Origin of the sequence: Lentzea waywayandensis, assembly GCF_900115955.1 — a bacterium.
In the GTDB taxonomy this organism is placed as follows: Bacteria; Actinomycetota; Actinomycetes; order Mycobacteriales; family Pseudonocardiaceae; genus Lentzea; species Lentzea waywayandensis.
Map to the genome: position 1 here is coordinate 396125 of NZ_FOYL01000004.1, position 230686 is coordinate 626810.

A 230686-nucleotide genomic window follows, 5' to 3' on the forward strand; every position below is an offset into this window, starting at 1 on the left:
GTTCCTGCCGGCCAACGGCGCGGTCGTGAACGCACCGCACCTCCAGCCGCCGAGCCCGGTGCTCGCCGCGATGGACCCGTTCCAGGCCGCCGCCGCGGCGACGATCCTCGGCGCCCGGCACGCCGTGCCGATGCATTACGAGCAGGAGCAGCCCGTGAAGCTGCCTGGTTACGTCGAGGTCGCCGACCCGGAGGGTGAGTTCCGCGAGCACGCGGGGCAACGCGCGCACGTGCTCGCAGTCGGGGAGTGGCTCGACCTGAGCTACTGAACCTCGACGCCCGCCCACGACCGGCACGCCCAGCCGTCACCGTCGGACTCCAGCACCACGACGCCGGTGTTCGGCAGCAGGTTCTCGGCCAGCTCCACCGGCACGTTCGACGCCAGTGCCAGCGCGCCCATCCGCCCGGCGCCGCCGTGCGTCACGACCATGACGGTGCCGTCGGTCCGGATCGACTCGACCGCGCCCAGGAACCGGTCCAGCACCTGCTGCCCGGTCTCGCCGCCGCCGGGAAACGCCACGTCGAGCGTGCCTTCGGCCCACTTGATGACGGTTTCCAGGTAGGTCCGGTAGGCCTCGGTGTCGTTGCGGCCCTCCAGCGAGCCGACCTGGATCTCCTCGACGCCCTGGAGGATCTGGACAGGCAGGCCGAAGCGTTCGGCGGTGGGTGCGGCGGTCTGCTGGGCGCGCAGGCCGATGCTCGCGTAGACCGCGACGATCTCTTCGGCGGCGAGGCCGTCGGCCAGTTCGCGGGCCTGCTTGCGGCCCAGTTCGGTGAGCGGGGGTCCCGGCATGGCCGTGTCCAGCCTGCGTTCGATGTTCGACGCCGTCTCACCGTGCCTGACCAGCAGCAACCTCACCCGCGCTCGCCCTTTCTGACAGCATCGACCCAGGAGGCGGCTGCGGCGAACTCGGCGTTGTGAGCCTCGACGGGCCCCTGGTCGGCCTTCGGGAAGGACCCGAGGAACCGGATCTCGCGCGAGTGTCGGTGCAGCGCGGCCAGCGCGTCACCGATCCTCGGCTCTGCGATGTGCCCCTCGACGTCGATGTAGAAGCGGTACGTCCCCAGTTTGCCCTTTTGAGGGCGTGATTCGAGGCCGGTGAGATTGATGCCACGCAACGCCAGCTCGGTGAGCAGCTCGGACAGCACGCCCACGCGGTTCGGGGTGGTCACGACGACGCTCGTGCGGTCTGCGCCGGTCGGCTCAGGCAGCTGACCTGGACGGTGGAGCAGCAGGAACCTCGTCCGTGCGTCGGGCACGTCCAGGATGTCCGTGGCGTACTCGTCCAGCTTGTAGTGGTTCACGGCGACAGGAGCAGACACGGCGGCGTCGAACTCACCGCGCTCCACGGCGGCAGCGGCGGCTGCGGTCGACGAGGTGGCGATCGAGGTGACGCCGGGCAGCGAGGCGGCGATCCACTCGCGGACCTGGGCCAGCGCGTGCGGGTGCGACGCGATGGTGCGGATCTCGGCGGTGCCCGGACGCACCAGGACGCTGAACCGGACGTCCAGCACCGTCTCGGCCACCGCGACGACCGGTTCGTCGCGCACGAGAGCGTCCAGCGTCGCCGGCACGGCGCCCTCGACGGAGTTCTCGATCGGCACGCACGCGAAGTCGGTCGCCCCCTCGCGCAACGCGGCGAAGGCGAGGGGGATGGTCTCGACGGGGACGAGCTCACCCTCGAACCGCATCGCGGCCTGCTCGGTGAAGGTCCCCTGTGGTCCGAAGTACGCAATGCGAGGCACCCGCACACAGTAGAGGCGCGAATCACGCCTGTGTCGGGGGCCAATCCTGGGTTCCGCCGGGACCGTTCGAACTGGAATGCTTGGGGCGTGCCCGCTCTAGCGCCAGAACTCGTGTTGTGCGCGGTCGACGAACCGATGGCGAACGCCTGGCTCGCCGTCGCGGACGGCCGCGCCGGGGTGCGAGTGCATCGCGGGTCCGTTCTGGACATCCACGCGCAGGCCATCGTCAGCCCGGCGAACTCGCAGGGCTGGATGCGCGGTGGCATCGACGCCGTCTACGCCACGGCGTTCCCGCAGGTCGAGAACAACGTCCGCAGCGCGGTCCTCGCGCTGCACGGCGGCGAGCTCCCCGTGGGCGAGGCGCAGATCGTGGCGACCGGCGAGACCGAACCGGCCTGGCTCATCAGCGCCCCGACGATGCGCCGGCCCGGCGAGCGGCTGCCGGTCGACACCGTCCACCCGTACCTGGCCGCACGCGCGGTGCTGATGCTCTGGCTGGCAGGACGCCTGGAGGACGGCACGCCGGTGCGCGACGCCGTCCACACCATCGCGATGCCGGGACTCGGCACCGGGGTGGGAGGCGTCGCGCCGTCCACGTGCGCCCATCAGGTCGCCGCCGCGTGGGACGAGGCGTTCAACCCGCTGCACGTCTGAGCACCTAGCTTGTGCACAACCCTGTGGACAGAGCTGTGGACACCTGTGGACTACTGCCGTGGCGCGACCCATCGCTCCAGGTCGATCTCGTCTGTGATGGGGATGCCGAACTCCCCAACCGCCGGGATCTCCGGCTTCAGCTTGCGCGCCTCGCGGACCGCGTCCGGTCTCAAGGCCGCCAGCTTGAACCCGCGGCGCTGGTAGAAGCGGACCGCGTCGAGGTTGTCGTTGGTGGTCGTGAGGCGCACCCGGTTGCAGCCGAGCGTGCGTGCCTGGCGAACCGCGGCGTCGACCAGCGCGGTGCCGACGCCGCGGCCTCGCCGCAGCGCGTCGATCGTGACGATCTCCAGCTGGTGGTTCGTCACCGCATAGGTCAGCAGACCCAGCACCTGACCCTGCTTCTCCACGAGGAAGCCCGGCAGACTCGCCGGGAAGAACACCTCGCCGTGCGCGACGGCGGTGTGTGCTCCCCATAGCTCGAGAACCAGTCGGGCGACAACTATGCGATCTGCTTCCTCGACCGGTCGTACCGAGCCTTCTGCCATGACAAGAACTGTGCCAATTTGAGTCACACTCAGGAACAGCCATTCGACGTACGGTGGATTCGTGCCAGTGCGAGTTTTGTTGGTTGACGATCACGAAGTAGTGCGCAGAGGACTGCGCGAGATGCTGGACGACGAGGCGGACATCTCGGTCATCGCCGAGGCAGGTTCTGTCACCGAGGCCGTGACTCGAGCAGGAGCGAACCCGCCCGATGTGGCAGTCGTGGACGTTCAACTGCCCGACGGCAGCGGCGTCGACCTCTGCCGGACGCTTCGGGACCTTGGCATTCGTTGCCTGGTGCTGACCGCATTCGACGACGAAGAAGCGCTCGTCGGCGCGATCATGGCCGGGGCGTCGGGCTACCTGCTCAAGCAGGTTCGCGGCCAGGACGTCGTCACGGCCGTGCGCGAGGTCGCGGCTGGACGGTCCCTTCTGGACCCCGCGACCACCAGCCGGGTACTCGAACGGATGCGCAATCCGGCCCCGGTCGGCCTCACCGACCAGGAACAGCGCGTGCTCGAACTCATCGGTGAGGGCCTCACCAACCGCCAAATCGGTGAACGGCTCTTCCTCGCGGAGAAGACCGTCAAGAACTACGTGACGTCCGTGCTCTCCAAACTCGGCATGGAACGCCGGACGCAAGCCGCCGCATGGGTGGCTAAACGGGGACGGACCAGGTGAGCGTCGTCCCGTTCGGCGAACTCACCACGCGGAAATCACCACTCGCGGCCTTCGCCCGTTCGGCGAGGTGCCGCAGCCCGCGCTGAGTCACGCCGGACGGGATGCCGCACCCGTTGTCAGCGACGCGCAGCAGCAGGTGCTTCTCATCGCGCCGTACGTCGATCTGGACGTGCGTCGCGCCTGAGTGCCGCACGACGTTCGACAACGCCTCACGCAACGCCGCCCGCGCGTCGTCGGCGTGCTTGCGCGGCACGTTCGCCAGGTCGCCGGCCACGTGCAGGCGCGGCGGGAAGCCGAGCAGCTCGCCGGCCGTGCGGACCTCGGCCTTGATCGAGTCGTGCAGGTCGGCGGAGTCGGCGGGGTCGGTGTTGCGCAGCTTGCGGACGGTCGCGCGGACCTCGGCGATCGTCTCGTCGACCAGGTCGACCGCCTCCTCGATGCGGGCGCGCTGCGAAGCGTCGAGCTTCTTGCCCAGGCGCCGTTGCAGGAGGCTGATCTGCACGCCGGCGCCGTAGAGCCGTTGGATGATCACATCGTGCAGGTCGCGGGCGATCCGTTCGCGTTCCTCGTAGACCGCGACGCGCTGCCGTGCCGTGAAGCCCTCGGACAGCACGACGGCGAGGCCTGCCTGCGCCGCGAACGCCGTCAGCACGTCCACCGTCTCCTGTGTGAACGGCGGTTTGTCCCTACGGCGATACACGGCCAGAGCACCGATCTTGCGGTCCGAGGTGCCGAACGGCGCCACGGCGAACGGCCCGTAGTTCCGCAACGCCTGCGGCACGTACGGGGCCGTGCGCGGGTCGTTCGCGACGTCGTCGGCCATCAGCGGAACACCGGTGCGCGCGGCCTTCGCGGCGGCACTGCGCGGGCTCAGGGTCGCGACGATCGGCTCACCGCTGGACGCCTCGACGGTCAGCGTGCCGTCGTCGTCCTCCGTGGCGAGCATGGCCAGGCCGAGGTCGGCGTCCGCGATCTCCGCGGCCGCCTTCACCACGAGCCCCAGCACGTTCTCCGGGTCTTCCAGCGCCGCCGACGTGATCTCGGTGGACGCGACGAGCACGCGCCGCGCCAGAGAGGGGTCCATGGTCCTCAACGGTATGCGGGCGTGCCGAGGTCCAGCACCAGGTCCGCCCTCGCCGCCTCGTCCGGGCGGTGCGTGATGTGCAGGACCGTCCTGCCGTCCTGCCTGAGCTGCCGCAACAGCCTGCGCGCGGTCGGTTCGTCCAGGTGTGCCGTGGGCTCGTCGAGCAACACCACGTCGGCGTCGTGCAGCAGCGCTCGTGCCAACGCCAGCCGTTGCGCCTCGCCGCCCGACACCTGGTCCGGCCTGATCACCATGTCGAGCCGGTCCACCCACTCCGGCAGGCACGCCGTGCGCAGCGCCTCGCGGAGAGCCTCGTCGTCGTGTTGTCCCGACATGCGCAGGTTCTCCCTCACGGTCGTACTGACCAGCATCGGCTCCTGCGGGCACCAGGTCGCCCTGGGCAGCTCGACGATGCCGCGTTCGGGCGGCAGGAAGCCCAGGAGCAGCGCGAACAGCGTCGACTTGCCGCTGCCCGACGGTCCGACGATCGCCACGTGGGTGCCGGGCTCGATGTTGAGGTGCAGATCTTTCAGCGTCGGCTCGGTCGCGCCGGGCCAGCGGACGTCGACGTTCTCCAGCCGGATCCGCTTGCCCCGCGGCTGCTCGGGGCGTTCCGGCGCGTCGAACTGAAGCCGAGCGCTCGCTTCTCGCAACGCCCTGCGCTGCTGCGCCGCCAACGGCAGCGCGGCCAGCGGTTCGGCGAGGGCGAGCGGCACCAGACCGAGCACCGGGTTGCCCGTGGTGGCGCACACGAGGGCCGCCACGCCGGTCGCGAGCAGGACGATCGCCGTGGCCGCGCCCGTGCCGAACGCTTGCCGGCGGGTCTGTCCCGCGAGCTCGACGTCCTCGGCGTGCAGCTGGGCCAGCAGGCGGTGGTGGGCGTCGTGCGCGATGAGGTCCGGTGCGGCGACGAGAGCGTTGATGGTCTCGCGGGCGACTTTGCGGCGCCCCCTGGCGAGCTTCGTGCTGGCCCGCCGCTCGGTCCAGACGGCGACGGCGGGCGCCGTGAGTCCGGCCACGAGCAGCAGACCGCCCAGCGTCAGCGCGGCCACCGGGTCGATGAACGCGAACAGGACCGTGGTCGCGATGCCCGCGCCGATCGCCACGATCGGCGGCACCAGCACGCGCGGCACCAGGTCGCGAACGGTGTCGACGTCCTCGACGAGCCGTTGCAACCCGTCGCGGCGCTGTGTCCGCACGAGCCGCAACCACAGCTCAGCACGGAGCTTGTTCGCGAGACGGAACGTCTCGTCGTGGGTGACCAGACGCTCGAGGTACCGCAGTACGCCCTTGCTCAGTGCGAACGTCCGCACGCCCACGACCAGCACCGTCAGTGTCAGGATCGGTGGCATCTCGGCGGCGCGGGCGATCAGGTGGGCCGCCAGCGCGGTCAGCGCGATGCCCGCGACGGCCGCGAGGATGCCCAGCCCGGCGCCCTTCCACGGAATCGGCAGGCGCTTCGGCCGTTCCTGCTGTGTCTCCTCGGTGACGACCTTGGCGAACGTCTCGTCGTCGGTCGCCTCCTTCTCGCGGTGCGAGGCGAGGACGACGGCGGCCGTGTCGCTGGCTCTCTTGATCGCTTTGTCGACTTTGCGACTTGTCACCGGGTCGAGGTGCGCGGTCGGTTCGTCGAGCAGCAGCACCGTCGCGCCGTGGCGAACCCTCAGCAGGGCGCGCGCGACTGCGACGCGTTGGCGTTCACCCGTCGAGAGGTCGGTGATCTGACGGTCGAGCAGATGCACGGCCGCGACCTCGTCCGCGACCTGCTCGATGTCCTCGGCGCCGGGAACGGTGAGCTCCAGCTCGGCGCGCGGGGTGGCGGCGGCGAACGCGGGCTTCTGCGGCACGTAGGCGATGTCGCCGGCGACGAACGCGGTGCCGTCCGTCGGCTCCAGAAAGCCCAGCAACACCTGGAACGTCGTCGACTTGCCCTCCCCGCTCGCGCCTTCAAGTCGATAAATCTCCCCCGGCCGCACATCGAAGCTGATGCCGTCCGGAGCGAAACCGCCTCGGCGCAGCACGCGCAGGTTGTCGACGTGGACCGAACCGCCGGGCAGCCGCGGCCTGGCCTTGTCCTCGTGGTCCACGACCTCGGCGACTCGCCGGACCGCTTCCAGACCGTCCTCGCTGGCGTGGTGGGCGGCACCGGCGGCGCGCAACGGCAGGTAGCACTCGGGCGCCAGGATCAGCACGACCAGCGCGGTCATCAACGTCATGTCGCCGTGCACGAGCCGGACGCCGACGCCGACCGCGATCAGCGCCACCGACAACGACGCGGCGATCTCCAGCACCAGCGCCGACAGGAACGCGATCCGGAGCGTGCCCATCGTGGCCTTGCGGTGCTGCTCACCGATCTGCCGGACCGCGCCCGCCTGCTGCTTGGCCCGGCCGAAGACGGTCAGCACCGGGAGGGCGCGGAGCAGTTCGAGGAGTTGGGCGCTCAGCAGCTCGGTGACGTCGGCGGCCTTGCGGACGCGCTTCTCGGTGTACCAGCCGATCAACGCGGCGAAGACCGGGATCAACGGCACGGTCACCGCGATCAGCACCGCCGACGGCCAGTCGGTGAAGAGGATCCACGCACCGGCCAGCGGCGGCACGATCACGGCCGTGACCAGCGCGGGGAGGTAGCGGGTGAAGTAGGCGTCGAGCGCGTCGAGACCCTTGGTCGCGAGGACCGACAGCTCGGCCGTGCCGCGGTCGGCGATCCAGCCGGGACCGCGTTCGAACGACTTGGCCAGCAGCTGGGTCCGCAACTCTTCCTTGGCACCGGCGGCGGCGCGGGCGGCGGCGGACTCCGTCGCCCACGACAGACCCGCACGCGCCAGGATCGCCACGGCCAGCAGCGGAAGACCTTCGCGGGTCGTGATCACCGACGCCAGCGCGACGGCCTGGGCGACGAGCGCCAGGGCGTTGAGGAACGCCAGCGCGCCCACCCCGACGAGGGCGCGTCTGGCGTTCCTGGAGAGCTGGGGCAGAGCTCCCAGCGGGCCTCGCTTCATCAGTGCGCTGCCGGGATGTGCTGAACGCCGATACGCTTGCGGAACACCCAGTAGGTCCAGCCCTGGTAGATCAGCACGGCCGGCGTGCCGAACGCCGCCACCCACGTCATCACGGTGAGCGTGTACGGGCTCGACGCCGCACCTGCGACGGTGAGCGTGTACGCCGGATCCAAAGTGGACGGCAGGACGTTGGGGTAGAGCGACGCGAACAACACGGTGACGGTCGCGGCGACGGCGAGGCCCATGAACGCGAACGACTGTCCTTCGCGTCCCACCCAGAGCCGCCACAACGCGAGCCCGGCGAACAGGAGCACCGGAAGCGCCCACACCCCCGCGACGTAGAGCAGAAGCGCGACCAGCGGCAGCAAAGCGACCGGTGCCATCCGCAACGCCATGAGTCGCGCACGTTCGCGGATCTCACCCTCGGTCTTGAGCGCCAAGAAGATCGCACCGTGCACGAGCGCGTAACCCGCGATCGCGAGCGCGCCGAGGATCGTCTCCCACTTGATCGCCGCGAACGGCGAGCCGACCCGGTCACCGGCGGCGTCGATCGGCAGGCCCGTGACGGTCGTGGCGATGATGAGGCCGACGCCGAGCGCGGCCACCCACGACCCGACGAAGATCACCGTGTCCCAGACCTTCCGCCAGCGCGCCGAATCCACCTTGCCGCGGTACTCGAACGCGACGCCCCGGCCGATCAGGGCCAGCAGGAAGAGGGTGAGTGGCAGGTACGCGGCGCTGAAGAGCGCCGCATACCAGCCGGGAAATGCCGCGAACGTGGCACCGCCCGCGACGAGGAGCCACACCTCGTTGCCGTCCCACACCGGCCCGATGGTGTTGATCATGACCCGGCGTTCGGTGTTGTCGCGCCCGAGGAAGGGAAGCAGCATGCCGACACCGAAGTCGAAGCCTTCGAGGAACAGGTAGCCCAGCCAGAGCAGGGCGATCACGCAGAACCAGAGCGTCTCCACAGCTTCTCCCCTAGTACGCGAACGCCAGCGCGCCGTCGTCGGTTTTCCCGGGCATGACCCCGGCGACGCCACCGCGGACGTACTTGCGGATGAGGTAGACCTCGACACAGGCCAGCGCGCCGTACACCGCCGTGAGCGCGATCAGCGAGGTGAGGATCTCGCCGGGCGTCGACGCCGAGACCGCCTGGGCGGTGAACATCCAGACACCGTCCACACCGGACGGGTTGGGCACCACCACGAACGGCTGCCGCCCCATCTCGGTGAAGATCCAGCCGAAGCTGTTGGCGAGGAACGGCGTCGCGATGCCGGCGAGTGCGGTGATCGGGAACCACCTCCCCCGCGGAACGCGACCGCCCCGCGTGAGCCACAGCATCACGAGGCCCAGTCCGGCCGAGATCGCGCCGAACCCGATCATCAGACGGAAACCCCAGTAGGTCACGGGAAGCGCGGGCACGTAGTCGATCGGCTTACCGCTGAGCTCGCCGAGTCGCTCGTCGACCGGGTAGTTGGTGCCGTACTTCTCCTGGTACATCGGGACGAGGTCCTGGATGCCCTTGACCTCGCTGCTGAAGTCGTTGTGCGCCAAGAAGCTCAGCAGTGCGGGCACCGTGATGCTCTTGACGTTCTCGCAGTCGGGCCTGGTGACGTCGCCGATCGCGAAGATCGAGAACGCGGCGGGTTCCTCGGTGTGGCACAGGGCTTCCGCGGCAGCCATCTTCATCGGCTGCTGCTGGAACATCAGCTTGCCCTGGACGTCGCCGCTGATCGCGAGGACCGCGAACGCCACGACACCCACCCAGGTGCCGAGCTTGAGCGAGCTGCGCCAGACGCCGGTCTCGTCCGACTTCTTCCACAGGTGCCAGGCGCCGATGCCGACGAGGAACGTCGCGGCGACCGCGAACGCGCCGGCGATGGTGTGCGGGAAGGCGGCCAGCGTCGTGTTGTTCGTCAGCACGGCCCAGATCGAGGTGAGGCGCGGACGCCCCTCGTCCAGCACGATGCCGACGGGGTGCTGCATCCACGAGTTGGCGGCGAGGATGAAGTACGCGCTGGCCATCGTCGCGAGGCTGAACGCCCAGGCGCAGGCGAGGTGGACCTTCTTCGGCAGCTTGTCCCAGCCGAAGATCCACAGACCGAGGAACGTCGACTCGACGAAGAAGGCGACGAGGCCCTCCATCGCGAGCGGAGCACCGAACACGTCACCGACGAACCGCGAGTAGGCGCTCCAGGCCATGCCGAACTGGAACTCCTGCACGATGCCCGTCACGACACCCATGGCGAAGTTGATCAGGAGGAGCTTCCCCCAGAACTTCGTCATCTTGTAGTAGCGCTCGTTGCCCGTGCGCACCCACGCGGTCTGCATCGCTGCCACCAGCAGCGACAGGCCGATCGTCAGCGGCACCATCAGGAAGTGATAGACGGTGGTGATGCCGAACTGCCACCGCGCGAGTTCGAGTACGTCCACGTCGACGAGCGTATGTGCCGATCATGGCGGCTATCAGGTACGACGGTCCCGTCCATGCTCGGGACCAAGGTCCCGTGCGGGAAGTCACGCCTTTCGGGTGACATGCGTCGGTTACGATGATTTCGCCAGAGGGGAGTAGTTCCCGCCGGAGTACGTTGCCGGTGGCGTGGTGATCGACATACTGATCCGCCTTCGAGTGGATCCGGTCCCACACCCGATGCCTTTGTCGGGCGAACGAGACCTCCGGCCGGGTTGCAGCACACCCGGTCGGGGTCTGTTGCGCCTCCGTCCGGGTTCGTATTCGGACGTGGAGGAACCTCGTGGCCACATCACTGCTCGCGTTCATCACCGCCTTCGCGGTGGTGTTCCTCGTCGAGCTCCCGGACAAGACCATGGTCGCGACCCTGGTGCTGACCACGCGCTACCGCGCCTGGCCGGTCTTCGTCGGCGTCGTCGCGGCCTTCGCCGTGCAGAGCGTGGTGGCCGCCGCGTTCGGTTCGGTCATCACCCTGCTCCCCGATCGGCTGGTGGCCGGAGTCGTGGCCCTGCTGTTCGGCATCGGCGCGTTCATGCTCCTCAAGGAGGGCTTCTCGCGGGACTCCGAGTCCGCCGACGAGGCCGGGACGCAGACCGTCGTGCCGTTCTGGCGCGCGGCCCTGACGTCGTTCGGCGTGCTGTTCGCGGCCGAGTGGGGCGACGCCTCCCAGCTCGCGACCGCCGGCATCACCGCCCGCTACGGCGCACCGCTGGCCGTCGGCCTGGGCGCCTGGCTGGCGTTGGTCACCGTGGCCGGACTGGCCGTGCTGGTGGGACGCAAGCTCGCCGGGCGGTTGCCGACCCACTGGATCCAGCGGGTGGCTGGGGTGATCTTCGCGGTGTTCGGCGTGATCGCGTTGACGCAGGTGTTCTAGGCGCTACCAGACCGGTCGCAGGCCTGGCTGGTCCTCGCCGTGGACGTGCCGCAGATACGCGGTGAGGCCCTGCTTGATGGTGGCGACGGTGTCTTCACCGATCGCCTCGGCCATCTCGCCTTCGAGGTCCGACCACAGGTTGTCCGCGAACTTCAGGTAGTCGCGGCCCTTCGTGGTCAGCGTGACGTACTGGGCGCGCTTGTCCGTCGGGTGCGGCTCCCTCAGGACGTAACCCCACTCGTCGAGCTCGTTGACGATCTTCGCGGCCGCCTGCTTCGTAACGCCGAGGTGCTGTCCGATGTCGACGGTCGTCGCGCGCCTCTCCTTGAGGAACCGGAAGACGTAACCGTGGGCGGGCCTGAGCGGTTCGAGGCCGATCTGCCTCAGGCGGTCGTGGAACTGGTCGCCCATGGCGCGGTACGTCATCGCCAGCAGCATCGGCACCGGTTCCATCTTGCTTCCCCGTTTTAGGTAGACAACCTGGTTGACCTTATTCTAAGGTTAGACAACTTGGTTGACTACTTTGGAGGTTGTCTTGCTGGTCACGGGGGATTCCGCGGAGCTGCACGAGTTCGGCGGGTTCGAGTTCAGGTCGCTGGCCGTGCCGTCGCGCGGCAGTTCGGAGATCGCGCTGTGGACCGTCGACGTGCCGGAAGGCGGCGACGGGACGCCTCACCGGGCGTCGAAGGAGGAGGTGTTCTACGTGCTGTCCGGGACGGTGACGATCCAGGGGCAGACCGCCGGCGTCGGCGACGCGATCGTGGTGCCGCCGAACACCGAGCTGGCGCTGACCGGCGGGCCGGCGCGGGTGCTGGTGGCCACGTCGGTGGGCATCCAGGGCACGCTGGCGAACGGGCAGACGATCACGCCGCCCTGGTCGGTCTAGCCGGCTGGGGAGCTTTCCTCACGAGGAGGCTCCGGAGTCGTGTCCGGGACCTCTTCGCGCAGCTCGCGGGCGATCTTCTTGGCGTCGTCGATGAGTTCCTGGGACTCGTCGAGGCGGCTCTCGTCAGGCGGGGTGAGGCCGTCTTCGTCCGGCTTCGTGAGGCGGTCTTCGTCCGGTGTGGTCACGGCTCTGGGATCGGCGGATCCGATGATCGTGAAACTCCGGCCATGAGGCCGCGGACGTGCGCGGCCAGGCGTTCGGCTATCTCCAGGTCCCACTCGTCGTCGGAGGCCGGTTGAGGTGTCTCGCCCGCGACGACGCGTTCGCCGAGCAGGCGGCGCTCGGCGGGCGTGAAGTCGGTGATGGCCCGGCGGAGCAGCGGGAGGGCGTCGTCGAACGCCTCCCCGCGCAGGCCGCTGAGCCATTCGTCGATGAGGCCGAAGAGGCGCGGGTCGGCGGCCAGTAGCGTGGCCGAGCCGCGGAGGAAGCCGGCCACGAAGGCGCTGGCGACGTTCCGGTGCAGGCGGGCTGCCACGTCGTCGCTCGTCAGTTCTCCCGCTTCCCAGAGCAGGCGGGTGGCTCTGCCCGTCGGGAGGCCGTGGGCCTCTGCTTTGACCAGGGCGTGCAGGGCTCGCCACCAGGTCTTCTGGTGTTCGTCGTCGGCGGCCAGGCGGGTGGCCTCGTGGGCGCCGTCCACCACCTGGAGGGCGTGTTCCGCTGTTTCGTCGTCGACGTTGCGGCAGGCGAGCGGGAGGCCGACGGCTCCTCGGGTGAGGAGGCCGTGCAGGGCCACGCGCAGGAGTTCCGGATCGGTGCCCCGGACCGATCCGTAGCGGACCGTCCTGGCCAGGTCCGGGAGGGCGGCGAGCAGTTCGAGGGCGTCGGTGGCCATGGCGGCGCAGCGGTCCAGGGCGTTGCGCGCCTCGGCCACGGCCGCCGGGAGCTCGCAGCCCACGGACCTGGTGAGGGTCGCGGCGGCGTCGGCCACCCGTTTGGCGTCCTTGGCGGCCTGGGTGAGGACGTTCTCCGCTGCCGTGTGGACGGTGGTGCCGTGGCGGGCGGCAACGGCCACGGACACCGCGAAGATCGGGTCCCAGCGCAGTTGCCACACCTCGGCGAAGGTGCCGAGCGAGTTGGAGCGGTCCGGCTTGCCCCACGGGACGCCGAGGACTTCCAGACGTTGCAGGAGTTTCGAGCGCTCGCGGTCGGTGTCCTTGCGGAGGTCCAGCTTGAGCTGCTTGGGCTGGACGTCCGCGGGGAGGCGGAGTTTGCGTTGCAGGCGCTGGAGATCCGCGGCCAGAGGTGAGCGCGGAACGGCTTCGCCCACCTCGCCGAGGCGTTCGCCGACGACGAGCTTGCGGTGGACCAGCTGGAGCGGGACCTCGTCGCCGCCGCAGAGGACCGCCAGCGCCGCCTCGTTCACCTCGCTCAGACCGGCCGAAGGGCGATCACGCAGTGCGGCAAGGGTTTCCGCCAGCCGGACGGCTTCCACCGCGCTCGCGGTCGAGGCCGGGAGGTCTTCCGCGCGGAGCACGGCCGCGGCCTTGGCGAACCAGCGCGGGACCACGTCGGCCTGATGCTGCCAGAGGTGCGCGTACCAGCCCGGGGAGTCGACTCCAGCGCCGTAGCCCGACTCGGCGGCCAGCTGGCCGTGGCTCCACGGGACCCAGGTGCCGGAGATCTTGCGGCGGCGCAGGCCTTTGAGCAGTGCGGTGTCGGCGGCGACGGTCGGCTTGGTGAGCAGCGCCGGGACGTGCCACGCGCCGCAGACGACGACTATCGAGCCGTCTGTGTCCTTGCGCGCCTTGCGGATCGTCTGACGCATGAACGCTTCTCGGCGCAGAGTGCGTTCGCCTACTTCGTCTTCGAACTCCTTGCGCACGGCGACCATGGCCTCGGCGATGGCGTCCGCGAGGTCGAGCGGGTCCGACGCGCTGTGCTCAACCACGTCCTCCCACCAGCGTTCCGGGTCGTCGAAGCCCGCTGCCTGCGCGAGCAGGCCGATGGGGTCGACGTTGCCGCTCGGACCGTCGTCGCCGATCGACGCCGCCGCGGGCAGGTCGAAGAAGCGTGCGGTGGTGTTGTTCTCGGCCGCGTAGAGGAGGGCCTGCCACTCCGGGGAGAACTCCGCGAACGGCCAGAAGGCGGCGTTCTCGGGTTCCGTCTCGTCGTGCAGCAGAATCGCGACCGGCGGGGTGAGGGCGTGAACGTGTTCGAGGAGCGCGTCCGCCTCGGGTGGCCCTTCGATCAGGATGAGCGCCGGGCGCGTCTGTTCCAGCGCTCGCTTGACCATCCTGGCCGAGCCGGGACCGTGGTGCCGGATGCCCAGCAGGACTGGGTCAGTCACCGCTGACGTCCAGGCAGGCCCGGTAGAGGTCGCGCCACTCGGCGCGTTCCTTCAGCACCGTCTCCAGGTACTCCTGCCAGACCGTCGCGTCCGACACGCGGTCCTTGATCACGGACCCGATCAGGCCGCTGGCGAGCTCGTCCGCGCCCAGCGTGCCGTCGCCGAAGTGGCCGGCGAGCGCCATGCCGTTCGCGATGACCGAGATCGCCTCCGCCGTGGACAGGCTGCCGCTCGGCTTCTTCAGCTGCGTGCGACCGTCCACAGTGGATCCGTTGCGCAGCTCGCGGAAGATCCGCACGACGCGGCGCACCTCGTCCAGCGCGGGCGGTTCGGCGGGCAGCTGGAGCGCCTTGCCGAGCTGCTGGGACCTGGTGAGGACGATCTCGACCTCGGCGTCCTCGGTCGCGGGCGGCGGCAGCACGACGGTGTTGAAGCGCCGCGCGAGCGCCGACGACATCTGGTTGACGCCCCGGTCGCGGTCGTTGGCCGTCGCGATGACCGTGAAGCCCGGCACGGCCTGGATCTGCGTGTTGAGCTCCGGCACCGGCAGCGACTTCTCGCTCAGCACCGTGATGAACGAGTCCTGCACCTCGGACGGCATGCGGGTCAGCTCTTCGACCCGGACGACCGTGCCCAGCTGCATGCCGCGCATGACCGGGCTCGGCACGATGGCGTTCTCGCTCGGGCCCTCGGCGATCAGGCGGGCGTAGTTCCAGCCGTAGCGGACCTGGTCCTCGCTCGTGCCGGCCGTTCCCTGGACCACCAGCGTCGAGTCGCCGCTGATCGCCGCCGCGAGGTGCTCGGACAGCCACGACTTCGCCGTGCCCGGCACACCGACGAGCAGCAACGCCCGGTCCGTGACCAGCGTGCCCACCGCGACCTCGACCAACCTGCGCGCACCCACGTACTTCGGCGAGATCACGGTGCCGTCGGGCAGCGTGCCGCCCAGGACGTAGGTGACCACGGCCTGCGGGGACAGCCGCCAGTTGGGCGGCCGCTGCCGGTCGTCCTGGGCCGCGACGGCTTCCAGCTCGGCGGCGTACTGCTGTTCGGCCGTCGGCCTGAGCACGGCGGTCACTGGGCCTCCTGAGGCGGTGCGGGTGCGAACGATTCACGCAGTCGGATGCGGAGGCGGAGAACCTCCAGTTCCAGGGAGTTCTCCGGCCAGCGACGAGTCAGAGCCTCCCAGCTGGCGCCGAGCAGGTCCGCGTTGCCCCGCGCCAGCAGCACGGCCGGCGGCCGTCCCGCCCGCCAGCGCGGGTCGGGCAGAGCGGCATAGCGGTGCAGGAGCGCGCGGGTGGTCTCGGGCGACCACGGCGCCGGGAGCTGGGCGCACGCGTGGTCGAGGAGGTCGTAGTGCCAGTTCTTCGACACGGCGACGACCGCCTGCTCGGCGACCTCGGCGGGCAACGCCGCGAGCATCTCGAGCTGCTCCATGCCGGTCAGCGTCTCGGCGGCGGCAACGGCCCAGGGACGCGGATCCCGTGCCGCGGCGAGCTGGTCGGCGACACCTCTGAGCAGCGCGGCGGCCCACGGACCCCGTCTGAGCATGCCGGCGGCCTTGGCGTCGTCGGCCTTGAGAGTCGTGGTCCAGTACGACGGCGGAACACTCGCGGCCGCGGCCCGGATCCGCCCCGCCACCCCCTTCTCGGAACCGTCACGCATGAGGTCGCGCTGTTCTTCGGCGTCGGGCTGCCCGGTCCAGAGCTCGTCCGGCCGGACGTCGAGCCCATCCGGGGTCAGCCGGAGGCCGCGGCGCAGGCGACGTGCCGCGCGGGCGGCGAGTCGCGAGGCCGGCAGCTTGCGAAGCAGGTGGAGGGCCTCGTCGTGGACGGCGGCCGCCTTGTCGTCGAGGGCGGCTTCCAGCAGCTCTTCGTCCTGCGGGCCCAGGCCGGTCTCGAGGGCGCTGATGAGCACCTGGCGGTCGGCCGAGCGGCGGGAGGCCTCGAACTCCTCCGCGATGAACGCGCCGACCGCTCGCGGGTCGGCCTTGCGCTTGCGGCGCAGGGCACGGACCCGTTGGGCGCTGGGAAGGTCGAGGATCTCCTGGAGCGGGACCTCGTCCACGAGCGGTGCGGCGCCACTCGCCCAGGACCAGCCGGGGCGGGTGCCGGCGAGCCAGCGGCCGCGCGTGCCCAGGACCTCGACCACCGCCGCTCTGAGCCCGGGGCGGGCGGTGCCGAGGGCGAGCAGGGCGGGAAGCATGCGGTGCTCGGCCACGACGTTGTTGGCCTTGGCCAGGGCACACCACTCGGTGAGCAGGACCTCGTCGTCGACGCTCATGATCGCGTCCAGGACCGCTCGGACGGCCGGTCTGGGGAGGGCGGCGGACTCGGGCGGGGCCAGCGGCAACGGGTCGGCGGTGGCCTCCTGCGGGAGGGTGGCGCCGAACGCGGCCACGCCCAGGGCGGCGCAGTCGGACAGCAGGGCTGCCGGGTCGCCGCCGCCTCTCGTGGTGCCGATGAGGAGGTCTTGGACGGTCTGGGACCACTCGGCCTTCACGCCGCCGCCTTCGTGGTGCTGTGGGGGTGTGCGGGTGGGGCGTGGTGCGGACGCGCGGAGGGCAGGGCTGAAGCCTGCTGTGGAGGCGCGGGCAGCACGACCGAAGCCTGCCGTGAACACAGGGGCGGCACGACCCAAGCCTGCCGTGAACGCACGGGCAGCACGACCCAAGCCTGCCGTGAACGCACGGGCAGCACGACCCAAGCCTCCCGTGAACGCACGGGCGGCACGACCGAAGCCCGGCGGGAACGAACGAGCGGCACGACCAGAGCCTCGCGAGAACGAACAGCCTGCCGGGGTGCGATGGTCACGCGACCACCTCCAGGGCGCCGTCCACCGCGATCGCTCCCAGGCGGAGCGCGTGGCCGTCCCAGAGGCCCCAGGCGTCGAACGGCGTGCCGCCGGTCAGTGCCAGAGCCATGTCCAGGCCCGTGTCGTCGCGGACCGGCAACGCCTGGCCGGAGGCGTCGACCAAAGAGGCGCCGTGCAGGCGGACGGTGGCGCAGCCGAGCGGGAACAGGCGTTGCCACGGGTCGGCCATCAGCATCGGTTCCAGCGACGCCAAGGACGCGCGCCACGACACGGGCGCCGGGACCGGGTCGGGGGCTCGGGAACCTTCCAACTCGCCCAGGGCCACTCGGTCCGAGGCGGGGTACGGGTGGACCAGGGCCGTGGACTCCAGGCCGTGGGGCAGCAGCGGTACGGGGGCTCCGACGGCGGAGTGGCGGATTGCCACCGCCCAGCGGCCCGTCTGGCGGCCCCAGCACCACTGGCGGATGGTGCGGACCCGGCCGTCGTCTGTTTCCAGGCGCAGCAGGGCTACCCAGCGGTCGGAGATTCCCGGAGAGGCCTTCACCGTCTCCTCGGGCACGGTGACGCCCAGACGGGTGCGTGGCTGCACGAAGCACAGCAGGTGCAGGCCGCCCAGACGGTCGGCCACGTCGGCGGTCCAGCGGGGGCCCGAGCGCGCGACGATCTCCTGGATCTCGGCCACCGCGGCCGCTACGCCGGGGACCTGGGCGTCGATCATGCGGGCGGTGAACGCCTGCCACCACGAGGCCGGGCGGCCAGGCAGGGAGGCGATGCCGGCCGAGGCGACGTCGAGGAGCCAGTCGCGCAGGCCGTCGATGCCCGAGGACATCGCGGACGCGCGGTTCGCCGCCGTCTTCTCGCGGGCACGCGAACGGCGGGCCACGGCCTCGGGTGAGGAGTCGAGCTCACGGGCCGCACGCCGCTGGGTCCACTCCTCCACCCAGTCGGGCGGCAACGCGTCCGGGATGTCGAGTTCCTGCAGGCTCACGGCGTGCTTGCAGGGGAACTTGCGGGACGGGCAGGTGCACTTGGCCGAGCCCGCTGCCAGGTCGACGCACACGCGGTACGGCAGGGAGCCGGAGCCCGTGTAGAGGCCCCACAGCACCGGCAGGGCCTTGCCCAGGCCCTGCCAGCGCATCGGAACGGCTCGTGTCCTCACAGGAACCAAAGTAGCGAGGACCCCCGACAGAAAATCAGGCCGGACCGCGACGGGCCCACGTCCACGCGTAGGCCGGGTCCTCACAGGCCTCCGCGGCCTCGCCCAACTCCAAGGGGCGGAACGTGTCCACCATGACCGCGGTCTCGTCGAAGTAGTCCAGTCCCAGCGAGGCCTCGACGGCGCCGGGCTGCGGGCCGTGCGTGCATCCGGACGGGTGCAGCGACATCGAACCGATGCCGATGCCCGAGCCCTTGCGCGCCTCGTAGTTGCCGCCGACGTAGAACATCAGCTCGTCCGAGTCGACGTTCGCGTGGTTGTACGGCACCGGCACGGCCAGCGGGTGGTAGTCGACCTTGCGCGGGCAGAACGAGCACACGACGAAGTTCGGGCCCTCGAACGTCTGGTGCACGGGCGGCGGCTGGTGCACGCGGCCGGTGATCGGCTCGAAGTCGCGGATGTTGAACGCCCACGGGTACAGGTGGCCGTCCCAGCCGACGACGTCGAACGGGTGGTTCGCGTAGGTGAACTTCGTGAGTCCCGCACGGTGCCGCACGAGCACGTCGACATCGGTGCCCTCGACGAGCAACGGCTCGGAGGGCCCGCGGATGTCCCGCTCGCAGTACGGCGAGTGCTCCAGGAACTGGCCGGCCTTCGACAGGTACCGCTTGGGCGGTCCGATGTGCCCGGTCGCCTCCAGCACGAGCAACGACATCGGCGACGAGGGCACGACCCGGTAGGTGCACGAAGTCGGGATCACGACGTAGTCGCCGTCGCCGACCTCGATAGCTCCGTAGATCGTCTCGATGACGCCAGAACCGCCCTGCACGTACAGCAGCTCGTCACCGAAAGCGTTGCGGTACAACGGAGAAGGCGCGGAAGCGACCACGAAACCAATGGTCACGTCCGGGTTCCCGAACAGCTTCCGGCGCCCGGTGACGGCGTCCACGTCATCAGAAGCCCAGGTCAGGTCCGTGGTCTTGAAGTGGCGGGGCTTCAGTGGCAGGTTCGGCGCGGCACCCCCGCGCTCGTCCTTCACCGTCTCCGCGTTCACGATCGCCGTGGGCAGGTACCGGTGGTAGAGCAGCGCCGAATCGGCCGAGAACCCCTCGACCCCCATGAGCTCTTCCGCGTAGAGCCCACCGTCCGGTTTGCGGAACTGGGTGTGGCGCTTTCGGGGGATCTCTCCCACCTGGCGGTAGTAGGCCATGAGTGCTCTCCGGGTCCTTCCAAGGCGTTCGACTATCGGACATCTTTGTTCAGTTGGCGGTACACGGCTAGCGTGTCAGCCGTGTCAAGCGCTGTCGAACTCCGTGCGCCCGGTCCGCGCGGTACTCCGCCCCTGCTCGCGAGGCTTGTGGACGATGCCGCGTTGTTCCCTCCGGGGAACGCGTCGATGCCCGACGCGGTGCGCGGTCACCTCGACGGACGCGTCGGCGAGTGGGCTGGCGTCATGGGCCTCTTCCTCTGTCCTGCCTCCCGTCTCGCCGAGCTGATCACCGAACTGATCAAGGTCAAGCCGGCCAAACCGATAGCACTGAGCCTCGTGATCGACACCGGCCTCGGCGGCGTGCCGAAGGCCGTCTCGATCGTCGAGAGCCGAAGCGAGCTCCTGGCACTGCGCATGGTCGAGATGCCCGCACCGTCCGATGTGGACGAGGTGTGGCTCGAGCGCGTGTCCGAGTTCGTGCCCGAGGACGTCATCCGCGTGGTGGAACCCCGCCGCGGCGGTGCCGAATGGCTCGACGGCGTCCGCCGGGTCATCGAGCACGGCAGCTGGCCCAAGCTGCGTTGTGGCGGCCTGAGCCAGGAGAACTTCCCGAAGGTCGAGGAGGTCGCGGACTTCCTGAGCGTCGTGAGCGGCGGTGGCGTCGCGTTCAAGGCGACGGCGGGCCTGCACAAGGCCGTCCGCTACACCGACGAGCAGGGCTTCACCCACCACGGCTTCCTGAACCTCCTCGTGGCCACCGCGCGCTCCCTGAGCGGCCGCGACGTCCGCGAGGCGCTCGCGAGCACCGACGCCGAGGCGCTCACCGCCGAGGCCAAGGCGCTCAGCGACCAGGCGGCGCACGCCGTCCGCGGCGTGTTCGCGAGCTACGGCTCGTGCTCGCTGGCCGAACCCGTCGCCGACCTTGAGGGGCTTGGACTTCTGTGAGCTGGATCAGCGACCCGAACTTCACCGAGGACCAGCCGTTCGGACCGCAGACCCTGCCCTATGGCGTCGTCGACGGGGGCGTGGCCGTCCGCGTCGGCGACCGCGCGTTGCTCCTGAAGAGCCTCGCGCTGGGCAAGTGCAGCGAGTTCGTCCAGGGCGACTCGCTGGACCCGCTGCTCAGGGCCGGACGCCCGGTCTGGAGCGTGCTGCGCGCCAAGCTGCGGGAGATCGTCACGGCCAGCTCCGCCCCCAAGGGCGCGGAGCTCGTCGGGATCGAGACCGCGAAGCTGCCGTTCACCGTCGGCGACTACGTGGACTTCTACTCGAGCAGGCACCACGCCGAGAACGTCGGCAAGATGTTCCGGCCCGACGGTGACGCGCTCACGCCGAACTGGACGCACCTACCGATCGGCTACCACGGCCGCGCCGGCACGGTGTACGTCTCCGGCACCGAGATCGTCCGCCCGAACGGCCAGAAGCGCGGCAGCGAGGGCCCGAAGTTCGGTCCCTCCGAGCGTCTCGACATCGAGGCCGAGATCGGCTTCGTCTGCGGCGGGCCGCAGGCGGCCACCGTGTCCACCAGCAGGGCCGCCGAGCACGTCTTCGGCGTCGCGCTGGTCAACGACTGGTCGGCGCGCGACATCCAGGCCTGGGAGTACCAGCCGCTCGGCCCGTTCCTCGCCAAGTCGTTCGCCACGTCGATCGGCGCGTGGATCACGCCGCTGGAAGCGTTCTCAGTTGCACGCGTCCCGACGCCGCCGCTGCCGAACAAGCTGCACGACTACCTGACGTGCGACCAGCCGTGGGGCCTGGACATCACCATCACGGTGGAGCTGAACGACACCATCGTCGCGCGGCCTCCGTTCCGGGAGATGTCGTGGTCATTTGTGCAACAGCTGGCGCACATGACGGTCAACGGGGCTACGGTGCGCCCAGGTGATCTGTTCGCCTCCGGCACGGTCTCGGGACCGGAGAAGAACGAGCGCGGTTCTTTCCTCGAACTGAGCTGGGGCGGCAAGGAACCGTTCAAGCTCGACGACGGCTCCACGAGGTCCTTCCTGGAGGACGGCGACACGGTCAGGCTGACCGCCACCGCTCCCGGTGAGGGCGGCTCCGTGGTCGGTCTCGCCGAGGTGGTGGGAACAGTTCGGAGTGCGTGATGGTCGGAGCGACGAAGGAGAGCTCGCTGACCCTGGAAAGGGGTCTGGCGCTGCTCCAGGCGGTCGCTGAGGCGGAGTCCGAGGCACCGTCGATCTCGGAGCTCGCCACGGCCATCGGCGCGTCCAGAGCGGCCGTGTACCGGCTTCTCGTGCCACTCCAGGCGCGCGGTCTCGTGCGCCGGGAGGGCTCGAAGGTCCGGCTCGGCCTCGGCGTGCTGCGCCTCGCCTCCAACGTCCTCCCCCAGCTGCGCATGGCGGCCAACCCGGCGCTGCGCGAACTTGCCGAGAAGGTCGGCGCCACCGCGCACCTCACCGTCGCGGACGGCACCGAGGCCCAGGCCGTCGCAGTCGTGGAACCGTCGTGGACCGCTTTCCACGTGGCGTACCGGGTGGGTTCCCGCCACCCGGTGCACCGCGGGGCGGCCGGCCGGGCGATCTCCACGCCCAGCGAGATCTGGGTCGTCTCCGCGGGCGAGCTCCAGCCGAACGCTTTCGGCGTCGCGGCCCCGGTGCGCGGAGTGCCCGGCCTCAGGGCGTCGGTCGGCGTGGTGGCACTGGAAAAGCTCGACGCGGACGTCGTCGGACCGCACGTCGTGCGCGCGGCCGAAGAAGTGGCGGCAGCACTCAAATGACCGAAGAGCGGCTACGGCGCTGGCGGTTGCTCCTGGGCCCGAGCGCGGAGGACGTGTCCGAGCTGGGCGAGGACGACCAACGGCGTGATGGCGCGCTCACAGGTCTCTACGGCGGTGGCGGCGACAGGGGCGCGGGCCTCGGCGCCAGCTCCCCGCAGCTGCACCGCTGGCTCGGCGACGTCCGCAAGTACTTCCCCACCTCCGTCGTGCAGGTGATGCAACGGGACGCGGTCGAGAAGCTGGGTCTCAAACAGCTGCTGCTCGAACCCGAACTGCTTCAGTCGGTCGAGCCGGACGTGAACCTCGTCAGCACCCTGCTGCAACTCTCCCGCGCCATCCCCGCCCGCACCCGCGACACCGCGAAAGCCGTGGTGCGCAAGGTGGTCGAGGACATCGAGAAGCGTCTGCAGGATCGGCTCGTCGAGGCCGTCCGGGGCGCGGTCGACAGGTCGCGGCGCACCAGAAGGCCGCAGCTGCAGGACGTCGACTGGGCGACGACGATCAAGGCGAACCTCAAGAACTACCAGCCGCGGCACAAGACCGTGATCGTCGAGGAACTGATCGGCCACCGCCGGCGCAGCCGGACCGCGGCGATGCGGGACGTGATCCTGCTCGTCGACCAGTCCGGTTCGATGGCGGAATCCCTGGTGCACGCGGCGGTTCTGGGTTCGGCGCTCGCGAGCATCCGGTCGATCTCGACGAAGCTCGTCGTCTTCGACACCGAGGTCGCCGACCTGACCGAGCAGCTCAGCGACCCGGTCGACCTGCTGTTCAGCGCCCAGCTCGGCGGCGGCACGGACATCAACCGCGCGGTCGCCTACGCGCAGACCCAGGTCCGCAGGCCCACCGACACGGTGATCGTGATCATCAGCGACCTCTACGAGGGCGGGTCGGAGACCGAGTTGCAGCGCCGGGTCCGCGAACTGGTCGCGAGCGGCGTCACGGTCGTGAACCTGCTGGCGCTCAGCGATTCCGGCACGCCCGCCTACGACCACGAGCTGGCCGCGAAGCTGCACGCCCTGGGCGCGCCCGCGTTCGCCTGCACGCCGGACAAGTTCCCCGAGCTGATGGCGGCCGCGCTGCGCAAGGACGACCTCACCCAGTGGGCCGAGGCCGAGGGCATCGCGACGGGCCGTTAGCGGTCGATGACCCGGCCACGTGTGACGAACGCAAGGCCGCGTGTCATCACGACGACGCGTCCGCGTTCGTCCGGACCGGCGATCCACACCCGTCCGGTGTGCCGCACCAGCACCCGCGCCCGTTCGGGAAGCTCCGGCAGCCGCAGGTTCTTCTCCGAGTCCTCGACCCGCAGGTAGGCGGAGCGTCCGATGCGCCGCCCCGCCACGAAGTTCACCGACACCGGACGCCACGGGAACTTCTCGATCAGGGCGAGGGTTCCGCGCCGTGTCAGGAAGTGCCGCAGGCCGGGCGCGGCCAGTTCGAGCACCACCGGCACGGACAGCACGGTGAGCCAGATCCAGCCGATCACGAGCACGACGCCGAGCACCGCGAGGGCGAAGAAGATGTGACCGACCGCGCGCCGGTCTGCCCGCGCGAGGCAGGTGTCGCTCCACGCCGTGGTCACGTGCACGCCCATAGACATAGCCATCTAGATGATCATCGAAACACGCGGGCGGTGATGAGCCGCGGAACTCCCCTGAATGTCACAACGGTGTTCCCCGCGGCGTCCGGCGGCACGAACCACACGCGGCGGTGCCGGGCGATCCGTCCGCGCAGCAACGGACCCACTCTCACGGTCAGCAACAGCGGTGGTGACCCCAGCACCACCAACCGGCCGCCCTCCCACTGGGCCTGCGCGAAGATCCACGGCTCCCCTTCCGGCAAACGCACCGGGCGTCGTCGCGTGACCGTCCAGAGAACGGCCGCGGCGAAGAACAACAACACCAGCGCCACCGGTGAGGACCAGGACCACACGAGCACCAGGACGAACTGGAGCGCGAAGGCCGCACCGGCAACCACAGTCCACATCAGTGCACGGCGGCTCGCCCGGTCGACACAGTGCCGGGTCCACCGATCGTCGAGTGCCGTCACCTCGGTGGACGGCTTGTTGGGCACGACCACCCGTCCACCGTACAGGTGACGCTTCCCATGACGAGCCGAGCTAAGTTAGGCTTGCCTAACCTTCGAGGAGGTGCAGCGGTGACCGACACCCAGACCAAGCGCCCGCCGGCGCCGCACGCCGCAGAGCGCGCCCGCACGATCGCGGCCCGGCACGGCTCCGCCGCACTGCTTCCTCAGTCCGGTTCCCGCACCAGCCCGTTGTTCCACCACGTGCACCCGTGCGGCTCCACGATCCTGTTGCTGCCCGACGAACACCCGCTGGTCGGGCAGTTGTGGCAGACCCCGCGGGCCGAGGTGACGGCGATGCTGGAGATCGCCGACCATGCGCCGGTGCCGTTGCGCGAACCCGTCCGCGGCCTGCTGTGGCTCACGGGGTGGGTCACCGCGCTGGACGGCAAGGAGGCGCGCGACGAGATCCTCGCGGTCGCCGACGTGCGCCCGGACCACCGGTTGCTCGACGCGGGTCACGGCGCCTCGGTGCTGCGGCTCACACCCGCGTCGATGGTGATCGCGGACGCCGAGGGCACGTCGTCGATCAGGCCGGAGCAGTTCACGAGCGCGGCGCCGGATCCGTTCTGCGGCAACGAGGACAACTGGCTGCGGCACCTGGAGGCCGCGCACAGCGACGTCGTCGACCAGCTCGCCCGCCATCTGCCGGAGGAGCTGCGCGCCGGCAACGTCCGGCCGCTCGGGCTCGACCGGTTCGGGCTGCGGCTGCGGGTCGAGGCGGAGTGCGACGACCACGACGTGCGGATCGCGTTCTCCAAGCCGGTCAGCACTCCACAGGAACTCGCCGCCGAACTGAGGCGGTTGATGGGCTGCCCGTTCCTGTCCCAGAGGTAGCGTCTCGCTGGTGACCTTGATTCCCGCCGAAGAGAAGCGCGGTTACCAGCTCGAACTGCTGATCGTCTTCAGCATGACGCTCGGGCTGTCCGGGCTGCGCAGCCTCGTGCGGCTGATCGACAGCCTGCTCCAGCCGACGCCGCTCAACCAGCAGTCCGTCGCGATCAACGTCCCGCAGGCGCGCGCGGACCTGCTGGACCTCGTGGCGCAGCTGCTCGGCGTGCTCCAGCTCGCCGCGTGGGGCGGCATCGGGCTGTACCTGTTGTGGCGCACGGGAATCAAGCTGCGCGTCATCGGTCTCGACGGCACCCGCAAGCTCGCAGACTCGCTCGGCGCGCTGGGACTCGCCGCGATCATCGGCATTCCCGGTTTGGGGCTCTACTTCGCCGCCTGGGCGCTCGGGCTGAACCTCGCCGTCCAGCCGTCCACTTTGGACAACCAGTGGTGGATGAGCGTGGCGCTGATCCTCGCGGCCGCCGGCAACGCGTGGGCGGAGGAGGTGCTCGTCGTCGGGTACCTGATCACGCGGCTGCAGCAGCTCGGCTGGCGGCAGTACACGGCGCTGTTCGCGGCGGCCGTGCTGCGCGGTTCCTACCACCTCTACCAGGGCTTCGGCGGGTTCGTCGGCAACGTGGTCATGGGCCTGGTGTTCGGCTTCTACTGGCAGCGGACCAAACGGTTGTGGCCGTTGGTCATCGCCCACACCATCCTCGACGTCGTCGCGTTCATCGGCTACACAATGTTGCGCGGCAAAGTGAGCTGGTTGCCGTAACGATTCCACGGTAGATTCCATAATTTACCGCCATTCGTTGCGATTTTCAGCTCTCCGGCGGCGATTTGTGCTGTTCAGGGTTACGCTCGTCCGGTGACTGCGCACACGATCGCTGAGACCGAAGCACTTCCGGACGCCGCGCCCCGCGTGGACAGCGAGGTCGGCCCGTTGCGCACGGTGCTGCTGCACCGGCCGGGCAACGAGCTCAAGAGGCTCACCCCGCGCAACAACGACCAGCTGCTGTTCGACGGCGTGCCGTGGGTCGGCAGGGCCCAGGAGGAGCACGACGCGTTCGCCGCGACGCTGACCTCGAAGGGCGTCGAGGTCCTGCTGCTGGCCGACGTGCTGGTGCAGGCCCTGGAGGACAACCGGGCGCGCATCGCGGGCATCCACAGCGCCGTCAACGAGCGCCGCCTGGGCATCGACCTGGCCGACGCGCTGCGCAGCCACCTCACGTCGCTCGACGCGCCGCAGCTCGCGCAGGTGCTGATGACCGGCATGACGTTCGAGGAGATGCCGGCCGCCGAGGGCGCGTCGCTGGTGCGCAAGATGCACCTGCCGATCGACTTCGCCGTCGACCCGCTGCCGAACCTGCTCTTCACCCGCGACTCGTCGGTCTGGGTCGGCGACCGCGTGGCCATCACGTCGCTCGCGCTGCCCGCCCGCGACCGCGAGACGACGCTGACCGACCTGATCTACGCCTACCACCCGCGGTTCCGCCGCACGGGCCGCGCGTACGGCGCGCACTCGGCGCCGCTGGAAGGTGGCGACGTGCTGCTGCTCGCGCCGGGCGTGATCGCCATCGGCGTCGGCGAGCGCACCACCCCGGCGGGCGCGGAGTCGTTCGCCCGCTCCGCTCTCGCGGACGGCCTCGCGCACACGGTGCTGGCGGTGCCGATCGAGCAGGAACGCGCCACCATGCACCTCGACACCGTCTGCACGATGGTCGACCGCGACGCCGTGGTGATGTACCCGGCGATCCGCCACACGCTGACGGCCTACCCGTTGCGCGCCGACGGCGACGGTGGCGTGCGCGTGGACGGTCCCGTGCCGTTCCTGGAGGCGGCGGCCGAGGCGATGGGCATCGAACGACTGCGCGTGATCGACACGGGCCTCGACATCGTCACCGCCGAGCGCGAGCAGTGGGACGACGGCAACAACACCCTCGCGGTGGCTCCCGGCCTCGTCGTGGCGTACGAGCGCAACGTCGAGACGAACGAGCGCCTCGAAGAGGCGGGCGTCGAGGTGCTGCGGATCGCCGGTTCGGAGCTGGGCTCCGGCCGCGGCGGCCCCCGCTGCATGTCGTGCCCGATCGACCGCGCGCCATTGGTGTGATCATTAGGAATGCCTAACCTTTGTTTGGATCACCTTTCCAAACAAAGGTTAGCTTTTCCTGGAATGCGGCCGTCCCCGTTTTGGGTTAACGTACTCCGCATGGCCTCGAACGTGAAGAAGATTGCCCCGAAGAAGTCGAAGTTCCACGAGCTCCTGCAGGCCCAGGTCGGCAACGAGTTCTCCGCTTCGCAGCAGTACATCGCGCTCGCCGTGTGGTTCGACAACGAGGACCTCCCGCGCCTCGGGTCGCACTTCTACAAGCAGGCTCTCGAAGAGCGCAACCACGCGATGATGATCGTGCAGTTCCTCATGGACAACGACATCGCGGTCGCCATTCCTGGCGTCGACACGCCGTTCAACGAGTTCAAGTCGCCGCGTGACCTCGTCGACCTGGCCCTGCGCCAGGAGCAGCAGGTCACCGACCAGATCGTGGGCCTGGCCAAGGCCGCCCGCGAGGAGGGCGACTACATCGGCGAGCAGTTCATGCAGTGGTTCCTGAAGGAGCAGGTCGAGGAGGTCTCCTCGATGAAGACGCTGCTCACGATCATGGACCGCGCGGACGGCAACATGTTCTACGTGGAGACGTTCCTGACCCGCGAAAGCGTCGGCGACGAGGGTGGCGACTCGGGCGCCCCGACCGCGGCCGGCGGCAAGCTCTGACTTTTTCTTCGCACGCTTGAGTGCCTGATCCAAAGGACCGCCTCACCTAATCGGGTGAGGCGGTCCTTTCAGTTGTTGAGACGGGCCGCCTGCCGCGTCAGGTATTCCCGCTCGGCGAGGTTCGACGCTTTCTCCGCCGCTTCGACGTAGAGCTTCGCGGCCGTTCGCAGACTGCCGTCGCGCTCGTGGAGGTATGCGGCCACGGCCGAGTAGCGGGGCAGTGAGTCGTCCAGTTCCGCCAACGCTTTCAGCCCTGCGCGCGGTCCGTCGGCCTCGCCCACGGCCACCGCGCGGTTGAGCCGGACGACGGGACTGTCGGTGAGCTGGAGGAGTTCGTCGTACCACTCGACGATCTGGACCCAGTCGGTCTCCTCGGCCACCGGCGCGTCCGCGTGCAGCGCCGCGATGGCCGCCTGCGCCTGGAACTCCCCCAGCCGGTCCTGCGCGAGCGCTGCCTGCAGGATCTCGACGCCCTCGGCGATCAACCTCGTGTCCCACCTGCTCCGGTCCTGCTCGGCGAGCGGCACCAGGCTGCCGTTGCTCGCCGTCCGAGACGCGCGACGGGCGTGGTGCAGGAGCATGAGCGCGAGCAGCCCCGCGACCTCGGGGTGGTCGATCACCGCCGAGAGCTGACGCGTGAGCCGGATCGCCTCGGCGGCCAGGTCGATGTCGCCGGAGTAGCCCTCGTTGAAGACCAGGTAGAGCACGCGCAGCACGGTGGCGACGTCGCCGGGCTGGTCGAACCGCACGTCGCCGACCGTCTTCTTGGCCCGGCTGATGCGCTGGGCCATCGTGGCCTCCGGCACCAGGTAGGCCTGGGCGATCTGGCGGGTGGTCAGGCCGCCGACGGCCCTGAGCGTGAGCGCGACGGCCGACGACGGCGTGAGCGACGGGTGCGCGCACAGGAAGTAGAGCTGCAACGTGTCGTCGGTGTCCGACGCCGGGCCCTGCTCAGGTTCCGCGTCGATCACGTCCTCACGCCTGCGCCGAGCCGTTGCCGCCCTCGTCGCGTCGAGGAACTTGCGCCAGGCCGCCGTGACGAGCCAGCCCTTCGGATCTCGCGGCGGATCGTCCGGCCACACGCGGACGGCCTCCACCAGCGCGTCCTGCACGGCGTCCTCGGCCGCCGCGAAGTCGGCTCCGCGGCGGACGAGGATACCGAGCACGGCCGGCAGGAGGCTCCTGAGCAGCGCCTCGTCCACTTCTCACTCCGTGATCGTCGGCGCGTGACCGTAGAACGGGCGGATCTCCAGCCACTCGTGGATCGGCTTGCCGTCCTTGCCCGGCGCCGCCGACAGCTCCGCCGCGAGCTCGAGCGCCCGCTCGTAGCTGTCGGTGTCGATGATCATCCAGCCGGCGATGAGGTCCTTCGTCTCCGCGAACGGACCGTCGGTGACCGGAGGCCGGCCCTCGCCGTCGTACCGGACCCAGGTGCCCTCCTGCGCGAGTGCCCGCTCGTCGACGAACTCACCGGTGGTCCTGAGCCGGTCCGCGAAGTCGTTCATGTACTTCACGTGCGCGGTGATCTCGTCCTGCGTCCACTGGTCCATCGGCACGTCGTTCACCGCCGCAGGGGCGCCGCGGTAGTGCTTGAGCAGCAGGTACTTCGCCATCTCGGGTGTCTCCCTCGGTGCTGGTGCGACCCATCCTGGTCACTTCCACCGCGGGGACGGAGCCGAAACGCGGATCTCGACATCGCCGGCTGAAGATCTTCTCGGCCAGTGGCGTGGCCCAGAACGTTGCCGGGCGAATTCGCGGTCAGACGGGTGCATCGTGCCCTGCTGAGCGTGAATCACCCAGTCGGCGTTCTGGGTCGCGCCACTAGGGCCTGTATCGAGGTCTGGTTCGATGAGAGTCGCGCTTGAGGTGGTTCCTGGTGGTGCGGCCGAATGGCCCGCATACCGGTGTTGTATGTGGGTCGTTCGGCCGTGCCGCCAGGGGCCGCCTCGGGCCCGGCTGTCGCGGACCAGACTTCGATACAGGCCCTAGTTGTGGCACTCCTGGTCCTTGAGCGCGAGGTACGCCGCCCAGAGAGTCTTCTTCTCCTTGTCCACTCCGAAGACGAACGTCGCTGCCGGGTTGTTGTCGGCATCGGCGGCCCAGGTGTAGTTCGGGCCGACCGGCCTGAGGTTGGTGTACTCGGCCTTCAGCTTCTCCTCGGTCGCCCCGATGCCGACGCCGTCCGACGTCATCTCCGGGGTGAACGTGATGGAGGCGACGCCGAGCTTCTTGGAGATCGCCACGCCCTGATCGGTGCCGAGGATCTTGTGGCTCGTGCACGCGGAGTCCGGATGACTCCCCAGGTCAGGAGTGATCAGTTTGGTGTCGAGGGCCTGCTGGAGCGTCATGCCGAGCTTGAGCGGGCCGTAGCCGAACGAACCGATCACCGGCTTGGCCGGTGGTGGCGGCTGGTTGGTCACGGTCTGCGTCACGACTGTGGTGACCACCGCGGCCGGCGGCGTCGCCGTGCTGGACGACGTGGACGTGGCGGTGGCGTCTGGCGCGGGCGTCGGCGTGGACGTGCACGCGGACAGACCGAGAGCGGTGGCGATGACCACCAGAACAATGGAACGCTTCATTTTCTTTTCCCCCAGGAAAATTGTTCTTGCGCAGGTGCCGTGCCCGCCCCACCCCCAGCGGGGCGGGCACGGCGGTTCGGTGAGACTCAGAGAACTGCCATGGCGCAATCGACGTTGCCAGAGTTTTTCATTTCGATTCCCCCAGGTTTTTCTTGAGACACGACATAAGACGCCGGAATCACCTGATGGTTGCGAAGTAGTTCGTCACGGAAAAGTCACGGCACCGCCATCCGGAAATGGTTGCGCCGAAGTCCCGCCGCACCCCCAATGAGCGGCGGGACTTCAACAAGCTCGAATTGTCAGACGCCCGCGCAGTCGTTCGCATTCAGCCGCATGAACACGGTGGTCACCGTGCTGCCGTCGCTCTCGAAGATGTACGACCAGGCCGGTGTCGCGTTCATTTCCACGACCACGTTGGAACCGCTCTGCGTGGCATTCGCATAGGCGGTCTTGACGTCGGTGACCTTCGAGCCGACGCCGACGTTCTTGGGCGTCTTGGCGAAGCTCGCCAGCGTGATCCGCACGATTCCCCGCGCCGGCGAGATGATCACGGCGTTGCTGTCGGGCACCGACTTCGTCGCGTACGCCTTGCACCTGTTCTCGGGGTCGGCCGGGGTGCTCGGCTCGACCAGCGAGCCGGTCGCGAGCGCGTCGCCCTCGGACATCCCCAGCGAGAGCGATCCGTACCGGCCGGGCTGCGCCTCCGGTGTGGGCGGCGCCGGTGGAGGATCCGACTTCGGGTCGCTCCTGGTCCCGGTGCCGGGGGTGTCGGGATTGCCGCCGTTGGAGCTCGGCGGCGGGTTCGTCGTCACGATCACCGTCGAGGTGAACGTGCTGACCGACGTCTGGGGCGTAGTCGTCGAAGTGGTCGGGGTGGCCGTCGTCAGGTACGCGCTGACCGTGTCGTCCGACCTGGCCTTGCCCAGCTGGGCCAGCCCGATCCCGGCACCGACCAGGACGGCCACGGCGAACGCCCCGGTGATGGCGGCACGGCGGCGGCGAAGGCGGGCGGCACCGCGCACCACGGTCTCGGCGGCGACGGGTGGGGAGTGCACGTCGAGCCGATCATCGCTGAAGAGCTTGCGCAGCTGATCATCCAGTTCGTCCACCGGTCACTCCTTCCTTCGCCAAGCGTGTTCGCAGGCTCGCCATGGCCTTGCTGCTCTGACTCTTCACCGTGCCGCACGAGATTCCGAGCGCGTCCGCGATCTCGGCCTCGGAGAGGTTCTCGTAGTACCGCAGCACGACCACCGCGCGCTGCCGTGGCGGCAGGTCGCGCAGTGCCTGCCAGAGCGGTTCGTTCTCGAGCCGGCTCAGCTCGGGAGCCACGGCTCCGCTGTCGGGGAAGTCCGCCACGAGGCTCTCCCGGCGACGTCTGCGCCAGATGCTGATGTGCGTGTTCGCCATCGCCCTGCGGACGTACGCGAGCGGGTCGTCACCCTTGCGCTGCACGGCGGCCCAGCGCGAACCGACCTTCTCCAGCACGGCCTGCACCAGGTCGGCCGAGTCGTGCGGGTTTCCGGTCAGTGCGTGCCCGTAGCGCAGAAGTCCGGGCATGGACATGCGGACGAACTCAGCGAAGTCCCCCACGGCTTCCGCTCTTCCCCCGCCGCGCTCGGCGGCTGTCCCCAGTTGCAGCACCGCCGTCACGGCACACCCCCTCCCCCGAAGCAGCACACTGGCTTCGAGGGATGCACGCCTGGGCGGGCCGGACGGTTGCCACACTAAATCACAGAACGGCAACGGCTTCCGGCAGAACGAACGAACCGTCCCGTTCGCTGGGGAACTCGTGCACCTCGGTCACCGCGGCGACCGGAATCGGCCCGTAGACGTGCGGGAACCACAGCGGCGAATCCGCCACCGCCTCCCACCGGACGGGGACGCCCAGCAGCTTCGGGTCGACCACGAGCAGGAGCAGCCCGCTCTGCCCGGGGAAGAACTTGCCGGCCGTCACGTGCACGACGCCCCGGTCGGAGCAGTGCACGAACTCCTCACCCTCGGCGGGCGGGATCGACCCGGCCGACTGAGCAGCAGCCCAGTCGGCCGTCGTGATGATGTGCAGCAGCACTTATCCACAGCTCCCTGTGCACAACTATGTGGACAACCCTGTGGACTACCGCAGGGTGATCTGGCGGCCACGCAGGCCGTCACGGGCACGGCGCTCGGCGTCGCTCAGCGGCTCGTCGATGGCCAGGGCCTCCAGCAAGCGCTTGCCCAACGCCTCGGCCGGGTCGGCCCACTCGCGGGCGTGCATCTCGCGGTCGAGGTCCCAGACCGGCACGAGCAGGCCGTGCGCGCGGAACGAACCGGCGTAGCGGGAGCCCTCGCCGAGGTCGAGCTCGCCGCGGGCGACCAGGCGGGCCATCGCGGGCAGCAACTTCTCCTCGGGCTCCGGGCGGACCCAGCGCAGGTGCGCCTTGTCGCCCGCGTCGACCCAGTAGGCGGCCTTCACACCGGGAGCGTCGAGGCGCTCGGTCGGCAGGATCGCCGCGTTCGCCCGCTCCAGGGACAGCGCGACGTCGCCGGTCGGCTCGGTGCCCTCGGGCATCCACCACACGAAGTCGGTGTGCAGCACCGGCGTGATGTCGGCGTCCGTGTCGAGCAGGTCCTGCAGACGGCCGGGGTTGTCGCCGTTGTCCGGACCGACGACCGGCAGCACGTCACCGGTCTTCGCCTGCTGCGCCCACTGCAGCGCCCGCGCCAGGTCGCGGCTGATGTCGCCGGAGCGCGTCTGCACCTGAAGGCCGACGAACGGCACGTCGTCGCCGCGGATCAGGCCGGCGGCGGCCATCGGCAGCACGGTGGCGAGCGTGACCTCGCGGCCGTCCTTGACGGGCAGCTTCACGATCGCCGACGGCACGAACTCGCGCAGCGCGATCAGCTCGCACTCGGCGGCGAGGCCCTCGAACGGCCGGGACACGATGACGTCCGTCGCGCCGCCGGGTGCGCCGTGGCAGGCCTTGTAGCGCTTGCCGGACCCGCACGGGCAGGGCTGCTTCGGGTTGATCCCGTCCTTCGGTGCGTCCTTGACCGCGGTCCGCTTGGCCACCTTGGCCCTCCTCGTGCTCAGGCTTGTCTAGGTCGCCAAATTAGCCGTCAGCAGGCGGCGGGTGTTCGCCGGGGCATTGGTCGCGAGGTAACGGACCCCCAGGTCACGGCACAGCGCGACGTCCTCGGCGTTGTCCACCGTCCACACGTACGTCTCGTGACCGGCGCGCCTCGCCCGATCGACGTAGCCGGGGTCGTTGCGCAGCAGATGCAGGCCAGGCCCGGTGTAGTCGGCGAACGACGGCAACGCGCCGCTGCGGTACCGGCCGAGGCGGTCGAGCAGCAGCACCGTGCGGATGTCCGGCGCCTGCTCGCGGAACGCCCTCACCGCGGTCGGCGAGAACGACATCATGACGATCTGGTCGCCGAGCCCGTGCTTCTTCAACGCCTCGGCGAGCTTGCGTTCGACCTCGTTGCGATACCGGACCGGGTGCTTGGTCTCGACGAAGAGCTGCACGTTCTTGCCCTTGACCAGCTCCAGCAGCTCGTCCAGCACCAGCAGCCCGGCCGGCTGCCCGTGGCGGTGCCAGCTGCCGTAGTCGAACTTCCGCAGCTCTTCGAGCGAGAGCGCGCTGACCGTGCCACGGCCGTTCGACGTACGGGCGAGCGTGCGGTCGTGCACACACACGATCTCGCCGTCCTTCGACAGGCGGATGTCGCACTCGAGCCCGTCCGCACCCTCTTTGAGCGCGAGCTCGTAGGCCCCGATCGTGTGCTCGGGACGGTCGGTGGACGCGCCGCGGTGCGCGACGATCGCAGGCTGCTGCACAAGACCAAACGATAGTTCCTGCGCAACAATTTGAGTCATCAATCAAATGGACGTGGACGAAACGCCGATCGCGACTTACCGTCCCGCCTTGTGACGTTCGACCAGCGTGATCCCGCGTTCATCGCCGACCCGTACCCGGCCTTCGCCGCCCTCCGCGAAGCCGGTGAGGTGCATCACCACGAGCAGATGGGCGTCGCCGTCGCGGTCTCGCACGCGGCCTGTTCCGCAGTCCTGCGGCACCGCTCGCTGGGCCGGATCTGGTCGGACGTGAAGCCGGTCGAGCAGTTCATGGCCTTCAACCTCCTGCACCGCAACTCGCTGCTGGAGAACGAGCCGCCCACGCACACCCGCCTGCGCCGCCTGGTCGCCGCCGCGTTCGGCCGCGGACACGTCGAGCGGCTGCGCCCGTGGGTCGCCGACCTGGCCGACCGGCTCACCGACGAACTGGTCGCCAAGATCAAGGACCAGGGTCAGGCCGACCTGCTCGCGCACGTCGCCGCGCCCCTGCCGGTCGAGGTGATCGCCGAGCTGCTCGGCGTCCCGCAGCAGGACCGCTACCTGCTCCAGCCGTGGTCGAACGCCATCGTGAAGATGTACGAGTACGGCCTGCCCGCCGACCAGCAGGCCCTGGCCGAACGCGCCGCCACCGAGTTCGTCGCCTACCTGCGCGAGCTGATCGCGTTGCGCCGCAAGACCCCTGGCGCCGACCTCGTCTCCGACCTGGTCGCCGTCACCGACACGGACGGCGCCAGACTCACCGAGGACGAACTCGTCGCCACCGCCGTGCTCCTGCTGATGGCGGGCCACGAGGCCACGGTCAACGTGATCGGCAACGGCGTCTACGCCCTGATGCAGCACCGCTCGCAGTGGGAACGCCTCAGCCCCGAACTGATGCCCACGGCCGTAGAGGAGCTCATCCGCTACGACTCGCCGTTGCAGCTCTTCGAACGCACCGCCACCGAACGCGTGGAGATCGCCGGCCACGTCATCCAGCCCGGCGAGAAGATCGCCGCCCTGCTCGGCGCGGCCGCCCGCGACCCGCTGGTCTTCGAGAACCCGGACGTACTCGACATCGGCCGTGAGAAGAACCAGCACCTCGGCTTCGGCATGGGCATCCACTACTGCCTGGGCGCTCCGCTGGCCCGCATCGAGGTGGAGGCGGCGCTGTCCGCGTTGCACCGCAAGCTTCCCGGCGCGGTGCTGGCCGAGGAACCCAACCGCCGCGCCGAGTTCGTGATCCGCGGCCTGCACTCACTGCCACTCGGCAACGGAGCGTGACCGTCCGACCCGAGCACTTCGGCAGGTACATCGGCCTTGAATGAGTCAGTGGGCGGGCCGTTCTCGGTTCGCGTGCCTACTCTGACGATTCGGCCCCGCTCGACCGTTGATCGTCGCACCAACTCTCCCGCCCGGCCGCCACCCGTCCATTCGGACGCCGGCGCACGGTGCGGGGGCCGCAGCAGGCGTCCCCGCGCACTGGAGAGACCATGCGCAGACGTTTGATGATCGCGAGCGCCGCAGTCTCCGCCTTCGTTCTCGGCCTGCTCGGTCCCGCCGGCGTCGCCGTCGCGGGACCGGTCGGCACCGCCGCGGGCTTCGAGGACGACGACGCCAACCTCGCTCCACAGGCACCGATCAACTTCGACTGGAACAGCTTCTCGCCCGCCACCTGGACCGGCGCCGCGGGCGTCAGAACCGCGAGCAAGGTGACCTCCGGCTGGACCTTCACCGGTCTGGAGGACCGGCAGGCGACCACCACCGACTCCGGTTTCGCCGGTGGTACCAAGCAGGACAACGTCTGCCCGACCGTGGGCACGCAGAAGGCGTCCAACAAGGACGATCTCAAGCGGATCTACGTCGCGAGCAAGACCGTTGGCAGCAACGTGTTCCTGACGCTCGCGTGGGTGCGCATCCCGCAGAACACCACGTCCTCGTCGGCGCACGTCGCGTTCGAGTTCAACAAGGGCACCACGTCCTGTGGCGCGTCCGGGCTCGTGCAGCGCACCGCGGGCGACATGCTGATCGTCTACGACTTCGAGGGCGGCGGCACACCGGTGCTGAAGCTGTCCCGCTGGATCTCCTCGGGTGCGTGCGAGGTCGGCAGCAACTCGGCGCCCTGCTGGGGCGTCGCCACCACGCTGTCCAGTGGCGTGGCCGAGGCCCAGGTCAACTCGGCGTCGACCGCCCAGGACACCGTCGCACCGGCGACCGAGACGCTCGGGCTGCAGGAGTTCGGCGAGGCCGGCATCAACCTGACCGCCGCCGGCGTCTTCGCACCCGGTGTCTGCGAGGGCTTCGGCAAGGCCTACGCCGTCAGCCGCAGCTCCGGCCAGTCGTCGACCGCGCAGATGAAGGACCTGGTCGGGCCGGGCAACGTCAACATCCGCAACTGCGGTTCCGTCGCCGTCACCAAGCTCGGCAGCGACGGCGGCAGCCAGGCCGGCGCCGTCTTCACGCTGTACTCCGGCACCGGAACCGGCGGCACGGTGATCGGCACCTGCACCGTGCAGGCGAGCGGCGCGTGCACCCCGCTGTTCGCCGACCTTCCCGTCGGCACCTACACCCTGGACGAGACGACGGTTCCGGCCGGATACGACAAGGATCCGACCCTGCCGTTCACGTTCAGCGTCGCGGCCGGGGAGAGCAAGTCGCTGACGTTCACCGACCCGGCACGACCGGCGACCGTGAACGTGCAGAAGAAGGACGACGCCAACGCACCCGTGCCCGGCGCGGTCTTCACGCTCTCCCAGGGCGCCACCGTGATCGGCACGTGCACGACCGACGCGGCCGGCGTGTGCCAGCCGCCGTTCACGAACCTGCCGGCCGGCACGTACACGATCGACGAGACGACCACCCCGACCGGCTACGCGAAGGACGCGTCACTGCCGCTGACCTTCAGCGTCGCCCGCGGCGAGACGAAGAACCTCAGCTTCACGAACCCGAGGACCTTCAAGGTGATCGTGCTCGTCTGCCGCGAGGCCGACAGCAAGCTGTACCCGAGCCCGGTCACGATCGACGGTCAGGCCGCGGGCAGCACCCTGTCCTCGGCGCAGGCGTCGGCAGCCGGGTTGGGCGAAGCGGCACTGTGCGGCATCGCGACCGGTCAGCGCGGCGGTCTGCTCACCGGCGACCACTCCGCCGATCCGATCGGGATCGGCTAACGCCGCGGATAACGCTTGGGCAGCTTGAACCCGCGCTCCTTCAGCACCTTCCGCAGGCGATCCGGGTAGTCGGTGATCAGGCCGTCGACCCCGGTGTCGATCACCTCGTGCATCCGTGACTCCTCATCCACGGTCCACGGGATGACGGCGAGGCCCTGTCCGTGGGCTTCGGTGACCAGTGCCTTCGTGGTCATCGTGTGCACCGGGGACAGGGCCTTCGCGCCGAAGCTCTTCACCGCTTTCGCCACGCTGCCGCCGAAGTCGGCGAGTTCGAGGCCGCCCGTCCACGGCGAGCCCGGCCGCAGGAACTCCGGCTGCGTCAGCGCCACCAGCGGGATGCGCGGCTCGACCTCGCGCAGCCGCATCAACGTGCCCCAGTCGAAGGACTGGACGGTCACGTTCGACAGGAAGCCCGAGCGGCGGATCTCCCGGACGGCGCGCTGCACGAACTGCTCGCGCGGCGCGGTCTCGTGCGGGGCGGCGGCCTCGACCTTGGTCTCGATGTTGAAGCGGATGCCCCACGCGCGGTGCTTGCGCGCCAGGTCGAACAACTCGTCCAGCGTGGGCATGCGAGCGCCCGGCGAGAGTTCCTGATCGGGGTACTGCGACCACCTCGTGCTGCCGCAGTCCAGCGTCCTCACCTGGGCGAACGTCAGGTCCTTCACGTACTTGCCGGCGTAGGGGAACTCGGGATCGCCGGGGAACGCGGGCTTCGTGTCCAGGCACTTCGCCGGGTTCGTCTTGCGGTCGTGGGTGATGACCTCACGACCGTCCCTGGTGATCTGGAGGTCGAGCTCCAGGGTCGTCACGCCGAGTTCGAGCGCCTTGCCGAACGCCTTGAGCGTGCTCTCCACGGTCAGGCCGATGCCGCCGCGGTGTGCCTGGAGGTCGAACTCCCTGTGGTGCGCCTGGGCGACGCCAGGGGTGGCCATTGCGATCACCAGAGCCCCGATGAGTGTCCGCATTCACCCAACCTGGCACGCCGGGAAGCACCCCGGCAGGTCCAGCAGGGCGAACGTCGGTTGAACAGAGTCAGCGGGGCGAGCCGGACGCGCGGACCGACCGCAGCGGCGGTTCAGGGGCGTCCTTGACCTCGACGACGCGCATCAGCCGGACGGACGCGGCGTCCACCGGCAGCAGCAGCGTGGTGATCCGCCGGACGACCAGCGCCGTCGTCACCGCGACACCGGCGAGCACGAAGTCGGCGAGCGCGTGCAGCAGCACGCCGTCCGCGAGCGCCTGGGTGCTGTCCCGGAACGACCACAGGACCGCGATCACGAACATCAGCCCCGAGCCGACCCACAGCCCCCACCACCAGCGCAGGAGCTTCGACGGACGGGGACGTTCGCCGGCGGGCCTGCGGGCCACGGCGTGTTCGAGCTCGGCCAGCACGGAGCCGGGCACCACGAGGTTCATGCCGGGCACGACCAGCCCGATCAACGCGGCCCGATCGGAACGCGACGGCCCGTAGCCCACGAGCGTCGCGGCCACGTTCCGCGCGCGCCGCACCCACAGCAGCGTGAGGATCAACGCCAACGCGCAGCCGGTGATCGCGATCGCCGACGAGGACACCACCAGGGCGTCCGACGCGCTGACCACGCCCGGCGACAGCGCGCCGTACCGGCTCATCGCGACCAGCACGTAGCGCCAGATCTCGGAGAACGCTCCCCACAGGGCGACGAAGCCGAGCAGCCAGAGCGAGTTCTGCGCGGTGCGGCCCAGCCGGCGCACGCCGTCGACCGAGTCGGCCTGCTCGACCGTGCCGGGCACGGCCGTGGGCCAGCGCCACGCCAGCAGCGGGAAACCCCAGCGCGGCGGGACCGGGTAGTTCGGCGGACCGCCGTAGGACAGCCGCTGCGACCGGTTCTGCGGTTGCGGGTAGGCGCCGGGTGGCGGAGTCGCCACCCAGTCCACGCGCATCGGCTGCAGCGGCTGCACGATCAGATGACCTCGGGCGCCATGCCGTCGGCGCCGCCCTCGAGAGGACGACCGGCGGCCTCCCAGTGCTGCATGCCACCCTCGACGTTGACGGCCTCCCAGCCGTTGTCGTTGAGGTACTGGGTCACCCGGGCCGAACGGCCACCGGCGCGGCACACGACGTAGAGCTGCACGTCGTTCGGCACCTCTTCGAGACGGGCACCGATCTCGCTCATCGGGACGTGCAGCGCGCCGGGCGCGTGGCCGGCGTCCCACTCGTCCTGCTCGCGCACGTCCAGCAGTACGGCGCCCTCGGGCAGCTGTGCCGGAACGTCGGCGATCTCCACGCTTGGAACAGTCACGTCGTAGATGTTGCCATGCCGGAGGTTGCACGGACGTGAACCTCCGGCATGGCACACCTCAGACCCCCTCCGCGATGATGGGCCCGAGCCTGGAGAACTGCTCGTCGGTCAGCGGCAGCGTCGGACGCCTCGTGACGTCAGGGTTCGCCGGGTTGTGGGCGGCGACGTCCCCGCTTCTGTGGTTGCGCTGTTCGATCTGGATCAGCAGGCCGTCCTTGCGGTACACGGCGAGCGCCTGGCGGATCGCCTGCAACGGCTCGACAGGCCTCACCGCGTGCAGTTGCACGACCGAGCCGTCCGGCTGAACGAGCCGTCGGGCGGGCTCGCAGTCTCCGGTCTCCCACAGCCCGTCGTCCGCGCTCGCCTGCGGTGTACCGGCGAACCTGGCGGCCCAGACCATTACGCTGCCGGTTCCGCTGGAGTCGGACACGTCGAACTCGAAGAAGACGTTGGACGGGAAGCCCGTCACAGTGCCGATGGTCATCTCCGGCACGAGCTTCTGCACCTGGTCGCGCCACTTCGCGACGAGCTCGGGGGCCAGCGGCTGCGCCCCGAGGCCCCGCTCCCGCGGCACGGACGGCGCCTTGACGGTGCACAGGGGGATGTTGATCGCGGCCCCGCCCGCGCTCGCCGTGGGTGTCCACGTCCCGTACGGGGTCCGGGCCGGCGTGTTGACCCGCGGCCACCCCACCGAGTGCTCCACGGTGGCAGGACCGTGGTTCGGCTGGTCCGCCGGCTCCGGCGGTGCGGCCTGGTTCAGCGTGGTGGCACCGATGCCGATGCCGGCGACCACCGCGAACACCCCCAGCACGGCGCCCGCGCGCTGGGCGAACACCCGGCGGCGGCCGCGCTTGAGCACGTGGTCCAGCGTTGTCGTAGGGGGCGGAGCGGAGACGTCGAGAGCTCCGCGCAGCTCGTCTTCGATGTTCATCAACCACACTCCGAGTTGACCGGTTCGCCGTACGCCTCGCGGAGCGTCGCCAAACCCCTGGCTGTCTGACTTTTGACGTTGCCCACCGAGCAGCCCAGCTCAGCGGCCGTCTGCTCGATCGACAGGTCGTGCACGAAACGCAGCACGAGCGCGGCCCGCTGTTTCGGCGCCACCTGTTGCAGCGCCGCGTTCAGCCGGGCATCGGGATCGGTGAAACCGCCGCTGACGCCGTGTTCGGGCAGGTCGGCGACGGGGCGTTCGCGCTCGCGGCCACGACGCCTGCTGTCGAGGAACAGGCGCGTCACGATGGTGCGGACGTAGCCCTCCGCCGTTTCGCGCCTGATGCTCGGCCATTTCGCGTACGCCTTCACGAAAGCGTTCTGCGCGAGCTCTTCCGCCTCCGACCAGTCGGCGCACAACGCGTACGCCGTGCGCCGGGCCCAGTCGAATCTGCTCGTGAAGAACTCCGAGAACTCCTCGTCTCGTCGCACTCCGGTCCCCCAAGCTTGTGCCGCGTTCGCAGTCAATACGCGGACGGCCCTGCCAGGGTTGCACACACGAAAAACGGGCCGCCCCCGTGAAGGACGGCCCGTTCTCTTCGAACAGTGACTAGTGCGCGATGGCCTTCTCGGCGCCCGCACCGGTGAGGGAGCGGACCTCCATCTCGGCCTGCTTGACGGGGTCGGCCTTGTCCTTCGACAGGATCGTGCCGATGTAGCCGAGCAGGAACGCGACGGGGATCGAGACGATGCCGGGGTTCGACAGCGGGAACAGGTGGAAGTCGGAGTTCTTGAACATCGAGGTCGGCGTACCGGAGACGGCGGGCGACAGGACGATCAGGGTGATCGTCACGATCAGACCGCCGTAGATGCTCCACAGCGCGCCCGAGGTGTTGAACCTCTTCCAGAACAGCGAGTAGAGGATCGTCGGCAGGTTCGCCGAGGCGGCGACCGCGAAGGCCAGCGCCACGAGGAACGCGATGTTCTGGCCGTTGGCGACGATGCCACCACCGATGGACACCAGACCGATGACGATCGCGGTGATGCGGGCGATCTTCACCTCGTCGGTCTTGTCCTCGGCGTCACCGTTGCCGTTGTCCTTGCCCTTCTTGATGATGTTGGCGTAGATGTCGTGTGCGAACGACGCCGACGCCGTGATCGTCAAGCCCGCCACGACCGCGAGGATCGTCGCGAAGGCGACCGCCGCGATCAGGCCCAGCAGGATCGGGCCACCCAGTTCCAGCGCGAGCAGCGGGGCGGCCGAGTTGGCCTTGCCGGGAGCCGCGTTGATCTTGTCCGGACCGACGAGCGCGCCGGCGCCGTAGCCCAGGACCAGGGTGAACAGGTAGAAGATGCCGATCAGCCAGATGGCCCACACGACCGAGCGACGGGCTTCCTTCGCCGTCGGCACGGTGTAGAAGCGCATCAGGATGTGCGGCAGACCCGCGGTGCCGAGCACCAGGGCCAGGGCCAGCGAGAGGAAGTCCAGCTTGCTGGTGCCGGTCTTGCCGTACTGCAGGCCGGGGCCGAGCAGCTTCTCGCCGGCCTTGGGCGCGGCGTCGACAGCGGCGCCGAGCAGCGAGGACAGGTTGAAGCCGTACTTGCCGAGCACCCAGACGGTCATGATGCCCGCACCGGCGATCAGCAGGACCGCCTTGATGATCTGCACCCAGGTGGTGCCCTTCATGCCGCCGATGAGGACGTAGGCGATCATGAGGGCGCCGACCACGGCGATGACGATCGCCTGGCCACCGCTGCCCGTGATGCCGAGCAGCAGGGCGACGAGACCACCGGCACCGGCCATCTGGGCCAGCAGGTAGAAGAACGAGACGGCCATGGTCGACGTGGCCGCCGCCGCGCGGACCGGACGCTGGCGCATCCGGAAGCTCAGCACGTCGCCCATCGTGTACTTGCCGGTGTTGCGCAGCAGTTCGGCGACCAGCAGCAGCGCGACGAGCCACGCCACCAGGAAGCCGATCGAGTACAGGAAGCCGTCGTAGCCGTTGAGCGCGATGGCACCCGCGATGCCGAGGAACGACGCGGCGGACAGGTAGTCACCCGCGATCGCGATGCCGTTCTGCGGACCCGTGAACGCACGACCGGCGGCCAGGTAGTCGGCGGCGGTCTTGTTGTTCCGGCTCGCCCGGATGACCACGAACAGCGTGATCAGGACGAAGACGCCGAAGATGCTGATGTTGAGGATCGGGCTGGACTCGTTCACTTGCCGTCTCCCTCGATCTCGTTGCGGAGCTTCTCCGCCAGCGGGTCGAGGTTCTTGTTCGCGTGCCGCACGTACAGCGTCGTGATGACGAACGTCGACACGAACTGCAGCAGGCCGAAGATGAGCCCGACGTTGATGTTGCCGAACACCTTGGTGGACATGAAGCCGTGCGCGTAGTCCGCGAGCAGCACGTACAGCAGGTACCACGCGAGGAACAGGCCGGAGACGGGGAATACGAACTTGCGCAGTCGATGCTTCAGCTCGGCGAAGTCATCACTCGCTTGGACGTCGACCCACTTTTGTGCTTCTGGGGACGACTCAGACGGGGTGTGTTCAACGCTGCTCACAGTCCCCTCCTCGCGGTACTCGTCGTAGGTGTCAGCAACGTGACGTGCACGTAATGCCTCCAGGTGCGGTCTGTTCTTGGTCAGGAACCGTATGGAGACTTGAGTCACTCAGGTAAGACCCCGTTCGTGCCGTTGCGCCCAGCAGTCGGGTGATGCGACGAACGGTCAGTATGCGTAGACGAACAGCACTCTGCGTGACGGCAATCACCGTTCACCGATTCGAGTGACCAATTTTCACCCATTTGAAACGATGGCTACTCACCGTGTCCGGCCAGCTCCCCTGCGCTTGTCCTCGGCCTGCCGGGCCTTCTCCTCGGCGGTCCCGAAGCGGGCGATGTCGCGGTCGCGGATGAAGCCCAGCGGGTCGGGAGCGTGCAGCCGCAGCAGGATCTGGCTGACGTCCGCAGGCACTCGTCTGCGGGTCGCCTTGCTGACCATGATCATGATGATGAACGCCACCGGCACCGTGATCAGCGCAGGTTGGGTGATGAACGCGGGCGCCCAGCGGCCGGTGTAGGAGCTCACGACGCTCACGACCTGAGCGGTGATGACCATGCCGCCGCCGACCACGAGCCCGCAGACCGCGCCCACCCAGGTGAGTCCCCTCCACCAGATGCCGAGGACCAGAAGCGGGCAGAACGTCGACGCCGCCAGGGCGAAGGACATGGCCACGGTCAGTGACGCATCGGAGCGTGGAAGCAGCAGAGCAAGACCGATTGCGACGAGTCCGGTGAACACAGTTGCCCACCGGAAGTCACGAACCTTGCCCGGCATGATGTCCGTCGAAACCACTCCGGCGACCGACACGACGAGGCCGGACGAGGTCGACAGGAACGCCGCGAACGCGCCCGCCGCGACGATCGCGCCGACGATCTGACCGCCCAGGTTCGGCAGCATCGTCTCCGGCAGCATCAGCACCGCCGCGTCGGTCTTCCCGTTCACCAGCAGCTGCGGCAGGTAGAGCCGCGACAGCACGCCCAGCACCGTCGGGAAGATGTAGAACAGGCCCAGCAGGTAGAGCACGTGCAACGCCGTGCGCCGGGCCGCCTTGCCGTCCGGGTTGGTGTAGAAGCGGACCAGGACGTGCGGCAGGCCCATCGTGCCGAGGAACGTCGCGAAGATCAGCGAGTACGTCCTGATCAGCTCGGAGATGCCGCCGGTCTGCGGCCGTGTCCAGTCGTAGTTGGTCGTCGGCGAGCCCTCGACCACCGGCACCGGGCTGCCCGCGGCGAACTCCATCGTCGTACCGGGGCTCAGCTCGTAGACGCCGCGGCCCCAGAAGACCGCCCCGTCCGCGTTCCTGCCGTCGATCTGGCCATTCACCTTCAACGTCAGCGGCTCGTCGACGCGAACCTTCACGACCTGCTCCGCCACGGTGATCGACTCGGCCTTCGGGAACCGGACCACGCCGTCGTCGCTGATCGGCTGCGTGCCGCGGTCGGGAGAGGCCAGGAACACCACGAAGAGCACGAACGTGGGCGCGGCGATCGCGAAGAGCTTGCCCCAGTACTGGAACGCCTGCACGAGCGTGATCGCGCGCATGCCGCCACCCAGCACGTTGATCACCACGATGACCGTGACGATCAGGCCGCCGAACCACGCGGGCAGGCCGGTGATCGTGGTCAGCGTCAGACCGGCGGACTGCAACTGCGGCACCAGGTACAGCACACCGATGCACACCACGAAGAACGTGCTGAAGTGCCGCACGTTCGACGATCCCAGCCGGGCCTCGGCGAAGTCGGGCAACGTGTAGGCACCGGAACGTCGCAGGGGTGCGGCGACGAACAGCAGCAGCGCGAGGTAACCGGCGGTGAAGCCGACCGGGTACCAGAGGGCGTCGACGCCGTCCTTGAGCACGAGCCCCGCGACGCCGAGGAACGACGCCGCGGACAGGTACTCGCCGGAGATCGCGGCGGCGTTGCGGGTGGCCGGGATCGCGCGGCGCGCCACCAGGAAGTCCGGGGTGGTGTTCGCCTTGCGCGACCCGACATAGCCGAGCAGGAACGTCACGGCCGCAACGGCGACGATGGCGCTGAGGCTCCAGATGGTGGCGTTCACGTCAGCGGTCGACCATGTTCACGAAGTCGCGCTCGTGCCGTTCGGCCTGCCTGCGGAAGACCCACCCGACGCCGTAGAGGATCGGGAAGGGCGCGAGTCCGAGCACGAGCCAGGGGATGGGGATGCCGAGGATCTTGAGATCCCCGATCGACGGGACCAGGTAGAACGTGACCGGCAGCAGGCACATGCCGATCAGGACCGCGAAGGCGAGCCCGAACGCGGACTTCAGCTGCTGCCGGATGAGGTCGCGGACCAGCTTCTCACCGACGCTGGTCTGCTCTTCGAGCTCGATGATCGTGCGCAACGCCTTGCCGCGCGACTTCGTGGAGTCCGCGAGCACGACCCTGCGGCGGCGTGGCCTGCTGCCCTGCTCGCCGAGCCAGGCCTCACGGGCGGGCTGCTCCGGCTTCCCCGCGTCGTGCCTGCTCACCAGCCGCTCTTCGGCGGTCGCACGATCCGCTCCTTGAGCTCCTTGGTGCGCCGGCGGCTGACCGGGAGCTCCTTGGCACCCTCACCGGTGCCGATGACGACCGCGTAGCCGTTCGCCGTCATCCGCAGCTCGCTCACCAGTGGCAACGCCACCAGGTACGAGCGGTGGATGCGCACGAAACCCGCGTTGGCCCAGCGTTCTTCGAGCTGCGCGAGCGGGATGCGGACGAGGTGGCTGCCGTCCTGGGTGTGCAGGCGGGCGTAGTCGCCCTGGGCCTCGACGTACCGCACGGACGCGCGCGGCACGAGCTTGATGGTGCCGCCGAGCTCGACGGGGATGACCTCGTCGTCGGTCGGTTCGGCGGGGTTCTGGGCCGTGGGACTCGACGAGGCCGTCGGTGCCGCTGTGCGTCCCACCCGGTCCGCGACCCGCGAGATCGCCTTGAGGACGCGCTCCTCGTTGATCGGCTTGTTGATGAAGTCGAGCGCGCCGACGTCGAACGCCGTGACGAGCGCGTCGCGTTCCTCGACGCCTGTCACGAAAACGAGCGCGGGCGGGTACCTGAACGCGCTGAGCACCCGCGCGAGATCCATTCCGGACAGTCCGGGCATGTTGATGTCCGCGAACACCGCGTCGACCGGCGGCAGGCCGGCCTTGGTCCTCGCCATGACCTCCTGCTCGTAGTCACCCCTCAGGATGCGCAGGGCCTCGGCGGCGTCGAACGCCGTGAGGACGCGCCGGATGTGAGGGCTGCTCTCGAGCAGGAACTTGATCTCGCTCAGGCCAGGAGCCTCGTCATCGACTGCGAGGACGAGGAGACCGGCGTTGTCTTGGGTACTCACTGTGTCGGGCATCTTGCCCATCAATGTGCGGTCATGTCTACGCCGGGGTAGGCCTCGACACGCCCTGTGAAACCGAACTGATGCTCACAGCCCGAATCGGGACCAGCGAGCACGTTCCTCGACGCTCGCGAGCACCTGTGCCACGAGATCCCCCGATCGGGTGGACGCGCCGGTCAGTCCGAGCTTGGCCAGCAACGGCCTGCGCGGCTCCGCGATCGTGAGCTCGGCGTCCGGAAAGCGCTTCGCGATGACGGTGCGGATGGTGCCGATGCCGTCGACCAGCCCGAGTTCCACGGCCTTGCTGCCGGTCCACACCTCACCGCTGAAGAGGTCGGCCTCGGTGCTGAGCTTGGCACCGCGGCGTTCGGTGACCCACGTCCTGAACTGGTCGTGCAGATCGGAGTGCAGCGTCTTGAGCCACTCGACGTCCTCGGGCTTCTCGGCCTGGAACGGGTCGAGCCGGACCTTGTTCTCCCCGGCCGTGTAGACGCGGCGTTCGACGCCGGCCTTCTCCAGCAGACCGTTGAGGCCGAATCCCGCACTCACGACACCGATGGAGCCCACGAGAGAGGTGCCGTGCGCGTAGATCTCGTCACCCGCGCACGCCAGCCAGTAGCCGCCGGACGCCGCCACGTCCTCGCAGAACGCGAGCACCGGCACGTGCTTCTTGGTGGCGAGCTCACGGATGCGTTCGGCGATCAGGGCGGACTGCGTCGGCGCGCCGCCGGGAGAGTTGATGAGCAGTGCCACGGCGATGAGCCGCTCGTTGTCGAACGCGCGGTTGATGGCCGACTCGACGTTCTGGAGGCTGATCGTGTTGCGCGCGACAGGCGAGGACTGCGGGGTGATGACCCCGTGCAACCGCACCGCGGCGACCACGGGCGGCCGCTCACCCCGGTCCATGACCCTCGGGAGACGGGCCGCGATCTTCTCCGTGACGCTCATGTACTCGACAGTACGTGCGTTTCGCGGACACGCGGGAGCCCAACAGCGCTGTCGGTTGCTCCCGCGTGACCTGGAACACAAGGTGCTAGGTTCGGGCTGTGACGTTCAACCCGATCCGCTGGCTCGAACGGTATGTCGAGTGGTGGGACGACCGGGGCAGACAGAACGCCGCCGGACCGACGCCCATGCACATCTACTGGATGTGGGTGAGCTGGAGCGTGTGCGCCGTCGTGCTGATCACGACTTTGGCTGTGGCAGCACGCTGACCTGGGTGCCTGTCAGCACTTGCAGCTGCTGAACCCCTTGGCGGTGCACTTGATGCAGACGCGGACGCGTTCGGGTGCTTGTTGTTCGTGCACTGGGTGATGGCCTTTGCTCGCGGGCGGCGTCTGTTCTTTCAAACGGCCGGCTGTTCATTGGTCAACACCACAATCGGCAGGATCCACGCCCGGGTTGAGCATGATTGACCCTGCAAGTTCAGGCGCGGACGACTGGTTGCTCCGCCGTCATCGGCTCGTCGGTCATCTGCGACCCGATGTTCAGGTTCGGCAGCACGTTGCGGGCGAACTTCGGCACCTTGAGGATCACCTTCGTGCCCGCGTTCGGGGCTGTCTCCACGACCAACGCGTACTCGGCGCCGAACACCGTCCGCATGCGGTCGTTGATGTTGCCGATGCCGACGTGCGCGCCGGTCTGGTGGGCGTCCTTGATGTCGTCTAGGCGGTCGGGGTCCATCCCGACGCCGTCGTCCTCGACGCTGATCAGGGCCTCGTTGCCGTTGTCCTCGGCGGTGATGGTGAGCATGCCGCCGCCGGGCTTCTTGGCCAGGCCGTGCCGGACCGCGTTCTCGACCAACGGCTGGAGGACCAGGAACGGCAGGACGACCTGGAGGACCTCGGGGGCGATGCGCAGCCGGACGTTCAGGCGCGAGCCGTAGCGGGCCTGTTCGATGGTCAGGTAGCGATGGATGTTGGTCAACTCATCGGCGAGGGTCGTGAACAAGCCGTCGGTGCGGAACGAGTAGCGCGTGAACTCCGCGAACTCCTGCAGCAGCTCACGGGCGTGCGACGGGTCCGTGCGGATCAGCGACGAGATCGTGTTCAGCGCGTTGTAGACGAAGTGCGGCGAGATCTGGGCTCGCAGGGCCTTCACCTCGGCCTGGGCGAGGGCCTGGCGCTGCTTCTGGACGACCTCGAGTTCGAGCTGGGTCGAGACGAAGCGGGCGGTCTCCTCGGCCATGCGGATCTGGCGCTTCGACGCGACGCCGGAGACCACGATCAACGTGCCGGCGACGTCTCCCTCGACAACCAGCGGCACCACGACAACGCTGTGCAGGGAGCACGGGCCCTGCAGCTCGCAGCCGAGCTTGCGGTGGTCGACGTGTTCCTTGTGGCAGTTGTTGATGGCACGGGCGACCGTGTCGCGGAGGTACTCGTAGTGGTCGTTCGCACCGCCGTCCCACGAGAGGACGGTGCCCTCTTCGTCGGTGATGGCGACCGCGACGCACCGCAGCATCTCGCGCAGGTGGGGCGTGGCCTTGTCCGCGGCCTCCTGGGTCAAGCCCGCGCGGAGGTCGCTCGACGCCTTGGACATCCGGTCGAGCATGTCCATCACAGCATCCTCGACGGAGGTGCTGACACGTCGAGCGCGGCACAGCATCACGAAGAGGCCCAGAACGGCCAGGGTCGCGATGACGCCGAGCACAGCGCGCTCGGTCAACAGGTCGCCCACGGTGCACATGCTGTGCTGTGGGGCACCCCTATAGCAAGAGGCGCGCCCGGCGTACCCCCGTACGGTCCACCGATCCGGGTAGACATCCGATGAATTTGGGGAGAGGGTGTGCGCGTGAAAGTGGCTCTGTTCGCGACCTGCCTGACCGACACGTTCTTCCCGGAGACGGCCCGGGCTGTCGTGCGTCTGCTGGAGCGGCTCGACTGCACGGTCGAGTTCCCGCTCGACCAGACGTGCTGCGGCCAGATGCACTTCAACACCGGCTACCGGGAACTGTCGAAGCCGTTGGCACGCAAGTACACCGACGTCTTCGGAAGCTACGACTACGTGGTTGCGCCATCCGGGTCATGCGCGGGCATGGTCCGCGAGATCCATCCCACGCTGGGTGAGTCTCCGCCGCGCACGTTCGAGCTCGCGGAGTTCCTCGTCGACGTGCTCGGCGTGACCGACGTCGGCGCCTGGTTCCCCCACCGGGTCACCTACCACCCCACGTGTCACTCGCTGCGCATGCTGGGGGTCGGCGACAAGCCGTTGGCCCTGCTCAGGGCCGTGAAGGCACTCGATCTGGTGGAACTGCCCGACTCGACGCAGTGCTGCGGCTTCGGCGGCACGTTCGCGGTGAAGAACGCCGAGACGTCCACGGCGATGCTCGCGGACAAGATGCGGTGCGTGCTCGACACCGGCGCCGAGGTGCTGTGCGCGGGCGACAACTCCTGCCTCATGCACATCGGAGGTGGGCTCTCGCGACTGCGCACGGGCGTCCGGCCGGTGCACCTGGCGGAGATCCTGGCTTCGACGGAGGAGGACCCGTGGCGCGCAACCCCGTGACGTGGCTGGGCAGCCCGACGTTCCCCAAGGCCGCCAAAGAGGCGCTGAACGACACCCAGTTGCGGCAGAACCTGCGCAAGGCCACCGGGACCATCCGGGGGCGCAGGGCGGCCGCGGTCGCCGAGATGACCGACTGGGAGATGCTCAGGGTCGCCGGCGAGCAGATCAAGGACGACGTCCTGGCGCGCCTCGACACGTTGCTCGTGCAGCTCGAGGAGTCGGTCACGGCGCGCGGAGGCGTCGTCCACTGGGCCCGGGACGCCGAGGAGGCCAACCGGATCGTGCTCGACCTCTGCCGGGCCGAGCAGGCGACGGAGGTCGTCAAGGTCAAGTCCATGGCCACGGCCGAGATCGGGCTCAACGAGGCCCTCGAAGCCGGTGGCGTGCAGGCGATCGAGACCGACCTCGCCGAGCTGATCGTGCAGCTCGGCGAGGACCGGCCGTCGCACATCCTGGTGCCCGCGATCCACCGAAACCGCTCGGAGATCCGCGAGATCTTCCAGCGCCGCATGGGGGTCGAGGTCTCCGACGAACCGGCGGACCTCGCCGAGGCGGCGCGTGTGTACCTGCGGCAGAAGTTCCTCACCACCAAGGTCGCCATCTCGGGCGCGAACTTCGCCGTCGCCGACACCGGGTCGATCGTGGTGCTGGAGTCCGAGGGCAACGGCCGGATGTGCCTGACGCTGCCGGACACCCTGATCACCGTGATGGGCATCGAGAAGCTCGTGCCGTCGTGGCAGGACCTCGAGGTCTTCCTGCAGCTGCTGCCCCGTTCGTCCACGGCGGAACGGATGAACCCGTACACGTCGGTCTGGACCGGCGTGACCCCTGGCGACGGCCCGCAGAACTTCCACCTCGTGCTGATCGACAACGGCCGCACCGCGACGTTGACGGATTCCGTCGGTCGCCAAGCACTTCGGTGCATTCGCTGCTCGGCGTGCCTCAACGTCTGCCCGGTCTACGAACGCACCGGCGGCCAGTCGTACGGCTCGGTCTACCCCGGCCCGATCGGCGCGATCCTGACGCCGCAGCTGATGGGCGACCTGCACGACCCGCTGGCGGCCTCACTTCCTTACGCCTCTTCACTTTGCGGCGCCTGCTTCGAGGTCTGCCCGGTGCGGATCGACATCCCGTCCGTTCTCACTCACCTGCGCGCCGAGGTCGTGGAGGCCAAGGGACGCACGGCGGAGTCGGTCGCGATGTCCGCCGCGGCGTGGATCTTCAGGGAGGCCTCGCGCTACGAGAAGGCGCAGAAAGCCGGTTCCCTGGCCCGATTCCTGGCGAAGGACGGCAAGATCACGTCGCTGCCGTGGCCGGGGTCGAAGTGGACGTCCTCCCGCGACGTGCCCGCACCGCCGTCCGAGTCGTTCCGCGCCTGGTGGAGGAAGAACCGTTGCCAAGAATGACCAATACAGCCGCACGAGAAGAGATCCTTCAGCGCATCCGCAGCGCACAGGTGCCGGCGGCGGTACCCGTTGTCCGCGGCTACAACCAGAAGGGCCCCGGCGGCGTCGAGCTGTTCGCCGAACGGGTCGCCGACTACCGCGCGATCGTGCACACCGTCACGAACGTCCCCGAGGCACTGGAAGCCTTGAAGGGCAAGCGAATCGTCGCGCCGGAAGGCGTTCCGGACGAATGGCTGATCGACGGCGTCACGTGGCTGCGCGAGCCGTTGTCGATCGACGAGCTCGACCAGGCGGACGGCGTGCTGACCGGATGCGCGGTGGCCATCGCGGACACCGGCACGATCGTCCTCGACGGCAGCGAGGCCCAGGGACGCCGCGCGCTCACGCTGCTCCCGGACTACCACCTCTGCGTGGTCCGCCAGGACCAGATCGCGGCCTCGGTGCCGGAAGCGCTTCAGCTGCTGGAACCCACCCGGCCGCTGACGTTCATCAGCGGGCCGTCCGCGACCAGCGACATCGAGCTCAACCGGGTGGAGGGCGTCCACGGCCCCCGCACCCTGGAGGTTCTGATCGTCATTTGAGCAGGCGGGACAACCGGCGGTCGGCCAGCGGCTTGCCGCCGGTCTGGCACGTCGGGCAGTACTGGAAAGCCTTGTCCGCGAACGACACCTCACGAACCGTGTCGCCGCACACGGGACACGGCAGGCCGGTGCGTGCGTGCACCCGCAACCCCGACCGCTTCTCGCCCTTGAGCCGCGCCGCGTCCTGACCGACGGACCGTGCGACCGCGTCGGTCAGGGTCGTCAGCATCGCCTCGTGCAGGTGGTCGAGCTGTTCGGCGTTCAGCTTGCCCGTCGTCGCGTAGGGCGAGAGCCGGGCCATGTGCATGATCTCGTCGGAGTAGGCGTTGCCGATGCCCGCGATCAGGGTCTGGTCGGTCAGGGACGTCTTCAGCCGCTCGGTCCGCTTGTCGAACAGGTCTTCCAGCTGCGTGCGGGTGATCCCCAACGCGTCGGGGCCCAGCCTGGCGACGCTCGGGATGGTCTTCGGATCCCGCACGATCCACGCGGCGAGACCCTTCTTCGTGCCCGCTTCCGTCAGGTCGAACCCAGGCCCCTGGCCGGGCGGGCCGAGGTGCACGCGCAACGCCAGCGGTCCGCGGCCCTGCTTGGGCGGCGGCGCGGACATGTTGTCCGCCCAGCGCAGCCAGCCGGCGCGGGCGAGGTGCACGACCAGGTGCAGGCCGTCGGCGACTTCCAGGTCGAGGTGCTTGCCGTGCCGGTGCGCGGCCACGACCTCCTGGCCGTGCAGCGCGGTCCACGGCGGGTCGAACGTCTTGAGGACCTGCAGGGACGCCACGTCGACGCGGTGCACCACACGGCCCACCGCGTTCTCACGCAGGTGGTGGACCAGTGCTTCTACCTCAGGTAGCTCGGGCACCGGACCAGTGTCGCATCAGTCGACGGGTTGCAACGGACCTTCGACGTCCGGCAGCGAGTGCATCTCGATCGTGCGGGCGACCCTGGAGGCCTCCTGGCGCACCGCCATCGGACCGCGGACCGACCCGATCCACCGCTCGGGTGGCAGCTCGTCGGCCGTGGCCTTGCTCTCCGCGACCAGCGTGTGCGGGCGGCGCAGCGCCCAGCGGACCGGGAAGAAGGCGAACAGGAAGATCAGCGCGAGGATCAGCCAGGCGGGGACCACGACCTGCTCCGGCGTCCAGGCGATCAGCACGACCACCATGACGGCGAGCATGCCGCCCATCATGATGCCGGGCAGGACACCGCCGCTGACGTCGTGTTCGAAGTCGTCGGACTCCACCGGGTTGCGCCACTCGATGCGGCTGTGGACCGTCCACATCCGCCCGTCAGCACCGCGCACCAGCCGCGTCATGTACCCGTCTCCCACGCTCGGTCGGTCTTGGACAAACCGTACCTGGCGGAGGCAGAGCCTTGTGGGTGAACTCGGCTGAGCTTGATCGTCACCGTCAGTTTTCGATGGCCGGTTTCGGGTAAAGCGTGATCGTCGTGGCCGTGGTCTGCGGCGACGACCACGGCTCGGAAGGCGGCGTCGGCGGTTCGGAGGACGACGACGGCGTGTCGAGCGACGTGATGTCACGCGTCGTGGTCACGGCTGAGCTGACCACCTCGGACTTCTCCGACGACGCCACGACCTGCTCCGCCCGTTCCACCGGCGGGTCCTGGCGCTGGTCGCTGGTCGGCACCGGCACGGACGTCGTCCTGCGCACCGTCTCCTGCCGCTGCCCGCCGCCGGGGTTGATCACGTTCTCCTGCGGCTTCTGCTGGTGCCCCTCGGGCGGCGGCTGGGCCACCACGAGTCCCTGGCTGTGCTCGGAGCTCGCCGAACCGGACGTGTTCATGGCGACGACCGGGTTCTGGTCGGGCTGGAGCACGGCGACACCGGGGCCGCCGTTGAACACCGCGGCCATCGTCCCGAACAGGCCGATGGTCGCCACGCTCGCCGCCGCGAAGGCCAGTTTCGCCTTCGTGAGGAACATCTTCCCGGCGAACGCGAGCCCGAGCGTGGTCGGCACGATCAGGAACGCCGAGTTGGCGCGCAGCGTCGCGCAGACCTCGTTCAGCTCGGTGTAGAGCTGCGTGCAGGCGGAACAGGTGTCGAGGTGGGCGCGGATCCGGCGTTCCTCGACGCCCTGGACCCCGCCCGCGGTGTAGGTGCCGAGCTTCGAACGGATCGCCGCGCACGACGAACGCCCGTCGTCAGCCGCGAGGTGGGCCTGCAGGTACGCCGCACGCAACCCCTCGCGCGCACGGCGGGCCAACGCCGACATGGCGTTCGGCGAGAGTCCGAAGTGCGGTGCCACGGTGGCGGGGCGTTCGCCCTCCACCTCGACGCGCCACAGCACGACCCGCCAGCGTTCCGGCAGGCTGGAGAAAGCCCTGGTGATGAGGTTGTGCTCGGCCCGGCTGTTCGCGTTGTCGCTCACCGGCTCGACGCGCCGGCCCAGCTCCTCGTCCTCGACGGGCACGTCCCGGCGCCGTCCGCTCCACTCCCACGCGACGCGGCGGGCGACGGTCAGCAGGTACGTGCGGACGTGGTCCGTGGGACCGCTGCCGCGGCGAATCGCCTGCAGCATGCGGAAGAACGCCTCAGCGGTGAGGTCGTCGGCCTCAGCCGCCTCACGGACGTGCCTGAGAGAGAAACGGCGGATCGCGTCCGCATGCCGGGAGAACAGTTCGCCGTAGGCCGAGTCATCTCCCTCGCGCACTCTGGCGAGCAGGTCCCGGTCGACCTCGTTCTCGTCGACCATCACAGGCTTCAACATGCCACAAGGGGCCAGACCTGCTCCTCGATGAGAACAGGTCGATATACAAGACCATCCGTTCGGCGTGGGCTGATCAGCGCAACGCATTCGGTGACAGGACGGTCACAGGTGGGCGTCGGCCCGTCGGCGCGACAAGATCCAGCGACTATCGTCACGACCGTGGTGGACTGGCGAGAACGCGCCTCGGCCCTCGTGCCGGAACTTCGGGCTGTCGCCGAGACCGAGGAGTGGTCCTGCCACGTCTTCTTCTCCGAGCTGTACCAACTGGCCCAGGAAGCGCACCGCGAGCAGGCCGACGACGTGCTCCGGCGCGCGTACGGCTTCGCGCACTGGTGCTTCCACCAGCCAGAGCAGTTCCTGGAGAACGCGGCGTTGATCAGCTTCTACGAGCACGTGTTCGACGACTGGGACCTCCGCGAGGAGGTGGCCGCGTGGCTGCCGGTCGACGTGCTGCCCAAGGTGCGGGCGCTGTGGGAGTGGCGCTGGCCGAAGGAGCAGTTGGACGAGGTAGATCAACTGCTGGCCGGTTTGGAACCCCCCTCGCAAGATGCCGTTTAGGGCCTGTTGTATAGTTCTCTCCCGTAAGGCAGTGCGGATGTAGCGCAGTTGGTAGCGCATCACCTTGCCAAGGTGAGGGTCGCGAGTTCGAGTCTCGTCATCCGCTCCACGCATAGGCGGCTCATGCTCATGGAGAGCATGAGCCGTTTGCGTTCCGCCATTATTTTGGGGGGACGACCCCCCAAGCCCCCCGGCGATCACTTCACGGCAGGGTCGGTGGTGAGCGTGCCCGCGTCGGCATCCAACTCGGCCATTGGTCCAAGCGCGATGGACAACGGGTTGTCACCGTGGCCGACGTCGATGCCGCCGAGCACCGGCACCCCCAAAGGCTCCAGCCGGTCACGCAGCACGTCGAGGACGGTCCAGTCGCGGTCGGTGTAGTCCTCGAACCCCGGGAACCGGCCGAGCGCGACCCCGCGCAGTCCCCGCAGCGAGCCCGACCGGATGAGTTGCGTCAGCTGCCGGTCGACGTGTCCCAGCCCGACAGCGCGCGGGGCCTCCAGGAACAGGATCGCGCCATCCAGGTCGGGCAGTCCGGCGCCCACGGACCAGGCGAGGGTGCCGAGATGCCCGCCGACGAGGTTGCCCGTGGCCACACCACCTACCCGGACGGCCGCCGTGAGCGCCTCCGGGTCGCGGTGCAGCACGGCGGGTTCGGTCTCCATCAGCAACGACCGCGTCGAGGCCGCCGAGCGGGCGCCGTCCAGGAAGCCGTGGATCCCGGCGACGCGGCAGTGCCGCCACAGGGCCAGGTGCAGGTTGGTGATGTCGCTGAACCCCACCAGCGGTTTGGGGTCGGCCCGCACGGCGGCGAAGTCGAGGTCGTGGGCGATGCGGTAGGCGCCGGCGCCGCCTCGGGCGGCGATCACCGCCCGCACTCCGGGATCGCGATAGGCGTCGTCGAGGTCGGCCAGCCGGTCGGAGTCCCGGCCCGCCAGGTAGCCGTGGCGGTCCAGCGCGTGCTTGCCGACCTCGACCACCAATCCCCAGCTCTCCAGCACTCGCACGGACTCGCCGAGCGCCTCCTCGCTCGGGTAGCTCGCGGGTGACACGAGACGAACACGATCTCCGGCCACGACACGCGGTGGCAGCACGACGTTCACACGACAGACTTTCGCAGTCCCGTCGAGTGGTTCTCAGGGTGATCTCCGAGCCCACCCGTGAAAGGGTGGTCCTGTCGCTCGCATCACCCCGATCGAGCCTGTTCGACAAAGGACCTGGAGATCATGGCCATCAAGCAGACGGCAAACGCTCACTGGGAAGGCTCCCTCGTCGAGGGCAAGGGAAACGTCAGCCTCGCCACCTCCAACAGCGGCAGCTTCGACATCGACTGGAAGGCGCGCGCCGAGGAGGCGGGCGGCAAGACCAGCCCCGAGGAGCTCATCGCCGCCGCGCACTCGGCCTGCTACTCGATGGCGCTGTCGCACGGCCTGACCGGCGCCGGCACGCCGCCCACCTCGATCGACACCAAGGCCGAGGTGAGCTTCCAGGCGGGCGTCGGCATCACCGGCATCCACCTGACCGTCCGCGCCAACGTGCCCGGCCTGTCCCAGGAGGACTTCGTCACGGCCGCCGAGGGCGCCAAGGCGAACTGCCCGGTCTCCAAGGCGCTCGCGGCCGTCGAGAACATCACCCTCGACGCTGCCCTGGTCTGAATCGCAGTGCCGCGGGCCCGTGACTGATCAGGTGCCTGCGGTAGCGCACGTCGCCGGGCTGCTCGGCCACCTCGGACGAGCGGTCGAGCAGCTCTTCGGCGACGATCCGGCCCTCCAGCTTCGCGAGCTGGGCGCCGAGGCAGTAGTGCGGTCCGTGCCCGAAGCCGAGGTGGCCCGGCACGGACGGCCTTCCCGGGTCGAAGTCCTCGGTGAACACCTTCGGGTCGCGGTTGCCCGCCGCGTAGTCGAGGAACAGGTGGTCGCCCTCGGCGATCTTCACCCCGCCCATGCTCACCGGGCACGTCGCCGTCCGGAAGAAACCGATGAACGGCGTGTCCAGGCGCACGACCTCCTCGACCACGCCGCCCAGCCGGCGTTCCTTCGCGTCGAGTCTCAGGAACGTGCTGGCCAGCATGTTCGTGGTCGAGTCGGTGCCGGCCACGACGACCGCGAGGCACAGCGACAGCCGCTCCTGCTCGGACAGCTGCCCACCGCGGAACGCGTCCGAGCGGGCGAAGTAGGCGCAGAACTCGTTCATCCCCGCGAAGTACGACCCGAGCACGCGCTCGCTGACCTCCTCGCCGCTGGTCAGTTCCAGCACCGGCGCCACGAACTCGCGGAACAGCGGGAAGTCCGCCTCGGGCACGCCGAGCACGTCGCCGACGACGCCCAGCGCGAACGGCGCGGCGAACTCGCTGACGAAGTCGGCCTCTTCCGGTAGTTCGTCGAGCAGAGTCCTTGCGCGTTCCCTAATTGTGTCAGCCATTTGGCGCACGGCCGTTGGAGTGAATTTCTGATTCGCCGCTGCACGAATTCGGGCGTGCCTGGTGCCGTCCGCCGCGTTGAGTGAGGACATCAGTTCGAGCAATCGCCGCTGCTCCGGCGGCATCATCGCCGCCACGGCCGCGACCTGCGGACCTGTCATGTTCCGGGAGGAGAACGTCACCGGATCAGCCAGCACGGCACGCAGGTCGGCGTATGCGGTGACGCGCTGGGCGTTGATTCTCGGGTCGAATTCCATTGCGATATCTTTGCGCGGTTCCAGCCTTTGTCGGGGGCTGACGACAGGACGAAAAACGTGATAATCCGGCTGCTCGGACCGCTCGAACTCACCGGTCCGAACGGAGCAGTCCAGCTCAGCAGTGCGGGACAGCGAACCCTGGTGGCACGGCTGGCGCTGAACCCGGGAGAGACGGTGCCGAGGAGTGCGCTCGTGGACGCGCTCTGGTCGGACGACGCACCGGCGACCGCCACGAAGACCCTGCACAGCCTGCTCGCGCGGCTGCGCGGCCAGATCCGCGACGCCGGGCTCGGTGAGTTGATCACCACCCGCGAGCCGGGTTACGTGTTGAACGCGCCTGCGGACACCGTTGATGCCGCACGGTTCGAGGCGCTCGTCGCAGCAGCACGGCACAGCGACGAACCGCTGCAGTCCGCGAAGATGCTGCGCGAGGCCCTGGCGTTGTGGAGCGGCGACCCGCTCGCGGACTGCCGGCCGGGCGAGTGGACGCGGCAGGAGTCCGCGCGGCTCACCGACCTGCGGATGGACGCGACCGAGGACCTGATGGAGGCGTCGCTGGCGCTCGGCGAGCACGCCGCGGTGGCGCCGCTGGTCAACTCGCTGGTCGACCAGCACCCGTTCCGCGAACGGCTGTGGGAACAGCTGATGATCGCGCTCTACCGGTGCGGGCGGCAGGCCGAGTCGCTGGCCGCGTTCCAACGGGCGCGCGGGGCCCTGATCGACCAGCTGGGCATCGAGCCGGGCGTGCGGCTGCGCGACCTCGAACAGGCGGTGCTGACCGCCGATCCGCGCCTCGACCTGCCCGAACGCACGCCGGTCCCGGTGCGCGGCAACCTGCCGGCCGACCGGTCGAGCTTCGTGGACCGCCCGGAGACCGAGCACGTCGCCGACCTGATCAGGAACCACCGGCTGGTCACGCTGATCGGCGTCGGCGGGGTGGGCAAGACGCGGCTCGCGGTGCACGTGGCGCGTGCAGAGCAGCCACCGGACGGCGTGTGGCTGGTGGAGCTGGCGGCGTTGCGCGACCGCGCCCTGGTCCCGCACACGGTCGCCGAGGCGCTGGGTGTGGTCGACCAGACCGGACGCGGGCAGCTGAGCGTGCTCACGGAGTTCCTGGCGGGCAAGGACGCGTTGCTGGTGCTGGACAACTGCGAGCACGTCGTGGACCACTGTGCGGTCCTCGTGGACACGCTGCTGCGTGTTGCTCCGAATCTCCGTGTCATCGCCACTTCCCGCCGCGCGCTACGGGTCTATGGCGAGCAGGTGATGTCCGTGGCGCCGTTGTCCGTGCCGTATCCGGCGGCGACGTTGTTCGCCCAACGCGCTGATGCGGCGATTCCCGGCTCGTTCGTCATCACCCGCGCGAACGAGCAGGCCGTCACGGACCTGTGCAAACGGCTGGACGGCATCCCGCTGGCGATCGAGATGGCGGCGTTGCGGGTGCGCGCGCTGACGCCGGCGCAGCTCCTGGAACGGCTGGACGACAGGTTCCGGGTGCTGACCGACGGCGGGCGCGCCACGTTGCCGCAGCACCAGACCCTGCTCGCGACGATGGAGTGGAGCTTCGACCTCTGCTCGCCGCGCGAACAGCTGCTGTGGGCACGGGCGTCGGTCTTCGCCGGCAGCTTCGACCTGGCCGCGGCCGAGGCGGTGTGCTCGGACGAGTCGCTGACCGCGGACTTCATGTTCGACGCGGTCGACGGGCTGGTCGACAAGTCCGTGCTGCAGCGCGAAGAACACGCGGGCGTGGCGCGCTATCGGTTGCTGGAGACCATGCGCCAGTTCGGGCAGACGCGGTTGCGTGCGAGCGATGAGGAGCCACGGCTCAAGGCGCGCCATCGTGACTGGTACGCGGGCATTGCCCTGCAAGGGGAACGGGCCTGGTTCACGCCACGGCAAGCCGCGACCGTGGGAGCGATGACGGCGGAACGCGGCAACCTGCGAGCGGCGCTGGAACACTCGCTGACGACTCCGGGAGAGGCCGACTCGGGGCTGCGGCTGGCGGCGACGCTGTGGTTCTACTGGGTCGGCTGCGGGCGGTTCGCCGAGGGACGGCACTGGCTGAACTGGGCCTTGTCGCTCGAGACCCAGCCGTCGCAGGCGCGCTGCAAGGCGTTGTGGGTCACCGGATACCTGGCGACGTTGCAGGGCAACACCTCCGCGGTGCCGGCGTTGCTGGAGCAGTGCCGCGCCGAGGCCGCGTTGCTGGACGACGAGGACGCCGACGTCTACGCGACCTACGTGCAGGGCGCGGCGGCCGTGTTCGACGACGACCTGCCGTTGGGCGCGACGTTGCTGGCCGAGGCCGACCGCCGGCACGCCGAGCTCGGGCACATGGACAGCAACGTGGTCATGGCGCGCGTGGCGTTGGCGATCACCGTGGCGTTCGGCGGCGAACTCGACCGTGCGGCGGAGATCTGCTCCAAAGCACGGGTTGTGTGTGAGGAGAACGGTGAGCTGTGGGCGCGCGCGTTCGCGTTGTACGTCCTGGCATTCGTCGCGATGGGACGCGGTGACATCGTCGAGGCCCGTGAGCTGGCCACTTCCGCGTTGCGCATCAAGGAGAAGTTCCACGACCTGCTGGGCATCGCGGTGTCCGTCGAGCTGCTGGCGTTGATCTCCGTGGTCACCGGGTCCGCGTCGCACGCCGCGCTGCTGCTGGGAGGCGCGGACCGGGTGTGGCAGTCGGTCGGCTTGCCGCTGTTCGGATCGGCGAACTTCGCGGCGTCGCACGACCAGTGCGTGGCGTTGTGCCGGCAGGCGTTGGGCCCTGAGGCGTACGAAGAACACTTCACTCGCGGCGCGGCGATGACCGTGACCTCGGTGGTCGCGGCCGCGCAGTCGTGACGCAGGTTCCGTGCAACCGCAGGTGAGCAGGCTGTCCGGATGAGGACCAGCGTGCGCACGCCCGACGCGGGAACCGTCGAGGAAGTGCTGAAACTCGCCGCCAGGGCACCGTCGTTCGGCATCGTTCCGCCGTGGCGATGGCGAAACGGCAACGAGTGCCTTGAGCTCGTGACGACGCGCACGGACCAGACGGCGTTGCTCGCGTGTGGTGCGGTCCTGCACCACGTCCGGGTCGCGTTGTCGGCGATGGGCTGGGACTGCCACGTGCTGCGGACTCCGGGCCCGGACGGCCAGGTCGCGTCGGTGCACCCGCGCTGGGAGCTCGACGCGTTCTCGTGCGAGGTGGCCTCCGCGGCGGCGATCTCGTTGCGCAGGGCCGATCCGCGGCCCTACTCGGCCGACGACGTGCCGGACTCGGCGCTGACGTGGCTGCTGCACGCGGCCCACGCCGAGAACTGCGAGATGGAACTTGTCGCGCGACGCAACGGCGCGCTGCTGCGCCTGCTCGGGCACGACTGGCTGAGCGTGGGCGAGGCGGTGAGCGCCGTGCTGCTGGCGTCGACCGTGTGGGGCCTGGCGTCGCAGGCGTTGCTGCACGAGGGCGAGGTGCTCGTCCGCGTGGGCTGGCAGTCGCCCAATGCCGAACCGTTGCCTCAGTCAGCCCGCTAGGGCTTCCTTTTGCGTGGACCATGGGTGCGTGGACCGGGACAGCACGCTCGCGCACCTGAGCGAAGACGACTGGCACAGACCCGACTCGTCGTCGACCCAGCTCTACCGCGACCTATGCGCGTTGCGCGACCTGCCGGTGGGACAGCTGACGCCGACTTCGCTGCACCTGCTGGTGACGCATCAGGTGGGGCTCGACGTGACCGCGCTGCTGGCGCTGGAACACGTCGAGTGCGACCCGCTGCGATCGGTCGCCCTGTACCCCGGTGATCTGCTCGCCGCTCTACTGAGAGTAGATCACTCCTTCTGGTCTGATCACCCTGAGTTACTGGCCAGGATGTCGGGGATCCTTGATCGACTTCGCACGCTGCCGGAGGGCGACTGGCACCTCCTGGTGTCCGCGGCGGAGCAGTTTCCCGGTTAGGCGCGCGTTAGGCGCGTCTTTGCCGGTGCCTGAGTTCCTTGCACCATGGCAAAGACTCTCGCGGCGGCCGGCCTCACGCTGGCCTCTCTCGCCGCCACCGCTGTGCTCTTCTCCCCCGTGGCCTCTGCCGAGACCTGCAAGGCTTCCTACTACTCCGGTGGCGGCACGACGGCCAGCGGCGAGCGCTTCGACCCCAACAAGCTCACGGCCGCGCACAAGACGCTTCCGTTCGGCACGCGCGTGAAGGTGAAGAACCGGTCCAACGGCAAGACGGTGACCGTGCGGATCAACGACCGCGGCCCGTTCATCACCGGCCGGTGCGTCGACCTGACCCCGAAGGCCTTCAAGACGATCGCGCCGCTGTCACAGGGTGTAGTCGGCGTTACGGTCACCAAGGTTTGATTGAACCGAAAACAACCGGTTCGCTTGACCCAATCGAGTGAACGGGATAGGCAATCGGAGTGTTGGCGGCGATGAGTGGGCCTGGTCGGCTCGCAACCGGAGCTCTCCTAGGCGCTGTCGTCGCCGCGTTTTACGTGCTCGCACCACTTGTCGGATCGCTCGCGTCGGGCGATCCGGCAGGGCCGGGAAGCGACAGTCCGGCCCGTGTGTCACTGATCAACACGCCTTCGCTGATCCCGACGGAGACCGAGACCCCGTCACAGACAGTGGCGTCCAGTTCGTCGTCAGCGCCGTCTTCCTCTTCCAAGACAACGACTACGACGACCACCACGACCACCACAGTGGTGACGACTACGACCACCAAGGCGCCGCCCGTCACCACCACGACCACCCGGCCGCCGACCACGACGACGACCACCAAGCAGTGTGGACTGATCTTCTGCTGATCAGACGGTTCCGCGGCGCTCGTAGATCGCGTCGAACCGGCTCGTGTCGTGCAGCCCGTGCCGCAACAACCGCGCGGCGTCAACGAGGTTCTTGTCCTCGCGTGCCATCGGTTCGCTGACGTGGTCGAGACACGCACCGACCAACTCGTCGTGGCTGGGCAGCGCGAGTTCCGGGTACAGCTCTTCAACGCGCGCAGCGAACCCCGCACGCAGGTAAGCGACTTCTTTGGGCGCGTACACACCCTTTGCGATTCCGTGCTCCCACATCCAGAAGGCGAGCTCGACGAACGTCGGCCGTTCAGGCACAGCGTCATGCGAAGCCGTGCGCGCGGCCAACAACCTCGCGCAATAACGCCACCACGACCGAAAGTCCTCCGGCGTCTGCCTTTCAGCCCAACGGATCCTCTCCTCCACCGGCATCGCGGCAAGCGCTCTCAGCTGCTGCCACACCACCCGGTGGTCGCCGTCGAACGAGATCGTCAGATCCTGCCCGAACGCAGTGAAGATCTTCCGCACACTGCCGGGCCGGAACTCGGGATCCACTCCCACGTAGAGCGTGACCTGCGCGTCCGGCTGCCAGTACAGCTGATGCCCGAACTCCGGCCTGCCGACCGCGACCAGCTCGACCCGACGCCGCCCCAGCTCGGCCGCGAGCTCGTCGAACATCACCACCCCGCCGAACCGCCCGTACTTCGCGGCCACGGCGTCATCCAGCCAGTCGTCGCCGTACTCCAGCCGATGCGCCTGCACGGCAAGGTGCTCGCCCTGCCAGCCCAGCTCGCGCTCTCGCCGGTACCAGCCGACCTCGACCAGCCCGTACGACCGCCAGTACGCGCGCCCGCTGCGGTTCTCCCCGCCGAGCCCGCCCATGACCTCGGCCGCGACGTCCGGGCCCAGGTTCGCGTCGAGCCCCAGGACGGTGCCGGTCTGCACGACGTCGGCGAAGAAGCCGACCTTGGCACTCACCGCTTCACGACCTCCAAGCCGGTGCGAAGTGCACTGACGAATTCGACCGTCACACCGCTGTGATCACTTTTGCTTCGCTCGTGACGAGTCGACCACACTTCGCCCGGACAGCATCGGAAACCACTGAAAGCCATGCTTTCGCGAAGTATATTCGCAGGTCGCACACCGCAGTGGTGCCGTGAGATGGCTGGGGAATCAGATGCACACAGTGAGCAAGCGGTCGCTGGCGCCCGACCTTGCGCGCGGCTTGATGTTGATGTTGATCGCACTCTCGCACGCGCATTCGTTCATTCGGGGCCACCCGACGACCCATCGCTACTACCCGACGGACGGCAGTTCGCTCGACAAGGCGATCGCCGGTGTGCAGATGGTCTTCGTCGACGGACAACCGCTACCGCTGTTCGCGGCGTTGTTCGGCTACGGGCTGGTGCAGATGGCAGGCCGGCAGGCCACGTGGCCCGTGGCGCGCTGGGTGGTCATCAAGCGCTGCTTCTGGATGATCGTGCTCGGCGGCCTCCACGCGTACTTCCTGTTCGAGGCCGACATCCTCGGCACCTACGGCGTGCTCGGACTGGTGTTGGTCAGCACGATGGTGTGGCGCGACCAGTCACTGCTGGCGCTCGCCGGCGGGTGGATGGTGGTGCACCTGGCCTACATCGGCCTGTCCTCGGCCGGAATCCTCAAGGTCGACGGGGTGCTGCCGGAAGGGATCGAGACCTGGGCACTGCACACCGTGGTGTGGCCGGCGGCCGTGCTGGTCCCGATGGTGCTGGGCATGTGGGCCGCACGGCACCGAATGCTCACGGAACCCGAACGACACGTGCGGTTCCTGCGCAACACGGCGATCGCGGGCATCGGATTCATGATCGTCGGCTGCTTGCCGCTCGCGCTGAAGGTCGCGCAGGTGGTGGACTACGTGCCGAGGCCGCTTGCCGTCATGCACACCGTCAGTCTGCTGCCCGGCGGTCTCGGCTATGCGGCGTTGATGGGGTGGATCTCGGCACGTGTGAAGAAGCCGAACCTGCTGATGGTGGCGATCGCGGCGGCCGGTGAGCGTTCGCTGACGTGCTACATCCTGCAGTCCGTGTCGTGGACAGCGCTGTTCACGATCGGCGGTCTCGGTTACGAGATCGGCGTCGCGCAGGCATCGCTCATAGGTATTCTCACCTGGCTCGCCACCGTCGTGTTGTCGCTGGGCATGCATCTCGCGGGCATTCGCGGTCCTCTGGAGGTACTGCTGCGGTTCCTCACGTACGGGCGGCGCAAGCAGAAACGTCCTGTGGCCCAGCCGACACCCGTGATGGCCGAACAGTTCAGGTAGCGCCCGTAACGTCACGCAACAACAAACGGCTGTTGATATCCGCACCAACCGGGATCAACTTATCGATGATCACGTTCTTCTTCAGACCGATGAGCTGGTTCGAACGCCGGTGGCGACAGCGACGTCGTGCTCAGGACACGTGACCTGATCAGGACGTCCAACCGGCCGATCTGAAACACCCATACGCCGCTATCACTACGAGTCGATAACTCGACCATCGGACCATCAGGATCGAGTCGCGACCAACAACTACCCTCAGCCAGAAGTCACTCGTGAACAGGTGCGATAATGACGCGGTTTCAGGATGAGCGCATCGGCAGGGGGCCACTGTGAGTTGGCAGGACGAGCTGCAGAAGCTCGACGCTGAGTTGGCTAGCGGCCGCGTGTCCGCCGATGAGTACCGGCAGCGCCGCGACGCCATCCTGGCGGGCAACACCGGTGGGCAGCAGGACGGCGGCTCACTCGCGCCTCCAGCACGGTGGCAGACGATGCCGCCGCCGGAGAAGACCCAGTACATCAAGCCGGTGACCGGTCCCCAGCCCGTTCAGCAGGCGCCGCAACAGAACGCGCCGCAGCAGAACTCGGACAAGACCCAGGTCGTGTCCGTCAACGGCGGCGGCCACAACCCGGACGCCACTCAGGTGGTGCCGGGCAGCGGCGGGTTCCCCCAGCCGAACTACGGACAACCGCAGCAGTTCGCCCAGGGCGGCGGCTGGCAGGGCGGGCAGGGCGGACAGGCCGGCGCACCACCGCCGTGGCTGAGCGGCGACCAGGACTCCTTCGCGCAGCCGTCGTGGAACCAGGGTCCCGAGGTCTTCGACTCGGCCGGCAAGTCGTCCGGCAAGGGCAAGAAGATCGTCGGCATCGTGATCATCGTGCTGCTCGTGGCCGGCCTCGGCGTCGGCGGCTATTTCTTCTTCACCAGCAAGAAGGACAACCAGGCGCAGCCACCGGTTGGCCAGAGCTCGACGCCGGCCACCCCGACCGTCAAGCCGCTCCCTGATCCGCCCGCGCAGAAGCCGGACGCCGGCACGACCACCGACTCGGTCTTCGGTCCGCTGCCCGGTACCGAGCGGCCAGGAGGCGGGCAGTTCGACCTGCCGAAGATGGCGGCGCAGAAGCTGTTGGTCGGCAAGACCACGGACGCGCTCATCGCCGGCGGGATGACCGAGGCGACGCTCAGCACCACGATCGACGGCAAGAACACCCTGAGCATCATCGTCATGGCGGTCTCGGACCAGGCCGCGGCGAGCAAGGTGGTAGCGGGCTACCTGGAGGACCAGGCCGCGCTGAAGGAGAACAAGGACCTCGCCTACAAGGGCGTCAAGGTCGTCACCGACCCCGCCAAGAAGGTCCTGCGCGGGGTCTACGTCTACTACAACAAGGCAATCGTCGTGGAGGTCTTCACCTCCGAGGGCAGCGCGGCGGAGACGCAGTTCAAGCAGTTGTTGAAGGACCAGCTCGACTTCGCTCCCCCGACGGTGCGGTAGTCGGCACGTCGCACGCGAACGGGCACTGCTGCTTCGCCCGTCACCGATCCGGCGCGTAGCGTTCCTGATCCGCAGACAGCACAAGGGCCCCGAGGCGACTCGGGGCCCTTGTGCTGTCTTCTACTTGAGCAAGCCTTCCAGCATCGTGCGGGCGGCCTGCGGGCCGAACTGTTCCGCGACCTTCTCCTTGGCGGAACTGGAAAGCCGGTACCAGAGGTCGTCGTCCCGCATCAGCCGAACGATCGCGCCGGCGACCTCCTCCTCGGTGTCACCGACGAGCACGTCCTGCTCCGGCACGAGGTGCATGCCTTCCAGCGCCAGGGTCGTGCCCACCACCGGGACACCCTCGCTGACGCTCTGCCCGATCTTGCCCTTCACCCCGGCGCCGTATCGCAGCGGCGCCAAGGTGATTCGCGCCCGCGCGTACACCGGACCGAGGTCGTCGACGAACCCGACGACGTCCACGCCGGCGTCCTCGTCGTGCAGAGCCTGCACGTCCTTCGTCGGGTTGGAGCCGACGATGCGCAGCGTCGCGTCCGGGATCTCCTTGCGCACCAACGGCATGATGGACTTGGCCAGCCATTGCGCCGCGTCCCGGTTCGGCAGGTGGTCGTACCCGCCGATGAACACCAGGTCGGTGCGACCGTCCACAGAGGCCGGTGTCCAGTCGACGGTGTGGACGTTGGACAGCACCCGCACGTCAGCGGTCGGCACCAGCTTTCCCAGCAGGTCCTGCTCCGCCTCGGACACCACGAACGTCACGTCGGTCGCCCGGACCAGGCCGAGCTCCAGCTCGCGCGCGGCGTCGGCCTTGCGGCGCAACCCGAGCGCGCTCTCGGCGTCCCCGTCGCGTTCGGTCACCGCTGCCTGCCGCTCCAAGCGGAGGAAGTGCAGATCGACGGTGTCGTAGGCGATGACGCACTGCGGCGCCCGCGTGCGCAGCTCCTCCAGCATGATCCAGGCGACGTTGGGCCGGGACAGCAACGCGAACGACAGCTCGGAGGCCACCTCACGCAGGAACTGCCACTGCCGCTCGTTCTGGGTCAGCACCGTGATGCCGAGCTGGCGGAGCTCATCGGTGTCCGGCTGGTGCTCACTCCAGTTGGCGGGGAAGAACACGACCCGGCAGCCGAGGCCGACCAGCTCCTCGAGCACCGCGCGCATGCGCACGGATCCGGAGTCCATCCTGGTGAGCGGCACCTGGTGGTCCATCACCAGCACCAGCGGGCCACCGCGGTCGAACGGGTCGCGCTGGCGAGCGAGCCACAGGTTCGCCTCGCTCGGGCCCGGCAGCTGGCGGCTGAGCGCGTCCGCCCACTTCTCCGCGAACACCGTGCGGTTGAGCTCCTGGTGCCGCTTCACGCCGCTGCTGACGTCCTTGCCGTGCGAGATGCCCTCGTGGTGCACCACCACGGACTTCGGCTGCACGACCACGCGATGCCCGGAGGCCCTGATCGCGAACGCCAGGTCGGTGTCCTCGTAGTAGGCGGGCGCGAACCGCGTGTCGAACCCGCCGACCCGCTCGAAGAGGTCACGCCGGACCAGGATCGCCGCGCCCGAGCAGTAGTCGACGTCGCGCAGGACGTTGACGGCCTGGTCGTTCGGATCGCCGTTGCGGCCGTAGTTCCAGCCTGTCGCGTCGGACCAGACGATGCCGCCGGCCTCCTGCAGAGTGCCGTCCGGGTAGACCAGCTTGGCACCGACGAGGCCGATCCTGTCGTCCGAGTTCGCGGTCTCGACCAGCGCCTCCAGCCAGCCGGACGTCACCTCTGTGTCGTTGTTGAGAAAGAGGAGCAGCTCGGAGCGCGCTTTTTCGGCGCCGAGGTTGCAGGCGCCGATGAACCCCAGATTGCGCGGTGTGCGGACCAGCCGGACGCCGGTGCACGCCGCGAGCTTCTCCGCGCTGTCGTCCGGTGAAGCGTCATCGACCACGATGACCTCGAACGGCACAGTGGAGTGCACGCTGTTGATGCTCAGCAGACACTGCCGCGTGTACGACCACTTGCCGTGCACCGGAATGATGATGCTGACCAGCGGCTTGTCGCTGGTGTGGACGGCGACGGGCGTGCGCGGCTCGGCAGGCGTGTGCGGCACGACGCCCGGCTGCCGCCCGAGAGCCCTCTCGTAGGTGTCGCGCAACGGGCCCCCGCGCGGTGCCACCTTCTCGATGACGCTGCGGTACTTGCCGAGCGCGCGCTGCACCAGCACGTTCTGCTCGTCGACCTGCCGGCGTAGCCGCTGCACCTCGGCCTCTGCCCGAATCGCACGCTGCTCGAGCACGCTGGCCGAGTCCTGCATCCACTCGATGACGGCCGCCGACCGGTCGGCGTTGCGCGACGTCTGATGCAACTCGGCGGAGAGGCGCTCGCGTTCGACGCGCGATTCCGCCACCGACTCCAGCGCGGCCAGCTTGTCCCGCTCCTCGGTCTGGCGGTGCTGCTCCAAGGTCTGGATCGTCGACTTGAGCTGCTCGACCTCCGCCCTGTCGGCCTCGTACAGCGCGCGCAGCTGGCCGACGCTGCGTTGCACCAGCGTCAACTCGGGGTCGAGCATGATCGCGGCCGCGGGCAGCGACGGCAGTGAGCCCTGCGAGGCCACCGCGAACAGGTAGGTGTGCGGCAGACCGCGCTCGACCGACCACGTGTCGCCGTTCGGCCTCGCCGTGTGCGCGCTGACCGCGCCCTTGCGGGTGCCGGTCGCCGTGATGACCGAGCCGACGGCGACGTTCTGCCGGAACATCGCGACGTTGGCGAAGTCCGCCTTCAACAGCTCGCCGAACTCGCGCTCGGTGAGCTCCTTGAGGTGGAACTCGTTGCAGTTGTCGTGCTGGTGGCTGTAGACCTCGGTGTCCGGCGTGCTGATCAGCAACAGACCGCCGGGCGCCAGCCGTGCGCGGACCAGCTCCATCAACCCGGCGTGATCCGTGACGTGCTCGATCGCCTCGAAGCAGGTGATCACGTCGAACTGCCCCGCGTCGGCCAGCACCGCGGGGTCGGTGATGGATCCGACGACGAACCTCAGGCTGGCGCCGCCGTAGTTCAGCTGAGCGTGCTCAACCGACGGTGCGTCGATGTCGACCCCGACGACCTCCGCGGCCGCCTCGGCGAGCATGGCCGCGCCGTAGCCCTCACCACTGGCGAGGTCGAGGACCCGCTTTCCCGCAGCGAGATCCCTCGCGAGCGCGTAGCGGTGGTAGTGCTCGTACACCACCTGGGTGTCCTCGGTCCACGGGACGCAGCGCTCTCCGGTCCACTCGATCCGGCGATCCAGCTCCATGAATCTGTCTCCAGCGCCTTTCATCGGCGGGTGCTTCGCAACAGGGCGAAGGCTCGTTCGTCACGGTCGGCGTGTGCGGGATCGGAACCTTCCGTGGCCCCCACGCTGACGTAGTCCTCGACCGTCCACCCGGTCCGCTCGAAGATCCGGCGAAGCCCGGCCTCGGAGAAGATCCAGAAGTTGGTGGAGTCGTTGTTGGCCTCGGTCGGGTGGAGCAGATAGGCCACCGGCAGGTGCGCGAAGTCGGTCCCGTGATCGGGTGAGAGCTGCGCGATCCTCGTCGACACCACCAGGCGGTCGACGCGCTTCGCCAGCTCCTCGAGCACGTAGTACGGGTTCTTCAGGTGGTACAGGATCCCCAGGAAGAACACGAGGTCGTAGTGGTCGCGCGGCAGCCTGAACTGGGTGTCGAGGTCGATCTCGTGGATCTGCACCTCCGACGCGAGCTCCTCGCGCATCCGCCGCGCGCCGCGCACCCCGTTGAAGTTCGTCGGCGCGTTGTCGATCAGGTCGACGGAGCACCCGAGCCGTTGCTCCAGGAAGAAGGCGAAGTCGCCGTCCGCCGCCCCGATGTCCGCGACCGTGCCACCCGCGACCTGCGCGAACAGGTCCCTGCGTGCGCCGGTCAGCATGGCGTCGAGGTGGAAGATGTTCGCCATCGTGTCGTACGGGTACCAGTCGAAGTCGACCTGTACTTGTTCCTTGCGCGTGAGCAGCTCTTGCCTGAAGTCCAGAGCCTGCTTCTTCACGACCTCGAAGTCCACGCCTGGGATTCTGCCCGACCACGCGCTGTCGGCGTGGCGGGTACGTACAACCTCCTGGCGGTGCTACACGTCTAACTGTGTAGGTCACCCATCCCGGAGGCGACACATGTTGATCACCGTGACATTAGTCACATTAGGCGGTTTGGCCTTCTTGGTGCGAACCGTAGCGGCCGTCCTGGCCGTTTCCCCTTCCAAGAAGGGCAACGATTACCCTGCGCCACAAACGTCCGCCAATTGAGATACTCGTTCGGAGTACGTCTTACGGCGGAACGTTGACTTACCGTACGATCCTTTCGGGTCGTATGACTGATCAGTCACCCGAAGGGGACCTCACAGGGGTAGGTGCGCCATGGACCACGCACTGAACAAGGTCATCGAGCTGCGCGAGAGTGGCTTTCAGTTCCTCCATCTGAGGGACGACGCCGGGCAGCTCGACCGAATCATGGCGTTCAAGCAGCGCAGAGGCTTCATCGACTCGATCCTGTTCTGGTCGGAGACGGAAGCGCGCGCAGGGCGTCTGCCGGCGGTCCGCGACTCGGCCCGGCCGGCTCAGGCCGTGTGGATCTACGAGGGCCCGTTGGTCGAGGCCGTGGACAGGCTGCTGGACCTGCCTGAGCCCGGTGCTCGCAACGCTCCTTCGTTGATGAAGGCGACCGCGTCCGATCTGGCTGTCGTGACAACGCTGCCGTTCAAGCTGAAGCTGCCGCCGGGGGCTATCGCCTAGGCCGTTGGTTGTTTTCAAAGTCGCCGCGGATTGCGGCGACTTTGAACGCTGCCAGCTTGGGGGCGGGGCGATGACAAAGCCTGTCTTGGTCGCGAGTGGACCTGTTGTGTCCAATACGACCAGAATCGTGACGTTCGGTAGCTCGCCAAGGTCGTTGATGAACGTGCACAGACCGCAGATACATGAAGGCGTGCGCGCACGACTTCATGTCCCGGGCCGGAACGAAACCAGGCCTGTACGCGACATCCGCGTGGCGGGGCCAGGACCGGGTCTGCACGACCACAGCGCACTGGCGCCCCCTAAAGGATGAAGAACTTCCCTCGCCTGAGTTACGCAGCTTGATGTAGAGGGCCCGGACACAGAAACGTTCGCGCCCATGAACCTCAGGAAGACCGTCACGGGGGCCGCTGTTGCCCTCGGCAGCGCTACCGTCATGCTCGGCCTGGGTGGTATCGCACACGCGGACACCGGGTCCGTCGCCGCTCACACCGCGCCCGACCTGGGTGGCCAGCTGGGCGACATCGCCACCGCCGGCGACCTCGCGTCCGTGAACACCGCGGACACCGCCGGCAAGATCCAGGCGATCAACGCGCAGGACGTGGACGTCAACGCGCTCGTCGAGAACGTCGACGCCGGTGCCACGGGCCTCCCGGCCTCCACGCTGCTCGGCCTGAACGAGCCGCACGGCGTGCCGACCGGTGCCGCGTCCGTCGACATCTGATCTGACTGACCAGTACTTCCTGGCCGGGGCGGCGCCCGATTCCCTCCCCCTCGAATCGGGCGCCGTTCCACTTTTCTAGGAGCGAAACGTCTTGAGCATCAAGAAGATCGTCGCTTCCGCCGGTATCGCCGCGGGTGCGATCGCTGCCATGGCGGGCACCGCGAGTGCCGCGCCGCAGCTTCCCGACGTCGACCCGATCGGCAAGATCAGCGAGCTCGGCGACAGCGCCGGGGTCAGCACGCTGCACAACTTCGGCGGCGCCAACGTGGAGATGATCCACGACGGCACCAAGGTCGTCGACAGCCAGAGCTAGCGACCTGCCGCGTAGCCCTGCGCGCCGCGTGCGTTCGCGCCGGCGCGCAGCAGTCCGTCGAAGGCATCCCTTGCCACGGCGGACATTCGGCCCAGGGTCCACTCGCCGGCGTCCACGACCTGGTGGCCACGCGATCGCAACGCATCCAGGACGTCCGCGCCGGCGCGGGACTCGATGACGAGTTCGCCCGGCGTCCAGGCCCTCGGGTAGAACGAGCTCGGGAACGCGTTCGAGTGCCACATCGGCGAGTCGATCGCCTCCTGGAGGTTCAGGCCCGCGCGGTGCGCCAGCCAGAAGCCGAGCTGCCACTGGTCCTGCTGGTCTCCGCCGGGGGTGCCGAACGCCAGCGCGGGACGGCCGTCGCGCAACGCCATCGACGGCGACAGCGTGATCCGCGGGCGCTTGCCGGGGGCCAGTGAGTTCGGCAGGTCCTTGTCCAGCCAGAACATCTGGGCGCGGCTGCCCAGGCAGAAGCCGAGCGACGGGATCGTCGGCGAGGACTGGAGCCAGCCGCCGGACGGGGTCGCGGAGACCATGTTGCCCCAGCGGTCCACGACGTCCACGTGCACGGTGTCACCGCGCGTCACGCCGGAGCGTTCCACGGTCGGTTCGCCGATCGCGCCCGTCGGGTCGGAGATCAACGTCGACGGGCCGCTGATGATGTGCTTGGGCAGCAACGGTTCCCGGCCGTCGGGCGAGCCCGGCCGAAGGTCGAAGGACGCCGAGTCGGAGATCAGCGCACGACGTTCGGAGGCGTAGGCGCGCGACAGCAGGGTCTCCAGCGGCACGTCCGGAACGTCGCCGTACCAGGCCTCGCGGTCGGCGAACGCCAGCTTCGCGGCCTCGACGGCGAGGTGCACGGTCTCGGCGGTGGGCTTGCCGTCCACATAGGACAGGTCGTAGCCCTCCAGCAACCGCAGCTGCTGCACCAAAGCGGGTCCCTGCGTCCACGCGCCGGCCTTGACGAGCGACCACTCGTCGAAGTCGGCGACGACCGCGTCCTCGTACGACGCCTCCCAGGACGCCATGTCGGCACCGGTCAGCACACCCGCGTGGTCGCGGCCGGAATCGTCGCGGAACTCCGAACGGCAGAACTCGTCGATCTGCGCCGCGACGAACCCCTGCGACCAGGCCCGGCGCGCGGCCTCGATCTGCGCCTCACGATCAGAGCCGGCGGCCTCGGCTGCGGCCAGCAGCCACTCCCAGGTGTCGGCGAGCTTCGGGTTGCGGAAACGGCCGCCGGGAGCCGGCAGGACGCCGTCGGGCATCCACTGCGCGGCGGACGTCGGCCAGTGGTCGCGGAAGAGGTCCGAGACGAGCCCGATGGTGTGCGCGGCGCGTTCGACGAGCGGGAAACCGTCGCGGGCGTAGCCGATCGCCCGGTCGAGCACGTCGCGCAACGACTTGGTGCCGTGGTCACGCAGCAGAGTGAGCCAGCCGTCCCACGCGCCGGGCACCGTCGCGGCCAGCAGCCCGCTTCCCGGCACCAGTGAAAGACCCAGGTCGGTGTAGTGCTCGATCGACGCTCCGGCGGGCGCCACGCCCTGGCCGCAGAGCACGCGCGGGGCCGCTCCGGCGGCCGAGAAGATGATCGGCACCTCGCCGCCGGGGCCGTTGAGGTGCGGTTCCACCACCTGCAACACGAAACCGGCGGTCACGGCGGCGTCGAAGGCGTTGCCGCCGTCCTCCAGCACCGCCATGGCCGACGCGGAGGCCAGCCAGTGGGTCGAAGCGACCATGCCGAAGGTGCCGACGAGTTCGGGGCGAGTGGTGAACACCCAATAAAGGTATGCGACGCTAACTATTTTGTGTGACTCCAAGTGACGTATGCCCTAGACCCGAACGGAGCAGCGTCCGGTCGGCGTACGACTTTGGTCGTAGCGGACGGTGACAGATCTCCTACCAGAGGTCTACCGGCGCGGCCGATGTTTCGAACACGCTCGAACGGCACAGTTCTGGACATGGGAATTCTGGGTGTCGCGACGATCTTCATCGGCCTCGCGCTCGTGGCAGCGGTGCCGTTGGTGGCCCTGCTCCACTGGACCGACCGTTGAGTTCGAGGTAACGAGCGTTAACCTCCTCGCGAGCAGTTCGCTTCGAGGAGGATGAAGGCATGGAGATCTCGGGTACCGCGGCCATCGTCACCGGTGGCGCGTCCGGTCTCGGCGGCGCGACCGCACGTGCGCTGGCGGCGCGTGGAGCGCAGGTGTTCGCTCTCGACCTGCCGAGCGCCATCGCGAACGCCGACGCGATCGAGAACGTCACCTACCTGGCCGCCGACGTGACCTCGGGCGAAGAGGTCCAGGCCGCCGTCGACACCGCTGCCGGTTCCGGCGCCCCGCTGCGCATCACGGTGAACTGCGCGGGCATCGGCCCGTCGTCCCGCACCGTCGGCAAGACCGGCCCGCACGACCTCGACCTCTACCGCAAGATCATCGAGGTCAACCTGATCGGCTCGTTCAACGTCCTGCGCCTGGCCGCCGCGGCCATGGGCAAGACCGAGGAGCTGGAGCACGGCGCCCGCGGCGTCATCATCAACACCGCGTCGATCGCCGCGTTCGACGGCCAGATCGGCCAGGTCGCCTACGCCTCGTCCAAGGGCGGCGTCGTCGGCATGACCCTCCCGGCCGCCCGCGACCTGAGCAACGTCGGCATCCGCGTGCTCACCATCGCGCCCGGCATCGTCGACACCCCGATGCTCGCCACGGTCTCCGACGAGTTCCGCGCGGGCCTCGCCGCCGGCGTGCCGTTCCCGAAGCGCCTGGCCCAGCCGTCCGAGTACGCGCAGCTCGCGCTCTCGATCATCGAGCACGACTACCTGAACGGAGAGGTCATCCGCATGGACGGCGCTCTCCGCATGGCACCCCGCTAGAGATCGCTCATCCAGGGGCGGTGTCGCTGATCTCAGCGCACCGCCCGATCTCGGTTCTGCGGTTGAGCAAGGCGGGCTCGCCACCCCCGCACGTCATCGACGGGAACGAGCAAGCCACCCCTGAACTCCGGGTCAACTTTCTCGTCCAACGCCTTTAGCAGCGCCCTGTAGTGAAAGTCGTGCTCGCGACGTCGTGGTGCGGTGTCGACGAGCAGGTGCATCATCCGACGCAGGTTGTTCAGCTCGTGCGCCGCATCGTGCTGGCTCGACCGCAACAGAAGGTAGATCACCGAGGAGCACAGCAGCGGTGTGCTGATACGCCGGATGCGCCTCTTGTGCCAAGACCCTTCGATGACCGCGATGCCCAAATTGCGCTTCTGCGTGCCGCCGGACATCCAGTCCAACGCGCGGAAGTAGTTTTCCTCGCTCTTGCTCTGATACGTGAGCCACGTCGTCGTGGCAGCCAAGACCCACCCGCCAAGCGCCACGACGAGCGTCACGACGGTCGTGACATTCACATCACACCTCCCTGCGTCCGACGTATGCCGAGGGACTCAGAGCTCTCCGGCAAAAGGCAGACGCGACATGGCGTCCGAGGTCATCCACTCGCGCAGGCGATGGGTGGCCCGGACGTCGTCCTCGTTGTACTCCAGCAACCGCCGCCGCTGATCGGTGTCGAGCTCGTCGCCGTTCATCCCGACCGCGGACCGGTACCAGCGCATGGAGTTCTCGCCGCCTGCCTCGGGATCGCGCCACGAGAACCCGGCCACCGGCGCGATGACCTTCAGGCCCTTGCCGTGCGCGCACAGGAACTGCTCGCGGACGATCCCGAACAGGTCGACCCACGAGTCCGAGTTGATGAACTCCTTGATCTGCGCGATCGTCGGAATCCCCGGCTTGCCCGCGAACCGTTCCGCCGACGCCAGCAGCCAGCGGTTCTCCGCGAGCTCGTTGTAGCAGTAGGCGCGGAACGACAGCCCGCGTGCCTTGGCCCGCAACCGGATCCCGGTCAGCCAGGTCCAGAACTCGGCGAACGAACGAGCCTCGTCGTCGCACGGCAGCGCGTCCCACGTGACGAAGGCGCGGTAGCCGTGCTCCTCGTCGATGTCCTTTCCGGACAGCAGGCAGCCCCACATGTACGCGCCGAGGTCGCCGAAGCTCTCCATGTCGACGTCGACCTCGACGTCCGCGCGCGGCACGTTCATCTCGGGCACCCTGCGCACCAGCGTCAGGTCGCGCAGCCACGCCCGCGCCAGCACCACGGCGTCCCCGAACGGCATGCCGACGAGCTGGATCGGACCGGGCGACGCGGGATCGAGCTCGGCCAGCTCGTCCACAGTGGACAGGCCGATCTTCCGCAACGCCACCGCGTCCTCGCCGCGCACGACGAGGCTGACGTCCCGGCCACGCTTGAGATCGTTGTCGCAGGTAGGCCACCACGGACACGTCTTGCAGTCGACGATCCGCGACGGCCGGGCGAGCGGTTCCTGCTCGTTCGCCGCCGCCAGCGCCACGGCCAGCCGGTCGCTGAACCGGGCGTCGTACTCGGCCAGCGCGTTGCGGCCGCCCGGCCACGTCGGCGCCTCCAGGTCGTGCCACAGCACCACGTCGGCGTCCATGCCGATCACGCCACCCGTGGCGCGACCGTTGCGCGCGTAACCGGCGGCCTGGAGCTGCCGTTGCGCGTGGGCCAGCCGCAGCTGATCACGGGGCTGGGGACGGACCTTGCGATGCGGGTCCGTGCGGCTGCCGTCGGGCAACGGCATCGTCAACGGGCTCGTGCGCGCGCCCTGGCCTGGATCGGTGATCTTGTGCCGGACCACGAGCACCGGCACGTACCCGGAGGAATCCTTGACCAGCAGGTCGATTCCGCCACGACGGCCGCCGCGTGGATCACGGGGCAGGGCGGCGCCCCAGATGTACTGGGCGCCCATCTCCATCGCCGCGAGCGTCACCCGTTCCCGGTCCGCACTGCGCACATCGGGTCCGCTCGGCACCTCGAAGAGGTTCGAGCCGACGATCCTGCCGAGCGCGTCCGCCACCGCACGCCGATGGCTGTTCGCGTCCGCTTTCCGTTGTTCCGAAGCCGGATCCGGCGCCGCCTTGGGAGCGTCGCGCATCTCCGGATCGTTTTCGAGGTGCACCCGCCGCCGACAACGAGTGACCACGCCGGCGTCTAGCTGCACCTGGGAAGTCACAGGATGAGGGTATGTCGCGCGTCGGGGAGATGTGTCGGCAACCTGGGCAGTAAGTTTCACGTGACGGAGGAGGTGTACCCGAATGGCGCGCAAAGCGAAGGCCGGCTTCACGCCCAGCAGGGCCAAGAACCTGGTCGGTGTCGCGAAGGTGGTGGCGCCCGCGCTCATTCCGGTGCTGGCCCCGGTAATCGCCCGCGGAGCTGGGGTTTTGAGCGAGCAGTACGACCGCTATCGGGCGCGTCGGCTCGGCATCGACGTCGCGGACATCGGTAAGTACTCGGGATACGGCGCCCGGCTGCACGCGCGAATTGTCGGCTTCTCCGAGTCGATGGAGACATTGCGGGCAACTGATTCCGATTGGGTTTCGAAGACCGAGGCGCGGCTCGCTCAGCTCCTCGCCGCGGTGCGCGCGTCCGAGCGCATGCCGACGGCCCGGCGCAAAGCAGCGCACCGGGCCGTCGGGACTGATCTGGAGATGCTGGAGCAGGAGTTGCTCAGGCGCCTGAACGTGCGCTAGCAAGATCAACCGCCCTGAGGGCAGCCCCCACCCTCCCGGGGGACCGGCCCCGCTCCAGTTTATCGGGATACGGGCTGGTCAAGCTGCCGCGTTGACGGGCTGGCATCGTGATCACGCCCGTGAGTCCCGCATGGCGGAAGCGTCCTGCGCAGCAACGGAAGCCCCGTGACCCGCAGAACTCGTGGCCCTGCGGAAGGTGTGGGCGATCATGGATGCCCCGGCCGGTAGACGCCGGCGGTTGACCGGACCCGGCTCAACCCCGCGGCGATCCGCCGCGAGATCCACACCTATCGACGTCCTCGCCACCGAAGCGACCAGGAAATACTTCCCGGTCAAGCCCTACCGAGGCCTCTCCGTCGCGGGCATTTCCCCTGAGGCAACGAAGCCACCTACGCGGGCATCTTGACGTGAGGCAGCGGGCTGCCGTTCGGCGATCTGTGGATAACTGTCAGCAACTTCTTCCATCACCTCGGCGACCCGTTCCTCGCGCCTGATCATCGGGTCGGAGCGCAGGTCCTTGGCCAGCGAGACGCAGAGCCCGATCATCACGACCATGAACGGCAGCGCCGCGATGATCGTCAGGTTCTGCAGCCCTGTCAGGGCATCGGACCCGCCGACCAGCAGCATCACGGCCGCGACGGCACCGGTCACCACGCCCCAGAAGATCACCACGGGCTTGGTCGGCCGGATGGTGCCCTCCTGGGAGAGCGTTCCCATCACGATCGACGCGGCGTCTGCTCCGGACACGAAGAAGATCGCCACCAGGAGCATCACGATCACGCCGGCGACGGCGGCCAGCGGGAACTGGTCCAGCAGCGAGAACAACTGCGATTCCGGAGTGGACTGACCGGCGAGGTCGACGCCGTTGCGCTGCTCGAAGATGGCCGTGCCGCCCAGGATCGCGAACCACACCAGCGACACCGCGGACGGCACCAGGATCACGCCGGCGACGAACTGCTTGATCGTGCGGCCACGCGAGATCCGCGCGATGAACATGCCGACGAACGGCGTCCACGAGATCCACCACGCCCAGTAGAAGATCGTCCAGCCGGACAGCCAGGTTTCGGTCGCGTCGCCACCGGAGGCGGCGGTGCGGCCGGCCATGGTCGCGAGCTCGCGGAAGTAGTCGCCGAGGGCCGTGGGCAGCAGGTTCAGGATGAACACGGTCGGGCCCACGACGAACAGGAACAGCGCCAGCACCACGGCCAGCACCATGTTGATGTTCGACAGCCACTGGATGCCCTTGGCGACGCCCGAGACGGCGGACGCGACGAACGCCACGGTCAGGATCGCGATGATCGCTACCAGCACGCCCTTGCCGACGTCGCCGGCCCACCCGGCCGCCTCCAGCCCGCTCCCGATCTGCAGGGCACCGAGACCGAGGGAGGCGGCCGAGCCGAACAGGGTCGCGAAGATCGCCATGACGTCGATCGCGCGGCCCCAGCCAGAAGCGGCGCGCTTGCCCAGCAGCGGCGCGAAGGCCGAGCTGATCAGCGAGGATCGGCCCCTGCGGAAGCTGCTGTATGCGATCGCGATGCCGACGATGGCGTAGATCGCCCACGGGTGCAGCGTCCAGTGGAACAGGGTGGTCGCCATCGCGGTCTCCAACGGATCTCCGTCGGAGCCGGGCGGCGGCTTCACGAAGTGCGTCAGCGGCTCGTTGACGCCGTAGAACATCAGCCCGATGCCCATGCCCGCGCTGAACATCATCGCGACCCAGGACACGGTCTTGAACTCGGGTTTCTCGTCGTCCTGACCGAGCGGGATCTTGCCGTAACGGCTGAACGCGAGCCACAACGCGAAGACCACGAACCCGGTGGCGGAGAGCACGAAGGCCCATCCCAGATGCTGGATGATCCAGCCGAGCGCCGCTTTCGACGCGGACGCCAAACTCTCGGTACCGACGATTCCCCAGGTCACGAACGCAAGCGTGAGACCTGCGGCAACGCCGAACACAACCCGGTCGGTACGGCCCGGCTTGTCGCATTGAACGGTCATGCGGCCCTAGATACCCACTCATAGACCGGGGCAAACTCCTCCGATTACCCTCAACTCTCGTGAGCACCCGGACGAGTGAGTTGCGCACCCTTCGCGGTGCCGCACTCGCGCTGACGTCTGCCGCGCTCACGATCACCGCCCACGGGCTGGGCGGCGGCGAGGTCTCCGAGTTCATCCACGCGTTGCCGTTGGTGGTGCTGATCGCGTTCGCGGCGGCATCGCTGGCCGACAAGCGCACCGGAAGGCTCTCGGTCATCGCCGGGCTCGGCACGGCCCAGCTCGCCCAGCACCTGCTGCTGACCTGGGTCAACCACGAGCACACCAACACGCTGACCGGGCAGATGTTCGTGGCGCACCTCATGGCCGCCACGCTGACCGGGCTGTTGCTGTTCCACGCCGAGAACGCCCTGTTCAGGCTGTTCGCCGCCGTCACCCGCCTGATCCCCCGCAGGCTCACGCCGCTGCCGGTCACCACGCCGATGCGGACGTTCCCCAGCACGCCGTACCTCCAGAACGCGCACCACCTGGAGCTGTCGCGTGCGAACGGGCGGCGCGGCCCGCCTTGTGACTCCTGATCATCCGTATCCCTCTGCAGACCCCCTTTGGCATCAGGAGCCACAACTTCATGTCTACAAATCGATTTGGCGTGCGCACGCTCGCCGTTCTCGCCGTGGCCGGCTTCGCCGTGCTCGGCACCCCGACCATCGCATCGGCGCACGTCAGCGCCCAGCCGGCCGAGTTCACCCAGGGCGGCCGCGCCACCTTCGCGTTCCGCGTCCCGAACGAGCGGGACAACGCCGGCACCACCAAGATCGAGGTGACGCTGCCGCAGGACACCCCGCTCACGTCGGTGCGCACCAAGCCGCTGGCCGGCTGGAAGGCCGAGGTCGTCAAGGGCAAGCTCGACAAGCCCGTGACGATCGCCGGCAAGGAGGTCACCGAGGCGTTCAAGACGATCACCTGGACCGCCGAGCCCGGTGTGAAGATCAACGTCAACGAGTACCAGGAGTTCTTCGTCGCCATCGGCACCCTGCCGGAGGGCAAGGACAAGCTGGAGCTTCCGACCAAGCAGACGTACGAGAACGGCGAGGTCGTGGACTGGGCCCAGGCCGCCGGTGCGGACGGCAAGGAGCCGGAGCACCCGGCCCCCGCGCTGAAGCTCGCCCCGAAGGCGGCCGGTGACGACGGCCACGGTGGCCACGGCACGACCCCGGCCGCGAACAGCACCGACACGCACGAGGCGTCCGTCGCCGGTTCCGACAAGACCGCTCGCTACCTCGGTGGCGCCGGTCTGGCCGTCGGTGCGCTCGGCCTCGGCTTCGGTGTCGGCGCGATCCTCCGCTCGCGGCGCAAGGCATGAAGCGCGCTCTGATCGCGTTCCTGTTCGCTGGTGCGGCCGTGCTCGCCACGGCCGCCCCCGCGGCGGCGCACAACGCGTTGATCAGCAGTGACCCGAAGGACAAGACCTCGCTGGAGGTCGGTCCCTCGACCATCACGCTGACGTTCGACCAGGACGTGCAGGGCGGCCAGGGCATCAACACGATCTCGGTCGTCGACGCGAACGGCGGCCACTACGAGGTCGCGGGCGACCCGACGATCAAGGACACCGCGGTGTCCGCGAAGGTCAACGCCCTGGGCAAGGCCGGCGAGTACAAGATCGGCTACCGCATCCTGTCCGCGGACGGGCACCCCGTCTCCGGTGAGCTGACGTTCACGCTCACCAAGGACGGCGCGGGCACGCCCACCACGCCGGCGAACGCCAACGCCTCGACCGGCGACTCGGGTTCGAGCGACGGCCTGCCCATCTGGGTGTGGATCGTCGGCGCCGTGGTGCTGCTCGGCGGTGGCGTGTTCTTCGCCCTGCGTGGCGGAGGCGCGAAGGCATGAGTGACGTCCGGACCGCCGCCCCCACCCACTACCGCGTGCTCGCCGGACTCGTGTTCGGCGCACTCGGAGGCATCGCGCTCGGCCTCGTGCTGGCACCACCCGTCGTGGTCGCCGGGGTCGTCGACGCCGGGGCGGCGGTCCGGTACGGCCTGCCGGTCACACGGGTGCTGCTCGACATCTCGGCGACGATCGTCGTCGGGCTGTCGATCCTGCCGAAGCTGCTCGGCTTCGACCGGCCCACTCACACCGAACCGGTGATGCGGATCGCCCGGCCGGCCGCGGTGATCGCCGCCGCCGTCTGGGTGGTCGCGGCCCTGCTGGCGATCGTCCTGCAGGCTGCCGAACTGCGGCCGGGCAGCGACGTCAGCATCGGCAACGCCGTCGAGTACATCGCGAACGTGGGCGCCGGGAAGGGCCTGCTGTTCAGCGCTTCCTGCGCGTTCGTCTACCTGATCGTCGGCGTGATGGCCGTGCGCAGCGGCGAGTCCGTGCCCGCTGAGCTGCGGATTCTCATCTCGATGTTCGGACTGCTGCCGATCCCGGTGACCGGGCACGCCTCCAACTGGAAGTACCACGACTACTCGATGGTCTCCATGGAGCTGCACGTGCTGGGCGCCGCCGCGTGGACCGGCGGGCTCGGCGCGTTGATGGCGCTGGTCGCCTACCGCAAGGGACTGCTGGCGATCGCGCTGCCGAAGTTCTCGAAGATCGCGACGGTCAGCCTGATCGTCGTCGCGGTCACGGGCCTGTTCAACGGGTTGCTGGAGCTGATCCTCAACCCCGTCGTGCCGTTCCCGCAGTCGCTGTTCACGACCGGCTACGGCCTGTTGTTCCTGGGCAAGGCCGTGTGCGCGGGACTGATCGCGGTGCTCGGCGCGCACATCCGGTGGCGGTTGCTGCCGAAGATCTCCCAGCACAAGGTCACCGCGATCGTGCAGTGGGCGATCCTGGAGGTGACCATCATGGGCGTCGCGTTCGGGCTCGCCGTGATCCTGAGCCGCGCTCCGGTCAGCTGAACCCCGTCGCAACCCGCACCAGGGCGGCGACCGCACGCGACCTGCTGTGCGGTGGCCACGCGATCACCGTCGTCACCTTCGGCGCGTCCATCACCGGTACCGCGGCCAGGCATTCGAGCAGGCCGGTGCGGACGACTTCCGGCATGACCGCGACCGCACGACCGAGCGAGATCATCTGGAACAGCTGCGTCAGGTTGTGCACTTCCACGCCGGGGCCGGGAAGGTAGCTGCCGTCGGGCTCCGGCCAGCGCACGAGTTCCGGCAGGTCGATGACGTCGGCCATCCGCAGCTGCCCGGCGCCGGCCAGCGGGTGCGAGGTCGCGAGGATCGCGAACTGGCTCTCGGTGTGCAGGGGCTCGACGTCGAGTCCGGCGGTCGAGTCGTACGGCTCGTGCAGGATCGCCACGTCCGCCCGGCCGTCGAGCAGCGGTTTCCGGGTGTGCGTCTCGCACAACAGCAGGTCGACGGCGACCGCACCGGGTTCGGCGGCGTAGGCGTCGAGCAGCTTCGCCAGAAGCTCGCTGGAACCACCTGCCTTGGCAGCCAGCACCAGCGAAGGCCTTTCGACGTTGCGGGTGCGCCTCTCCGCGGCGGCCACCGCCCCGAGGATCGCCCTGCCTTCGGCCAGCAGCACCGCGCCCGCGTCGGTGAGCGAGACCTTGCGACTGGTGCGGGTCAGCAACGCGACGCCGAGCCGTTGTTCGAGCTGGGCGATCGTCCGCGACAACGGCGGCTGGGCGATGCCGAGACGGTCGGCGGCGCGGCCGAAGTGCAGTTCTTCCGCCACCGCGACGAAGTACCGGAGCTCTCTGGTCTCCACCCGGCCACCGTATCGATATCCGCCGGGTATCGGTGCCAGACCGAAGTGATGTTGGTTCTGACGACGCCGCCGACCACGATCAAGTGCATGAGCGAACAGACGATCGCGCTGGTCACCGGCGCGAACAAGGGCATCGGCTACGAAATCGCGGCTGGCCTCGGGATGACTGTCGGAGTCGGCGCGAGAGATGCCAGGCGTGGCGAGGAGGCAGTGGCGAAACTGCGCGCGAACGGCGTCGACGCGTTCGCCGTGCCGCTGGACGTGACCGACGACGAGAGCGTCCAGGCAGCGGCAGCACTGTTCGAGGAACGGTTCGGCCGCCTCGACGTGCTGGTCAACAACGCGGCGATCGCCGGAGCATGGCCTGCGGCGCCGTCCGCCGCCACACCGGAAAGCCTGCGGGAGGTGCTGGAGACCAACGTGATCGGCGTCGTCCGGGTCACCAACGCGATGCTGCCGCTGCTGGCCCGTTCCACACGGCCGCGGATCGTCAACCAGTCGAGCCACCTGGCGTCACTGACGCTGCAGACCACACCGGAAGTGGAGTTCGGCGAGGTCAACGGCACCTACACGCCGTCGAAGGCGTTTCTGAACGCGCTGACCGTCCAGTACGCGAAGGAGCTCCCGAACATCAAGATCAATGCCGCCTGCCCCGGTTACGTGGCGACCGACCTCAACGGCTTCCAGGGCACCAGTACTCCCGCGGATGGCGCGAGGGCCGCTATCAGGCTGGCCACCCTGCCCGACGACGGTCCGACCGGCGGCCTGTTCGACGACGCCGGGACCGTGCCCTGGTGAGGGGCAATGTTCAACGTGAAACATCCACAACTTCGACCGGACTCGGCGAGTGGTCCGATCGGCGCGACGAGCTGCGCACGAACGGACTAGTCGGTGATCAGTCGAGCCGAAGATTCTTCGCGCATGCGCGCCAGCCGGTTCATCGTCCGCTGACCGCGGCGGTCCAGCTCACGGCTGTCGATCCAGCCGTTGGCGTAGTAGCGGTAGTCCTGAGCCAGCGCCACGAGCTCGGCGAGGTAGTCGGCGGATCGTCGCCGTCGCTCCTCGTCAAAGCCCGCCAGCAGCGGTAGCTGGGTGTCCACCACCTCGTCGAGCAACTGCGCGGACCGCAGCGCTCTCCTGGAACGCCACCTCCGAGTAAGGCTCACGCGCCGCACCTCGTCCTTCGCCCCGACCTGCCGCACCTTAGGCGTGGATTTCTCGCCCGTCGATGCTGCATTCGTGTGCGAAGGTCCTGGCGTTACCGGTTCGTGTCCCACGCCATCCGATCGTGGTGCTATAGGACCCAAACGAGATTGCTGCTAGGCGGCGCTGTCAGCCCCGGTGAAACGTGCGACGCGCTCGGCCAGCTCACGGGCCTCGGGGTTGTTGCGGCGCTTCTCGGCCTCCTGGCGAAGCGGCTCCATGCGCTGCTTCGTGCGCACCGACTTCAGGCCTTCGGACAGGTCAACGGCCTGGCCACCGACCTTGGCGCCGTGGTCGACGTCGCCCTGGATGAGGTGGTTGATCGACATCGAGGTGAGGTTGAAGGACCGGCTCCGAGCCATGTCGTCGCCGAAGCTGTTGATCGCCTTCGAGAGGTAGGGGATCGCGGTGCGGGCGTACTTGGCGTCCACGGACTGGGCCAGCTCGGTGTGCACCGTGCCGATCATCGACGAGAGGTCGATCTCGTTGAAGAACCGCGCCCAGGCGGGTGCTTCGACGACGTCCGCGCGGGAGAACTCGTCACGCGCGCAGCCGAGCAGCTTGAGCGCCTGCTCGTCGGAACCCATCTTCGCGTAGGCCCAGGCCTCGTTCGCGCACAGGATGCCCACCGCCAGCTCGGAACCGGAGTTCTGCGCGGCCAGCTGACCCAGCTGGAACACCTTCAGCGCGTCGTCCGGGGCGTTCTGGTGCAAGTACACGCGACCCATGCGGTACAGGATGTTCGCCATCAGCGCCTCGTTCTCGCCCTGCTTGGCGAGGTCGAGCGCCTGACCGAAGTGGTTGCGGGCCGAGTCCATCAGGCCCGTGTCGAACGACGTCCAGCCGGCGAGGTTGTGCAGGTCTGCCAGGGCGACGAAGAGCCGCTGGCGAACGATGTCCGTGGAGCTCGCGCCGAGCATCTGCTGTCCCCAGGACAGCTGGGCGACCACGGCGTCACGACAGGAGCCGCCGCCGTACTGGTAGTCGAGGGCACGCAGAGCACGGGTGGCCGCTTCGACCTGCCGCACGTCCGTCATGCCGATGCGTCCCGGAGCCGGAGTCTGTGTGGGGTGTGAAACCCACGACCCGGAGTCCGCTCCGAACACGGCCGCGCCCACTGTCACGGCGGCGGCGTGCGCGAGGAACTTCCGACGCTTCACCGACTCTTCCTCCTCAGGATGGGGTGAGTCCGCAGCTGCGGCCACCCTTACTGCCGTTGTCTCGTCATAGGCGAGACCCATGTATCCACGTGGGACACCCAAGCCAATGGCGATCCTCGTCAGGACGTCGTACGCCATCACCTGGCGTCCCTTGAGAATCTCCGAGACTTCGGACTGCGACTGCCCAGTGAGCGCCGCGATCTGGCGCTGGGACACGCCGTGCCTTCGGAGCAGCCGGTAGACCGAGCTGATCTCTCGTCGGGCAAGTGCGTCCCGCATCTCCTGGTGGTCCCACACCTCGGTGGGGATCGGAGAGCCCTGGGAACTCATGGTGTTCATCGCGCACCCTCACAGTCCGTTGGGCGTCATCGGCAGACTAGGGGCAGGTCCCCGAGCCCGAGAAGTCCTCTTCGGCGGAGCTGATCGGCTCTACCGAACACCGCTTACCGCTCACCGTAAGACTTCCACCGGTGGGCGCTGTGACGTCCCGTTCCGGCATGAATCATCGCAATCTAGATTCCGGTAAGCGAGTGAGCACGGAGAGGAACGACCTAATAGTGGACAGCTCCTCCTCAGGCTCCACCTCCATTGTGGAGACGGGTGACACCGACTCCACATGGCGCGGCATGACCGGGCAACGTCGGACGTGGCAGATCAGCTGCGGCGACGTGGTCGACCGGGACCGCCAGCTCACCGTGAAGGTCGTTCAGGGCCAAGTGGTCCTGGTAGGCCCTCCCGGGGAGACGGCAGTCTTGTCCCACGACCAGCTCGTACAGCTCAGGGCTGCGCTACGCGAAGCCGCCGACCAGGCGGAAAGGTGACGGTGACGTTTCGATGGACGCGATCCTCGGACAGGTTCTTCGCAACGCTGTGTGGGAACGCCTCGACCTGCTCACAGAGCTGGCGAGCCGCGCTGACGCCCCGTCCCTCCTGTCGGTGGCTCGATCCGAGCTCCCTCGGCTGACCGAGGGATGGCGTGCTCTGCTGGCAGCGCACGAGCCGGACGAGAAGGGCAACTGCCCCGAATGTTCCGGCCGTTGGCGCCAGCAGAAGTCACCTTGCTCGGTGTGGCGCGCCGCGTACGAACACCTGGTTGCGGGCGGACTCGCCCCGCGCCCGGCTCGCCATCTGCGCGAGGCCCCGGTGACTCCTCCTGTCACCCGGTCCCGCCGCGCGGTGGCTCGAGCCCACTAACGGGCGTTTGCGACTGACCTGGCGTCCCCCCGACACGACCAGGTCTGCAAACCGCCTACTGACCGGTGGCCCGCGATGTGCGAACCCCCGACCGCTACATCGCGGGCCCCGGTCAGCTTTACAACTCCACAGATTCCCGCGGGCCGGTGACGTGCACCTTCCCTCCCCGACCGTCGTCGGTCCGCGGTCACCAACCACGGCCCTTGTCTGCACCTCCCGCGCAGGCAAGGGCCGTTTTCACGTCTTCTAGCGGTGCGTACCCGTCTTCCAGGTCAGGTACGAGGTCAGGCCGGGGAACAGCCGGCCGGAGAGCTCGAACGCCTTGAGCTGCCACGGGAACAGGTGCTCGGCACGTTCCTTCTCCACCGCGTCCACGATCGCCTTCGCGCACTCCTGAGGCGTGACCGTCGGGATCATCCGGGCGATCGCCGGAATCCGTTCCTCGGCGCCGGGGTTGTTGTTGAAGTACTCGCTGGAAACCTTGCCCGGCACCACTTCGCTGATCCCGACGCCGGTTCCGCGCAGGTCAAGGCGCAGCGACGCGGTCAGTCCGCGCAGCGCCCACCGCGACGACTGGTAACCGGCACAGCCGGGAATCGGCAGGCGGGACACCGGCGAGTTCACGTTGACGATCCAGCCGGAACCCCTGGAACGCATGGCGCCCAGGTACTCCCTGGTCAGCAGCAACGTGGCCATGTACGGCACGGCGGTCATGGTGACCAGCTCGTCCGCCGACGTGTCGTCGAGGAAGAGCCAGCGCCCGACGCCCGCGTTGTTGACCAGCACATCCGGCGCGGGAACCTCTTCCGCGAGTGCGCGAATCTGCCCGGCGTCCGCCAGATCGGCCGGATGAGCGGTCGCCGAGCCGCCGAACTCCGTGATCCGTTTGACCTGTAGATCGAGCAGTTCGGCGCTACGGGCCACCAGGTGGACGTGCGCGCCGTGAGCGGCGAACCGAAATGCCGCCTCCGCGCCGATTCCCTGGGACGCCCCCGTGACCAGAACCTTCTTGCCCGACAGCTGCATCAGACCACCGATCGCACTCGACTCATCAACACCGCGGCCAGCGTCGTCGCCAGCGCGGACACCGCGAACAGACCGCGGTAACCGCCAAGGTTGGCGAGGATCAACGCGGTCAGCAAGGGGGCGATGACCTGCGGCAACGCGTTGGCCACGTTGAGCACGCCCAGGTCCTTGGCCCGGTCGGACGCGGCCGGCAGCACCTGGGTGAGCAGCGCGATCGCGACGGCCCAGTACGTGCCGAAGCCGACGCCGAGCAGCGGGGAGGCGATCAGAACGGCGGTCCAGGTTGGCCAGATCACCAGGATCAACGCCGCCAGCGCCATCACGGCCGCGGCGCCGTAGACATACGGCTTGCGGCGGCCAGAACGATCACTCCGTGCGCCGAACAGCACTGCTCCTGCGGCGAGCGCCACCCCGTAGAGCGCCATGAGCACCAGCAGACCGTCCTCGGGCGACTCGTGGTGGACCACGTCGCCGAGGAAGTAGAGGAGGTAGAGGGTGCCGAACGCGTTGCCGAGGTTGATCATCAGGTGCCCGCCCCACGCCCACGCGAAGTCGGGGTGCTGCTTCGGCGAGATCCAGAACGTCGGCCGCACCGGCTTCACGACGAGCTGTGTGTCGGGCGTGCGCAGGACGAAGAAGATGGCGCCGGCCAGCACGATGACCGCGCACGCCAGGTAGCCGGCCTGAAGTCCGCTGACCAGCAGCGTGACCACGACCGCGCCCAGCACGGTGCCGAGCATCTGGCTGATCCCGATGAGCCCGCCGACCTGGGCCCGTTGCTCGACCGGCACCCGGTCGGGCACGGCCGAGGTCAGCGCGGCGAGCATTCCGCCGATGCCCGCCTGCACCAGGCACCAGCCGATGGTCATGACGACCACCGACGGTGCGTTGGCCAGCACGGCGAGACCGACGGCGCCGACGACAGCTCCGGCCAGCGTCCACGGGTGGCGGCGGCCGAACCGCGAGGTCGTGCGGTCGGACAGGAACCCGATCAACGGCACGACCAGCAGCGACACCAGGCCGCCGAAGCCGGTGACGATGCCGAACACCAGCTCCTTGTTCGCCTTGTTGAGCAGTTCGGCCTGCTGCGGCAGCAGAACCTGGATCGGCGCGTAGACCGCCAGCCACAACCCGAGGTTCGCGCAGAACAACCAGGCCATCCAGCCGCGGCGAACCCGCACCACCGGCTCAGCGAGGGCTTCACTCACCGCTGATCACCTTTCTGTACCAGTGGAACGAGTCGCGCGGCGTGCGTCGCTGCGTCTCGTAGTCGACCTGGACGAGGCCGAACCGCTGCGAATATCCGGCTTCCCACTCGAAGTTGTCGAGCAGTGACCACACGAAGTACCCGGCGACGTCGGCTGCCTGCGCTGCCTTGAGGTGTCCGTCGAGGTAGGAGATCCGGTCGGCGTCCGCGAGCTCGTCGGGGAAGCTGCAGCCGCTCTCGGTCACGTGCACCGGCGGCAGGCCGGGGTGCCGCTCGCGCAGTGCGTTGATCATCTCGGTCAGCCCGGACGGCACGATCGGCCAGCCGAAACCGGTGAGCGGGTACTCGTCGATCTCCGCCAGTTCGAACGGCAGCGGATTGCCCTCGGACGGCGACTTCAGCCGCGTCGGGTTGTAGTAGTTCACGCCGTAGAAGTCGAGCGGCTGGTGGATCGTGGCCAGGTCACCATCGGCGATAGGCAGAAGCTCGGCGACTGCGTCGGGATATCGGCCCGACAGCATGGGGTCCGCGTAGATCCAGTTGTGGATTTCGCTGTACGCCTCGGCGGCTGCTACGTCATTCGGCCCAACCGGCCAGGCGGGCGTGTGGTTGTTCGCTGTGCCAACCGCTTGCGCGTTGTGCGAACGGAGCACTTCGACCGCACGGCCGTGGGCGAGGTTCAGGTGGTGGGCGGTGGGCAACGCGTCGAAGAGCAACGTCTTGCCGGGAGCGTGCTCACCGATCGCGTAACCCTGCAACGTCACCATCGCGGGCTCGTTGATCGGGATCCACATCTTCACGCGGTCGGCGAGCCGGTCCGCGACCAGCGCCGTGTAGTCGGCGAACCGGTCGGCGATGTCCCGGTTCAGCCACCCGCCCTCCGCTTCCAGCTCCAAGGGCGTGTCCCAGTGGTACAACGTCACCACGGGGGCAATGCCGACGTCGACGAGCGCGTCGACCAGACGGTCGTAGAAGTCGAGGCCCTCGGCGTTGACAGGTCCCTTGCCGGACGGCTGGATGCGCGGCCACGCGATCGAGAACCGATACGCGTTCACGCCGAGCTGCGTCATGAGCGCAACGTCCTCACGCCACCGGTTGTAGTGGTCGCACGCAACGGAAGCGTCCTGGTTCTCGTGTACTGGAGAGAACTCGTCCCACACGGAGGGGCCACGGCCGCCGGCGGTGAACGCGCCCTCGATCTGGAACGCGGACGTCGACACTCCCCAAAGGAAGTCGCTCATCGATCCTCCAAATGTGAAACTTGTTCGGATCGTAGGCGTGTTGGCAGGTTCAGGGAAGTGAAAGAGCCGCGCAACAGGCAAGATGGAAGTACCCGAACTACTGGGAGTCGCCGTGACGAGCACCACCCCGCTTCGCCGTCAGCCCGTCCAGCAGCGCAGCGCCAAGAGAGTCGAGCGCATGCTCGAGGCGTGCGCGACTCTCATCGACGAGGTGGGCTACGACGGCGTCACCACGACGTTGATCGCGGAGAGAGCGGGCGTGGCGGTCGGTTCGCTCTACCAGTTCTTCCCCGACAAGAGAGCCGTCGTGCAGGCACTGACGCTGCGCAACGTCGACAAGTTCTCCCAGGGCATCACCGAACGGCTCGAGCAGGCGACACTCGAGCACTGGTGGGACGCCGTGGACACCGTGTTCGACGTCTACGTGACGATGCACCGCGAGATCCCCGCGTTCGGGAAACTGCACTTCGGTGACGTCGTGGACATGCGCCTGCTCGACGACCGCCGCGACAACAACGCCGTCATCTCCGACAAGATCTCGGAGCTGATCTCGGGCAAGTTCAGCATCCCGTTCGGCGAGGTCGGCCTGCCGATCGCGATCGCCGTCGAGGCCGCCGACGCCGTGATGAAGATGGCGTTCCGCAAGAACCCGACAGGCGATCAGGCGATCCTGACCGAAGCGAGGGCCTTGGTCAGGGGTTACCTGTCGTCACGACTGCCCGCCTAGCCGAAGTTGCGGCGCTCGCCGCGGTACGTGGGCACGGTGCGCTCGATGCGATCACCGTGCACCAGGTGCACCTCGTCGAACCGCTCGAACAGCTCGCCGGCCTTGGCGTGCCGCATCCAGACGCGGTCGCCGATCTTCAACTGCTCCGCCGCCTTGCCGGTGACCGGCGTCTGCACCTCGCCCGCGCCTTCGAGGCTGAGCGTCTTCAGCCCGGACGGCAGGTATGGCGACGGCTGACGGTCGGGCGTCGGCGTCCCGGACGCGATGTAGCCGCCGGCGAAGAGCGTGGCGACCCGTTTGGTCGGCTTGCGCACCACCGACAACGCGAAGAGCGCGGCGGGTTCCGGCTTGAACCCCTGGTAGCCGTCGAACAACGTAGGCCCGAAAAGTCCAGACCCGGCCGCGAGCTCGGTGACGGACGGGTCGGACCCGGTCAGCTCCAGGCTGCCGGTGCCACCACCGTTGACGAACTCCAGGTCGGCGACCTGCCGGACCGCGGTGACCACGGCCGTGCGGCGCTGGACCAGCTCGGGCCCGGACTTGGACTGGATGAACCGGATCCCGAGCGCCCGCAGCGGCTGACCGGGCGGGTTGTCGCCCAGCCCGGCGATCTGCCCCTCGTACGCCATGACACCGACCAGCTTGAAGCCGGTGCGTTGGGTGATCTTGGCGGCCAGGGCCTTCGCCTGCTGCGGCGTGTGGATCGACGACCGGCGCGGACCGATGTGCACGCCCGGCAACGGCCGCCACGACACGTCCAGTTCCAAACAGACCCGGATGTCGGCGTGCGGCCCGATCGCCGCGTCCACGAAGTCGAGGTGCTCGGTGGAGTCGACCATGATCGTGACGCGCTGACGTGCGGTTTCGTTGGCCGCGAGCTTCTGCAACGACGCCCGGTCAGCCGTCGGGTACGCCACGAGCAGGTCCTCGCTGACGTTCTGCTCCGACAACCACAGCGCCTCGGCCAGCGAGTAGCACATGACCCCGGCGTACCCAGGCCGTTCGAGCGCCCGGCTCACCAGCTCGCGCACCCGAATCGACTTGCTCGCCACCCGGATCGGATGACCGGCAGCGCGACGGGCGAGGTCCGCCGCGTTGTGGTCGAAGGCATCCAGGTCGACGATCGCGAACGGAGGATCCAAATCCTTCGTCGCGGCATCGAGTCGAGTTCTGCGCATGCCCTGACGGTACGTCCTGAACCCTTGAAACGTGAAGAGCTTTCACTTACGTTACTCGCAGGTCACACTCTCTCGTGGAGGTTCGCGTGTGGACGAACTGGGCTAAAACGGCTTCGTGCGCGGCGCGCGTAGTCCACCCGTCCAGCACGGATGAGATCGCCACAACGATCCTCTCCGCCTCCCGAGTACGCGCGCGAGGCAGCGGCCACTCGTTCAACGACATCGCCGTCGCCCCAGAAGTAGCGCTTGACCTGGACCGATGGACGGGAATCGTACGCGCGGACACGGAAACGGGCCTGGTAACCGTCCGCTCCGGCACACCTCTCTGGGCCTTCAACGCCGACCTGCACCGCCTGGGCCTCGCGATGCCGAACCTGGGCGACATCGACGCCCAGACAGTCGCCGGCGCCGTCTCCACCTCAACCCACGGCACCGGCGGCAAACTGGGCGTCCTGGCCACCGCGATCGTGGAACTGGAACTGGTCCTGGCCGACGGCCAGGTGGTGACCTGCAACCGCACCGAACGCCCAGACCTCTTCAACGCAGCCAGAGTGGGCCTCGGCGCCCTGGGCGTCATCAGCACCCTGACCCTCCAGTGCGTCCCGTCATTCGTACTGCAGGCCTCAGAATCCCCAGGCCGCCTGGACGCCGTCCTGGAACAGTTCGACGACCTCTGCGCAGTCGAAGACCACGTCGAGTTCCACTGGTTCACCCACTCCGACCGCGTGATCCTCAAGCGCAACAACAGGATCACCGAACCGGCCCGCCCACTGTCGAAGCTGAGGCAGACGTGGGAGTACGAGGTCATGGAGAACGCGGCGTTCGGCGCGGTCACCAAGGTGGCCAAGACCTTCCCGCGCTACACCAAGCGCCTCAACGAACTCTGCGGCTCACTGATCTCCGAACGGTCCTATTCGGACTACTCGCACAACGTCTTCGTGACCCCAAGGCGAGTCCGCTTCGTGGAGACCGAGTTCTCCATCCCCCGCGAAACCCTGATGGACGTAATCGGCGAACTCCGCGCCGTGGCGAACAAACTGGGCGAGCGCGACCACCTGATCGTCCCCTGCGAAGTACGCATCGCCCAGGCCGACGACATCTGGCTCTCAACGGCAAGCGGCCGAGACACCGCCTACATCTCGATGCACCAGGCACTAGGCATGCAGTACAAGGCTTTCTTCGACGCGTACGCAAGCATCGCGGCATCGGTAGGCGGCCGCCCACACTGGGGCAAGATGCACGACCTCACCGCAACGGAACTCCGCCCGCTGTACCCACACTTCGACGACTTCCTACGGGTACGCAACGAGGTAGACCCGAACCGAACCTTCACCAACGCATACCTGGACCGCGTACTCGGCTAGTCGCCAGCCCACCCGCGAAGCCGAAGGCGAGCCGTCCTTACCGCGCGGTCAGGGCGGTGGGGTCCCGTCACGAGTCGCGCCATAGCTCTTGCTGCATGCAAGGAGGGGTGTCAAGCGGACACGCTTTTCGTCCGCTTGACACCCCTCCTTGCATGTGGCCCGCTCTTGGTGCGGCTCGTGACGGGACCCCACCGCCAACGCAACCCTCAAAGCAACGCGCAGCCGCCCAACGCAACAGGCGTGCCATCAACCCGCCCACGGCGCCACCCCCCGATCAGATTGCCGGGGGTCTGGGGGCAGAGCCCCCAGAGGAAGCACGCAAGGCAACCCGCCGCAAGCAACCGGGGAACGCTGCGAAAGCAGCGCCATCAAAGAACAGCCCGAACAGCCTCAGCAACCGGCGTCTCCCCGTTCACCAGCTCGATCGTCTTGCCGATCGTGTTGGGAGCGTCAAGCAACTCCGCCAACACAGCGGCAACATCAGCACGGGTAACAGAAGCCCGAGGCAACCGAGGCGCAGCCAAGGTGACCAGCCCAGTAGGCGCATCATCCACCAACGGCCCAGGCCGCAAGATCGTCCAATCCAGATCCCGAGCCTTCAAATCATCCTCAGCCAACTTCTTGGCCTTGAGATAAACCGCGAACTCCGGATCCACAGAAGGCGAGTCAGCAGACTCGATCCCGACGGTAGAAACCTGGACAAACCGCCGCACCCCCGCCTCGACGCAAGCAGAGGCAAAGAGCGCAGCGGCCCCGTAGTCCACGGTGTCCTTGCGGGCGGCACCAGATCCGGCACCAGCTCCAGCGGCGAACACAGCCGCGTCAGCACCGTTCAAATACGCGGCGACCGAGTCCAGATCAGCGGACTCCAGGTCGCACAACACCGGAACGGCTCCGGCTTCCTGCACGTCACCAAAATGATCGGGGTTCCGGACCAGCGCGGTGGCGGCGTCTCCACGGGTGGCCAGCTGCTGCTCGAGAAGCAGCGCGATCTGCCCGTGTCCGCCGGCTATCACTACTCGCATGGTTCTGACCGTAGATCAGTGAGCGGCGACCAGCACGACGCGTGGATCAGGACGCGGTGGCGAGCACCTGCTCGTAGACCAGTTCGTTGACCCAGCGGGTGATGGCGGTGTCCTCGGCGGGCGCGTTCTCCTGGCGGCCGGACACGTCGACCGAGAGGTCCTTCTCGTCGTCGGCCAGCAGGACGGAGACGCCGTAGCGGCGGACGCGCGGCAGGCAGTTCGCGAGGTAGTCGTGCGAGAAGGCGACCGACTCGGGGAGGACGACCGCGGCGTTGCCGTAGCGGGCGAAGGGGACGGCGGAGGCCAGCGCGGTGCGCCAGTGGCGGGCGACGGCCAGGACGCCGACGATGCGCACGGCGGCCGGCGGGACGCGGCCTTCCATCTCCGGCCACACCCACGTGGAGACGGTGGTCTTGTCGGCCTCAGGGCCCGCACCCACGCACACGCGCTCGGCGTGGGCATCGGCCAGGAGTTCGGCCACGACGACGACCTTGCGGCCCATCAGGACCATTTCGGGGAGAACCACGCCGTGCCAGCCGAGGCGGATCGCCGCAGCGGCTGCCAACTCCTCGACGGACGCGGGCAGTTCCGGAACCGGGACCGGGGTGGTCGACAGACCGTTCGAGCTGTCGAGTGCCGCGATCCTTGCTGGGGTGCTGCTCACGCCAGTGCCTCCTCGTCACCCGCGGCGGGAGATCCGCCGCGTTTCGACTCGTGCTCTGGATAAAGAATTAGCAGTAAGCGCGCGGCCCGCCCCCAGGCCACAGGACCCCCTGCGATCGACGGCGCCGACCGGTCGGTGACCGGTCGAGGAGTGGTGAGGGGAGTTCGGTCCTACGGTGCTGCCGTCTGGGTGACGTTAATCCGTATGGACGCACCAAAAGACCTGCTCAGGGTGTGTGCGCCAGGCGTGGGGGCAAAAAGCCGGTCAGCGGTACCGGTCACCGTCCGTCGACCGTTCACCGCGCCAGAACGACCACCTACATGATGATCACGGTCTTGCCAGGCCCGTGACCTGCGAAAACATCGGCTGCCTCGCGCAACGGCACGCGCCGGGCGATCGGCACTTCCAGGTCCCCCGCCTGCACCATCGACGCCAGCCGCACCAACGTCTCCCGCGAGCCCTTCATGCCGAAGTTCTGCGCCTGATCAGCGGAGACGTAGTTGGTGTTGAAGGCCAGCGGCGCATAGCGCGCGTTCGCCTCGAACGACGAACGGTCGGCGCTGACGAGGTCGATCAGGGCGTCGGCCTCGACGAGGGTGTCGCCACGACCGATCGGGATGACCCTCTTGCCCGCCGCACGAGCGATCTGGACGGCGAACGACCCCACACCGCCGGAAGCACCGACGATCAGCACGGATTCCGCGGCCCCGAGCGACTCGACCAACTGCAATGCCGTCATTCCCGCCGTCGGCAATGCGGCGGCGACCGCGGGATCCATGTCGTCCGGCAACGGAGCCAACGCGTTCCCGGCCGGAACTGTGACGTACTCGGCGTATGTTCCGCCGCCGACGGGACGGTGGAAGAAGGTGCCGAAAATCCTCTCTCCGGAACCTGCAACCTCACCCGCACCATCAGTTCCGGGAACCAGCGGGAACTGATGAGGCGCGGAACTCCGCAGCATCCCGTTCACGACTTTGCGGTCGAACGGGTTCACGCTCGCCGCGAACAACCGCACCTTCAACTCGTTCGGGCCCGCCACCGGCTCCGGAACCTCGACCAGCTCGAGCTCCGCACCGAAATCCGCCGCCGCTATCGCCCACATGCCGACCCCCGAACGAGTGACAGACATCACCTGTTGGATCAAGGAATCCGATACTGCCGGTTCAACGAAAGAACCCCCCTCGCGATTCCGCGAGGGGGGTTCCAGCTGTCTTTTCTATGGGCAAGGGGGGAGTTGAACCCCCACGTCCTTTCGGACACACGGACCTGAACCGTGCGCGTCTGCCATTCCGCCACTTGCCCCTGGAGACGTTGGAAACACTAGCACGCGCCCAAACCAGGTTCCTAATCGCCCCCTGTAGGTGCGGTCGTACCCGGATACGATCGGTACAGGAGCCCGGCCGAGCGGAAGGAGTCGACATGGGCCTGCAACGCTTCGAGCGCAAGCTCGAAGGTCTCGTCGGCAACACCTTCGCGCGCGTGTTCGGCGGCAGCGTGGTGCCCCAAGAGGTGGCACAGGCACTGCAACGGGAGGGTGACAGCAACATCCGCGAACTCGCGGGTGGCAGACTGCTAGCCCCCAACCACTACAAGGTGCTCCTCGGACCTCAGGACCACGAACGTCTTGCGGGCGACGAGCAGGATGAACTACGCATCACACAGCTTCTCGCAGAGGGCCTGCGAGAGCACCTGGCCGAGTCCGGATGGGATACCTATGGTGACGTCGTAGTCTCCCTGGAGCGCTCCGAGGCGCTGCACACCGGACAGTTCCGAACCAGCTCGTCCGTCGACCCCGACGTGAAAGCGGCCAGCCGACGGTCAGCACCACCTCGCACCGCAGGAGACCGACCCATGAGCCAGCCACCCGGCTACGGACAAGGACAGGGCCAGCCCGGCCAGGACCCTTATGGTCAGGGCGGCTACGGCCAGCAGGGCTACGACCAGCAGCAGCAGGGCTATGACCAGCAGGGTTACGGCCAGCAGCAGGGTTATGGCCAGCAAGGACAAGATCAGGGCTACGGCCAGCAGGGCTATGGCCAGCAGCAGGGCTACGACCAGGGTTACGGCCAGCAGCAGGGCTATGGCCAGGACCAGGGTTACGGCCAGCAGCAGCAGGGCTACGACCAGGGTTACGCCGGCGGCCAGCAGCAGCAGGGCTACGGCCAGGACCAGGGCTATGGCCAGCAGCAGGGCTACGGCCAGCAGGGCTACGACCAGGGTTACGCCGGCGGCCAGCAGGGCGGCGGCTACGACCAGGGTTACGGCCAGCAGCCGGCCGGCGGTTATGACCAGGGTTACGGCCAGCAGCAGGGCTACGGCCAGCAGGGCGGCTACGACCAGGGCTACAACCAGGGCGGATACGCCCCGCCGGCCACCCAGGGCGCCAACCGTCAGCTCAACGCGACGTTGCACCTCGACGACGGTTCCAACCGCACGTACAACCTGAAGCAGGGTGGAAACGTCGTAGGACGTGGGCAGGAAGCCGACTTCCGCCTCCCGGACACCGGAGTCTCCAGGCGCCACCTGGAAATTTCGTGGGACGGGCAGAATGCGATGCTCGCTGATCTCGGTTCGACCAACGGCACCACGGTGAACGGCACGCCAGTGCAGACTTGGCAGCTCGCGGAGGGCGACGTCGTCCGCATCGGCCACTCGTCGCTGGTTTTCCGCACCGCGGGCTAGAGGTCGATACGGGCGTCGGTAAGCAACTCAAGGCAGGAGCGGTTACAACCGGTGCCAGAGCTGGTGATGCAGCTGACCAGAGCGGGCTTTCTCGTGCTCCTCTGGCTCTTTGTGCTGGCCGCCCTACGTGTGGTCCGCTCTGATCTCTACGCAGCCTCAGGGCTCCGGGCGTCAGGTCTGCCCGGTTTCCGGAGGTCCGAGAAGTCGGCGAGGGGAAGCAAGGCGCCGCGGCAACTCGTGGTCACCCACGGGGCGCTGACCGGCACCCGAATCTCACTCGACGGCAGGCCGATCCTGATCGGCCGTGCTGACGACTCCACTCTCGTGCTGGACGACGACTTCGCGTCGACCAGGCACGCGAGGCTGTCCATGCGCGGCACCGACTGGTACGTGGAGGATCTCGGCTCCACGAACGGCACCTACCTAGACCGAGCCAAGGTCACCGCACCCCTGCGCGTACCTCTCGGCACCCCGATCCGCATTGGCAAAACGGTGATCGAGCTGCGCTCATGACCTTGGTTCTTCGATACGCGGCCCGAAGCGACAGGGGCCTGGTTCGTTCCAACAACCAGGACTCCGTGTACGCGGGCCCCCGCCTGCTCGCAGTAGCCGACGGCATGGGTGGCCACGCCGCCGGTGAAGTCGCGAGCAAGGTGGTCATCGCCTCGCTGGCCCACGTCGACGACGACGAGCCTGGCGACGACCTCCTCGGCAAGCTGCGCGACGCGGTCGCGAGTGGCAACGGCGCCATCTCCGAGCTCGTGACGAGCGACCCGGACCTGGAGGGCATGGGCACCACGCTCACGGCCATCCTGTTCGCGGGCAACCGTCTCGGGCTCGTGCACATCGGCGACTCGCGCGCGTACCTCCTGAGGGAGGGCTCCTTCGCGCAGATCACGCACGACGACACGTTCGTCCAGTCGTTGATCGACGAGGGCCGGATCACCCCGGACGAGGCCGCCACGCACCCGCAACGCTCGTTGCTGCTGCGCGCCCTCACCGGGCACGACTTCGAGCCCAGCCTCACGGTGCGCGAAGCGCGTGCCGGCGACCGGTTCCTGCTCTGCTCGGACGGTCTGTCCGGTGTCGTGAGCCTGGAGACGCTCGACGAGGCGATCCGCATCCCGGACCCGCAGGCCTGCGCGGACCGGATGATCGAGCTCGCGCTCAAGGGCGGCGGTCCCGACAACGTCACGGTGATCGTGGCGGACGTCCAGGACGTCGCTTTCGGCGACGACTACCCGATCGTCGGCGGCGCGGCCGGTGACGGCAGCGAGGACCACACTCCTCCGCCGGACTCCGCGGCCTCGCGAGCGGCGACGATCACGCAGCAGCGCCCGCCCATGCCGCAGCGCATGGACGCGCCTCCCCCGCCTCCGCAGGACCCGAAGCGCAAGAAGCGCAGCGCCATCAAGGCGTTCGCGATCATCTTCGTGCTGCTCCTGCTGACCGCTGTGGTGGCCGTCGGCGGCAAGCTGTGGCTCAACACCCAGTACTACGTCGGCGCCACCGAGGACGGCCAGGTCGCGATCTTCCGCGGCCTCAGCGGCACCGTCATCGGCTTCAAGCTGTCGTCCAAGGTCGAGGACTCCTGCCCGCCCGGATCCACGGGCTGCACCCCGATCACGCTGAAGGACCTGCAGGAAGCCGGTCGCAAGACCATCACCGCGGGTATCCGCAGCGACAACGGCCTCGACGGCGCGCGCGCCGCGGTCCGGTTGCTGCGCACCGAGCACATGCTGCCGCTGTGCAAGGACACGTCGTCGACGTCGACCAGTACGACGCCCTCGACGACGCCGTCCACGCCGAGCAGCAGTGCGTCGAGCAGCGCGTCCAGCACGCCGCCCGCGAACGGTTCCCCGAACCCGGAGACCGGTTCCACCGAGCCTTCGCTCACCCCCTCCCAGCAAAAGCCGGGTGTGGAATGCCGGGAGGGTCCGTAGTTGATGGGCTCGCCCGTCCCCTCCGGGGAAGGTTCACCAGGTGCGTCGGCGGCGACCAACACGTCGCCAGGCCTGAAGGCGCCGACGCGACGCGGCACCGAACTGGTGATGCTGTCGTTCGCCGCCGGCCTCGTGACGCTGGCACTGATCCTGGTCGAACTGAACCAGGAGCGCTCGCTGAGCCTGAGGATCCTCTACCTCGGACTCGCGTACCTCGGACTCTTCGCTTGTGCCCACCTCGCCGTGCGCAGGTGGGCGCCGTACGCCGACCCGGCGATCCTGCCGTGCGTCGCGCTGCTCAACGGGCTCGGCCTGGTGGTCATCCACCGGATCGACCTGGCTCTTGAAGGCACCGTCTTCCCGGACGGCTCGACGTGGGACCCGGTGGCCTTCAAACAGGTCATCTGGACCGGCATCGGGTTGTTGCTGTTCGCGGCCACGCTGAAGTTCCTGCCCGACCACCGGATGCTCGCGCGGTTCGGCTACACGTTCGGCCTCGTCGGACTGGTCGCCCTGCTGCTTCCCGGTGTGCTGCCCGGTTTCATCGCGCCGACGATCAACGGCGCGAAGATCTGGCTGCGGGTCGGCCCGCTGTCGATCCAGCCGGGTGAGTTCGCGAAGATCCTGCTGATGGTCTTCTTCGCCGCCTTCCTGGTGTCGAAGCGGGACCTCTTCACCGTGGCGGGCCGCCGGTTCCTCGGCATGGACCTGCCCCGCGCCCGTGACCTGGGCCCGCTGTTCGCGGCCTGGGGCGTCACGGTCGCGGTCATGGTGCTGCAGAAGGACCTCGGCTCGTCGCTGCTGTTCTTCGGCATCGTGCTCGTGCTGCTCTACATCGCCACCGAACGCGCGGCGTGGGTCGTGCTCGGTCTCGGCATGTTCGCCGGCGGCGCGGTCGTCGCGTGGAAGCTCTTCACGCACGTCCAGCAGCGCGTGGCGAACTGGCAGGACCCGATCGCCCGCTACGACGTGGTCGGCGGCGGTTACCAGATCTCGCAGTCGCTGTTCGCTCTCGCGACCGGCGGCATCGGCGGCGCGGGTCTCGGCGCCGGCCGGCCGGAGATGATTCCCGAGGCGAACACCGACTTCATCACCGCCGTGATCGGCGAGGAGCTCGGGTTCGTCGGCTTCGCGGCGCTGCTGCTGGTCTACATGGTCTTCGCGTTGCGCGGCCTGCGCGGCGCCATCGCCGTGCGCGACAGCTTCGGCAAGCTGCTGGGCGGCGGTCTCGCGTTCGCGGTCTGCTTCCAGGTGTTCATCGTCGTCGGCGGTATCACCAAGCTGATCCCGATGACGGGCATCACCGCGCCGTTCCTGTCCTACGGCGGTTCTTCCCTTCTCGCGAACTACATCCTGGTCGCGTTGCTACTGCGAATTTCTGCGGCGGCCAGGGCCCCGCAGCGGATCGCGAAGCCGAAACCGCAACAACCGGCTATCGCCGACCAGCACACTGTGATGGTGGAGCGTCCCAAATGAACACACCGCTCCGCCGCGTCGGCATGGCCATGATGGTGATGATCCTGCTTCTGCTGGGCAACGCCACGTGGGTGCAGGTGATCAACGCCGATGAGTGGCGCAAGAACGCCTACAACCGCCGGGTGCTGCTCGACGAGTACGCCCGCAAGCGCGGGCTGATCACGGTCGCCGACGGCACGGTGATCGCGGACGTCAAGGAGACGAGCGACCGTCTCCGGTTCCTGCGCACCTACAACAACGGCCCGGTGTACGCGCCGGTGACGGGCTATCTGTCGGTCACCTACGGCACGTCCGGCATGGAGCGCGCCGAGAACGACCTCCTCAACGGCTCGGACGACAGGCTGTTCGCACGCCGCGTCTCCGCGTTGATCACCGGTCGTGACCCGGTCGGCGGCAACGTGCAGCTCACCCTGAACGCCAAGGTGCAGCAGACCGCGTACGACCAGCTGACGGCGAAGGGTTTCACCGGTTCGGTCGTCGCGATCAAGCCGGACACCGGCGAGATCCTCGCGATGGCGAGCACGCCGTCCTACGACCCGAACCTGCTCGCGAGCCACGACGTGAACGAGCAGGCGGCGGCGTGGAAGCAGCTCACCGCCAAGGACTCGAACGACCCGCTGGTCAACCGCGCGACGCAGGCCCTCTACCCGGCAGGCTCGACGCTGAAGGTCGTCGTCGCGGCGGCCGCGCTCGCCGATGGCAAGAACAAGGACACGCCGTACACCGCCAAGGGATCGATCACGCTGCCGGGCAGCCAGACGCCGCTGCCGAACTTCAACGGCACCCCGTGCGGCCCTGGCGAGACGGTGCCGATGGAGACGGCGCTCGCCAAGTCGTGCAACACGGCGTTCGGTGAGATGGCAGGTCAGCTCGGCGCGAACAAGCTGCGCCGGCAGGCCGAGAAGTTCGGCTTCAACGACCCCGACCTCGCGGTGCCGCTGGTCGTCGAGACCTCGACGCTCGGCTCGATCCCGGACGACGCGGCGCTCTACCAGACCGGCATCGGTCAGCGCGACGTGCAGATCACCCCGCTGGAGAACGCGGTGGTGGCGGCGACGATCGCGAACAACGGCAAGCGCATGCAGCCGTACCTGGTGTCGAAGATCCTCGGCCCGGACCTGAAGTCGATCGACGACACCGAGCCCGACCAGGTCGAGACCGCGATGAGCACGGCCAACGCCAACGCCCTGCGCGACATGATGATCCAGTCCGAGATCAACACCGGTGGCGAGGGCCGCCTGCAGAACGTGCAGGTGGCGTCGAAGACCGGTACCGCCGAGCACGGCACCGACGCGCTGAAGAACAACCCCCACGCCTGGTACATCGCGTTCGCGCCGGCCCAGAAGCCGGAGATCGCGATCGCGGTCATCGTCGAGGACGGTGGCGACCGCGGTCTGGGTGCCACCGGCGGCAAGGTCGCGGCCCCGATCGGGCGCGCCGTGATGAACGCGTACCTGGCAGGCCGCTGATGCTGACCAAGGGCCAGCTCCTCGCCGACCGCTACCGCCTGAGCAGGCGGATCGCGGTCGGTGGCATGGGCGAGGTCTGGGAAGCGGCGGACGACCGGCTCGACCGCCGCGTCGCGGTGAAGGTGCTCAAGGCGGAGCTCTCCGGAGACCCCGAGTTCCTGCACCGGTTCCGCGTCGAGGCGCGGATGACCGCGTCGCTCAACCACCCCGGCATCGCGTCGGTGCACGACTACGGCGAGACCGCGTCCGTCACCGACGGACCGGAGGACACGGCGTACCTGGTGATGGAGCTCGTCGAGGGCGAACCGCTCGCGACGATCATCTCCCGCGGCCGGTTGACCGCCGAGGTGACGCTGGACCTGCTGGAGCAGACCGGGAACGCGTTGCAGGCGGCCCACGAACGCGGGCTCGTGCACCGCGACGTGAAGCCCGGCAACATCATGGTCACGCCGTCGGGGAAGGTGAAGATCACCGACTTCGGCATCGCGAAGGCCGTGGACGCGGCACCCGTGACGCGGTCCGGCATGGTGATGGGCACGGCGCACTACATCGCTCCCGAGCAGGCACTTGGTGGTGAGGCCGAACCGGCGAGCGACGTTTACTCGTTGGCAGTGTGTGGCTACGAGTGCCTGGCCGGTCACCGGCCGTTTCTGTCGGACAACGCGGTGACCGTCGCGATGATGCACATCCGCGACATCGCGCCGCCGTTGCCGCCGGACGTTCCGCCTGGTGCGAGGGCGTTGATCGAGGCGACGCTGGTGAAGGACCCGCGGCAGCGCTACCGGACGGGTGGCGAGTTCGCCGCGGCCGTCAGCGCGGTGCGGGTGGGCCAGCCGCTGCCGACGCCGTCCGGGTTCACGATGCCGCCGGTGATTCCACAGCAGGTGGTGCACGCACCACAGCCACCACCGCAGGCGTCACAGCCGCTGCCGATTCCACCGCAGATGGCGCACCACCCGGGAGGACCGGGGCGTCCCGGCACCCATCCGACCATGCAACCGGCGCACCAGACGGGCATCCAGCCGGTGCACCAGACCGGAATGCAGCCGGTGCACCAAACAGGAACGTTCACTCCCATGCCGACACCACCGGGAAGAAACCGGACCGTCTGGGTTATGGTCGCTCTCCTGGTGGCAGTGCTGCTGATCCTTGGCGTGTTCCTCCTGTGGAAGTTCACCGTCAAGCAGAACGACAGCACCGGGCAAGGCGGCAGGCCGACGACGTCCAGTTCCGCAAGCTCGAACGCCCCGGCGAACGGTCAGGCGAAGCCCGACTCCGCCGATCGGATTCCGGGCAGTTCGCCGAAGCGGATCGACGAGGACGACTACATCGGCCGTTCCGGCGACGAGGTCAGCATCGAGCTGATCGATCAAGGCATGGAACCCAAGGTGCAGAGCGCGCAGGGCACGCCGCCGGGCGACTTGAAGAAGTGCCGGGTCACCGCCATCGCGCCCACGGGCGATGTGCCGGTCGGCTCGCAGGTGAAGGTGACGTGCGCGCCATGAGCAATACCAGAACCGAGTTCGGAACACCGTCGACGAGGAGCGGGACGAAGCACCGATGAGCACTCCGCGACTGCTCTCAAACCGCTACGAACTGGGCGAGACTCTCGGATACGGCGGCATGTCCGAGGTCCACAAGGGGCGGGACGTCCGCCTCGGCAGGGACGTGGCGATCAAGGTGCTGCGAGCCGACCTCGCCCGGGACAGCCAGTTCCAGGAAAGGTTCAAGCGCGAGGCCCAGAACTCGGCTGCTCTGAACCACCCGGCGATCGTCGCGGTGTACGACACCGGTGAGACTCAGACCGAGTACGGCCCGTTGCCGTACATCGTGATGGAGTTCGTCGACGGCCGGACACTGCGCGACATCGTGAAGACGCAGGGCCCGCTGTCGGGCAAGCGCGCGATGGAGGTCATGGCCGACGTCTCGGCCGCGCTCGACTTCAGTCACCGGCACGGCATCGTCCACCGCGACGTGAAGCCGGCGAACGTGATGATCACCAAGTCCGGCGCCGTGAAGGTGATGGACTTCGGCATCGCCCGCGCGCTGCACGACGGTCAGGCCGCGGTCACCCAGACCGCCGCGGTGATCGGCACGGCCCAGTACCTGTCGCCGGAGCAGGCGCGCGGCGAGTCCGTCGACGGCCGTTCCGACGTCTACGCCGCCGGCTGCGTGCTGTTCGAGCTGCTGACCGGCGAGCCCCCGTTCACCGGTGACTCGCCCGTCGCGGTCGCGTACCAGCACGTGCGGGAAGACCCGAAGGCGCCGTCGCAGCTGAACCCGAAGGTGTCGCCGCAGCTCGACGCCATCGTGCTGAAGGCGATGTCGAAGGGTCCGGCGAACCGCTACCAGTCGGCCGCGGAGATGCGCGCCGACCTGGTGCGCGTGCTGTCGGGTCAGCGCCCGTCCGCGCCGGCCGTGATGACGGCCGAGGACCGCACCGCCGTGATGAACGAGCAGGCGGCGTCGCGTTCGGCGCGCACGCAGGTCGTGTCCGGCGGCAGGCACCGCCCGGCGGCGTTGAAGTCGGAGCCGGACGACGACTACGACCCGATCGCCGACGAGGAAGAAGAGCGTCGCGCGAAGCGCAAGAAGGCCATCATGGTCACGTTGGTGGTGATCCTGTGCGTGGCGGTGCTCGGTCTCGCCGCGTGGATCACCGCGAACATCATGAACTCCGGCAGCGAGGCGTCGGAGAAGGTCCCGGTTCCGTCGATCGTGGGCCTGAGCCCGGTCGAGGCCACGGAGAAGATCACGAAGGCCGGCCTCGTGCCGGTTCAGGAGACCGTGGCCTGCGAGCCCGGTGCGAACGGTGCCGCGGCGAAGTGCACGGCCGACCAGATCAACAAGGTGATCAGCACGAACCCGCCCGAGGGCACCCAGGTGACGAAGGGCGGTCAGGTCACCGTCTCCGTCGGCGCGCCTCCCGGTGAGGGCGTCGTCCCCGACCTGAAGGGCAAGACCCCGCAGGAGGCCCAGGCGATTCTGGACAAGGATCCCAACGGCTTCAAGCTTCAGCAGAGCGACCAGACCACCGAGGTCGACGACACGGCCAAGGTCGGCAAGGTCGCCGGGCAGAACCCCGACGTCGGCGTGAAGCTGAAGAAGGGTGGCACGATCACCATCCAGCTCGGCAGGGCGCCGGAGAAGCAGAACGTGCCGAGCGTCGTCGGTGACGACCAGGTCGACGCGCGCCAGACGCTGGAGGGTTCGGGCTTCAAGGTCTCCATCGAGCCGGTCGACAGCGCCAAGCCCGAGGGTCAGGTCATCTCGCAGAACCCGGCGCCGAACAGCAAGGCCGCCAAGGACACGACGGTGACGCTGAAGGTCTCGAAGGGCAACCAGATCGAGATGCCCGACCTGACCGGCCTGACCGAGAACGAGGCCTCGAACAAGCTGAAGTCGCTGGGCTGGAACGGAAACCTCAACGTCCAGGAACAGCAGGTCGGTACCCCGGATCAGAACAAGAAGATCCAGTCGCAGAACCCGGCGAAGGGTTCGGCGATCACCAAGGGGGCGACGGTGACGATCAACGTCGGCAAGTTCGGGATCATCTCGTCCTAGCGCCAGAGCACTTCCGGGGGCGGCTTCCTTCACGGGAGCCGCCCCTTTTTGCCTACAGGCGAGCGGCCGCGGCGAGCGTGCGCATGCCGTTCTCGAGCTGCGCGACCGTGGCTTCCGGAACCTCGAAGCCGCAGACCTTGAGCCAGTTGGCGAGCATCCGGTGGCCGCCGTCGGTCAGCACCGACTCGGGGTGGAACTGCACGCCCTCGACCGGGAGTTCCTTGTGGCGCATGGCCATCACGATGCCGGTCTCGGTCTTGCCGGTGACCTCGAACTCCGCGGGGATCGTCTCCGGCAGCACCGTCAGCGAGTGGTAGCGGGTCGCGATGAACGGCTGCGGCACGCCGCCGAGAACACCCTTGCCCTCGTGGAAGACGATGCTCGTCTTGCCGTGCAGCAACTCGGGCGCGCGGTCGACCGTGCCACCCCAGACCACGCCGATCGCCTGATGGCCGAGGCACACGCCGAAGACGGGCTTGCCGATGTCGGCGCACTTCTTGATGACGTCGATGCTGGCACCCGCACGCTCGGGCGTACCGGGCCCAGGGCTGACGAGCACACCGTCGACCTTGTCGATCTCGTCGAGGTCCACCTCGTCGTTGCGCCGCACGACGCACTCGGCACCCAGCTGAGCCAGGTACTGGACCAGGTTGTAGACGAAGCTGTCGTAGTTGTCGACCACGAGCACGCGCATGAAGAGAGCCTAGTCGGTCAGGTCGAGTGAGTTAGCTCTCGTCCGCGTTCAGGTTAGGCTATCCTAAAATAGGTGTCATGAGTCGCCCCTTGCGCGTCGCGGTCGTCGGCGCCGGACCGGCCGGCGTGTACGCCGCCGACATCCTGACCAAGTCCGACGTCGACGCGCAGATCGACCTCTTCGAGAAACTGCCCGCGCCCTACGGCCTCGTCCGCTACGGCGTCGCGCCCGACCACCCCCGCATCAAGGGAATCGTGGGCGCACTCCAGAAGGTGCTGGACCGCCCGTCGGTCCGCTTCTTCGGCAACGTCGAGTACGGCGTCGACATCAAGCTCGACGACCTGCGCCAGTTCTACGACGCCGTCATCTTCTCGACCGGCGCCTCTGCCGACCGGGCGATGGACGTCCCGGGCATCGACCTGCCGGGCAGCTACGGCGCCGCGGACTTCGTGTCCTGGTACGACGGCCACCCCGACGTCCCGCGCACGTGGCCGCTGACGGCCACCTCGGTAGCGGTGCTCGGCGTCGGCAACGTAGCCCTCGACGTGGCCCGCGTACTGGCCAAGACCGCCGACGAACTGCTGGTGACCGAAATCCCCGCGAACGTCTACGAGGGCCTTTCGTCATCACCGGTCACCGACGTGCACGTCTTCGGCCGCCGAGGCCCGGCCCAGGCCAAGTTCACCCCGCTGGAACTGCGCGAGCTCGACCACTCGCCGAACGTCGAGGTGATCGTCCACGCAGAGGGCATCGAGTTCGACGAGGCCTCGATGCACGCGATCAGGACCAACAAGCAGGTCGAGATGATCGTGAAGACCCTCCAGGAATGGGCGATCCGCGACGTGGGCACCCGCCCCCGCCGCCTGCACCTGCACTTCCTGGAGGCGCCGGTCGAGGTGCTCGGTTCGTCCTGCGTCACGGGCCTGCGCACCGAAACCCAGGAACTGACCGGCGACGGCAACGTCCGAGGCACCGGCGTCTACACCGACTGGGACGTCCAGGCCGTGTACCGCGCGGTCGGCTACCTCTCGACGCACCTCGCCGACATCCCGTTCGACCACGTCTCAGGCACCATCCCCCACCAGGCCGGCCGCGTGCTGGACCTGGACGAGGTGCCGATGCCCGGCGTCTACACGACCGGCTGGATCAAGCGCGGCCCGATCGGCCTCATCGGCCACACCAAGGGCGACGCCCTGGAGACCATCACCAGCCTCCTCGAAGACGCGGCCGGTTTGCCTCGCGCCTCCTCCCCCGCACCGGCCTCGGTCGTCGAGTTCCTTGAGCAGCGCGGCGTGCCGTTCGTGACCAACGAGGGCTGGAGCCGGCTCGACGCGCACGAGATCGCCCTGGGCGCGGCGCACGGCCGTGAGCGCGTGAAGGTCGTGTCGCGCGAGGAGATGACCTCGATCTCGAACGGCTGAGAGGGCTTGAACGGCTGACCGCCGTTCCCCGATGAAGCCGCCATCGCGTGTGGGCGCGGTGGCGGTTTCACTTATTTCGGTCGCGCCCGCGCGGACACTTGGTCCGTGAACGCCGAGCTCCACCGCCGCTTGCTCTGTCTCAACGCCGATCTAGCCGCCACCAGGTTGTCGCCCGAGGACGCGATCTGGCTCGCGTGCGACCTGCTCGTCGCCGAGGTGAACACGCCTGCCGTGGTCCAGCTGGCCAGCGCGTCCCCCAAGTCCACGTACACGGCCGAAGCGGCGCGGCTGGTCGAGCAACTGCTCGTCGAACTCGGCGTCGAGCCGATGACCCCGCGACAGGCTTCCTGGTGGTTCGCCCGCGACGTCGCCCGACTGATGGCCGCCGGAAAACTCGATCGCGAGGACGGCGAAAACGAGCTGTGGGCGCTCGGCGTGGAACTCGGCAACGCCGACCTCATGCCCGGGAGGCTGTCGCCCGCCGAGATCGTCCGCACCGCCGACGAACGGCTCAGGACGTGGACAGCATGAGCCCGGACCTGCACGACCGGCCGCTTACGACCTGATTGGTCACCGGCCTCGACTCGCCAACGCTGCAGAAAACTCGCCGGTGAGCCTGTGCCCGCTGCCCCCGCGCGCTTCCTCATGCGCAACGACAACGGCGGGGTTTCGGTTCCCGCGACGTCCGCAATCCCTGTGGACAACTCCCCGTGGCAACTCGGGCTCGCGCTATTTCGCTGGCGGCGGTGCGGACACTGGGCGAGTGAGCCCTGACCTGCGCGACCGCCTGCTGCGCCTCAACCTGGACCACGCCGACGGCACGATCGACCCGGAACAGGTCGTGTGGCTCGCGTGCGACCTGTTGATCGCCGGCCTCGACTCCCCCGCGCTGCAGGAGCTCGCCGGCGAGTCACCGGCCCGGCTGACGAAACGGGAGGCCGGCGCGCTGGTCAACCAGGTGCTCGTCGAGCTCGGCGTCACGCTGATGACCGAGGAGGAAGCCGACTGGTACCTCGGCCGCGAAACCGCCCGCAAGATCCTCGCCGGGGCACCTCGCACCGAGTGGAAGAACGCCACCTGGCGCATCACCACGAGGGTGAACGACGAGTACGACGGGGTCTACGCGGCGTTCAACACCTACGAGTACGACCCGGAGCCGTTCCGCGGCTACGTGCGGGAGTACCTGCGGCTCGCCGAGGAGCGGCTCACTCGGTGGTGACGTTGTTGAACGGCAGCTTCGGTTCCGCCCACGGGAACACCACGAACATCAGCAGCGCGACGATGCCTACGACCAGCACGACGGCCTCGATGACTCGCAGGAACAGCGGGCCCGGCAGGTGCCGCCAGATCCAGCCGTACATCAGCCCTCCGTCATCTCGGGCGGCACGAAGCCATCGGCCACCGGGTAGCTCTTGGTCTCGATGGCGTGCACGATCAGGCGCTGCTTGTCGGAGAAGCGCGGGTGGCAGGTCGTGAGCGTGAGCAGGCGGGCCTGCTTGTCGGCCGGGACGGTGGTGCCGACCTGGTGCGGGATCGGGGCGATGACCTCGCCCTGGGTCGGGACGACGATCTCCTGGCCGACGGTCTTGGAGTAGGCGTCGCCCAGCGTCGTGGAGAGCGGTGCGACGCCGGTGCAGGCGGCTTGTTTCGCCTTCGGGTTCGCGGCCCAGCCGGCGACCTCGCTGCTCATCGGCAGCACGCGGTAGACGAACCACTGGGTCTGGGTCTGCACGACGACCGCGTTGCAGGACTCGAGCAGGTCGAGGTCGTTGAACGGCGCGCCCTTGCCGACGCGGTGGCCGGCGATGGAGAAGTTGCCTGCCTCGCCGGGCTGCGCGGTGTCCTTGTAGTGGCCAGGGCCGATTTCGAGGTGCTTGTCCGTGGTGCCCTCGACGACGGAGAACTTCCAGTCGTTGCCGAAGACCGGGATGTACATCTTCGCGAAGGCCTTGCCCTCGATGAGGTTGAGCTTCGACTGGCGGTTCGGGTCGGCGGGCGGCGGCGTGACGACGTCCGAGTTCCATTCGGAGTCGAGCGCGGCGGTCGCGTCCTGCTGCTTCTCCGCGGAGAGCAGGTCGGTCACGTAGACCTCGTAGACGACGAACAGCAGAACGACCAGGCCCATCGTGATGAGTGCCTCGCCGACGCCTCGCACCGTTTTGCGCGCCATGCTGTCCGGCGGCAAGGCGTCCTTTGCCGCGGGTTCGTCGTCGTAGTACTCGTCATCGTCGTAGTCGTCGTAATCGTCCTCGACGCGCGGGATCACCTCGGTGGGCGGATCGACCGGGCGGGGACGCGGCGGCATCGGGCGAGGCGGCATTCCCCGCGGTGGAGTTCCAGGCGGTGGCGTTCCAGGCGGCATTGCGGGAGGCGGACCGGGACGGCCTGGCACCGGAATTCCCCGCACGGGAGTTCCCGGCGGCGGGGTCCAGGCGGGCGGCCCCTGACGGTGCTGCGCCTGGCCGTTCGGAGGCAGGCTTCCGGAGAAAGCGCTGGTGAACTGGGTTGCTTCCGGCGGGGCCAGCGGGCGAGGAGCAGGGGTGGCCCGCGGGTGCTGAAGGTCATCACGACGGGGTGCAGGACGCCGTGGTGGCGGCTGCTGCGGTCCCGAGTTCACCTGAGAACCTCCGCGCGCACTGTGAACTGAAAACAACTGCGTCTACAAGGATGGTTCGCTGACCACCGCCGCTACGTTAACGTGTCTCCTGAGTAGTGCACGTAAACTCGCGTCACTCACGGATATCCACGTCAGGCGAGGACAGCATGCCCAAGTCGAAGGTCCGGAAGAAGGCGGTCTACACCGCACCCACTGACCGCCGCACGCCGGTCAAGGTCAAGGCAGCGGGGCCGTCTCACCCGGTCTACGTCGTTGTCATGCTCGGCTTCATGCTGCTGGGCCTCGCGTGGCTGGTCGTCAACTACCTCGCCGCCGAGAAGATCCCGTTCATGCTCGAGCTGGGCGCGTGGAACTTCGCGATCGGCTTCGCGCTGATGATCATCGGCCTGCTGATGACGATGCGCTGGCGCTAGGCGCCCGCCAAGTCACTGTTCGTAGAGGTCGGCCCGGACGTCACACGTCCGGGCCGACCTTTGTTTGCGCCACGTTCACCTGGTTCATCCGAGCGTCACCGAAGCACACGGCTGTAAGTCATCCCCATTGGGGACAAGTCCTGTGGACAACTTTGCACCAAAATGCACAAGCGACGGTTTTCCCTCATGCGGACCCGTTCAGTTGTCCACATTTCATGCGGGACACTCGACAGTGTGACTCGTACCTGGTCGACACCTGCCCCGTTGGTCGCCGTCGCGTGGGTGGTCGCCATCGCCCTCGCTCTCGCGGCGTTGACCGTCGACGACAACGCGGGCCGTCTCCTCATCGGACTGGCATCGCTGCTGGTCACCTACCTCGCGGCGTTCGCCACGATCGCACGGCCGAGGCTCACCGCGGACGTCGACGGCCTGAGCGTGCGCGGGTTCGCGAGCACGACGCGGCTGCCGTGGCACGAGGTGAAGGTCAAGCTGCAGACCACCCGCCGGCTCGGCAGGGAACAGCAGACATTGGAACTCGACGCCGACGACCGTCTCGTGGTGCTCACGAGAGTGGACCTCGGCGCCGATCCCGAAGAAGTCGCCGGAGTGCTCCACGCACTGCGGCCGTGAATCGGTTCTAGCGGCACGTCCTGGCGTACTCGAGGACGAGTTCGGCCGCAGTGTCGAGTTCGGCGGCACGCAACGCGAACATCCCGCCGAGCAACAACAGCGCCACCGCGACAGCACCGATCTGGTACAGGTTGCGGTTCTTCTGCGGTGCTTTGACCATCGCGAGCGTCAGCAGGCCACCGATGACGAACCCGCCGAGGTGCCCGAGCAGCGAGGCGTTGGTGAAGAGGTTCGACACCAGGTTGATTCCGACGATCACGACGATCGTCGAGATGTCCCGCTTCTGCCGCTTGAACACGATCAGCAAGGCGCCCATCAGGCCGAACACCGCACCGGACGCGCCGGCGAGCTGCTGGCAGACGGTGCCGAAGTAGAACGCCGCCGCACTGCCGCCGAGAAGCGACAGGAAGTACACGGCGCTGTACCGCAGCTTGCCCAGCTCCTGCTCGACGACAGGACCCACCACGAAGAGCGCGGCCATGTTGAGCGCCAGGTGGATCAGGCCGAAGTGCATGAAGCCCGACGTGAGGATGCGCCACCACTCACCGTTGGCGGTGAGCTCCGGGATCATCGACGTCGCCGTGAACAGGCCGGCCCGCTGGTTGTTCATCGGGCTGCCGGACTGGAAGACCGTGACGACGTACGCCAGCACGTTGAGCGCGATCATCACCTGCGTGATGATCGGCCGGCCGTTCGAGACCACCGCGCCCGCGGACGTGCGGGCATGGCGAACCGTGCGGGCGCCTTCGTTCACGCAGTCGACGCACTGCATGCCGACTGAGGCGTCGCGCAGACATTCCGGGCATGCCGGACGGTCGCACCTGGTGCAGCGCAGCCGGGTGGGCCGATCGGAATGACGTGCGCAGACCGGGGTTTCCGGCTGCGCTCCGATCGGCCCGTCCGGTGGCACGGGGGCGTTGCTCACGCGCGTTCGATCGTGATCCGCTCGATCTTGATGTCGTTGACCGGACGGTCGCCCGCGCCGGTCGTGGTGTTGCCGATCGCGTCGACGACGTCGCGCGACTCCTGGTCCGCCACCTCACCGAAGATCGTGTGCTTGAAGTTCAGCCACGTCGTCGGCGCCACGGTCACGAAGAACTGCGAACCGTTGGTGTTGGGCCCGGCGTTCGCCATCGCGAGCAGGTAGGGCTTGTTGAACTGGAGTTCGGGGTGGAACTCGTCGGCGAAGCGGTAGCCGGGGCCACCGCGACCGGTGCCGGTCGGGTCGCCGGTCTGGAGCATGAAGCCCGCGATGACGCGGTGGAACAGGGTGCCGTCGTAGAACGGGCCCGAGTTCGTGCCACTCGCGTTCGCCTCGGTGTAGGTCTTCGTGCCCTCGGCGAGAGTCACGAAGTTCGCCACCGTCTTGGGGGCGTGGTCGGGGAACAGGTTGATGCGGATGTCGCCCTGCGTGGTGTGCAGGGTCGCCGTCACCTTGGTCCCGACGAAGGATTCGTTGCTGTCAGCCACCACCCCATCGTGCCATCCACGGGCGGCGATGTTCAGAAAGGGGCACGATGGGTACCTCTATGACATCACCGGACGACAACGTGTGGAGCACAGGATGGACGAGGTGGACGTCATGACCCGCGCCGGCGAGAACGTTGGCAAGGCTGTCGGCACCAGCCTGAAGGCCGCGCGTCAGGGTGTCGTTCGCGCTGGTCACGCGGCCGAGGCCAAGCTCGCTGACCGCGGCATCACAGCTGACCAGGTTCGCGGCGCACTCGTGGAGCGGGCCGACACGCTCATGGGCAAGGCCGAGGACTGGGAGAAGCAGACTCGTCGCTCTCGCAAGCGCCTCGCCAAGAAGAGCGCGAAGACTCGCGCCGACCTCATCGGCAAGGCCGAGGTCGTGCGCAAGGAAGTGAAGAAGGCGGCCAAGCACGCGCGCAAGGACGCCAAGGTGCGCGCCAAGGAGATCCGCAAGGCCGCGGCTCAGCTCGGTGCCGACGCACCGAAGCGTCGCCGCTGGCCGTGGGTGCTCGGTCTCCTGATCGCGGCCGCCGCGGCCGGCTACGTCGCGCTGACGCGCAGGCCGCAGGAGGTCCACCTGCAGGACGAGGAGCAGGCCCCGCAAGCGGAGCCCGTCCTCAACGGGCAGGTGCCCTCGCAGAAGGAGCCGATCAAGTAGTTCGAACTTCTCAGAGCTTGAGGCCCTTGATCGCCTCTTCGGCGATGCGGCGGGCCTTGATCGACTGCTTTTGATTGCTGCTGACGACCACAGCGGCGTCGCTCTTCGCCACGGCGTAGACGACGCCGCTGTTGTTGTTCACGTACCCTCCGGTCCAGCCGGTGGGCGAGTTCGCGGGCTGTGAACCGTCCGGCGCCGCCTCGTTCACGATGAGCTTGGCGACTTTTTCGTCACCCACGTACACACGCACGGTCAACTGAATCTCAGTTGCGTTCGCGTAAAAAAAACACGCTGGGTGAGGCTCGTCCGTTGACAGTTTCACGCTGGGTACAAGCTGACCGTTCGCCTGAGCGACGAAAGCGGTCGCCAGGTACGGGCAGGTGCCGTTCTTCTCGGGCTGGGGCGCGGGCGGCACCGTCGCAGCCGCGCTGGTCGTGGCGGGAGCCTGCTGGTTCTGGGGCGCGGGCACCGGCTTGCTGGGGACGACATCTGGGCCACATGCGGCGAGCAGGCCGAGCAGGGGCAGCAACAGTGCTCGTTTCATAGGGGCAACAGTCAACCAGATACCTAAAGCGCCTTGAGCGGCACACTCTAAATTGGTCCATACCTTTTGTGCCCTGCCCCTGCCCCGCGCCTTGGAAGGACCCGATCATGGAGTTCCTGGAGCAACGACGAGAGCACGCCCTGGCTCTCTTCCGCATCATCATCGGACTGTTCTTCGTGTTCCACGGGGTGCAGAAACTGTCCAAGGGAGTCGATCTGCTGTCCTGGCCGTCCGGCCCGGTGACCCTCATCGAGCTGATCGGTGGCGGCCTCATCCTCATCGGGTTGTGGACGCGCTGGGCCGCACTGATCAGTTCCGGCGCCATGGCCTACGCCTACTTCGTGGTGCACCAGCCGAAGGCACTGCTGCCGATCGAGAACGGCGGCGAGCTCGCGGCCGTCTACTCGTGGGCGTTCCTGCTGCTGGCGTTCACAGGCGCCGGCGCGTGGAGCATCGACACGCTTCGCAAGTCGCCGAAGAAGTCACTCGCCGCAGCGTGACGTGATGCGCGAAATGCACTGATGCCCCGTTCGCACCGGCGCGAACGGGGCATCAGCGAAAGCGAACGAACACCTAATGGGCCTGCCGACGCCGGAGGCGAGGCGGCCGGGGGTCCGGGGGCTTGCCCCCGGCGTGGGGCCTGGGGGCTCGGCCCCCAGAAAACACTCGGAACGTAAAAGGCTCGCGCTCTTTGCGAGCACGAGCCGTCCATACGTGGAGACGAGGGGAATCGAACCCCTAACCCCCGCCTTGCAAAGGCGGTGCTCTGCCAATTGAGCTACGTCCCCAAGCCTGGGGGCGGCGAACCGCCCGTCAGAGCGAAGATCAGTCGGTGGGAGCGGTGGCCTCGCGCCACAGGTCCGCGTCGGCCTTCGCCGAACGGCTGCGCTTCACGAAGAACAGGACCGCACCGGCGACCACGACGAGTGCGATGATCTTCTTAGCCACTTCGAATCCCTCCCAAGAGCAAAAAGTAAGCGACCCCACCACGTTACAGCAAGGCGGCGACTGCCAGCTGATCAAATGTGATGGGGGTCCGGGGGCTTGCCCCCGGCCGGGGGTCTGAGGGCTTGGCCCCCAGATAAGAAACGATGATTCGGACAACCGTCGGCGCATTCCGCCGACATGAATATCCCCGAATCGAGTGGGCCTAGGAGGACTTGAACCTCCGACCTCTTCATTATCAGTGAAGCGCTCTAACCGCCTGAGCTATAGGCCCTCGATCAACTGTCGCCCCCTTGGGGCAACGAGGAGAACCTTACAGGATCGTCCTTCGCTGCCCCAAATCAGGGGGGTCACTCACGCTCGGAGAGCGTCAACTCCAAGCCACCGGCCAGATCCGCGGACACGTTGTAGACGAACGCGCCCACGGTCGCGAGAGCCGTGAACAGCACGATGTTGACCGCGCCGATGATCGCCGAGACGCCGAACACGCGGCCTGCGCTGATCAGCGGTTCGCCCGGCTCGTTGGCCTGGAGCAGGTCGTTCGCGGTGCTGTTGATCTTGTCCCAGACGCCCATGCCGTGCAGCACGCCGTAGAGCACGCCGACCGCCACGAGCCAGACGAAGAACAACGCGACGCCGAGCACCAGGGCGAGCTTGAGCACCGACCACGGGTCGACGCGCTTCACCTGGAGCGAGGCGCGACGCGGACCACGGCCGGGGCGGCGGGCCGACGGAGTGGACGCGGCGGGGCGGGCGGCGTTGCCCATGTTCACCGACGTGCGGCTGCTGCCCAGGCCCGCCGGCACGGCCGAGCCCGTGACCACGGGCTTCTGCACCTTGATGGTGTCCGGGTCGTTCACCGGGAAGGCCGGCGACGGTTCAGCGGCGGACGGAGCGGGCGGCGCGGACGGAGCCACATACGTCTCCGTCGCGTCGTGCTGGGAAGCCTCCGTGTCGTTCGTCACTCGCTGCCAGGGCGGCGGTGCCGAGACGACGACCGGCTCGTCGGCGACGGGCGCGGCCGGAGCCGCGGGTGCCGCGGTGCTGAGCGAGACCGTCTTCTCCTCGACCGGAGCGGCCGGAGCCGCCGGTGCGGGAGCAGGTGCCGGAGTCGGCGCCGGAGTCGCGGCAGGAGCCGGAGTCGCGGCGGCCGGGGCAGGAGCCGCGGCCGGAGCGGCCGGCTTCTCCTGAGCCGGCGCGGCGGGGGCGGCGGCCTCTGCCGCCTTCTCCGCCGACACCGGCTTGGTCTTGTCCTGCGCGTTTCCACCCGAGGATCCGGAGGCCGCCGGAGCGGTCGAGTCCGCCTTCTCCGCAGATTTCTGGGGAGTCGGTTTGGTGATCACCGCGGTCTTGTCCGCGTCCCGACCTTCGCGGTTCTCGGGTGGAGTCACGAGCTTGTCCTTGACCTCTCGCTAGCGATTCCGACTACTCAGCCGAGTCGGTGGGGGTGGCTGCCTGGTCGGCGGCAGAATCCTCCGCAGCAGACGCTTCACTGATAGTGACGTCGCTGGGCTCATCCGCGTTGCGTGCGACGGCGATCAAAGTGGTGCTCTCGCCGAGGTTCATCAGCCGCACGCCCTTCGTCTGCCGTCCAGCCTTGCGCACCTGCTCGGCTCGGGTCCGGATGACCCCTCCGGTCGAGGTGATGGCGTAGAGCTCGTCGTCGACGTCGACGATGAGCGCGCCCACCAGCCTGCCACGTCGGCGGTCGTGCTGAATGGTCAGCACACCCTTGCCGCCACGGCCCTGGACCGGGTAGTCCTCGATCGGCGTTCGCTTCGAGTACCCACCGTCCGTCGCGACCAAAACGAACAGGCCCTCCTGGACCACGCCGACGGAAAGCAGCTCGTCATCGGCGTTGAACCGCATGCCCTGCACACCTGACGTGGCACGACCCATCGGGCGCAGCACGTCGTCGGTCGCGTGGAAGCGGATCGACTGACCGTCGGCCGAGACCATGAGCAGGTCGTCGTCGGCCGAGCAGAGCACCGCTCCGACCAGCTCGTCGTCCTCGCGCAGGTTGATGCCGATAAGACCACCCGATCGGTTGGAATCGAAGTCGGAGAGCTTCGACTTCTTCACCAGACCCTTGCGAGTGGCGAGCACCAGGTACGGCGACACGAGGTAGTTCGGGATCTGGATGACCTGCGCGATCTCCTCGTCCGGCTGGAACGCGAGGAGGTTCGCGACGTGCTGGCCGCGGGCGTTGCGGTTCGCCTCAGGCAGCTCGTACGCCTTCGTGCGGTACACACGGCCCTTGTTCGTGAAGAACAGGATCCAGTCGTGCGTCGAGCACACGAAGAAGTGCGCGACGATGTCGTCCTGCTTGAGCTGCGCGCCCTGAACGCCCTTGCCGCCGCGCTTCTGCGCCCGGTAGAGGTCGGTCTTGGTGCGCTTCGCGTAGCCGGTGCGCGTGATCGTGACGACCACGTCCTCGACCGCGATCAGGTCCTCCATGGACACGTCGCCGTCGAACGGGATGATCTTCGTGCGGCGGTCGTCGCCGAACTTGTCCACGATCGCCGTGAGCTCGTCGCGCACGATCTTGCGCTGCCGCTCCGGCTTTTCGAGGATGTCCTTCAGGTCCGCGATCTCGACCTCGATCTCGGCCAACTGGTCGATGATCTTCTGGCGCTCCAGGGCCGCGAGGCGGCGGAGCTGCATCTCCAGGATCGCGTTGGCCTGGACCTCGTCGACCTCGAGGAGCTCCATCAGGCCCGAGCGCGCGATGTCCGGCGTCTCGGACCGGCGGATCAACGCGATGACGGCGTCGAGCTGGTCGAGCGCCTTCACCAGGCCGCGCAGGATGTGCGCGCGCTCTTCGGCCTTGCGCAGGCGGAACCTCGTCCGCCGGATGATGACCTCGATCTGGTGCTTCACGTAGTGGCGGATCATCTGGTCGAGCCGGAGCGTCCGCGGCACGCCGTCGACCAGCGACAACATGTTCACACCGAACGAGTACTGAAGCTGGGTGTGCTTGTAGAGGTTGTTGAGAACGACCTTCGCCACCGCGTCGCGCTTGAGCGTGACGACGATGCGCATGCCGATGCGGCGGTTCGACTCGTCGGCGATGTTCGCGATGCCGGTGAGCTTGGCGTCGCGCACCAGCGAGGCGATGTTCTCGACCAGGTTGTCCGGGTTCACCTGGTACGGCAGCTCGGTGACGACCAGGATCGTGCGTCCCTTGGCGTCCTCGTCCATCTCGACGACCGCGCGCATGCGGACCGAGCCGCGGCCGGTGCGGTACGCGTCCTCGATGCCGGAGGTACCGAGGATCTGGCCGTACGTCGGGAAGTCAGGGCCCTTGATCCGGGCGATCATCGCCTCGAGGGTCTCCTCGTCGGAGGCCTCGTGGTTGTCCAGCGCCCACACCACGCCCTCGGCGACCTCGCGGAGGTTGTGCGGCGGGATGTTGGTCGCCATGCCGACCGCGATGCCCGAGCTGCCGTTGATCAGCAGGTTCGGGATGCGCGACGGCAGGACGGTCGGCTCCTGGATGCGACCGTCGTAGTTGTCGCGGAAGTCGACCGTGTCTTCCTCGATGTCGGCCAGCATGTGCATGGCCAACGGGGAGAGCCGGCACTCCGTGTACCTCATGGCGGCGGCCGGGTCGTTGCCCACCGAGCCGAAGTTGCCCTGGCCCTGGATCAACGGGTAGCGCAGCGCCCACGGCTGGGCGAGACGCACCAACGCGTCGTAGATCGCCGAGTCGCCGTGCGGGTGGTAGTTGCCCATCACGTCGCCGACGACGCGAGCGCACTTGTTGAAGCCGCGGTCGGGGCGGAAGCCGGAGTCGAACATCGAGTACAGAACGCGGACGTGCACGGGCTTGAGCCCGTCACGCACGTCCGGCAGCGCACGACCCACGATGACGGACATCGCGTAGTTGATGTACGAGTTCTGCATCTCCTGCTGGATCTCGACCGGCTCGATGCGGTCGTGCTGCGGGGGCAGAGTCGTATCGGTCACTGTTCTCTTTCCTTCTCGCCAGAAACGCCAGGATGCCTAGGGACCAAGACCGGACTCAGATGTCCAGGAACTTGATGCTCTTGGCGTTGCGGGTGATGAACGAACGGCGTGCCTCGACGTCCTCGCCCATGAGCACGCTGAACAGCTCGTCGGCGGTGGCCGCGTCGTCCATGGTGACCTGCCGCAGGATCCGGTTCGCAGGGTCCATGGTGGTCTCCCACAGCTCCTCGGCGTTCATCTCGCCAAGACCCTTGTACCGCTGGATGTTGTCTTCCTTGCCGAGACGCTTGCCGCCGGCGAGACCGTCCTTGATCACGGCGTCGCGCTCGCGGTCGGAGTAGGCGTACTCCGGCTCGGTGCGCTGCCACTTGATCTTGTAGAGCGGCGGCTGCGCGAGGTACACGTGGTTGTGCTCGATGAGCGGCTGCATGAAGCGGAACAGCAGCGTGAGCAGCAGCGTGCGGATGTGCTGGCCGTCGACGTCGGCGTCGGCCATCAGCACGATCTTGTGATAGCGCAGCTTCGTCAGGTCGAACTCGTCGTGGATGCCGGTGCCCAGCGCCGTGATCAGCGACTGGACCTCGGTGTTCTTCAGGACGCGGTCGATGCGCGCCTTCTCGACGTTGATGATCTTGCCGCGGATCGGCAGGATCGCCTGGTACATCGAGTCGCGGCCTTCCTTGGCCGAGCCGCCCGCTGAGTCGCCCTCGACAATGTAGAGCTCGCAACGCTCCGGCTCGGTCGAGCGGCAGTCCTTCAGCTTGCCGGGCAGGCCGCCGATGTCGAGCGCGCCCTTGCGGCGGACCAGCTCGCGGGCCTTGCGGGCGGCGATGCGGGCCTGCGCGGACGACACCGACTTGGTGACGATGGTCTTGGCCTCGTTGGGGTGGCGCTCGAACCAGTCGGCCAGGTGCTCGTTCGTCGACTTCTGCACGAACGACTTGGCCTCGCTGTTGCCCAGCTTGGTCTTCGTCTGGCCCTCGAACTGGGGCTCCTTCAACTTCACCGAGATGATCGCGGCGAGACCCTCGCGGATGTCGTCACCGGTGAGGTTGGTGTCCTTCTCCTTGAGGAGCTTCTTCTCGCGCGCGTACTCGTTGACGACTCGCGTCAGCGCGGCGCGGAAGCCTTCCTCGTGCGTGCCACCCTCGTGCGTGTTGATCGTGTTCGCGAAGGTGTAGACCGAGGCCGTGTAGCCGGTGTTCCACTGCATCGCGACCTCGACCTCGAGGTCCTCGCCCTTCACCTCGAACCCGATCACCTTCTGGTGCACGGCCTCGCGCGTGTGGTTGATGTGGCGGACGAAGTCCTCCAGACCACCGGGGTAGTGGAAGACGCGCTCCTTCACCGCGGCCTTGTGGCCCTCGGCGTCGGCTTCCTCGTCCGCCTCCGAGACCCGCTCGTCGCGCAGGATGATCGTGATCCCCTTGTTGAGGAACGCCATCTCCTGCAGGCGGCGCGCGATCGTCTCGACGTTGTACTCGGTGGTCTCGAAGATGTCCGGGTCGGCCCAGAACGTGATCGTCGTGCCGGTGTCGTCGGTGGCCTCACCCTGGCGCAGCTCGTGCGCGGGCTGGGTGGCCTCGAAGCGCTGGGTCCAGACGTGGCCCTGGCGCTTGATCTCGACGTCGACGGCGGTGGACAGCGCGTTCACCACGGAGATGCCGACGCCGTGCAGGCCGCCGGACACCGCGTAGGAGTCGCTGTCGAACTTGCCGCCCGCATGCAGCGTGGTGAGCACGACCTCGACGGTGGGCTTGCCCTCGACCGGGTGCACGTCGATGGGGATGCCGCGGCCGTCGTCGATCACCCGGACGCCGCCGTTGGCCAGCAGGGTGACGTCGACAGTCGTCGCGTAGCCGGCCATCGCCTCGTCGACGGAGTTGTCCACAACCTCCTGGACCAGGTGGTGCAGACCGCGCTCGCCGGTCGAGCCGATGTACATGCCCGGCCTCTTGCGCACTGCCTCGAGGCCTTCGAGGACAGTGATCGAGGACGCGCCGTACTCATTCTTCTTAGCTGACACGGGCCTGGAGTCTCCTCGCTGATGCGGGCGGAACCCGCACGATGATGGGTGACGCTCCCGTGATTCTACCGGTGCACCCCGACAGAACGGGGTCAAGGACACCTTTGATTCGGTCACAGAGCGCCTCAAGCGGCGCGGGACGGGTCGGGACGGCTGAAACGGGGGTTCAAATCCGCAGGTGAACGCTCATTGAGCCACAGAATCGCCGCTGAGCCCTTGACAGGACCTCACCCGTAGGTGTCACGCGGACCGCGCCCAGGCGCGTGCCTGGGGCCGTGTCGCCAGCTGGGCGCGTCCGGTCCCTTGATCTTGAGTCGTTTGACGACGCCGTTGCCGACACCCGCGGCGATCTTCTTGATCAGCTCGCGCTGCAGAAGGCGCAGCTGAGTGGCCCACGCCGTCGACGACGCCTGGACCGTCAGTTCCCCGTCACTGAGCGCGATCGGTTTCGCGTGCTCGGCGACGTCCTCGCCCACCAATTTTGCCCAACGACCGAAGACCTGGCCACCCTGGAGTTGCTCGACCCAGCCGCGGTCCGCCGCGATCCTGGACGCGATCCGCCCGAGCGGCTGGGGGTCGCGGTCGTCCGGTCCCGCACCCGACCAGCGACGCCGGCGGCGGTTGACCGGACGGCCCTTCGACTTGCTCCCCGGCACCCGCCCGCGGGCCTTCGCGCTCGCTTTCGCCGCCTCCAGGGCTGCCCTCGCGAGGTCAGACCCCTTCAGTGACTCACCCTCAGGTGTGAATGAACCTGTGGACAAGTTCGGATTTGTGACGGAGTTATCCACACCATCCACAGACTTGTCCCCAGATGTGTGGGGGGACACACCCGATCGAGCTACATGTGGGGGCTTTGAACCCCCTGAGTCAGCCTCCGACTCAGACACGTCGCACCTCCCCGCCATGGACCTCGAACCGGGCCCCGGTGAGCTCGTCCGGAACGTCCTCCGCCACCGCCGCGGTGATCAGCACCTGCTCGGCGGCGGCCGCCACCTTGGCCAGTTGCCGACGCCGGCCGCGGTCGAGCTCCGCGAAGACATCGTCCAGCACGAGCACCGGTTCGATGCCGTCGACACGCATCAGTTCGTACCCGCCGAGCCTCAGCGCGAGCGCGAACGACCATGACTCTCCGTGACTGGCGTACCCCTTCGCGGGGAGCTCGCCGAGCGTCAGGTCCAGGTCGTCCCGGTGGGGACCGACGAGACAGACGCCGCGTTCGATCTCCTGCCGCCGCACCCGGTCGAGCTCGGCCAGCAGCAGATCCTCGATGCTCTCCCTGTCCTCCGGGATCTCACCGACGCTCGACCGGTACGAGATGAGCGCCGGGCGTGACTCCGGAGCGACCTCCGCGTACGCCGAGGTCACGTGGTCCTTCATGTCGCGGACCAGTTTCAACCGCGCGGCCAGCAGCTCCGCGCCGTGCTTGGCGAGGTGCCCGTCCCAGACGTCGAGCGTCGAGAGGTCCGCCGATCGAGAGTGCTTCACCGTCTTCAACAACGCGCTGCGCTGCTTGAGGACGCGGTCGTAGTCGCTGCGAACGCCGGCGTACCGGGGCGCACGCAACACCAGCATCTCGTCGAGGAACCGCCGCCGGTCGCTCGGATCGCCCCGCACAAGAGAGAGGTCCTCCGGTGCGAACAACACGGTCCGCAGAATCCCGAGCACATCGCGCGGACGCGGTACCGGACCCCGGTTGATCCGCGCCCGGTTCGACTTGCCGGCCGTGATCTCCAGTTCGACGAGCAGCTCGCGGTCCTCGTTGACCACGGCTGTTCGCACGACGGCGCGCTGGGCGCCGTGCCGGATCAGCGGTGCGTCGCTGGAAACGCGATGCGAACCCAGCGTCGCCACGTAGCCGATCGCCTCGACCAGGTTCGTCTTGCCCTGGCCGTTGCGCCCGACGAGCACCGACGCGCCGGGCTCGAGCTCCAGGTCGGCGAGCTCCCAGGAACGGAAGTCGCTGACCTGGAGGTGTCTGACGTGCACCTACCTCATGCCTTCTGGACCGAGTGGCCGCCGAACTGGTTGCGCAGCGCGGCGACGGCGCGCATCGCCGGCGAGTCCTCCTGCCGCGACTGGAACCGCGCGAAGAGCGCGGCGGAGATCACCGGGAGCGGCACCGCGTTGTTGATGCCCTCCTCGACGGTCCACCGGCCCTCGCCCGAGTCCTCGACGTAACCGCGCAGGTCGTCGAGCTCGGGGTCGGACTCCAACGCGCGCACGAGCAGGTCGAGAAGCCACGACCGCACAACGGTTCCGCGCTGCCACGCCGTGATGACCGCGCCCACGTTGTCGACGACATCGGTCTTGTCGAGCAGTTCGAAGCCCTCGGCGTACGCCTGCATCAGGCCGTACTCGATGCCGTTGTGCACCATCTTCGAGTAGTGGCCGGCGCCGACCTTGCCCGCGTGCGCGAAGCCTTCCTCGCGCGGACCCTCCGGACGCAGCGCGTCGAAGATCGGCTGCGCCTGCTCGACGTGCTTCGCGTCGCCGCCGACCATCAGCGCGTAGCCGTTGTCGAGGCCCCACACACCCCCGGAGACACCGCAGTCGAGGTAGCCGATCTCCTTCTCCGCCAACAGGTCCGCGTGGATCCGGTCGTCGGTGAACTTGGAGTTGCCGCCGTCGACCACGAGGTCGCCGGGCGCCAGCAGCTCGGACAGCTCCTTCACCGTGTTACGGGTGATCTCGCCGGCGGGCACCATGACCCACACGACGCGCGGCGCTTCGAGCTTGGACACCATGTCCGCCAACGACTCCGAGTCGCTGACCTCCGGGTTGCGGTCGTAGCCGATCACCTCGTGACCGGCCCGGCGCACCCGCTCGCGCATGTTGAAACCCATCTTGCCGAGGCCGACGAGTCCGAGCTGCACGGTGTTCTCCCCTACGTTCTTCTGGTACCCGGTAAGGGTTTTCTCAGCCGGGAAGGCGAACGGGCATGAGCAGGTACAGGTAGCCCGGCGCCACGTTCCCATCCTCGTCCACCGGCTTCAGCAATGCCGGGCGACTGGGTGTGGTGAAGGACAAGTGGACTTTCTGCGTGCGGACGGCTCCGAGTCCGTCGAGCAGGTAGCCCGGGTTGAACGCGATGGTGACCGCGTCGCCGGTGTACTCGACCGGAAGTTCTTCCTCGGCCGAACCTTCGTCGTCGCCACCGGCGGACAGACGCAGACCGCCGTCCACGAACTCGAGGCGCACCTGCGTACCGCGCTCGGCGACGAGCGACACGCGCTTGATCGCCTGCTGGAGCGCGTCGATGTCGATGATCGCCGCGGCCGAGTGCTCGGAGGGCAGCAGCTGGCGGTACTTCGGGAAGTCCGCGTCGAGCAGGCGGGTGGTCGTCCGCTTGCCGGAACCGGAGAGACCGAGCAGCCCGTCGTTGGCCGCGAGCGACATCTCGACCTTGCCGCCGGACGAGCCGAGCGTCTTGGCCGCGTCACCGAGGGTGCGGGCCGGGACGAGGACGGCGACCTCGCCGAGGGACGCGTCCGGCTCCCACGGGAACTCGCGCATCGCCAGCCGGAACCGGTCGGTGGCGACGAGGGTCAGCTTGCCCTCACCGATCTCGACGCGGACGCCGGTCAGCATCGGCAGCGTGTCGTCCTTGCCGGCCGCGACGGCGACCTGGCTCACGGCCTCACCGAAGATCTCGCCGGGGAGCTCACCGATCAACTGCGGCATCGACGGCAGGGCCGGGTAGTCCTCGACCGGCATCGTCGGGAGGCTGAACCTGGCGCTGCCACAGCTGATCATCATCCGAGAGCCGTCGACCGCGATCTCGACGGGGTGGTTCGGCAGCGCCTTGGTGATGTCGGCGAGAAGACGCCCGGAGACCAGAGCACGGCCACCGTCGGCGATCGTCGCGGGAACGCCGACCTGAGCCGAGACCTCGTAGTCGAACCCGGAGACCGTCAGCGAGTCGTCCGACTCCGCGTCGAGCAGCACGCCGCCCAGCACGGGGACCGGTGGACGGGACGGAAGGCTGCGAGCGACCCAGGCGACTGCGTCGGCCAGGCCGTCGCGTTCGACGCGGATCTTCATGAGGCGTCCTTTCCTCGACAGTCGACAAGCCCAACCACGACAACGTGCCAGTGGGGGTTAGGGAGCCTCGACCTCGGCTGACCGAGGTGCGGAGCAACAACGTTAGAGCGTCCTGGCCCTTCCCGTCACTTCGGGGTTCGGGCACCGATCCCTGGGAACCATCCACCGCTGTTTTGCTTTTGAGTTCTCTCTAGAGAGATCAAACAGCAGTAACAGTAAGGGTTGTGGATTGTGGGGACAGCCGTTAAACCTGCAGGTCAAGGTGTCACCCACCATGTGGACTAAGGGGGGATGGCACCCGGGGACAGATCGGCGCACCCGGGGACAGCCAGTTGTGCACAGCTCTCGATCCACAGATCGTCCACAGTTGTCCCCGGGTGCGTCCCCGGGTGCGGGCCAGTTGTACCCGGGTGTTCAACAGGCTTCTGTGGCCAGATCGTGGCCGGGGCCACAGACTTTTCCAGTTGTCCCCACCCCTTCGAGTGCCGGGGGCGAACAGAAAGCCTCGGCGGGCGGCCGATCGAGCCTCGTCTACCCGGGTACGTGTGCGGCGCGTGGTGGTGGTTGGAGCCGTACGCACTGATGCAGTCCCATCACTGCGCCGAAGTCGTCCCCGGGTGTTGGCCGTCGAGCGGCAGCCGCGTACCCGGGTGCTCGATGCCGGGCCGCGGATCCGTCCCCGGGTGTCCGCCGACGGGTCGCTCGGTCGCGTCGAGAGCGTTCGCCCGCACTCGTCCGCCGTCCCCGGGTGCGCGCGAAAAAGGGGCCCTCCGCGGTGGAGGACCCCTTCGTGGCTACCCGGGTGGATCAGGGAGTGTGGCGAGCGCGCTGCTTGATCCGGGACGTGAGTTCCTGGACCTGGTCGTAGATCCGCCGGCGCTCGGCCATCTCCTTGCGGATCTTCTTGTCCGCGTGCATGACCGTCGTGTGGTCGCGGCCGCCGAACGTCTGACCGATCTTCGGCAGCGACAGGTCCGTCAGTTCGCGGCACAGGTACATGGAGATCTGCCGTGCCTGCGCGAGCGCCTTCGTCTTGCCGGGGCCGCACAGGTCGTCGATCGACACCCCGAAGAACTCGGCGGTGACCGCCATGATCATCGGTGCGGTGATCTCCGGCGCGTGCGAGTCGGGGATCAGGTCGCGCAGCACGATCTCGGCCAGCTGGACGTCGACCGGCTGGCGGTTGAGCGACGCGAACGCCGTGACGCGGATGAGCGCGCCTTCGAGCTCGCGGATGTTGCGTTCTATGCGGGCGGCGATGAACTCCAGCACCTCGGCCGGGGCCGCGAGCCGGTCCTGGGCCGCCTTCTTGCGCAGGATCGCGATCCGGGTCTCCAGCTCGGGCGGCTGGATGTCCGTGATCAGGCCCCACTCGAACCGCGTGCGCAGGCGGTCTTCCAGCGTCTCCAGCCGCTTGGGCGGCCGGTCGCTCGACACCACGATCTGCTTGTTCGTGTTGTGGAGCGTGTTGAACGTGTGGAAGAACTCCTCCTGCGTACCTTCCTTGCCCTCCAGGAACTGGATGTCGTCGACGAGAAGAACGTCGATGTCCCGGTAGCGGCGCTGGAAGGCGACCTTGCGGTCGTCACGCAGCGAGTTGATGAAGTCGTTGGTGAACTCCTCGGTCGACACGTACCGCACGCGCATGCCGGGGAACAGGCGCTGGGCGTAGTGCCCGACGGCGTGCAGCAGGTGCGTCTTGCCGAGGCCGCTCTCGCCCCAGATGAAGAGCGGGTTGTACGCACGGGCCGGAGCCTCGGCCACCGCGACGGCCGCGGCGTGCGCGAACCGGTTCGAGGCGCCGATGACGAACGTGTCGAAGTTGTACTTCTCGTTCAGCCGCGTCTGCGACGGCGACGGGTTCGCGGGCCGGGTGTACGGGAGGTTCCCGTTCGGCGTCGCGCCGCCCGCCGCGCTGGCGGTGTTGAAGGTGGGCCAGATCTCGGTGACGGCGGCGAGCGCGTCGCCGGCCTCGTCGACCTCTTCTTCGGCACCGTCGGCGGTGGTCGCCTCGTCCGCGAGGCCGGGCGTGTCGCTGTTCGGAATGCCAGGGATCCCCGGCATCGGCGCCACCTGCTGCATCGCCTGGACCGGGATCGGCGTGGTCGGCGGGCTCACGGGATTGACCGGTTCCGGCGAGTCGACCTTCACCGCGAGCGAGACCGTGCGGCCCAGCCTGCGGGAGAGCGCCGCGGTGATCGGGTCGCGCAGTGCGCGTTCGATCGCCTCTTTCGCGAAGTCGCTGGGGGCCGCGAGCAGTGCCGTTCCATCCAGCAAACCGATCGGACGGGTGACCCTCATCCACGCGCGCTGCTGAGGGGACAGGTGGCTCGTCGCCAGTTCCTGCACCACCTCGGCCCATACGAGACCAAGATCGACCTGCTGGTTCGACACTCCGCGCTCCCCTCCCCTCCACCGGAGCCCAAGACTCCACATGTGGACACGGAGGATAGAGGTATCCACAGAGTTATCCACAACTGTGCACTAAAAGGTGCGTTGTGATGCCGGTCTGGTGGCGGCTCCCACGCCAACCCCGGCACGCGCGAAGGACGAACGGTAACAAGGCCCGGCACGCCTCACAAGACGTGGCCTCGGCCACCCCGATTTGGTTGCCGCACCCGGGCATGCGTACCCTCGTACGAGTCTCCCGCTTGCGACGGGCGCCTTTCGCGCGCCTACGTCCACTGTTGTCGGGGACAACCACACAGGCTTTGTCAGCAGTGAAGCACCGGGAGACCGACCGTGAGCAAGGGTAAGCGCACCTTCCAGCCCAACAACCGCCGCCGCGCGAAGACGCACGGCTTCCGGCTGCGCATGCGGACCCGCGCCGGCCGCGCCATTCTGGCCGCGCGCCGTAGCAAGGGCCGTGCCACTCTGTCCGCCTGACCGCGGCTGGTAAGCGCAGCGTCGTCGTGCTCCCACCGGCCGCCCGGCTCACCCGCAGCCAGGACTTCGGCCTGGTGGTCCGCCGAGGCCGCCGCGCCGGACGGCCCCGGTTGGTCGTCCACGTCTTGAAGCCCGACGTGCCCACCTTGGATTCGTCCAAGGTGGGCTTCGTCGTGAGCAAGGCAGTTGGCAACTCGGTGGTCCGCCACCGTGTCTATCGACGTCTGCGTCACGTCGTGCGCCCGGCACTGGATGAACTGCCGCCGGGAACTCTCGTCGTGGTGCGCGCGTTGGCTCCAGCAGCCGAAGCGTCGAGCTCGGAGCTCGCCGCTGACTTCACTTCCGCCCTGCGCAAGGTGCTGCGATGACCACGTTGCCCGCGAAGGTCGCGCTGCTGCCGGTGCACTTCTACCGGCGGTTCATCTCACCGCTGCTGCCGCCGACCTGTCGCTTCTACCCGAGTTGCAGCGCGTACGCGGTGGAGGCGTTGACCGTCCACGGTGCGCTGCGAGGAACCTGGCTGACCATCCGCCGGTTGCTGCGCTGCGGACCCTGGCACCCTGGAGGCCTGGACCCCGTTCCGCCGAGGCGGCAGGTCCCCGACGTATCCACCGAGGAGTAGCTCCGTGCTCAACTTCATCTACTACCCGGTGTCCTTCATCTTGTGGTGTTGGCACTGGGTGTTCGGCAAAGTCTTCGGTGAGTCGAGCGGCTTCGCCTGGGCCCTGGCCGTCATCTTCCTGGTCTTCACCCTCCGCGCCATCCTCTTCAAGCCGTTCGTCGGCCAGGTGCGCTCCATGCGAAAGATGCAGGAGTTCGCGCCGGAGATGCAGAAGATCAAGAAGAAGTTCCCGAACGACCGCCAGCGCCAGGCGCAGGAGATGCAGAAGCTCCAGTCCGAGCACGGCGTCAACCCGCTCGGTGGTTGCCTGCCGATGCTGGTGCAGATCCCGGTGTTCATCGGTCTGTTCCACGTGCTGCGTTCGTTCAAGCCCGGCTGGGGCGAGGTCTACTTCTTCGACAAGCAGGGCGTCGACTCGTTCGTCAACGCCAAGCTCTTCGGCACGAACCTCTCGACGTTCATCACGATGCCCAGCGACCAGCTGGCCCAGTACGGCACGGAGCGCCTGAACGTCATCCTGCTGTCGGTGCCGCTGATGATCGTGGCGTCCATCGCGACCCACTTCACGGCCCGCCACTCGGTCGCGCGCCAGAACCAGTCCGCACTGGACAACCCGCAGACCGCCATCATGAACAAGCTGACGCTCTGGATCTTCCCCCTGGGCGTCCTCGCCGGCGGCTTCTTCTTCCCGGTCGCGATCCTGCTGTACTGGCTGTCCAACAACGCGTGGACCCTCGGCCAGCAGCACTTCGTGTACAAGCGCATCGACTCCGAGGAAGAGGAGAAGAAGGCGACGGTCGTCGAGACCCGCCAGGCCCTCGCCCCGAAGCCGGGCGCGAAGCCGGTGAACCCGAAGAAGCCCGCACCGGGAGCCAAGCCGGCCAACGGCGCCAAGCGCATGCCGACCGCGGGCCCGAGCGGCGCATCCAAGGCCGCGTCGCCTTCGCCGGAGGCCACCAACGGCAACTCCAACACCGAGATCCCCGGCCTGACCCCAGGCCGATCCACCAGCAAGAAGCCGGGCAGCAAGAAGCGCCGCTGATTTCGGGCGTTGCCCCGGAGAGGAGACATCGTGTCGGAGACCTTGCAGGCGACCGACGACGTGGAGGCGTCGTCTGACGCCTCGGCCGAGTCCGAGGTTGCGGCCGAGCCGCAGTCGCAGAGCAAGACCGAAGACCTGCTCGTCCAGGAAGGCGACATCGCAGGTGACTACCTCGAGCGCCTGCTCGACCTGCTCGACTACGACGGTGACATCGACCTGGACGTGGAGAGCGGCCGGGCCATCGTCAGCATCGACGGAGGCGAAGACCTCGCCAAGCTGGTGGGCCCCCGAGGCAACGTCCTCGAGTCGCTCCAGGAACTCACCCGCCTCGCCGTGCAGCAGGAAACGGGAGTCCGCTCCCGCCTGATGCTCGACATCGCCCAGTGGCGAGCAGGCCGCCGTGCCGAACTGGCCGAGATGGGCCGCACCACCGCGGAGAAGGTGGCCGCCTCAGGTGAGCGCGCCCGCCTGCACCCGATGACCCCGTTCGAGCGCAAGGTCGTCCACGACGCCGTTGCCTCGGTCGCGGGCGTGCACAGCGAGAGCGAGGGTGAGGAGCCGCAGCGGCGGGTCATCATCTTCCCCAAGCCCTGACGGCTTCGCTTTCACTCACGGCCCCTGGTTCCCGCCGGAACCAGGGGCCGTTTGCTGTCCCAGGCGAGACGAGCACGGACGGAGCGCCGCAGGCGAAGAGCTCGCCTCGGGCAGGACGGGCAGCGGCCACCACAGGAACGGCTCGAGAACCCGCTGACATCGAAGCGCAGTGATGGCGCGCGGCATCCGTTGGCGACATGTCGACACGACGCGATGACGCCAAGGATGAGTCCCGCTCCCCCGCGCGGTCAGGGCAACGGCGAAGCCGAGCCTCCCCTACCGCCAACCGCAACGGCGAAGCCGAGCCGTCCCTCCACACTCGACGGGCAACGGCGAAGCCAAGCCACCCTGCCGGCAACCGCAATGGCGAAGCCGAGCCGTGTGAACCAAGGCCTGCCGGTCAAGCGGTGATGACGCAACCACCCCGGCGATTGGGGCTTTACCTTGAGTGGGCGGGATGCTCCCCTCATGGGCACGGCCGGGCGCTTTTCAGCCCGGCCTTTTCCGGCCGTCCAGCATCCCGCCAGAGGCTCAAGGTCAAGCCCCAATCGCTATCGACGCGAAGCGGCGATGACCGGCACCGGCTCGGTACTGCCTGCCCGGCCACCCTCGCAAGGTGACTGTCCGCCCGGCAGGTGACCGCTCCGCTGGAACGTGACAAGCCAACGCAAGCCGACCCGCACGCAAGCCGACCGACCCGCACGCAAGCCGACCGACCCGCACGCAAGCCGACCGACCCGCACGCACGCCGACCGACCCGCACGCACGCCGACCCGCACGCACGCCAACCGCCCCCGAGCCAAGCCGACTGTTCCACGTGAAACCCCGACTACTCCCGAGCCGCCCACCAAGCACCCAGCCACTCCCGCTGCGCCGCCGTGTCCGGCACCGGAAACCCCCGAGCCTCGGCGATCAGCCTCCACGCCGACTCAGGCTCCACCCCATCCATCCCCAGCAACAACCCAGCCAACAACGACGACCGCCCGATCCCGGCCCAGCAGTGGAACACCACATGCGCCCCACTCAAATACAGCGAGTGCAGCGGCCGGACAACAGCGCCAGCCGACGCCACGTCCGGCACCGAGCGGTCCTCGATCGGGAAGCACACGTACCGCAGCCCGGCGGCCACCACCACCCGCTCCTCGTCCACCAGATCGCACTCGGCCCGCTCGGAGTCGGTCTGGGCGGACACGAGCACGTCCACCCCAAGCCGACGCAGCTCGCGAATCTTGCCCTCCAAATAAACGCCGCCGGCCGGGTGACCCATCGTGGAAACGGCGCCGGGACCCGGCCGAGCGACGGTGTAGAGCATCGGACGCAACTTTCCCCCAAGTTTCACGTGAAACGGCGCTCAGGATTTGGCAGAGCGCACGGTCGATCCGTCATGATGGTGCCCTGGCATTCGCCAGCTTTTCCACCGGCCGCCGGAACGTCGCCGCCGCGTGGTTTCACGTGAAACGCTCACGGACGGAGAACATGGCCGGGGAGTTGCCCGACAACGCGAAGCTCGTCTTCGGTGAGCACGTTGAGCGTGCCGCCGAGTTCGTCAGGCTCCTGGAGGAGCACGGCGTGGAGCGCGGACTTATCGGTCCTCGTGAAGTCGAGAAGATTTGGGATCGGCACGTGCTCAACTCGGCAGTGATCGAGGAGCTGTTCGAACCCAACGAACGTGTCGTCGACGTGGGCTCAGGCGCCGGGCTGCCGGGGGTGCCGCTCGCCATTGCGCGGCCCGACCTGAGGATCACGCTTCTTGAGCCGATGGCTCGCCGCATCGCGTGGCTGGAGGAAGTGAAGGAACGGCTCCAGCTCGACAACGTGACGGTCCTCCGCGGGCGTGCGGAGGAAGGACCGATTCGCAAGCAGTTGTTGAACTGCGATGCCGCCACCGCGAGGGCGGTGGCTCCGCTGGAGAAGCTGACGAAGTGGTGCCTCCCGCTCCTCAGGGGCGGCGGACGGATGGTCGCGCTCAAGGGCGAGCGTGCGCAGGAGGAGTTGGAACGCGACGGCGCGGCGGTGCTCAAAGCTGGGGGCGCCAACGCCAAGGTCGTCGTCGTGGGAGCGGACGTACTTGAGGTGCCTACGACGGTGCTCATCGTGGAGCGCCAGACGCGGAGGGATCGGTGAGCGTGTATCCGGAGTTCCAGGCCGCCGATGTTCCACGTGAAACGAAGCCCTCCAAACCCAAAGCCAAGCCGACCAACAACGGAGATGACAGCGCCGTGGTGTGGACCCCGATTGCAGAAGAGGCGGCTCGTGCGGCAAGCGTGCTGCACCCCGACGAGTCCCTGCTCCCCCGCCCGACCCATCGCCGGGTGATGACCGTCGCCAACCAGAAGGGTGGCGTCGGCAAGACGACGAGCACGGTGAACCTCGCCGCGGCTCTCGCCATTCACGGGCTCAAGACGCTCGTGATCGACCTCGACCCGCAGGGCAACGCCAGCACGGCGCTCTCGGTCGAGCACCGCAGCGGCACGCCGTCCGTCTACGAGGTGTTGATCGGCGAGATCTCCATCGCCGAGGCGGCTCAGGTCAGCCCGACGTCGCCGAACCTCTTCTGCGTGCCCGCGACGATCGACCTCGCCGGCGCCGAGATCGAGCTCGTCTCGATGGTGGCCCGCGAGTCGCGGCTCAAGGAGGCGCTCTCCCCCGAGGCACTCGACGCGTTGCAGCCCGACTACGTCTTCATCGACTGCCCGCCGAGCCTCGGCCTGCTGACCGTCAACGCGATGGTCGCGGCCCAGGAAGTCCTCATCCCGATCCAGTGCGAGTACTACGCGCTGGAGGGGCTGAGCCAGCTGCTGCGCAACATCGAGCTCGTGCAGCAGCACCTCAACCCCGACCTGTCGATCTCCACGATCCTCCTCACGATGTACGACGGCCGCACGAAGCTCGCGGACCAGGTGACCAGTGAGGTGCGTGGCCACTTCGGCGACGTCGCCCTCAAGACCGTGATTCCGCGCAGCGTGAAGGTCTCCGAGGCACCAGGATTCGGGCAGACGGTGTTGACGTACGACCCGGGCTCGCGCGGTTCGATGAGCTACCTCGACGCCGCCAAGGAGATCGCGATCCGCGGGGCCAAGAAGGAGGGCGCATGACGGAGCAGCGCAAGGGCGGACTCGGGCGCGGCCTGGCCGCACTCATCCCGCAGGGTCCGCCTGCCGGTGCACCCAGCACCATCCGGCCCGCCGTGGCCGGTAACGGGGCCAAGGCCCAGCAGCCGATCGGTGAAGTGGCGGGGGCGGTGTACCGCGAGATCGCGGTCACCGCGATCCGGACGAACGCCAAGCAGCCGCGCCAGGTGTTCGACCAGGATGCGATCGACGAGCTCTCGTTCTCCATCAAGGAGTTCGGGCTCATGCAGCCGATCGTGGTCCGCGAGCTCACCGCGGACACCTTCGAGCTCGTCATGGGCGAGCGCCGGTGGCGGGCCACGCAGCAGGCCGGGCTCAAGACGATCCCGGCCATCGTGCGGCAGACCGCCGACGACGTCATGCTGCGCGACGCGCTGCTGGAGAACATCCACCGCGTCCAGCTCAACCCGCTCGAAGAAGCGTCGGCCTACCAGCAGCTGCTGGAGGAGTTCGGCGTGACGCACGAGGAACTCGCCGACCGCATCGGCCGCAGCCGTCCCGTCGTCACGAACACCATCCGGCTGCTGAAGCTCCCCCTCGCCGTCCAGCGACGGGTCGCGGCGGGCGTGCTGAGCGCCGGGCACGCACGGGCACTTCTCGGTCTGGACGACGCGGGAGCGCAGGAGGACCTCGCGGCACGGATCATCGCCGAGGGCATGTCGGTCCGCGCGACCGAAGAAGCGGTCACGATCGCCAAGAACGAGAAGCCGGCGAAGCCGAAGCAGGCTCCTCGCAAGCAGCTGCACGCGCCCGGTCTCCAGGAGCTCGCCGAGCGCCTCTCGGACAACTTCGACACCCGCGTGAAGGTCGAACTCGGGCAGCGAAAAGGCCGGATCGTGGTCGAATTCGGGTCAGTTGATGATCTTCAAAGGATCATCGGCATGATGAGCCCAGAAACGACAATTCGGACATCGGAGTAGGCCCATAGGATCACCCACGGGCCTTATGTCACGGTGACGATGACGCCCCGCATCCAATCGGATACGGGGCGTCACCTATTTGTCGATCAGTCCGCGCGGACTTTCGGGCCACTCAGCGAGCGACAGCGCGCTCGATCAACCCGGCGTAGATCTCACCCAACGACTGCCCCGCCGCCTCGACCGCCATCGGCAGGAGCGACGTCTCGGTCAGCCCCGGCGACACGTTCACTTCGAGGAAGTAGACGGTCCCGTCCTCGGCCACGATGGCGTCGGTCCGCGACACGTCCCGCAGCCCGAGCAGCCGGTGCGCCGCGACCGCGAGCTCCCCGACCGACTTCGCGGCAGCCGCGTCCAACCGAGCTGGCGCGTGGAAGTCCGTCAGCCCCGCGGTGTACCGGGCGGTGTAGTCGTAGACCCCGGTCTCCGGAACGATCTCGACGGCCGGCAGCGCGTACGGCCCGTCCGGACCGTCGACCACCGCGACCGCCACCTCCACGCCGGAGATGAACTGCTCGGCCAGAACGGTGTCGCCGTACGCCAGGCACCCGACCATCGCCGGCGGCAGTTCGGCGGCGTCCCGGACGACCTGAGCGCCCAGCGCCGACCCGCCCTGGTCCGGCTTCAGCATCAACGGCAGTCCCAGCGTCGAGACCATCGCGTCGAGCACCGGCTTGGCACCCAGTTCCCGGAACGTCGCGTGCGGCAGCACGATCCACTCCGGCGTCGTCAGGCCGGCGCGGGCGAGCTCGGCCTTCGCGGTCGGCTTGTCCCACGCCCTCCGGCACGCCCGCGAGTCGGTGCCCACGTACGGGACACCGAACATCTCGAGGATTGCCTGCACCGAACCGTTCTCGCCCTCACCCCCGTGCAGGGCGACGACGACGGCGTCCGGGCGGTGGTCCCGAAGACGTGTCAGCAGAGACGCGTCGGCGTCCCACTCCTCCACCGTCACGCCCACCGACCGCAGCGCAGCCGACAGGCGGCGGCCGGAGCGGATCGAGACCTCGCGTTCGTGGGAGAGCCCACCGGACAGCACAGCGACCATTCGGTCAGCCACAGCACAACTCCAAAGAAAGATCAGGCGGTGTCAGGCGAGGGGGTCTGCGGGCCGGACAGCTGACGGCCCGGCGTCGCCCCGAAGGTCGCGGCCAGCTGCATCTCGTCCTCGATGACGTTCGCCAGGCGGCGGACGCCCTCACGGATGCGCTCCGGCGTCGGGTAGCAGTACGAGATCCGCAGCTGCCGGGAGCCGAAGCCGTCCGCGTAGAAGCCGGTACCGGACGCGTAGGCCACACGGGCCGTCACGGCGCGGGGCAGCATCGCCTTCGTGTCGATGCCCTCCGGCACCGTCACCCAGACGTAGAAGCCGCCATCCGGAATGTTCCACGTGGAACCTTGCGGCATGTGCTGCTCGAGAGCCGAGATCGCCGCGTCCCGGCGTTCCCGGTACGCCTCTCGGTACGTCTTGATCTGACCCTTCCAGTCCTGCGTCGACAGGTACCGGGACACGATCATCTGGTTCAGGGTCGGCGGGCACAGCGTGGCCGACTCGGCGGCCAGCACCAGCTTCTCGCGCACCGCGTGCGGCGCCAGCACCCAGCCGACCCGCAGGCCGGCCGCGAACGTCTTCGAGAACGACCCGAGGTACACGACGTTGTCCGGGTCCATCGACCGCAGCGCCGGGTACGTCTGGCCGTCGAACCCGAGCAGTCCGTACGGGTTGTCCTCCACGACCAGCACGCCGTAGGTCCGGCAGATCTCCAGGATCTCGGCCCGCCGCGACACCGCCAGCGTCACGCCGGCCGGGTTGTGGAAGTTCGGGATCGTGTAGAGGAACTTGACCCGCTGCCCGGCGCGCTTGCAAGCCTCCAGGGCCTCGCGCAGCAACGACGGCACCAGCCCGTCAGCGTCCATCGCGACGTGCACGACCTGAGCCTGGTACGCCGTGAACGAGCCGAGAGCACCCACGTAGGAGGGGCCCTCCGCGATGACCACGTCACCGGGGTCGCAGAAGATCCGGGTGACCATGTCGAGGCCCATCTGCGAGCCGACGGTCACCACCACGTCGTCCGGGTGGCCGTTGATGCCTTCCAGCGCCATGACGTCGCAGATCTGCTCGCGCAGCAACGGAACACCGTGCGCCGAGCCGTACTGCAGCGCCACCAGACCGTCGGTGGCCACGAGCTGACCGATCTCCGCGGACAGCGACTCCAGAGGCAGTGCGGCCAGGTGCGGCATGCCGCCGGCCAGCGATACGACCTCCGGTCGGGATGCCACTGCGAAGAGTGCCCGGATCTCCGATGCCGTCATCCCTGCCGTGCGCGCTGCGTAGCGGCGGAGGTGGGGGTCAAGGCTTCTGGGGCCCTGCTTCGCGGGCTGTCCGGGCACAGTCATGTGGGACTCCTGTATAGGAAATGTCCCGAGCGAGTGTAACCGTCGTCCCGTTCAGGGCACGCGCCTTCCGGGTTCCGTCACATTCGCCTACCCTCGTATGGGTTCACTGTGTGTGTTAACGGGTGGAGGTTGGGGTGTCCCGTCGCGTCGTGGGCGTCACGCTGGACAACCTGGAGCATCTCTCCAAGCACAGCAGGACGTGCGTTTTCTGGGAACTGGCCCCTCACCTGCGAGAACAGGCTGAGGAATACGGCGACACCGAGTTCGAGAAGGAAGCCTGGGTCTCCAGCGTCCTGCTCGAGTGGGGTTCGTGCGGTCGCATGATCTACTGCGACGGCATCCCCGCTGGTTCGGTCTTCTACGCACCACCGGCCGCCGTTCCGCGCAGCGCCGCCTTCCCCACCTCTCCGGTGAGCCCGGACGCGGTCCTCATGACGTCGCTGGACGTTCTCCCGGAGTTCCGAGGGGGAGGACTCGCGCGCGTGCTCGTGCAGGCCGTGGCGAAGGACCTGACCCGTCGTGGCGTGAAGGCCATCGAGGCGTTCGGCGACATGCGCCCGGACGACGAAGAGTCGAGTTGCGTCACGCCCGCGGAGTTCCTCACGAGCGTCGGTTTCAAGACCGTGCGCCCGCACCCGCGCTGGCCGCGGTTGCGCCTGGAACTGCGCAGCGCCATCACGTGGAAGGAAGACGTCGAGGCAGCTCTCGAACGACTTCTCAACAGCGTCACCGTCTCCACCGCGGAACCGAGCTTCCGCCCGGTCTGAGACAGCGAAAAGGCCCCCTCGCCGGCAGCGAGGGGGCCTTTTTCGTCAGTCAGCGGCAGAGCCGGAGAATCAGCCCTTGGCCATCTCGTAGCGCAGCAGGTCGTTGAACGTGAACGTGCCCGTCGGCTGGTCGTCCTTGCCGAGCAGGTAGAGACGCTTCACGGCCACGAGGATGCCCTCGGCCACGATGTCGCGGAAACCAGGCGTCGCCAGCCGGGCGCGGTCCTCGGTGTTCGTCAGGTAGCCCACCTCGACGCGGACGGCCGTGCAGCGGGTGAGCCGCAGCAGGTCCCACGTCTTCGGGTGCGAACCGCAGTTCGACATCGACGTGCGGGCGGTGACCTCGCGCTGGATGAACCCCGCGAGCGCCTCACCGACCGTGGACGACGCGCCGTTGCCCGTGCCGTAGTGGAAGGTCGACACACCCTGCGCGTTCGGCGACGAGTTGCCGTCGCTGTGCAGCGACAGGATCAGGTCGGCGCCTGCCTCGTTCGCGAACCTGGCGCGCTCCGCCTCGTCCGGGCAGTTGTCCGGACCGCGCGTGAGCAGCGCCTCCATGCCGGTGGCGGCCATCTTGCCTTCGAGACGGCGGGCCAGGTCCAGCATCAGCTCGGCCTCGGACAGGCCGTCGACGACCACGCCGCGGTCCTGGCCGCCGTGGCCGGGGTCGATGACGATGCGCTTGCCGGACAGGCGCGAACCGGCACCGCGGAGCTTTTCCTGCTCACGCAGCAGCTGCGGACGGCCACCGCGGACCTTCGGCTGGAGCTGACGCAACGCGCGCACGGTGTCGGGACCGCACATGCCGTCGACGATCAGTCCGTAGTCGCGCTGGAAGTTCTTCAACGCCTGCTCGGTCTGCTGGCCGAACACGCCGTTGGCGCGACCGGCGTCGTAACCGAGCTCCAGCATGCGTTCCTGCAGTGCCAGCACGTCGTCACCGGTCGTCGGCTGCGACATCAGGAACGCGAGCGGCCGGTCCCCCAACCGGAACGTCGCGTCACGCAGCGAGCGATAGGTCGCCGGGCCGACAATGCCATCGATGATCAGCCCCCGCTGCTGCTGGAACGCGCGCACGGCGTGCTCGACCTGCTGGTCGAACACCGGCGGCGCCTGTGGGTCGGCCGGCGGAAGCAGTCCGAGCCTGGTCAGGGTCGACCGGATCTCGGCAACATCACTTCCGACGTCCCCGCGGCGGAGCAGCTGCATGCACCCTCGCTCGACTAGGGCGCCGAACCTGGTCGGCGCGTCAGTTGGGAAGTCCTCATTGTGCCCTGCTGCGCTAAGTGATCGATGCAGGGCTACTCACAGTCGTACCGAGATCACCGTCCCGGCACCAAAAACCAACGTGACCCGCTCGTCTTATCGATAGACGGGCGGGTCACGTTGCGCGTTGCAAAGAACTTCTCGGTTCCATGCAACTTTCTGGCTCAGGCCAGGACGTCCTGAAGGTCCTTGAGCAGCGCGGCCTTGGGCTTCGCGCCGACGATCTGCTTCACCGGACGGCCGCCCTGGAACAGGATCAGCGTCGGGACGGACATGATCTGGTAGTCACGGGCGATCGACGGGTTGGCGTCGATGTCGACCTTGGCGACGGTGATCTTCTCGCCGTGCTCGGCCGCGATCTCCTCCAGCACCGGCGCAACCATCTTGCACGGGCCGCACCAGGTCGCCCAGAAGTCGACCAGCACGGGCTTCTCACTGGTCAGAACGTCGTCCGCGAACGACTTGTCGGTCACCGTGACGGTGGCGCCTGCCATGTTGCTCTCCCTAAAAGATCTCGCAGAAGGAACTTCAGTTGCTCTTGCCGTAGCCGCCACCGACGGCCTCGGCGGCGATCTCGGCGTGCTCGGTGCCGTGCTCGGCGAGCCACCGTTCCGCGTCGATCGCAGCGCTGCAACCGGAGCCGGCGGCGGTGATCGCCTGGCGGTATTCGTGGTCGACGAGGTCGCCGGCGGCGAACACGCCGTCCAGGTTCGTGTAGGAGGACTTGTCCTTGGTCAGGACGTAACCGTCCGCGTCGAGGTCGACCTGGCCCTTGACCAGCGCCGAGCGCGGGTCGTGGCCGATCGCGAGGAAGAAGCCGGTGACGGGCATCTCGGACTCGGCGCCGGTCTGGGTGTCCTTGATCTTGATCGCGGACACGGTGCCGTCACCGAGAACATCGGTGACCTGCGTGTTCAGCTGCCACTTGATCTTCTCGTTGGCGCGGGCGCGCTCCAGCATGACCTTCGAGGCGCGGAACTCCTCGCGGCGGTGGATGACCGTCACGGACTTGGCGAAGCGCGTGAGGAACGTCGCCTCCTCCATGGCCGTGTCGCCGCCGCCGACCACCGCGATGTCGTGGTCGCGGAAGAAGAAGCCGTCGCACGTCGCACACGCCGACACACCGCGGCCGAGCAGTTCCTGCTCGCCGGGGATGTTCAGGTAACGGGCCGCGGCACCCATCGCGAGGATGACGGCCTTGGCCTCGTACTCGACGCCGTTCGCGACGACCTTCTTGATCTCACCGGTCAGCTCGACCGACTCGACGTCCTCGGCACGCAGTTCGGCACCGAAGCGGATGGCCTGCTCGCGCATCTGCTCCATGAGCTCGGGACCCATGATGCCGTCGCGGAAGCCGGGGTAGTTCTCGACCTCGGTGGTCGTCATCAGGGCGCCGCCGTACTGCGAACCCTCGAAGACCAGGGGCTCCAGCTGCGCGCGTGCCGCGTAGACCGCCGCGGTGTAGCCCGCCGGTCCCGATCCAATGATGATCACGTTGCGCACGCTCACGGCTCTGCAACTCCTCGATCTCGTCGTCTGACTGGCTCAACGGATCGTAGGTGCAGCTAATTCCGTGACTTGAGCGACTACCTCTGGCCCACGGTCGTGTCCGCGAGAACGCCCTCGGGCTTGTCCGGCCCACAGGTCGCCGGGTCCAGCACGACCAGCCGGTACTTGCCGATACCCGCAGGCAGGATCGCCATCACGGCGTCCTTGCCCTCCAGGTTGACCGGGCTGATGCCGAGGGGGTTGCCCGAGCTGGTGATGCCGCCGCCCTGCAGGCAGCCGGCCAACCGGTCGGGGGTCTCCAGCGGTCCGTAGTTCTGCGCCTTGAGCACTTCGCCGACCGCGGAGCCCAGCGCGTCGCGCTTGAGCGCCAGCGGCGGTGCCGCGCTCGGCTTGGACGTCGCCTGCGGAGGCTGCGCGTTGTCGTTCGACGGCGTCTGCGAGCCCGGCGACACGGCCAGCACGATGCCGAACGCGGCGGCAGCGGCCACCAGCACGCCACCGCCGAGGCCTAGCCTTCGGTTGCGGCGCTTGCGAGCGTCGTTCAGCGACACGACCGGCGCGATGCCGGGACGGGCCTCGGCGGCCAGCGCGGCGTCGATCCGCGCGGCCACGTGGTCGGGCATCGGGACGGGCGGCAACGACTGGAGGTCCATCAGCGTCGCGTCCAGCGCCTGCAGGATCTCCCTGGCCTCCGCGTCCGCCTCGACCCTCGGACGCAGCTGTGCGGCGACCTCAGGGGGCAGCACGCCCGCGTGCAGGTCCGCGATGAGGTCAACAGACCACGGCGGACCCATCGGCACGCGCTCCATGCCGGTCATCGGCCCTCCCACTGACGTTGCTCTTGCACATTCACACCGTCAGCTGGGACGTTCGCATCTGCGATTCGGTTCCTGAGGTGCCCGAGAACTTTGGCCAGCTTGGCGCGACCTCGCGCACACCGGCTCTTGACCGTGCCCTCCGCGATGCCCAGGAGCTTCGCCGTCTCGGCGACGGAATACCCCTCGACGTCGACCAGCACGATGGGCGCCCGCTGCTCTTCCGGCAGCTCCATCAACGCCTGCTGCACCATCAGGCTGGTCTCGCGGTCGCTCATCGCGTCACGGGGCGCGACGGGCTCGCCAGGACCTGCCTCGGGCAACGGCACTGTCGGTCTTGTTTGTCGCCGTCTCATCCGGTCGAGGCACGCGTTCACCACGATCCGGTGAAGCCAGGTGGTGACCTGTGACTCGGCGCGGAACGACGACGCCGCCCGGAAGGCCGAGATGAACGCCTCCTGGAGCGCGTCCGCGGCCTCTTCCGGGTCACGCAGCGTGCGCAGCGCCACCGCCCACATCCGGTCGCGGTGCCGTTTGACCAGCTCCGAGAACGCGTACGGGTCACCTGCGGCGTGGGCCGAGATGAGATCGGCGTCCGAGCTGGCTGCGGCGGTCACGGGCCGAGGATAGCGAGGGTGATCAAAGGTCACCCGGTCAGGTTCCGTGCGGTGGACCAGGAGGGATTGCGAGGTCGCGTCGGTCGTCCGGTCACCCGATCGTGCCGAAATCGGCGGAGCCCACTTCGGTGCGATCGAGTCGGGCGGACGGCCGACTTCCCGGCGACCTCGCCGCCGCGCCGGCGGCCAATGTCACTGGGCGCGGGTGTAGACGATCTCGCGGATCTCCGACTGGTTCTTGCCGCCGCCGGAGCTCGTCAGCTGCGTGATCCAGATCAGGACGTGACCGGTCGGTTCGTGGTCGTTCAGCTGGATCTGCGTCTGCCCGTCGGACAGGTCCGCGACGCCGATGACCTTGGTCTCCTCGAGCGGCGAGTCCAGCGCGGACGCCACCCGGATCTCGACCTTCGTGCCCTTGCTGGGCGAGGTGATCGTGACCGAGGCCAGCTTCACCGGCTCCGCGAACGACGCCATCAGACCGATGCCGGGCTTCAGGGTCGGGAACGGCTGGAAGTAGTTGTCGGTCCGCCAGAACGTGCCCGCGTTGTTGTCGACCGCCCGGCTCGCCTGGTTCGCGTTGTCGGGCTGGTTCGTCACGTCGTAGACGCCGATCTGGCCCGGCTGCACCGGTCCGGCCGGCGCGGGCGGAGGCGCGGTCTGACCGTTCGACCCCGGCTGGTTGATCACCACGGTCGGGCCGCCGCCCTTGGACGGCTCGTCGCTGAAGAACCCGACGATCTGCACACTCAGCCACACGATCACGGTCAGCGTGGCGAGGGCGAGCACGCCGACGCTGATCCACAGCTTCTTCTTCTGCTGCTTGTCCTGCCTCGGCCGCTGGGTCGTCCACACGACCTGGTCGTCGTCATCGCGGGACGCCGCCACGGCCGGGATCAGCGAGGTCTGGGCCTCCTCGGCCGCGATCTGGTCGAGGACCTGGAGGATCGCCGCGGACGTGCGGATGCCGCCCACCGAGGTGTCTTCCAACGACCGCACCGCGACGGACGACAGGTCGTGCGGCAGGTACGGGTGCAACGCGTTCGGTGCGACCACGGACCCGTCCGGCCCGGTCGGTGCGACCGGCACGCCCTGAGGGCCGCCCGGCAACGCCCATCGGCCGGTGAGCAGCAGGTACAGGATCGCGCCGAGGCCCTTGACGTCGTCGCGCGCGATCGCGTCCGGCCGAGGACCGGGGAACGCGAGGCGCAGGCGGCCGTCCGAGGTGACCCGGATGCGCTGCGGGTGGTCGGCGCCCAGCACGAGACCGGCGTGGTGCGCGCCCTCGATGGCGGCGCCCAGCGGTTCGAGCAGACGGGTCGCGGCGCCCGCCGGCAGCGGGCCCTCCGCGATGAGGTCCATCAGGTCGGTGCCCTGGGTCCACTCGGCGATGACGATGCCGAGGATCCCTTCGTCGCCGCGGATGCCGGTGCCGGGCGTCAGCACGTCGATCACCCGCGAAACACCGGGATGCGTGAACGACGCCGCGTGCATCGCGCGTTCGACCGTTCGGCGGGCACGGGCCGCTGCCTCGTTGTCCGCCAGATCGCCCAGCAACACCGTCAGCGCGACGTCCCGGTTCAGCTGACCGTCCCGCGCGCGCCACAACTCCGCGTTGGACCTGGCGTCGGCGCCGGATTTCGCGAGCAGCCGGTAGCGGCCATTGCCGATGACGCCGCCGGGAACCAGCGCGGCGTGAACTCCGCTACTCACGGACACGAGGGTACGGGACGGCGCTCACTGACTGGAGTCACCTTCGCCGCACCAAACGGTTGATCTTGTCGATCGCCGGCTTCATCTCGGGTACCCGGAACGCGGCCAAAAGGCCGAACGCGAGCGGCAAACCGATCAACGTCACCAGAATGGTCTCGAACCAAGCGGCGATGACCGGGTTGGAGAAGCCGATCAGGTCCAGGACCAGCGAGTTCGCTCCCTTGGCCACCGCGAAGGCCACCGCGGACGCCACCACGGTGAGACACACGGTCCAGATCGTGAAGCCGGTGCGCAGTCGCCCGAGGCGGATCCGCAGCCACACCTGACCGACGATCGCGCCGAAGACGAAGCTCAGCGACATGGCGAGCGACACGCCGACCGCGAGCTGCTCGGGCTCGGACACCGCGAGGAAGAAGTAGAGCAACCCGATCCGGACCGCCACGATCAGCGCCTGGATCAGCGTCGGCGTGCGTGCGTCCTTCATCGCGTAGAACACGCGCAGCTGAAGCAGCGTGACCGCGTAGGGCACCAGGCCGAACGCCGACAGCGCGAGCGCCAGGCCGACCGCCGTGCCGCCCTCCACGCCCGACTTGCCGAACCCGAACGCGGCGAGGCCGATGGCCACACCGGAGACCGTCATCAGCACGCTGAACGGCATCAGCAGGATCGACGACATGCGGTTGCCGAACACGAGGTCGCGCACGATCGCGTCGTTGTCGTTGTTCGCGGCCGCCCGGCTCATCTTCGGCATCAGCGCGGTCAGCAGCGAGACGCCGAGCACGCCGTAGGGCACCTGGGCGATCAGCCACTGGAAGTTGAACGCCGTCAGCGCGCCGTCGCCGTGCGTGGCGACCTTGGTCAGCACCGTCATGCTGGCGAAACCGAGGCCGACGTAGAGCAGGACCCAGAACGCGAGGCTGCCGAACTCGGCGAGCCGCGCGTCCCAGCCGAACCGCCACTTGAACCGGAAACCGGTCCTGCGCAGCGCCGGGAACAGCACGAGCGCCTGCACCGCGACACCGAGAGCGGTGCCGAGGCCGAGCACCAGGATGTGGGTGTCGGTCATGGAGACCGGGTTGAGCGTGATCTCGCCGGGGAGCATCCAGTAGACGCCCAGGACCAGCATCACGACGAGGTTGTTCAGCACCGGCGCCCAGGTGGGCAGGCCGAACACGTGCCGGGCGTTGAGCACGGCGCCGATCAGCGCGGTCAGGCCGTAGAACACGATGCCCGGCAGCACCAGGTAGGCGAACGCCGTGACCAGATCGCGGTTCGCGTTGGGCGAGTCGGCGATGAACAGCGAGGTGAGCAGCGGGGCGCAGGCCACCGCGATCACCGTGCCGGCCCCGAGGATCGCCGTGCCCATGCTGATCAGCCACTGGGCGTACGACTCGCCGCCGTCGCCGTCCTCCTTCTCGGCGCGGACCAGCAGCGGGATCGCCACGCTGGTCAGGATGCCGCCGAGGAGCAGCTCGTTGATCATCGTGGGCAGCGTCGACGCCGCCTGGTACGAGTCGTTGAGGGTGCCGATGCCCAGTGCCGCGACCAGCAGCACCTTCGACAGCAGGCCGGTGACCCGGCTGACGATCGTCGCGATCGCCATCGAGCCGCTGGCTCTGGCGACCGACGGCTCCTGCTTCTGCTGCTCTGGCTGGGTGGTCGTGGCTGTCTCGCTCACGCGCTCGACTTCTCCGGTGTGACGTTCTCGATGGACGGTGCGTCGCCGTTCTCGCCGTTGCGAGCGCGGACCCTCTTGTAGATCCGGCGCCCGGAAAGCAGGACGAGCGCGATGCCCGCGATCACGGTGATGATCACCGTGATGGTGCCGTAGGCGGACGACGACACCTCCAGCTTGACAGTGTCACCGAGCGCGACGCCCTCGGGAGTGGTCAGGCGCACGCTGACCGGGAACCGGCCGGACCGCAGCACCTCGACCGGCACTCGCACGACTCGTTCGCCGCGGGCGGGAAGCACCTGGTCGGCGAGGTCGAGCTTGCGGATGCCGGGGGTGTCGGCGAGGTTGATCCGGACCGTCACGCGGACGTCGAGCTTGTTCGTGATCGTGACCGGGATCGGGCTGTCTCCGGAGCCGAGCAGGATCGGGCTGTTCGGCTGCGTCACGCCGACCATGCCGGTCAGCGCGTTCAGTTCACCCTGGCTGACCTCGGCCGCGGACCTCGCGCCCTGCTCGTTGCCCCGCCACGCGCCGGACATGGCCCGCAGCAGCCCCAGCCACAGCGGGTCGGCCAGGTCGGAGGGCGAGGCGTGCTCGCTGTCCTCCTGCTGCATGGCCGCGACCAGGCCGTTGAGCTCGACGCTCTGACTCGTCACGGAGTTGGAGATGACCTCCGAGATCTCCCGCGCACCGGCCTCCGGCGGGTAGGTGATCTTGGCGTTCGTCACCGCCGGCGTGGCCCTGGTGAGCTCCTCGAGCCCGGTCTGGGACGCGTAACCGGCGCTCAGCAGCTTCTGGGAGGTGACGAGGAACTCGGTCATCTCCGAGAGTGGCGCGTGCCAGCGGCGGGGCGGCGCCACCAGCACGTTGCGGCCGTCGCCCTGCCAGCCGGCGCGGAACACCAGCACCGCCAGCGCGTTCTGCACGGACACCGGCTGGCTCTCGAACGGCGCGGTCACGCCGGACAGCGTGCGGGGCCGGGACTCACTGCCCTGCAGCGCGTCCGAGACCATCGAGTCGATCTTGACCGCCGTCACCGGGTTCTTGCCGCCGACACCGACGGGCGCGGTGCCCGGCGCGTCGGCGAGTCCGGTCGGGTCGAGCAGCAGCGACTTCGCGCCGGGGTACTTCTTGTCCGGCTGCGGGGTGACCAGCTCGTCGAACGTCGACTGGTCGAGCACGCCGTCCTCTGGCCACACCAGGTCGGGCAGCGGCTGCACGGACAGGACGTCCTGGATGAGCTTGGGGCCGTCCGTCACCGCGAGCGTGCGCATCGTGCCGAGCTTCGCCCTGTTCAACGCCACGAGGTCGGCGTCGGCGTACGGCAGCGCGACGACGCAACGGCCGGTGACGGCGAGCTTGAGCCGGTCGAGCCACAGCTTCGCCTCGGTCTTGCCCTTGCCCTCCGCGCCGCCACGCACCTGGTAGCCGTTGCTCATGGCCTGCACGGTCCGCAGCAGGTCGGGGTCGATGGCCAGGCACATGGCCGTGCTCATCGACGGAATCGCCTGCTCGTAGGCCTGCAACAGGCCGTAGAGCCTGCCGTTGACCGACAGCGACGTCGCGAGCTCGTCGTCGATCAGCTCGGAGTCGTCCTCGCCGCCGAGCCTGACGAGGCGCGGGCGGTCCGCGATCGGCCACAGCACCGTCAGCTTCGCGGGCGTACCTGGCTTGCCCTTGGTCTCGCCTCCGGGCACCCCGAGCACGGGCAGCAGCGTCGACAGCGCCGCGAGCCGCGCCTGGCCGCCGAAGTCGGGCCTGCCGTTGATGTTCGCGAGGATCGGGTAGATGCCCGGCTGGTCGACCTCCAGCGAGGTCGGCTCGGTACCGCGCAGCGGCACCTCCAGCGTGAAGTCCTTCTGCTGACCGGGTTCGAGCTCGCCGGCGACAGGGGTGAACTTGGGCTGCACGGCCTCGGCCGCCGCGGGCTCCCGCAGCGCCTTGCGCAGGTCGTCCTCGGAGCCCAGCGGCTCACCGCGCTCCAGGCGCAGCACGATGTCGAACACCTTGCGGTCGCCGACGTTGACGATCTTGCCGGTGATCTTGACGGTCGCCGGGGACTCGCTCGTGACGAACCGGGGGGTGAGCTGGTCGATGTCGAGCCGCAGGAACTGCGGCTGCGCCTGACCCGGCTGGGCGGACAGCGATCTGGTCGCCCACACCTGGGTGGCGGGAGCGGGCATGAAGGGCAACGCGTCGATCTCGTCCGGCTGCGACTGCTGCGCGCCTGCGGGCGGCGCTGTGATCACCACGAACGCGGCGACAGCGGCTGTGCAGACGAGCTTCCTCAGCCTCACGCCGACTCCGCCCCGTTGCGGCAGCGGTCGGCGAGCAGTTCGGCGGCTCGGCGGACCAGACGGCGCTCATCGGCATACGCGAGTCGCTCGTCCAGCTCGCCGAGGGGCACCCACGCCACCTCGGTGACCTCCACGTCTTCGTCGGAAAGCTCTCCCCCCGTCGCTTCGAGGAGGAAGTGGTGAACCGTCTTGTGCACCCGGCGGTCGTCTGCGACGAACCAGTAGTCGATCGACCCCAACGGGCGCAGCACCCTGCTATGAATACCGGTCTCCTCGGCGACCTCGCGCACCGCGGTCTGTTCCGCGGTCTCGCCGGCCTCGATGTGACCCTTGGGCAAAGACCACAGCAACCGGCCTCGCCGGTCAAGTCTGCCGATCACCGCGGCCCGTTGCTCGGCGTCGAGCACCAGGCCACCCGCCGACGTCTCGTCGACGGTCTTGAGCCTCCTGCCCCGGCGCCTCTTCCGGCGCCCCGGCTTGGGGCTCCCGGAACGTGCGGCTGACGAGGGCATACGGCCGATCGTACTTACGAACCTTGAGTACGCTGGTTTCTCGTGTCTCGATCGCTCCAGCAGAATGCGGTGGTGGAAGCTCCCGCAATTACACCAGTCGTCGCTGAGCTCGCCGCTCGGTTCGCAGCCGAGGGCAAGCGCCTCTACCTCGTGGGTGGAAGTGTGCGCGACGCCGTGCTGGGGCGCCCGACGAACGACTTCGACTTCACCACGGACGCGCGACCTGCGGAGATCCAGAAGCTGCTGAGCGGCTGGGCCGACGCGCAGTGGGACACCGGAATCGCCTTCGGGACGGTCGGCGCGTCGAAGCAGGGCGAGATCATCGAGATCACGACCTTCCGCGCGGACGTCTACGACGGCGTCACCCGCAATCCCGAGGTGACCTTCGGCGACAACATCGACGGTGACCTGGTCCGGCGCGACTTCACGGTCAACGCGATGGCGTTCGACATCGCGGCGAGTGAGTTCGTGGACCCGACCGGCGGCCTCCAGGCCGCGCGGGACGGCGTGCTGGACACGCCGGCGACCCCGCAGGAGTCGTTCGGCGACGACCCGCTGCGAATGCTGCGCGCCGCCCGGTTCGTCTCCCAGCTCGGCTTCACCGCGGCGCCGCGGGTGATCGAGGCGATGCGGTCGATGGCAGGCGAACTCGCCCGCATCACGCCGGAGCGCGTGCAGGTGGAGCTCTCGAAGCTCCTGTGCGGCGCGCACCCGCGCCGCGGCATCGAGCTCATGGTGGAGACCGGGCTGGCCGACATCGTGTTGCCCGAGCTCACGGCCATGAAGCTGGAGATCGACGAACATCATCAACACAAGGACGTCTTCGACCACTCGCTGGTTGTGCTGGAGCAGGCAATTGATCTTGAAGAAGTTGATCAATCACCCGATCTGGTGCTGAGGATCGCCGCGCTCCTGCACGACATCGGCAAGCCGGCGACCCGGAAGTTCGAGGCCGGCGGCGGTGTCTCGTTCCACCACCACGAGGTCGTGGGCGCGAAGATGGTCCGCAAGCGCTTGCGGGCGTTGCGGTACTCGAAGGAGATCACCGAGGACGTCGCGAAGCTCGTCTACCTGCACCTTCGCTTCCACGGGTACGGCAACGGCGAGTGGACCGACTCGGCCGTGCGCCGGTACGTGACGGACGCCGGTGACCTGCTGACGCGGCTGCACAAGCTGGTCCGTGCCGACTGCACGACCCGGAACAAGCGCAAGGCGAACCTGCTGAAGCGGACCTACGACTCTCTCGAGGAACGCATCGCGCGCATCGCCGCTGAGGAAGACCTCGCTCGCGTGCGTCCGGACCTCGACGGCAACGAGATCATGAAGCTGCTCGGCCTGGCGCCGGGCCGTGAGGTCGGTGCCGCGTGGAAGTTCCTCAAGGAGCTCAGGCTCGACCGGGGGCCGCTGGACCGCGACGAGGCCGAGGCCGCGCTGCTCGACTGGGCGCGCGAACAGGGCATCACCCCGCCCGCTCCGTGACGCATAGTGAGCGAATGGAATCCCCGCGTTAGCGAAGTGTCAGCGCGGGGATGCACCATGTGAAGTGCGCTAGGGGGCGCATGGGGGTGGTGCAGATGTTCGCTTGGGGACTTTCCGCAGGTCCTGCCGTACGGGACCTGGACGTGCTGACCGACGACCAACGGGCCGTGCTGAGGTGTCTCGCGCGCGGTCACGCCGACCACGAGATCGCGCGCGTGCTCGGCTTCGGGCTGCAGCGGGTGGCCGACGAGGTGGCCGACATCCTGCGGCGCCTGGAACTACCCGATCGTGTGGCGGCTGTCGTCTTCGCGCACGAGGCCGGCATGTTGCACCTGCCGTTTCCGCGCTGACAGGACCAGGTAGGCGGCCATGCCGACCAGGTAGAGGCTCGCGGCGACGAGGATCAGGCCGGGCGAGCGCCCGTCCAGGGGGATCACCGTCGCCGTGATGGTCACCGCGGTGACCTGCGCGATGTTGAAGAGGGTGTCGTAGAGGGCGAACACGCGCCCGCGCACCTCGTCGCCGACGTCGTGCTGCACCGCGGTGTCCACGCAGAGCTTGACGATCTGACCGGCGAAGATGATCACGAAGCTGGCCATGAGGATGGTCGGCAGCGTCATCGGCAGCCCGAGCCCGACCTGCGCCGCGGCCGTGAGCAGCAACGCACCGCAGATCGTGCGCTTGACGCCGAACCTGTCGACGATCCGGTCGGTCAGGATCCCGGCGAGCAGCACACCCGCGCCGCCGGCGACCGCGACCTCGCCGAGCCCGCCGATGCCCGCCTTGAGGATGCCGACGTCCTCCAGGCTGTAGCGCATCAGCAGCAGCGTGATCATCAGGCTCATGCCGAACGCCGCCCGGTGCGCCAGCAGCGCGGCCAGCCCGGCCGTGACGCTCGGCGTGCGCCAGGTGGCCTTCGCGCCGTCCAGCAACCCGCGGGCGACGGCGGTGATCGCGTTGTGCGGCTCGTCGACCTCGTCCGGCCCGAGCACGCCCGCCTTGAACCGGCTGGCGATGAACGCGCTGAGCAGCAACCCGACCATCGCGATGCTGGTGGTCCACGCCGAACCGCCGTCCCCGGCGCCGAGCAGCGTGCGGAACCCGATCGCGCAGGCCGCGCCGATCACGGCCATGACCGCGCCGGCCGTCGTGGTCAGCGCGTTCGCCTCGACCAGGTGGTCCTCGTCGACGACGTGCGGCAGTGACGCGGACAGCCCGGAACCGACGAATCTGCCGATCCCCATGACGACGAGCGCGGAGACGTAGAGGGGCAGCCCACTGAGCCCAGCACCGACCGCCAGGGCCGTGAACAGCACGAACGTGGCCCGCGCGACGTTGGCGACGACGATGACCTTCTTGCGGTCCCACCGGTCGAGCAACGCGCCCGTGAACGGCCCGATCAGCGAGTACGGCAGCAGCAGCACCGCGAACCCGGCCGCGATCGCCGCCGGATCGGCCTGCCGTTCGGGGTTGAAGAGCACAGCGCCGGCGAGGCCGGCCTGGAAGAGCCCGTCACCCCACTGCGAGGCGAGCCGTGTGGCGAGGAGCCTGCGGTAGGCGGGGATGCCGAGGAACCGGCGTGATCCCCAGTGGTGCTTCTCCACCGCAAGCGTTGTCACCGTTGCACTCTATGCGCGTAGTGGTGAAAACCACGAAAGCCGGACCTCGCGGTCCGGCTCTCTTGGATCGGATGCCAGGTCGCCTCACGGCGCGGCGCACTACGCGGCTCCAGCCGAACGGTATTCCGCGAAGGCGGTTGTCTGTTGAGCCCGGGGGACACAAAGACATCCGACACCTGAGTCTAACGGGACGCGGGCCTGAGTTGTTCCGGCGATCACGGGTGATTTCATGGTGACGTGCGTCCCGATGACGAAGTCGAAGTCGAGCCAGGCTCCCTGTTGGTTGCCGCTCCGAGCCTCAACGACCCGAACTTCACACGCACCGTCGTCTACATCATCGACCAACGTCCAGAGGGGACCCTCGGCGTCGTGCTGAACCGCCCCTCCGAGGTGGCGGTCTACGACGTGCTGCCCCCGTGGGGCTCCCACGTCACGAAGCCGCAGTGCATCCACATCGGCGGCCCGGTCGAGCAGAAGACGGCGCTGTGCCTGGCAGCGTTGAAGTTGGGCACCGACCCGTCCACCGTGGAGGGACTCGTCGGCGTGCAGGGTCCGGTAGCGCTGGTCGACCTCGACGCCGAACCGGACGACCTGATGCCGCTGGTACGCGGCCTGCGGGTGTTCGCCGGCTACAGCGGGTGGGGCGAGGGCCAGCTCCAGGGCGAGATCGACCGTGGCGACTGGATCGTCGTGACGGGACTGGCCGACGACGTGCTGGTCGGCGCGAACGTCGACCTGTGGGGACGGGTGCTGCGCCGCCAGGGCATGCCGCTGGCGCTGCTGTCGACCTATCCGAAGGACGTCCGCGACAACTGATTCACTTGGCTTTCCCCGAAGTTCGGGTTTCCTGTTTCGCCGCTGATCGCGGAAGGGTGGGCCCTTGCCGTCTGACATCAGCTCCGCAGGCGTTGCCCGAGCCGGCTCGGGCTACGGCTCGACCAGCCGCAAGGATGTTCTTCGCCGCGTTGAGGTCCCGGTCGTGCCGGGTGCGGCAGCCCTGACACGTCCAGTGCCGGGCCGACAGCGAGAGTTGAGCGAGCCGGTGGCCGCAGGTGGAGCAGATCTTGCTGGACGGGAACCAGCGGTCGATCACGACCAGCGAGCGTCCCGCGCGGGAGCACTTGTACTCGAGTTGGCGGCGGAACTCGCCCCAACCCGCGTCGGAGATCGCGCGGGCGAGGTGATGGTTGCGGACCATGCCTCGGATGTTGAGGTCTTCGATCGCGATCACGTCGGCCGGGCGCACCAGCCGAGTGGTGGTGCGATGCAGGAAGTCTTGGCGGGCGTTGCGGACCTTGCGATGGGCACGCGCGACCTTGGCTTTCGCTTTCCGGCGGTTGCTGCTTCCGCGCCGGCAGCGGGCCAGCCTGCGTTGGTGGCGGGCGAGGTTTCGGGCCTTGCCCGCGAGGTGTCGTGGGTTGGCGATCCGCTCGCCGTCACTGGTCACCAGGAAGTCCGACAGGCCGAGGTCAACACCGATGGAGTGGCTGACTGGCCTGGTCGGGACCGGAGCTTCGGTGTCCACGGAGAAGGTCACGTACCAGCGTCCATCTGGATCGCGGGAGATCACGACCATCGTCGGATCCAGCTCGGCGACGTCGGTGTCGGTCTCCCGGTACGTCGTGCGGGCGCCCTTGGTTCGGAAGCGATGGTTTCGCTCCCCCAGGGTCTTGTTCCACACCAGACGCACGCACCCGAACGTGCGGTTGAGCACCACAGCCTGTTCTGGGGACGGGTAAGCCCGACATTTGAACGCCGTTCGCACAGCAACAACGTGCTGGGACGGTTGAGCGGCTCACCGGGGCTCAGACCTTCGCGTGGCCGCCCTGATTCACGTGAAACGTCGGGTTACAGACCCGCGAGCGGCGAGCAGCCGCCGCCACCGCACGCGCACCCGCCGCAGCCCTTCGGCTTGACCGGCTCCGGCAGTGCCTCGGCCGCGCGGCTACCGACGAGCCCGCCGGCGAAGGCGATCGCGAGTGCGCCGATCAGTCCGATGATCCCAGCGGTGACGGCCAGGTCGGCCATGACGAACGCCATCGCGCCCGACACGATCGCCACGGCACCTGCCGCGACGTTCGGCACGCCCGCTACCCGGTTGGCCAGCGCGAACGTCTCCTCGTCCCGCAGGGCGGCGGCCGTACGCACGCCGACGAAGCGGTTGCGGCGCAGCTTGCCTTGCAGACCCAGCAGACCGACCGCGCCGAGAGCGACGCCGAGCACACCCAGGACGACCGACAGCACGATGTTCACTCCATGAGGGTAAGACGAATCCTCAGTTCACCTGCGAGTCACCCCGGTCAGGTGTGCTGCGCGCCATGTTCAGACGACTCCTGCTCGTCCCCGTGATGCTCGGCGTGCTCGCGACTCCCGCCCTGGCGCACTCCCCCGAGGTTCGGTTCCTCGGCCACCACGTCGTGCCGAAAGGCCTGGTCGTGGGCGGTACGACCGTCGGCGGCATCTCCGGCCTCGACTACGACCGGCGCACGAAGAAGTGGATCCTGATCAGCGACGACCGGGTCGCGCCGCGGTTCTACGAGGGCAAGCTGAGCCACAAGGGCGTCGAGTTCACGGACGTGCACTCTCTCGTGGGGCCCAACGGTCCGTACGCGCCCGGCACGGTCGACCCCGAGGACGTTCGCGTCGACAAGTGGACCGGCGACCTGCTGTGGAGCCAGGAGGGCGACCGCACGCCGACCACGCTCATCGACCCGTCGGTGCAGTTCAGCAGGAAGGACGGCTCCTTCAAGCGAGCACTGCCCACGCCGGACGAGCTCAGGATGAAGCCGGAGTCCGGTCCGCGGCAGAACCAGGCGCTGGAAGGCCTGACGTTCGCCCTGAACGACACCCTGATCGTCACCGCCCTGGAAGGCCCGCTCCTCCAGGACGGCCCGCCGGCCGACACCACGAAGGGCGCGACCAGCAGGGTCGTCGTCCAGACGCGCACCGGTCAGGTGGTCGCCCAGTACCGCTACCAGCAGGAACCGCTGTTCGCGCCGGACGCGAGCACCGGCGTCACGGCGATCCTGGAGAAGTCCCCCGGCGTCTACCTGACCCTCGAACGGTCGTTCAGCCCGACGCTCGGCAACAAGGTCCGCCTGTTCGAGTACCGCCCGCTGCTGAACAGGAAGCGCCTGCTCGCCGACATCGGCACCTTCACGAAGCCGGACAACCTCGAAGGCATGGCCTGGGGCCCGGACGGCACGTTGTGGCTGGTCTCGGACGACAACTTCAGCGCGACCCAGGTCACCCAGTTCATCGCGCTTGCGGTCCGCTGATACCGTTGACGACATGAGCACGGCCCGCCTGCTCCTTATCTAGCCGCGACGACCTGATCGCAAGACGGTCGGCGCGGCCGCCCTCCATGCCCTTTCTGGGCTGGGGGGTTTCGTCATGTCAGGGGCAGGAACGACGTGAGAGGGACCTTGAAATGAGCACGGACGCGGCGGAGATTCCCGCCTACCGCTACACCGCCGAACTGGCGAACCAGATCGAGGAGCGGTGGCAGCGGTACTGGGAGGACCACGGCACCTACCACGCGCCCAACCCCGTTGGAGCGCTCAAGGGTGACGTGCCCGCGGACAAGCTGTTCGTGCAGGACATGTTCCCGTACCCGAGCGGCGCCGGCCTGCACGTCGGCCACCCGCTGGGCTTCATCGGCACGGACGTCTTCGCGCGGTACCACCGCATGAACGGCCGCAACGTGCTGCACACCATGGGTTTCGACGCGTTCGGCCTGCCTGCGGAGCAGTACGCGGTGAAGACCGGTCAGCACCCGCGCAAGACCACCGAAGAGAACATCAACACGTACCTGCGTCAGATCCGCAGGCTGGGTCTGGGCCACGACGAGCGTCGCCGCATCTCGACGATCGACCCCGAGTACTACAAGTGGACCCAGTGGATCTTCCTGCAGATCTTCAACTCCTGGTACGACGTGGACGCGCGCAAGGCTCGTCCGATCGCCGAGTTGATCTCGCAGTTCGAGTCTGGCGAGCGGGACGTCGAGGGTGGTCGCAAGTGGTCTGAGCTGTCTTTTGCCGACCAGCAAAGGATCTTGGGCGAATTCCGGCTGGCCTACATGTCGGAGGCGCCCGTCAACTGGTGTCCCGGACTGGGTACTGTGCTGGCGAACGAAGAGGTCACCGCGGACGGTCGCAGTGAGCGTGGCAACTTCCCCGTGTTCAGGAAAAGCCTGCGCCAGTGGATGATGCGCATCACCGCGTACTCGGACCGGCTGATCGACGACTTGGACCGGCTGGACTGGCCGGACAAGGTCAAGGCCATGCAGCGCAACTGGATCGGGCGCTCGCATGGCGCCCGAGTCCGATTCGCGGTGGGAGACGAGAGCATTGAGGTCTTCACGACCCGTCCGGACACGCTGTTCGGTGCGACCTACATGGTCCTGGCACCGGAACACCAGCTGGTGGACCAGATTGCGACGCCCGATCGCGTGGCAGACATCGCCGCGTACCGGCGCGCAGCGTCCCTGAAGTCCGAACTGGACCGTCAGGAGAACAAGGAGAAGACCGGCGTCTTCATCGGGGCATATGCGACAAACCCGGTGAACGGCAAGGAGATCCCGGTCTACATCGCCGACTACGTGCTGATGGGCTACGGCACCGGCGCGATCATGGCCGTGCCCGGCCAGGACCAGCGTGACTGGGACTTCGCGAAGAAGTTCGACCTGCCGATCATCCGCACGGTGCAGCCGTCGGAAGGCTTCGAGGGCGAGGCCTTCACCGGCGACGGACCTGCGGTCAACAGTCGCCAGGAAAATGGGCTCAGCCTGGACGGCATGGCGATCGACGACGCCAAGAAGACGATGATCGGCTGGCTGGAGGAGAACGGCCACGGCCACGGCACCGTCCAGTTCAAGCTGCGCGACTGGCTGTTCAGCCGCCAGCGCTACTGGGGCGAGCCGTTCCCGGTCGTCTACGACGAGGCCGGCACCGCCATCGCGCTGCCCGAGTCGATGCTGCCGATCGAACTGCCCGAGGTCGACGACTACTCGCCGCGCACCTTCGACCCGGAGGACGCGAACACCGAGCCGTCGCCGCCGCTGTCGCGTGCCACCGAGTGGACGACCATCGAGCTGGACCTGGGCGACGGCCTGAAGACGTACCGCCGCGACACGAACACCATGCCGAACTGGGCGGGTTCGTGCTGGTACCAGCTGCGCTACGTCGACCCGGTCGAGACCGAGCGGTTCGTCAACCCGGAGAACGAGAAGTACTGGCTGGGCCCGCGCACGGCCGAGCACGGCCCGACCGACCCCGGCGGCGTCGACCTGTACATCGGCGGCGTCGAGCACGCGGTGCTGCACCTGCTGTACTCGCGCTTCTGGCAGAAGGTCCTGTTCGACCTGGGCCACCTGACCGGTGACGAGCCGTACCGCCGCCTGTTCAACCAGGGCTACATCCAGGCGTACGCGTACACCGACGCCCGCGGCTTCTACGTGCCCGCGGCCGAGGTCGTCGAGGAGAACGGCAAGTTCTTCCACAACGGCGAAGAGGTCAACCGCGAGTACGGCAAGATGGGCAAGAGCCTGAACAACGTCGTCACGCCGGACGAGATGTGCGAGAAGTACGGCGCCGACACCTTCCGGTTCTACGAGATGTCCATGGGCCCGATGGACGTGTCACGTCCGTGGGCGACCAAGGACGTCGTTGGCGCGCAGCGGTTCATGCAGCGTCTGTGGCGCAACCTGGTCGACGAGACCGACGGCTCACTGCGCGTCACGGACGAAGAGGCGTCCGTGGAAGCGCTGCGCCTGCTGCACAAGACGATCGCCGGCGTCCACGACGACTACGCGAACCTGCGCTACAACACGGCGGGCGCGAAGCTGATCGAGCTGAACAACTACGTCACCAAGCACTACTCGTCCGGCACGCCCCGCGCGCTGGCGGAGGCCCTGGTGCTGATGCTGGCTCCGCAGGCCCCGCACGTGGCCGAGGAGCTGTGGTCGAAGCTGGGCAACGACGGCTCGCTGGCGCACGGCCCGTTCCCGAAGGCCGACGAGCAGTACCTGGTCGAGGACACCGTCGAGTACCCGATCCAGGTCAACGGCAAGGTCCGCTCGCGGGTCGTCGTGTCGGCGTCCGCGTCGCAGGACGAGATCAAGGCCGCGGCGCTGTCCGAGGAGAAGATCGCCGAGCTGGTCGCCGGTGGCGAGCCGCGCAAGGTGATCGTCGTCCCCGGCCGCCTGGTGAACATCGTTCTGTAGTCACCGCTTGAACGTGAGGGGCGCCGCACCTGACAGGTGCGGCGCCCCTCAGGCGTCTTCGGCGAACCCGATGTCCGTCAGCATCTGGTCGAGCATGCTGTCGAACATCGGCTCCGGGTTGCTCACCGCGAACGGGAACCGTCCGAACACCTCCAGAGCCACGTGCCCGTACAGCCGGACCCACGACTGGACGACGTGGTAGATCTTGCCCAGGTTGAGGACGGAGTCCTCGACGACGACGCCGTGCACCGACACCGCGTCCATCAGAACCTGTTGGAACCTCACCAGGTCCTCGTGCAGGATCTCGGGCACGTCGTCGTCCGCGTGGTTCGCCACCAGATTGGACGCAATCAGCCGACCGGCCAGCTGCAGGAACACCGAGCCGAACTGGTCGGCGCCGAGCGGGTCTCGGGGCGAGGCGAAGACCAGCGCGAACTCCTGCGGGTGCGCCAGGGCCCAGCGCCGGAAGGCGTGGCAGACCGCCCTGACCTGGCATCCCACCTGGCCTGACGTGTCCGCGGCGAGGTCCGCGTAGAGAGCCGCCGCCATGTCCGCGCAGATGTCGTCGCAGAGCTGCCGCAATAGAGCGTCGTGCGAGTCGTAGTAGCGGTACAGGGCGGGCGCGGTGATCCCCAGTTTGCGCGCGATGGCACGCAGGGTAACCGCATCGCGGCCGCTCTCCACCAAAAGGGCGCGGGCCGCCTGCCGAATCTCACGCTCAGTTTCGGCGCGAAGCCGTTCTCGGCGAGTGGCCTCGGTCATATGTCACTCCATCGGGTTGTAGACCCCGTCCATGGACCCGTACGGTTTCAGTGAACGGTGTTTACAAGAGTTCACGGGATTAACAGAACGGTAACCCAGGAGGCCGTCGTCGATGTTCGCGAAGTGGGGATCTATCGCATATCGCCGCCGGTGGGTGGTGTTGATCGCGACCGTACTGCTCGCCGTGATCGGCGGTGTGTGGGGCATCGGCGTGTTCGACAAGCTCAGCCAGGGTGGCTACGAGGCTCCCTCCTCTGAGGCGGCGCGGGCCGACAAGGTAGCCGAGGAGGCGTTCGGGCGGCAGAACGGTGACGTGATCGTCATTTATCGCGGCGACTTCGCGAACCCGCTCGAGCTCAAGAAGGTCGCCGATCACATCAGCGGCTTCCCGAAGGACGACGTGCTCAAGGCCGTCGGGCCGGTGCCGTCCGACGACAAGCAGCAGGCGCTCGTCGCCATCACGCTCAGCAGCGGTGACTCGAACGAGCAGATCAAGCAGTTCCAGGACATCCAGTCACAGCTGAAGGTCGACGGCTTCAGCGAGCAGGTCGGCGGGCTCGTGCCCACCCAGAAGGCCATCAACGACATGTCCCAGGAGGACCTGACGCGCGCCGAGATGTTCTCGCTGCCGCTGGTCCTGCTGCTGCTCGTGATCATCTTCGGTGGTCTCGTGGCGGCGTCGCTGCCGGTCGTCGTCGGCGGTCTCGCGATCATGGGCTCGCTCGGCGTGCTGCACGCCGTGGCTCTCTTCACCGACGTCAACTCGTTCGCGGTCAACGTCGCGTCGCTGCTCGGCCTGGGCATGGCGATCGACTACGGCCTGTTCATGGTCGGCCGGTTCCGCGAGGAGCTCGCTCAGGGCCGCACGACCGAACAAGCCGTCGGACGCACGGTCGCAAGCGCCGGCCGCACTGTCGTGTTCAGCGCGACGCTGCTGGTCATCGCGTTGGCCGGCCTGCTGCTCTTCCCGCACGGCTTCCTGAAGTCCCTCGCGTACGGCGGTGTGTCGTCGGTCGCGATCGCGGCGCTGGTCTCGGTCACGCTGCTGCCCGCGTTGCTCGGCGTGCTCGGCCACCGGGTCGACAAGCTCGCCATGCCGTGGCGCAAGAAGGAACCGAGCGAACGCGGGTGGCGCAGGCTCAGCACCAAGGTCATGAAGCGGCCCGTGCTGATCGCCGTGCCGATCATCGGTGTGCTGCTCGCGCTCGGCTCGCCGTTCCTCGGCGTGCAGTTCGGCCAGGTCACCGAGAAGGTCCTGCCCGAGGGCAACGCCGTGCGCGTGGCCACCGAGAACATCAACCAGAACTTCTCGGCGCTCTCCAACACCGGCTTCAAGATCGTCATCAAGGGTGGTGACCAGGCCGCCGTCCAGGAGTACCTGGGCAAGGTCAAGGACGTGCCCGGCGTCGGCGAGGTCCAGCCGACGGGTGCGGACAAGGGCGTCACGGCCGCGGCCGCCGGTCTGGACAACGACGCGCTGAGCGAGGAGTCGAAGCAGGCGCTCAAGGACGTCCGCGCACTGCCTGCCCCGCCTGGAGCCGAGGTGCTGGTCGGCGGCAACACCGCGACGGTCAGCGACTCGCTCGACGCCATCGCGGACGGGCTGCCGTTGATGGTCACGTTGCTGGTCGGCGCGACGCTGATCCTGATGTTCCTGGCGTTCGGCTCGGTCGTGCTGCCGATCAAGGCCGTGCTGATGAGCGCGCTGTCGCTCTCGGCGACGTTCGGCGTGCTCGTGTGGATCTTCCAGGAGGGCCACGGCGCCGACCTGCTCGGCGTCACACCGGGGCCGCTGGAATCCGGCATCGTCGTGCTGATGGCGGCCATCGTGTTCGGTCTGTCGACGGACTACGAGGTCTTCCTGCTCAGCAGGATGGTCGAGGCCCGCGGTCAGGGCGCTTCCACGGAGGAAGCGGTGACCACCGGCCTGGCCAAGACCGGCCGGGTGATCACCTCGGCCGCGCTGCTGCTGATCGTGGTGACCGGCGCGTTCGCGTTCTCGCAGGTCGCGATGATGCGGTTCGTCGGTGTCGGCATGATCCTCGCGCTGGCGCTCGACGCCACGGTCGTCCGGATGCTGCTCGTGCCCGCCGTGATGAAGCTGCTCGGCAACGCCGCGTGGTGGTCACCCGGTCCGCTCAAGCGGATCCAGGAACGCCTCGCGCTTCACGACGAGCCGGCCGACCTCGACGACCCGTTCGACGACGAGGTCCGCAAGCCGGTCGCCGTCGGCTGACCGGGCGGGAAGGCGATCATGGCCGCGTCGAACTGGCGCGGCCTCGCCTCCTGCAGTTCGCCCGTCTTCATCCGGTACGTGGTGAGCACCGCGTTCGTGCTGTCCAGGACCGTCGTCGTCGTGCCGGTGGCGAGGAAGACCCTCGTGTCACCCGGCGCGATGGCGACGCTCGGCGAGTCGATGCGCAAGCGTTCGCGCACCGTCATGGTCGCCGCGTCGACGACCACGACCGAACGTTCCTTCGGCAGCGTCAGGTAGATCGTCGCGCCGTCCGGGGTGACGGCGACGCTGCCCGCTCCCCTGCCCGCGTCCAGCGTGCCGACGACCTTGTTCGTGGTCGTGTCGATCACCGACAGCGTGCCGGGCGTCTTCTCGCCGAGGCGCATGCTGCTCACGTAGAGGCGCTTGCCGTCCGGCGAGATCGCGAGGTGCTGCGGCAGCCCGCCGACCTGCACCGTCGAGGTCTGGAACGCCGTCGCCGTGTCGACCAGGCCGACCGTGCCGTCCTGGGAGTTGGCGACGTAGAGGATCTTGTTGTCCGGGTGGACGGCGAGACCCTGCGGCTGCCCGCCCGCCTTGATCACCGCGACCATCTGGAAGTTCTCGGGGTTCACCACCGCGATGCCGCCGCTGGCCGAGACGTAGAGCCGCTGGCCGTCCGGGCGCATCGCCGCGTGCGAGAGCTGGACCTGGGTGAAGAGCCGATCGACGATCTCGCCGGTGGCCGGGTCGACCACGGTGATCGCGCCGGTCCACCCGTTGATCACGTAGAGGCGCCGCCCGTCCGGAGACACGGCGACCCCCGTCGCGCGGCCTCCGGTGTCGGCTTGCGTGAGAACGGCGCCGTTGCGGGTGTCCACGACCTGGACGAGACCGGTCTTTCCCACCACGTACGCAAGCGGTGCGACCGATGCGGAAGAAGTGGTTGTGTACTCGTGCCCTTGGTGAACACCCGTCGCCGCGAAGGCCGCTGAGAGCGCTAGAACCGCGGCCACGAGGCGTGGCTTTGCCATACGCCCGATGGGAACACTTCCGGGTGCTTTCGATCCACTTCAGTCACTCGGTCGAGGGAAATCTTTGCCTGGATGTAGTACGACCGTCGCCCGCGACGGCGGCGCGGGCGACGGTCGCACGATCAGTAAGAGGGCGGAGCCACCGGTTTGGATTCATACGACTCGGGATTCTTCGCGGATGTCACCAGTTTGGCGTAACGGGCGCCCGCGGTGAGCAGGACCAGACCGGCGCCGAGGAACGCCAGCACGCGGGCGATGCCGTCGAGCGCGGAGAGGTCGAACAGCACCAGCTTCACGACCGCGGCACCGACCAGGATCAGGCCGGAGATCCGCAGCGCCTTGTTGTTGATGCCCCTGACCAGCAGGAACAACGCGGCGATCGTCCACGACACGGTGACCACCGAGTGTCCGAAGAGGAACCCGGTCTCGTTCGGCGACACCAGCAGCGCCGCGCACAGCACCGCGCCCGCCGCGCCGTAGAGCAGCACGAGCCCGGAGACGATCCACGGGAACGGGTGCTTGGCCGGTTCGCTCAGCACCTGCATCTTCAGCGCGGCCCACGGCAGGACGGCCGCGAACACGGCCAGCACGACCGCCGTCACCAGCCCGGCCGCGTAGTCGCCGGCCTCGACGGTGCTGAAGAAGCGCGGTTCCTGCACCAGCCACGTGATCGGCACGGCCAGCCCGATCGTCATGAAGAACCCCAGCAGGCCGAACGCCACGGCCCCGACCAGCGCGCTCTTCTTGTTCAGCCGCGCCGCGAGCACCGCCAGCAGCACCGCCTCAGCCAGCACGATCGCCGTGCGGACGTTGCCGTCGAGTGCGATCAGCGTGGTCTGGCACAACGCGAGCATGCCCGCCGCACCGGCCGCCGTCGTGAACCCGCGCGGCAGGTCGGGGACCATCCAGATCGCCAGCAGCACGGCGGCGACCACACCGGCGAGGATCGAGTTGGCCGGGTCCTTGAGCAGCGTCGTCGCGAACAGGGCCGGCAACGCCGAACCCGCGATCAACGCCACCGCGACGATGTCGTCAGGCCGCTTGCGGATCGTCAGGAACGCGACGGCGATGCCGACGACGGTCGTGGCCGCCGCGACGCCGACCACGGTCCACTCGTAGGAGCGCGGGATGGCGTTCGCGGTGGTGAGCAGCGAGGCGAGGATCGTGGGGAAGCCGCCGGCGATCGCGAGGCCCGGCCAGTTGCGCTTGATCTGGACCGGCGTGCTGGCCATCTTCAGCACCAGCAGGAAGCCGACGAGCAGGACCGTGAAGCCCTCGGTGATGATCGGTGAGCACAGGGCACAAGCTGCGACGACGGTGACCGCGAGCGCTTGCGAGTCCCACTTCAGCGCGAGCACGACACCGGCTGCCGCGACGGCGAGTCCGACGACCAGGCCCACGCCTTCCGGCAGGTACCCGTACAGGCTCGTCGCGGCGATCACGTCCAGGTAGAGACCGGCGAAACCGGTGAAGGCCAGCGCCATCGCACCGGTACGACCGGCGGGGTTGCGGTGCAGCCACATGCCGATGCCGACCATCGCGCCGCTGAACACCGCACCGCCGATGACGCGCGGCATCGGGCCGAGCCAGCCGCGCTGCACGGCCAGGACCAGCAGCAACACGAAGCCGAGCACGGTGATCGCGCCACCGACCCAGGCCAGCAGCTTCGCGCCGGCGCCGTCCTTGCCGAGCTTCTCGAACAGGGTCTCGCGCGGCGGCAGCGGCGGCTGTGGCCACGGCTGCTGCGGGTGGGGCCACTGCTGGCCGGGGGGAGGCGGGAACTGGGGTCCGGGCGGCGGGAACTGCGCGCCGGGAGGGATCTGCTGGCCAGGGGGGACCTGCTGGCCGGGGAGCTGGGCCGAGGCGGCGGCGTGCTGCGACCACGGGTTCGGCTGCTGCGGTGCACCCACGGGCGACTGCTGCGGTGCAGGTCCGGGACCTTGCTGCGGCACTCCGGCGGGCTGCGCACCTACGGGCGGCTGGCCGGGGCCGGTCGGCTGCTGTGGCACGCCAAGGGGCGGCGACGGCACACCGGTGGGCTGCTGCGGTGAACCCGCAGGCGGCTGGCCGGCGCCAGTCGGCTGCTGCGGCACTCCGGCCGGAGGAGTCGGGACGGTCGTGGCCGGCGGCTGCGGTACCTCGCCGGGCCGCGCCACCTCCGGTGCGTCGAGCACCGCGGTCGTGGCGGAGCGCTCGCGCATCTCCGAGCTGATCGTCGTCAGCCGCTGCCCGATGGCCGCGAGCTCCAGCGCGAGGCGCTGCTCGTCTCCGAGGCGATCCTGTCCGTCCATGTGATCAGAGTGAGGCAGAGCACGCCCAGTGACATCCGTACACCTACTCATCCACTGGTCTCGGCTTGACTACATACATGTGTAATCGATTAACTACGGTCTCGTGACGACCATGAAGGACGTCGCGCAGCACGCCGGCGTCTCCACGGCCACCGTGTCGCGCGTGCTCAACGGCCATGCCGCACCGACGCCCGAGACCCGTGAGCGCGTGCTCGCCGCGATCGAGAAGCTCGGCTACCGGCCCAACGCCCTGGCGCGATCCCTCAGGACCACCAGCACCCAGACCCTCGGTCTGGTCATCAGCGATCTGCTGAACCCGTTCTTCGCCGAGATCGCGCGAGCGGTCGAGGACGAAGCCCGGTCACACGGCTACTGCGTCGTGATCGGGAACGCCGACGAGAGCGCCGAGCAGGAAGCGACCTACGTGCGCACCCTGCTCGACCGCCGGGTGGACGGCCTCCTGCTGTGCCCCGCGACCGACGACCCGAGTCTGGTTCGCGAAGTGAGCGCAGGCGGCGTACCGCTAGTTCTGCTCGACCGGACGGTCAGGGGCGCCACATGCCCCGTCGTCCGCGCTGACGGCAGCGAGGCATTGACCGCGCTCGCCCGGCGGCTCGTCGGCGCCGGCCACACCCGCATCGGAGTGATCGCGGGTCCGCCGAACACCTCCACTGGAAGAGAACGAACCGACGTGCTCACGGGGTCGCTCGGCGGCCTCGCGCAGGTCGTGCACGGCGACTTCCGGCAGGAGAGCGGCAGTCAGGCCGCGGCCAAGCTGATCGACGACGGTGCCACCGCGCTCGTCGCGATGGACAACCTGATGGGCCTCGGCGCGTTGGGCGAGGTCAGGGCCCGCGGCCTGCAGATCCCGCACGACATCGCGCTCGCGGTGTTCGACGACCAGCCGTGGTTCCCGCTGCTCGACCCGCCGATCACGGTCATCGCGCAGCCGACCGTCGAGATGGGTCGCGCCGCCGCCCGCAGCCTGCTGGCCCTGATCAACGGCCGGCAACCAGACGACGTCCGCCTCACCGCGAAGCTCGTGCTGCGCGGCTCGCTCGGGGAGGCCGAGCTGTGAACCCCCTGATCACCGCCCGCGGCATCACCAAGCACTTCGGCGCCACCAAGGCGTTGGACGGCGTCGACCTCGACATCAACGCGGGCGAGGTCCACGTCCTGCTCGGCGAGAACGGCGCGGGCAAGTCCACGCTGGTCAAGGTCCTCGCGGGCATCCACGGCCACGACGCCGGCACGATCGAGGGCCACGCCAGCCTCGCCGTCATCCACCAGGAACTGGCGCTGGTCCCCGAGCTCAGCGTCGCCGAGAACCTGTTCCTCAACCGTCTTCCGCGCAGGTACGGCTTCGTCGACCGCGCCGAGATGCGCCGCCGCGCTCCGAAGCTGCTGGAACGGGTCGGGTTGAACGTCGACCCGAACGCCAAGGTCCGCGACCTCGGCATCGCCCAGCAGCAGATGATCGAGATCGCCCGCGCGCTCGACAAGAACGCCGGCGTGCTGATCCTGGACGAGCCGACCGCCGTTCTCACCGAGACCGAGACCGACCGGCTGCTGGAGATCATGGCTCAGCTGCGCGACAACGGCGTCGGGCTCGTCTTCATCACCCACCACCTCGACGAGATCCAGCGCATCGCCGACCGCATCACGATCCTGCGCGACGGGCGAAGCGTCGGCGTCCTCGGCCCCAGGGCCACCACCCAGCACATGATCGAGCTGATGGTCGGCCGCCCGATCGAGGAGCAGTACCCGCGCGCACAACAACGCCCTGGTCAGCCGTTGCTCCGCATCGAGAACCTGACCAAGCGCGGAGTCTTCGAGAACATCAGCATCGAGGTCCACGCGGGCGAGGTCGTCGGCATCGCGGGCCTGGTCGGCGCGGGACGAACGGAAGTCGCGCGGGCCGCGTTCGGCGTGGACGGCTACGACCACGGCACGGTCGCGGTCGACGGGAAACCGTTGCCCCGCCACAACGTCCAGGCTGCCATCAAGGCCGGACTCGGCCTGGTCCCGGAGGACCGCAAGGGCCAGGGCCTGGTCCTCACCGCCACGGTCGGCCAGAACCTCGAACTCGTGACGCTCGACGACCGCGACGAGGAACGCCTGCACGACATCGCGGGCAAGCTCCGGATCAAGGGCCGCGTCGAGCAGCCGGTGAAGGAACTCTCCGGCGGCAACCAGCAGAAGGTCGTCATCGGCAAGTGGCTGCTGGCCGACCCGAAGGTGCTGATCCTCGACGAACCGACCAGAGGTGTCGACGTCGGCGCCAAGGTCGAGATCTACGAGCTGATCAACCGCATGACCGCGCAGGGCCGGGCCGTGCTGCTCGTGTCCAGCGACCTGCCCGAGGTGATCGGGATGAGCGACCGCGTCGTCGTGATGGCACACGGCCGGGTGGCCGGTGAGCTGTCCAAGGGCGCGACTCAAGACCAGGTGATGGCACTCGCCGTGCAGGAGATTTCGGCATGACCACGATCAGCATTCGCAAGTACTCACCCAAAAAGTATTTGGCAGAGAACGGTGCCCTCGCGGGGCTCGTCATCCTCGCCCTGGTCATCGCGATCATGCAGCCCGCGTTCCTCAACGCGCAGAACCTGCTCAACGTCGGCGTGCAGGCCGCGGTCATCGCGATCATGGCGTTCGGCATGACGTTCGTCGTGGTGGCAGGCGGTATCGACCTGTCCGTCGGCAGCATCGCGGCACTGGCCGCGATGGTCGGTGCGCTCACGGCGGGCCCGATCGGCCTGGTCGTCGGCGCCCTCTGCGGCCTCGTCAACGGCGCGCTGATCAGCTACGGCAAGCTGCCGCCGTTCATCGCGACGCTCGCCATGCTCAGCGTCGCCCGCGGTCTCACGCTGGTGTTCTCCGAAGGCCAGCCGCACGAGACCGACGCGATGGTCACGTTCCTCGGCTCGAACCTCGCGCCGATGGTTCCGTTGCCACTGCTGCTGATGCTGGCGTTCTTCGGCATCACCGGCCTGATCCTCACGCGCACGAACCTCGGCCGCCGCATGTACGCGATCGGCGGTAACGAGGAGGCCGCGAAGCTCAGCGGCATCGACGTGCGCAGGCAGAAGCTCTGGATCTACGCACTCAGCGGCCTGTTCGCCGCCGCCGCGGGCCTCGTGCTCGCGGGACGGCTCGGGTCCGCCGGTCCGCAGGCAGCGGCCGGCTACGAGCTCGACGCCATCGCCGCTGTCGTCATCGGTGGTGCGTCGTTGTCCGGTGGCGTTGGCCGAGCCACCGGGACGTTGGTCGGCGCACTTGTGCTCGCCGTCCTGCGCAACGGCCTCAACCTGCTGCAAGTGCCGCCGTTCTGGCAGCAGGTCGTCATCGGCGTGGTGATCGCTCTCGCCGCGCTGCTCGACTCACTTCGCCGTCGCTGAAAAACCCGCAACAGGTAAGGAAGACACCAATGAAGGTGACCCGACGGATCGCGTTGACGCTCGGTGCCGCAGCTCTTGTGGCGACCGGGTGCAGCGGAACTGGGGCGTCCGGAGGAAGCGGCATCACCATCGGCCTCGCTGTGTCCACTTTGAACAACCCGTTCTTCGTGGAACTGCAGCAGGGCGCGCAGGAGATGGCGGACAAGCTCGGCGCCAAGCTGACCGTGGTGGACGCGCAGAACGACGCGACGAACCAGATCAACCAGGTGCAGACGCTGGTGACGCAGGGCGTCAAGGCGATCCTGCTGAACCCGGTCGACTCCAAGCAGTCAGCGCCCGCTGCCAAGGCCGCCGAGACGGCGAACATCCCGCTGATCTCGGTCGACCGCGCCGTCGAGGGCAAGGTCGCCGCCGAGGTCGCCTCGAACAACGTCTCGGGCGGCAGCCTCGCGGCCATCGAGCTCGGCCGCGCCACGTCCGGCGACGTCGCGCACCTCAAGGGCATCGTGGGCGCGTCGGCGTCGCGTGACCGCGGCCAGGGCTTCGAGCAGGGCCTGAACAGCGGCAACATCAAGGTCGTCGCCACGGCGGTCGCCGACTTCGACCGCGCCAAGGGCCTCAACGAGACCACGAACCTGCTGCAGGGCCACCCCGGCCTCAAGGGCATCTTCGCCGAGAACGACGAGATGGCGCTCGGCGCGATCAAGGCTCTCGGCGCCCGTGCCGGCAAGGACGTCCAGGTCGTCGGCTTCGACGGCACGCCGGACGGCCTGAAGGCGATCCAGGACGGCACGCTCGCCGCGACCGTCGCGCAGCAGCCGAAGCTCCTCGGTTCCAAGGCCGTCGAGCAGGCCGTGCACGCCGCCAAGGGCGAGCCGGTTCAGCAGGTCGTGGACGTCGAGGTCAAGGTCATCACCGCGAAGAACGTGGCAGAGTTCATCAAGTGACGAACGCTCTGCTTGTTCTCGGGTCCGCCAACGCCGACCTCGTGGTCGAGGTCGGCAGGCGGCCCGGCGGCGGTGAGACCGTGCTCGGCGGCGACACCGTCGTGCTGCCCGGCGGCAAGGGCGCGAACACCGCCGTCGCCGCTGCTCGCGTCGGTGCTTCCGTCGCGTTGATCGGCGCCGTCGGTGGTGACGGTTACGGCTCGCTGCTGCGGGAGTCGCTGGAGTCGTCCGGCGTCGACACCGCCCTGGTGAAGACTTCCGCGCGCCCCACCGGGATCGCCTACATCACCGTGACGCCGGACGGCGAGAACTCCATCGTCGTCTCGCCCGGCGCCAACGCGGACGTATCACTGTCCGATGTGGACGCTCTCTCGTTCGACGGCGCCTCGGTGCTGACGTGCTCGCTGGAAGTGCCGCTGGAGACGGTGATCCACGCGATCGGTGCCGCTTCCCGCGCGGGTGTCCGGACGGTGCTCAACCTCTCGCCAGTGGCGGAACTGCCCACGGAGACGTTGAAGCAGCTCACCGTGCTGATCGTGAACGAGCACGAGGCAGCGCAACTGGCTTCGGACTGGCGCGACCTGCTCAAGCTCGGCCCGACGTCGGCCATCGTCACGCTGGGCGCGCGCGGCGCGGCCGTGGTGGCGCGGGCGGGAATCGTCGAGGTACCGGCGATCGAGGTCGACGAGGTGGTCGACACGACCGGCGCCGGCGACGCGTTCGCCGGAGCCCTTTCCGCGCGGTTGGCCGAGGGCGACAACATCGTCCAGGCCGCCGAGTACGCGGTGAAGGTGGCCGCGCTGTCCGTCACGAAGGCGGGCGCGCAGCCGTCCTACCCCACGGCCGCCGAGGTCGGCTGACCTACGCCCGCACCGCCGCGCGGTCGTCGAACAGGTCCTCGTCCGGAAGCGCGTACTTGTCGGCGTTCGGTGCCTTGTCCGGCAACGGGTCTGAAGGCATCTCCGGCTGCAGCGGCGGCGCGGCGACCTGGTTGGACGGGATTCCGCGCGGCGCCTTGGGCTTCTTCCGCGGCACGTCGGTGTCGTACCGCACGTTCTGGCCGTTGCCGACGATCACGTTGCTTTCCAGCCGGTCGTCCGTCGGTGCCGAGTCCTGGCCGGGGCTCAGCGCCAGCCCGATGCCGGGGTTGCCCGTGATCAGGTTGCGGGACACCAGGTTCTTCGTGCTGGTCAGGATCCTCATGCCGAGCCCGAACGCGCCGTCGGCCTGCGCGGGCGAGAGGGCCTCGTCGTTGTCGGAGACGAGGTTGCCCACGAAGGTGACGTCCTCCTGGCGCTCGGCCGCCGAGGTCAGGCCGACGCGGTTGCCGCTGAACCTGTTGCCCAGCACGAACATCCGCCCCGACGCGTTCGTGCCCTGGTAGCCCACGGCGTTGCGTTCGGCGACGTTGCCGCGCACGACGATGTCGCACGGCTTGCACCGGTCGACGGCGAACCCGGAGTCCCCGCTGCCGCTCGCATAGCTCTCTTCGATCACGCCGTTCTGGGCGTGGAGGGCCTGGACACCGAACCGCGCGTTGTTGCTGGAAGTCACGTACGAGACGCGAAAGCCGCGCTGTTCGGAGATCAGCACGCCGTGGGAGGTGTGGTTGCGGACCGTCAGGTTCTGCACGGAGACGTCCTCGGCGGCGACCACGACTCCGGCGGCGCGCTCGCTCTCGCCGTCGATGATCACGCTGCCGCGCCGGGCTCCCTTGATCGTGAGGCCTTTGGTCCTGACCTGCACCGACTCCTCGTAGACGCCCGGCGACACGACAATGGTCGCGCCCTCCTGGGCCGCGTTCACGGCCTCCTGGATGGTGCTCAGCTGAGCGGGAACGTTGATCTCGGGGCCGAGGCCCGGTTGCGCCGACGTGCATCCGGCGACCAGGAGGACTGCGGCGAAGACGGGCGTGAAGCGCACAGCCGGGGACCGTACTGCTCCGAACGGTCTATTGTCACACCGCTGTCGGCTGCTCGTGTTAAGCCATGATGACGAACGGGCCACCGCTGCGCGTTCTGCCGCTCAATTGGTCAGACTGAGCTGTCCTGGGTTCCTGGTCGGAGGGTATGGTCTAGACCATGTCGAGCGCGCGGCTGAGCGGTGTCGGTGTGAGCAGCGGACGGGCAACCGGCCCCGTGGTGAGGGTCGCGGAGGCTCTCCCCGAACCCCCTGCGGGCCTGCGAACAGCGGATACGAAGATGGAAGCCTCCCTGATCCGTCCCGCGGCGGAGGTCGTGGCGCAGCGCCTGATGGAGCGCGCGAAGACGGTCGAGGGCGACGCCCGTGCCGTTCTGGAGACCACGGCGGCGATGGCGGGTGACCCGTCGCTGATCAAGGCTGCCGAAAAGCTCGTCGTCGACCAGTCGCTGACCGCCGCCCGTGCGGTGCACCAGGCCGCCCAGAAGTTCATCTCGGCACTCCAGGCCGCCGGTGGCTACATGGCCGAACGCGCCCGCGACGTCCAGGACGTCCGCGACCGCGTGGTGGCCGAGCTCCTCGGCCTGCCCGCGCCCGGCGTTCCCGACCTGGCCTCGCCGTCCGTGCTGGTGGCGCGCGACCTGGCGCCCGCCGACACCGCCGGCCTCGACCCGTCGAAGGTCCTCGCCCTGGTCACGGAGGAGGGCGGTCCCACCTCCCACACCGCGATCCTCGCCCGCTCGCTCGGCATCCCGGCCGTCGTCGCGTGCCGCGGCATCCTGGCGTTGGAGGCCACCTCTCTCGACGTCGACGGTGACACCGGCCAGGTCCGCGAGTCGGACGGCAAGGTCCGCACGGCCGGCACCGGCAAGAAGGCCGTGTGGAACGGCGTCGGCCTGCTCAAGGACGGCCACCGCGTGAAGGTTCTCGGCAACGTCGGCTCTCCCGCCGACGCCGCTGCCGCCGCTGCCGCGGGCGCGGAGGGCGTGGGCCTCTTCCGCACGGAGTTCTGCTTCCTGGACGCCGCCGAGGAGCCGACCGTTGCTGAGCAGACTGCTGCTTACGAGGCTGTACTGGCGCCGTTTAAGGGCAAACCCGTTGTGGTGCGCACCCTCGACGCGGGCGCGGACAAGCCGCTGGCGTTTCTGAACCCGGCCCCGGAGCCCAACCCGGCCCTGGGCGTCCGCGGTCTGCGCGTCGCCTTCGACCGCCCCGAGATCCTGGACCGCCAGCTCGAGGCCATCGCCGCCGCGGCCGCCTCGTCCGGCGCCGACGTCTCCGTCATGGCCCCGATGGTCGCGACCGCCGCCGAAGCCGCCTGGTTCGTGCAGCGCGTCCGCAAGGCCGGCATCAAGCGCGCCGGCGTGATGGTCGAGGTCCCGTCGGCCGCGCTGTCGGCTCGCGAAATCCTTCAGGTCGTCGACTTCATCTCCATCGGCACCAACGACCTGGCCCAGTACGTCTTCGCCGCCGACCGCCAGCTCGGCGGGGTCGCGGCCCTGAACGACCCGTGGCAGCCCGCGTTGCTGCGCCTGATCGCCCAGGTCGGCGACGCGGCGACCGCCACCGGCAAGCCCGTCGGCGTCTGCGGCGAGGCGGCAGCCGACCCGTTGCTCGCGTGCGTGCTCATCGGCCTCGGCATCACGTCGTTGTCGATGAACCACACGGCTCTCACGGGCGTCGGCGCGAAGCTCGCGACGACCAGCGTGGACATCTGCCAGCTCGCCGCCCGCGGCGCACTGGCGGCGGGCGACCCGGCCTCGGCGAAGCTGGCGGCCCGCGCCCCGCACTAGTCGATCGCGGTCACGCGGATCTCGATGCGCATCTTCGGGTGACCGAGGGCGGTGACCCCCGCTCTCGGTCCAGATGGGTGCGCGGTCGCCCATCCGCGCACGGAACTGTTCCACCATCACCCGGTTGTGGTCGTCGAACGAGTCGTCGCCCTAGTTCGGACGCAGCTCGTCGAGCACCGCGCTGATCAACGGGTGGTCCTCCGAACCCCGGCGCACCGCCGCCACCACTCGCCGCAGCGGCGCCACGCCGGCGACCGGCACCCCGCGCACGGCGTTCCGCGGCGCCAACGCCACTCCGGCACCGGCCGCGACCAACGCCTGGATCGCACGGAAGTCATCAGACGTGTGCCTGATCCGCAGCGTGAACCCGGCCTGCGCGCACGCCATCTCCACGACGTCCCGCAGCGGATTGCCGGGCAGCGTCACGACCCAGTCCTCGTCCGCGAGCGCCGACAGCTCGACCGGTCCGCCGTTCAGCGCGTGCCCCGGCGGCAGCACGACGTCGAAAGGCTCGGTGTACAGCGGAAACCGGGTGAAGCGGTTGGTCGTGCGGTGCTCCTCGGTGATCGCCACGTCGATCTCGCCGTCCAGCAACAACCGCACGCTCTCGTGCCCCTCGGCGTCGCGTACGGAGAGTTCGATCGACCGTTCCTTCAACGCCGCCAACGCCGGCGCCACCACCTGCGTGATCGCCGACGCGAACGCCGCCACCCCCACCCGCCCGGCCGAACCGGAGGCCAGAGCGTCCAAAGTGGCCTGTGCACGTTCCAGTTCTGCGGCAACAACATGAGCGTGCGCGACGAGCAGGTCGCCCGCCGGAGTCAGCGACACCCGCCGTCCCTTGCGCAGCAGCAACGGATGCCCCGCCTCGGACTCCAGCGCCGCGAGCTGCTGCGACACCGCCGACGGCGTGAGGTGCAGTGCGGCGGCTGCGGCCGTCACGGTGCCGTGGTCAGCGAGTGCGCGCAGCACGCGGAGCCGTCGTGGGTCGATCACCGCTCAATGATGGGGGATTCCACTTCGCCGTTCACGGGGACGTCCTGAGGCACGATCGGCTCGAAGGCCACCTCCTCCAGCAGGAGGTACTCCTCCTCCGAGATGGGCATTTGCGCGGGCAGGCCGAACTGGGACGTGGTGATCACGTCCCGCTTGCTGATCGGCAGGCCGGTCTCCTTGCTGATCACGAGCTGCGTCTCGACGTCGGAGAACTGGAACGTCGGCGGCGCGGCGATCGCCACACCGATTCCCGCGCGCTCGACGTGCACGGTCACGTCACCGAGGAACCGCGCCCCGTCGAGCGTCTTGATCAGCTCGAACGCCGCCCGCCGCTGGTCGGCGCGCACGTTCGAGCTGATCAGTTCCATCGCGAGCGACCCGATCCGGTAGGTGTCCTTCCCGACGATGGTCTCCAGCGCCTTCTTCAACTCCTGGGGGTCGGCGGGCAGCGACTCGAGCGAGTCGAAACGCGCCTGGCTGTGGAGGGACATCTGGAAACCGGAGACCGCGGTCTTCTGCACGGCCGGCTTCATCGGGCCGATGCGCACCGAGTGGGTCCCGCCGACCTGGGGCACCGTCTCCGGCTTGCCCGCGGCCTCCCACTCGTTGCCGCGGTCCAGCGAGAAGGGCGTCACGTCGCCCTCCTTCTGGATGACCGTGACCTGCTGGTTCGCGGCCAGCCACCGGTCGGTCTTGGAGTCGAGGTGTACGGCGTACGGGTCCGCCGGATCGCCGACGATCATTATCTGCGACTGTCGCGTCAGCGCGTGCCACCACTTCGGAGGCGCGGCGGGCTGCACGGGCTGTGGAGGCGCAGGCAACAACACGACCGCGAGCACGATCACCGCACCGATGACCACCAACGGAGCGAACCGCCGCACGAACAACTTCCTGGCGGGCTTCTCCCGGGGCAACGTCACGATGCGCGCAAGGTCGCGTTCCAACCGCTCGGAGTCGACCTCAGGCGTCGGAGGCTTGGCCTGGGCCAGGTCTTTCAGGATGTCTTCCACGACGCCCTCGCACTGTCGAATTTCGGAGTCCAGAGCGCGGCCTGCAAACGCCGCCGAGCCCGATGCAGCCGCACGAAGAACGTCGCCGTCGTGCACCCGAGCACCTGCGCAGCCTCCGCCGCCGCCAGCCCGTGCCACGCGATGAGCGTCAGCACCTCCTGGTCCGCCTCGGACAGGCTCGCGAGAGCCGCACGCAGCTCGATCACCGCGAAGTCGTCGTCGGCGGGGAAGTCGGTGAGCTCGTAGGTCGTCGTCTGACGATGGGTCGCGCGCACCAGGTTGCGGGCGATGCCGAGCAGCCACGGCAGCGCGTTGGACGGCATCTGGTCGAGCTTGCGCCAGGCGATCGTGAAGGTCTCGCTGGTGATGTCCTCGGCGAGCCGGCCGCCCGCGTGGCTCGCCGCGTAGGCGAGCACTCGCGGGTAGCACTCGCGGTAGACGATCGAGAATTCCTCCACGGTGGGTAGTGCGCTGACCGCGCCGATTCTTACAACTGAGTGACGCGGGTCACACTCGCGAGGAACGCCGACCACGCCTCACCTGACACGGGCAGGTGGGTGGCAGGCGCCTTGCTGTCCCGGATGCCGACACCACGACCGACCTCGACGCAGTCGCTGGAGTTCGGGCTGTAGGAGCTCTTGCGCCAGGTCGACATGCGGAACGTCTCCTCAGGTCAGGATGCCGGTGATCAGCTCCTTCGATTCTTCCGGATTCAAAGCTTGATCGTCGAGCCGCTTCACCACGGAGGCGTAGACGGCAAGTGAGGCCGCGTCTTCGAGGAAGAGACCGGAGTTCTCGCCTTCGAGGAAGACCACCGGCTCGAACTTCTCGTAGCCGAGCCGGATGAACGACCCTGAGACACCTGCGTGCGCGCCGATCGCGGCCGGCACGATTCGCAAGGTGATGTAAGACCGCTGCGCCATCCCCAAAAGGTGGATGTATTGATCTTTCATCACGTCCGGTCCGCCCACTGGCAGGCGGAGAGCGTATTCGTGGATGTAGAAGACGAACGTGCGGCTCCAGTGAAAGAGCTTGTGCCGTTCGAGCTTCGCAGCGATGACTTCCTCGTAGTCGACCGCATCGGGGTGAACTACTCCGTCGATAGCTGCACGCATGTAGTCGGTGGTCTGGAGGTGACCTGGGATGAGCAGCGACGACCAGACGGTGATCTCGTTGGCCAGGCGTTCCTGTTCAAGTAGCGCCGGTACCTGGTCATCGGTGAACTTGAGGTACCCGCGCACCCGAGTCTCGCGGAACAGGACAAGCAGGTGCTGGATCACGTCCGGCTTGACGTGGCAGTAGCTGAGCAACTGCATCACTTCGACTTCGGTCACGCCGCCCTTGCCGCGGACCAGGTCGGAGAGCTTGGCTTCGTCCCAGCCGAGTTCCTCGGCGAGCTTGCGGTGGGTGAGCCCGGTCTGCGCGATGACCTCGCGTACGGCGTCGCCGAACTCGCGTCCCACCACACTGGAATTTCGTCGTGGCATGCCGACGAAACTAGAAGCAAGACCCGTACCGGCTCCATTGTTTCCTTCCGAATATCACCGAAGGAAGTAGTTTTTGGAGCCGGTACAAGTCCTACCTTTACATCTTTGCGCGTGCGGCGATAAACGCGTCAACGGCGCGGTTAACGTCCTCGGTGGTGTGTGAAGCCGACATCTGCGTGCGGATACGGGCCTTGCCGTGCGGCACGACGGGGTACGAGAAGCCGATGACGTAAATGCCCTGCTCCAGCAACAGGTCAGCGAGCTTCGCTGCCTCAGCCGCGTCGCCGATCATCACGGGGATGATCGGGTGCTCGCCCGGCAGCAGGTCGAAGCCCTCCTCGGTCATCCGCCGGCGGAACAGCTCCGTGTTGGAACGCAGCTGGGCCAGCAGGTCCGTGGAAGACGACAGCATGTCGAGCGTGGCGATCGCGGCGGCGGTGATCGACGGCGCGAGGGAGTTCGAGAACAGGTACGGGCGCGAGCGCTGGCGCAGCAGTTCGACGATCTCCTTGCGGCCGGACGTGTAGCCGCCGGACGCGCCGCCCAGTGCCTTGCCCAGCGTGCCCGTGACGATGTCGACGCGGTCCTGCACGCCGAACAGCTCCGGGGTGCCGCGGCCGGTCGGGCCGGTGAAGCCGACGGCGTGCGAGTCGTCGACCATGACCAGGGCGTTGTAGCGCTCGGCCAGGTCGCAGATCTCGTCCAAAGGCGCCAGGTAGCCGTCCATCGAGAAGACGCCGTCGGTCGCGATCAGCCGGTAGCGGGCGTCGGCCGCGTCCTTGAGCTGGCGCTCCAGGTCGTCCATGTCGCGGTTCTTGTAGCGGAACCGGCGAGCCTTCGACAGCCGGACGCCGTCGATGATCGACGCGTGGTTCAGCTCGTCGGAGATGATCGCGTCCTCGGCGCCGAGCAGCGTCTCGAACAGGCCGCCGTTCGCGTCGAAGCAGGAGCTGTAGAGGATCGTGTCCTCGGTGCCGAGGAACTCGCTGAGCTTGCGCTCCAGTTCCTTGTGCGGTTCCTGGGTGCCGCAGATGAACCGCACCGAGGCCATGCCGAAGCCCCAGTCGTCCAGGCCCTTCTTGGCTGCCTCGATGAGCGTCGGGTGGTCGGCGAGACCGAGGTAGTTGTTGGCGCAGAAGTTCAGGACCTCGTCACCCTGGCCGACCCGGACGGCGGCGTTCTGCGGGGTGCCGATCACGCGTTCGGACTTGTAGAGCCCGGCCTCCCTGATCTCCTCGATCGTCTTGAGGAGGTCGTTCTTCAGCTCGCCGTACATCAGGCTCCCGTCCAGTCGAGGATGACCTTGCCGCACTTGCCTTCGCGCGCGGTGGCGAAGGCCTCCGCGTGCTGCGTGTGGTCGTACCGGTGCGTGATGACCGGCGCGAGGTCGAGGCCGCGCTGCAACAGCACGGTCATCGAGTACCAGGTCTCGAACATCTCGCGGCCGTAGATCCCCTTGATGTGCAGCATCTTCAGCACGACGCTGCTCCAGTCGACGGAGAACTCGTCCGCGGGCAGGCCCAGCATCGCGATGCGACCGCCGTGCGCCATGTTCGCGATCATGTCGCGCATCGCCACCGGCTTGCCGGACATCTCCATGCCGACGTCGAAGCCCTCGGCCATGCCGAGTTCGGCCTGGGCGTCGGCGATCGACTTCTCGGCGACGTTCACCGCGAGGTCGACGCCGACCTTGCGGGCCAGGTCGAGCCGGTGCTCGGAGATGTCGGTGATCACGACGTTGCGCGCGCCCGCGTGCTTGGCGACGGCGGCGGCCATGATGCCGATCGGACCGGCGCCCGTGATGATCACGTCCTCGCCGATGACCGGGAAGCTCAGCGCGGTGTGCACGGCGTTGCCGAACGGGTCGAAGATCGCGGCCACGTCCAGGTCGACCTTCGTGCGGTGCACCCACGCGTTCTGCTCGGGCAGCACGACGTACTGCGCGAACGCGCCGTTGGAGTGCACGCCGAGACCACGCGTGTTGGCGCAGAGGTGGCGGCGGCCGGCCTTGCAGTTGCGGCAGGTCCCGCAGACGAGGTGTCCCTCGCCGCTGACCAGGTCGCCCACTTTGACGCCGGTGACGCTGTTGCCGATCTCGACGACCTCACCGACGAACTCGTGGCCGAGGACCAGTGGCGCCTTGATGTTCTGCGCCGCCCAGTCGTCCCAGGAGTCGATGTGCAGATCGGTGCCGCAGATGCCGGTGCGCAACACCCTGACCAGCACGTCCGTCGGACCCGGGGTCGGGTCGGGGACGTCGGTCAGTTCGAGTCCAGGCCCAGCGGCGACCTTGACGAGAGCCTTCATGCGGGAAGTCTCACCCTTTGCTGCTTGTGCAGTCCATCAGGACTTTCTGAAGTTCTTGTGCAGCTCAGCTTCATTGGCGATGTTGCGCACCATGCCGCCGAACACGATGCCGTGAAACGGCCAGACGACCGCCCAGTAGAGGTGTCCGGCGAGCCCTTTGGGCACGAACACGGCGCGTTGGCGGTAAGTGGACCCGTGTCCCTCGTTGCCCGCCACTCGAAGCTCCAGCCACGCCTTGCCGGGCACCTTCATCTCGGCCCGCAGCCGCAGCAGATGACCGCGTTCGATCTCCTCGACGCGCCACCAGTCGAGCGCCTCGCCGACGTTCAACCGGTTCGCGTCACGCCTGCCCCGCCGCAGCCCGACCCCGCCCGCGGCCCTGTCCATCCAGCCGCGCACGGCCCAGGCCAGCGGAAACGAGTACCAGCCGCGTTCGCCACCGATGCCTTCGACGACCTCCCACAGCCGTTCGGGCGTGGCATTCGTCCTGCGCTCGCGGTCGTCCGTGTAGACCGAACCGCCGGACCAGTCGGGGTCGGAGGGCAACGGCTCACTCGGCGCTCCCGGGATGGACGCCCCCGACCAGCGGGTCTCCACGTCGGCGTCGCGGATCTTGTCCAGCGCCAGCTCGACGGCCTTGACGAAGCCGGTGTTCTCGCCGGGCAGCACCTCGCGGATGTCGTTCTCGCGGCACACGACCTCGTGCACCAGCGACTCGATCAACGGCTTGGCGATCGACTTCGGCACCGGCGTGACGACGTTGACCCAGTGCGAGGACAGGCCCGGGGTCAGCAGCGGCACGGGCAGCACGCGGCGCTTGGGCAGCCCGGCGACCTCGGCGTACCGGAGCATCATCTCCAGGTAGGTCAGCACGTCCGGCCCGCCGATGTCGAACGTCCGGTTCGTGTTCTCGAGCTTCGTCGCGTCGACCAGGTAGCGCAGCACGTCCCGCACGGCGATCGGCTGGATCCGGTTGTGCACCCAGCGAGGCGTGACCATGACCGGCAGCCGTTCGGTGAGGTAGCGCAGCATCTCGAAGCTCGCCGACCCCGACCCGATGATCACCGCCGCTTGCAGCACGACGGCCTGCGTTCCGCAGCGCAGGAAGACCTCGCCCACCTCCTTGCGGGAGGCGAGGTGCGGCGACAGCTCGACGTTGGCCGGATGCAGTCCGCCCAGGTAGACGATCCGCCGCACGCCCGCACGTTCGGCGGCCCGTGCCGTGTTCTCCGCGGCCTTGCGGTCGGCGTCGGCGAAGTCCTTCGACTGCAACGAATGCACGAGGTAGTGGACGACCTCGACGTCCCGCATGGCCTCGTCGAGATCGCCGAGCACGTCTCCGCGCACGATCTCGACGTCAGCGGCCCACGGGACGTCGCGCAGCTTCTCCGGCGAACGCACCAGGCAGCGGACCTCGTGTCCTTCGGCCAGCAGCCTGGGCACGAGTCGTCCGCCGAGGTACCCGGTCGCGCCGGTCACGAGACATCGCATGCCCCGATCCTGCGCGTTGGGAGGTGGCTGTGCAGATCAGCGCTTCCGCTTGATCACCACGGTCCCGCCGCGCACCGCGCCCCTGAGCTGGAAGTGCGGGTTGCCCACGGAGTTGTGGACCTTGTCCTTCAGTTCGCCGGCGGTGATCTCGACGGCGTCGGCGTTGACCGACGACCCCGCCGGCAGCAGCAGCTTCACCGTGCCCAGCGACACGTCCAGGTCGACGTTGACGACCGGTGGCACGTCGGCGGCGGTGAAGTCGAGGTTCGTGGTGCCGAGGGTGTTGCGGATGACGAGCTCGCTCGGCACGACCCAGTGGCCCTTGCGGGTCGTGGTGCTCATCGTGTTCTTCAGCTCGGTCCGCTCGCGGGCCAGCTCGTTGTTGACCATGCCGGGCAGGTCGACCAGCACGACGTTCAGGTCGGCTCGGGTCTTCGCGGCGAGAGCGGTGTCCGTGCGGACGGTGAACTCGTCCAGCGTGATCATGCCGCGGCCCACCGCCTTGTTCAGCAGGGTGACGACGTGCTCACGTTCCGCATCGGACACGCGTAACTCTCTGGGGTCTGTCATTTCTCTGCCTCCGGTTCGGCGTCAAGACCGTGCTCGATGGCATAACGCGCCAACTCCACCCGGTTGTGCAGTTGAAGCTTCCGCAAAGTCGATTGGACGTGGTTTTCGACCGTGCGGTGGGAGATCACCAGGCGGTTCGCGATCTGTCGTGCGGTCAGGCCCTTGGCAACCAGCCGCAGCACCTCGGTCTCCCGATCGGTGAGCTGCGGCTTTTCTTCCGAGCCGTCCGGTGCGGCGGCCATGCGCCGGTACTCGCCCAGCACCAGGCCCGCGAGGCCCGCGGTGAACACGGCGTCCCCGGCGGCGGTGCGGGACACGGCCTCGACCAGTTCCTCCGAGGACGCGGACTTCACGAGGTATCCGGACGCGCCCGCCTTCACGGCCTGGAGCACGTCGTCGTGCTCGCCGGACGCGGACAGCACGAGCACGCGCGTGTCCGGCAGTTCAGTGGTGATCATCAGGGTGGCGTCGACCCCGGAGAGTTCGCCGAGGTTGAGGTCCATCAGGACCACGTTGGGCCGCACGGCTTTCGCGATGCGCACGGCCGAGGGCGCGTCGCTCGCGGTCGCCACCACCTCGAAGCCCCGCTCCTGGAGATCGCGCGCCACGCCGTCACGCCACATCGGGTGGTCGTCCACGACCATCACCGAGACCGTCATCCTGCCGCCCCCTTCCTGAACACCCGAACCTCCCATTCCGTGCCCTCCCCCGGCCCGGTCTGGAGCTCCAGCGTTCCGCCGAGCGACTCCACCCGGCCTTTGATCGACTTCTCGATCCCCATCCTGCCTTCCGCGGCAGCCGACGCGATCCGGCCTTCCGGGATGCCAGGACCATCGTCCCTGACGCTCAGCACGATCTCCTCCCCGAGGTCTTCCAGCAGCACCCAGGCCCGCGCGTCCTCGCCGGCGTGCTTGTCCACGTTGGACAGCGCCTCGCGCACCAGCGACGTGAGCTCGCCGGCCGCCGGGGCCTCGAACATCACCTGGGTGGCGGGCGTCGACACCTGGATCCTGGGCGTGGCGAGCAGTTGCAGGCCGGGCCGCAGGTCGATCTCTCCGTCCACAGTGGAGTCGGCAGGTGCGGCGGCCACCAAATTCCGCAGCGCCACCTCCTGCTCGCCCGCCATCTTGGCCAGCTCTGCCGCCTCGCCACCGACTTCGAGGCCGCGCTTGCGCACGCGGGCCAGCACCTGCAGGACGCTGTCGTGAATCGAACGGGCAAGGCGCTCTCGTTCGGCCGTTGCCGCTTCGGCCCTCAAGGCCTGGGCGAGCAACACCGCCGAACGTCGTGCGGTCGCCGACGCCATGCCGACGACCATGCCCGCGCCGGCCAGCAGCACGACGTCGCGCAGCAGGTCGAGGCTCGGCACGCCCTTGGACAGATAGGTGGAGAGACCGACCGCCAGCCCGCCCGCGAAGCCCGCGTAGGCCCCGCCGAGCGCACCCAGTGCGACCGCCGGCACACACGCCCAGATCGTCGTGATCAACGGGACGTTCAGCGTCAGCAGCTGGTGGTCGGACATGATCAGCGGCGAGAGCGACATGAGACCGCAGATCAGGGCCAGGTCGACGAGTACGAGCGGCCACCGCCTGCCCCACGTCGTGCTGTACGCGCGGCTGGTGAAGACGGACCACAGCGCCATCACCCCGAGCGTGGTCCACGCGAGCCACGGCCGTACGTAACCGGATTGGTTCGCGATGACGTTCGCCGCAGCGAAGAGGAATGTGACTATGCGTAGCGCAATCGTCCCGCGCCACAGGGGCGTGGCCGGGTCGTCGATCACCTTCGTCACACGTTCGGCAGGCTCTTTGCGCACGCTGTGCTCCTTTCGGACACCATCCTGCCGCGTGAACGTGTGCTGGCTAACCCCCAGGTGGCCGTCTTCTGCCGAACGGAGGAATGTGCGACGCTCTCCGGGTTCGGGGGAGGGCGATGCAGGTGCGGGACTGGCCGGTGTGGACTTTGCGGCGGCCTGCGCTCTGCTACTGGTTGCTGATCGACATGGCGGCGTTCGCCACCGTCGTCTACACGATCGTTTCCTCCGAAACGCCGTCACCCTCCGAAATCGCCAGGTTCGCCGCGATCGCGGGCACGGCGGGCGCGGTGATCATCGGCAGCTCCATCTACAGCCACCGCCTCGGTGAGACCGAGCGCAACCCGTGGGCAGCCCACCTCTGCTACCTGACGGCGGGCATCCTGGCCCTCCCCCCGAACCTCCTGGTGCTGCTCCTCTTCGGCCCCGCCCTGCACTGCCTCCTGGCCCAACGCCCGGAGACCCACCGCTGGCTGTTCACCCTGAGCGCCACGGCGTTGGCCGTCTTCACCACCCGCTACGTGCTCGGCTGGGCGGACCCGCACGCCAACCTCCTGATCCTCGCCCTGGGCGCGGCCCTGCTGCTGATCCTGCGCGCGGGCCTGATCTCGTTCGGCCTGAAGCTGCGCAGCCCCTCCGCCACGTTCGAGGAGAACGTCGGCGAGCCCATCGACGCCATCCTGGGCATAGTCGCCGTGTCGATCGGTGGCCTCATGGGCTGCGTGGCGGAAGCGAACGCCATCCACGCCCTCATCGCCGGCCCACCTCTGGCGCTGTTGGAGCGGGCAGCCCAACTCCCGCAATGGCGCCGATCGGCCCAGCGCGACGCCAAGACCGGCCTGGCCAACGCCGTCCACTGGGACAGCCGAGCCCGTTACGAACTGACCAAGGCCTCCGGCCGCACCCGCCCGATGGCCGTCATGCTCCTCGACCTCGACCACTTCAAGCGCGTCAACGACGAGGTGGGCCACCTGGCAGGCGACGCGGCCCTGGCCGCGATCTCGTTGCTGCTGCGCGGCACCGTCCGCCGAGGAGACCTGGTCGGCCGGTTCGGGGGCGAGGAGTTCGTGGTGCTGTTGCCCGAGGCCACCTCGGACGAGGCCGAGTACGTCGCCGAACGTGTGCGCAAGGCCGTCGAGGCTCTTCGCGTGCCGACGATGGCCACCGACGGCAAGCCGCACGAGCTGCACGGCCTGACTGTGTCCATCGGGGTGTCCACGACGACCCGGTTCGGGTACGAGCTGCCGGACCTGCTGGTCGCGGCCGACGCGGCACTGCTGGCGGCCAAGGCCTACGGCCGCAACCTCGTGTCGATGGCCTGACCAGCGGTCTTCCCTGACATCGAAGCAACCTGAACGCTTTTGGCGCGCGTTGGCAAATACGGGGTGAAAGGGCGAAGCGAACCCCGAGGAGCTTCATGTCGTCAGACGCGGAACTGATCGGCAGATCGCTGCGCGGAGACACCAACGCCTTCGTGGAAGTGATCAGCCGCCACGAAACCGCGATCGGAAACTACCTGGCGCGCCGAGTGGGGCGGCAGACGGCGGAGGACGTGCTCGGCGACGTCTGGGTGGCCGCCTACGAGTCTCGTGCGAGCTACGACCGCTCGTACCCCGAGGCCCGGCCATGGCTGTACGGCGTCGCGCTCAACAAGCTGCGCCGGCACTGGCGGACCGAACCGGCGGAAGTGCCGGCGTCGGACATCGTCCGCGAGGCGGGCGGATGGGACCCCTGGCCGGCGGTGGACGCCCGCGTGGACACGCAGGCACTGCTGCGGCAGGCACTGGCACGGCTCAAGCCGGACGAGCGCGAGGTGCTGGGCCTGGTCGCCTGGGAGGACCTGACCGTCGCCGAGGCCGGGCGGGTGCTCGACCTGCCCGCGGGCACGGCCCGACGCCTGTTGCACCAGGCGCGCAAGGCACTTCGCGACGCGCCAGAGGTCACCGCGCTGCTGCAGGTACCGACAACGTGAAAGAACAACCCATGGATGAGATGGATTTGATGAAGAACCTTCGTGACGTGCCATCCCCCGGCCCCCAGGCCTACGACAGCGCCCGGACGGCACTGCAGGAGGCAATGGCGGAGCCCGCTCCGGTCCTGCGGCCGAAGCGCTGGGTCTCCTGGCCGAAGCTCAGCGTCGCCGCCATCGGCGCGGCGGCCGTGGCGACGGCCGTGGTGATGGGGACGACGAGCACCAGCGTCCCGACCGGCACCCCGGTGGTGGCGGCCCCGCAGCCGGTGGTGGTCGACTCCCCGCTGCTGAAGCTGGCTTCCGAGGTCAAGGCGGCGGCGGGCCCGCTCACCGGCGACTCCTCGCTGGTCGTCATCACCAAGCCCATGCCGGACGGGTCGCCGTACGTCACGTACAGCCTCTACACCGACAAGGGCCCGATCTTCGTGGGCGACTCGCTGAAGAACCTGTCGGAGACGGCCAAGAAGAACGACGACCAGGCCCGGCCGTTCGACAGGAACGTGCTGTCGGCGGCCCGCCTGGCCGCGACCGGTGACCTGGAGAAGGCCAAGGTCGCGATGGTCACCGCCGCGGGCAACCCGTTGGGCCTCGGCCTGAGCGACGCCGAGGCGGACAAGGAGTGGGAGAAGGCCCTCGCGGCCAACGCCGAGATCTTCCAAAAGAAGGGCATGGAGGTGCCCCCCGCCAAGCCGCGCCCGACCGGCAAGGAGCTGGAGGACCGCGTCAACAACTCCCTGTGGCACAACACCACGTACGCGATGTTGATCGGCGCCGCCAACCCTGAGGTCCGCGAGGGCGTGCTCAAGCTCCTCGCCACCCTCAAGGACGTGACCATCGCCAACGCCGACGTCGACGGCCAGGCCGCGATCACCCTCACCGCGGGGCCGGCCCTGCTGCTGGCGTCCACCGGTTCGCACGTGATCAGCATCGACGCCGGGAACGGCCTGCCGATCCGCTCGGCGTACGTCCCGGCCAAGGACTCGGGAGAGAAGGGCTCGGCGGCGAACTACAAGTCGTCCCGCGTCACCTTGGCCGACGTGCTGGCGGGCAAGATCTGACCTGAGGTCGCTTCACCGTACTAAGAGGACCGAGGAGGAACTCGGTCCTCTTAGTGCTGTCCGCACGGCCTTAGAGCTCCTTGACCCGTTCGCTCTTGTCGTCCTTCGGCGCCGTGTCCTGCGGATTGAGCACGTCCACCTTTTCCGGCTTCTGCACCGCGTCCGAGTCGGACACCAGCGACCGGATCCCGGAGTTCAGCACCGCCAGCAACGGCACGGCCAGCAACGCCCCGGCGATGCCCCCGGTCACCAACCCGCCCGCGATCGCCAGCACCACGGCCAACGGGTGCAGCTTGACCGCACGGCCCAGCAACAACGGCTGCAGCACGTGCGACTCCAGCTGCATCACGCCGATGAGCACGGCCAGCACGACAAGAGCCGCAATAGGCCCGTTGGTCACCAACGCGATCAACACCGCCACGGCACCCGTGAACACCGCACCGATGATGGGGATGAACGCGCCGAGGAACACCAACGCGGACAGCGGCACCACGAGCGGCACACCGATGATCGCCAAGCCGACACCAACACCAACGGCGTCGACGATCGCGACCACAGCCGTAGCGCGCACATAAGAAACGAGAGAGCCGAACCCGCGGCGGCCGGCCACGTCGACACGCTGACGCACGTCGCGAGGCACCGCACGCGTCACGAAGCGCCAGATCCCGTCGCCGTCGTGCAAGAAGAAGATGAGGGTGAACAGCGCGAGCAACAGCCCGGTGAGCAACTCGCCCAGGGTCGCCGCGGTGGTCAACGCGCCGGACGTGATCTCGGCCTGGTTCTCCTTGATCGTCTTCACGATCTCGTTGATGTAGTTCTGCAACTGCTGGTCGGACAGGTGCGCGGGCCCGTCCTTCAGCCACGTCTGGATCGTGTCGAGCGAGGCCGCCACCTGCGTCTGAAGTTCGGGCAGGCCCCGGGAGAACTCGCTGATCACGAACGTCAGCACGCCGCCGAGCACGCCGATGCCGATGATCATCATCAGGGTCGTCGCCACGCCGCGCGGCACCCGCCACTCGACGAGTTTCGCCACGCCGGGCGACAGCAGTGCGGCCAGCAGCAGAGCGATAGCGACTGGGATCACTATCGACGCGAGGAAGCTCAGTGCGTAGGCCACCACGTACAGCGCGGCGATCACGACGACGAATCGCCAGCTCAGGGCGGCGCTCACCCGTAGCAGCAGGGGAACGCGGTTGCTGATCTCCGACTCCGGCGCGCTCATGGACCTCACGGTAACTGTTCGAACCCTCGCCAAGCCGGAACTCCAGAAGGGATGATCCGACTCGTCAGGGGAGGACGAAGTGATCAAGCCGGAAGACTTGACCGAAGTCGAGCGCCAGGTCGCAGGGGCCTACGCGGGCGGTACCGAGACAGACCTGACCGGACAGAGCGTTCGCGGCGAGGTGCTCACCGGTCTCCTGACCGGCATGTACCGGGTGCCGCGCAAAGGATTGCCCGCTTTGCGGCTCCGAAACGCGCGGATCACCGGCAGGTTCGAACTGGAGGGCACCCGCGTCACGCGGGTCATCGACCTCACCCACTGCACCTTCGAGGAGTCGCTCGACCTCCGCATGGCCCGCCTCATCGGGCTCCGGCTGCGCGGCACCCGCGTCCCCGGCCTTCAGGGCCGCAACCTTCGCGTCTTCAGCGACCTGGTCCTCGAAGCCGGCTTCACCTGCACCGGCACCGTCGACCTCACCGACGCCGCCGTCGACGGCACGCTCCGGCTCGCCGGCGCGGTCCTGCGCAGCAACACCGACCACGCACTCCTGGGCGCACGGCTGCGGGTCAGCGGATCCGTCCAGGCCATCGCGATGCGCGCACAGGGCGAGGTCCGGCTCAGGGGTGCGGCGATCGGCGGCAGCGTCCACCTCGGCGGCGCCCGCCTGATCAACACGGGCAAGGACGCGCTCGACGCGTCCGGGATCGTCGTCGCGGGCAACGTCTTCTGCAACGCCGAGGGCGGCCGCTTCAACGCGGACGGCCGGGTGCTGTTCGACGGCGCGCGCGTCGGCGGGAACGTCGAGTTCACCGGCGCCCGCCTGCACTCCGCCCACCGCGTCGACAACCAGGTGCTGGTCCTGCCGCACGGATCGGCCGACGAGGCCGCGACGCTCGTGGCCGACCGCATCCGGGTCGAGGGCAACGTCGAGCTCGACGACGGCTTCACCAGCGAGGGCACGGTCCGGCTGCCCAACGCGAGCATCGGCGGCTACCTCCGGCTCTCCGGCGCGGTGATCGGGCCGCGGGAGATCGCCGAGGAACTCGCCGGCGACGTCACGAACCGCATCCCGGTCGCCCTGCACGCGGACGGCCTTCAGGTCCGCGGCGACGTCGAGGCGCGCAGCGCGGTCAACGGCGCGGGCGCCCGTTCGCTCGCGTTGCAGACCTACGGCCAGGTCCGGCTGTCCAACGCGACCATCAACGGCAGCGCCAGCATGTCCGGGGTGTCGTTGCACGGGCCCGGCATCGACGTCCTGTTCGCCGACCGCCTCCAGATCGGCGGCACGCTCTTCCTGCGCGAGCTGCGGGCCAAGGGCTCGGTCCGTCTCCAGAACGCGAACATCGGCTCGACGCTCGACATGTCCGGCGCCGAACTGACCCTGCCGAGGCTGCGCGCGAACGGCACGCAGAAGCCGTCGCTGGACGCCCGCGCCATCACGATCGGCAAGGACCTCCTGTGCAGCCGCGGGTTCACCGCGGTCGGCGGCGTGCGGATCCGGCTGGGCGAGGTCGGCAAGATGGCGACGTTCAGCAACTCGCACCTCGGCTCGACCGCCGCGGACATCGCGTTGAACGCCTACGGCCTCACCGTCCACCAGTTCCGCCTGCACATCCCCGAGGGCCAGCAGCCCAAGGGCAAGGTCGTGCTGAGCCGCCTCAAAGCGGTGTCGGTGACCGACGGGCCAGGGCTGTGGGACGCCGAGGGCGGCGTCGCCGTGGACGACTTCGAGTTCGCCGGCATCACCGCCGACCCCGACGTGCCGGTGCAGACGCGCCTCAAGTGGCTGCTCAAGGTGCAACCCGACTTCGCGCCAGGACCGTACGAACAGCTCGCCGCCGTCTATCAGCAGGGCGGCGAGGAGGAGCTCGCGCAGAAGGTCCAGCTGGAGAAACAACGCCGCCGCTACTCCGAACTCGGCCGTGCCGGGCGGGTCTGGGGCGTGGTGCAGCGGTTCACCGTCGGCTACGGCTACCGGCCGTGGCTCGCGATCTGCTGGCTCGGCGTCTTCTGGCTGTTCGGCGCGCTGTGGTTCAACTGGCACCCGATGGTCAAGCTCAACCAGGACGAGGACCCGGTCTGGAACGCGTCACTGCTCGCGCTCGACCTGCTGATCCCGATCATCGACTTCGGCCACGACGGCAAGTGGCAGTTCACGGGCGCCTCGCAGTGGATATCTTCGCTGCTCGTGGCCGTGGGCTGGGTGCTCGCGTCGACTGCGGCGGCGGGTGCGGCACGCGTGCTGAAGCGGGTGTGAGTCCCAGAGCGGCGTTCACACGATGTAGTTAACCGAGCGCTCAGAGCGTGCATTCGGGGTGGATGGACTGGCAGAGTCGCCGACGTCGACTTGATCACGTTGATCGTCGGCGAATCCCTTGAGTGCCACCGAGTAGCGAGGTTTCCTGCGTTGTCCGCTGACATGCGAGCGAAGACGGGAGCGAACGGCATCCGCCGGTTCGCCACCCGAGCGCTGCTCGCCGTCGGTGGGGCGATCGCGGGAACGGCCGTTGCCTGGGCGCTCACCACGTCTGCCGCGAACGCGGAGACGGTGCCTTCTGCTGATGGGCAGCAGGTCGACGTCGTCAGCAAGCTCGTCGCCAAGACGGACGAGAAGCTGCCGGTCGTCGTTCCCGCCGCCAAGGCAGTGCACAAGCTCGACGAGACCTTGCGCGCCGAGCAGGAGAAGGCTCGCGCCGCCCTGCCGGACGTGCAGGTCTCCCAGGCGGTCGACCAGATCGCCGCGCGAATCCTGCCGCAGGTCACCAGGATCGGTCAGTCCAGCACCCCCGCCACCGAGCGGGCGATGGACGTGACGTTCCCGGAGATCCCGGCTCCCGCCACCGATGCCGGACAGTCGCCGGCACCGGTGGTCTCGCAGTTCACCGGCTCGTCCGGTGCCACGTGGACGGATCTGTTGGGGCACAACGACTTCGTTGTGCCCTCCGAGCAGCGTCCGTCCCTGCCCAGCAACCCGTTCCCGAAGCTGCCCGTTCCGGCCCCCGCGCCGGTGCAGTGCTCTTCGTGCAACGACGGTTCTGGCTCTGCCAAGGGCAGCACGTTCGCTGCCTTCGCTGCGTCCGGCAACTCTCACGGCATCTCGTCGACGAGCGCTCTCGCGCCGTCCACTGACGAGGTCACCGTGACGCCGGGCAAGCAGCCCGGTATCAACCCCGACTGATTCCAGCGCGCGGTCCGCGGCAGCCTCCTCCCCTGGCTGTCCGGAAGTCGACCGTCGCGCTTTTTTCTTGCGCTCACACAGGTCGATCACCGCGTGCGACTCCCCCGGTGATGACGCGCCCTCCCCTGCGCGTTTCGGCCCCACCCCCTTGAGCCCCCGTCGCTTTCTCGACGGGAAACCGATGAAGGAGATCTAATGCAGACCTGGGCAAAGCGCGGACTTCAGACCGCGTTTGTCACTGGTGGTTTGCTGATGCTCGGTACGGGCATCGCTTCTGCCCAGGAGAACGTCGACCCGGACGCAGCGCCTCCGGCCGTCGACGTCGCGGCCGCTGTTCCGATCAAGGCCGACCAGAACAAGCTGGCCACCCCGGTCAAGGAGATCACGGTCCCCAAGGTGGACCGGACGATCAGCACGGACCGCGTCACCAGCGCGGTGCCCACCCGCACGGCAGCGCCCGTCGCGAACCCGCTGGTCCGTCAGGCCGGCGAGCGCCTTCAGGGCACCCCGCTCCAGAACCTGGTGCGCGGCAACACGATCCAGGCGCACGTCGATGTGCCGATCAACATCTGCGGTAACGCGATCGCGGTTCTCGCCAACACCGAGGCGACCGGCGACTGCTCCCAGAACACGCACCGCGACGGCACGATCGTCACCGATGGCGCGGGCCAGGCTCTCGCCGGCAACGTCGTCGCCGTCAACCACGTGCTCCCGGTCCAGCTGACCGGCAACGCGATCGCGGCGGGCGGCAACGCCACCACCAACACCGACGCACAGCAGGTCTCCACGACCGGCGGCGACATCACCACCAACGGTGACAAGGGCGCCATCTCCGGCAACGTCGTCGCCGAGCACGGCGCGACCCCGGTCCAGATCACCGGCAACGGTGTGGGTGCGGCCGGCATCGCCGACGCCAACTCGACCGCCGACACGTTCGCCTCCTCCGAGGGCGACGTCCTGACGAGCGGCAAGAACAGCTCGATCTCCGGCAACGCCGTGCCCCTCGCCCTGGCCCCGCTGGCCGAGGTCAACGGCAACGCGGCCGCCGCCGCGAGCAACGCCACCACCGACTCGGTGCAGTCCGGCACCGCGTACGCCGGTGGCAAGACCGACACCAACGGCGACCCGGCCACGCTCGCCGGCAACGTCGTGGCGCCCGCCCTCTCGGGCCCCGTCACGGTCGACGACAACGCCGCCGCCGCCGGTGGCAACGCGACCGCCGTCAGCGAGACGACCAACGAGTCGATCGCCGGTGGCATCATCCACACGTTCGGCGACGGTTCCACGGCGTCCGGCAACATCGCCGGCGCGCCGGTCGCGCTGCCGACCTCCGCGGGCGGCAACGGCGCCTCGATCGTCGGCAACGCGCTGACCGACCACACCAACAAGTCGCACTCGAAGTCGGGCGGCGAGGCCTACACGGTCGCCGACCACTCGGTGCTGTCCGGCAACATCGCGGACCTCCCGCCGGCCACGGCCATCGACGTGTGCGGCAACGGTGCGACGCTGGCCGGTCAGGCTGCGGGCACCTGCGAGAACGACGTCAAGTCGATCACCTCGGGCTACCAGGGCACGACGGGCACCGACTCCGTCATCTCCGGCAACATCGCGTCCACCCCCGTCGCGACGCCCGCCGAGGTCTACGGCCTCGCCGCCGCCCTCGGTGGCCAGGCGACCGGTTCGGCCGACGAGGTCAAGGTGGTCCGCTCCAGCGGTACCCCGAACACCGAGGACGACAACGGCACGGTCTCCAGCAACATCGTGACCGCCCCGACCGCGGCCGCACCGCAGGTCTTCGCGGTGACCGCCGGCCTGGTCGGCAACACCGTCTCGGACACGTCGAACGACACCACGGTCGAGGCGGGCAACAACCCCCACGCGACCGGCAAGAAGAGCTCGGCCTCCGGCAACATCGTCCAGGTCCCGACCTCGACGCCGGCCCAGGTCTTCGCCGACGGTGCCACCCTGGTCGGCAACAACAAGACCACGGGCGACAACGCCACCGACATGAAGGCCGGCGGCGACGCTCTCACCACCGGTGAGCAGGGCTCCATCGCGGGCAACGTCGTCTCGGCTCCGGTCGCCACCGGCACCCAGGTGCTCGGCTGGTCGGTCGGCGGCGGCAGCAACGTCGACGCCTTCTCCACCAACGACCTGTCGTCCGTCGCCGGTGGCGACGTCAACAGCAACGGTGACGGTGGTTCGGTCTCCGGCAACCTGATCGGCGCGCAGCCGGCCGTCCTCCCGGCTGTCCCGGGCAACACGGTCGCCGCAGCCGGCATCACCAACTCCGACGTGGTGTCCGACACCAACGTCGTGTCCGGTGCCGACAGCTACTCCACGGCCGACGACGCCTCGGTGTCCGGCAACCTGATCCACGTCCCCGCCAACGCCGTCGCCGGCGTGTACGCGGACTCGGTCGCGGCTGCGGGCAACGCGACGACCGTCACGGACAAGACGTCGTACACCCAGGCCGGTGGCGAGATGCTCACGGAGGGCAGCGGCCCGCTGTCCGCCCGCGAGATGACCGTTCCGGTCGAGGCCGCTGCCAAGGTCGCGCGCATCCCCGTCGAGGTCGTCGGCCAGGCGACCACGCTGGGCACGAGCGACGACACGCAGCTCACCGGCGAGGACACCGATGGCACCCTGCGTGCCGCGCAGCTCAAGGGCCTGGAGCTCCCCAAGGGCGTCGACAGCCTGCTGAAGGCCAACGAGGTTCCGACGTTCCACGGCCTCGACAGCAAGCTGCCCGTGAACCAGCTGCCGAACCCGGCTGACCTGGCGGCTCTGGCCGGCCAGCTGCCCACCCCGGCGCTGCCCGCGGTGGCGCAGGAGCGCTCCGCTCTGCCGGTCAACGGCGGCACCGCCGGCCTCACGCCGAACGTCCAGGGCCTGCCCCTCGGCCAGGTGCTGGAGGCCGCGAAGGGTCTGATCCCGGCCGGCGCCACCGAGCGCTCGCTGCCGTCCCTCCCGATCACCGCCCCGGCCCTGCCGGTGCCGGTGCAGCTGCCCGCGCTGCCCACCGAGCGCTCGCTGCCCACGCTGCCCGTCGACGGCCCGGCCTCCCTCTCGGGTCTGAACCTGAACCCGACCCAGGGCCTCGCGCCGCAGGCTGACGAGCGCGCGCTGCCGCAGCTGCCGTTCAACGCCCCGGCGCTCGCCATGATCGACCCGGCCAACCTGTTCCAGACGGTGACCGGCTCGCTGTAACACCCCGCAGTTGTAACACCCTCCTCCGGTAAGAAACTGAGCCCCAGCGACAGACGTTGTCGCTGGGGCTCAGTGCCGTGCGGGGGGTGTTTGTGCTGTTGAGAGAACGTTCTGTGGCTCCGCATCGCCGTCACTCGTCACCCAGTGGACGTGCGGCCGTTCCCCGACGATCTGCCGGATCAACTCCGCGATCGGCGCCCCGTCCCCGAAGTCGTGCTCGGCCAGCACCGCCAGCACCGAGTCCCCGTAGCGCGCGACCGTGAAGTCGGGCCGCAACCCTTGCCGCAGAGTCTTCGCCGCGGTCAGCACGTCGTCCGGCCCCGTGACCAGGACCAGCGTCACGAGCGTGCCGCGTGTGCGGGCGCGGATGAGCGCCTGCTCCAGGCGATCGAGCAGCAGCGCGTGTCCGGGCAGGCCTGTGAGCGGGTCGTGCAGCACAGTCCGGTTCTAGCCGAGGCCAGGGCTGTTGACCAGCACCGGCGCGACGATCAGCCCCGCACGGGTGAGTCCATCCGCTCGAACAACAACCTCGCCGCCCCGATCGGCGTGCTGCGGAAAGTCACGGACGCCGGAGGCGCCCAGCTTCCCGGAATGCAGGGTTCAACGCAGGGGTGCCTTCCAGCCAACGCGCCGCCCAACTCAGACGCGGCGCTGCCGATGTACCGGCCAACCCGAGTTCCGCCCAGGGCGTGTGGTGTGGCGAAGGCCGGTTGGTAGCGGGAAGTGCTTGTTGATCTTGAGCTGGTGGTACTCGCACGCGCCAGCAGCCGGATCGCCAGCCGAGACTTTGCCGGGACCCTGACTCCGGTCCTGACGTCGCATCCCCGCGCGGCGCGGGGCGTTGCTCAGGTCTGGGCCAGGTCGGTGAAGCGGCTGTAGTGCAGCTGGTGCGCCACGACGATGGTCGCGGTCGGGCCCGCGCGGTGCTTGGCGATGATCAGGTCGGCCTCGCCGGCGCGCGGGTCGTCTCGTTCCCAGGCGTCCGGGCGGTTGACCAGGATGACCATGTCGGCGTCCTGCTCCAGGGAGCCTGACTCTCGGAGGTCGGAGAGCATCGGGCGCTTGTCGGTTCGCTGTTCAGGACCACGGTTCAGCTGGGAGATCGCGATGACCGGGACGTGGAGCTCCTTGGCGATGAGCTTCAGGTTTCGCGAGAACTCCGAGACTTCCTGCTGGCGCGACTCGGTCTTCTTGCCCGACGACATCAGCTGGAGGTAGTCGACGACCACGAGCTTGAGGTCGTGCCGCTGCTTGAGGCGGCGGGCCTTGGCCCGGATCTCCATCATCGTCAGGTTCGGGCTGTCGTCGACGAAGAGCGGGGCCTCGCTGATCTCGCTCATGCGGCGGGCCAGGCGGGTCCAGTCGTCGTCGCTCATCGTGCCGCCGCGCATGTCGCTCAGGCGGATGCGCGCCTCGGCGGAGAGCATGCGCATGACGATCTCGGTGCGGCTCATTTCCAGGCTGAAGATGGCGCTGGTCATGCCGTGCTTGACGGAGCACGACCTGGCGAAGTCCAGGCCCAGCGTCGAGTTGTGGGTCGGGATCATCGTCTTGCCCGCGAGGTACAGGTGGTCGTGGTTGTCGACCTCGACGCAGCGCACCGGCACGGAGGCGACCGGGCGCACGGCGACGATCTCCACCTGGTCGTGCCTGCCGAGGCCCGCGATCAGTTCGGCCAGGTCGCTGCGCAGACGGGCGAAGCGGCCGTCGATCTGCAGGGCGGCGAGCAGTTCCTCGCGCTGCTTGCGGGACGCGCGCAGGTACGCGGCGGGGATGTGCGGGTCGTCGGCCAGGTCGAGGTCCTTGGCGACGCGCAGTTCGTCGTCGGTCAGTTCCAGGTCGCCCAGGCCCGAGAGGAACAGGCCGAGCGAACGCGGCGACAGCGGCAACGAGACCGAAGGCAGGTCCCAGGCTGCGGACAGGCGCACGAACATGCGGCACACGCCGACGCGCTCGAACAGCTGCGCGGTGGTGCGGATCGCCCAGAAGCCGCCGGTCTCGCTGCACGACTCCGTCAGCCACTGGTGTTCGCCGTCGGCCACGATGACCGTGCCGTCGGAGAACTCGACCTCGAAGCACGGGCGGCCCGTCATCACCTCGGTCGCCGCGACCACTCGGGTCGGGCGGCCGTCGGCGCCGATCAGGAACTCCCCGACGGAGACCTCGCCCATCGTCGTCCAGCCGGACGGGGTGGGCAGCGGCGTGTCCAGTGCCAGCGCCTTGCCGACACCGGGACGGGCGGCGACGATGATCATCTGACCGCCGTGCAGGCCGTTGGTCAGTGCGTCGAGGTCGGCGAAGCCCGTGGGGATGCCCTGCGAGATGCCGCCCCGGGACGCGATCGCGTCGATCTCGTCCATCGTCGGCTGGAGCAGGTCCTCGAGGGCGACGTAGTCCTCGGTGGTGCGGCGGTCGGTGACCTCGTAGATCGCGGCCTGCGCGCGGTCGACCACCTCGTCGACGTCCGCGCCCTCGGCACCGTTGTACCCGAGCTGCACGATGCGGGTGCCCGCCTCGACGAGACGGCGCAGCACCGCCTTCTCGGCGACGATCTCGGCGTAGTAGCCGGCGTTCGCGGCCGTCGGGACCGTCGCGATCAACGTGTGCAGGTACGGCGCGCCGCCCACGCGCAGCAGTTCGCCGCGGCGTTCGAGCTCGGCCGAGATGGTGATCGGGTCGGCCGGTTCGCCGCGGCCGTACAGGTCGAGGATGCAGTCGTAGATCGCCTGGTGCGCCGGGCGGTAGAAGTCGTTCGGCGCGAGCGCCTCGATGACGTCCGCGATCGCGTCCTTCGACAGCAGCATGCCGCCCAGAACGGACTGCTCCGCGGCGAGGTCCTGCGGCGGTTGACGCTCGAATGCGGGCTCCGCCATGCCCCGGTCGTCCACGAGCGCCACTGCTGAATCACCCCTGCGAAGAGTCGAAAGCCGGTGCGTGAGTCCCCTAGTTGTACCGCGAGGCACCGACAATTTCGGGCGGCCACGCTGTGCGATGGCCTTGCCCTGGTCGCGACGCTAGAGGGACCCGTCCGGAGCAAGCAAACCAGCGTGTGGATCGTCCTGTGGACAACTGGGGGACAACCTGTGGATGGATGCTCACAGGGGTCGCGACGCTGGGGACAACCTGTTGACAACCGGTGGAGTGACAGAAGTAACCGCAGCTCAGTGGCTGTGCACAAGTTGTGGAAAAAGTTGTGCGCCACACCCTCGGCGTGTCGCGAAAAACACCCTCTTCGGCGTGTCGTGGCCACGCTGAACGCGCGGTTTATCCACAGGACGTGGACAGAGCGGCACTGGTCCGAACGAGCGAAAGCGCCACCCACCCGGAGCATTCCGGGTAGGCAGCGCTTCAGCAAACCGAACCGTGGGCGAACCCCACCAACGTGTGGCGCCGGGGTCTGCGGGAGCTCCCGCAACGAACACCCGAAGCCGAGCCCTGCGAAGCCGCGTCAGCGGCGAGCAGAGCTCGCTACTCGGCGGAGGTCACGCCTGACGAGATCTCCGGGTCTGCGGGGTCGCCCCCGCAATCGACACCGGAGTGAGGCCAAGGCGAGCAGCCTTGGCCCGTCTCACGGAACCGAGTTACTCGCCCGCGGTCACGACGAGCGGCAGGGCGACGGTGACCTCGGGGTGGAGGCGAACCGTGACCGAGTGCTTGCCCGTGGTCTTGATGTGACCCGGCAGCTCGATGGCGCGCTTGTCCAGGACCGGACCACCGGCGGACTTGACGGCAGCCGCCACGTCCGACGCGGTGACCGAGCCGAACAGCTTGGTGCTGCCGGCGGCGGCCTTGGCCTTGAGCTCCACGGAGAGACCCTCGAGCGCGGTCTTGATCTCCTTGGCGTGGTCCAGGTCGCGCACGCGGCGGGTGTCCTGCGCGCGGGTGATGACCTGGATCTGCTTCTGCGCGCCACGGGTCGCGACGATCGCGAAGCCACGCGGGAGCAGGTAGTTGCGGCCGTAGCCGTCCTTGACCTCGACGATGTCGCCGGGAGCGCCAAGGCCGGAAACGTCAGCGGTGAGGATGAGCTTCATCGCAGTGTCTCCTTCTCTTAGCGAGCGGTCGAGGTGTAGGGCAGCAGGGCCATCTCACGGGCGTTCTTCACGGCAACAGCGACGTCGCGCTGGTGCTGCGAGCAGTTGCCCGTGACGCGGCGGGCACGGATCTTGCCGCGGTCGGAGATGAACTTCCGAAGCAGCGTCGTGTCCTTGTAGTCGATCAGGTTCGCGCTCTTGTCCTTGCAGAAGGCGCAAACCTTCTTCTTGGGCTTGCGCACAGGCGGCTTGGCCATGTGTCTCTAACTCCTGGATACGCAGTGAATGAAGTACTGGATGACCGGTGCAGTCGGTCTAGAAGGGGGGCTCGTCGGCGAAGCCACCAGAGCCGGCCGGCGGGGCGGAACCCCACGGGTCGTCTGCCGGCGCGCCACCGCCACCGCCACGAGACTGCTGACCGCCGCCGCCGCCGAAGCCGCCGCCACCGCCGCCGTCTCCACGGCTGACCTTGTTGACCTTCGCGGTCGCGTAGCGCAGCGAGGGGCCGATCTCGTCGACCTCCAGCTCCACGACAGTGCGCTTCTCGCCTTCCTTCGTCTCGAAGGAACGCTGGCGCAACCGTCCGGAGACGAGCACTCGCGAACCGCGGGTGAGCGACTCGGCCACGTTCTCGGCGACCTGCCGCCACACGTTGCACCGCAGGAACAGCGCTTCGCCGTCCTTCCACTCGCCCGAATTCTTGTCGAACGTGCGGGGTGTGGAGGCGACCGTGAAGCTGGCCACCGCCGCACCGGACTGGGTAAAGCGCAGTTCGGGGTCGGCAGTCAGGTTCCCGACTACCGTGATCGTCGTCTCACCAGCCATGTCTTGGGAGCTCCCCTAATTCAGGTTCGTCAGGCCTTGACGGCCGACTTGGCGGGCTCGCGGCGCAGGACCTTCGTCCGGAGCACCGTCTCCTGCAGACCGAGCTGGCGGTCCAGTTCCTTCACCGCGTCAGGCGTCGAGGTCAGGTCGAGCACCGCGTAGATGCCCTCGCTGTTCTTGTTGATCTCGAAGCTCAACCGGCGCTTGCCCCAGACTTCAACCTTCTCGACGTTGCCGCCCGACGTCTTGATGACGTTGAGGAACGTGTCGAGAGACGGCGCGATCGTGCGCTCGTCGAGACTGGGGTCGAGGATGACCATCACTTCGTAATGACGCATGAGGACCACTCACCTCCTGTGGACTCGCGGCCACGGGCTTTCCGTGGCAGGAGGGTCGTCGCGTCAGCAACTGACAAAGGTTAACAGAGCGCGTCCGGCGACTACGCAGGGGTGCGGCGGAGCACCCAGGTCCGCACCAGCGCACCCGTGACCAGGGCCAGAAGCAGCACCGCGACCAGCACCGGAGCGCCGACACCGCCGGGACCGCTCAGCCGGGGCAACGCCGTCGCGCGGCCGGCCGCCTGCACCAAGTCACCCTCGACACCGGTGCCGTTGGACGCGCGGGGCACCTGCGAGCCGTACCGAACGCCGGGTGAGGGCGAGTACAGGCCGGGCATCGCGAACGGCAGCGAGCCGTAGCTGAACAGCGGCACGCGGCCGAAGTTCGAGCCGATCGGGTAGAGCGAGAAGTCGCGGTTGCTCGGTGCGCCGGCGCCCACGCCGGGAACGCCTGGCTGGGTGCCGGGCTGACCGGGCGGGGTGCCCGGCTGGGGCGAAGGCTGCTGACCAGGGGGTTTCGGTGCTCCGGGGATCGCGCCGACGGCCTGCTGCGAGGCGTCCGCGACGGCCTTGGCGCCGTCCTGGACGGGCGCGACGACCTGGTTGACGGCGACGACCGTCACCTGGCAGCCCTGCGTCAGCGTCGCGCGGACGGTCTTGTCGAGCGTGCCGAGGATGGGGCCGAGCAGCGGGATCTTCTGGACCTCCGCCATGACGGCGTTCGCGATCGTGGCACCGCTGATGGTCGTCGTGCCGACCTGCACCGCACCGATCGGCATGGGTTTGGCCTGCGCGAACGCCTGCTTGAACGGTTCCGCGAGCGGCGGCCCGAGCAACGGGACGGCGCGCACCAGGTCGGTGATCGGCTGCGTCACGGCGGCCGGACTGAGAGAGACGGGGGTGCCGGGCGCGCCCTGCACGGTGGTGGCACAGCTGCCGACCACGATGGGTTCCGCCGCGTGCGCGACCCCGCCCACCGAAGCGGACACGAGGGCCAGCAGCGCCGTGGCGGCGACGCTCAACAGCCTCATGCGAACCCCTTTCCTACTCTCAAGTAACGACCGTAGGTCCTGGTGGTGACGTAGACCATCCCCAGTTTTTCCAATTACTCCTATCGGCGGCGGCTGCGATGGCGTTATGGACGCCGACTACCCTCCTGCGTATGCGCATCGGGGCCCATGTACGCGACGACGACCCGGTCGGCGCCGCGGCCGAACGCGGGGCCGAGGTCGTCCAGTTCTTCCTGTCGGATCCCCAGGGCTGGAAGAAACCCAAACCTCATCCGCAGACGGAAGCCCTGCTGGCGTCCGACCTCGAGGTGTTCATCCACGCCCCGTACATGATCAACATCGCGTCGCTGAACAACAAGATCCGGATTCCGTCCAGGAAGAACGTGATCCAGCACGCGGAGGCGGCCGCGACCGTGGGCGCGAAGGGCCTGATCGTGCACGGCGGGCACGTCACGAAGGGCGAGGACCCGGCGGAGGGCTTCGCGAACTGGCGCAAGTTCTTCGAACGCCAGGTCGCCGACGGCGGCTTCGCGGTCCCGGTCCTGATCGAGAACACCGCGGGCGGCGACGGCGCCATGGCCCGCACGTTCGACTCCCTCAAGCTGCTCTGGGACGCGGTCGGCGAGTTCGGCGCGGGCTTCTGCCTCGACACGTGCCACGCGTTCGCCGCCGGTGAGGACCTGGTCGGCATCGTCGATCGGGTGAAGGCGATCACCGGCCGGATCGACCTGGTGCACCTCAACAGCTCGCGCGACGAGTTCGGTTCCTCGCGCGATCGGCACGACAACATCAAGACTGGCACCATCGACGCGGACCAGCTGGCGGCCGTGGTCGCCAGTGCCGGGTGCCCCGTCGTGGTGGAGACACCGGACGAGGGCCAGGCCGACGACATCGCCTTCCTGCGCGACCGCGCCGGGCGGTGAACACCGTGCACGAGGTGGTGAGCGTGACGCCCGAGCGAGGCGACGCCGGGCGTTTCGTGAACCGCTTCGGCAGGCCCGCCGCTGTCGTGCTCGTGCTGCTGTGCGGGCTCACGCTGCTGCTGGGCTTCATCAACAAGGACCGCTGCACCGGTCCCGCGTTCGACCAGTGGGGCCGCACGCAGCCCGACTACGACGAGCGCAACAAGCAAGACGTCTGCTACTCCGACATCCAGCACCTCTGGATCGGGCGTGACATCGACCGGCACGTCTTCCCGTACGTCGACGGCAACATCAACGACAAGGGCACCCTCATCGGAGGCTCGGTCGAGTACCCGGTGCTCTCCGGCCTGCTCATCTGGGCGGGTGCGATCTTCGCGCACAACGACGCGGAGTACCTGCTCTACTCGTCGCTGCTGATGGCGCCGTTCGGCCTGCTCACGGGCTGGTTGCTGGGCAAGCTGGCCCGCTGGCGCGCGTTGCTGTGGGCGATCGGTCCACCGCTGATCCTCTACGCGTTCCACAACTGGGACCTGCCGGTCGTGCTGTGCTCGGTCGCCGCGGTCTTCGTGGTGCACCGCTGGAACCGGCCACTGGTCGAGAGAGCAACGGTCGCGTCCGTGCTGCTCGGGCTCGGGTTCGCGTTCAAGGTCTACCCGGCCGCCTTCGTGCTGCCGTTGATGCTCTTCGTCGCCACCGGCGGCTGGCGCGGCCAGGAGATGCCGAACGGCAAGAAGGTCGACGTCGCCGGCGCGGTCAAGGTCGGGCTCGCCTCGATCATCACGGTCGTGCTGGTCAACCTGCCGTTCGCGATCGCGGGCTACGACGGCTGGGCGGCGTCGTTCGAGTTCCAGCAGCTGCGCCGGGTCGACATCACCACGAACTCGATCTGGTACTGGGGCCTGCGGCCGTTCATCGGCGACGACGCGATGCAGTCGCTGGTCGGCGTCATCTCGCCGATCACGATCCTGATCTCGTTCGCGATCGCCGCCGGCTACGGCTGGATGCGGTTCCGGCGCGAGGGCACCTACCCGTGGATCGCGGTGTCCGGCGCGATGCTGTGCGGCTTCATGCTGCTGCACAAGGTCCACTCGCCGCAGTACACGCTGTGGCTGGTGCCGTTCCTCGTGCTTCTGCGCGTGCGGCTGATGTGGGCCTTCGCGTACTTCGTGGTCGACCTCGCGATGGGCATCGGCATCTTCCGCTGGTTCTGGGCGATCGAGTTCGGTCAGCCGGCCGGGATCTACGACAGCTTCTCCGCGCAGGCCGTGATGATCGGCGTGTGGGGCAGGGCCGCCCTGCTCGTGGCGCTGTTCGTGGTCTTCCTCAAGGCCAGGGACGTGACCGAGGACGATCACGAAGATCTGAAGTTCCTCCGCGGGGCCGTAGCAGTGAAGGCCTGATCAGCCGCAGACTTCACCCGTGAGGGTGATCATCGTGCTGGCGTTGCTGCTGGTCTGCGGTGCCTCCGGCGTGCCCGTGCGCTCTGAGGTGATCCGCTGGCTGCCGGTGTGGCAGGCCGTGCCGACGCTGTCGAGCTCCGTGCCGGACCAGAGCGTGCGCACGACGGTCGACCTCGCGGCGGGCGGCACGTCGGTCCGGGTGCGGCTGTCGAACCTGATGGGCATCAAGCCGGTCCGCGTCGAGCAGGTCGTGGTCACCGCCGACGGCGAGACGCGGCAGCTCACGTTCGGCAGGTCTCGTTCCGTCACGATCAGGGCCCGCGACGACGTCTACAGCGACGCCGTGCAGCTCAAGGTCACCAAGACGCTCGACATCAGCACGTACGCCCCCGCCGGCACGCCGTGTCAGGCGCGCGCCCATCGCACGATCACGTCGACGCGCGAGCAGATCTGCCTCGTCTCGGCGGTCGAGGTCGCCGGCTTCACCGCGCCGGGTGCCGTGGTGATGTTCGGCGACTCCATCACCGAGGGGTTCTCCGAGAACACCTGGCCGTCGCTGGTCGAGACCGACTACGCGGTGCTGAACGCGGGCATCAACGGCAACGGCGTGGTGCTGGGCAACGCGCCGATGGTCACCCGTGTGCACCGGGACGTCCTGTACAGCAAGGAAGTGCGCAAGGTCGTGTTGCTCGGCGGCATCAACGACATCCAGAACGGCGTCAGCGCCGAGAACGTCATCGCCGGCATCCGCACCGTTCAGCTGCGGTGCCGGAACGCGGGCGTGGAGTTCCACATCGGCACCATCACGCCGTGGCGCGGCTGGTACACCTGGACCGAGGAGAAGGAACAGCAGCGGCAGAAGGTGAACGCGTGGATCCGCGCCACCTTCCCCGCCGCGATCGACTTCGACGAGGCCGTGCGCGACCCCGCCGATCCGCTCAGACTGCGTCCGGAGTTCGACTCCGGTGATCACCTGCATCCGAACGGGAACGCATTCGGTGCGATGGCGCGCCTCGTGAGGGTTTGATCAGCTGACGGTCCGGCGCATCGGCCAGAACGCCCGCCAACGGGTCGTCGCCCGCCATCCGCACGAGGTCGCGCTCCGGGTGGTAGATCTCCTTCAGGATCAGCACGCACAACGTGATGACGGCCGCGTCCCGCAGCAGCACGGCGCCGAGGAACCAGTCGATCGGCAGTCCCTTGTTGTCCGTGCCGAGGTAGAAGTACATGCGCGGCACCCACACCAGTGCGTCGACCGCCATCCACGCCAGCAGCAGCTTCCAGCGCGGCAACGCCAGCACGGCCAGTGGCACCAGCCACAGCGAGTACTGCGGGCTCCACACCTTGTTCGTCAACAGGAACGCCGCCACGACCAGGAACCCGAGCTGCGCGAGCCGGGGCCTCGTCGGCGCCGAGAGGGTCACGTAGGCGATGCCGGCGCAACAGACGAGGAACAGCACGGAGCTGACCGTGTTGAGGACCGTCGGCGGTTGCCCCTGCGTCAGTCCCGGGTCGAAGCCCTGCCACCCCGTCCACTGCACGAGCACGTTGTAGAGCGTGTCCGGGTCGGCGTTGCGTTCGGTGTTGAGGCGGAAGAACTCCCTCCACCCCGTCTGCGAGGCCGGGTTCAAGGCGATCGGCGCGTTGACGAGCGCCCACGCGCCTATGGCCGCCGCGGTGGTGGTGAGTCCTGCCTTGATTCTGTTGGACCGCCAGCACAGCAACAGCAACGGCCCGAGCAGGAACAACGGATAGAGCTTCGCCGCGCCACCGAGCCCCAGCAGCACACCGGCGAGCGCGGGTTTCTTCCGCGCCCACGCCAGCAGGCCGGCCGTCGCGAACGCCGTCGCGATCGTGTCGAAGTTCGTGAACGCGTGGACGATGACCAGCGGCGACACCGCGACGATCGCCGCGTCCCAGATCCGGCGCCGGGCGATCCTGGCCACCGAGAACACGGTCACCAGCCACGCCACGGCCAGCCAGAACGCGGTGACGTCGAAGAACACGATCACCGTCATCGGCAGCCCTGGGATGAGCGCCACGAGGCCCTGCGCCACCCGAGCGTTGAGCCACATGAACACACCGGTGACCACCGGGTACTCCATGTACCGGACGTGCTCGGTCGGCTTGCCCTCGTCGTCCTTCCAGGACGTGATGTACGGGAAGGCTCCGCGCTGGTCGAGCCGTTCCGCGGTGTAGAGCGGCACCGTGTCGGAGTAGCAGAGCGCGGTGAACTGCTTGCTGCCCCGCCAGTCGAGCTGCACGACGCCCTTGTCGTCCGTGTACTGCTGGATGCACGGCGACTTCTGCACCCACCCCAGCAGCAACGTGACCACGGCGAGCATCAGGATCACCCGCAGTGCCGTCCAGAAGTAGTTCCGGCCGATCTGCGCGTGCTCGCCGAGGGGACCGCCGAACGGTCTGCTCAGGCCGCGGGCGAGCGACTCGGTCCACGTGGGGGCGACGCGCTCTTCGTGAGTGAGCGAGTCGGTTTCCTCGGAGAGGTCCTTCTCGGGGGCCTCGGCGGGAAGCTCGGCAGGGCTGCTGGGCACGTCGCGGATGTTACGGCCAAGACCGTTTCGCCGTGGTCAACATCCCTGGACCGAAGAAGAAAGGGCCTGACGCGGAGTACGCGTCAGGCCCTTTCTCATGATCGATCTCTAGCCGCCACCCGGATTGCGGCCCCCGGTTCCGGGATCTTCGCTCGGGTCCGGCTGGCCGGACGGCGGGCAGATGATCTGGCCACAGCCCGACGGCTTGGTCGGCCTGGTCTGCGACGGCTGCGTGTTGCTCGGCTGCGTGTTGCTGGGCTGCTGGTTGCTCGGCTGCTGGTTGCTCGGCGGCGTCGACGGCGGGTCGGACTTGCGCGGCGGGTTGAAGTTGCCCAGCGGGACCGGCTTCGGGAACGGCTCCTTCTGCGCGCCCGCGAGTGCCGTGTCCATGAACTTCTTCCACATCAGACCAGGCAGGCCGCTACCGAAGATGGGGTTGCCCTGCTTGTTCTTGATGGCCACGTTGCCCTGGTCCTTGCCGACCCACACGGAGGTGGACAGCTGCGGCGTGTAGCCGACCATCCAGGCCTTCGAGTTCTGGTCGACGCTGCCGGGGAGCTCGTGCGTACCGGTCTTGCCGGCGCACGGGCGGCCGCTGGCGCACGCGATCGGCCCTGACGGGATGTCCTTGAGCGTCTCGGTGACGTTGTCCGCGATGTCGCGGCTCTTCGTCTCGACCGGGTCGAACGCCGGCACCGGCTGGTCGACGTGCTGGTAGAGGACGTCACCGGTGGGGCCCACGATCTTCGTGACGAAGAACGGAGCCCGGTAAATGCCGCGAGCCGCGAACGTCGCGAAGGCGGAGGCCATGTCGAACGGCCGCACCTGGGCGCTGTCGGCACCGATGGAGATACCGGCGGTGGGCGGGTTGCCGCCCTCGCCGACCAGGGTCTGCTTGTCCTGGCCGCCGACCCGGACGATCTTCGGGATGCCGGCCGCGTGTGCCGCGTCCGCCACTGCCTTCGTGCCCGTGCCCTCGGGGCCCGCCACCATGTCGTAGAACACGGTGTTGAGGGACTCCTTCATGGCCTGCTTGATCGGGCACTGCTTGCCGCACGTGGTGTTGCCGGCGTTGCGGATCTCGACGCCGGCGATCTTGCGCGGCGAGGCGTCGTAGGTGTCGCCGATGCCCTTGCCCATCTTCAGGGCCGCCACCAGGTCGAACGGCTTGAACGACGAGCCGGCCTCCTGGATCGTGCCCTTGGCGTAGTCGATGCCCTTCAGACCGTCCTTGCCCGGGTAGTAGGCCTTGACGGCGCCCGACTGCGGTTCGATCGCGCTCAGCGACGTGCGTAGTTCGGCGTCCTGGCCGTCCATGACGGAGTTCACGGCGTCGACCGCGGCCTGCTGCATCTTCGGGTCGATCGTCGTGTGGACGGTGACGCCGACCTTCTGCGCCTTCTCCATCGTGAGGCCGACGAGCTCGCTGTCGATCTCGTTCTGGACCTGCTGGCTCACGCGGGCGAGCGGGCCGTCGAGACCGGCGGGCTGCGTCTGCTCGAACGGCAGTGGCTGCGGGAACTGGCGGGCGTCGTAGTCGGCCTGGCTGATCCACTTCTTCTGAAGCATCTGGCCCATCACGAATTCCCAGCGCTTCTTCGCGTACTCCTCGTCCTCGGACCAGGAGGGCGTCTGGATCATGCCCGAGATGAGCGCGGCCTCGGACGGCGTGAGGTCCTTCATCGGCTTGTTGTAGTAGACCTGCGAGGCGGCCTTGAAGCCGTTCGCGCCACGACCGAAGTACACCGTGTTGAGGTACGCGGTGAGGATCGTGTTGTGGTCCGACTCGTTGCTCATCTTGTAGGCCTTGACGAGCTCGGTGAACTTACGAGTCAGCGTCGGGTCCTCGTTGCCCGTCGCCTTCTTGATGTACTGCTGCGTCAGACCGGAACCACCGGAGCTACCACCCGTCGCCTGGATCCAGACGGCGCGGACGATGGCCTTGGCGTCGAAGCCGGGGTTGTCGTAGAAGTTCGCGTCCTCCGCGGCCATGACCGCGTTCTTGACGTTGTCCGGAATCTCCTCGTACGTCAGCATCGTGCGGTTCTGACCGGGCGAGGTGATCTTGCCCATCTCGGAGCCGTCCGAGTAGAGCAGCGTGATCGTCTTGTCCTGGGCGTCCGCGATCTCGTTCGGACGCGGCCACTCGACCAGCGGGTACGCGACCGCGATGGCGATCACCGGACCGAGGATCATCAGGCCGATCGCGACGAACGCACCAATTCGGACGCGCTTCCAGATCTTCTTCTTGCGCAGACGACGCTCCTCCTCTTCGGTGAGCTCCGGCTCGTCGTCGTAGTACTCGTCGTCATCGTCGGCGACACCGGCCATGAGGAACTCGTCGTCCGGCTCGCGGTGCGTGATGAGCTCGGGCTCGCGCTGCGTCGGCCGGTTGACCGGTGGCATCTGCGTGGTGCGTTCCTCACCGGGGTTGCGCGGGGGCATGCCGGGGCGACCGGGACCACCAGGGCCGCCCTGAGGGCCGCCGGGTCCGCCGGGGCGACGGCCGCCGGGAGGCGGCGCGATCGGCATCCCACCGGGAGGCGTCGGAGGACGGCCACCGGGGCCGCCCTGAGGGACACCAGGACCGCCGGGACCGTTCATCCCGGGTCCTGGCGGACGCCCTGGACCGCCCTGAGGCCCACCAGGACCGCCCTGCGGACCGCCTGGTCCGTTCGGGCGGCGTGGGGGCTGTTGCTGTGGGAAACCACCAGGTGGCGTGCCACCCTGGGGAGGGCGCGCGAAACCGCCGGGTGGGGTGCCCGGTCGCGGCTGATTCGGGACATCGCGCCTCGTGCCGCCGCCGTCCGGGTCGTCCCCGGTCGGCCACTGCGGCTCGCCTCCGCGCTGCCGGTCATCATGCTGGTCGTTCACGTGAAAAGGCCTCCCAGACCGGCGTGCATCAGCACACGGTTCGGTGGTCGTACTTCATTCGGAGCAGTGTCACCTGTGGGTCATTCCGCCGCAGTCCTCCTGCGTGGCTTTTCCAGCCCACGCTTCCCCAGGACGTATGACTGCACCAGGTGGTTCCAACTGCACGTGCGACAAACTTCAACTAGGTACACGGAGAACTCGTCGAAGAGGTTCGCCATCTTCACCAGTTCTTCAGGTGTGCGCGCCGAGCCGGCCGCGTGCTTGAGCTCGTCACCGTAGACCCACGACACGTGCGTGAGCGGTTCCTTGCGGCACACAGGGCAAGGCACGTCGGTCGCCGTCCCGTGGAACTTCGCAGCTCGCAGCAGGTACGGGTTCGCGTCGCAGACCTCCATGGTGCCCGTGCGACCGGCATAGACCTCCGCCAGCAGCGCACGCCGCTGCAGCGAGTAGTCCACCACCTGCCGTTGGGTCAACACGTGACCAGAGTACGTGCCGACCGCTTTCCGATGATGGGCCGTTCAGGGCAGCGCGGTCCGGCGCGGTATCACGGTGTGCCACATCCCACAGTTACAAGGAGCCATCGATGTATCGAGCCGATATAATCGCCTCACCTATCGGTGCAGGTGCGAGGAGGTGACTCGTGTTCGAGTTCGCGCTGCTCGGCCTGCTGCACGAGGCGCCCATGCACGGCTACGAGCTGCGCAAGCGCTTGCATGACCTGCTCGGAGCGTTTCGCGCGTTCTCGTACGGATCGCTGTACCCAACATTGCGGCGACTCCAACGTGCGGGCCTGATCGTGGAGGAGGGGCCGGAGGAATCGGCTCTTTCTTGGGGACGTCGGGCGCGCAAGGTCTACAAGCTGACGCCGGAAGGCAAGGAGCGGTTCGCCGATCTCCTGGCCAACGCGGGTCCGCAGACCTGGGACGACGACTCGTTCGGGGTCCACCTGGCGTTCTTCTCGCGTACGCCGGCCGACGTCAGGATGCGCATCCTGGAAGGCCGCCGGCGGTGTGTCGAAGAACGCAGGGAGGGGCTCCGCGAGCGGCTCACGCGCACGGGTGAGCAGATCGACCGCTACACCCGTGAGCTGCACAGCCAAGGCCTGGAAAGCACGGAGCGCGAGGTGCGGTGGCTCAACGAGCTCATCGCGCACGAGAAGTCCGAGCAGGACGAGTAGCGATTCACTGTTGATCAAGGAGGACTCGGCAATGGGCGAAAACCGCCGCACCGTTCGAGTGGCCATCGTCGGGGTTGGCAACTGCGCGGCGTCGCTGGTGCAGGGCGTCCACTTCTACCGCGACGCCGACCCGAACACCCGCGTGCCCGGTCTGATGCACGTGCAGTTCGGCGACTACCACGTGCGTGATGTCGAGTTCGTCGCAGCGTTCGACGTCGACGCGAAGAAGGTCGGTGTCGACCTCTCCGAGGCCATCGGCGCCAGCGAGAACAACACGATCAAGATCGCGGACGTGCCGCCGCTCGGCGTCGTCGTCCAGCGGGGTCACACCTTCGACGGTCTCGGGAAGTTCTACCGGGAGACGATCGAGGAGTCCGACGCCGAGCCGGTCGACGTCGTTCAGGCTCTGCGCGACGCCGAGGTCGACGTGCTGGTCTCGTACCTGCCGGTGGGTTCCGAGGACGCGGACCGCTTCTACGCCCAGGCCGCGATCGACGCCGGTGTGGCGTTCGTCAACGCCCTGCCGGTCTTCATCGCGTCGGACCCGGAGTGGGCGGAGAAGTTCCGTGCCGCCGGCGTGCCGATCGTCGGTGACGACATCAAGTCCCAGGTCGGCGCCACCATCACGCACCGCGTGCTGGCGAAGCTCTTCGAGGACCGCGGCGTCCAGCTCGACCGCACCATGCAGCTGAACGTCGGCGGCAACATGGACTTCCTGAACATGAAGGAACTGGAGCGACTGGAGTCCAAGAAGGTCTCCAAGACCCAGGCCGTCACGTCCCAGGTGGACCGCGAGATGGGCAAGCGCAACGTCCACATCGGCCCGTCGGACTACGTGGCGTGGCTCGACGACCGCAAGTGGGCCTACGTGCGCCTTGAGGGCCGTGCGTTCGGCGACGTGCCGCTGAACCTCGAGTACAAGCTGGAGGTCTGGGACTCCCCGAACTCCGCGGGCATCATCATCGACGCGGTCCGCGCGGCGAAGATCGCTCTCGACCGCGGCATCGGCGGCCCGATCCTCTCGGCGTCGTCGTACTTCATGAAGTCCCCGCCCGTGCAGTACTCGGACTCCGAGGCGCACGAGGCCGTCGAGAAGTTCATTCGCGGCGAGGTCTGATGCTGTGAAGGGCCGCCCTCTTCGCGAGGGCGGCCCTTTCCTTTCAGCGCTTCGAGAGCCGCAGCTTCTGCCAGCTGCCGTCCGCGGTCCACCCGCCGTCGACGGGCAGCGCGACACCGTTGATGTACCGCGCGTTGTCGCTCGCCAGGAACCGCACGGCCTGCGCGATGTCGTCCGGCGCCGCGAACCGGTTCATCGGCACGTGGTCGGTGATGTCCTCGTCGACGTAGTAGCCGCCGGCCTGCGACTCGACGTCCATCTCGGTCTTGACCCAGCCGGGACACACGGCGTTGACCCTGATCCCCCGCCCGCCCCACTCGACGGCGAGCGTCCGCGTCAACCCGATCAGCCCGTGCTTGGTCGTGTTGTACGCCGCCCGGTCCGCCACGCCCTGAAGCCCGGCGACACTCGCGATGTTGACGACGCTGCCGCTGCCCTGGCCGAGCATGACCCTGCCCAGCGCCTGCGTGAGCAGGAACGGCCCGGTCAGGTTGACCGCCATGATCCGTTCCCACTGCTCGAGAGTGGTGTCCTCGAACGGCACGATGCCGGCGATCCCCGCGTTGTTGACCAACACGTCCACGCGGCCGTAAGTGCTCGTGACGTGATCCGTCAGGCGCTGGACGTCTGCGGCGCTGGCGACGTTGCCGACGATCCCGTCCTTGCTCTCCTGGAGGTCGAAGCCGACGACGGCGAACCCGTCCTCGCGCAGCACGTCCGCGATCCGCAGGCCCATGCCCTGCGCGGTGCCGGTGACCACAGCAACTCGTTGCGTCATGCCCGCCACGCTAGGCAGCGACGGCCGTTCAGGCACAGACACGTTCGTGTGTTCGGAGTCTCAGCGACAGTCCAGCTTCCGCTAGGTTCGGCCCGGTGCGCACGCTGCTCGTCGCCCTCCCCGGCCTGATCCTCGCCGGCATCGGCCTGACCCACCCGCACCACCTCGACGCGTCGACCGCGCAGTGGTGGCAGAACATGCACGTCATCCTGGCGGTGATCTTCCCGCTCCTCGGTGCGGCGCAATGGGTTCTGCTCGACGACAGCCCGAAGTACGTCCGCTACCCGGCCCGCGCGGCCACCTTCGGGTACGTCGTCTTCTACGGCGCGCTCGACGCGTTGGCGGGCATCGGTGGCGGTGCGCTGGCCGTTGCGAACGGTGGGCGCTCGCCCGCCGACGCGCCCATCTTCAAGATCGGCAACCAGCTCGGAACCGTGGGCGCGTGGTGCTTCTTCGCGGCCGGCCTCGCGATCGCGGTGTGCGCGCTGCTCAAGGCCAAGCTCAAAGCCCTGCCAGGCGCGGCTTTCCTGCTGGTCGGCAGCTACCTGTTCCTCAGCAGCCACATCTACTGGCCGAAGGGCGTCATCGCCTGCACGTGCATCGCGATCGGCATGGCCGCGATCAGCTACGCCAGCGCGTCCGGCAGGTCGGCGATCGAGGACAGCACCCGTACCTGAGCCAGCACGTCCGCGGCGGGCGGGAAGTGCGGGTTCGGCACGGCCAGCACGGTCATGCCCGCCGCCAGCGCCGCCTTCAGCCCGTTCGTCGAGTCCTCGACGGCGTAGCAGGAAGCGGCCGGAACCCCGAGCTGCGCGGCGGCCGCGAGGTAGACGTCCGGTGACGGTTTTCCGGCGGCGCACGACTCCGACGACACGGCAACGGGTACGGGCAGTCCGGTCACGTCCAGGAACACCTTGATCAGCACGGCCGGAGCCGAGGACGCGATCGCGACCGGGAAGCGTGCCGCCACGGCACGAACCGCGTCCACCGCGCCCGGAAGCACCGGCAGGTGCGCGGCGTAGGCCTTCTCCATCTCGGCGATCACGCCGGCGGACGCCTCCGAAGCGGACATCCGAACACCGACCGCGGACACCAGGTACGCGCCCCACTCGGGCGTCGACATCCCCTGCATGTCGCGCGTGGCGGTGGGCGTCCACGTGCCGCCGTGAGCGGCGGCGAACGCCTGGCGCACCTCGTCCCACACCTGCTCGGAGTCGATCAGCACGCCGTCGAGGTCGAAGATCACCGCATCCACGTCCAGCACCGTACCTTGTGGCCCAGGATACTTCGCTATGCTAATTAAAATCAGTTAGGATAGCGAAGTGAATTTCCAGGCTCAGCCCAAGCAGGTGTGGATCACGGCGTTCGCCGCGGTCATCGCCTTCATGGGGATCGGGCTCGTGGACCCGATCCTGTTGTCCATCGCGGAGGGTCTGCACGCAACACCCGCGCAGGTCACCCTCCTCTTCTCCTCCTACCTCGGTGTTCAGGTCGTGGCGATGCTCTTCACGGGCGCCGCGACGGCGAGGTTCGGGGCCAAGCGCACGCTCGTCGGCGGGCTCGCGCTGATCGTCGTCGCCACGCTGGCGTGCTCGGCGGCAGGGAGCATCGGCCAGCTCGTGGGACTGCGGGCCGTGTGGGGGCTCGGCAACGCCTTCTTCATCGCCACCGCGCTCAGCGTCATCGTCGGCGCGGCCAGCGGCGGGCAGAAGGCCGCGATCCTGCTCTACGAGGCCGCGCTCGGCCTCGGTCTGAGCGTCGGGCCGCTGCTCGGCGCGCTGCTCGGCAGCTTCTCGTGGCGCGGGCCGTTCCTCGGCACCGCGGTTCTCATGGCCGTCGCGCTGATCCTTTGTGCAGTGTTCCTGGCCAAGGACTCGCACCACGAACGCCCGAAGATCAGCCTGCTCGACCCGCTCAAGGCCCTCCGCAACCCCGTCCTGCTGCGCACTTCGGTCGGAGCGGCGCTCTACACGGCCGCGTTCTTCACGGTTCTCGCCTGGTCGCCGTTCGTGCTGCGCTGGGGTGCCGTCGAGATCGGACTGATCTTCTTCGGCTGGGGCGTGTGCGTCGCGGTGTCCAGCGTCTTCCTCGCGCCACGGCTCGCGGACCGCGTCGGCGAGAAGGCCGCGATCATCGGATCGGTGCTGGCGTTCGCCGTGCTCATGCTGCTGATGGCGGTGCCCGGCAAGCCGTTGCTGGTGGTCGCCGTGATCGTGAGCGGCCTGGTCAGCGGCCTGCTGAACACCCTGTTCACCGGTACCGCGATGAGCGTCAGCGACGCGCCGCGGCCGGTCGCGAGTGCCGGGTACAACTTCCTGCGCTGGCTCGGCGGCGCGCTGGCGGCGACGTTCGTGAGCCACCTGGCCCAGCCGTTCGTCGTCGCAGCGGTTCTCTGCCTCGTCGCCGCCGGCCTGCTGGCGTTCAACAGGACGGACACAAGGGACGTTCCGTCCGAAGCTGTCCTCGTGGGTGAACAACTTGTGGGTTAACAAAGCATGAACAGACGCCTACGGTCGGTTGCGGTTCCCGCACCGACCGTAGGAGGCCACCACCATGATCCCTCTGCCACTCGTCAACCATCGCGTAGGCAGAGCAGCGGTGACATGCGAGTACCGCTGCGGGGACGCGTGCTTCCACGACGTCCCGAACACCTCCGACAACCCCTACTTCGGCGATCTGATCAGCCGCCGCACCGCCCTCAAGGCCGGTGCCGTGGTCGCGGCCGCCGCGACGGTCGCACTGCCCACGACCGCTGCCGCCGCGGAGCCGGAGGCTCAAGGCCACCGTCCGCCGAAGGGCCTCGACTTCAAGCCCGTCCAGGTCAACACCAAGGACGAGGTCGTCGTCCCCGAGGGGTACGAGCAGGGGATCGTGATCCGCTGGGGCGACCCGCTCTTCCCCGGAGTCCCCGAGTTCGACTTCGACAACCAGACCGCCGCGAAGCAGGAGAAGCAGTTCGGCTTCAACTGCGACTTCGCCGCGATCCTGCCGCTGGACCCGTTGGAACTGACCGGAATCATGGTCACCAACCACGAGTACACCAGCGAGCCGTTCATGTTCAGCGGGTACAGCGCCGCGAACCCCACCGAGGAACAGGTGAAGATCGCCTGGGCCGCGCACGGCCTCTCGGTGTTCATGATCAAGCGCTCGCTGTTCTCCGGCCACTACAAGCCGCGCTTCAGCAAGTACAACCGCCGCATCACGCTCAACACGGCGTTCGAGGTGCGCGGTCCGGTGGCCGGCAGCGACCTGCTCAAGACGTCCGTCGACCCGACGGGCAAGAAGGTCTTCGGCACGATCAACAACTGCGCCGGTGGCGTCACGCCGTGGGGCACGATCCTGTCCGGCGAGGAGAACTTCAACCAGTACTTCGCGAACGCCGCCGGCCGCAACGACCCGAGGCTGACCCGCTACGGCGTCACCGGCACGGCGACCACGCGCAAGTGGGAGCGCTTCGACAAGCGCTGGGACCTCGCGCAGGAACCCAACGAGGTCAACAGGTTCGGCTGGGTCATCGAGCTCGACCCCCACGACCCGGACTCCACGCCGATCAAGCACACGCACCTCGGGCGGTTCAAGCACGAGACCGCGAACATCCGCGTCGCCGACGACGGCCGCATCGTCGCGTACTCCGGTGACGACGAGCGGTTCGAGTACATCTACAAGTTCATCTCCAACGGGAAGATGAAGCGCGGCAACAGCAAGGCCGCGCGCCGCCACAACATGACGCTGCTCGACGACGGCACGCTGTACGTGGGCCGGTTCACCGGCGACAGCCCCGCGTCCGAGATCGACGGCACCGGAAAGCTGCCCAGCGACGGGAAGTTCGACGGCGGCGGCGAGTGGATCCCGCTGGCGTCGGGCAAGAAGTCCTTCGTGCCGGGCATGACGGCCGAAGAGGTCTACGTCTTCACGCGCATCGCGGCGGACAAGGTCGGCGCGACGAAGATGGACCGCCCCGAGGACATCGAGTGCCACCCGCGCACCGGCACGATCTACTGCGCGCTGAGCAACAACGTCGAGCGCGGCGTCACGGCGGGCAAGGAAGGCCCGACCGAGCCGAACCCGCGCGTCAACAACCGCCACGGCCAGGTCCTGGAGATCGTCGAACGCCGTGGTGACGCGCTCTCGCTGACGTTCAACTGGGGACTGTTCCTGGTGTGCGGCTTCCCGGAGGACCCGAACACGTACTTCGGCGGCTACGACAAGTCGCAGGTCAGCCCGATCTCCAGTCCCGACAACGTGGCGTTCGACCGGCACGGCAACCTGTGGATCTCCACGGACGCCGACGGCAAGCTCGACGGGCTCAACGACGGCCTCTACGGCGTGCCGCTGGAAGGTCCGGAACGCGGGCACCTCAAGCTGTTCCTCACGGTGCCGCGCGGCGGCGAGACCTGCGGTCCGGTGATCGGCGAGCGGGTGATCACCGTGTGCGTCCAGCACCCCGGCGAGGTCGACGGCGCGAGTGCCGACAAGCCGGCCTCGAACTGGCCGGACAGGGGTACCGCGAGGCCCCGCCCGTCGGTCGTCGCGGTGTGGCGCAAGGGCCGTCGTCAGCTGGGTGAAATCGGTTGATCACCCTGCGTGCTGTGATCGTTCGGGAGTAGTACGAGTTCGCCTGCCGTTCACCTTCTGGACGGCAGGCGATCTCGTTGGGCTCTTAGGTTCGGCCAGTTCCCACACTGACCGATCTCGGAGGCCTGCGTGTCCTCACCCACCGATCGGGGCCGCCGCATGCTGCCCCTGCTCCCGACGAACCACCCGCTCGGACGTCAGGCTGTCACCTGTGAGTTCCGCTGCGGCAACGCCTGCGCGCACGAGGCGCCCAACTCGTCCGCGAACGCGTACTTCGGCGACGTCGTCAAGGAGGTCGTGAGCCGGCGCGGCATGCTGAAGGCCGGTGCGGTCGTCGCGGTCGCCGGTGCCGGCGCGCTCGCGTTCTCCGGTTCCGCCGCCGCTGCGGCGCACCCCGACGCCGGGGCCCTCGGACGCGGTGGCAACGACCCCGGCGGTCTGAACTTCGAGCCGGTGGCGCCCAACACCCTCGACCAGATCACCGTGCCCCAGGGCTTCCAGCAGGACGTCGTCATCCGCTGGGGTGACGGGGTGCTGGACGACGCGCCGAAGTTCGACTTCGACAACCAGACGCCTGAGGCGCAGGCCAAGCAGTTCGGCTTCAACAACGACTTCTGCGGTCTCGTCCCGGTGCCCGGCTACCACGACAGCTGGCTCATGGTGAGCAACCACGAGTACACGACCGAGTCGTTCATGTTCAAGGACTGGGCGCCGGCCACCGTCACCGAGAAGCACGCCAAGATCGCGTGGGCCGCGCACGGCCTGTCGGTCGTGATGGTCGACCGCGACCCCCGCACGGGCAAGCTCTTCGTCTGCCCGGACGACAAGAAGAAGTACAACCGCCGGATCACGCTCACCACGCCGTTCGAGGTGAAGGGCCCGGCCGCCGGTTCGAAGTTCCTCAAGACCTCCGCCGACCCGACGGGCCGCAAGGTCCTCGGCACGCAGAACAACTGTGCCGGTGGCGTCACGCCGTGGGGCACGATCCTGTCGGGTGAGGAGAACTTCAACCAGTACTTCGCCAACGCGAGCCAGGTCACCGACCCGGACACGAAGGCCAAGTTCGCTCGCTACGGCATCAGCGGCGGCGCGTCGCTGCGCCAGTGGGAGAAGTTCGACAAGCGCTTCGACCTGGCCCAGGAACCCAACGAGGCCAACCGCTTCGGCTGGATCGTCGAGATCGACCCGCTCGACAAGACGTCGACGCCGGTCAAGCACACCGCGCTCGGCCGCTTCAAGCACGAGGGCGCGAACGTCATCGTCGCCAAGGACGGCCGCGTGGTCGCGTACATGGGCGACGACGAGCGCTTCGACTACATGTACAAGTTCGTCACGGACGAGAAGATGCAGAAGGGCGGCTCGAAGCGCGCCCGCGAGCACAACAAGCAGCTGCTGGACAAGGGCACGCTCTACGTCGCCAAGTTCACCGGTGACAGCCCGGCGGCCGAGATCGACGGCACCGGAAAGCTGCCCGCCGACGGTGAGTTCGACGGCTCCGGCGAGTGGATCGCGTTGGCGCACAACGACAAGTCGTTCGTGCCCGGCTTCACCGCCGAAGAGGTCTACGTCTTCACGCGCCTGGCCGCGGACAAGATGGGCGCCACGAAGATGGACCGCCCGGAGGATGTCGAGCCCTCGACGCACAACCGCCGGATCTACGCCGCGCTGACCAACAACACCGACCGCGGCAAGGCGGGCAAGGAAGGCCCGACCGAGATCAACCCGCGCAACGGAAACAGGCACGGCCACGTGCTGGAGATCGAGGAGCGCCGCAGCGACAACACGGCGCTGACGTTCTCCTGGAAGCTGCTGCTGGTCTGCGGTGACCCGAAGGACCCCGGCACGTACTTCGGCGGCTTCGACAAGTCGCAGGTCAGTGCGATCTCCTGCCCGGACAACGTCGCGTTCGACACGCACGGCAACCTGTGGATCTCCACCGACGGCAACGCCCTGGCGTCCAACGACGGCCTGTTCGCGGTGCCCGTCTCCGGTCCTCGCCGTGGCCAGGTGAAGCAGTTCCTCACCGTGCCCAAGGGTGCGGAGACCTGCGGCCCGGTCATCACCGAGGACTTCGTGCTGGTGTCCGTGCAGCACCCCGGTGAGATCGACGGCGCGTCGGCGAACAACCCGCTCTCGCACTGGCCGGACGGTGGCACCTCGCAGCCGCGTCCGTCCGTCGCGGTGGTGTGGCGCAAGGACCGTCGCAAGATCTGCGACTGATGATCCTGTGCTCCGGCTCACTCTGATGCCGTGAACCGGTGCGGCCACCTGTCCGTGTGATGGGTGGCTGCACCGCGGACAGCCGAGGGAACGTCCACATTGGCTGTCTACTTTGGAGTGAATCGTGAATGTTCGTCTTCTCGTTGGTGCTGCTGCTCTTCTGGGTCTTGCCGCGTGTGGCACCCCCACCGCCGGCACCGCTACCCCCACTCCCGTCGCTCAGGCGGAGGACACGCCCGTCGCGGCGGCCGTCCAGATCCCGGCAGGTCAGAAACTGGTCGGCAAGTACCAGGCCACTGGCGTCCAGACGTACTCGTGCACGAACAACGCGTGGAAGGGTCTAGAGCCCGCCGCGACGCTCGTCGACAAGAACGACAAGCCGATCATCATCCACTCCCGCGGCCCCGTCTGGATCTCCACTGTGGACGGTAGTGCGGTCGAGGCGGCCCCCGTCGACGGTGCCAAGAACGACATCAAGGGCGCCGTGCCCGAGCTCCTGCTCAAGACCAAGACCGCTCGCGGTGACGGCCTGTTCGGCAAGGTCTCCTACGTCCAGCGTCTCGCGACCGAGGGCGGCGTCGCCCCGGCCGGTGGCTGCACGGCCGGCGCGCAGACTTCCGTTCCGTACAAGGCCCTCTACACGTTCTACGCGCCCGCCAACTGAGACGGTACTGAACCGGTCCGGTATTGGATCCGTACGACCGGACGTGATGAAACGTGCTGGCTTAGTCCTGGTCTCATCAACTCTTCTGGGTATCCTCGCGGGAGGCGTGGGCTCCACCGCCGCGCCGACCCCGGAAGCCATGAGCGGCGGATCTGACGCGAGGGTCGCACCCGCTGTTCAGGTCCCGTCCGGCAACAAGATCGTCGAGAGGTTCTACGCCAAGGGCGTGCAGACCTACACCTGCACGGCCGGAGCGTGGAAGGGCCTGGAACCCGCCGCAACGCTGGCGGACCGGCTCGGCAGGGCGGTCGGACTGCACTCGCGCGGTCCGATCTGGGTCTCCACCGTCGACGGCAGCGCGGTCGAGGCCGCGCCGGTCGACGGAGCCCGCAACGAGGTTCCCGGAGCCGTTCCGGAACTTCTGCTGAAGGCGAAGTCCACCAGGGGCGCGGGAACGTTCGCCGGCGTCAGCTACGTGCAGCGCCTCAACACCAAGGGCGGCGTCGCACCCGCCGGCGGCTGTACCGAAGGCGCCCAGACGTCCGTCCGCTACGAAGCCCTCTACACCTTCTCCGTGCCCGCCCTCTGAACAAGCGCGACCACGGCCGCCATGACCATCGTGATGCCGACGACCCAGAGGCCCGTCTTCTGAGTCCCGGTGATGTCGCGCAGCCAACCGGTCACGTAAGGGGCCACGAACCCGCTCACGTTGCCCAGTGAGTTGATCAACGCGATTCCGCCCGCCGCCGCCGTGCCGCCGAGGAAACTCGTGGGAAGTGCCCAGAACGTCGGCAGGGCGGCACAAACGCCGATGGCGCAGACCGAGACCGCCACCATCGCCGCGATGGGGTTGTCCAGGTAGAGCGCCACGGGAATGGCCGCTCCACCCAGCAACATCGGCGCGGCGACGTGCCACTTCCGTTCCCCGGTGCGGTCTCCATGCCTGGCCCACAGGATCATGGCGACCGCGCCGAGGACGTACGGAATCGCGTTGATCAGCCCGCGCTCGACGACGCCCGCCTCCGGTGCCAGGCCCTTGATGATCGTCGGCAGGAAGAACCCCAGCGTGTACAGCCCGTACACGATCCCGAAGTACACGAAGCTCAGTGCCAGGATCCGGGGATGAGTGAGGGCCTTCTTCAACGGCCAGTGCTCTTCCTTCGGCTGCTCGACGGCTTCCTCGGGCCTGTCCGGTAGCCAGAACCACGTCACGAACGCCAGCGCGATCGCCGGCAGCCCCTCGATGAGGAACATCGTGCGCCAGTCGGTCCACTGGATCAGCAACCCGCTGAACGTGGCCCCGAGCGCCGTCGAGATCGGGATCGCCACCATGAACAACGCGACGATCCGCGCCCGGTCCTTCTGCGGGTACCAGTAGGTCAGGTACAGGATGATCCCCGGGAAGAACCCGGCCTCCGCCACACCCAGCAGGAACCGCAACACGATCAGCACGGTCCCGTTGGGCACGAACGCCATGGCCGTGGCGACGATCCCCCAGCTGATCATGATCCGGGCGATCCACTTCCGCGCGCCGAACCTGTGCAACGCGAGGTTGCTGGGGACTTCGAGCAGCAGGTACCCGATGAAGAACACCCCGGACGCGAACCCGAACACCGTCGCCGAGAGCTTGAGCTCCTCCGACATCCCGTTCGGCCCGGCGAACCCGATGTTGACCCGGTCCAGGTAGTTGATGAAGTAGAGCAGGCAGAGATACGGCAGGATCAACTTCCTGGGCACTATGGTCCCCCCATGACTGATCGTCCGGTCGCCCTCGTCACCGGGGCATCCAGCGGAATCGGCTCGGCCATCGCCAGAAGTCTGGCCCCCACTCACGATCTTCTGCTAGGCGGACGAGACGAAACATCGCTCTCGGTGCTCGCCGCGGAACTCCCCGGATCCCAGGCCTGGCCGTTCGACCTCACGAACGTGGCCTCGTCCGACCTGGGCAGCGTCTCGCGCCTGGACGTGCTGGTCCACAGCGCCGGCATCGCCCTGCTGGGCCCGTTGGCCGAGGCGACCCAGGACGACTGGCGAAAGACCTTCGAGCTGAACGTCTTCGCGGTGGCCGAACTGACCAACCTGCTCCTGCCTCAGTTGCGCACCGCCGGCGGCCACGTCGTCCTGATCAACTCGGGCGCGGGCCTGAACGCGAACCCGGGCTGGGGCGTCTACGCGGCCTCGAAGTTCGCCCTCCGCGCCTACGCCGACGCCCTGCGCGGCGACGAGCCGGCGTTGCGCGTGACCTCGGTCTATCCCGGCCGGACCGCCACGCCGATGCAGGAGGACGTGCGCCGCCAGGAGGGCGGCGATTACGACCCCTCGAAGTACATCGACCCGGCCTCGGTGGGGCGGGCGGTGGCGTCAGCCGTGCTGGCGACGCCCGACGCCCACATCACCGAGATCAACGTGCGGTCGCGCCCGCACTAGAAGTTGTCCACAGGCTGTCAACAGCCTGTGGCTAGAGGTTGACACTCAGTGATCAGTCATGTGTGTTAGCTCTTTCATCACGTGATCGAGGACATGGGAAACGCCGCGAAGAGACTCTCTTCGCGGCATCTTCCAACTTTATTAGTGTCTATCTTTGAGCTATACTGATGTCAGCTGTTGTGTAGGGATGATTCAACTGTGCCAGCAGTTGGATCATCCATTGAAGATGAACTCCACCAATCTCATTGATTTGTCGAAGATCCAGCGGCCCGCTCCGTGACTCAGGCCGCTGAGCAGTCCTGCGAGCGCCCAAGATCCTGCTCTGGGCTGCTGACTTGGTGGGTTTAATCTTAGTTTCTTGTTGTTCTTGATAATTTTTAGCATTAAATCTCCTAGTTTATTAATGCGCAGAGAGCGTGGACACGAGATTGTGTCCACGCTCTCTGCGGTATGTGCTCAGTTTATCACAAAATGGCGTCGGTGGCAACGCTTTGGGTTGTCCTGCGTCATTCTTCCGCGCATACCAGGTGAGTAGCGGAAATGGTGAGTGTGTCAGGCGTTCCGCAGTCGCCGCGCCACCGCGGCGACTGCGGCCTGAGCCTCGTGCCGATCCACCCGAGTCGACTCCCCGCCTGCGACGACGTGGTCACCGGCGACCCACACGTCGGTGACCCGGCGCGACCCGGACCCCCACACGAGGTTCGCCAGCACCTGCGCGTCCGGCGCGTCCAGCCCGGTCGCAAAGGCCGGGTCATCAGCGGCGACGTGCACGACATCGCCCCAACGACCGGCCTCCAGCGCGCCGATGTCGTCGCGCCCCAACGCGGAAGCCCCGCCCCGAGTGGCCATCAGCAACGCCTGCGCCGCCCCAAGCACGGTCGCGTCCATCTTCGAGACGCGCGCCAGAAGCCCGGCCAGCCGCGCCTCCTCCAGCAGGTCCAGGTCGTCGTTGGACGCGGGCCCGTCGGTGCCCAGCCCGACTGCCACGCCCGCGGCCAGCATCTCCGGCACCCGCGCGATCCCCGAAGCGAGCTTCGTGTTGGAGCCGGGGCAGTGCGCGACGCCGACGCCGTACGCCGCGTACAGCGCGATGTCGTCGTCGGACAGGTGCACGGAGTGCGCGGACAGCACGCGCCCGCCGAGCACGTCCGAAGCCTTCATCAGGGCCGGAACGGATCCGAACTCGGCGCGAGCGGCCTCGTCCTCGAACGGCGACTCGGCCACGTGCACCATGAACAGCGCGCCACGGGCTCGCGCCTCGAGGGCGATCGACGTCAGCTGAGGAGCCGACAGCGTGTAGGCGGAGTGCGGCCCGTAGGCCAGCTCGACCCGCTCGCCAGGCCCGAAGCGAAGTCCGTCCGCGTCGATCCACGACGAAATCTCGTCGGTCTGCGACTTCCAGTCCATCCCCGGCACGTCGAGGATCGCGCCGCCGAACACCACCCGTGACCCGGCGGCCAGCACCGAAGAAGTCAGTTCGGGCCCGTGGAAGTACATCTCGGTGGAGGTGGTGACACCGTGCCGGAGCATCTCGACGGCGCCGAGCAGCATGCCCGTGCCGACGTCGGCCGCGGTCATCTGCGCCTCGTTCGGCCACATCTGCTCCTGCAGCCACCGCAGCAGCGGCAGGTCCGAACCCAGGCCGCGGAGCACCGTCATCGGGCTGTGCGCGTGGGTGTTGACCAGGCCGGGCATCAGGATTCCGGAGAGCGAGCGGACCTCGCCGTCGAAGGCGGGGGCATCGGCGATGGCACCCACGTAGGTGATCCGGCCGTCGACGACGTCCACGACGGCGTCGCGCAACACGGCGCAGGACGGGTCGCAGGGCAGGACCACCGGGGCGTGCAGACGCAGTGACATGCGGAGAATCCTGCCATTGTGATGCCGGTCACAAGCATGCATACATCCGGACGGGATGGGAATCCACGTTCTGTCGGGCGCGGGCCGACCCCCAGGGTCCGCCCCGGCCTAAAACTTCTCCCCAACCAAGGGGCCCGTTGCGCGTGATGCGACGGGCCCTTTGTGCATCCAAGAGCAACCACCGGTAGGACAGGGGCGTCTCAAGATCATGTCGAAGAAGCCGTGCACGTCCAGTGGATCCTTCCGCCGCGCGCAGAAGCCTGCGACCCCCAAGCCGCCGACCCGGCGCTGAGTTGGCATGATCACACTCCACGGTACGGGCGTGATCATGCGGAGGCATCAGTGGCCGACATCGACCCTCAGAACGACGACCAGTTCAGTGATGTCGAGATGACTCAGGAGTTCGAAGTCATCCGCGACGACATGTGAGCTAGGAGATCGGCAGATCGGCGCGGACCGTCCACCCGGTTGGTTCGCGTCGGCCTGCGGAGAACGTGCCACCCAGCAGTTCCGCGCGCTCGCGCATGCCGACGAGCCCGTAGCCTCCCGATCCGCCGACGGGCACGCCGGAGGCAACGCCGTCGTCGAGGACGGCCAGGTGCAGCACACCGTCGCTCGAGGACAGTGAGACGTCCACTGAGGACACTGCGGCCGCGTGTTTCTGGGTGTTCGTCAGCGATTCCTGCACCAGCCGCAGCACCGAGCGGGCCAGTTCCTGCGGCACGGCGTCCTGCAGGTCGAACGAGAGCCGCACCGGCAGCCCGGATTCCGCGGCCAGCGCGCGCACGTCGTCCATCAACGACGAGGACGCGGCAGGGCCCGCAGACTCGCCGTCCCGCATCGTGCCCACGAGTCGTCGCATCGCGGTCAGCGCCTCGGTTCCGGAGGCGGCGATCGACGGCAGCACGTCGACCTCGCGGTTGAGCTGACCGGCCTGCGCGTGCACGACGATCGCCGTCACGTAGTGCGCCACGACGTCGTGAAGCTCGCGCGCCAACGCCATCCGTTCGGAGTTCTGGGCCGCCGCGACGGAAGCTGCCAGCTGCGACGCGCGTTCGTTGTCCCTGGCCCGGAAGTACAGCCCGGTGCCGAGCGCCAGCACGAGCATGATGCAGGCGCCGAACAGGTACGACGTGTAGTCCGGCTGCCAGTTCCGGTACTCGCGAGCCGACACGACCGGCCACCCGAGGACCTCGGCGGCGATCACGGCCGCCACCACCAGCACCGTGCCGGCGATCGCGCGCAGGTGCGAGGACTCCCGCACGAGGATCGCGATCGTCGCCATCGCGGCGCCGGTCATCGAGATGTTGGCGCCGCTGACGAAGAAGTGCGGCTCGAACGCGACGTCGAGAAAGCGCATGTAGAGCGCCGTGCACACGATCGCGAACGTCAGTGCCAGCGCCGCGTCGAACGGCCGGCGCGGTGCCAGCACCGAGATGGCGCAGATGACCAGCACACCGGGGATCTGCCACCAGCCGGCCGCAGTGCTGATCGACCCTGTCTCCGCGATGACGATGCCCGCGAGTGAGAGCGCCAGCGGCCACTGACGCTTGGCGAGCAGCCGCCAGTTCAAGTCCGTGCTCTCCACCCGAGCAACAGTAGGGCCGAAAGACCGACCCCGCGTCCGACCGGGGGCTACCCCGGCATCAGCCATAAGGCTGACTGGGCGACCTGCGGAAATACCCTCACGGCGGATGTCAGATTACGCAGCGGTCACGGACTCTGGAGGAGCGAAAGTCGGGGAAACGGAGGACGCCATGTTGTCAGTTGTGTTCACTTGGGCCGCCGCTGTGGTCGGCCTGTTGGTCCTTGCGCTGATGGCTCTGTCAGGCGTGATGATCGACTCGAAGCACTAGGTCTTCCCGGCAGCCAGCGTGTGATGGGGAAGTCAGACGCTGGTCAGGGAGTGTTGCTGGCGGAGCAGTTCCGCCAGCCTGCTGGTCGGTTGGGGACGGGTCTCGTCCAACGCGGCCGTGAAGCGCGCCGGAGAACCGTTCCGTGCGCGCGCCGCGGCTGCGGTGTCCAACCGGAACGCGGGACGCGCGGGCGACGGACGTTGGCGGGAGCGCAGCCAAGCGAGACGGTGCAACGCTTCCGCGTGGTGGTCCGTGATGGTGACGGCCGCCTTGTCGAACGAGTGCAGCACTGCCGCGTTCAGGTGAACGGTCGCGAAGTCCCGCCACAGCGTGCGTTCGGACGAAGTGTCCAAACCCAACGCGTCGGCAACCTCACGCGCCACACCGTAAGCACCTTCCTCAGCCAGTGACCGCGTGCCGATCTCGGCACCGACGAACCACGAGTTGAACGGCGCGGCGGGGTAGTGCACGCCGCCGATCGACAGCCGCATGTTCGCGATGACCGGAACCGCGTGCCAGCGCAGGCCCATCTCGCCGAACCACGGCAATGTCGGGTGCTCCAATGGAACTTCGTGCACGATCTCGGACGGCAGCGTGAACAACCGCGGTCCCTCGTGCTGGGTCTCCACCACCAACGGCAGCAGATCGAACCGCGACCGTCGCACCGGCGGCCGCCAGCCCATGCCCTGCATGGTCTCGGTGAACCCGGCATACCTGCGGTCCCCCATGCCGTCGGCGTACCCGGCGTAGCGGATCAGCTGCTCGTTCCAGATCACCGGGCCGGGCGAACCGGGCGCGTCCGGCGCGAAAACCGTTACCAGCGGCCGAATCTCACCGCCGTTGGTCGCCAGCCGAAGATGTTCGACGCATTCGCCGGCGACGGCGGCGGCGTTGCGATAGCCGCGCAGATCGCGGACTTTCAGCCGGCGCCACGGCACACCTGAGGTGCACCAGCCGGAATCTCGCAACGCGATCCGCGCGCCGTACGCGAGCTCGTTGGTGGTGTGGCGGTAGGTTCCGGTCTCGGTGATCTCGGCGCGCACCTGGGCGATGCGGGCGGTCAGCGAGCCTGCGTCGGAGTGCGCCGCGTGGAACATGCGGACGAACTCCTCCGCGACGGGGAGGACGTCGGGGGTCACGCAGCGAGACGCTAAGGCCGGAACAGCCTCACGCGTCACTGCCACTCGGGGCATTTCGGGTGATCAACACCCGCCACTCCAACGAGTGAACGGTAGACCCAAGGTGCTCACTCGATCGGCTTGAGACCTCGATCAGGTGAGGTCGTTCCGTCGGAACATCAGGTCGTGCGACACCCGATCCTCGTTCACAGCCCGCTGTTCGAACTTGGTGACGGGCCGCCAGTCCGGCCGAGGCGCCCAGCCGTCGTAGACGTTGGTCAGCAGCCGCTCGCCGGAGCAGACCTCCAGCATCTGGTCCGCGTAGTGCTCCCAGTCCGTCGCGAGGTGCAGCACGCCACCCGGCTCCAGCCGCGACGCCAGCAGCGCCACGAACTCCGGCTGCACGAGCCGGCGCTTGTGGTGCTTCTTCTTCGGCCACGGGTCCGGGAAGAAGATCCGCACGCCGTGCAACGACGCGGGCGCGATGTGGTCGGTCAGCAGGTCGACGGCGTCACCGCGCAGCACGCGCAGGTTGTCGAGCCCGCCGAGGTGCTCGCCGCGCAGCAGCAACTGGGCCAGGCCCGGCTTGTAGACCTCGACGGCGACGTAGTTGAGCTCGGGCGCGGCGGCCACGAGCTGCGAGGTGGTCTCGCCCATCCCGGACCCGATCTCCAGCAGCACGGGCGCGGAGCGGCCGAACCAGGAGTCGAAGTCCAGCGGCCCCTCGGGCAACGACTTCACGTCGTTGCCCATCTTCTCCCAGTACGTCTCCCAGGCGCGCTCCTGTCCCACGGTCATGCGCTCGCCGCGCTGGACGAAGCTGACGATGGAACGGGGGAACTCAGGCCTGGTCACGACCGGAGAGTCTAAGCAATCAGTTCGATGTCCTCGATCTGAGCACGCAGGTCATCGATGGTGAAGTCGATCGGCTGGGCGTGGCCGGGTCCGTGGTGCGCGGGAACGAGGTGGATCCAGCCGCGGTGAGCGGCGGTGAACTGCACGGTCGTCGGAGTGGCCGGACCGTAGACACCACTTTCGGAAGGAACGAACTCCCAGTACCCGATCTCGCCGTAGTCGACCCACGGGACGAAGACCCAGCCGGGACGAGCCGACAGCAGTTCGGTCACCGCGTCCTCGACGGCGTGACCCTCGGCACGGGAAGAGATCTTGCCGCGGTCCAGCGCGCGCAGCCACCACGGCGCGGGCGCGTCACCAACGGCGTTCACGGCACGATAGGTCGCCAGGACCTGCTTCTCGTCCGCCTTGTTCACCCACGACCGGCGAAGTTCTGCCGGTGCGTTGGCCAGATCAGAGGAGTTCGGAACTTCGAGCGCATCAGACCACTCGAGGCTGAGCATTGCTTCGACACGGACCGCCACAGGCCACCTCCGGCACGGGGATAACCCCATTGAACGCGACGTCAAACAGCGAAGTTGTCCAAATTGCGGCTTTTCACGGGTTGTTAACAGCGCTCTTACGCACAGTGTGACGCCAGGCACGTTGCGCCGTGAGCTGGAAACACGATGTAGCTGACGTGCACCTGCTCCCCGCGCTCGCCGTCGCGCTGCCGTTGCTGCTCGCCGCGCAGTCGATCGAGGAGCAGGAGTGGCACCTCGACGCGCTCGACGTGTACACGGCGCAGGCCCAGGCACGTGGCGACGGCGTGATCGTCGCGGTCATCGACTCCGGTGTCGACGCCAAGCACCCCGACCTCGCCGGGCAGGTCTTACCCGGTGCGGGCTTCGGCCGTTCCAAGGGCACGGACGGCACGACCGACGGCGACGGCCACGGCACCGGGATGGCCGGGATCATCGCCGCGAACGGCAAGGGCGGCGGCGCGCTCGGCATCGCGCCCGGCGCCAAGATCCTGCCGATCGCCAGCGCCGACGAGAAGGAGCAGTTCGGGCTCGACGCCGTCGCCGAGAGCATCAGGTGGGCCGCCGACCACGGCGCCAAGGTCGTCAACATGTCGCTGGGCTTCTCCAGTTCGATGACGCCGACGCTGGTCAAGGCCGTGAACTACGCGATCGAGAAGGACGTCGTTCTCGTCGCCGCCACCGGCAACGAGGCCAAGGAGGTCTCCGCGCCCGCCAACATCAACGGCGTGATCGCGGTCGCGGGCACGAACAAGGCGGGCAAGCCGTGGGCGTCGTCCAACGTCGGCGCGGACACGGTGCTCGCGGCTCCGGCGGAGGGCATCGTGACGATCGCGCCGGAAAACGTCTACGCCAGCGGTTACGCCGAGATGGACGGCACGAGCGCGGCATCCGCGATCGTGACCGGGGTCGCCGCGCTGGTGCGGGCCAGGCATCCGGAGATGCCGGCGAAGGACGTCGTCAACGCGTTGATCAAGACCGCGACCGATCTGGCGGAACCCGGCCGGGACGCGACGACGGGGTTCGGCATGGTCAACCCGATGGGCGCGCTCACCGCGCAACTCCCGGCGGTGGAACGCAATCCGCTGCTGCCGGCGCCGAAACCCTCGACGGCGCAACCGACTCCGACGCTCGCGGCGCAACGACCCGTGCAGCCGGTCGACATGGCGGCCCGGCTGCCGTTCGTCGCCGCCGTCGCGGGCGGCACCGCGGTGATGACCGGCTTGCTGATCGCACTACCGGCCATCAGGTCGCGGCGCCCCAAGCCCGTCGTCAGTGAGCGTGATACTCCACCGACTCCTTGGTGAGCTGCATGAAGGCCTCCTCCAGCGAACCGCGCTGAGGGCTGAGCTCGTGCAGCACGATCTGGTTCTCCGCCGCGAGCTCACCGATCTGCTGCGCCGGAATCCCGTGCACCACCAGGCTTCCGCTCACCGAGTCGTCGGTGACCGTCGCGTGCGCCGCGAGGATCTCCCGCAGTTTCGCGGCGTGCGGCGACCGCACCCGGACGGTGTCCTGGGTGGCGTCGGCGATGAACTGCTCGGTGGTGGTCTGCGAGATCAGCTGGCCCTTGCCGATCACGATGAGGTCCTGGGCGGTCTGCGCCATCTCGGAGAGCAGGTGGCTCGACACGAACACCGTGCGGCCCTCGCCCGCGAGGCGGTGCATGAACTGCCGGATCCACAGGATGCCCTCGGGGTCGAGGCCGTTGACCGGCTCGTCGAACAGCAGCACCTCGGGGTCGCCGAGCAGCGCGCCCGCGATGCCGAGCCGCTGCGACATGCCGAGCGAGAACCCGCCGGCCTTCTTGTGCGCGACCTCGGTGAGGCCGACGATCTCCAGCACGTCCTTCACCCGGCTGACCGGGATCTTGTTCGAGACCGCGAGCCACTTCAGGTGCGAGCGCGCGGAACGGTTGGGGTGCACCCACTTCGCGTCGAGCAGCGCGCCGACCTTGCGCAGCGGCTGCTTGAGCTCGACGTAGTGCTTGCCGTCGATCTTGACATCTCCGCCGGTGGGGGTGTCGAGGCCGAGGATCATCCGCATGGTCGTGGACTTGCCGGCGCCGTTCGGGCCGAGGAACCCGGTCACGCGGCCCGGCCGGACGACGAACGACAGGTCGTCGACCGCCTTGGTCTTGCCGTAGTGCTTGCGAAGACTGACTGCTTCGATCATGACCTCTCCCGGTTCGCTCGAAAGAACTGACAGGGACCTGGGTCACCCCCCGACGGATGACCCAGGTCCCTCTCCCCCTTTATCTGGAACAGGTCACGCGTCCCGCCGCTTCGCGACGATCAGTGCGACCACCAGCAGCGCGACCGCGATGCCGGCGAAGTAGCCGAGCGAACCCCACTGGCTCAGCTTGAAGTCGATACCAGCGCCGGCCTGTTCGGCCGCGTTGTCGCCGCCGAGCTGGAGGAAGTGGTTGGCGTTCATGAACGGCAGCCACGCCTGGATCTTCACGCCGGCCTTGGGGATGATCCCGATCAGGCCTTCGAGCAGCATGTTCCACACCAGCAGGATCGCCACGGCGCCGGCGGTCTGCCGGACCAGGATGCCGACCGCGATCGCGATGATCGCGCCGATGCCGTAGAGCAGGCCGACGCCCGCCACGTGCCGCCACTCGCCGCTCGTGTTGATCGCGAGGTCCGAGGCGGGCGACAGCAGCTTCGCCATGCCGACGGAGCCGAACGCGATGATCTCGCCGAGGACACCGGCGATGAACGCGACCACGACGGTCTTGGCGACCAGGGCGGACGTCCGGTTCGGCACCGCGAGGAACGTGGCGCGGATCGTGCTGAAGCGGTATTCGGTGGTGACCGCGAGGGCCGCCATCACCAGCACGACGGACAACGCGAGCTGGCTGCTGCCGAACTGCGTGACGCCGAGGGACAGCTGGCCGTTGTCGGTCGAGGCCGCGATGATCGCGGTGAGGCCGACACCGAGGACCAGGGCGAGCGCGCTGCACCAGTACGGCGAGCGGGTCGAGAAGAGCTTGATTCTCTCAACAGCCAACAGGGTCATCAGACTCACTTCCCGATCTCTGCGTGGTACTCGACAGCATCGCCGGTCAGCTGCATGAACGCCTCTTCGAGCGAACCGCGCTGAGGACTGAGCTCGTGCAGAACAACACCGTTAGCAGCGGCGATGTCCCCGATCTGGTCACTGGTGGCACCCGATACGGACAACGCGCCGTCCGCACCGTCACGAACGGTGAAGCCCTTGTCGACGAGCAGCGGGCCGAGCTTGAAGAGCTGAGGACTGCGCACGAGGACGGAGTTACCCGTCGCGCCGTCGATGAACTCCTGCGTGCTGCTCTGGGTGATCAGCTTCCCCCGGCCGATCACGATGAGCTCGCTGGCCGTGAGCGCCATCTCCGACAGCAGGTGGCTCGACACCAGGACCGTGCGGCCCTCGGCGGCGAGGTTCTGCATGAACGTGCGGATCCAGAGGATGCCCTCCGGGTCGAGGCCGTTGACCGGCTCGTCGAACAGCAGCACCTTCGGGTCGCCGAGCAGTGCCGCTGCGATCCCCAGCCGCTGCGACATGCCGAGCGAGAACCCGCCGGCGTTCTTGCCCGCGACCTGCGTGAGACCGACGGCCTCCAGGACCGCGTCCACCCGCTTGTTCGGCAGCCCGTTGGACTTCGCGAGCCAGCGCAGGTGGGCACGAGCGGACCGGTTGGGGTGAACCCACTTGGCGTCGAGCAGCGCACCGACCGTCTGCAGTGGACGGTCGAGCTCCGCGTAGGGCTTTCCGTCGATCAGCACGCGGCCTGCCGTCGGACGGTCGAGCCCCAGGATCATGCGCATGGTCGTGGACTTGCCCGCGCCGTTGGGACCGAGGAACCCGGTCACGCGTCCAGGTTGGACGGTGAACGACAGGTCGTCGACCGCGACCGTCCTGCCGTATCTCTTGGTGAGGCCGACTGCCTCGATCATTGGTTTTCCCCTCTCGGTGATGTGATTACTCTGCGGCTTCGAGGGGGTCTGCCACATCGGCCTGCGGTCTGCGCGTGCGTCAACTTCCGTCGTCGGGTGCCGCTACCTCAGTCGTAGTTGAATGAGCCACATGGGATACACGGAAGCCCCGGACGGCTGGTGGCGCGAGTTCGTCCTGGCCAAACCCGCCCGCACCGGCAAGCTCGCGGTCACCCGCAAGGACGGCTCACCGCACATCGCCCCGGTCTGGGTGGACCTCGACGGCCCCGACGTCGTCTTCCTCACCGCACGCGACACGGTCAAGGGCAAGTCGATCCTGCGCGACGGCCGCGTCGCCCTGTGCTTCGACGACGAGACACCGCCGTTCAACTTCGTGACGATCACCGGCCAGGCCGTGATCGACGAGGACCCCGAGCAGCTCAGGTACTGGGCGGGCCGCACCGCCGCGCGCTACATGGGCGACGACCGCGCCGACGAGTACGCCGAGCGCAACGGCGTGCCCGGCGAGATGGTCGTGCGGGTGAAGGTCGACAAGGTCGTCGCCGTGCAGAACGTCTCCGACTAGCGGTTCCTGGACCTCGATGGTGGCGAGCGGGTCGGCGCCGTAGTTGCGCGCGTACCCGTTCTCCACCCC

General features: G+C 68.3%; 223 protein-coding genes, 4 tRNA genes and 1 pseudogene (1 of these 228 only partly in view). 98 read left to right on the plus strand and 130 right to left on the minus strand.

The genetic code is table 11. From position 1 onward, the window contains the following. Positions 1-268, plus strand: the 3' end of a protein-coding gene (locus tag BM417_RS17580; RefSeq protein WP_093594789.1) for an MBL fold metallo-hydrolase. Its footprint begins 515 nt before the window's first position; the window shows 268 of its 783 coding nt (coding positions 516-783); its start codon lies beyond the left edge, outside the window; the stop codon is at positions 266-268. Here the strand turns inward: BM417_RS17580 and BM417_RS17585 are convergent. Further along, positions 262-858 (minus strand): histidine phosphatase family protein, encoded by a 597-nt coding sequence (locus tag BM417_RS17585; RefSeq protein WP_093594792.1) that lies wholly within the window; start codon positions 856-858, stop codon positions 262-264. The genes BM417_RS17580 and BM417_RS17585 overlap by 7 nt on opposite strands. After that, positions 855-1745, minus strand: coding sequence for a prephenate dehydratase (gene pheA / locus BM417_RS17590; RefSeq protein WP_093596122.1), 891 nt, complete (start codon positions 1743-1745; stop codon positions 855-857). Before pheA ends, BM417_RS17585 begins: the two co-directional genes overlap by 4 nt. 135 nt (positions 1746-1880) lie before the next feature. Here pheA and BM417_RS17595 point away from each other — a divergent pair, with 135 nt between their 5' ends. Then, positions 1881-2399 (plus strand): macro domain-containing protein, encoded by a 519-nt coding sequence (locus BM417_RS17595; RefSeq protein ID WP_093596125.1) that lies wholly within the window; start codon positions 1881-1883, stop codon positions 2397-2399. A gap of 50 nt (positions 2400-2449) precedes the next feature. On the opposite strand, the gene BM417_RS17600 is transcribed toward BM417_RS17595, so the two are convergent. Continuing rightward, positions 2450-2944, minus strand: coding sequence for a GNAT family N-acetyltransferase (locus BM417_RS17600; protein ID WP_093594795.1), 495 nt, complete (start codon positions 2942-2944; stop codon positions 2450-2452). A 61-nt stretch (positions 2945-3005) separates the two neighbouring features. On the opposite strand from BM417_RS17600, the gene BM417_RS17605 reads away from it, so the two are divergent. After that, on the plus strand, positions 3006-3623 hold the full coding sequence (locus tag BM417_RS17605; RefSeq protein ID WP_177320474.1) for a response regulator: 618 nt from the start codon (positions 3006-3008) through the stop codon (positions 3621-3623). On the opposite strand, the gene BM417_RS17610 is transcribed toward BM417_RS17605, so the two are convergent. The 4 genes from BM417_RS17610 to BM417_RS17625 are packed head-to-tail and all read right to left on the minus strand — an operon-like array spanning position 3601 to position 10142. Further along, a complete protein-coding gene (locus tag BM417_RS17610; RefSeq protein ID WP_093594801.1) occupies positions 3601-4707 on the minus strand; it encodes a GAF domain-containing sensor histidine kinase in 1107 nt (368 codons plus the stop codon). The genes BM417_RS17605 and BM417_RS17610 overlap by 23 nt on opposite strands. Before the next feature lie 5 nt (positions 4708-4712). Then, positions 4713-7706, minus strand: a complete 2994-nt coding sequence (cydD, locus tag BM417_RS17615; RefSeq protein WP_093594804.1) for a thiol reductant ABC exporter subunit CydD — start codon at positions 7704-7706, stop codon at positions 4713-4715. Continuing rightward, entirely contained in the window at positions 7706-8677 is a 972-nt protein-coding gene (cydB, locus tag BM417_RS17620) for a cytochrome d ubiquinol oxidase subunit II (RefSeq protein ID WP_093594807.1), read from the minus strand. The genes cydD and cydB overlap by 1 nt, the downstream gene beginning before the upstream one ends. Positions 8678-8687: 10 nt before the next feature. Further along, a complete protein-coding gene (locus BM417_RS17625) occupies positions 8688-10142 on the minus strand; it encodes a cytochrome ubiquinol oxidase subunit I (RefSeq protein ID WP_093594810.1) in 1455 nt (484 codons plus the stop codon). A gap of 332 nt (positions 10143-10474) precedes the next feature. On the opposite strand from BM417_RS17625, the gene BM417_RS17630 reads away from it, so the two are divergent. Beyond that, positions 10475-11053, plus strand: a complete 579-nt coding sequence (locus BM417_RS17630) for a TMEM165/GDT1 family protein (RefSeq protein WP_093596128.1) — start codon at positions 10475-10477, stop codon at positions 11051-11053. Positions 11054-11056: 3 nt separating this feature from the next. Here the strand turns inward: BM417_RS17630 and BM417_RS17635 are convergent, their stop codons facing one another. Further along, the gene (locus BM417_RS17635) at positions 11057-11506 is read right to left on the minus strand and encodes a MarR family winged helix-turn-helix transcriptional regulator (protein WP_093594813.1); all 450 of its coding nucleotides are present in this window, start codon (positions 11504-11506) and stop codon (positions 11057-11059) included. An 82-nt stretch (positions 11507-11588) separates the two neighbouring features. On the opposite strand from BM417_RS17635, the gene BM417_RS17640 reads away from it, so the two are divergent. Further along, positions 11589-11939: a cupin domain-containing protein gene (locus BM417_RS17640; protein ID WP_093596131.1), complete on the plus strand. Its 351-nt coding sequence runs from the start codon at positions 11589-11591 to the stop codon at positions 11937-11939. Here BM417_RS17640 and BM417_RS17645 read toward each other — a convergent pair. The 7 genes from BM417_RS17645 to BM417_RS17670 are packed head-to-tail and all read right to left on the minus strand — an operon-like array spanning position 11936 to position 19466. Further along, positions 11936-12124, minus strand: a complete 189-nt coding sequence (locus BM417_RS17645) for a hypothetical protein (protein ID WP_093594816.1) — start codon at positions 12122-12124, stop codon at positions 11936-11938. The two genes, BM417_RS17640 and BM417_RS17645, sit on opposite strands and share 4 nt — an antisense overlap. Further along, a complete protein-coding gene (locus tag BM417_RS17650; protein WP_218164496.1) occupies positions 12121-14286 on the minus strand; it encodes a DUF5682 family protein in 2166 nt (721 codons plus the stop codon). The genes BM417_RS17645 and BM417_RS17650 overlap by 4 nt, the downstream gene beginning before the upstream one ends. Then, positions 14279-15364, minus strand: coding sequence for an ATP-binding protein (locus BM417_RS17655; RefSeq protein ID WP_218164497.1), 1086 nt, complete (start codon positions 15362-15364; stop codon positions 14279-14281). The genes BM417_RS17650 and BM417_RS17655 overlap by 8 nt, the downstream gene beginning before the upstream one ends. Next, positions 15361-16788, minus strand: coding sequence for a DUF5691 domain-containing protein (locus tag BM417_RS17660; protein WP_093594822.1), 1428 nt, complete (start codon positions 16786-16788; stop codon positions 15361-15363). The genes BM417_RS17655 and BM417_RS17660 overlap by 4 nt, the downstream gene beginning before the upstream one ends. Then, complete coding sequence (locus BM417_RS46835) at positions 16785-17099, minus strand: hypothetical protein (RefSeq protein ID WP_143138690.1); 315 nt, start codon at positions 17097-17099, stop codon at positions 16785-16787. The genes BM417_RS17660 and BM417_RS46835 overlap by 4 nt, the downstream gene beginning before the upstream one ends. After that, positions 17096-18259 (minus strand): SWIM zinc finger family protein, encoded by a 1164-nt coding sequence (locus BM417_RS17665; RefSeq protein ID WP_143138691.1) that lies wholly within the window; start codon positions 18257-18259, stop codon positions 17096-17098. The genes BM417_RS46835 and BM417_RS17665 overlap by 4 nt, the downstream gene beginning before the upstream one ends. A gap of 34 nt (positions 18260-18293) precedes the next feature. Next, positions 18294-19466, minus strand: coding sequence for a homogentisate 1,2-dioxygenase (locus BM417_RS17670; RefSeq protein WP_093594828.1), 1173 nt, complete (start codon positions 19464-19466; stop codon positions 18294-18296). A gap of 81 nt (positions 19467-19547) precedes the next feature. Between BM417_RS17670 and BM417_RS17675 the strand changes: the two genes are divergently transcribed. Genes BM417_RS17675 through BM417_RS17690 form a run of 4 tightly spaced genes read left to right on the plus strand, consistent with a single transcriptional unit; the run spans position 19548 to position 23342 of the window. Beyond that, the gene (locus BM417_RS17675; RefSeq protein ID WP_093594831.1) at positions 19548-20411 is read left to right on the plus strand and encodes a hypothetical protein; all 864 of its coding nucleotides are present in this window, start codon (positions 19548-19550) and stop codon (positions 20409-20411) included. Next, complete coding sequence (locus BM417_RS17680) at positions 20408-21571, plus strand: fumarylacetoacetate hydrolase family protein (RefSeq protein ID WP_093594834.1); 1164 nt, start codon at positions 20408-20410, stop codon at positions 21569-21571. Before BM417_RS17675 ends, BM417_RS17680 begins: the two co-directional genes overlap by 4 nt. Continuing rightward, the gene (locus BM417_RS17685) at positions 21571-22203 is read left to right on the plus strand and encodes an IclR family transcriptional regulator (RefSeq protein ID WP_093596136.1); all 633 of its coding nucleotides are present in this window, start codon (positions 21571-21573) and stop codon (positions 22201-22203) included. The genes BM417_RS17680 and BM417_RS17685 overlap by 1 nt, the downstream gene beginning before the upstream one ends. Then, the gene (locus BM417_RS17690; RefSeq protein WP_093594838.1) at positions 22200-23342 is read left to right on the plus strand and encodes a VWA domain-containing protein; all 1143 of its coding nucleotides are present in this window, start codon (positions 22200-22202) and stop codon (positions 23340-23342) included. Before BM417_RS17685 ends, BM417_RS17690 begins: the two co-directional genes overlap by 4 nt. On the opposite strand, the gene BM417_RS17695 is transcribed toward BM417_RS17690, so the two are convergent. Further along, on the minus strand, positions 23339-23812 hold the full coding sequence (locus tag BM417_RS17695) for a hypothetical protein (protein ID WP_143138692.1): 474 nt from the start codon (positions 23810-23812) through the stop codon (positions 23339-23341). The two genes, BM417_RS17690 and BM417_RS17695, sit on opposite strands and share 4 nt — an antisense overlap. An 8-nt stretch (positions 23813-23820) precedes the next feature. Next, positions 23821-24285, minus strand: a complete 465-nt coding sequence (locus tag BM417_RS17700) for a hypothetical protein (protein WP_245821974.1) — start codon at positions 24283-24285, stop codon at positions 23821-23823. Between the two features lie 78 nt (positions 24286-24363). Here BM417_RS17700 and BM417_RS17705 point away from each other — a divergent pair, with 78 nt between their 5' ends. From BM417_RS17705 to BM417_RS17720, 4 genes are all read left to right on the plus strand, one after another. Further along, positions 24364-25128 (plus strand): DUF2470 domain-containing protein, encoded by a 765-nt coding sequence (locus BM417_RS17705; protein WP_245821975.1) that lies wholly within the window; start codon positions 24364-24366, stop codon positions 25126-25128. A 73-nt stretch (positions 25129-25201) separates the two neighbouring features. Further along, positions 25202-25900 carry a CPBP family intramembrane glutamic endopeptidase gene (locus tag BM417_RS17710; RefSeq protein WP_093596142.1) on the plus strand — a complete coding sequence of 233 codons (699 nt, stop codon included), beginning with the start codon at positions 25202-25204 and terminating at the stop codon, positions 25898-25900. A 147-nt stretch (positions 25901-26047) separates the two neighbouring features. Beyond that, positions 26048-27235, plus strand: coding sequence for an arginine deiminase (locus BM417_RS17715; protein WP_093596145.1), 1188 nt, complete (start codon positions 26048-26050; stop codon positions 27233-27235). Between the two features lie 99 nt (positions 27236-27334). Further along, positions 27335-27895 carry a ferritin gene (locus tag BM417_RS17720; RefSeq protein ID WP_093594847.1) on the plus strand — a complete coding sequence of 187 codons (561 nt, stop codon included), beginning with the start codon at positions 27335-27337 and terminating at the stop codon, positions 27893-27895. Positions 27896-27963: 68 nt separating this feature from the next. On the opposite strand, the gene BM417_RS17725 is transcribed toward BM417_RS17720, so the two are convergent. From BM417_RS17725 to BM417_RS17760, 8 genes are all read right to left on the minus strand, one after another. Continuing rightward, on the minus strand, positions 27964-29097 hold the full coding sequence (locus BM417_RS17725) for an RNA polymerase sigma factor (protein WP_093594850.1): 1134 nt from the start codon (positions 29095-29097) through the stop codon (positions 27964-27966). Positions 29098-29100: 3 nt separating this feature from the next. Next, the gene (locus BM417_RS17730) at positions 29101-29508 is read right to left on the minus strand and encodes a YciI family protein (RefSeq protein ID WP_093594853.1); all 408 of its coding nucleotides are present in this window, start codon (positions 29506-29508) and stop codon (positions 29101-29103) included. Positions 29509-29880: 372 nt separating this feature from the next. After that, the gene (locus BM417_RS17735; protein WP_093594856.1) at positions 29881-30474 is read right to left on the minus strand and encodes a hypothetical protein; all 594 of its coding nucleotides are present in this window, start codon (positions 30472-30474) and stop codon (positions 29881-29883) included. A gap of 299 nt (positions 30475-30773) precedes the next feature. After that, positions 30774-31583 carry a hypothetical protein gene (locus BM417_RS17740; RefSeq protein ID WP_093594859.1) on the minus strand — a complete coding sequence of 270 codons (810 nt, stop codon included), beginning with the start codon at positions 31581-31583 and terminating at the stop codon, positions 30774-30776. Next, complete coding sequence (locus tag BM417_RS17745) at positions 31567-32115, minus strand: SigE family RNA polymerase sigma factor (protein WP_281251335.1); 549 nt, start codon at positions 32113-32115, stop codon at positions 31567-31569. Before BM417_RS17745 ends, BM417_RS17740 begins: the two co-directional genes overlap by 17 nt. Before the next feature lie 88 nt (positions 32116-32203). Beyond that, positions 32204-32542, minus strand: a complete 339-nt coding sequence (locus BM417_RS17750) for a DUF952 domain-containing protein (protein WP_093594862.1) — start codon at positions 32540-32542, stop codon at positions 32204-32206. A gap of 45 nt (positions 32543-32587) precedes the next feature. Further along, positions 32588-33523, minus strand: a complete 936-nt coding sequence (locus tag BM417_RS17755) for a DUF5926 family protein (protein ID WP_093594865.1) — start codon at positions 33521-33523, stop codon at positions 32588-32590. Between the two features lie 27 nt (positions 33524-33550). Continuing rightward, positions 33551-34291, minus strand: coding sequence for a glycerophosphodiester phosphodiesterase (locus BM417_RS17760; RefSeq protein ID WP_245821976.1), 741 nt, complete (start codon positions 34289-34291; stop codon positions 33551-33553). A 90-nt stretch (positions 34292-34381) separates the two neighbouring features. Between BM417_RS17760 and BM417_RS17765 the strand changes: the two genes are divergently transcribed. Then, entirely contained in the window at positions 34382-35569 is a 1188-nt protein-coding gene (locus BM417_RS17765; RefSeq protein ID WP_093594871.1) for a cytochrome P450, read from the plus strand. Between the two features lie 209 nt (positions 35570-35778). Then, positions 35779-37452 (plus strand): MSCRAMM family protein, encoded by a 1674-nt coding sequence (locus BM417_RS17770; RefSeq protein ID WP_143138693.1) that lies wholly within the window; start codon positions 35779-35781, stop codon positions 37450-37452. On the opposite strand, the gene BM417_RS17775 is transcribed toward BM417_RS17770, so the two are convergent. The 11 genes from BM417_RS17775 to BM417_RS17825 all read right to left on the minus strand — a co-directional run bounded on the left by BM417_RS17775 (position 37449) and on the right by BM417_RS17825 (position 47504). Beyond that, entirely contained in the window at positions 37449-38417 is a 969-nt protein-coding gene (locus BM417_RS17775) for a glycerophosphodiester phosphodiesterase (RefSeq protein WP_093594877.1), read from the minus strand. The two genes, BM417_RS17770 and BM417_RS17775, sit on opposite strands and share 4 nt — an antisense overlap. Before the next feature lie 67 nt (positions 38418-38484). Further along, complete coding sequence (locus BM417_RS17780; protein ID WP_245821977.1) at positions 38485-39390, minus strand: DUF4328 domain-containing protein; 906 nt, start codon at positions 39388-39390, stop codon at positions 38485-38487. A 2-nt stretch (positions 39391-39392) separates the two neighbouring features. Then, positions 39393-39731 carry a rhodanese-like domain-containing protein gene (locus tag BM417_RS17785; RefSeq protein ID WP_245821978.1) on the minus strand — a complete coding sequence of 113 codons (339 nt, stop codon included), beginning with the start codon at positions 39729-39731 and terminating at the stop codon, positions 39393-39395. Between the two features lie 58 nt (positions 39732-39789). Next, complete coding sequence (locus tag BM417_RS17790) at positions 39790-40662, minus strand: hypothetical protein (RefSeq protein ID WP_093594884.1); 873 nt, start codon at positions 40660-40662, stop codon at positions 39790-39792. After that, positions 40662-41153, minus strand: a complete 492-nt coding sequence (locus tag BM417_RS17795; protein WP_093594887.1) for a SigE family RNA polymerase sigma factor — start codon at positions 41151-41153, stop codon at positions 40662-40664. The genes BM417_RS17790 and BM417_RS17795 overlap by 1 nt, the downstream gene beginning before the upstream one ends. A 118-nt stretch (positions 41154-41271) precedes the next feature. Continuing rightward, the gene (locus BM417_RS17800; RefSeq protein WP_093594890.1) at positions 41272-42882 is read right to left on the minus strand and encodes a solute symporter family protein; all 1611 of its coding nucleotides are present in this window, start codon (positions 42880-42882) and stop codon (positions 41272-41274) included. Then, positions 42879-43229, minus strand: coding sequence for a DUF485 domain-containing protein (locus tag BM417_RS17805; protein ID WP_093594893.1), 351 nt, complete (start codon positions 43227-43229; stop codon positions 42879-42881). Before BM417_RS17805 ends, BM417_RS17800 begins: the two co-directional genes overlap by 4 nt. A gap of 258 nt (positions 43230-43487) precedes the next feature. Continuing rightward, positions 43488-45287, minus strand: a complete 1800-nt coding sequence (locus BM417_RS17810; RefSeq protein WP_093594896.1) for a sodium/solute symporter — start codon at positions 45285-45287, stop codon at positions 43488-43490. A gap of 1 nt (position 45288) precedes the next feature. Further along, a complete protein-coding gene (locus BM417_RS17815; protein WP_093594899.1) occupies positions 45289-45717 on the minus strand; it encodes a hypothetical protein in 429 nt (142 codons plus the stop codon). Further along, entirely contained in the window at positions 45714-46580 is an 867-nt protein-coding gene (locus tag BM417_RS17820; RefSeq protein WP_093594902.1) for a LytR/AlgR family response regulator transcription factor, read from the minus strand. Before BM417_RS17820 ends, BM417_RS17815 begins: the two co-directional genes overlap by 4 nt. A gap of 63 nt (positions 46581-46643) precedes the next feature. Next, a complete protein-coding gene (locus tag BM417_RS17825; protein ID WP_093594905.1) occupies positions 46644-47504 on the minus strand; it encodes a S49 family peptidase in 861 nt (286 codons plus the stop codon). A gap of 98 nt (positions 47505-47602) precedes the next feature. Between BM417_RS17825 and BM417_RS47815 the strand changes: the two genes are divergently transcribed. Then, a complete protein-coding gene (locus BM417_RS47815) occupies positions 47603-47770 on the plus strand; it encodes a hypothetical protein (RefSeq protein WP_166048541.1) in 168 nt (55 codons plus the stop codon). 211 nt (positions 47771-47981) lie between these two features. Here BM417_RS47815 and BM417_RS17830 read toward each other — a convergent pair whose 3' ends face one another. Next, positions 47982-49244 (minus strand): sensor histidine kinase, encoded by a 1263-nt coding sequence (locus BM417_RS17830; RefSeq protein ID WP_093594908.1) that lies wholly within the window; start codon positions 49242-49244, stop codon positions 47982-47984. Between the two features lie 111 nt (positions 49245-49355). Between BM417_RS17830 and BM417_RS17835 the strand changes: the two genes are divergently transcribed. The 3 genes from BM417_RS17835 to BM417_RS17845 are packed head-to-tail and all read left to right on the plus strand — an operon-like array spanning position 49356 to position 52050. Beyond that, a complete protein-coding gene (locus tag BM417_RS17835; protein ID WP_093596154.1) occupies positions 49356-50063 on the plus strand; it encodes a (Fe-S)-binding protein in 708 nt (235 codons plus the stop codon). Then, positions 50045-51469 carry a LutB/LldF family L-lactate oxidation iron-sulfur protein gene (locus BM417_RS17840; protein WP_093594911.1) on the plus strand — a complete coding sequence of 475 codons (1425 nt, stop codon included), beginning with the start codon at positions 50045-50047 and terminating at the stop codon, positions 51467-51469. The genes BM417_RS17835 and BM417_RS17840 overlap by 19 nt, the downstream gene beginning before the upstream one ends. Next, entirely contained in the window at positions 51466-52050 is a 585-nt protein-coding gene (locus tag BM417_RS17845) for a LutC/YkgG family protein (RefSeq protein ID WP_093594914.1), read from the plus strand. Before BM417_RS17840 ends, BM417_RS17845 begins: the two co-directional genes overlap by 4 nt. Here the strand turns inward: BM417_RS17845 and BM417_RS17850 are convergent. From BM417_RS17850 to BM417_RS17860, 3 genes are all read right to left on the minus strand, one after another. After that, a complete protein-coding gene (locus BM417_RS17850; protein WP_093594917.1) occupies positions 52043-52909 on the minus strand; it encodes an Fpg/Nei family DNA glycosylase in 867 nt (288 codons plus the stop codon). The genes BM417_RS17845 and BM417_RS17850 overlap by 8 nt on opposite strands. Positions 52910-52924: 15 nt before the next feature. Further along, the gene (locus tag BM417_RS17855; protein WP_093594920.1) at positions 52925-53362 is read right to left on the minus strand and encodes a DUF983 domain-containing protein; all 438 of its coding nucleotides are present in this window, start codon (positions 53360-53362) and stop codon (positions 52925-52927) included. Between the two features lie 94 nt (positions 53363-53456). After that, the gene (locus BM417_RS17860; protein WP_245821979.1) at positions 53457-54773 is read right to left on the minus strand and encodes a sigma-70 family RNA polymerase sigma factor; all 1317 of its coding nucleotides are present in this window, start codon (positions 54771-54773) and stop codon (positions 53457-53459) included. 159 nt (positions 54774-54932) lie between these two features. Between BM417_RS17860 and BM417_RS17865 the strand changes: the two genes are divergently transcribed. After that, complete coding sequence (locus tag BM417_RS17865) at positions 54933-55331, plus strand: DUF7674 family protein (protein WP_093596160.1); 399 nt, start codon at positions 54933-54935, stop codon at positions 55329-55331. Between the two features lie 33 nt (positions 55332-55364). Then, positions 55365-55440: transfer RNA gene (locus BM417_RS17870), tRNA-Gly, on the plus strand. Positions 55441-55528: 88 nt separating this feature from the next. Here the strand turns inward: BM417_RS17870 and BM417_RS17875 are convergent. Beyond that, positions 55529-56434 (minus strand): S66 peptidase family protein, encoded by a 906-nt coding sequence (locus BM417_RS17875; protein ID WP_093594923.1) that lies wholly within the window; start codon positions 56432-56434, stop codon positions 55529-55531. Positions 56435-56557: 123 nt separating this feature from the next. Here BM417_RS17875 and BM417_RS17880 point away from each other — a divergent pair, with 123 nt between their 5' ends. Continuing rightward, complete coding sequence (locus tag BM417_RS17880; protein ID WP_030480288.1) at positions 56558-56986, plus strand: OsmC family protein; 429 nt, start codon at positions 56558-56560, stop codon at positions 56984-56986. On the opposite strand, the gene BM417_RS17885 is transcribed toward BM417_RS17880, so the two are convergent. Then, complete coding sequence (locus tag BM417_RS17885; RefSeq protein ID WP_093594926.1) at positions 56961-58007, minus strand: cytochrome P450; 1047 nt, start codon at positions 58005-58007, stop codon at positions 56961-56963. The two genes, BM417_RS17880 and BM417_RS17885, sit on opposite strands and share 26 nt — an antisense overlap. Before the next feature lie 57 nt (positions 58008-58064). Between BM417_RS17885 and BM417_RS17890 the strand changes: the two genes are divergently transcribed. From BM417_RS17890 to BM417_RS17905, 4 genes are read left to right on the plus strand one after another with little or no spacing between them, the layout of a single operon-like run. Continuing rightward, the gene (locus tag BM417_RS17890; protein WP_143138694.1) at positions 58065-60854 is read left to right on the plus strand and encodes a BTAD domain-containing putative transcriptional regulator; all 2790 of its coding nucleotides are present in this window, start codon (positions 58065-58067) and stop codon (positions 60852-60854) included. Positions 60855-60893: 39 nt separating this feature from the next. Continuing rightward, entirely contained in the window at positions 60894-61523 is a 630-nt protein-coding gene (locus BM417_RS17895; RefSeq protein WP_093594932.1) for a nitroreductase family protein, read from the plus strand. A 28-nt stretch (positions 61524-61551) separates the two neighbouring features. Beyond that, positions 61552-61944, plus strand: a complete 393-nt coding sequence (locus BM417_RS17900) for a contact-dependent growth inhibition system immunity protein (protein WP_093594935.1) — start codon at positions 61552-61554, stop codon at positions 61942-61944. A gap of 45 nt (positions 61945-61989) precedes the next feature. After that, on the plus strand, positions 61990-62346 hold the full coding sequence (locus BM417_RS17905) for a septal ring lytic transglycosylase RlpA family protein (protein ID WP_093594938.1): 357 nt from the start codon (positions 61990-61992) through the stop codon (positions 62344-62346). A gap of 130 nt (positions 62347-62476) precedes the next feature. On the opposite strand, the gene BM417_RS17910 is transcribed toward BM417_RS17905, so the two are convergent. Continuing rightward, positions 62477-62764, minus strand: coding sequence for a hypothetical protein (locus BM417_RS17910; RefSeq protein WP_093594941.1), 288 nt, complete (start codon positions 62762-62764; stop codon positions 62477-62479). Between the two features lie 28 nt (positions 62765-62792). Beyond that, the gene (locus BM417_RS17915) at positions 62793-63758 is read right to left on the minus strand and encodes a hypothetical protein (protein ID WP_093594944.1); all 966 of its coding nucleotides are present in this window, start codon (positions 63756-63758) and stop codon (positions 62793-62795) included. Between the two features lie 256 nt (positions 63759-64014). On the opposite strand from BM417_RS17915, the gene BM417_RS17920 reads away from it, so the two are divergent. Continuing rightward, positions 64015-65079, plus strand: a complete 1065-nt coding sequence (locus tag BM417_RS17920; RefSeq protein WP_177320475.1) for a DUF418 domain-containing protein — start codon at positions 64015-64017, stop codon at positions 65077-65079. A 329-nt stretch (positions 65080-65408) separates the two neighbouring features. Next, positions 65409-66569 carry a flagellar basal body-associated FliL family protein gene (locus tag BM417_RS17925; protein WP_093594949.1) on the plus strand — a complete coding sequence of 387 codons (1161 nt, stop codon included), beginning with the start codon at positions 65409-65411 and terminating at the stop codon, positions 66567-66569. Between the two features lie 120 nt (positions 66570-66689). Here the strand turns inward: BM417_RS17925 and BM417_RS17930 are convergent, their stop codons facing one another. Then, the gene (locus BM417_RS17930) at positions 66690-69845 is read right to left on the minus strand and encodes a glycosyltransferase (RefSeq protein ID WP_093594952.1); all 3156 of its coding nucleotides are present in this window, start codon (positions 69843-69845) and stop codon (positions 66690-66692) included. A gap of 20 nt (positions 69846-69865) precedes the next feature. Next, entirely contained in the window at positions 69866-70609 is a 744-nt protein-coding gene (locus BM417_RS17935) for a class I SAM-dependent methyltransferase (RefSeq protein WP_093594955.1), read from the minus strand. Positions 70610-70958: 349 nt separating this feature from the next. On the opposite strand from BM417_RS17935, the gene BM417_RS17940 reads away from it, so the two are divergent. The 3 genes from BM417_RS17940 to BM417_RS17950 all read left to right on the plus strand — a co-directional run bounded on the left by BM417_RS17940 (position 70959) and on the right by BM417_RS17950 (position 72367). Next, positions 70959-71333, plus strand: coding sequence for a hypothetical protein (locus tag BM417_RS17940; protein ID WP_093594958.1), 375 nt, complete (start codon positions 70959-70961; stop codon positions 71331-71333). 376 nt (positions 71334-71709) lie between these two features. Further along, positions 71710-72054, plus strand: a complete 345-nt coding sequence (locus BM417_RS17945) for a hypothetical protein (RefSeq protein WP_093594961.1) — start codon at positions 71710-71712, stop codon at positions 72052-72054. 91 nt (positions 72055-72145) lie between these two features. Beyond that, on the plus strand, positions 72146-72367 hold the full coding sequence (locus tag BM417_RS17950) for a hypothetical protein (protein ID WP_093594964.1): 222 nt from the start codon (positions 72146-72148) through the stop codon (positions 72365-72367). Here BM417_RS17950 and BM417_RS17955 read toward each other — a convergent pair. Beyond that, the gene (locus tag BM417_RS17955; RefSeq protein ID WP_093594967.1) at positions 72364-74145 is read right to left on the minus strand and encodes a gamma-glutamyltransferase family protein; all 1782 of its coding nucleotides are present in this window, start codon (positions 74143-74145) and stop codon (positions 72364-72366) included. The genes BM417_RS17950 and BM417_RS17955 overlap by 4 nt on opposite strands. Before the next feature lie 335 nt (positions 74146-74480). Between BM417_RS17955 and BM417_RS17960 the strand changes: the two genes are divergently transcribed. Continuing rightward, positions 74481-75239, plus strand: coding sequence for an SDR family NAD(P)-dependent oxidoreductase (locus BM417_RS17960; RefSeq protein WP_093594970.1), 759 nt, complete (start codon positions 74481-74483; stop codon positions 75237-75239). 32 nt (positions 75240-75271) lie between these two features. Here BM417_RS17960 and BM417_RS17965 read toward each other — a convergent pair whose 3' ends face one another. Together BM417_RS17965 and BM417_RS17970 are read right to left on the minus strand one after the other, a co-directional pair. Next, positions 75272-75757: a hypothetical protein gene (locus BM417_RS17965; RefSeq protein ID WP_093594973.1), complete on the minus strand. Its 486-nt coding sequence runs from the start codon at positions 75755-75757 to the stop codon at positions 75272-75274. Positions 75758-75793: 36 nt separating this feature from the next. Further along, a complete protein-coding gene (locus BM417_RS17970) occupies positions 75794-77437 on the minus strand; it encodes a TM0106 family RecB-like putative nuclease (RefSeq protein ID WP_093594976.1) in 1644 nt (547 codons plus the stop codon). An 82-nt stretch (positions 77438-77519) separates the two neighbouring features. On the opposite strand from BM417_RS17970, the gene BM417_RS17975 reads away from it, so the two are divergent. Then, positions 77520-77954, plus strand: a complete 435-nt coding sequence (locus BM417_RS17975) for a DUF6474 family protein (protein ID WP_093594979.1) — start codon at positions 77520-77522, stop codon at positions 77952-77954. Between the two features lie 339 nt (positions 77955-78293). Here BM417_RS17975 and BM417_RS17980 read toward each other — a convergent pair whose 3' ends face one another. After that, positions 78294-79952, minus strand: coding sequence for a BCCT family transporter (locus tag BM417_RS17980; protein ID WP_093594982.1), 1659 nt, complete (start codon positions 79950-79952; stop codon positions 78294-78296). Positions 79953-80011: 59 nt separating this feature from the next. Between BM417_RS17980 and BM417_RS17985 the strand changes: the two genes are divergently transcribed. The 4 genes from BM417_RS17985 (at position 80012) to BM417_RS18000 (ending at position 82855) form a co-directional block, all read left to right on the plus strand. After that, the gene (locus tag BM417_RS17985) at positions 80012-80527 is read left to right on the plus strand and encodes a hypothetical protein (RefSeq protein ID WP_143138695.1); all 516 of its coding nucleotides are present in this window, start codon (positions 80012-80014) and stop codon (positions 80525-80527) included. 71 nt (positions 80528-80598) lie between these two features. After that, positions 80599-81312, plus strand: coding sequence for a YcnI family copper-binding membrane protein (locus tag BM417_RS17990; RefSeq protein ID WP_245821980.1), 714 nt, complete (start codon positions 80599-80601; stop codon positions 81310-81312). Continuing rightward, a complete protein-coding gene (locus BM417_RS17995) occupies positions 81309-81839 on the plus strand; it encodes a copper resistance CopC family protein (RefSeq protein WP_093594991.1) in 531 nt (176 codons plus the stop codon). The genes BM417_RS17990 and BM417_RS17995 overlap by 4 nt, the downstream gene beginning before the upstream one ends. Next, entirely contained in the window at positions 81836-82855 is a 1020-nt protein-coding gene (locus BM417_RS18000; RefSeq protein ID WP_093594994.1) for a copper resistance D family protein, read from the plus strand. Before BM417_RS17995 ends, BM417_RS18000 begins: the two co-directional genes overlap by 4 nt. Here BM417_RS18000 and BM417_RS18005 read toward each other — a convergent pair. Next, complete coding sequence (locus tag BM417_RS18005; protein ID WP_093594997.1) at positions 82848-83675, minus strand: LysR family transcriptional regulator; 828 nt, start codon at positions 83673-83675, stop codon at positions 82848-82850. The two genes, BM417_RS18000 and BM417_RS18005, sit on opposite strands and share 8 nt — an antisense overlap. A gap of 87 nt (positions 83676-83762) precedes the next feature. Here BM417_RS18005 and BM417_RS18010 point away from each other — a divergent pair, with 87 nt between their 5' ends. Further along, entirely contained in the window at positions 83763-84473 is a 711-nt protein-coding gene (locus BM417_RS18010) for an SDR family oxidoreductase (protein ID WP_093596163.1), read from the plus strand. 86 nt (positions 84474-84559) lie between these two features. Here BM417_RS18010 and BM417_RS18015 read toward each other — a convergent pair whose 3' ends face one another. Together BM417_RS18015 and BM417_RS18020 are read right to left on the minus strand one after the other, a co-directional pair. Continuing rightward, the gene (locus tag BM417_RS18015; RefSeq protein WP_093596166.1) at positions 84560-84841 is read right to left on the minus strand and encodes a hypothetical protein; all 282 of its coding nucleotides are present in this window, start codon (positions 84839-84841) and stop codon (positions 84560-84562) included. A gap of 153 nt (positions 84842-84994) precedes the next feature. Then, the gene (locus BM417_RS18020; RefSeq protein ID WP_093595000.1) at positions 84995-86377 is read right to left on the minus strand and encodes a helix-turn-helix transcriptional regulator; all 1383 of its coding nucleotides are present in this window, start codon (positions 86375-86377) and stop codon (positions 84995-84997) included. 191 nt (positions 86378-86568) lie between these two features. Between BM417_RS18020 and BM417_RS18025 the strand changes: the two genes are divergently transcribed. Continuing rightward, a complete protein-coding gene (locus BM417_RS18025; RefSeq protein WP_093595003.1) occupies positions 86569-86859 on the plus strand; it encodes a hypothetical protein in 291 nt (96 codons plus the stop codon). A 13-nt stretch (positions 86860-86872) separates the two neighbouring features. After that, on the plus strand, positions 86873-87232 hold the full coding sequence (locus BM417_RS49215; RefSeq protein WP_030480258.1) for a hypothetical protein: 360 nt from the start codon (positions 86873-86875) through the stop codon (positions 87230-87232). Positions 87233-87478: 246 nt separating this feature from the next. Here the strand turns inward: BM417_RS49215 and BM417_RS18035 are convergent, their stop codons facing one another. The 3 genes from BM417_RS18035 to BM417_RS18045 are packed head-to-tail and all read right to left on the minus strand — an operon-like array spanning position 87479 to position 90706. Next, complete coding sequence (locus BM417_RS18035; protein ID WP_093595006.1) at positions 87479-88258, minus strand: SDR family NAD(P)-dependent oxidoreductase; 780 nt, start codon at positions 88256-88258, stop codon at positions 87479-87481. Then, positions 88258-89418, minus strand: coding sequence for an MFS transporter (locus tag BM417_RS18040; protein WP_093596169.1), 1161 nt, complete (start codon positions 89416-89418; stop codon positions 88258-88260). Before BM417_RS18040 ends, BM417_RS18035 begins: the two co-directional genes overlap by 1 nt. 40 nt (positions 89419-89458) lie before the next feature. Continuing rightward, a complete protein-coding gene (locus tag BM417_RS18045; protein WP_093595009.1) occupies positions 89459-90706 on the minus strand; it encodes a GH1 family beta-glucosidase in 1248 nt (415 codons plus the stop codon). 82 nt (positions 90707-90788) lie between these two features. Between BM417_RS18045 and BM417_RS18050 the strand changes: the two genes are divergently transcribed. Continuing rightward, positions 90789-91433, plus strand: coding sequence for a TetR family transcriptional regulator (locus BM417_RS18050; protein ID WP_093595012.1), 645 nt, complete (start codon positions 90789-90791; stop codon positions 91431-91433). Here BM417_RS18050 and BM417_RS18055 read toward each other — a convergent pair. Further along, the gene (locus tag BM417_RS18055; protein WP_093595015.1) at positions 91430-92611 is read right to left on the minus strand and encodes an amino acid deaminase/aldolase; all 1182 of its coding nucleotides are present in this window, start codon (positions 92609-92611) and stop codon (positions 91430-91432) included. The two genes, BM417_RS18050 and BM417_RS18055, sit on opposite strands and share 4 nt — an antisense overlap. A gap of 86 nt (positions 92612-92697) precedes the next feature. Between BM417_RS18055 and BM417_RS18060 the strand changes: the two genes are divergently transcribed. Next, the gene (locus BM417_RS18060) at positions 92698-93975 is read left to right on the plus strand and encodes a D-arabinono-1,4-lactone oxidase (RefSeq protein ID WP_245821982.1); all 1278 of its coding nucleotides are present in this window, start codon (positions 92698-92700) and stop codon (positions 93973-93975) included. A 368-nt stretch (positions 93976-94343) separates the two neighbouring features. On the opposite strand, the gene BM417_RS18065 is transcribed toward BM417_RS18060, so the two are convergent. The 4 genes from BM417_RS18065 to BM417_RS18080 form a co-directional block, all read right to left on the minus strand. Then, positions 94344-95000 carry an NAD(P)H-binding protein gene (locus BM417_RS18065; protein ID WP_093595021.1) on the minus strand — a complete coding sequence of 219 codons (657 nt, stop codon included), beginning with the start codon at positions 94998-95000 and terminating at the stop codon, positions 94344-94346. Between the two features lie 46 nt (positions 95001-95046). Then, positions 95047-95664 carry a hypothetical protein gene (locus BM417_RS18070; RefSeq protein WP_089928501.1) on the minus strand — a complete coding sequence of 206 codons (618 nt, stop codon included), beginning with the start codon at positions 95662-95664 and terminating at the stop codon, positions 95047-95049. A gap of 316 nt (positions 95665-95980) precedes the next feature. Continuing rightward, positions 95981-96793: an NADP-dependent oxidoreductase gene (locus tag BM417_RS18075; protein ID WP_143138696.1), complete on the minus strand. Its 813-nt coding sequence runs from the start codon at positions 96791-96793 to the stop codon at positions 95981-95983. A gap of 90 nt (positions 96794-96883) precedes the next feature. Further along, positions 96884-96966 (minus strand) — tRNA-Leu (locus BM417_RS18080). 117 nt (positions 96967-97083) lie between these two features. On the opposite strand from BM417_RS18080, the gene BM417_RS18085 reads away from it, so the two are divergent. From BM417_RS18085 to pknB, 7 genes are read left to right on the plus strand one after another with little or no spacing between them, the layout of a single operon-like run. Next, positions 97084-98346 (plus strand): DUF3662 and FHA domain-containing protein, encoded by a 1263-nt coding sequence (locus tag BM417_RS18085; RefSeq protein ID WP_093595027.1) that lies wholly within the window; start codon positions 97084-97086, stop codon positions 98344-98346. A 51-nt stretch (positions 98347-98397) separates the two neighbouring features. After that, a complete protein-coding gene (locus tag BM417_RS18090) occupies positions 98398-98859 on the plus strand; it encodes an FHA domain-containing protein FhaB/FipA (RefSeq protein ID WP_030465595.1) in 462 nt (153 codons plus the stop codon). Continuing rightward, a complete protein-coding gene (locus BM417_RS18095) occupies positions 98856-100289 on the plus strand; it encodes a PP2C family protein-serine/threonine phosphatase (protein ID WP_093595030.1) in 1434 nt (477 codons plus the stop codon). The genes BM417_RS18090 and BM417_RS18095 overlap by 4 nt, the downstream gene beginning before the upstream one ends. 3 nt (positions 100290-100292) lie before the next feature. After that, positions 100293-101765, plus strand: coding sequence for an FtsW/RodA/SpoVE family cell cycle protein (locus tag BM417_RS18100; RefSeq protein ID WP_093595033.1), 1473 nt, complete (start codon positions 100293-100295; stop codon positions 101763-101765). After that, positions 101762-103234, plus strand: coding sequence for a peptidoglycan D,D-transpeptidase FtsI family protein (locus tag BM417_RS18105; RefSeq protein ID WP_093595036.1), 1473 nt, complete (start codon positions 101762-101764; stop codon positions 103232-103234). Before BM417_RS18100 ends, BM417_RS18105 begins: the two co-directional genes overlap by 4 nt. Beyond that, a complete protein-coding gene (locus tag BM417_RS18110) occupies positions 103234-104739 on the plus strand; it encodes a serine/threonine-protein kinase (RefSeq protein ID WP_093595039.1) in 1506 nt (501 codons plus the stop codon). The genes BM417_RS18105 and BM417_RS18110 overlap by 1 nt, the downstream gene beginning before the upstream one ends. Positions 104740-104794: 55 nt before the next feature. Then, positions 104795-106798: a Stk1 family PASTA domain-containing Ser/Thr kinase gene (gene pknB / locus BM417_RS18115; RefSeq protein WP_093595042.1), complete on the plus strand. Its 2004-nt coding sequence runs from the start codon at positions 104795-104797 to the stop codon at positions 106796-106798. Positions 106799-106850: 52 nt separating this feature from the next. On the opposite strand, the gene BM417_RS18120 is transcribed toward pknB, so the two are convergent. Further along, positions 106851-107492: an aminodeoxychorismate/anthranilate synthase component II gene (locus BM417_RS18120; protein ID WP_093595045.1), complete on the minus strand. Its 642-nt coding sequence runs from the start codon at positions 107490-107492 to the stop codon at positions 106851-106853. A 77-nt stretch (positions 107493-107569) separates the two neighbouring features. Between BM417_RS18120 and BM417_RS18125 the strand changes: the two genes are divergently transcribed. The 3 genes from BM417_RS18125 to BM417_RS18135 all read left to right on the plus strand — a co-directional run bounded on the left by BM417_RS18125 (position 107570) and on the right by BM417_RS18135 (position 110132). Beyond that, positions 107570-108913 (plus strand): FAD-dependent oxidoreductase, encoded by a 1344-nt coding sequence (locus tag BM417_RS18125; RefSeq protein WP_093595048.1) that lies wholly within the window; start codon positions 107570-107572, stop codon positions 108911-108913. A gap of 105 nt (positions 108914-109018) precedes the next feature. Next, a complete protein-coding gene (locus BM417_RS18130) occupies positions 109019-109444 on the plus strand; it encodes a hypothetical protein (protein WP_093595051.1) in 426 nt (141 codons plus the stop codon). A gap of 232 nt (positions 109445-109676) precedes the next feature. Then, the gene (locus tag BM417_RS18135; protein WP_093595054.1) at positions 109677-110132 is read left to right on the plus strand and encodes a hypothetical protein; all 456 of its coding nucleotides are present in this window, start codon (positions 109677-109679) and stop codon (positions 110130-110132) included. On the opposite strand, the gene BM417_RS47820 is transcribed toward BM417_RS18135, so the two are convergent. Beyond that, positions 110119-110274: a hypothetical protein gene (locus tag BM417_RS47820; RefSeq protein ID WP_093595057.1), complete on the minus strand. Its 156-nt coding sequence runs from the start codon at positions 110272-110274 to the stop codon at positions 110119-110121. The genes BM417_RS18135 and BM417_RS47820 overlap by 14 nt on opposite strands. Next, positions 110274-111218: a class E sortase gene (locus tag BM417_RS18145; RefSeq protein WP_093595060.1), complete on the minus strand. Its 945-nt coding sequence runs from the start codon at positions 111216-111218 to the stop codon at positions 110274-110276. Before BM417_RS18145 ends, BM417_RS47820 begins: the two co-directional genes overlap by 1 nt. A gap of 458 nt (positions 111219-111676) precedes the next feature. Here BM417_RS18145 and crgA point away from each other — a divergent pair, with 458 nt between their 5' ends. Both crgA and BM417_RS18155 read left to right on the plus strand, forming a co-directional pair. Beyond that, complete coding sequence (crgA, locus tag BM417_RS18150; RefSeq protein WP_093595063.1) at positions 111677-111943, plus strand: cell division protein CrgA; 267 nt, start codon at positions 111677-111679, stop codon at positions 111941-111943. A gap of 234 nt (positions 111944-112177) precedes the next feature. After that, the gene (locus tag BM417_RS18155; protein ID WP_245821983.1) at positions 112178-112573 is read left to right on the plus strand and encodes a PH domain-containing protein; all 396 of its coding nucleotides are present in this window, start codon (positions 112178-112180) and stop codon (positions 112571-112573) included. Between the two features lie 7 nt (positions 112574-112580). On the opposite strand, the gene BM417_RS18160 is transcribed toward BM417_RS18155, so the two are convergent. Together BM417_RS18160 and BM417_RS18165 are read right to left on the minus strand one after the other, a co-directional pair. Next, the gene (locus BM417_RS18160) at positions 112581-113498 is read right to left on the minus strand and encodes a rhomboid family intramembrane serine protease (RefSeq protein WP_245821984.1); all 918 of its coding nucleotides are present in this window, start codon (positions 113496-113498) and stop codon (positions 112581-112583) included. Next, entirely contained in the window at positions 113495-114043 is a 549-nt protein-coding gene (locus tag BM417_RS18165; protein WP_093596175.1) for a peptidylprolyl isomerase, read from the minus strand. The genes BM417_RS18160 and BM417_RS18165 overlap by 4 nt, the downstream gene beginning before the upstream one ends. Before the next feature lie 94 nt (positions 114044-114137). Between BM417_RS18165 and BM417_RS18170 the strand changes: the two genes are divergently transcribed. Then, on the plus strand, positions 114138-114704 hold the full coding sequence (locus BM417_RS18170) for a hypothetical protein (RefSeq protein ID WP_143138697.1): 567 nt from the start codon (positions 114138-114140) through the stop codon (positions 114702-114704). A gap of 10 nt (positions 114705-114714) precedes the next feature. On the opposite strand, the gene BM417_RS18175 is transcribed toward BM417_RS18170, so the two are convergent. Then, a complete protein-coding gene (locus tag BM417_RS18175) occupies positions 114715-115248 on the minus strand; it encodes a DUF2020 domain-containing protein (protein ID WP_093595072.1) in 534 nt (177 codons plus the stop codon). Positions 115249-115355: 107 nt separating this feature from the next. Here BM417_RS18175 and BM417_RS18180 point away from each other — a divergent pair, with 107 nt between their 5' ends. After that, complete coding sequence (locus BM417_RS18180) at positions 115356-115748, plus strand: DoxX family protein (protein WP_093595075.1); 393 nt, start codon at positions 115356-115358, stop codon at positions 115746-115748. Between the two features lie 215 nt (positions 115749-115963). Here the strand turns inward: BM417_RS18180 and BM417_RS18185 are convergent. From BM417_RS18185 to dnaA, 11 genes and pseudogenes are all read right to left on the minus strand, one after another. Further along, positions 115964-116036, minus strand: a tRNA-Ala gene (locus tag BM417_RS18185). 40 nt (positions 116037-116076) lie between these two features. Then, positions 116077-116196: pseudogene (locus BM417_RS48675) on the minus strand (DLW-39 family protein); the annotation flags it as partial. A gap of 197 nt (positions 116197-116393) precedes the next feature. Beyond that, positions 116394-116467: transfer RNA gene (locus BM417_RS18190), tRNA-Ile, on the minus strand. A gap of 76 nt (positions 116468-116543) precedes the next feature. Then, the gene (locus tag BM417_RS18195; RefSeq protein WP_093596178.1) at positions 116544-117158 is read right to left on the minus strand and encodes a DUF3566 domain-containing protein; all 615 of its coding nucleotides are present in this window, start codon (positions 117156-117158) and stop codon (positions 116544-116546) included. A 460-nt stretch (positions 117159-117618) separates the two neighbouring features. Next, positions 117619-120162 (minus strand): DNA gyrase subunit A, encoded by a 2544-nt coding sequence (gene gyrA, locus BM417_RS18200; RefSeq protein WP_093595078.1) that lies wholly within the window; start codon positions 120160-120162, stop codon positions 117619-117621. A 55-nt stretch (positions 120163-120217) separates the two neighbouring features. Next, positions 120218-122188, minus strand: coding sequence for a DNA topoisomerase (ATP-hydrolyzing) subunit B (gene gyrB / locus BM417_RS18205; RefSeq protein ID WP_093595081.1), 1971 nt, complete (start codon positions 122186-122188; stop codon positions 120218-120220). A 227-nt stretch (positions 122189-122415) separates the two neighbouring features. Further along, positions 122416-122949, minus strand: a complete 534-nt coding sequence (locus BM417_RS18210; protein ID WP_093595084.1) for a DciA family protein — start codon at positions 122947-122949, stop codon at positions 122416-122418. Between the two features lie 118 nt (positions 122950-123067). Then, positions 123068-124174 carry a DNA replication/repair protein RecF gene (recF, locus tag BM417_RS18215; RefSeq protein WP_093595087.1) on the minus strand — a complete coding sequence of 369 codons (1107 nt, stop codon included), beginning with the start codon at positions 124172-124174 and terminating at the stop codon, positions 123068-123070. A gap of 5 nt (positions 124175-124179) precedes the next feature. Continuing rightward, on the minus strand, positions 124180-125061 hold the full coding sequence (gene gnd / locus BM417_RS18220) for a phosphogluconate dehydrogenase (NAD(+)-dependent, decarboxylating) (protein ID WP_281251332.1): 882 nt from the start codon (positions 125059-125061) through the stop codon (positions 124180-124182). A gap of 43 nt (positions 125062-125104) precedes the next feature. After that, positions 125105-126229 (minus strand): DNA polymerase III subunit beta, encoded by a 1125-nt coding sequence (gene dnaN, locus BM417_RS18225; RefSeq protein ID WP_093595093.1) that lies wholly within the window; start codon positions 126227-126229, stop codon positions 125105-125107. Between the two features lie 807 nt (positions 126230-127036). After that, the gene (gene dnaA, locus BM417_RS18230; protein ID WP_093595096.1) at positions 127037-128623 is read right to left on the minus strand and encodes a chromosomal replication initiator protein DnaA; all 1587 of its coding nucleotides are present in this window, start codon (positions 128621-128623) and stop codon (positions 127037-127039) included. 348 nt (positions 128624-128971) lie between these two features. Between dnaA and rpmH the strand changes: the two genes are divergently transcribed. The 5 genes from rpmH to BM417_RS18255 are packed head-to-tail and all read left to right on the plus strand — an operon-like array spanning position 128972 to position 131373. After that, complete coding sequence (gene rpmH / locus BM417_RS18235; protein WP_030465619.1) at positions 128972-129115, plus strand: 50S ribosomal protein L34; 144 nt, start codon at positions 128972-128974, stop codon at positions 129113-129115. A 26-nt stretch (positions 129116-129141) separates the two neighbouring features. Then, the gene (rnpA, locus tag BM417_RS18240; RefSeq protein ID WP_093595099.1) at positions 129142-129483 is read left to right on the plus strand and encodes a ribonuclease P protein component; all 342 of its coding nucleotides are present in this window, start codon (positions 129142-129144) and stop codon (positions 129481-129483) included. Next, complete coding sequence (gene yidD, locus BM417_RS18245) at positions 129480-129737, plus strand: membrane protein insertion efficiency factor YidD (RefSeq protein ID WP_030465621.1); 258 nt, start codon at positions 129480-129482, stop codon at positions 129735-129737. The genes rnpA and yidD overlap by 4 nt, the downstream gene beginning before the upstream one ends. Positions 129738-129741: 4 nt before the next feature. After that, entirely contained in the window at positions 129742-130779 is a 1038-nt protein-coding gene (gene yidC, locus BM417_RS18250; protein WP_093595102.1) for a membrane protein insertase YidC, read from the plus strand. 30 nt (positions 130780-130809) lie between these two features. Then, positions 130810-131373 carry a Jag family protein gene (locus tag BM417_RS18255; RefSeq protein ID WP_093595105.1) on the plus strand — a complete coding sequence of 188 codons (564 nt, stop codon included), beginning with the start codon at positions 130810-130812 and terminating at the stop codon, positions 131371-131373. Between the two features lie 829 nt (positions 131374-132202). Here BM417_RS18255 and BM417_RS18260 read toward each other — a convergent pair. Continuing rightward, the gene (locus tag BM417_RS18260; protein WP_218164498.1) at positions 132203-132685 is read right to left on the minus strand and encodes a protein-tyrosine phosphatase family protein; all 483 of its coding nucleotides are present in this window, start codon (positions 132683-132685) and stop codon (positions 132203-132205) included. A 164-nt stretch (positions 132686-132849) separates the two neighbouring features. Here BM417_RS18260 and rsmG point away from each other — a divergent pair, with 164 nt between their 5' ends. The 3 genes from rsmG (at position 132850) to BM417_RS18275 (ending at position 135424) form a co-directional block, all read left to right on the plus strand. Continuing rightward, a complete protein-coding gene (rsmG, locus tag BM417_RS18265; protein ID WP_093596184.1) occupies positions 132850-133497 on the plus strand; it encodes a 16S rRNA (guanine(527)-N(7))-methyltransferase RsmG in 648 nt (215 codons plus the stop codon). 95 nt (positions 133498-133592) lie between these two features. Beyond that, positions 133593-134468, plus strand: coding sequence for a ParA family protein (locus BM417_RS18270; RefSeq protein ID WP_093596187.1), 876 nt, complete (start codon positions 133593-133595; stop codon positions 134466-134468). Continuing rightward, positions 134465-135424 (plus strand): ParB/RepB/Spo0J family partition protein, encoded by a 960-nt coding sequence (locus tag BM417_RS18275; RefSeq protein ID WP_093595108.1) that lies wholly within the window; start codon positions 134465-134467, stop codon positions 135422-135424. The genes BM417_RS18270 and BM417_RS18275 overlap by 4 nt, the downstream gene beginning before the upstream one ends. Positions 135425-135536: 112 nt before the next feature. Here the strand turns inward: BM417_RS18275 and BM417_RS18280 are convergent, their stop codons facing one another. Continuing rightward, the gene (locus BM417_RS18280; protein ID WP_093595111.1) at positions 135537-136481 is read right to left on the minus strand and encodes a D-alanine--D-alanine ligase family protein; all 945 of its coding nucleotides are present in this window, start codon (positions 136479-136481) and stop codon (positions 135537-135539) included. Positions 136482-136501: 20 nt separating this feature from the next. Next, entirely contained in the window at positions 136502-137818 is a 1317-nt protein-coding gene (locus BM417_RS18285; protein WP_093595115.1) for an aminotransferase-like domain-containing protein, read from the minus strand. A 134-nt stretch (positions 137819-137952) separates the two neighbouring features. On the opposite strand from BM417_RS18285, the gene BM417_RS18290 reads away from it, so the two are divergent. Further along, positions 137953-138585, plus strand: coding sequence for a GNAT family N-acetyltransferase (locus BM417_RS18290; RefSeq protein WP_093595118.1), 633 nt, complete (start codon positions 137953-137955; stop codon positions 138583-138585). 69 nt (positions 138586-138654) lie between these two features. Here the strand turns inward: BM417_RS18290 and BM417_RS18295 are convergent, their stop codons facing one another. From BM417_RS18295 to BM417_RS18335, 9 genes are all read right to left on the minus strand, one after another. Continuing rightward, positions 138655-139794, minus strand: coding sequence for an N-acetylmuramoyl-L-alanine amidase (locus BM417_RS18295; RefSeq protein ID WP_093595121.1), 1140 nt, complete (start codon positions 139792-139794; stop codon positions 138655-138657). 221 nt (positions 139795-140015) lie between these two features. Further along, the gene (gene trxA / locus BM417_RS18300; protein WP_093595124.1) at positions 140016-140345 is read right to left on the minus strand and encodes a thioredoxin; all 330 of its coding nucleotides are present in this window, start codon (positions 140343-140345) and stop codon (positions 140016-140018) included. A 34-nt stretch (positions 140346-140379) separates the two neighbouring features. Beyond that, the gene (gene trxB / locus BM417_RS18305; RefSeq protein WP_093595127.1) at positions 140380-141360 is read right to left on the minus strand and encodes a thioredoxin-disulfide reductase; all 981 of its coding nucleotides are present in this window, start codon (positions 141358-141360) and stop codon (positions 140380-140382) included. Between the two features lie 77 nt (positions 141361-141437). Further along, complete coding sequence (locus BM417_RS18310) at positions 141438-142178, minus strand: hypothetical protein (protein ID WP_093595130.1); 741 nt, start codon at positions 142176-142178, stop codon at positions 141438-141440. Continuing rightward, on the minus strand, positions 142175-142792 hold the full coding sequence (gene sigM, locus BM417_RS18315) for an RNA polymerase sigma factor SigM (RefSeq protein ID WP_089927514.1): 618 nt from the start codon (positions 142790-142792) through the stop codon (positions 142175-142177). Before sigM ends, BM417_RS18310 begins: the two co-directional genes overlap by 4 nt. Before the next feature lie 192 nt (positions 142793-142984). Then, complete coding sequence (locus tag BM417_RS18320) at positions 142985-144508, minus strand: protein kinase family protein (RefSeq protein ID WP_407656154.1); 1524 nt, start codon at positions 144506-144508, stop codon at positions 142985-142987. A gap of 31 nt (positions 144509-144539) precedes the next feature. Then, positions 144540-146180 carry a murein biosynthesis integral membrane protein MurJ gene (gene murJ, locus BM417_RS18325; RefSeq protein WP_245821985.1) on the minus strand — a complete coding sequence of 547 codons (1641 nt, stop codon included), beginning with the start codon at positions 146178-146180 and terminating at the stop codon, positions 144540-144542. Next, a complete protein-coding gene (locus BM417_RS18330; RefSeq protein ID WP_093595133.1) occupies positions 146177-148474 on the minus strand; it encodes a DUF6049 family protein in 2298 nt (765 codons plus the stop codon). Before BM417_RS18330 ends, murJ begins: the two co-directional genes overlap by 4 nt. Continuing rightward, positions 148471-148986: an NUDIX hydrolase gene (locus tag BM417_RS18335; protein WP_093595136.1), complete on the minus strand. Its 516-nt coding sequence runs from the start codon at positions 148984-148986 to the stop codon at positions 148471-148473. Before BM417_RS18335 ends, BM417_RS18330 begins: the two co-directional genes overlap by 4 nt. Before the next feature lie 42 nt (positions 148987-149028). Here BM417_RS18335 and BM417_RS18340 point away from each other — a divergent pair, with 42 nt between their 5' ends. Both BM417_RS18340 and BM417_RS18345 read left to right on the plus strand, forming a co-directional pair. Further along, a complete protein-coding gene (locus tag BM417_RS18340) occupies positions 149029-150465 on the plus strand; it encodes a CCA tRNA nucleotidyltransferase (RefSeq protein WP_093595139.1) in 1437 nt (478 codons plus the stop codon). Positions 150466-150560: 95 nt separating this feature from the next. After that, positions 150561-150815, plus strand: a complete 255-nt coding sequence (locus BM417_RS18345) for a LuxR C-terminal-related transcriptional regulator (protein WP_177320478.1) — start codon at positions 150561-150563, stop codon at positions 150813-150815. Here BM417_RS18345 and BM417_RS18350 read toward each other — a convergent pair. Next, on the minus strand, positions 150744-152084 hold the full coding sequence (locus BM417_RS18350) for an MFS transporter (RefSeq protein ID WP_407656155.1): 1341 nt from the start codon (positions 152082-152084) through the stop codon (positions 150744-150746). The two genes, BM417_RS18345 and BM417_RS18350, sit on opposite strands and share 72 nt — an antisense overlap. Before the next feature lie 237 nt (positions 152085-152321). Between BM417_RS18350 and BM417_RS18355 the strand changes: the two genes are divergently transcribed. Then, a complete protein-coding gene (locus tag BM417_RS18355) occupies positions 152322-152900 on the plus strand; it encodes a YqgE/AlgH family protein (RefSeq protein ID WP_093595148.1) in 579 nt (192 codons plus the stop codon). Position 152901: 1 nt separating this feature from the next. On the opposite strand, the gene BM417_RS18360 is transcribed toward BM417_RS18355, so the two are convergent. Further along, the gene (locus BM417_RS18360) at positions 152902-153849 is read right to left on the minus strand and encodes an RNA-guided endonuclease InsQ/TnpB family protein (protein ID WP_093595151.1); all 948 of its coding nucleotides are present in this window, start codon (positions 153847-153849) and stop codon (positions 152902-152904) included. Between the two features lie 83 nt (positions 153850-153932). Continuing rightward, the gene (locus BM417_RS18365; protein ID WP_245821986.1) at positions 153933-154337 is read right to left on the minus strand and encodes an SdpI family protein; all 405 of its coding nucleotides are present in this window, start codon (positions 154335-154337) and stop codon (positions 153933-153935) included. Between the two features lie 65 nt (positions 154338-154402). On the opposite strand from BM417_RS18365, the gene BM417_RS18370 reads away from it, so the two are divergent. Both BM417_RS18370 and leuS read left to right on the plus strand, forming a co-directional pair. After that, a complete protein-coding gene (locus tag BM417_RS18370) occupies positions 154403-155362 on the plus strand; it encodes an esterase-like activity of phytase family protein (protein ID WP_093595154.1) in 960 nt (319 codons plus the stop codon). Positions 155363-155514: 152 nt separating this feature from the next. After that, the gene (gene leuS, locus BM417_RS18375; protein ID WP_093595157.1) at positions 155515-158307 is read left to right on the plus strand and encodes a leucine--tRNA ligase; all 2793 of its coding nucleotides are present in this window, start codon (positions 155515-155517) and stop codon (positions 158305-158307) included. A 48-nt stretch (positions 158308-158355) separates the two neighbouring features. On the opposite strand, the gene BM417_RS18380 is transcribed toward leuS, so the two are convergent. Then, positions 158356-159069, minus strand: a complete 714-nt coding sequence (locus BM417_RS18380; protein ID WP_093595160.1) for a TetR/AcrR family transcriptional regulator — start codon at positions 159067-159069, stop codon at positions 158356-158358. Between the two features lie 112 nt (positions 159070-159181). Between BM417_RS18380 and BM417_RS18385 the strand changes: the two genes are divergently transcribed. Further along, positions 159182-161305 (plus strand): MMPL family transporter, encoded by a 2124-nt coding sequence (locus BM417_RS18385; protein ID WP_093595163.1) that lies wholly within the window; start codon positions 159182-159184, stop codon positions 161303-161305. On the opposite strand, the gene BM417_RS18390 is transcribed toward BM417_RS18385, so the two are convergent. Further along, positions 161236-162195 carry a YVTN family beta-propeller repeat protein gene (locus tag BM417_RS18390; RefSeq protein WP_177320479.1) on the minus strand — a complete coding sequence of 320 codons (960 nt, stop codon included), beginning with the start codon at positions 162193-162195 and terminating at the stop codon, positions 161236-161238. The genes BM417_RS18385 and BM417_RS18390 overlap by 70 nt on opposite strands. A gap of 245 nt (positions 162196-162440) precedes the next feature. Further along, positions 162441-164609 carry a DUF2339 domain-containing protein gene (locus BM417_RS18395; protein WP_093595169.1) on the minus strand — a complete coding sequence of 723 codons (2169 nt, stop codon included), beginning with the start codon at positions 164607-164609 and terminating at the stop codon, positions 162441-162443. 112 nt (positions 164610-164721) lie between these two features. Between BM417_RS18395 and BM417_RS18400 the strand changes: the two genes are divergently transcribed. The 5 genes from BM417_RS18400 to BM417_RS18415 are packed head-to-tail and all read left to right on the plus strand — an operon-like array spanning position 164722 to position 169817. Then, positions 164722-165687 carry a LacI family DNA-binding transcriptional regulator gene (locus BM417_RS18400; RefSeq protein ID WP_245822026.1) on the plus strand — a complete coding sequence of 322 codons (966 nt, stop codon included), beginning with the start codon at positions 164722-164724 and terminating at the stop codon, positions 165685-165687. Next, positions 165684-167093 (plus strand): sugar ABC transporter ATP-binding protein, encoded by a 1410-nt coding sequence (locus BM417_RS18405; RefSeq protein ID WP_093595174.1) that lies wholly within the window; start codon positions 165684-165686, stop codon positions 167091-167093. Before BM417_RS18400 ends, BM417_RS18405 begins: the two co-directional genes overlap by 4 nt. Then, entirely contained in the window at positions 167090-168010 is a 921-nt protein-coding gene (locus BM417_RS48680; RefSeq protein WP_218164499.1) for an ABC transporter permease, read from the plus strand. Before BM417_RS18405 ends, BM417_RS48680 begins: the two co-directional genes overlap by 4 nt. A 29-nt stretch (positions 168011-168039) precedes the next feature. Beyond that, positions 168040-168957, plus strand: coding sequence for a substrate-binding domain-containing protein (locus BM417_RS48685; protein WP_218164500.1), 918 nt, complete (start codon positions 168040-168042; stop codon positions 168955-168957). Continuing rightward, on the plus strand, positions 168954-169817 hold the full coding sequence (locus tag BM417_RS18415; RefSeq protein WP_093595177.1) for a ribokinase: 864 nt from the start codon (positions 168954-168956) through the stop codon (positions 169815-169817). The genes BM417_RS48685 and BM417_RS18415 overlap by 4 nt, the downstream gene beginning before the upstream one ends. Position 169818: 1 nt before the next feature. Here BM417_RS18415 and BM417_RS18420 read toward each other — a convergent pair whose 3' ends face one another. Continuing rightward, positions 169819-170880 carry a right-handed parallel beta-helix repeat-containing protein gene (locus BM417_RS18420; protein ID WP_093595180.1) on the minus strand — a complete coding sequence of 354 codons (1062 nt, stop codon included), beginning with the start codon at positions 170878-170880 and terminating at the stop codon, positions 169819-169821. 158 nt (positions 170881-171038) lie between these two features. On the opposite strand from BM417_RS18420, the gene ptsP reads away from it, so the two are divergent. Further along, positions 171039-172670 (plus strand): phosphoenolpyruvate--protein phosphotransferase, encoded by a 1632-nt coding sequence (gene ptsP, locus BM417_RS18425; protein WP_093595182.1) that lies wholly within the window; start codon positions 171039-171041, stop codon positions 172668-172670. A gap of 150 nt (positions 172671-172820) precedes the next feature. Here ptsP and BM417_RS18435 read toward each other — a convergent pair whose 3' ends face one another. The 11 genes from BM417_RS18435 to macS all read right to left on the minus strand — a co-directional run bounded on the left by BM417_RS18435 (position 172821) and on the right by macS (position 182347). Next, a complete protein-coding gene (locus BM417_RS18435) occupies positions 172821-173666 on the minus strand; it encodes a LysR family transcriptional regulator (RefSeq protein ID WP_093595184.1) in 846 nt (281 codons plus the stop codon). After that, a complete protein-coding gene (locus tag BM417_RS18440) occupies positions 173663-174676 on the minus strand; it encodes a hypothetical protein (RefSeq protein WP_093595187.1) in 1014 nt (337 codons plus the stop codon). Before BM417_RS18440 ends, BM417_RS18435 begins: the two co-directional genes overlap by 4 nt. Next, on the minus strand, positions 174661-175134 hold the full coding sequence (locus tag BM417_RS18445; protein ID WP_093595190.1) for an RNA polymerase sigma factor: 474 nt from the start codon (positions 175132-175134) through the stop codon (positions 174661-174663). Before BM417_RS18445 ends, BM417_RS18440 begins: the two co-directional genes overlap by 16 nt. 29 nt (positions 175135-175163) lie before the next feature. Beyond that, entirely contained in the window at positions 175164-175331 is a 168-nt protein-coding gene (locus BM417_RS18450; protein WP_093595192.1) for a DUF397 domain-containing protein, read from the minus strand. A gap of 13 nt (positions 175332-175344) precedes the next feature. Then, entirely contained in the window at positions 175345-176139 is a 795-nt protein-coding gene (locus BM417_RS18455) for a helix-turn-helix domain-containing protein (protein WP_177320480.1), read from the minus strand. A gap of 121 nt (positions 176140-176260) precedes the next feature. Further along, the gene (locus tag BM417_RS18460; protein ID WP_093595197.1) at positions 176261-177439 is read right to left on the minus strand and encodes a glycine C-acetyltransferase; all 1179 of its coding nucleotides are present in this window, start codon (positions 177437-177439) and stop codon (positions 176261-176263) included. Beyond that, entirely contained in the window at positions 177439-178470 is a 1032-nt protein-coding gene (gene tdh / locus BM417_RS18465) for an L-threonine 3-dehydrogenase (RefSeq protein ID WP_093595199.1), read from the minus strand. Before tdh ends, BM417_RS18460 begins: the two co-directional genes overlap by 1 nt. A 36-nt stretch (positions 178471-178506) precedes the next feature. Then, positions 178507-179961: an SDR family oxidoreductase gene (locus BM417_RS18470; protein ID WP_093595202.1), complete on the minus strand. Its 1455-nt coding sequence runs from the start codon at positions 179959-179961 to the stop codon at positions 178507-178509. A 36-nt stretch (positions 179962-179997) separates the two neighbouring features. Then, positions 179998-180531 carry a DUF1707 SHOCT-like domain-containing protein gene (locus BM417_RS18475; RefSeq protein ID WP_093595205.1) on the minus strand — a complete coding sequence of 178 codons (534 nt, stop codon included), beginning with the start codon at positions 180529-180531 and terminating at the stop codon, positions 179998-180000. Then, positions 180528-181190, minus strand: coding sequence for a response regulator (locus BM417_RS18480; RefSeq protein ID WP_093595208.1), 663 nt, complete (start codon positions 181188-181190; stop codon positions 180528-180530). Before BM417_RS18480 ends, BM417_RS18475 begins: the two co-directional genes overlap by 4 nt. Continuing rightward, positions 181187-182347: a MacS family sensor histidine kinase gene (gene macS / locus BM417_RS18485; protein WP_245821987.1), complete on the minus strand. Its 1161-nt coding sequence runs from the start codon at positions 182345-182347 to the stop codon at positions 181187-181189. The genes BM417_RS18480 and macS overlap by 4 nt, the downstream gene beginning before the upstream one ends. A 116-nt stretch (positions 182348-182463) precedes the next feature. Here macS and BM417_RS18490 point away from each other — a divergent pair, with 116 nt between their 5' ends. From BM417_RS18490 to BM417_RS18500, 3 genes are all read left to right on the plus strand, one after another. Next, the gene (locus BM417_RS18490; RefSeq protein WP_322788970.1) at positions 182464-183666 is read left to right on the plus strand and encodes a GGDEF domain-containing protein; all 1203 of its coding nucleotides are present in this window, start codon (positions 182464-182466) and stop codon (positions 183664-183666) included. A gap of 95 nt (positions 183667-183761) precedes the next feature. Next, the gene (locus BM417_RS18495) at positions 183762-184316 is read left to right on the plus strand and encodes an RNA polymerase sigma factor (protein WP_093595211.1); all 555 of its coding nucleotides are present in this window, start codon (positions 183762-183764) and stop codon (positions 184314-184316) included. Between the two features lie 29 nt (positions 184317-184345). Continuing rightward, positions 184346-185374 carry a hypothetical protein gene (locus tag BM417_RS18500; protein ID WP_245821988.1) on the plus strand — a complete coding sequence of 343 codons (1029 nt, stop codon included), beginning with the start codon at positions 184346-184348 and terminating at the stop codon, positions 185372-185374. A gap of 70 nt (positions 185375-185444) precedes the next feature. Here the strand turns inward: BM417_RS18500 and BM417_RS18505 are convergent, their stop codons facing one another. Next, the gene (locus BM417_RS18505) at positions 185445-186596 is read right to left on the minus strand and encodes an AI-2E family transporter (protein WP_093595214.1); all 1152 of its coding nucleotides are present in this window, start codon (positions 186594-186596) and stop codon (positions 185445-185447) included. Positions 186597-186675: 79 nt separating this feature from the next. Between BM417_RS18505 and BM417_RS18510 the strand changes: the two genes are divergently transcribed. The 3 genes from BM417_RS18510 (at position 186676) to BM417_RS49865 (ending at position 192984) form a co-directional block, all read left to right on the plus strand. Further along, positions 186676-188853 (plus strand): translocation/assembly module TamB domain-containing protein, encoded by a 2178-nt coding sequence (locus BM417_RS18510; RefSeq protein WP_245821989.1) that lies wholly within the window; start codon positions 186676-186678, stop codon positions 188851-188853. Between the two features lie 162 nt (positions 188854-189015). Then, positions 189016-189774: a hypothetical protein gene (locus tag BM417_RS18515; protein ID WP_093595217.1), complete on the plus strand. Its 759-nt coding sequence runs from the start codon at positions 189016-189018 to the stop codon at positions 189772-189774. Positions 189775-189969: 195 nt separating this feature from the next. After that, complete coding sequence (locus tag BM417_RS49865) at positions 189970-192984, plus strand: beta strand repeat-containing protein (protein ID WP_093595220.1); 3015 nt, start codon at positions 189970-189972, stop codon at positions 192982-192984. A 69-nt stretch (positions 192985-193053) separates the two neighbouring features. Here BM417_RS49865 and BM417_RS18525 read toward each other — a convergent pair whose 3' ends face one another. The 7 genes from BM417_RS18525 to BM417_RS18555 form a co-directional block, all read right to left on the minus strand. Beyond that, positions 193054-193422, minus strand: a complete 369-nt coding sequence (locus tag BM417_RS18525) for a nucleotidyl cyclase domain-containing protein (protein WP_093595223.1) — start codon at positions 193420-193422, stop codon at positions 193054-193056. 407 nt (positions 193423-193829) lie between these two features. Further along, entirely contained in the window at positions 193830-195857 is a 2028-nt protein-coding gene (gene dnaB, locus BM417_RS18530; RefSeq protein WP_218164501.1) for a replicative DNA helicase, read from the minus strand. A gap of 708 nt (positions 195858-196565) precedes the next feature. Beyond that, a complete protein-coding gene (rplI, locus tag BM417_RS18535; RefSeq protein ID WP_093595229.1) occupies positions 196566-197018 on the minus strand; it encodes a 50S ribosomal protein L9 in 453 nt (150 codons plus the stop codon). A 17-nt stretch (positions 197019-197035) separates the two neighbouring features. Beyond that, on the minus strand, positions 197036-197275 hold the full coding sequence (gene rpsR, locus BM417_RS18540) for a 30S ribosomal protein S18 (protein ID WP_030465683.1): 240 nt from the start codon (positions 197273-197275) through the stop codon (positions 197036-197038). A 58-nt stretch (positions 197276-197333) separates the two neighbouring features. After that, positions 197334-197843 (minus strand): single-stranded DNA-binding protein, encoded by a 510-nt coding sequence (locus BM417_RS18545; protein ID WP_093595232.1) that lies wholly within the window; start codon positions 197841-197843, stop codon positions 197334-197336. Positions 197844-197872: 29 nt separating this feature from the next. Next, positions 197873-198181 carry a 30S ribosomal protein S6 gene (gene rpsF / locus BM417_RS18550; RefSeq protein WP_093596207.1) on the minus strand — a complete coding sequence of 103 codons (309 nt, stop codon included), beginning with the start codon at positions 198179-198181 and terminating at the stop codon, positions 197873-197875. Between the two features lie 101 nt (positions 198182-198282). Continuing rightward, a complete protein-coding gene (locus BM417_RS18555) occupies positions 198283-199212 on the minus strand; it encodes a hypothetical protein (protein ID WP_093595235.1) in 930 nt (309 codons plus the stop codon). Positions 199213-199343: 131 nt separating this feature from the next. Between BM417_RS18555 and BM417_RS18560 the strand changes: the two genes are divergently transcribed. Genes BM417_RS18560 through BM417_RS18570 form a run of 3 tightly spaced genes read left to right on the plus strand, consistent with a single transcriptional unit; the run spans position 199344 to position 202541 of the window. Then, positions 199344-200114 (plus strand): deoxyribonuclease IV, encoded by a 771-nt coding sequence (locus BM417_RS18560; protein WP_093595238.1) that lies wholly within the window; start codon positions 199344-199346, stop codon positions 200112-200114. A gap of 23 nt (positions 200115-200137) precedes the next feature. Beyond that, the gene (locus BM417_RS18565; protein WP_245821990.1) at positions 200138-201514 is read left to right on the plus strand and encodes a glycosyltransferase family 87 protein; all 1377 of its coding nucleotides are present in this window, start codon (positions 200138-200140) and stop codon (positions 201512-201514) included. A 19-nt stretch (positions 201515-201533) separates the two neighbouring features. Beyond that, a complete protein-coding gene (locus BM417_RS18570) occupies positions 201534-202541 on the plus strand; it encodes a GDSL-type esterase/lipase family protein (protein WP_093595241.1) in 1008 nt (335 codons plus the stop codon). Here BM417_RS18570 and BM417_RS18575 read toward each other — a convergent pair. The 3 genes from BM417_RS18575 to BM417_RS18585 form a co-directional block, all read right to left on the minus strand. Beyond that, the gene (locus tag BM417_RS18575) at positions 202453-204066 is read right to left on the minus strand and encodes a glycosyltransferase family 87 protein (protein WP_093595244.1); all 1614 of its coding nucleotides are present in this window, start codon (positions 204064-204066) and stop codon (positions 202453-202455) included. The genes BM417_RS18570 and BM417_RS18575 overlap by 89 nt on opposite strands. A 108-nt stretch (positions 204067-204174) precedes the next feature. Next, positions 204175-206670: a transglycosylase domain-containing protein gene (locus BM417_RS18580; protein ID WP_093596213.1), complete on the minus strand. Its 2496-nt coding sequence runs from the start codon at positions 206668-206670 to the stop codon at positions 204175-204177. Positions 206671-207020: 350 nt separating this feature from the next. After that, positions 207021-207419: a DUF5318 domain-containing protein gene (locus tag BM417_RS18585; protein ID WP_030480154.1), complete on the minus strand. Its 399-nt coding sequence runs from the start codon at positions 207417-207419 to the stop codon at positions 207021-207023. 164 nt (positions 207420-207583) lie between these two features. Here BM417_RS18585 and BM417_RS18590 point away from each other — a divergent pair, with 164 nt between their 5' ends. Both BM417_RS18590 and BM417_RS18595 read left to right on the plus strand, forming a co-directional pair. After that, on the plus strand, positions 207584-208120 hold the full coding sequence (locus tag BM417_RS18590; RefSeq protein ID WP_030480153.1) for a PadR family transcriptional regulator: 537 nt from the start codon (positions 207584-207586) through the stop codon (positions 208118-208120). Positions 208121-208151: 31 nt separating this feature from the next. After that, positions 208152-209237 carry an inositol-3-phosphate synthase gene (locus tag BM417_RS18595; RefSeq protein WP_093595247.1) on the plus strand — a complete coding sequence of 362 codons (1086 nt, stop codon included), beginning with the start codon at positions 208152-208154 and terminating at the stop codon, positions 209235-209237. A 43-nt stretch (positions 209238-209280) separates the two neighbouring features. On the opposite strand, the gene BM417_RS18600 is transcribed toward BM417_RS18595, so the two are convergent. Continuing rightward, a complete protein-coding gene (locus tag BM417_RS18600; RefSeq protein WP_093595250.1) occupies positions 209281-210015 on the minus strand; it encodes an SDR family NAD(P)-dependent oxidoreductase in 735 nt (244 codons plus the stop codon). A gap of 95 nt (positions 210016-210110) precedes the next feature. On the opposite strand from BM417_RS18600, the gene BM417_RS18605 reads away from it, so the two are divergent. Beyond that, complete coding sequence (locus tag BM417_RS18605; protein ID WP_093595253.1) at positions 210111-210692, plus strand: hypothetical protein; 582 nt, start codon at positions 210111-210113, stop codon at positions 210690-210692. Here the strand turns inward: BM417_RS18605 and BM417_RS18610 are convergent. Then, positions 210641-211270: an HAD family hydrolase gene (locus BM417_RS18610; RefSeq protein ID WP_093596216.1), complete on the minus strand. Its 630-nt coding sequence runs from the start codon at positions 211268-211270 to the stop codon at positions 210641-210643. The genes BM417_RS18605 and BM417_RS18610 overlap by 52 nt on opposite strands. Positions 211271-211337: 67 nt before the next feature. On the opposite strand from BM417_RS18610, the gene BM417_RS18615 reads away from it, so the two are divergent. The 5 genes from BM417_RS18615 to BM417_RS18635 all read left to right on the plus strand — a co-directional run bounded on the left by BM417_RS18615 (position 211338) and on the right by BM417_RS18635 (position 218063). Further along, positions 211338-212504 carry an MFS transporter gene (locus BM417_RS18615; RefSeq protein WP_093595256.1) on the plus strand — a complete coding sequence of 389 codons (1167 nt, stop codon included), beginning with the start codon at positions 211338-211340 and terminating at the stop codon, positions 212502-212504. A 64-nt stretch (positions 212505-212568) separates the two neighbouring features. Next, positions 212569-214590 carry a PhoX family protein gene (locus BM417_RS18620; protein ID WP_177320481.1) on the plus strand — a complete coding sequence of 674 codons (2022 nt, stop codon included), beginning with the start codon at positions 212569-212571 and terminating at the stop codon, positions 214588-214590. 159 nt (positions 214591-214749) lie between these two features. After that, positions 214750-216810 (plus strand): PhoX family protein, encoded by a 2061-nt coding sequence (locus BM417_RS18625; RefSeq protein ID WP_093595262.1) that lies wholly within the window; start codon positions 214750-214752, stop codon positions 216808-216810. A gap of 124 nt (positions 216811-216934) precedes the next feature. Further along, positions 216935-217474, plus strand: a complete 540-nt coding sequence (locus BM417_RS18630) for a DUF3455 domain-containing protein (protein WP_218164502.1) — start codon at positions 216935-216937, stop codon at positions 217472-217474. Positions 217475-217580: 106 nt separating this feature from the next. Beyond that, a complete protein-coding gene (locus tag BM417_RS18635) occupies positions 217581-218063 on the plus strand; it encodes a DUF3455 domain-containing protein (protein WP_245821991.1) in 483 nt (160 codons plus the stop codon). On the opposite strand, the gene BM417_RS18640 is transcribed toward BM417_RS18635, so the two are convergent. Then, positions 218036-219211 (minus strand): MFS transporter, encoded by a 1176-nt coding sequence (locus BM417_RS18640; RefSeq protein ID WP_245821992.1) that lies wholly within the window; start codon positions 219209-219211, stop codon positions 218036-218038. The genes BM417_RS18635 and BM417_RS18640 overlap by 28 nt on opposite strands. Before the next feature lie 12 nt (positions 219212-219223). On the opposite strand from BM417_RS18640, the gene BM417_RS18645 reads away from it, so the two are divergent. Next, entirely contained in the window at positions 219224-219901 is a 678-nt protein-coding gene (locus tag BM417_RS18645; RefSeq protein ID WP_093596219.1) for an SDR family oxidoreductase, read from the plus strand. Positions 219902-220453: 552 nt separating this feature from the next. Here the strand turns inward: BM417_RS18645 and BM417_RS18650 are convergent. Beyond that, positions 220454-221761 (minus strand): amidohydrolase family protein, encoded by a 1308-nt coding sequence (locus BM417_RS18650; protein ID WP_093595271.1) that lies wholly within the window; start codon positions 221759-221761, stop codon positions 220454-220456. 222 nt (positions 221762-221983) lie between these two features. On the opposite strand from BM417_RS18650, the gene BM417_RS46840 reads away from it, so the two are divergent. Beyond that, on the plus strand, positions 221984-222190 hold the full coding sequence (locus BM417_RS46840) for a hypothetical protein (RefSeq protein WP_143138699.1): 207 nt from the start codon (positions 221984-221986) through the stop codon (positions 222188-222190). A 1-nt stretch (position 222191) separates the two neighbouring features. On the opposite strand, the gene BM417_RS18655 is transcribed toward BM417_RS46840, so the two are convergent. The 4 genes from BM417_RS18655 to BM417_RS18670 form a co-directional block, all read right to left on the minus strand. Further along, a complete protein-coding gene (locus BM417_RS18655; protein WP_093595274.1) occupies positions 222192-223349 on the minus strand; it encodes a sensor histidine kinase in 1158 nt (385 codons plus the stop codon). 300 nt (positions 223350-223649) lie between these two features. Continuing rightward, positions 223650-224756: a nitric oxide synthase oxygenase gene (locus BM417_RS18660; RefSeq protein ID WP_245821993.1), complete on the minus strand. Its 1107-nt coding sequence runs from the start codon at positions 224754-224756 to the stop codon at positions 223650-223652. 132 nt (positions 224757-224888) lie between these two features. Further along, positions 224889-225533, minus strand: coding sequence for a tRNA (guanosine(46)-N7)-methyltransferase TrmB (gene trmB / locus BM417_RS18665; RefSeq protein WP_218164512.1), 645 nt, complete (start codon positions 225531-225533; stop codon positions 224889-224891). A 68-nt stretch (positions 225534-225601) separates the two neighbouring features. Further along, the gene (locus tag BM417_RS18670) at positions 225602-226114 is read right to left on the minus strand and encodes a hypothetical protein (protein WP_143138700.1); all 513 of its coding nucleotides are present in this window, start codon (positions 226112-226114) and stop codon (positions 225602-225604) included. Between the two features lie 128 nt (positions 226115-226242). Between BM417_RS18670 and BM417_RS18675 the strand changes: the two genes are divergently transcribed. After that, entirely contained in the window at positions 226243-227418 is a 1176-nt protein-coding gene (locus tag BM417_RS18675; RefSeq protein ID WP_093595285.1) for a S8 family serine peptidase, read from the plus strand. On the opposite strand, the gene BM417_RS18680 is transcribed toward BM417_RS18675, so the two are convergent. The 3 genes from BM417_RS18680 to BM417_RS18690 form a co-directional block, all read right to left on the minus strand. Beyond that, complete coding sequence (locus BM417_RS18680) at positions 227384-228286, minus strand: ABC transporter ATP-binding protein (RefSeq protein WP_093595288.1); 903 nt, start codon at positions 228284-228286, stop codon at positions 227384-227386. The two genes, BM417_RS18675 and BM417_RS18680, sit on opposite strands and share 35 nt — an antisense overlap. A gap of 93 nt (positions 228287-228379) precedes the next feature. Continuing rightward, positions 228380-229135: a hypothetical protein gene (locus BM417_RS18685; protein ID WP_093595291.1), complete on the minus strand. Its 756-nt coding sequence runs from the start codon at positions 229133-229135 to the stop codon at positions 228380-228382. 5 nt (positions 229136-229140) lie between these two features. Then, complete coding sequence (locus BM417_RS18690; RefSeq protein WP_093595294.1) at positions 229141-230052, minus strand: ABC transporter ATP-binding protein; 912 nt, start codon at positions 230050-230052, stop codon at positions 229141-229143. A gap of 130 nt (positions 230053-230182) precedes the next feature. Between BM417_RS18690 and BM417_RS18695 the strand changes: the two genes are divergently transcribed. Continuing rightward, positions 230183-230617: a PPOX class F420-dependent oxidoreductase gene (locus BM417_RS18695; RefSeq protein WP_093595297.1), complete on the plus strand. Its 435-nt coding sequence runs from the start codon at positions 230183-230185 to the stop codon at positions 230615-230617. The last annotated feature ends 69 nt before the right edge of the window (positions 230618-230686 follow it).

What these genes read in the sequence shown, in the direction of transcription:
- BM417_RS17595 (WP_093596125.1), top strand. Translation starts at nt 1,881, where the DNA reads ATGGCGAACGCCTGGCTCGCCGTCGCGGACGGCCGCGCCGGGGTGCGA.
- BM417_RS17600 (WP_093594795.1), bottom strand. Translation starts at nt 2,944, where the DNA reads ATGGCAGAAGGCTCGGTACGACCGGTCGAGGAAGCAGATCGCATAGTT.
- BM417_RS17610 (WP_093594801.1), bottom strand. Translation starts at nt 4,707, where the DNA reads ATGGACCCCTCTCTGGCGCGGCGCGTGCTCGTCGCGTCCACCGAGATC.
- cydD (WP_093594804.1), bottom strand. Translation starts at nt 7,706, where the DNA reads ATGAAGCGAGGCCCGCTGGGAGCTCTGCCCCAGCTCTCCAGGAACGCC.
- BM417_RS17635 (WP_093594813.1), bottom strand. Translation starts at nt 11,506, where the DNA reads ATGGAACCGGTGCCGATGCTGCTGGCGATGACGTACCGCGCCATGGGC.
- BM417_RS17670 (WP_093594828.1), bottom strand. Translation starts at nt 19,466, where the DNA reads ATGGCCTACTACCGCCAGGTGGGAGAGATCCCCCGAAAGCGCCACACC.
- BM417_RS17685 (WP_093596136.1), top strand. Translation starts at nt 21,571, where the DNA reads ATGGTCGGAGCGACGAAGGAGAGCTCGCTGACCCTGGAAAGGGGTCTG.
- BM417_RS17690 (WP_093594838.1), top strand. Translation starts at nt 22,200, where the DNA reads ATGACCGAAGAGCGGCTACGGCGCTGGCGGTTGCTCCTGGGCCCGAGC.
- BM417_RS17695 (WP_143138692.1), bottom strand. Translation starts at nt 23,812, where the DNA reads ATGGCTATGTCTATGGGCGTGCACGTGACCACGGCGTGGAGCGACACC.
- BM417_RS17710 (WP_093596142.1), top strand. Translation starts at nt 25,202, where the DNA reads ATGACGCTCGGGCTGTCCGGGCTGCGCAGCCTCGTGCGGCTGATCGAC.
- BM417_RS17720 (WP_093594847.1), top strand. Translation starts at nt 27,335, where the DNA reads ATGGCCTCGAACGTGAAGAAGATTGCCCCGAAGAAGTCGAAGTTCCAC.
- BM417_RS17730 (WP_093594853.1), bottom strand. Translation starts at nt 29,508, where the DNA reads ATGGCGAAGTACCTGCTGCTCAAGCACTACCGCGGCGCCCCTGCGGCG.
- BM417_RS17735 (WP_093594856.1), bottom strand. Translation starts at nt 30,474, where the DNA reads ATGAAGCGTTCCATTGTTCTGGTGGTCATCGCCACCGCTCTCGGTCTG.
- BM417_RS17770 (WP_143138693.1), top strand. Translation starts at nt 35,779, where the DNA reads ATGCGCAGACGTTTGATGATCGCGAGCGCCGCAGTCTCCGCCTTCGTT.
- BM417_RS17775 (WP_093594877.1), bottom strand. Translation starts at nt 38,417, where the DNA reads ATGCGGACACTCATCGGGGCTCTGGTGATCGCAATGGCCACCCCTGGC.
- BM417_RS17790 (WP_093594884.1), bottom strand. Translation starts at nt 40,662, where the DNA reads ATGAACATCGAAGACGAGCTGCGCGGAGCTCTCGACGTCTCCGCTCCG.
- BM417_RS17820 (WP_093594902.1), bottom strand. Translation starts at nt 46,580, where the DNA reads ATGGGCAAGATGCCCGACACAGTGAGTACCCAAGACAACGCCGGTCTC.
- BM417_RS17825 (WP_093594905.1), bottom strand. Translation starts at nt 47,504, where the DNA reads ATGAGCGTCACGGAGAAGATCGCGGCCCGTCTCCCGAGGGTCATGGAC.
- BM417_RS17830 (WP_093594908.1), bottom strand. Translation starts at nt 49,244, where the DNA reads ATGTGCACCGTGGGCGACCTGTTGACCGAGCGCGCTGTGCTCGGCGTC.
- BM417_RS17845 (WP_093594914.1), top strand. Translation starts at nt 51,466, where the DNA reads ATGACCAATACAGCCGCACGAGAAGAGATCCTTCAGCGCATCCGCAGC.
- BM417_RS17855 (WP_093594920.1), bottom strand. Translation starts at nt 53,362, where the DNA reads ATGACGCGGCTGGTGCGCGGTGCTGACGGGCGGATGTGGACGGTCCAC.
- BM417_RS17860 (WP_245821979.1), bottom strand. Translation starts at nt 54,773, where the DNA reads ATGTTGAAGCCTGTGATGGTCGACGAGAACGAGGTCGACCGGGACCTG.
- BM417_RS17880 (WP_030480288.1), top strand. Translation starts at nt 56,558, where the DNA reads ATGGCCATCAAGCAGACGGCAAACGCTCACTGGGAAGGCTCCCTCGTC.
- BM417_RS17885 (WP_093594926.1), bottom strand. Translation starts at nt 58,007, where the DNA reads ATGGAATTCGACCCGAGAATCAACGCCCAGCGCGTCACCGCATACGCC.
- BM417_RS17895 (WP_093594932.1), top strand. Translation starts at nt 60,894, where the DNA reads ATGAGGACCAGCGTGCGCACGCCCGACGCGGGAACCGTCGAGGAAGTG.
- BM417_RS17905 (WP_093594938.1), top strand. Translation starts at nt 61,990, where the DNA reads ATGGCAAAGACTCTCGCGGCGGCCGGCCTCACGCTGGCCTCTCTCGCC.
- BM417_RS17920 (WP_177320475.1), top strand. Translation starts at nt 64,015, where the DNA reads ATGTTGATCGCACTCTCGCACGCGCATTCGTTCATTCGGGGCCACCCG.
- BM417_RS17930 (WP_093594952.1), bottom strand. Translation starts at nt 69,845, where the DNA reads ATGGAGCTGGATCGCCGGATCGAGTGGACCGGAGAGCGCTGCGTCCCG.
- BM417_RS17940 (WP_093594958.1), top strand. Translation starts at nt 70,959, where the DNA reads ATGGACCACGCACTGAACAAGGTCATCGAGCTGCGCGAGAGTGGCTTT.
- BM417_RS17945 (WP_093594961.1), top strand. Translation starts at nt 71,710, where the DNA reads ATGAACCTCAGGAAGACCGTCACGGGGGCCGCTGTTGCCCTCGGCAGC.
- BM417_RS17960 (WP_093594970.1), top strand. Translation starts at nt 74,481, where the DNA reads ATGGAGATCTCGGGTACCGCGGCCATCGTCACCGGTGGCGCGTCCGGT.
- BM417_RS17975 (WP_093594979.1), top strand. Translation starts at nt 77,520, where the DNA reads ATGGCGCGCAAAGCGAAGGCCGGCTTCACGCCCAGCAGGGCCAAGAAC.
- BM417_RS17980 (WP_093594982.1), bottom strand. Translation starts at nt 79,952, where the DNA reads ATGACCGTTCAATGCGACAAGCCGGGCCGTACCGACCGGGTTGTGTTC.
- BM417_RS17995 (WP_093594991.1), top strand. Translation starts at nt 81,309, where the DNA reads ATGAAGCGCGCTCTGATCGCGTTCCTGTTCGCTGGTGCGGCCGTGCTC.
- BM417_RS18000 (WP_093594994.1), top strand. Translation starts at nt 81,836, where the DNA reads ATGAGTGACGTCCGGACCGCCGCCCCCACCCACTACCGCGTGCTCGCC.
- BM417_RS18010 (WP_093596163.1), top strand. Translation starts at nt 83,763, where the DNA reads ATGAGCGAACAGACGATCGCGCTGGTCACCGGCGCGAACAAGGGCATC.
- BM417_RS18020 (WP_093595000.1), bottom strand. Translation starts at nt 86,377, where the DNA reads ATGAACACCATGAGTTCCCAGGGCTCTCCGATCCCCACCGAGGTGTGG.
- BM417_RS49215 (WP_030480258.1), top strand. Translation starts at nt 86,873, where the DNA reads ATGGACGCGATCCTCGGACAGGTTCTTCGCAACGCTGTGTGGGAACGC.
- BM417_RS18035 (WP_093595006.1), bottom strand. Translation starts at nt 88,258, where the DNA reads ATGCAGCTGTCGGGCAAGAAGGTTCTGGTCACGGGGGCGTCCCAGGGA.
- BM417_RS18040 (WP_093596169.1), bottom strand. Translation starts at nt 89,418, where the DNA reads ATGGCCTGGTTGTTCTGCGCGAACCTCGGGTTGTGGCTGGCGGTCTAC.
- BM417_RS18045 (WP_093595009.1), bottom strand. Translation starts at nt 90,706, where the DNA reads ATGAGCGACTTCCTTTGGGGAGTGTCGACGTCCGCGTTCCAGATCGAG.
- BM417_RS18050 (WP_093595012.1), top strand. Translation starts at nt 90,789, where the DNA reads ATGGAAGTACCCGAACTACTGGGAGTCGCCGTGACGAGCACCACCCCG.
- BM417_RS18055 (WP_093595015.1), bottom strand. Translation starts at nt 92,611, where the DNA reads ATGCGCAGAACTCGACTCGATGCCGCGACGAAGGATTTGGATCCTCCG.
- BM417_RS18065 (WP_093595021.1), bottom strand. Translation starts at nt 95,000, where the DNA reads ATGCGAGTAGTGATAGCCGGCGGACACGGGCAGATCGCGCTGCTTCTC.
- BM417_RS18075 (WP_143138696.1), bottom strand. Translation starts at nt 96,793, where the DNA reads ATGTCTGTCACTCGTTCGGGGGTCGGCATGTGGGCGATAGCGGCGGCG.
- BM417_RS18085 (WP_093595027.1), top strand. Translation starts at nt 97,084, where the DNA reads ATGGGCCTGCAACGCTTCGAGCGCAAGCTCGAAGGTCTCGTCGGCAAC.
- BM417_RS18095 (WP_093595030.1), top strand. Translation starts at nt 98,856, where the DNA reads ATGACCTTGGTTCTTCGATACGCGGCCCGAAGCGACAGGGGCCTGGTT.
- BM417_RS18100 (WP_093595033.1), top strand. Translation starts at nt 100,293, where the DNA reads ATGGGCTCGCCCGTCCCCTCCGGGGAAGGTTCACCAGGTGCGTCGGCG.
- BM417_RS18105 (WP_093595036.1), top strand. Translation starts at nt 101,762, where the DNA reads ATGAACACACCGCTCCGCCGCGTCGGCATGGCCATGATGGTGATGATC.
- BM417_RS18110 (WP_093595039.1), top strand. Translation starts at nt 103,234, where the DNA reads ATGCTGACCAAGGGCCAGCTCCTCGCCGACCGCTACCGCCTGAGCAGG.
- pknB (WP_093595042.1), top strand. Translation starts at nt 104,795, where the DNA reads ATGAGCACTCCGCGACTGCTCTCAAACCGCTACGAACTGGGCGAGACT.
- BM417_RS18120 (WP_093595045.1), bottom strand. Translation starts at nt 107,492, where the DNA reads ATGCGCGTGCTCGTGGTCGACAACTACGACAGCTTCGTCTACAACCTG.
- BM417_RS18125 (WP_093595048.1), top strand. Translation starts at nt 107,570, where the DNA reads ATGAGTCGCCCCTTGCGCGTCGCGGTCGTCGGCGCCGGACCGGCCGGC.
- BM417_RS47820 (WP_093595057.1), bottom strand. Translation starts at nt 110,274, where the DNA reads ATGTACGGCTGGATCTGGCGGCACCTGCCGGGCCCGCTGTTCCTGCGA.
- BM417_RS18145 (WP_093595060.1), bottom strand. Translation starts at nt 111,218, where the DNA reads ATGCCGCCGCGTCCCCGCCCGGTCGATCCGCCCACCGAGGTGATCCCG.
- crgA (WP_093595063.1), top strand. Translation starts at nt 111,677, where the DNA reads ATGCCCAAGTCGAAGGTCCGGAAGAAGGCGGTCTACACCGCACCCACT.
- BM417_RS18170 (WP_143138697.1), top strand. Translation starts at nt 114,138, where the DNA reads ATGGACGAGGTGGACGTCATGACCCGCGCCGGCGAGAACGTTGGCAAG.
- BM417_RS18175 (WP_093595072.1), bottom strand. Translation starts at nt 115,248, where the DNA reads ATGAAACGAGCACTGTTGCTGCCCCTGCTCGGCCTGCTCGCCGCATGT.
- BM417_RS18180 (WP_093595075.1), top strand. Translation starts at nt 115,356, where the DNA reads ATGGAGTTCCTGGAGCAACGACGAGAGCACGCCCTGGCTCTCTTCCGC.
- dnaN (WP_093595093.1), bottom strand. Translation starts at nt 126,229, where the DNA reads ATGAAGATCCGCGTCGAACGCGACGGCCTGGCCGACGCAGTCGCCTGG.
- yidD (WP_030465621.1), top strand. Translation starts at nt 129,480, where the DNA reads ATGACCACGTTGCCCGCGAAGGTCGCGCTGCTGCCGGTGCACTTCTAC.
- BM417_RS18260 (WP_218164498.1), bottom strand. Translation starts at nt 132,685, where the DNA reads ATGCTCTACACCGTCGCTCGGCCGGGTCCCGGCGCCGTTTCCACGATG.
- rsmG (WP_093596184.1), top strand. Translation starts at nt 132,850, where the DNA reads ATGGCCGGGGAGTTGCCCGACAACGCGAAGCTCGTCTTCGGTGAGCAC.
- BM417_RS18275 (WP_093595108.1), top strand. Translation starts at nt 134,465, where the DNA reads ATGACGGAGCAGCGCAAGGGCGGACTCGGGCGCGGCCTGGCCGCACTC.
- BM417_RS18285 (WP_093595115.1), bottom strand. Translation starts at nt 137,818, where the DNA reads ATGACTGTGCCCGGACAGCCCGCGAAGCAGGGCCCCAGAAGCCTTGAC.
- BM417_RS18295 (WP_093595121.1), bottom strand. Translation starts at nt 139,794, where the DNA reads ATGCAGCTGCTCCGCCGCGGGGACGTCGGAAGTGATGTTGCCGAGATC.
- trxA (WP_093595124.1), bottom strand. Translation starts at nt 140,345, where the DNA reads ATGGCAGGCGCCACCGTCACGGTGACCGACAAGTCGTTCGCGGACGAC.
- BM417_RS18310 (WP_093595130.1), bottom strand. Translation starts at nt 142,178, where the DNA reads ATGACCGGCATGGAGCGCGTGCCGATGGGTCCGCCGTGGTCTGTTGAC.
- BM417_RS18335 (WP_093595136.1), bottom strand. Translation starts at nt 148,986, where the DNA reads ATGCCCTCGTCAGCCGCACGTTCCGGGAGCCCCAAGCCGGGGCGCCGG.
- BM417_RS18345 (WP_177320478.1), top strand. Translation starts at nt 150,561, where the DNA reads ATGTTCGCTTGGGGACTTTCCGCAGGTCCTGCCGTACGGGACCTGGAC.
- BM417_RS18370 (WP_093595154.1), top strand. Translation starts at nt 154,403, where the DNA reads ATGTTCAGACGACTCCTGCTCGTCCCCGTGATGCTCGGCGTGCTCGCG.
- leuS (WP_093595157.1), top strand. Translation starts at nt 155,515, where the DNA reads ATGAGCACGGACGCGGCGGAGATTCCCGCCTACCGCTACACCGCCGAA.
- BM417_RS18380 (WP_093595160.1), bottom strand. Translation starts at nt 159,069, where the DNA reads ATGACCGAGGCCACTCGCCGAGAACGGCTTCGCGCCGAAACTGAGCGT.
- BM417_RS18385 (WP_093595163.1), top strand. Translation starts at nt 159,182, where the DNA reads ATGTTCGCGAAGTGGGGATCTATCGCATATCGCCGCCGGTGGGTGGTG.
- BM417_RS18395 (WP_093595169.1), bottom strand. Translation starts at nt 164,609, where the DNA reads ATGGACGGACAGGATCGCCTCGGAGACGAGCAGCGCCTCGCGCTGGAG.
- BM417_RS18400 (WP_245822026.1), top strand. Translation starts at nt 164,722, where the DNA reads ATGAAGGACGTCGCGCAGCACGCCGGCGTCTCCACGGCCACCGTGTCG.
- BM417_RS48680 (WP_218164499.1), top strand. Translation starts at nt 167,090, where the DNA reads ATGACCACGATCAGCATTCGCAAGTACTCACCCAAAAAGTATTTGGCA.
- BM417_RS48685 (WP_218164500.1), top strand. Translation starts at nt 168,040, where the DNA reads ATGAAGGTGACCCGACGGATCGCGTTGACGCTCGGTGCCGCAGCTCTT.
- ptsP (WP_093595182.1), top strand. Translation starts at nt 171,039, where the DNA reads ATGTCGAGCGCGCGGCTGAGCGGTGTCGGTGTGAGCAGCGGACGGGCA.
- BM417_RS18450 (WP_093595192.1), bottom strand. Translation starts at nt 175,331, where the DNA reads ATGTCGACCTGGCGCAAGAGCTCCTACAGCCCGAACTCCAGCGACTGC.
- BM417_RS18460 (WP_093595197.1), bottom strand. Translation starts at nt 177,439, where the DNA reads ATGTACGGCGAGCTGAAGAACGACCTCCTCAAGACGATCGAGGAGATC.
- tdh (WP_093595199.1), bottom strand. Translation starts at nt 178,470, where the DNA reads ATGAAGGCTCTCGTCAAGGTCGCCGCTGGGCCTGGACTCGAACTGACC.
- BM417_RS18470 (WP_093595202.1), bottom strand. Translation starts at nt 179,961, where the DNA reads ATGCGATGTCTCGTGACCGGCGCGACCGGGTACCTCGGCGGACGACTC.
- BM417_RS18475 (WP_093595205.1), bottom strand. Translation starts at nt 180,531, where the DNA reads ATGACAGACCCCAGAGAGTTACGCGTGTCCGATGCGGAACGTGAGCAC.
- BM417_RS18480 (WP_093595208.1), bottom strand. Translation starts at nt 181,190, where the DNA reads ATGACGGTCTCGGTGATGGTCGTGGACGACCACCCGATGTGGCGTGAC.
- BM417_RS18490 (WP_322788970.1), top strand. Translation starts at nt 182,464, where the DNA reads ATGCAGGTGCGGGACTGGCCGGTGTGGACTTTGCGGCGGCCTGCGCTC.
- BM417_RS18495 (WP_093595211.1), top strand. Translation starts at nt 183,762, where the DNA reads ATGTCGTCAGACGCGGAACTGATCGGCAGATCGCTGCGCGGAGACACC.
- BM417_RS18500 (WP_245821988.1), top strand. Translation starts at nt 184,346, where the DNA reads ATGAAGAACCTTCGTGACGTGCCATCCCCCGGCCCCCAGGCCTACGAC.
- BM417_RS18505 (WP_093595214.1), bottom strand. Translation starts at nt 186,596, where the DNA reads ATGAGCGCGCCGGAGTCGGAGATCAGCAACCGCGTTCCCCTGCTGCTA.
- BM417_RS18515 (WP_093595217.1), top strand. Translation starts at nt 189,016, where the DNA reads ATGCGAGCGAAGACGGGAGCGAACGGCATCCGCCGGTTCGCCACCCGA.
- BM417_RS49865 (WP_093595220.1), top strand. Translation starts at nt 189,970, where the DNA reads ATGCAGACCTGGGCAAAGCGCGGACTTCAGACCGCGTTTGTCACTGGT.
- dnaB (WP_218164501.1), bottom strand. Translation starts at nt 195,857, where the DNA reads ATGGCGGAGCCCGCATTCGAGCGTCAACCGCCGCAGGACCTCGCCGCG.
- rplI (WP_093595229.1), bottom strand. Translation starts at nt 197,018, where the DNA reads ATGAAGCTCATCCTCACCGCTGACGTTTCCGGCCTTGGCGCTCCCGGC.
- rpsR (WP_030465683.1), bottom strand. Translation starts at nt 197,275, where the DNA reads ATGGCCAAGCCGCCTGTGCGCAAGCCCAAGAAGAAGGTTTGCGCCTTC.
- BM417_RS18545 (WP_093595232.1), bottom strand. Translation starts at nt 197,843, where the DNA reads ATGGCTGGTGAGACGACGATCACGGTAGTCGGGAACCTGACTGCCGAC.
- rpsF (WP_093596207.1), bottom strand. Translation starts at nt 198,181, where the DNA reads ATGCGTCATTACGAAGTGATGGTCATCCTCGACCCCAGTCTCGACGAG.
- BM417_RS18555 (WP_093595235.1), bottom strand. Translation starts at nt 199,212, where the DNA reads ATGAGGCTGTTGAGCGTCGCCGCCACGGCGCTGCTGGCCCTCGTGTCC.
- BM417_RS18560 (WP_093595238.1), top strand. Translation starts at nt 199,344, where the DNA reads ATGCGCATCGGGGCCCATGTACGCGACGACGACCCGGTCGGCGCCGCG.
- BM417_RS18580 (WP_093596213.1), bottom strand. Translation starts at nt 206,670, where the DNA reads ATGAACGGTCCCGGCGGTCCTGGTGTCCCTCAGGGCGGCCCCGGTGGC.
- BM417_RS18595 (WP_093595247.1), top strand. Translation starts at nt 208,152, where the DNA reads ATGGGCGAAAACCGCCGCACCGTTCGAGTGGCCATCGTCGGGGTTGGC.
- BM417_RS18600 (WP_093595250.1), bottom strand. Translation starts at nt 210,015, where the DNA reads ATGACGCAACGAGTTGCTGTGGTCACCGGCACCGCGCAGGGCATGGGC.
- BM417_RS18620 (WP_177320481.1), top strand. Translation starts at nt 212,569, where the DNA reads ATGATCCCTCTGCCACTCGTCAACCATCGCGTAGGCAGAGCAGCGGTG.
- BM417_RS18625 (WP_093595262.1), top strand. Translation starts at nt 214,750, where the DNA reads ATGCTGCCCCTGCTCCCGACGAACCACCCGCTCGGACGTCAGGCTGTC.
- BM417_RS18645 (WP_093596219.1), top strand. Translation starts at nt 219,224, where the DNA reads ATGACTGATCGTCCGGTCGCCCTCGTCACCGGGGCATCCAGCGGAATC.
- BM417_RS18650 (WP_093595271.1), bottom strand. Translation starts at nt 221,761, where the DNA reads ATGTCACTGCGTCTGCACGCCCCGGTGGTCCTGCCCTGCGACCCGTCC.
- trmB (WP_218164512.1), bottom strand. Translation starts at nt 225,533, where the DNA reads ATGACCGTGGGACAGGAGCGCGCCTGGGAGACGTACTGGGAGAAGATG.
- BM417_RS18680 (WP_093595288.1), bottom strand. Translation starts at nt 228,286, where the DNA reads ATGATCGAAGCAGTCAGTCTTCGCAAGCACTACGGCAAGACCAAGGCG.
- BM417_RS18685 (WP_093595291.1), bottom strand. Translation starts at nt 229,135, where the DNA reads ATGACCCTGTTGGCTGTTGAGAGAATCAAGCTCTTCTCGACCCGCTCG.
- BM417_RS18690 (WP_093595294.1), bottom strand. Translation starts at nt 230,052, where the DNA reads ATGATCGAGGCAGTCGGCCTCACCAAGAGATACGGCAGGACGGTCGCG.
- BM417_RS18695 (WP_093595297.1), top strand. Translation starts at nt 230,183, where the DNA reads ATGGGATACACGGAAGCCCCGGACGGCTGGTGGCGCGAGTTCGTCCTG.